The organism is Nocardia panacis, from assembly GCF_003598715.1.
GTDB classification, from domain to species: Bacteria; Actinomycetota; Actinomycetes; order Mycobacteriales; family Mycobacteriaceae; genus Nocardia; species Nocardia panacis.
The window spans coordinates 55,720-286,405 of the sequence record NZ_QZFU01000023.1; the positions used below are offsets into that span (position 1 = coordinate 55,720).

General features: G+C 67.9%; 196 protein-coding genes, 6 pseudogenes and 2 riboswitches (1 of these 204 cut by a window edge). Of the genes and pseudogenes, 108 read left to right on the plus strand and 94 right to left on the minus strand.

The genetic code is table 11. The annotated features are described in order from the left end of the window. Window positions 1–77 precede the first annotated feature (77 nt). On the plus strand, window positions 78–962 hold the full coding sequence (locus D5S18_RS19170) for a helix-turn-helix domain-containing protein (RefSeq protein WP_120042437.1): 885 nt from the start codon (window positions 78–80) through the stop codon (window positions 960–962). On the opposite strand, the pseudogene D5S18_RS19175 reads toward D5S18_RS19170, so the two are convergent. After that, window positions 906–1,651, minus strand: a pseudogene (locus tag D5S18_RS19175) (helix-turn-helix transcriptional regulator). The gene D5S18_RS19170 and the pseudogene D5S18_RS19175 overlap by 57 nt on opposite strands. Window positions 1,652–1,741: 90 nt before the next feature. On the opposite strand from D5S18_RS19175, the gene D5S18_RS19180 reads away from it, so the two are divergent. Next, complete coding sequence (locus D5S18_RS19180) at window positions 1,742–2,152, plus strand: VOC family protein (protein ID WP_120042438.1); 411 nt, start codon at window positions 1,742–1,744, stop codon at window positions 2,150–2,152. 38 nt (window positions 2,153–2,190) lie between these two features. On the opposite strand, the gene D5S18_RS19185 is transcribed toward D5S18_RS19180, so the two are convergent. Beyond that, window positions 2,191–3,285, minus strand: coding sequence for an NAD(P)/FAD-dependent oxidoreductase (locus D5S18_RS19185; protein ID WP_120042439.1), 1,095 nt, complete (start codon window positions 3,283–3,285; stop codon window positions 2,191–2,193). 103 nt (window positions 3,286–3,388) lie between these two features. On the opposite strand from D5S18_RS19185, the gene D5S18_RS19190 reads away from it, so the two are divergent. After that, window positions 3,389–3,973 carry a TetR/AcrR family transcriptional regulator gene (locus D5S18_RS19190; protein WP_203236815.1) on the plus strand — a complete coding sequence of 195 codons (585 nt, stop codon included), beginning with the start codon at window positions 3,389–3,391 and terminating at the stop codon, window positions 3,971–3,973. A 473-nt stretch (window positions 3,974–4,446) separates the two neighbouring features. On the opposite strand, the gene D5S18_RS19195 is transcribed toward D5S18_RS19190, so the two are convergent. The 3 genes from D5S18_RS19195 to D5S18_RS19205 form a co-directional block, all read right to left on the minus strand. Beyond that, the gene (locus D5S18_RS19195) at window positions 4,447–5,373 is read right to left on the minus strand and encodes a LysR family transcriptional regulator (RefSeq protein WP_120042440.1); all 927 of its coding nucleotides are present in this window, start codon (window positions 5,371–5,373) and stop codon (window positions 4,447–4,449) included. A gap of 114 nt (window positions 5,374–5,487) precedes the next feature. After that, window positions 5,488–5,700, minus strand: a complete 213-nt coding sequence (locus D5S18_RS19200; protein WP_120042441.1) for a bacteriocin immunity protein — start codon at window positions 5,698–5,700, stop codon at window positions 5,488–5,490. Window positions 5,701–5,725: 25 nt separating this feature from the next. Continuing rightward, window positions 5,726–7,273 (minus strand): MFS transporter, encoded by a 1,548-nt coding sequence (locus D5S18_RS19205; protein WP_120042442.1) that lies wholly within the window; start codon window positions 7,271–7,273, stop codon window positions 5,726–5,728. A 78-nt stretch (window positions 7,274–7,351) separates the two neighbouring features. Here D5S18_RS19205 and D5S18_RS19210 point away from each other — a divergent pair, with 78 nt between their 5' ends. Further along, window positions 7,352–8,110, plus strand: coding sequence for a TetR/AcrR family transcriptional regulator (locus D5S18_RS19210; protein ID WP_120042443.1), 759 nt, complete (start codon window positions 7,352–7,354; stop codon window positions 8,108–8,110). Between the two features lie 120 nt (window positions 8,111–8,230). Here D5S18_RS19210 and D5S18_RS19215 read toward each other — a convergent pair whose 3' ends face one another. Beyond that, window positions 8,231–9,433 (minus strand): FAD-dependent oxidoreductase, encoded by a 1,203-nt coding sequence (locus D5S18_RS19215; RefSeq protein WP_120042444.1) that lies wholly within the window; start codon window positions 9,431–9,433, stop codon window positions 8,231–8,233. Between the two features lie 139 nt (window positions 9,434–9,572). Here D5S18_RS19215 and D5S18_RS19220 point away from each other — a divergent pair, with 139 nt between their 5' ends. Beyond that, the gene (locus tag D5S18_RS19220) at window positions 9,573–10,178 is read left to right on the plus strand and encodes a TetR/AcrR family transcriptional regulator (RefSeq protein ID WP_120042445.1); all 606 of its coding nucleotides are present in this window, start codon (window positions 9,573–9,575) and stop codon (window positions 10,176–10,178) included. A 10-nt stretch (window positions 10,179–10,188) separates the two neighbouring features. Here D5S18_RS19220 and D5S18_RS19225 read toward each other — a convergent pair whose 3' ends face one another. Then, entirely contained in the window at window positions 10,189–10,812 is a 624-nt protein-coding gene (locus D5S18_RS19225) for a TetR/AcrR family transcriptional regulator C-terminal domain-containing protein (protein WP_120042446.1), read from the minus strand. A gap of 74 nt (window positions 10,813–10,886) precedes the next feature. On the opposite strand from D5S18_RS19225, the gene D5S18_RS19230 reads away from it, so the two are divergent. Further along, window positions 10,887–12,425 carry an FAD-dependent monooxygenase gene (locus D5S18_RS19230; RefSeq protein WP_120042447.1) on the plus strand — a complete coding sequence of 513 codons (1,539 nt, stop codon included), beginning with the start codon at window positions 10,887–10,889 and terminating at the stop codon, window positions 12,423–12,425. A 52-nt stretch (window positions 12,426–12,477) separates the two neighbouring features. Here the strand turns inward: D5S18_RS19230 and D5S18_RS19235 are convergent, their stop codons facing one another. The 3 genes from D5S18_RS19235 to D5S18_RS19245 all read right to left on the minus strand — a co-directional run bounded on the left by D5S18_RS19235 (window position 12,478) and on the right by D5S18_RS19245 (window position 14,834). Next, window positions 12,478–13,014 carry an NUDIX domain-containing protein gene (locus tag D5S18_RS19235; RefSeq protein WP_120042448.1) on the minus strand — a complete coding sequence of 179 codons (537 nt, stop codon included), beginning with the start codon at window positions 13,012–13,014 and terminating at the stop codon, window positions 12,478–12,480. A gap of 244 nt (window positions 13,015–13,258) precedes the next feature. Further along, window positions 13,259–14,125, minus strand: coding sequence for an LLM class flavin-dependent oxidoreductase (locus D5S18_RS19240; RefSeq protein ID WP_120042449.1), 867 nt, complete (start codon window positions 14,123–14,125; stop codon window positions 13,259–13,261). A gap of 46 nt (window positions 14,126–14,171) precedes the next feature. Further along, window positions 14,172–14,834, minus strand: a complete 663-nt coding sequence (locus D5S18_RS19245) for a cysteine hydrolase family protein (RefSeq protein WP_120042450.1) — start codon at window positions 14,832–14,834, stop codon at window positions 14,172–14,174. 201 nt (window positions 14,835–15,035) lie between these two features. Between D5S18_RS19245 and D5S18_RS19250 the strand changes: the two genes are divergently transcribed. The 3 genes from D5S18_RS19250 (at window position 15,036) to D5S18_RS19260 (ending at window position 17,470) form a co-directional block, all read left to right on the plus strand. Continuing rightward, on the plus strand, window positions 15,036–15,275 hold the full coding sequence (locus tag D5S18_RS19250) for a hypothetical protein (RefSeq protein WP_120042451.1): 240 nt from the start codon (window positions 15,036–15,038) through the stop codon (window positions 15,273–15,275). 153 nt (window positions 15,276–15,428) lie between these two features. Next, a complete protein-coding gene (locus D5S18_RS19255; RefSeq protein WP_120042452.1) occupies window positions 15,429–16,217 on the plus strand; it encodes a carbon-nitrogen hydrolase family protein in 789 nt (262 codons plus the stop codon). Window positions 16,218–16,393: 176 nt separating this feature from the next. After that, a complete protein-coding gene (locus D5S18_RS19260; RefSeq protein WP_147404019.1) occupies window positions 16,394–17,470 on the plus strand; it encodes a hypothetical protein in 1,077 nt (358 codons plus the stop codon). A 174-nt stretch (window positions 17,471–17,644) separates the two neighbouring features. Here the strand turns inward: D5S18_RS19260 and D5S18_RS19265 are convergent, their stop codons facing one another. Further along, the gene (locus tag D5S18_RS19265; protein WP_120042454.1) at window positions 17,645–19,057 is read right to left on the minus strand and encodes an outer membrane protein assembly factor BamB family protein; all 1,413 of its coding nucleotides are present in this window, start codon (window positions 19,055–19,057) and stop codon (window positions 17,645–17,647) included. 262 nt (window positions 19,058–19,319) lie between these two features. Next, complete coding sequence (locus tag D5S18_RS19270) at window positions 19,320–20,183, minus strand: sigma-70 family RNA polymerase sigma factor (protein WP_120042455.1); 864 nt, start codon at window positions 20,181–20,183, stop codon at window positions 19,320–19,322. 90 nt (window positions 20,184–20,273) lie between these two features. Between D5S18_RS19270 and D5S18_RS19275 the strand changes: the two genes are divergently transcribed. Continuing rightward, entirely contained in the window at window positions 20,274–20,963 is a 690-nt protein-coding gene (locus tag D5S18_RS19275) for a nitroreductase (protein WP_120042456.1), read from the plus strand. A gap of 17 nt (window positions 20,964–20,980) precedes the next feature. Here the strand turns inward: D5S18_RS19275 and D5S18_RS19280 are convergent, their stop codons facing one another. After that, on the minus strand, window positions 20,981–21,886 hold the full coding sequence (locus tag D5S18_RS19280; RefSeq protein WP_120042457.1) for a LysR family transcriptional regulator: 906 nt from the start codon (window positions 21,884–21,886) through the stop codon (window positions 20,981–20,983). Window positions 21,887–22,224: 338 nt separating this feature from the next. Beyond that, window positions 22,225–22,800, minus strand: a complete 576-nt coding sequence (locus D5S18_RS19290) for a dihydrofolate reductase family protein (protein WP_120042458.1) — start codon at window positions 22,798–22,800, stop codon at window positions 22,225–22,227. A 71-nt stretch (window positions 22,801–22,871) separates the two neighbouring features. Here D5S18_RS19290 and D5S18_RS19295 point away from each other — a divergent pair, with 71 nt between their 5' ends. Next, window positions 22,872–23,447 carry a TetR/AcrR family transcriptional regulator gene (locus tag D5S18_RS19295; protein WP_120042459.1) on the plus strand — a complete coding sequence of 192 codons (576 nt, stop codon included), beginning with the start codon at window positions 22,872–22,874 and terminating at the stop codon, window positions 23,445–23,447. Between the two features lie 84 nt (window positions 23,448–23,531). Here the strand turns inward: D5S18_RS19295 and D5S18_RS19300 are convergent, their stop codons facing one another. Together D5S18_RS19300 and D5S18_RS34925 are read right to left on the minus strand one after the other, a co-directional pair. Beyond that, window positions 23,532–24,257, minus strand: coding sequence for a tetratricopeptide repeat protein (locus D5S18_RS19300; protein WP_120042460.1), 726 nt, complete (start codon window positions 24,255–24,257; stop codon window positions 23,532–23,534). A 100-nt stretch (window positions 24,258–24,357) separates the two neighbouring features. Then, a complete protein-coding gene (locus D5S18_RS34925) occupies window positions 24,358–24,504 on the minus strand; it encodes a hypothetical protein (protein ID WP_158607904.1) in 147 nt (48 codons plus the stop codon). Between the two features lie 559 nt (window positions 24,505–25,063). Here D5S18_RS34925 and D5S18_RS19310 point away from each other — a divergent pair. Further along, on the plus strand, window positions 25,064–25,540 hold the full coding sequence (locus D5S18_RS19310) for a hypothetical protein (protein WP_147404021.1): 477 nt from the start codon (window positions 25,064–25,066) through the stop codon (window positions 25,538–25,540). 4 nt (window positions 25,541–25,544) lie between these two features. Then, window positions 25,545–26,132, plus strand: a complete 588-nt coding sequence (locus D5S18_RS19315) for a hypothetical protein (RefSeq protein ID WP_120042463.1) — start codon at window positions 25,545–25,547, stop codon at window positions 26,130–26,132. 96 nt (window positions 26,133–26,228) lie between these two features. Here the strand turns inward: D5S18_RS19315 and D5S18_RS19320 are convergent, their stop codons facing one another. Genes D5S18_RS19320 through D5S18_RS19335 form a run of 4 tightly spaced genes read right to left on the minus strand, consistent with a single transcriptional unit; the run spans window position 26,229 to window position 29,972 of the window. After that, the gene (locus D5S18_RS19320) at window positions 26,229–27,209 is read right to left on the minus strand and encodes a carbohydrate kinase family protein (RefSeq protein ID WP_203236817.1); all 981 of its coding nucleotides are present in this window, start codon (window positions 27,207–27,209) and stop codon (window positions 26,229–26,231) included. Next, window positions 27,202–27,975, minus strand: coding sequence for an ATP-binding cassette domain-containing protein (locus D5S18_RS19325; RefSeq protein WP_120042464.1), 774 nt, complete (start codon window positions 27,973–27,975; stop codon window positions 27,202–27,204). The genes D5S18_RS19320 and D5S18_RS19325 overlap by 8 nt, the downstream gene beginning before the upstream one ends. Further along, complete coding sequence (locus D5S18_RS19330) at window positions 27,972–28,931, minus strand: ABC transporter permease (RefSeq protein ID WP_120042465.1); 960 nt, start codon at window positions 28,929–28,931, stop codon at window positions 27,972–27,974. The genes D5S18_RS19325 and D5S18_RS19330 overlap by 4 nt, the downstream gene beginning before the upstream one ends. A 3-nt stretch (window positions 28,932–28,934) precedes the next feature. Then, on the minus strand, window positions 28,935–29,972 hold the full coding sequence (locus D5S18_RS19335) for a sugar ABC transporter substrate-binding protein (protein WP_120042466.1): 1,038 nt from the start codon (window positions 29,970–29,972) through the stop codon (window positions 28,935–28,937). Between the two features lie 99 nt (window positions 29,973–30,071). Between D5S18_RS19335 and D5S18_RS19340 the strand changes: the two genes are divergently transcribed. Then, the gene (locus D5S18_RS19340; protein ID WP_203236818.1) at window positions 30,072–31,094 is read left to right on the plus strand and encodes a LacI family DNA-binding transcriptional regulator; all 1,023 of its coding nucleotides are present in this window, start codon (window positions 30,072–30,074) and stop codon (window positions 31,092–31,094) included. Window positions 31,095–31,109: 15 nt separating this feature from the next. Here D5S18_RS19340 and D5S18_RS19345 read toward each other — a convergent pair whose 3' ends face one another. The 3 genes from D5S18_RS19345 to D5S18_RS19355 form a co-directional block, all read right to left on the minus strand. Continuing rightward, the gene (locus D5S18_RS19345; protein WP_203236819.1) at window positions 31,110–31,571 is read right to left on the minus strand and encodes a GNAT family N-acetyltransferase; all 462 of its coding nucleotides are present in this window, start codon (window positions 31,569–31,571) and stop codon (window positions 31,110–31,112) included. Window positions 31,572–31,732: 161 nt separating this feature from the next. Further along, the gene (locus tag D5S18_RS19350; RefSeq protein ID WP_239003873.1) at window positions 31,733–32,686 is read right to left on the minus strand and encodes an AEC family transporter; all 954 of its coding nucleotides are present in this window, start codon (window positions 32,684–32,686) and stop codon (window positions 31,733–31,735) included. Window positions 32,687–32,735: 49 nt separating this feature from the next. Beyond that, window positions 32,736–33,107 (minus strand): asparagine synthase-related protein, encoded by a 372-nt coding sequence (locus tag D5S18_RS19355; protein ID WP_282434867.1) that lies wholly within the window; start codon window positions 33,105–33,107, stop codon window positions 32,736–32,738. A gap of 150 nt (window positions 33,108–33,257) precedes the next feature. On the opposite strand from D5S18_RS19355, the gene D5S18_RS19360 reads away from it, so the two are divergent. From D5S18_RS19360 to D5S18_RS19385, 6 genes are all read left to right on the plus strand, one after another. Next, window positions 33,258–34,610 (plus strand): helix-turn-helix domain-containing protein, encoded by a 1,353-nt coding sequence (locus D5S18_RS19360; protein ID WP_500797138.1) that lies wholly within the window; start codon window positions 33,258–33,260, stop codon window positions 34,608–34,610. A gap of 20 nt (window positions 34,611–34,630) precedes the next feature. Further along, a complete protein-coding gene (locus tag D5S18_RS19365) occupies window positions 34,631–35,287 on the plus strand; it encodes a RibD family protein (protein WP_239003874.1) in 657 nt (218 codons plus the stop codon). A gap of 404 nt (window positions 35,288–35,691) precedes the next feature. Further along, window positions 35,692–36,030, plus strand: a complete 339-nt coding sequence (locus D5S18_RS19370; RefSeq protein ID WP_120042470.1) for a hypothetical protein — start codon at window positions 35,692–35,694, stop codon at window positions 36,028–36,030. Further along, a complete protein-coding gene (locus D5S18_RS19375) occupies window positions 36,027–36,215 on the plus strand; it encodes a hypothetical protein (protein WP_120042471.1) in 189 nt (62 codons plus the stop codon). The genes D5S18_RS19370 and D5S18_RS19375 overlap by 4 nt, the downstream gene beginning before the upstream one ends. Before the next feature lie 121 nt (window positions 36,216–36,336). Continuing rightward, a complete protein-coding gene (locus tag D5S18_RS19380) occupies window positions 36,337–36,924 on the plus strand; it encodes an HD domain-containing protein (RefSeq protein ID WP_120042472.1) in 588 nt (195 codons plus the stop codon). A 315-nt stretch (window positions 36,925–37,239) separates the two neighbouring features. Beyond that, a complete protein-coding gene (locus tag D5S18_RS19385; RefSeq protein ID WP_282434868.1) occupies window positions 37,240–38,391 on the plus strand; it encodes a UDP-N-acetylglucosamine--N-acetylmuramyl-(pentapeptide) pyrophosphoryl-undecaprenol N-acetylglucosamine transferase in 1,152 nt (383 codons plus the stop codon). Between the two features lie 216 nt (window positions 38,392–38,607). Here D5S18_RS19385 and D5S18_RS19390 read toward each other — a convergent pair whose 3' ends face one another. From D5S18_RS19390 to D5S18_RS19425, 7 genes are all read right to left on the minus strand, one after another. Further along, entirely contained in the window at window positions 38,608–39,042 is a 435-nt protein-coding gene (locus D5S18_RS19390; RefSeq protein ID WP_239003875.1) for an NUDIX domain-containing protein, read from the minus strand. A 284-nt stretch (window positions 39,043–39,326) separates the two neighbouring features. Beyond that, the gene (locus tag D5S18_RS19395) at window positions 39,327–39,902 is read right to left on the minus strand and encodes a DinB family protein (RefSeq protein WP_239003876.1); all 576 of its coding nucleotides are present in this window, start codon (window positions 39,900–39,902) and stop codon (window positions 39,327–39,329) included. 358 nt (window positions 39,903–40,260) lie between these two features. Next, window positions 40,261–42,090: a hypothetical protein gene (locus tag D5S18_RS19405; protein WP_120042475.1), complete on the minus strand. Its 1,830-nt coding sequence runs from the start codon at window positions 42,088–42,090 to the stop codon at window positions 40,261–40,263. Next, on the minus strand, window positions 42,087–42,998 hold the full coding sequence (locus D5S18_RS19410; RefSeq protein ID WP_120042476.1) for a hypothetical protein: 912 nt from the start codon (window positions 42,996–42,998) through the stop codon (window positions 42,087–42,089). The genes D5S18_RS19405 and D5S18_RS19410 overlap by 4 nt, the downstream gene beginning before the upstream one ends. A gap of 127 nt (window positions 42,999–43,125) precedes the next feature. Next, entirely contained in the window at window positions 43,126–43,425 is a 300-nt protein-coding gene (locus D5S18_RS19415; RefSeq protein WP_120042477.1) for a hypothetical protein, read from the minus strand. 95 nt (window positions 43,426–43,520) lie between these two features. After that, window positions 43,521–44,054: a hypothetical protein gene (locus D5S18_RS19420; RefSeq protein ID WP_147404023.1), complete on the minus strand. Its 534-nt coding sequence runs from the start codon at window positions 44,052–44,054 to the stop codon at window positions 43,521–43,523. A 324-nt stretch (window positions 44,055–44,378) separates the two neighbouring features. After that, window positions 44,379–44,966 carry a PadR family transcriptional regulator gene (locus D5S18_RS19425; RefSeq protein WP_120042479.1) on the minus strand — a complete coding sequence of 196 codons (588 nt, stop codon included), beginning with the start codon at window positions 44,964–44,966 and terminating at the stop codon, window positions 44,379–44,381. A 269-nt stretch (window positions 44,967–45,235) separates the two neighbouring features. On the opposite strand from D5S18_RS19425, the gene D5S18_RS19430 reads away from it, so the two are divergent. Next, entirely contained in the window at window positions 45,236–46,024 is a 789-nt protein-coding gene (locus D5S18_RS19430; RefSeq protein ID WP_120042480.1) for a GNAT family N-acetyltransferase, read from the plus strand. Window positions 46,025–46,143: 119 nt separating this feature from the next. On the opposite strand, the gene D5S18_RS19435 is transcribed toward D5S18_RS19430, so the two are convergent. Further along, window positions 46,144–46,599, minus strand: coding sequence for a MarR family winged helix-turn-helix transcriptional regulator (locus D5S18_RS19435; protein WP_120042481.1), 456 nt, complete (start codon window positions 46,597–46,599; stop codon window positions 46,144–46,146). 88 nt (window positions 46,600–46,687) lie between these two features. On the opposite strand from D5S18_RS19435, the gene D5S18_RS19440 reads away from it, so the two are divergent. The 5 genes and pseudogenes from D5S18_RS19440 to D5S18_RS19460 all read left to right on the plus strand — a co-directional run bounded on the left by D5S18_RS19440 (window position 46,688) and on the right by D5S18_RS19460 (window position 49,973). Further along, a complete protein-coding gene (locus tag D5S18_RS19440; protein WP_120042482.1) occupies window positions 46,688–47,635 on the plus strand; it encodes a quinone oxidoreductase family protein in 948 nt (315 codons plus the stop codon). Beyond that, window positions 47,636–47,800 (plus strand): annotated as a pseudogene (locus D5S18_RS35790) (ACR3 family arsenite efflux transporter); the annotation flags it as partial. Further along, window positions 47,797–48,216 (plus strand): arsenate-mycothiol transferase ArsC, encoded by a 420-nt coding sequence (locus D5S18_RS19450; RefSeq protein WP_120042483.1) that lies wholly within the window; start codon window positions 47,797–47,799, stop codon window positions 48,214–48,216. The pseudogene D5S18_RS35790 and the gene D5S18_RS19450, both read left to right, overlap by 4 nt. Before the next feature lie 241 nt (window positions 48,217–48,457). Then, complete coding sequence (locus D5S18_RS19455; protein ID WP_120042484.1) at window positions 48,458–49,378, plus strand: class I SAM-dependent methyltransferase; 921 nt, start codon at window positions 48,458–48,460, stop codon at window positions 49,376–49,378. A gap of 76 nt (window positions 49,379–49,454) precedes the next feature. Next, window positions 49,455–49,973 carry a PM0498 family protein gene (locus D5S18_RS19460; RefSeq protein ID WP_120042485.1) on the plus strand — a complete coding sequence of 173 codons (519 nt, stop codon included), beginning with the start codon at window positions 49,455–49,457 and terminating at the stop codon, window positions 49,971–49,973. A 24-nt stretch (window positions 49,974–49,997) separates the two neighbouring features. Here D5S18_RS19460 and D5S18_RS19465 read toward each other — a convergent pair whose 3' ends face one another. After that, window positions 49,998–50,474, minus strand: a complete 477-nt coding sequence (locus tag D5S18_RS19465; protein WP_203236820.1) for a nitroreductase family deazaflavin-dependent oxidoreductase — start codon at window positions 50,472–50,474, stop codon at window positions 49,998–50,000. A 130-nt stretch (window positions 50,475–50,604) separates the two neighbouring features. Further along, window positions 50,605–50,937 carry an alpha/beta fold hydrolase gene (locus tag D5S18_RS19470; RefSeq protein ID WP_120042486.1) on the minus strand — a complete coding sequence of 111 codons (333 nt, stop codon included), beginning with the start codon at window positions 50,935–50,937 and terminating at the stop codon, window positions 50,605–50,607. Between the two features lie 32 nt (window positions 50,938–50,969). On the opposite strand from D5S18_RS19470, the gene D5S18_RS19475 reads away from it, so the two are divergent. Then, complete coding sequence (locus tag D5S18_RS19475; protein ID WP_203236821.1) at window positions 50,970–51,110, plus strand: hypothetical protein; 141 nt, start codon at window positions 50,970–50,972, stop codon at window positions 51,108–51,110. A gap of 102 nt (window positions 51,111–51,212) precedes the next feature. Next, the gene (locus tag D5S18_RS19480; protein ID WP_239003877.1) at window positions 51,213–51,707 is read left to right on the plus strand and encodes a hypothetical protein; all 495 of its coding nucleotides are present in this window, start codon (window positions 51,213–51,215) and stop codon (window positions 51,705–51,707) included. A gap of 35 nt (window positions 51,708–51,742) precedes the next feature. On the opposite strand, the gene D5S18_RS19485 is transcribed toward D5S18_RS19480, so the two are convergent. Further along, a complete protein-coding gene (locus D5S18_RS19485) occupies window positions 51,743–52,207 on the minus strand; it encodes a nitroreductase family deazaflavin-dependent oxidoreductase (RefSeq protein ID WP_120042487.1) in 465 nt (154 codons plus the stop codon). Further along, the gene (locus D5S18_RS19490; RefSeq protein ID WP_120042866.1) at window positions 52,204–52,812 is read right to left on the minus strand and encodes a TetR/AcrR family transcriptional regulator; all 609 of its coding nucleotides are present in this window, start codon (window positions 52,810–52,812) and stop codon (window positions 52,204–52,206) included. The genes D5S18_RS19485 and D5S18_RS19490 overlap by 4 nt, the downstream gene beginning before the upstream one ends. Window positions 52,813–52,940: 128 nt before the next feature. Here D5S18_RS19490 and D5S18_RS19495 point away from each other — a divergent pair, with 128 nt between their 5' ends. Next, window positions 52,941–53,510, plus strand: a complete 570-nt coding sequence (locus tag D5S18_RS19495) for a 3'-5' exonuclease (protein ID WP_120042488.1) — start codon at window positions 52,941–52,943, stop codon at window positions 53,508–53,510. Here D5S18_RS19495 and D5S18_RS19500 read toward each other — a convergent pair. Together D5S18_RS19500 and D5S18_RS19505 are read right to left on the minus strand one after the other, a co-directional pair. Then, on the minus strand, window positions 53,500–53,907 hold the full coding sequence (locus tag D5S18_RS19500) for a VOC family protein (protein WP_120042489.1): 408 nt from the start codon (window positions 53,905–53,907) through the stop codon (window positions 53,500–53,502). The two genes, D5S18_RS19495 and D5S18_RS19500, sit on opposite strands and share 11 nt — an antisense overlap. A 95-nt stretch (window positions 53,908–54,002) precedes the next feature. Then, entirely contained in the window at window positions 54,003–56,297 is a 2,295-nt protein-coding gene (locus D5S18_RS19505; RefSeq protein ID WP_120042490.1) for a molybdopterin-dependent oxidoreductase, read from the minus strand. A gap of 176 nt (window positions 56,298–56,473) precedes the next feature. Between D5S18_RS19505 and D5S18_RS19510 the strand changes: the two genes are divergently transcribed. Then, a complete protein-coding gene (locus D5S18_RS19510; RefSeq protein ID WP_120042491.1) occupies window positions 56,474–58,693 on the plus strand; it encodes an MMPL family transporter in 2,220 nt (739 codons plus the stop codon). 44 nt (window positions 58,694–58,737) lie between these two features. Here the strand turns inward: D5S18_RS19510 and D5S18_RS19515 are convergent, their stop codons facing one another. Further along, a complete protein-coding gene (locus D5S18_RS19515; protein WP_239003878.1) occupies window positions 58,738–60,120 on the minus strand; it encodes a bifunctional lysylphosphatidylglycerol flippase/synthetase MprF in 1,383 nt (460 codons plus the stop codon). Between the two features lie 463 nt (window positions 60,121–60,583). Here D5S18_RS19515 and D5S18_RS19520 point away from each other — a divergent pair, with 463 nt between their 5' ends. Further along, the gene (locus tag D5S18_RS19520) at window positions 60,584–61,900 is read left to right on the plus strand and encodes a family 1 glycosylhydrolase (protein WP_120042492.1); all 1,317 of its coding nucleotides are present in this window, start codon (window positions 60,584–60,586) and stop codon (window positions 61,898–61,900) included. 126 nt (window positions 61,901–62,026) lie between these two features. Here the strand turns inward: D5S18_RS19520 and D5S18_RS35795 are convergent, their stop codons facing one another. After that, window positions 62,027–62,704 (minus strand): hypothetical protein, encoded by a 678-nt coding sequence (locus D5S18_RS35795; protein ID WP_147404028.1) that lies wholly within the window; start codon window positions 62,702–62,704, stop codon window positions 62,027–62,029. A gap of 379 nt (window positions 62,705–63,083) precedes the next feature. Next, entirely contained in the window at window positions 63,084–63,788 is a 705-nt protein-coding gene (locus D5S18_RS19530) for a TetR/AcrR family transcriptional regulator (protein WP_120042494.1), read from the minus strand. Window positions 63,789–63,920: 132 nt separating this feature from the next. On the opposite strand from D5S18_RS19530, the gene D5S18_RS19535 reads away from it, so the two are divergent. The 4 genes from D5S18_RS19535 (at window position 63,921) to D5S18_RS19550 (ending at window position 69,025) form a co-directional block, all read left to right on the plus strand. After that, complete coding sequence (locus D5S18_RS19535; RefSeq protein WP_120042495.1) at window positions 63,921–64,850, plus strand: NAD-dependent epimerase/dehydratase family protein; 930 nt, start codon at window positions 63,921–63,923, stop codon at window positions 64,848–64,850. A gap of 77 nt (window positions 64,851–64,927) precedes the next feature. Further along, on the plus strand, window positions 64,928–66,649 hold the full coding sequence (locus tag D5S18_RS19540) for a GMC family oxidoreductase (protein ID WP_120042496.1): 1,722 nt from the start codon (window positions 64,928–64,930) through the stop codon (window positions 66,647–66,649). Window positions 66,650–66,853: 204 nt separating this feature from the next. After that, entirely contained in the window at window positions 66,854–68,035 is a 1,182-nt protein-coding gene (locus D5S18_RS19545) for an MFS transporter (RefSeq protein WP_120042497.1), read from the plus strand. A gap of 117 nt (window positions 68,036–68,152) precedes the next feature. Beyond that, on the plus strand, window positions 68,153–69,025 hold the full coding sequence (locus tag D5S18_RS19550; protein ID WP_120042498.1) for a polysaccharide deacetylase family protein: 873 nt from the start codon (window positions 68,153–68,155) through the stop codon (window positions 69,023–69,025). A gap of 42 nt (window positions 69,026–69,067) precedes the next feature. Here D5S18_RS19550 and D5S18_RS19555 read toward each other — a convergent pair whose 3' ends face one another. From D5S18_RS19555 to D5S18_RS19585, 8 genes are read right to left on the minus strand one after another with little or no spacing between them, the layout of a single operon-like run. Continuing rightward, window positions 69,068–71,203, minus strand: coding sequence for a hypothetical protein (locus D5S18_RS19555; RefSeq protein WP_120042499.1), 2,136 nt, complete (start codon window positions 71,201–71,203; stop codon window positions 69,068–69,070). Continuing rightward, a complete protein-coding gene (locus D5S18_RS19560; RefSeq protein ID WP_158607905.1) occupies window positions 71,196–71,996 on the minus strand; it encodes a glycoside hydrolase family 16 protein in 801 nt (266 codons plus the stop codon). Before D5S18_RS19560 ends, D5S18_RS19555 begins: the two co-directional genes overlap by 8 nt. Continuing rightward, window positions 71,993–72,577 carry a hypothetical protein gene (locus D5S18_RS34930; protein WP_158607906.1) on the minus strand — a complete coding sequence of 195 codons (585 nt, stop codon included), beginning with the start codon at window positions 72,575–72,577 and terminating at the stop codon, window positions 71,993–71,995. Before D5S18_RS34930 ends, D5S18_RS19560 begins: the two co-directional genes overlap by 4 nt. Before the next feature lie 47 nt (window positions 72,578–72,624). Next, complete coding sequence (locus tag D5S18_RS19565) at window positions 72,625–73,866, minus strand: hypothetical protein (protein WP_120042501.1); 1,242 nt, start codon at window positions 73,864–73,866, stop codon at window positions 72,625–72,627. Beyond that, the gene (locus tag D5S18_RS19570; protein ID WP_120042502.1) at window positions 73,863–75,140 is read right to left on the minus strand and encodes a lipopolysaccharide biosynthesis protein; all 1,278 of its coding nucleotides are present in this window, start codon (window positions 75,138–75,140) and stop codon (window positions 73,863–73,865) included. Before D5S18_RS19570 ends, D5S18_RS19565 begins: the two co-directional genes overlap by 4 nt. Before the next feature lie 4 nt (window positions 75,141–75,144). After that, window positions 75,145–76,398, minus strand: coding sequence for a glycosyltransferase family 2 protein (locus tag D5S18_RS19575; protein ID WP_120042503.1), 1,254 nt, complete (start codon window positions 76,396–76,398; stop codon window positions 75,145–75,147). Beyond that, the gene (locus D5S18_RS19580; protein ID WP_120042504.1) at window positions 76,389–77,336 is read right to left on the minus strand and encodes a glycosyltransferase family 2 protein; all 948 of its coding nucleotides are present in this window, start codon (window positions 77,334–77,336) and stop codon (window positions 76,389–76,391) included. The genes D5S18_RS19575 and D5S18_RS19580 overlap by 10 nt, the downstream gene beginning before the upstream one ends. Beyond that, window positions 77,333–78,109: a glycosyltransferase family 2 protein gene (locus tag D5S18_RS19585; protein ID WP_120042505.1), complete on the minus strand. Its 777-nt coding sequence runs from the start codon at window positions 78,107–78,109 to the stop codon at window positions 77,333–77,335. Before D5S18_RS19585 ends, D5S18_RS19580 begins: the two co-directional genes overlap by 4 nt. A gap of 573 nt (window positions 78,110–78,682) precedes the next feature. Here D5S18_RS19585 and D5S18_RS19595 point away from each other — a divergent pair. Further along, a complete protein-coding gene (locus D5S18_RS19595; protein ID WP_120042507.1) occupies window positions 78,683–79,246 on the plus strand; it encodes a hypothetical protein in 564 nt (187 codons plus the stop codon). A gap of 70 nt (window positions 79,247–79,316) precedes the next feature. Here D5S18_RS19595 and D5S18_RS19600 read toward each other — a convergent pair whose 3' ends face one another. Then, window positions 79,317–80,855 carry an LCP family protein gene (locus tag D5S18_RS19600; protein WP_239003879.1) on the minus strand — a complete coding sequence of 513 codons (1,539 nt, stop codon included), beginning with the start codon at window positions 80,853–80,855 and terminating at the stop codon, window positions 79,317–79,319. Window positions 80,856–81,079: 224 nt separating this feature from the next. Between D5S18_RS19600 and D5S18_RS19605 the strand changes: the two are divergent. After that, window positions 81,080–82,483 (plus strand): annotated as a pseudogene (locus D5S18_RS19605) (GMC family oxidoreductase); the annotation flags it as partial. Between the two features lie 287 nt (window positions 82,484–82,770). Then, complete coding sequence (locus tag D5S18_RS19615) at window positions 82,771–83,991, plus strand: PucR family transcriptional regulator (protein WP_239003880.1); 1,221 nt, start codon at window positions 82,771–82,773, stop codon at window positions 83,989–83,991. A gap of 39 nt (window positions 83,992–84,030) precedes the next feature. On the opposite strand, the gene D5S18_RS19620 is transcribed toward D5S18_RS19615, so the two are convergent. Next, window positions 84,031–85,071: an LLM class flavin-dependent oxidoreductase gene (locus D5S18_RS19620; RefSeq protein ID WP_345789776.1), complete on the minus strand. Its 1,041-nt coding sequence runs from the start codon at window positions 85,069–85,071 to the stop codon at window positions 84,031–84,033. Window positions 85,072–85,225: 154 nt separating this feature from the next. On the opposite strand from D5S18_RS19620, the gene D5S18_RS19625 reads away from it, so the two are divergent. Beyond that, window positions 85,226–86,776, plus strand: a complete 1,551-nt coding sequence (locus D5S18_RS19625) for an acyl-CoA carboxylase subunit beta (RefSeq protein WP_120042512.1) — start codon at window positions 85,226–85,228, stop codon at window positions 86,774–86,776. A gap of 8 nt (window positions 86,777–86,784) precedes the next feature. Here the strand turns inward: D5S18_RS19625 and D5S18_RS19630 are convergent, their stop codons facing one another. Then, the gene (locus D5S18_RS19630) at window positions 86,785–87,783 is read right to left on the minus strand and encodes an Lrp/AsnC family transcriptional regulator (protein ID WP_120042513.1); all 999 of its coding nucleotides are present in this window, start codon (window positions 87,781–87,783) and stop codon (window positions 86,785–86,787) included. 85 nt (window positions 87,784–87,868) lie between these two features. On the opposite strand from D5S18_RS19630, the gene D5S18_RS19635 reads away from it, so the two are divergent. From D5S18_RS19635 to D5S18_RS35805, 3 genes and pseudogenes are all read left to right on the plus strand, one after another. After that, window positions 87,869–88,732: a VOC family protein gene (locus tag D5S18_RS19635; protein ID WP_120042514.1), complete on the plus strand. Its 864-nt coding sequence runs from the start codon at window positions 87,869–87,871 to the stop codon at window positions 88,730–88,732. Then, window positions 88,729–89,580, plus strand: a pseudogene (locus tag D5S18_RS36400) (carboxylesterase family protein); the annotation flags it as partial. The gene D5S18_RS19635 and the pseudogene D5S18_RS36400, both read left to right, overlap by 4 nt. A 91-nt stretch (window positions 89,581–89,671) precedes the next feature. Next, on the plus strand, window positions 89,672–89,935 hold the full coding sequence (locus D5S18_RS35805) for a hypothetical protein (protein WP_239003882.1): 264 nt from the start codon (window positions 89,672–89,674) through the stop codon (window positions 89,933–89,935). Between the two features lie 17 nt (window positions 89,936–89,952). Here the strand turns inward: D5S18_RS35805 and D5S18_RS35810 are convergent, their stop codons facing one another. From D5S18_RS35810 to D5S18_RS19655, 4 genes are all read right to left on the minus strand, one after another. Further along, window positions 89,953–90,537, minus strand: coding sequence for an Rv1733c family protein (locus tag D5S18_RS35810; protein ID WP_239003883.1), 585 nt, complete (start codon window positions 90,535–90,537; stop codon window positions 89,953–89,955). Next, entirely contained in the window at window positions 90,534–91,181 is a 648-nt protein-coding gene (locus D5S18_RS19645) for a TetR/AcrR family transcriptional regulator (protein WP_120042516.1), read from the minus strand. The genes D5S18_RS35810 and D5S18_RS19645 overlap by 4 nt, the downstream gene beginning before the upstream one ends. Window positions 91,182–91,345: 164 nt before the next feature. Then, the gene (locus D5S18_RS19650) at window positions 91,346–92,317 is read right to left on the minus strand and encodes a Sco1979 family transcriptional regulator (protein WP_500797139.1); all 972 of its coding nucleotides are present in this window, start codon (window positions 92,315–92,317) and stop codon (window positions 91,346–91,348) included. Window positions 92,318–92,369: 52 nt separating this feature from the next. Next, window positions 92,370–93,737, minus strand: coding sequence for a lipase family protein (locus D5S18_RS19655; RefSeq protein WP_120042517.1), 1,368 nt, complete (start codon window positions 93,735–93,737; stop codon window positions 92,370–92,372). A gap of 1,071 nt (window positions 93,738–94,808) precedes the next feature. Here D5S18_RS19655 and D5S18_RS19660 point away from each other — a divergent pair. Then, window positions 94,809–95,117 carry a hypothetical protein gene (locus D5S18_RS19660; protein ID WP_120042518.1) on the plus strand — a complete coding sequence of 103 codons (309 nt, stop codon included), beginning with the start codon at window positions 94,809–94,811 and terminating at the stop codon, window positions 95,115–95,117. Between the two features lie 97 nt (window positions 95,118–95,214). On the opposite strand, the gene D5S18_RS19665 is transcribed toward D5S18_RS19660, so the two are convergent. Then, the gene (locus D5S18_RS19665) at window positions 95,215–96,102 is read right to left on the minus strand and encodes a Sco1979 family transcriptional regulator (protein ID WP_120042519.1); all 888 of its coding nucleotides are present in this window, start codon (window positions 96,100–96,102) and stop codon (window positions 95,215–95,217) included. An 88-nt stretch (window positions 96,103–96,190) separates the two neighbouring features. After that, a complete protein-coding gene (locus D5S18_RS19670) occupies window positions 96,191–96,415 on the minus strand; it encodes a DUF397 domain-containing protein (protein ID WP_120042520.1) in 225 nt (74 codons plus the stop codon). Between the two features lie 487 nt (window positions 96,416–96,902). On the opposite strand from D5S18_RS19670, the gene D5S18_RS19675 reads away from it, so the two are divergent. The 15 genes from D5S18_RS19675 to ligD all read left to right on the plus strand — a co-directional run bounded on the left by D5S18_RS19675 (window position 96,903) and on the right by ligD (window position 113,079). Next, window positions 96,903–97,700 (plus strand): SAM-dependent methyltransferase, encoded by a 798-nt coding sequence (locus tag D5S18_RS19675; protein ID WP_120042521.1) that lies wholly within the window; start codon window positions 96,903–96,905, stop codon window positions 97,698–97,700. A gap of 204 nt (window positions 97,701–97,904) precedes the next feature. Continuing rightward, entirely contained in the window at window positions 97,905–98,138 is a 234-nt protein-coding gene (locus tag D5S18_RS19680) for a hypothetical protein (protein ID WP_120042522.1), read from the plus strand. A gap of 142 nt (window positions 98,139–98,280) precedes the next feature. Beyond that, the gene (locus tag D5S18_RS19685; RefSeq protein WP_120042523.1) at window positions 98,281–99,393 is read left to right on the plus strand and encodes a PucR family transcriptional regulator; all 1,113 of its coding nucleotides are present in this window, start codon (window positions 98,281–98,283) and stop codon (window positions 99,391–99,393) included. A 79-nt stretch (window positions 99,394–99,472) separates the two neighbouring features. Next, complete coding sequence (locus D5S18_RS19690) at window positions 99,473–99,907, plus strand: CBS domain-containing protein (protein WP_120042524.1); 435 nt, start codon at window positions 99,473–99,475, stop codon at window positions 99,905–99,907. Between the two features lie 209 nt (window positions 99,908–100,116). Then, entirely contained in the window at window positions 100,117–101,328 is a 1,212-nt protein-coding gene (locus D5S18_RS19695) for an aminotransferase class V-fold PLP-dependent enzyme (RefSeq protein ID WP_120042525.1), read from the plus strand. After that, window positions 101,325–102,584 carry a heavy-metal-associated domain-containing protein gene (locus D5S18_RS19700; protein WP_120042526.1) on the plus strand — a complete coding sequence of 420 codons (1,260 nt, stop codon included), beginning with the start codon at window positions 101,325–101,327 and terminating at the stop codon, window positions 102,582–102,584. The genes D5S18_RS19695 and D5S18_RS19700 overlap by 4 nt, the downstream gene beginning before the upstream one ends. Continuing rightward, on the plus strand, window positions 102,581–104,149 hold the full coding sequence (locus tag D5S18_RS19705; protein WP_120042527.1) for an alanine racemase: 1,569 nt from the start codon (window positions 102,581–102,583) through the stop codon (window positions 104,147–104,149). The genes D5S18_RS19700 and D5S18_RS19705 overlap by 4 nt, the downstream gene beginning before the upstream one ends. Continuing rightward, a complete protein-coding gene (locus D5S18_RS19710; RefSeq protein ID WP_120042528.1) occupies window positions 104,149–105,462 on the plus strand; it encodes a pyridoxal-phosphate dependent enzyme in 1,314 nt (437 codons plus the stop codon). The genes D5S18_RS19705 and D5S18_RS19710 overlap by 1 nt, the downstream gene beginning before the upstream one ends. Before the next feature lie 75 nt (window positions 105,463–105,537). Then, window positions 105,538–106,173, plus strand: a complete 636-nt coding sequence (locus tag D5S18_RS19715; protein ID WP_120042869.1) for a TetR/AcrR family transcriptional regulator — start codon at window positions 105,538–105,540, stop codon at window positions 106,171–106,173. An 88-nt stretch (window positions 106,174–106,261) separates the two neighbouring features. Next, window positions 106,262–106,432, plus strand: a riboswitch (M-box (ykoK) riboswitch). A gap of 130 nt (window positions 106,433–106,562) precedes the next feature. Continuing rightward, complete coding sequence (locus D5S18_RS19720; RefSeq protein ID WP_120042529.1) at window positions 106,563–107,276, plus strand: MgtC/SapB family protein; 714 nt, start codon at window positions 106,563–106,565, stop codon at window positions 107,274–107,276. Continuing rightward, complete coding sequence (locus D5S18_RS19725) at window positions 107,273–109,009, plus strand: ABC transporter permease (protein ID WP_120042530.1); 1,737 nt, start codon at window positions 107,273–107,275, stop codon at window positions 109,007–109,009. The genes D5S18_RS19720 and D5S18_RS19725 overlap by 4 nt, the downstream gene beginning before the upstream one ends. A 34-nt stretch (window positions 109,010–109,043) precedes the next feature. Then, window positions 109,044–110,387: an ABC transporter ATP-binding protein gene (locus D5S18_RS19730; protein WP_120042531.1), complete on the plus strand. Its 1,344-nt coding sequence runs from the start codon at window positions 109,044–109,046 to the stop codon at window positions 110,385–110,387. 125 nt (window positions 110,388–110,512) lie between these two features. Continuing rightward, entirely contained in the window at window positions 110,513–110,881 is a 369-nt protein-coding gene (locus D5S18_RS19735) for a cold-shock protein (RefSeq protein ID WP_120042870.1), read from the plus strand. 117 nt (window positions 110,882–110,998) lie between these two features. Next, complete coding sequence (locus D5S18_RS19740; protein ID WP_120042532.1) at window positions 110,999–112,081, plus strand: ATP-dependent DNA ligase; 1,083 nt, start codon at window positions 110,999–111,001, stop codon at window positions 112,079–112,081. Further along, window positions 112,078–113,079 (plus strand): non-homologous end-joining DNA ligase, encoded by a 1,002-nt coding sequence (ligD, locus tag D5S18_RS19745; RefSeq protein ID WP_120042533.1) that lies wholly within the window; start codon window positions 112,078–112,080, stop codon window positions 113,077–113,079. The genes D5S18_RS19740 and ligD overlap by 4 nt, the downstream gene beginning before the upstream one ends. Window positions 113,080–113,116: 37 nt before the next feature. On the opposite strand, the gene D5S18_RS19750 is transcribed toward ligD, so the two are convergent. Next, window positions 113,117–113,809 (minus strand): DUF4190 domain-containing protein, encoded by a 693-nt coding sequence (locus D5S18_RS19750; protein WP_120042534.1) that lies wholly within the window; start codon window positions 113,807–113,809, stop codon window positions 113,117–113,119. A 205-nt stretch (window positions 113,810–114,014) separates the two neighbouring features. Here D5S18_RS19750 and D5S18_RS19755 point away from each other — a divergent pair, with 205 nt between their 5' ends. Continuing rightward, window positions 114,015–114,362, plus strand: coding sequence for a hypothetical protein (locus tag D5S18_RS19755; protein WP_120042535.1), 348 nt, complete (start codon window positions 114,015–114,017; stop codon window positions 114,360–114,362). Between the two features lie 59 nt (window positions 114,363–114,421). Here D5S18_RS19755 and D5S18_RS19760 read toward each other — a convergent pair whose 3' ends face one another. Next, entirely contained in the window at window positions 114,422–115,072 is a 651-nt protein-coding gene (locus D5S18_RS19760; RefSeq protein ID WP_120042536.1) for a TetR/AcrR family transcriptional regulator, read from the minus strand. Continuing rightward, window positions 115,056–116,201: an acyl-CoA dehydrogenase family protein gene (locus tag D5S18_RS19765; protein WP_120042537.1), complete on the minus strand. Its 1,146-nt coding sequence runs from the start codon at window positions 116,199–116,201 to the stop codon at window positions 115,056–115,058. The genes D5S18_RS19760 and D5S18_RS19765 overlap by 17 nt, the downstream gene beginning before the upstream one ends. 219 nt (window positions 116,202–116,420) lie before the next feature. Between D5S18_RS19765 and D5S18_RS19770 the strand changes: the two genes are divergently transcribed. The 3 genes from D5S18_RS19770 to D5S18_RS19780 all read left to right on the plus strand — a co-directional run bounded on the left by D5S18_RS19770 (window position 116,421) and on the right by D5S18_RS19780 (window position 119,277). Beyond that, on the plus strand, window positions 116,421–117,359 hold the full coding sequence (locus D5S18_RS19770; RefSeq protein ID WP_120042538.1) for an alpha/beta fold hydrolase: 939 nt from the start codon (window positions 116,421–116,423) through the stop codon (window positions 117,357–117,359). A gap of 74 nt (window positions 117,360–117,433) precedes the next feature. Next, window positions 117,434–118,864 carry an SDR family NAD(P)-dependent oxidoreductase gene (locus tag D5S18_RS19775; RefSeq protein WP_120042539.1) on the plus strand — a complete coding sequence of 477 codons (1,431 nt, stop codon included), beginning with the start codon at window positions 117,434–117,436 and terminating at the stop codon, window positions 118,862–118,864. A 17-nt stretch (window positions 118,865–118,881) separates the two neighbouring features. Next, window positions 118,882–119,277, plus strand: a complete 396-nt coding sequence (locus D5S18_RS19780; RefSeq protein WP_120042540.1) for a DUF2784 domain-containing protein — start codon at window positions 118,882–118,884, stop codon at window positions 119,275–119,277. On the opposite strand, the gene D5S18_RS19785 is transcribed toward D5S18_RS19780, so the two are convergent. After that, entirely contained in the window at window positions 119,258–120,013 is a 756-nt protein-coding gene (locus tag D5S18_RS19785; RefSeq protein ID WP_120042541.1) for a thioesterase II family protein, read from the minus strand. The genes D5S18_RS19780 and D5S18_RS19785 overlap by 20 nt on opposite strands. Before the next feature lie 41 nt (window positions 120,014–120,054). On the opposite strand from D5S18_RS19785, the gene D5S18_RS19790 reads away from it, so the two are divergent. Further along, the gene (locus tag D5S18_RS19790; protein WP_120042542.1) at window positions 120,055–121,398 is read left to right on the plus strand and encodes a CoA transferase; all 1,344 of its coding nucleotides are present in this window, start codon (window positions 120,055–120,057) and stop codon (window positions 121,396–121,398) included. A gap of 47 nt (window positions 121,399–121,445) precedes the next feature. Here the strand turns inward: D5S18_RS19790 and D5S18_RS19795 are convergent, their stop codons facing one another. Beyond that, window positions 121,446–122,024, minus strand: a complete 579-nt coding sequence (locus tag D5S18_RS19795; protein ID WP_120042543.1) for a TetR/AcrR family transcriptional regulator — start codon at window positions 122,022–122,024, stop codon at window positions 121,446–121,448. A gap of 101 nt (window positions 122,025–122,125) precedes the next feature. Here D5S18_RS19795 and D5S18_RS19800 point away from each other — a divergent pair, with 101 nt between their 5' ends. Genes D5S18_RS19800 through D5S18_RS19810 form a run of 3 tightly spaced genes read left to right on the plus strand, consistent with a single transcriptional unit; the run spans window position 122,126 to window position 125,298 of the window. Beyond that, on the plus strand, window positions 122,126–123,343 hold the full coding sequence (locus D5S18_RS19800) for an FAD-dependent monooxygenase (protein WP_120042544.1): 1,218 nt from the start codon (window positions 122,126–122,128) through the stop codon (window positions 123,341–123,343). A gap of 30 nt (window positions 123,344–123,373) precedes the next feature. Further along, window positions 123,374–124,411, plus strand: coding sequence for a nucleoside hydrolase (locus D5S18_RS19805; protein WP_282434860.1), 1,038 nt, complete (start codon window positions 123,374–123,376; stop codon window positions 124,409–124,411). A gap of 8 nt (window positions 124,412–124,419) precedes the next feature. Then, window positions 124,420–125,298: an amidohydrolase family protein gene (locus tag D5S18_RS19810; protein ID WP_282434861.1), complete on the plus strand. Its 879-nt coding sequence runs from the start codon at window positions 124,420–124,422 to the stop codon at window positions 125,296–125,298. Between the two features lies 1 nt (window position 125,299). Here the strand turns inward: D5S18_RS19810 and meaB are convergent, their stop codons facing one another. Genes meaB through D5S18_RS19825 form a run of 3 tightly spaced genes read right to left on the minus strand, consistent with a single transcriptional unit; the run spans window position 125,300 to window position 130,541 of the window. Continuing rightward, window positions 125,300–126,427, minus strand: a complete 1,128-nt coding sequence (gene meaB / locus D5S18_RS19815) for a methylmalonyl Co-A mutase-associated GTPase MeaB (RefSeq protein WP_120042545.1) — start codon at window positions 126,425–126,427, stop codon at window positions 125,300–125,302. After that, the gene (gene scpA / locus D5S18_RS19820; protein WP_120042546.1) at window positions 126,424–128,694 is read right to left on the minus strand and encodes a methylmalonyl-CoA mutase; all 2,271 of its coding nucleotides are present in this window, start codon (window positions 128,692–128,694) and stop codon (window positions 126,424–126,426) included. Before scpA ends, meaB begins: the two co-directional genes overlap by 4 nt. After that, window positions 128,694–130,541: a methylmalonyl-CoA mutase family protein gene (locus D5S18_RS19825; RefSeq protein WP_120042873.1), complete on the minus strand. Its 1,848-nt coding sequence runs from the start codon at window positions 130,539–130,541 to the stop codon at window positions 128,694–128,696. Before D5S18_RS19825 ends, scpA begins: the two co-directional genes overlap by 1 nt. Before the next feature lie 291 nt (window positions 130,542–130,832). On the opposite strand from D5S18_RS19825, the gene D5S18_RS19830 reads away from it, so the two are divergent. After that, on the plus strand, window positions 130,833–131,510 hold the full coding sequence (locus D5S18_RS19830; RefSeq protein WP_120042547.1) for a TVP38/TMEM64 family protein: 678 nt from the start codon (window positions 130,833–130,835) through the stop codon (window positions 131,508–131,510). Window positions 131,511–131,525: 15 nt separating this feature from the next. Here D5S18_RS19830 and D5S18_RS19835 read toward each other — a convergent pair whose 3' ends face one another. Next, window positions 131,526–132,428, minus strand: a complete 903-nt coding sequence (locus tag D5S18_RS19835; RefSeq protein WP_120042874.1) for a S1C family serine protease — start codon at window positions 132,426–132,428, stop codon at window positions 131,526–131,528. Window positions 132,429–133,135: 707 nt separating this feature from the next. Here D5S18_RS19835 and D5S18_RS19840 point away from each other — a divergent pair. Continuing rightward, on the plus strand, window positions 133,136–133,876 hold the full coding sequence (locus tag D5S18_RS19840) for a magnesium transporter CorA family protein (protein WP_120042548.1): 741 nt from the start codon (window positions 133,136–133,138) through the stop codon (window positions 133,874–133,876). Window positions 133,877–133,988: 112 nt separating this feature from the next. Then, on the plus strand, window positions 133,989–134,522 hold the full coding sequence (locus D5S18_RS19845; protein ID WP_158607907.1) for a DUF3558 family protein: 534 nt from the start codon (window positions 133,989–133,991) through the stop codon (window positions 134,520–134,522). A 1-nt stretch (window position 134,523) separates the two neighbouring features. On the opposite strand, the gene D5S18_RS19850 is transcribed toward D5S18_RS19845, so the two are convergent. Together D5S18_RS19850 and D5S18_RS19855 are read right to left on the minus strand one after the other, a co-directional pair. Beyond that, complete coding sequence (locus D5S18_RS19850; RefSeq protein WP_120042550.1) at window positions 134,524–134,991, minus strand: PaaI family thioesterase; 468 nt, start codon at window positions 134,989–134,991, stop codon at window positions 134,524–134,526. Between the two features lie 217 nt (window positions 134,992–135,208). Further along, complete coding sequence (locus D5S18_RS19855; RefSeq protein WP_120042551.1) at window positions 135,209–135,913, minus strand: hypothetical protein; 705 nt, start codon at window positions 135,911–135,913, stop codon at window positions 135,209–135,211. A 100-nt stretch (window positions 135,914–136,013) separates the two neighbouring features. On the opposite strand from D5S18_RS19855, the gene D5S18_RS19860 reads away from it, so the two are divergent. The 7 genes from D5S18_RS19860 (at window position 136,014) to D5S18_RS19890 (ending at window position 143,174) form a co-directional block, all read left to right on the plus strand. Beyond that, a complete protein-coding gene (locus D5S18_RS19860) occupies window positions 136,014–137,093 on the plus strand; it encodes a FecCD family ABC transporter permease (RefSeq protein ID WP_239003885.1) in 1,080 nt (359 codons plus the stop codon). After that, on the plus strand, window positions 137,090–138,151 hold the full coding sequence (locus D5S18_RS19865; protein ID WP_239003886.1) for a FecCD family ABC transporter permease: 1,062 nt from the start codon (window positions 137,090–137,092) through the stop codon (window positions 138,149–138,151). Before D5S18_RS19860 ends, D5S18_RS19865 begins: the two co-directional genes overlap by 4 nt. Further along, the gene (locus D5S18_RS19870) at window positions 138,148–138,987 is read left to right on the plus strand and encodes an ABC transporter ATP-binding protein (protein ID WP_120042552.1); all 840 of its coding nucleotides are present in this window, start codon (window positions 138,148–138,150) and stop codon (window positions 138,985–138,987) included. The genes D5S18_RS19865 and D5S18_RS19870 overlap by 4 nt, the downstream gene beginning before the upstream one ends. Window positions 138,988–139,023: 36 nt before the next feature. Beyond that, entirely contained in the window at window positions 139,024–139,422 is a 399-nt protein-coding gene (locus D5S18_RS19875) for a BlaI/MecI/CopY family transcriptional regulator (RefSeq protein WP_120042553.1), read from the plus strand. Window positions 139,423–139,493: 71 nt separating this feature from the next. Beyond that, window positions 139,494–140,432: a M56 family metallopeptidase gene (locus D5S18_RS19880; RefSeq protein ID WP_120042554.1), complete on the plus strand. Its 939-nt coding sequence runs from the start codon at window positions 139,494–139,496 to the stop codon at window positions 140,430–140,432. Between the two features lie 193 nt (window positions 140,433–140,625). Beyond that, window positions 140,626–142,326 (plus strand): DEAD/DEAH box helicase, encoded by a 1,701-nt coding sequence (locus tag D5S18_RS19885; RefSeq protein ID WP_120042555.1) that lies wholly within the window; start codon window positions 140,626–140,628, stop codon window positions 142,324–142,326. 2 nt (window positions 142,327–142,328) lie between these two features. Beyond that, the gene (locus D5S18_RS19890; protein WP_120042556.1) at window positions 142,329–143,174 is read left to right on the plus strand and encodes a DMT family transporter; all 846 of its coding nucleotides are present in this window, start codon (window positions 142,329–142,331) and stop codon (window positions 143,172–143,174) included. Window positions 143,175–143,234: 60 nt separating this feature from the next. Here the strand turns inward: D5S18_RS19890 and D5S18_RS19895 are convergent, their stop codons facing one another. Next, complete coding sequence (locus tag D5S18_RS19895) at window positions 143,235–144,173, minus strand: phosphotransferase (protein ID WP_120042557.1); 939 nt, start codon at window positions 144,171–144,173, stop codon at window positions 143,235–143,237. Between the two features lie 128 nt (window positions 144,174–144,301). On the opposite strand from D5S18_RS19895, the gene D5S18_RS19900 reads away from it, so the two are divergent. The 5 genes from D5S18_RS19900 to D5S18_RS19920 all read left to right on the plus strand — a co-directional run bounded on the left by D5S18_RS19900 (window position 144,302) and on the right by D5S18_RS19920 (window position 149,566). Continuing rightward, window positions 144,302–145,738 carry a GuaB1 family IMP dehydrogenase-related protein gene (locus tag D5S18_RS19900; RefSeq protein WP_120042558.1) on the plus strand — a complete coding sequence of 479 codons (1,437 nt, stop codon included), beginning with the start codon at window positions 144,302–144,304 and terminating at the stop codon, window positions 145,736–145,738. A 248-nt stretch (window positions 145,739–145,986) separates the two neighbouring features. Continuing rightward, a complete protein-coding gene (locus D5S18_RS19905) occupies window positions 145,987–147,387 on the plus strand; it encodes a hemolysin family protein (protein WP_120042559.1) in 1,401 nt (466 codons plus the stop codon). Next, a complete protein-coding gene (locus D5S18_RS19910; protein ID WP_120042560.1) occupies window positions 147,380–148,444 on the plus strand; it encodes a hemolysin family protein in 1,065 nt (354 codons plus the stop codon). Before D5S18_RS19905 ends, D5S18_RS19910 begins: the two co-directional genes overlap by 8 nt. Next, a complete protein-coding gene (locus tag D5S18_RS19915) occupies window positions 148,441–149,319 on the plus strand; it encodes a 3-methyladenine DNA glycosylase (RefSeq protein ID WP_239003887.1) in 879 nt (292 codons plus the stop codon). Before D5S18_RS19910 ends, D5S18_RS19915 begins: the two co-directional genes overlap by 4 nt. Window positions 149,320–149,332: 13 nt before the next feature. Next, window positions 149,333–149,566 (plus strand): DUF305 domain-containing protein, encoded by a 234-nt coding sequence (locus tag D5S18_RS19920; RefSeq protein ID WP_439651150.1) that lies wholly within the window; start codon window positions 149,333–149,335, stop codon window positions 149,564–149,566. Between the two features lie 87 nt (window positions 149,567–149,653). On the opposite strand, the gene D5S18_RS19925 is transcribed toward D5S18_RS19920, so the two are convergent. Further along, a complete protein-coding gene (locus D5S18_RS19925) occupies window positions 149,654–150,226 on the minus strand; it encodes a hypothetical protein (protein WP_120042561.1) in 573 nt (190 codons plus the stop codon). Window positions 150,227–150,607: 381 nt separating this feature from the next. Between D5S18_RS19925 and D5S18_RS19935 the strand changes: the two genes are divergently transcribed. The 4 genes and pseudogenes from D5S18_RS19935 to D5S18_RS19950 all read left to right on the plus strand — a co-directional run bounded on the left by D5S18_RS19935 (window position 150,608) and on the right by D5S18_RS19950 (window position 155,355). Beyond that, window positions 150,608–152,800 carry a malate synthase G gene (locus tag D5S18_RS19935; protein ID WP_120042563.1) on the plus strand — a complete coding sequence of 731 codons (2,193 nt, stop codon included), beginning with the start codon at window positions 150,608–150,610 and terminating at the stop codon, window positions 152,798–152,800. Window positions 152,801–153,145: 345 nt separating this feature from the next. Continuing rightward, a pseudogene (locus D5S18_RS19940) lies at window positions 153,146–153,343 on the plus strand (HNH endonuclease); the annotation flags it as partial. 23 nt (window positions 153,344–153,366) lie between these two features. Further along, window positions 153,367–153,633: a WhiB family transcriptional regulator gene (locus D5S18_RS19945; RefSeq protein ID WP_120042564.1), complete on the plus strand. Its 267-nt coding sequence runs from the start codon at window positions 153,367–153,369 to the stop codon at window positions 153,631–153,633. A gap of 60 nt (window positions 153,634–153,693) precedes the next feature. Beyond that, on the plus strand, window positions 153,694–155,355 hold the full coding sequence (locus D5S18_RS19950) for a vWA domain-containing protein (RefSeq protein ID WP_203236822.1): 1,662 nt from the start codon (window positions 153,694–153,696) through the stop codon (window positions 155,353–155,355). 1 nt (window position 155,356) lies between these two features. Here the strand turns inward: D5S18_RS19950 and D5S18_RS19955 are convergent, their stop codons facing one another. The 3 genes from D5S18_RS19955 to D5S18_RS19965 all read right to left on the minus strand — a co-directional run bounded on the left by D5S18_RS19955 (window position 155,357) and on the right by D5S18_RS19965 (window position 161,071). Then, entirely contained in the window at window positions 155,357–156,331 is a 975-nt protein-coding gene (locus D5S18_RS19955) for a YncE family protein (RefSeq protein ID WP_120042566.1), read from the minus strand. A gap of 191 nt (window positions 156,332–156,522) precedes the next feature. After that, window positions 156,523–159,273, minus strand: a complete 2,751-nt coding sequence (gcvP, locus tag D5S18_RS19960) for an aminomethyl-transferring glycine dehydrogenase (RefSeq protein WP_239003914.1) — start codon at window positions 159,271–159,273, stop codon at window positions 156,523–156,525. 204 nt (window positions 159,274–159,477) lie between these two features. Further along, a riboswitch (glycine riboswitch) is annotated at window positions 159,478–159,580 on the minus strand. Between the two features lie 153 nt (window positions 159,581–159,733). After that, window positions 159,734–161,071 (minus strand): M14 family zinc carboxypeptidase, encoded by a 1,338-nt coding sequence (locus D5S18_RS19965; RefSeq protein ID WP_120042568.1) that lies wholly within the window; start codon window positions 161,069–161,071, stop codon window positions 159,734–159,736. Between the two features lie 52 nt (window positions 161,072–161,123). On the opposite strand from D5S18_RS19965, the gene D5S18_RS19970 reads away from it, so the two are divergent. Further along, on the plus strand, window positions 161,124–161,735 hold the full coding sequence (locus D5S18_RS19970) for a TetR/AcrR family transcriptional regulator (RefSeq protein ID WP_120042569.1): 612 nt from the start codon (window positions 161,124–161,126) through the stop codon (window positions 161,733–161,735). Here the strand turns inward: D5S18_RS19970 and D5S18_RS19975 are convergent. The 6 genes from D5S18_RS19975 to D5S18_RS20000 form a co-directional block, all read right to left on the minus strand. After that, window positions 161,732–162,292 (minus strand): MerR family transcriptional regulator, encoded by a 561-nt coding sequence (locus D5S18_RS19975; RefSeq protein WP_120042570.1) that lies wholly within the window; start codon window positions 162,290–162,292, stop codon window positions 161,732–161,734. The two genes, D5S18_RS19970 and D5S18_RS19975, sit on opposite strands and share 4 nt — an antisense overlap. A 285-nt stretch (window positions 162,293–162,577) precedes the next feature. Beyond that, window positions 162,578–163,051, minus strand: coding sequence for a bifunctional nuclease family protein (locus D5S18_RS19980; RefSeq protein ID WP_120042571.1), 474 nt, complete (start codon window positions 163,049–163,051; stop codon window positions 162,578–162,580). Window positions 163,052–163,255: 204 nt separating this feature from the next. After that, on the minus strand, window positions 163,256–164,032 hold the full coding sequence (gene ftsR, locus D5S18_RS19985; RefSeq protein WP_120042879.1) for a transcriptional regulator FtsR: 777 nt from the start codon (window positions 164,030–164,032) through the stop codon (window positions 163,256–163,258). Between the two features lie 87 nt (window positions 164,033–164,119). Continuing rightward, window positions 164,120–164,596 (minus strand): glycogen accumulation regulator GarA, encoded by a 477-nt coding sequence (gene garA, locus D5S18_RS19990; RefSeq protein ID WP_120042572.1) that lies wholly within the window; start codon window positions 164,594–164,596, stop codon window positions 164,120–164,122. A gap of 165 nt (window positions 164,597–164,761) precedes the next feature. Beyond that, window positions 164,762–165,160 (minus strand): glycine cleavage system protein GcvH, encoded by a 399-nt coding sequence (gcvH, locus tag D5S18_RS19995; RefSeq protein WP_120042573.1) that lies wholly within the window; start codon window positions 165,158–165,160, stop codon window positions 164,762–164,764. 43 nt (window positions 165,161–165,203) lie between these two features. Next, window positions 165,204–165,797, minus strand: coding sequence for a CDP-alcohol phosphatidyltransferase family protein (locus D5S18_RS20000; RefSeq protein ID WP_120042880.1), 594 nt, complete (start codon window positions 165,795–165,797; stop codon window positions 165,204–165,206). 249 nt (window positions 165,798–166,046) lie between these two features. On the opposite strand from D5S18_RS20000, the gene D5S18_RS20005 reads away from it, so the two are divergent. The 3 genes from D5S18_RS20005 (at window position 166,047) to D5S18_RS20015 (ending at window position 169,398) form a co-directional block, all read left to right on the plus strand. Then, entirely contained in the window at window positions 166,047–167,723 is a 1,677-nt protein-coding gene (locus tag D5S18_RS20005) for a GMC oxidoreductase (RefSeq protein ID WP_120042574.1), read from the plus strand. Window positions 167,724–167,811: 88 nt separating this feature from the next. Continuing rightward, a complete protein-coding gene (locus D5S18_RS20010) occupies window positions 167,812–168,714 on the plus strand; it encodes a nuclease-related domain-containing protein (RefSeq protein ID WP_120042575.1) in 903 nt (300 codons plus the stop codon). A gap of 39 nt (window positions 168,715–168,753) precedes the next feature. Then, window positions 168,754–169,398, plus strand: a complete 645-nt coding sequence (locus D5S18_RS20015) for a phosphatase PAP2 family protein (RefSeq protein WP_120042576.1) — start codon at window positions 168,754–168,756, stop codon at window positions 169,396–169,398. On the opposite strand, the pseudogene D5S18_RS20020 reads toward D5S18_RS20015, so the two are convergent. Next, a pseudogene (locus D5S18_RS20020) lies at window positions 169,367–171,306 on the minus strand (acyl-CoA dehydrogenase family protein). The gene D5S18_RS20015 and the pseudogene D5S18_RS20020 sit on opposite strands and share 32 nt — an antisense overlap. A 98-nt stretch (window positions 171,307–171,404) precedes the next feature. Here D5S18_RS20020 and D5S18_RS20025 point away from each other — a divergent pair. From D5S18_RS20025 to D5S18_RS20045, 5 genes are all read left to right on the plus strand, one after another. Further along, complete coding sequence (locus tag D5S18_RS20025) at window positions 171,405–172,055, plus strand: TetR/AcrR family transcriptional regulator (protein ID WP_120042577.1); 651 nt, start codon at window positions 171,405–171,407, stop codon at window positions 172,053–172,055. Next, entirely contained in the window at window positions 172,056–172,991 is a 936-nt protein-coding gene (locus D5S18_RS20030) for an ABC transporter ATP-binding protein (protein ID WP_120042578.1), read from the plus strand. Then, window positions 172,988–174,616, plus strand: coding sequence for an ABC transporter permease (locus tag D5S18_RS20035; protein ID WP_120042579.1), 1,629 nt, complete (start codon window positions 172,988–172,990; stop codon window positions 174,614–174,616). Before D5S18_RS20030 ends, D5S18_RS20035 begins: the two co-directional genes overlap by 4 nt. An 829-nt stretch (window positions 174,617–175,445) precedes the next feature. After that, window positions 175,446–199,751 carry a non-ribosomal peptide synthetase gene (locus D5S18_RS20040; protein WP_120042580.1) on the plus strand — a complete coding sequence of 8,102 codons (24,306 nt, stop codon included), beginning with the start codon at window positions 175,446–175,448 and terminating at the stop codon, window positions 199,749–199,751. Continuing rightward, on the plus strand, window positions 199,748–200,521 hold the full coding sequence (locus tag D5S18_RS20045) for an FkbM family methyltransferase (RefSeq protein WP_120042581.1): 774 nt from the start codon (window positions 199,748–199,750) through the stop codon (window positions 200,519–200,521). The genes D5S18_RS20040 and D5S18_RS20045 overlap by 4 nt, the downstream gene beginning before the upstream one ends. Window positions 200,522–200,582: 61 nt before the next feature. Here the strand turns inward: D5S18_RS20045 and D5S18_RS20050 are convergent, their stop codons facing one another. Further along, window positions 200,583–201,428 carry a TIGR03619 family F420-dependent LLM class oxidoreductase gene (locus D5S18_RS20050; RefSeq protein ID WP_120042582.1) on the minus strand — a complete coding sequence of 282 codons (846 nt, stop codon included), beginning with the start codon at window positions 201,426–201,428 and terminating at the stop codon, window positions 200,583–200,585. A 266-nt stretch (window positions 201,429–201,694) separates the two neighbouring features. Between D5S18_RS20050 and D5S18_RS20055 the strand changes: the two genes are divergently transcribed. Further along, window positions 201,695–202,366 (plus strand): biliverdin-producing heme oxygenase, encoded by a 672-nt coding sequence (locus tag D5S18_RS20055; RefSeq protein ID WP_120042583.1) that lies wholly within the window; start codon window positions 201,695–201,697, stop codon window positions 202,364–202,366. Between the two features lies 1 nt (window position 202,367). On the opposite strand, the gene D5S18_RS20060 is transcribed toward D5S18_RS20055, so the two are convergent. Continuing rightward, the gene (locus D5S18_RS20060) at window positions 202,368–203,780 is read right to left on the minus strand and encodes a sugar transferase (RefSeq protein WP_120042584.1); all 1,413 of its coding nucleotides are present in this window, start codon (window positions 203,778–203,780) and stop codon (window positions 202,368–202,370) included. Window positions 203,781–204,226: 446 nt separating this feature from the next. On the opposite strand from D5S18_RS20060, the gene D5S18_RS20065 reads away from it, so the two are divergent. The 6 genes from D5S18_RS20065 (at window position 204,227) to D5S18_RS20090 (ending at window position 209,891) form a co-directional block, all read left to right on the plus strand. Next, complete coding sequence (locus tag D5S18_RS20065) at window positions 204,227–205,519, plus strand: class I SAM-dependent methyltransferase (RefSeq protein ID WP_120042585.1); 1,293 nt, start codon at window positions 204,227–204,229, stop codon at window positions 205,517–205,519. Beyond that, window positions 205,516–206,292, plus strand: a complete 777-nt coding sequence (locus D5S18_RS20070; RefSeq protein WP_120042586.1) for a glycosyltransferase family protein — start codon at window positions 205,516–205,518, stop codon at window positions 206,290–206,292. Before D5S18_RS20065 ends, D5S18_RS20070 begins: the two co-directional genes overlap by 4 nt. After that, a complete protein-coding gene (locus tag D5S18_RS20075) occupies window positions 206,289–206,936 on the plus strand; it encodes a PIG-L deacetylase family protein (protein ID WP_120042587.1) in 648 nt (215 codons plus the stop codon). The genes D5S18_RS20070 and D5S18_RS20075 overlap by 4 nt, the downstream gene beginning before the upstream one ends. 14 nt (window positions 206,937–206,950) lie before the next feature. Further along, a complete protein-coding gene (locus D5S18_RS20080) occupies window positions 206,951–207,982 on the plus strand; it encodes an NAD-dependent epimerase/dehydratase family protein (RefSeq protein ID WP_120042588.1) in 1,032 nt (343 codons plus the stop codon). Between the two features lie 6 nt (window positions 207,983–207,988). Beyond that, window positions 207,989–209,110: a class I SAM-dependent methyltransferase gene (locus D5S18_RS20085; protein ID WP_120042589.1), complete on the plus strand. Its 1,122-nt coding sequence runs from the start codon at window positions 207,989–207,991 to the stop codon at window positions 209,108–209,110. Window positions 209,111–209,252: 142 nt separating this feature from the next. After that, window positions 209,253–209,891: an MspA family porin gene (locus D5S18_RS20090; protein WP_120042590.1), complete on the plus strand. Its 639-nt coding sequence runs from the start codon at window positions 209,253–209,255 to the stop codon at window positions 209,889–209,891. Window positions 209,892–209,945: 54 nt separating this feature from the next. Here the strand turns inward: D5S18_RS20090 and D5S18_RS20095 are convergent, their stop codons facing one another. Next, window positions 209,946–211,301 (minus strand): polysaccharide pyruvyl transferase family protein, encoded by a 1,356-nt coding sequence (locus D5S18_RS20095; RefSeq protein ID WP_239003888.1) that lies wholly within the window; start codon window positions 211,299–211,301, stop codon window positions 209,946–209,948. Between the two features lie 235 nt (window positions 211,302–211,536). Here D5S18_RS20095 and D5S18_RS20100 point away from each other — a divergent pair, with 235 nt between their 5' ends. Then, entirely contained in the window at window positions 211,537–212,880 is a 1,344-nt protein-coding gene (locus D5S18_RS20100) for a glutamate-1-semialdehyde 2,1-aminomutase (protein WP_120042591.1), read from the plus strand. Between the two features lie 7 nt (window positions 212,881–212,887). Here the strand turns inward: D5S18_RS20100 and D5S18_RS34935 are convergent, their stop codons facing one another. After that, window positions 212,888–213,064 carry a hypothetical protein gene (locus tag D5S18_RS34935; protein ID WP_158607908.1) on the minus strand — a complete coding sequence of 59 codons (177 nt, stop codon included), beginning with the start codon at window positions 213,062–213,064 and terminating at the stop codon, window positions 212,888–212,890. A gap of 327 nt (window positions 213,065–213,391) precedes the next feature. Continuing rightward, window positions 213,392–213,793 carry a hypothetical protein gene (locus D5S18_RS20105; RefSeq protein ID WP_120042592.1) on the minus strand — a complete coding sequence of 134 codons (402 nt, stop codon included), beginning with the start codon at window positions 213,791–213,793 and terminating at the stop codon, window positions 213,392–213,394. A 480-nt stretch (window positions 213,794–214,273) separates the two neighbouring features. On the opposite strand from D5S18_RS20105, the gene D5S18_RS20110 reads away from it, so the two are divergent. Together D5S18_RS20110 and D5S18_RS20115 are read left to right on the plus strand one after the other, a co-directional pair. After that, window positions 214,274–215,839: a bifunctional metallophosphatase/5'-nucleotidase gene (locus tag D5S18_RS20110; protein WP_239003889.1), complete on the plus strand. Its 1,566-nt coding sequence runs from the start codon at window positions 214,274–214,276 to the stop codon at window positions 215,837–215,839. A 236-nt stretch (window positions 215,840–216,075) separates the two neighbouring features. Then, window positions 216,076–218,073, plus strand: a complete 1,998-nt coding sequence (locus tag D5S18_RS20115) for an SDR family oxidoreductase (RefSeq protein ID WP_120042594.1) — start codon at window positions 216,076–216,078, stop codon at window positions 218,071–218,073. Window positions 218,074–218,242: 169 nt separating this feature from the next. Here the strand turns inward: D5S18_RS20115 and D5S18_RS20120 are convergent, their stop codons facing one another. From D5S18_RS20120 to D5S18_RS20145, 6 genes are all read right to left on the minus strand, one after another. After that, window positions 218,243–218,455, minus strand: coding sequence for a hypothetical protein (locus D5S18_RS20120; protein ID WP_120042595.1), 213 nt, complete (start codon window positions 218,453–218,455; stop codon window positions 218,243–218,245). Window positions 218,456–218,648: 193 nt separating this feature from the next. Then, window positions 218,649–219,302 carry a cutinase family protein gene (locus tag D5S18_RS20125; RefSeq protein ID WP_120042882.1) on the minus strand — a complete coding sequence of 218 codons (654 nt, stop codon included), beginning with the start codon at window positions 219,300–219,302 and terminating at the stop codon, window positions 218,649–218,651. Between the two features lie 153 nt (window positions 219,303–219,455). Beyond that, complete coding sequence (locus tag D5S18_RS20130; protein ID WP_120042883.1) at window positions 219,456–220,454, minus strand: zinc-binding alcohol dehydrogenase family protein; 999 nt, start codon at window positions 220,452–220,454, stop codon at window positions 219,456–219,458. Between the two features lie 90 nt (window positions 220,455–220,544). Next, window positions 220,545–222,035, minus strand: coding sequence for an alpha/beta hydrolase (locus D5S18_RS20135; protein ID WP_158607909.1), 1,491 nt, complete (start codon window positions 222,033–222,035; stop codon window positions 220,545–220,547). Between the two features lie 271 nt (window positions 222,036–222,306). Continuing rightward, the gene (locus tag D5S18_RS20140; RefSeq protein ID WP_120042597.1) at window positions 222,307–222,834 is read right to left on the minus strand and encodes a CAP family protein; all 528 of its coding nucleotides are present in this window, start codon (window positions 222,832–222,834) and stop codon (window positions 222,307–222,309) included. Window positions 222,835–222,920: 86 nt separating this feature from the next. Beyond that, on the minus strand, window positions 222,921–223,970 hold the full coding sequence (locus D5S18_RS20145; RefSeq protein ID WP_120042598.1) for an aminotransferase class V-fold PLP-dependent enzyme: 1,050 nt from the start codon (window positions 223,968–223,970) through the stop codon (window positions 222,921–222,923). Window positions 223,971–224,129: 159 nt separating this feature from the next. On the opposite strand from D5S18_RS20145, the gene D5S18_RS20150 reads away from it, so the two are divergent. The 3 genes from D5S18_RS20150 to D5S18_RS20160 all read left to right on the plus strand — a co-directional run bounded on the left by D5S18_RS20150 (window position 224,130) and on the right by D5S18_RS20160 (window position 226,589). Beyond that, window positions 224,130–224,966: an IclR family transcriptional regulator gene (locus tag D5S18_RS20150; RefSeq protein ID WP_120042599.1), complete on the plus strand. Its 837-nt coding sequence runs from the start codon at window positions 224,130–224,132 to the stop codon at window positions 224,964–224,966. A 26-nt stretch (window positions 224,967–224,992) separates the two neighbouring features. Then, entirely contained in the window at window positions 224,993–225,496 is a 504-nt protein-coding gene (locus tag D5S18_RS20155; protein WP_158607910.1) for a DUF6461 domain-containing protein, read from the plus strand. A 202-nt stretch (window positions 225,497–225,698) separates the two neighbouring features. Continuing rightward, window positions 225,699–226,589: an expansin EXLX1 family cellulose-binding protein gene (locus tag D5S18_RS20160; protein WP_120042601.1), complete on the plus strand. Its 891-nt coding sequence runs from the start codon at window positions 225,699–225,701 to the stop codon at window positions 226,587–226,589. A 1-nt stretch (window position 226,590) separates the two neighbouring features. On the opposite strand, the gene D5S18_RS20165 is transcribed toward D5S18_RS20160, so the two are convergent. The 3 genes from D5S18_RS20165 to D5S18_RS20175 form a co-directional block, all read right to left on the minus strand. Continuing rightward, the gene (locus D5S18_RS20165) at window positions 226,591–228,270 is read right to left on the minus strand and encodes an FAD-binding dehydrogenase (RefSeq protein ID WP_162500983.1); all 1,680 of its coding nucleotides are present in this window, start codon (window positions 228,268–228,270) and stop codon (window positions 226,591–226,593) included. Further along, window positions 228,261–228,902 (minus strand): TetR/AcrR family transcriptional regulator, encoded by a 642-nt coding sequence (locus D5S18_RS20170; protein ID WP_120042602.1) that lies wholly within the window; start codon window positions 228,900–228,902, stop codon window positions 228,261–228,263. Before D5S18_RS20170 ends, D5S18_RS20165 begins: the two co-directional genes overlap by 10 nt. A 214-nt stretch (window positions 228,903–229,116) precedes the next feature. Beyond that, window positions 229,117–230,088 (minus strand): TAXI family TRAP transporter solute-binding subunit, encoded by a 972-nt coding sequence (locus tag D5S18_RS20175; protein ID WP_120042885.1) that lies wholly within the window; start codon window positions 230,086–230,088, stop codon window positions 229,117–229,119. Window positions 230,089–230,361: 273 nt separating this feature from the next. Here D5S18_RS20175 and D5S18_RS20180 point away from each other — a divergent pair, with 273 nt between their 5' ends. Further along, window positions 230,362–230,686, plus strand: the beginning of a protein-coding gene (locus D5S18_RS20180) for a DUF2332 domain-containing protein (protein WP_120042603.1). Its footprint extends 641 nt past the window's final position; 325 of the gene's 966 nt are visible here — the first part of the coding sequence; its start codon is at window positions 230,362–230,364; its stop codon lies beyond the right edge, outside the window.

Below are 230,686 nucleotides of genomic sequence, written 5' to 3' on the forward strand. Positions count from 1 at the left end.
CGGGCGCCGACCACTCCCGCTTTGTCCTACCCCTCGCAGGGTGTGGCTCCGATCCGACCCGCCCGGATACTGGAGAAATGGACGGCCCCGGCCCACTGGGCACCTTTCTGCAAGCTCGGCGCGCGCGGCTGCGACCTGAGGACGTCGGCCTGCGCGAAACCGGACCCCGCAGGCGGGTGCGCGGTCTACGACGCGAAGAACTGGCCCAGTTGGCGGGGGTCAGCGTCTCGTACTACACCCGGTTGGAACAAGGAACCTCGCGCGGCGCCTCGGCCGAGGTGCTCGACGCGATCGCCCGTGCGCTACTGCTCGACGACCACGAGCGCGAACACCTGGACCGGCTCGTCGGCGCCGCCCGCCACCCGTCCCCGGCCCGCCATCCACGTCCCGAGAAACTCGCCGACGAGACGCGCGACCTGCTCCGCGCCGTCGACGGAGTCCCCGCGATGGTGCTCGGCCGACGCACGGATGTCCTGGCATGGAACGCCCTCGGGCACGCCCTGCTGGCCGGGCATCTGGACTTCCTCGGCCCGGATGATCCCGCGCAGCGGCCGAATATGAACCGCATGCTGTTTCTGGACCCGCACTGCCGCGAGCTGTACACCGACTGGAAGCGCAAGGCCCGCGCGGTGGTCGGCAACCTGCGTATCGCCGTCAGCAAGCACCCGGAAGACCCGCTGCTCGCGGAACTGATCGGCGAACTGACCATGACGAGCCCGGAATTCGTCGCCCTCTGGGCCGATCACCGCGTGACACCCTGCGACGCCGCGACCTACCGGCTGCACCATCCCGTCATCGGCCTGGTGACAGTGACACAGCAGACCCTGTCGATCGCCCGCGCCCCGGAGCAAGTACTGGTCGTGTGCACAACCCCCGCCGGGTCCCCCGACGAGGAAGCCCTCGCGTTACTTCGACTGATGCCGACGCGCGGGCGGTCCGGCAGTCGGCAACTGTCGGGATGACATTCCGTATCGGGCGGTGATCACGGTAGCGCGGTGGTGTAGAGCGGTGCGCAACCACTGGGGGCAAGGGCTTCCGCGGTCTCGGCGAGTTGCCACAACGCCCATTCGGCGTGTCTCGGGTCTTGGCACGTCACCTCCAGCCGCGGCCGGCCGTCCGCGCCGGTTTCCTCGGCGCGGACGGCGAGTGCGGTGCGCACCAGGTCCTCCCGCTGCGCCGGGTGCACCCGCACCAGCACGGTGACCTGGTCCCCGCCATGGCGGAACTGTGTGCCGCGTTCCTGCCAGACGCGGTCCAGATCGATCCGGTCCGGTCGCCGCGCGGGTTCGGGGAGCTCCTCGGCGGCCGAGATTCGGGAAAGCCGGTAGGTGCGGTCCGCGCCGGATCTCGTGGCAGGCAGGTAACCCTGGTCGCGGACGGTGACCAGGCCGATCGGGTCGACCGTGCGCCACTTCGGGGTCTGGTCGACGGCCGCGTAGTGGATGCGCGGCTTGTGTCCGGCGAGCACCGCGCGCCGGACCTCGGCCATGACGGTGTCGGGATAGACCGGGACACCGGCTGCGGACAGCGCCTCGATATCGCGCAGCACCGTGCGGGTGGAGACCTCCAGTTCGCGGGCCGGCGCGGGTGCGGACAGCCGACCGTGCCTGCGCAAAAGCAGCACCAGTGAGACCAGCCGATCGGCGCGCATTCGAAAACACCATCGAAATACGTGACACAGGATGTCGTGATTCGTTGGGAGGCTCTATGGAGTAGTTCACTCACACGAAGGAGCGTTTGGATGGGGTCTCAACTCAACCCGTGCCTCAGGTTCGACGGGAACGCGCGGCAGGCGATGGAGTTCTATCAGGAGGTCTTCGGCGGTGAACTGGAGCTGGGCACGATCGCGGACTTCGGCGCGCCGGACTCGCCCGACGCCGACAAGGTCATGCACTCCCGGCTCGACACCCCGGACGGATACACGCTGATGGCTTGGGACGGGCGGGAGGGCGTGCCGTACCACCCCGGCAATAGTGTCGCCGTCTTCCTCGACGGCGACGGCAGCGAAATTCGCGACCACTTCGAGAAGTTGTCCGCGGGCGGCACCGTGACGATGCCTCTGGAGAAGCAGTCGTGGGGCGATGCGGCCGGTTCGCTCGTGGACAGGTTCGGGATCACCTGGATGGTCAACATCACCCGGCCGCAAGGTTGATCGACTCCCGGCAAACGCCCCGCCGTGCTGTCGACCTCTCAGATCGTCGGGCCGAATTGGTCGATGAAGCGGGCGGTGAACAGGTCCGATCCCTTGTATTCGGCCACCGTCGCCGCAGGGGCGATGAATGGACCGTCGGGCGAGGGGAGTTGTCCCACACCACCATTGGGGCCGAGGGGTAGCAGGATCATCGGGAAGGGCAGTGGCTGGTAGGTTGCCGAGGGCTGTTCGCCGTTCAGTTGGGCGGTGATGTTTCGGGCCACGATCTGTGCGTGTTGCATGGCGTAGCCCGCCATTTTGGCCTCGGGGACGTCGGTGAGGTCGCCGACGGCGTAAATGTGGTCGTGCCCTTGAACATTGAGGTATTCGGTTACCGGGACTCGCCCCTGCGGGGTGAGGGAGGTGAGTTTTCCGTCGGCCAGGTATGCGCTGTTGGTTTGGACGCCGTAGGCACGGAACCAGATGTCGGCGGTGATCGCGGTGCCGTCGGTGGTGGTGACGGTGTGGGTCTGCGCGAGTCCCGGCTCGGTGTCCGGTGTCTTTGCCAGGCGGGTGCCGAGCCGGAGGTCGACGCCCATGGCGTCGAGTTGGCCGCGCAGATCCTCGACCATCTCCGGTGCGAAGCCGGGTAGCAGTTCGTCGGTCGGGTCGACGATGGTCACCTGCTTTTCGGGCCAGATCTCCTTGATCTCCCCTGCCAATTCCAGTCCGACCGGGCCTGCTCCGAGAATCAGCACCCTGCCGGCCTGACGTAGTTCCTTGTGGGTTCGGCGCAGGTCGTCCATTGCCGCGTCGATCGAGTCGGAGCGCGGTTTGGCCGGGTAGGCGTAGCTGGAGCCGGTGGCAAGTACGAGGTAGTCGGCCGCGACGTACTCGCCCGAGGTCAGGGTGACGCCGCCCCGGTCCACCGAGACAGCACCGTCGTGGATGACCGTGCCCCGCGTGAGCAGCGTGTCGAAGGGGAAGAACATATTCCTCGCCCAATCCGGCTGAGTGAGTGCCCGCAGTGAACCGGCCGCGTTGACGAATGCGTCCCTCGGGTCGATGAGGACGATCTCGGCCACCGACTCCAGCTCTTTGGCGACCGCCGCGCCCCCGTAGCCTCCGCCGACGATGACGACTCTGCGACTCATGACTTGCTCCAATCCAAAAACGTAACGGCACGTTTTGGAAGCACTGTAGCAACGGATCGACCGTGTGTAAAACGTAACGACACGTTTCCTATAGGGTGGTCCGGTGAGCGCCGAAGCCAAGAAACGCACAGCCCGTTCCCGCGAGGCGATCCTGCAGGCCGCCCTGGACCTCAACGCGGAACGCGGCTACGCCGCCGTCGGCATGGACGCGATCGCGACCCGAGCCCGCGTCGGCAAACCCACCCTCTACCGGTGGTGGCCCTCCAAAGGGGCGCTCTACCTCGACGTCCTCCAAGACCGGGTCGTCGAGCCCTACATCGTGTGGCCGGACACCGGCGACTTCGTCGCCGACCTGCACACCTGGATTCGCGGCTTCGCCGAAATGTTCTCCAACCCGGACCTGCGCCAACTGCTCATCGGCGTCGTTGGCACCGCCCAGCACGATCCGGACCTGGCCCGCCTGATCCGCGAACGCATCCACGCGCCGCAGCGAGCGAAGAACCTTGAACGCATCACCGCCGCCCAACAGGCGGGTCAACTCCCCCGGTTGGATCCGGGGATACTCGAAGAACTCCTCGTCGCCCCCCAGTGGTACCGACTGCTCGTCTCCGGAGAGCCGTTCACCGTCGAATACGCCGACACGCTGGTCGCGATAGTCCTCGGCCTGAACGCCGCGAACGGCTCCTGAGATCGGCTGCACGACAACGTAGTCGACATCCGAGCCACCGGTCTCGTCTTCGAATCGGCGAGTTCGCCGCGAGCCGTATCGGCAGCGGAGGTGTGGTGGCCCGCTGCCGACACAGCCTCTTGGCGCCCGCGTGGACATGTCACGAGACGCACTGGCATGTCGTTGGGTTGCAGACACTGCCGTATAGCGAGCACGCGAATTGGCACTGGCCTACGTCGCATGCGGCGTGGGCGCGGAGTTCGGGGATGAGGGTGGTCAGTAGTCGCCGAGCTCCATTGCGGATTCTGGTCATGGTGTGTTCACCACCTTCCGGTGTGAGTGTGGGTCGAATGTCCTGCGGGGCCGGATGTTTGGTGACGACTCGACCGAGCAGGCGTTCGAGGGGGTAGTGGCCGTGTTGGCGGGAGTCGCCGCTGTGGCGGCGGTTGTCGCCGAGGAGGACGACCCGAATGCGAGCCGCCAGAGCGCTCGGATCACTCGGGGCGCGCCCAGTCCGGGACCCAAACATCCACGCTCGGTCGAGGTCTCGCGCGAAGATAGTCGAGGAAGTGGGCAAGGACTGGGTGCGGGTTGTCGGCGCGCCAGACGACGCGCATCGGATAGACCGGGATGGGGTCGACGACGGGAATGCGGCGCAGGTCGTAGCTTTCCGGCCAGAGGTAGCTGGTGCCCGCGCCGACGAGGGTGGCCAGTTGGTTCGAGGCGGCGAGTTCGGCGAGCAGCGCCTCGGTGCCGAACATGGGGCCGAGGGTTTCGATGGTGAGTCCGAAGGCGTCGGCCAGGTCGCGGTAGTAGCCGAGGGGTTCCGGGTCGGTCATGCCGCGCATCCAGATGGGGTGTGCGGCGAGTTCGGCGAGCGCGACGGCCTTGGCATTGGCCAGTGGGTGGCGCGGCCCGACCAGGATCTCATGCCGGTCATCGATGACGCGCGCGGAACACAGGCCGGGCGGAAGCTTCAGTTCGCGCAGGGATCTGAAGCTCGCGTCGATGGTTCCGGCTCGGATCTCCGCGACCGCCATGGCGGCGTCGGCGTGGTCCAGGGTGACCACATCCAGGTCGATATCCGGATTCTGTCGATAGAACTCGTGCAACAGATTCGAGGGCGCGATCCGGCGCGCGACCACATCGATGCGCAACGCCCGGCGACCCGGTAGCACCGCTGCGGTGACACGCTCGGCGGCGCGCAGCAGTTCGCGGGCGTGCGGCAGCATCGCCTGCCCGTCGACGGTGAGCCTCGACCCCTTCGCGGTCCGCGTGAACAACTGGACGCCGAACTCCCGCTCCAGACTCGCCACCCGCCGCGAAACACCCTGCTGGGTAATCCCCAATTCGTCGGCGGCGGCCTGGAACTGGCCGGTCTCGGCCACGGAGACGAAGGTGCGCACAGCATCTAGATCCACCCGCCAGAAGCTACTACCACAACCCGACGTTGTGCCGCCCCGGTGAACCCGTTGTGCCCTGGCGCCGCCCGGCGGTGTCGCGGAACTCGGCGAGAGCTGTCCGTTCGTGTTGCCCTACAGCACAATTGGCCGATAGCTCAGGGCCGCGTCGACTATCTGTTCGGCCGAAGCATCGCGCAACTCGATCGGCGGATGGAAGATCAGGTCCGCGATGGCCGGATGGGGTGTGCGGGTGTCCAGCAGTTGCAGATAGGTGTCGGTGTCTTCGTCGGCGGCCATGACCCGGCGAACGAGTTCGATGAGTTCCGCGCGGGTGATGTCGAGCATCGCGCGCCGATGGACTGCGGAAGACTCAGACGCCGACCTGTTCGGGGTCGGGAATCGCGGGATCGGACTCGCGGTCGCGCATGATGAACACGGCCAGTGCGGCCGCGGCCAGCGCACCGACAGCCGCGTAGAGGAAGGCGCCGGACATGGCGTCAGTGAAGGCGCTGCGGGCGATCCCGGCGAGTTCGGTATCGCCGATGCGTGCCGCGATGCGGAGCGCGTCCGCCACCGAGCGGCGCGCCTGATCGGGCGCCGACGCGGGGAGGGCGCCGGTGAATCCGCTCGACACGATGCTGCCGAGCGCGGCGACACCGAGGGCCGCCCCCGCCTGCTGGATGGTGTCGTTCAGTGCCGATCCGACGCCCGCCTGTTCGGGGGGCACCGTCCCCATCAGTGCCGCGATGGCGGCGGGCATGGCGAGACCGCCGCCCGCGCCGAGCAGGAACAGGGCCGCGCCGAGCAGCACGAGTCCGGTGTCGGACGACACGGCCGCCAGCAGTCCGAATCCGGCCGCCATCGCCAGCAGCCCGATGACCGCCGACGCGCGATTGCCGATCCGGTTCCCGAGGGTCGCGCCGAAGGTGCTCGCCGCGAGCGAGGCGACGGCCATCGGGACGAATGCCAAGCCCGCCTCGGTGGGCGAGTAGCCGAGGACGAATTGCAGGTACTGGGTCAGCACCAGCAGCAACCCGCCGTTGCCGATCTGCACCAGCGTGAGTGCGAGGCTGCCGCCGGTGAAGTTCCTGGCGCGGAACAACTTCAGCGGGACCATGGGAGACGGCGCCCGCATTTCCCAAACGACGAATCCGATCAGGGCTGCGGCGGCGACCGCGAAGGCGCCGAGGGTCATCGCATCGCCGAGGCCCTGCCCCGGCAATTCGATGATCGCCCACACCAATGCGGTCATCCCGACCACGGACAGCACGGTCCCGAGCGGATCCGGCCGCTGCCACGGCCCTTTGGATTCGGGCATCAGCGCGATGGCCGCGATGATGGCCAGGATCACGATCGGCACATTGATCAGGAAGGCCGCGCCCCACCAGAACCAGCCGATCAGGGCACCTCCCAGGACCGGGCCGCCGACCAGGCCGACCATGGCCACCGCACTCCACACGGCCATCGCCTTGCGTCGCTCGTTGTCGTCGAACACGGTGATCAGAATCGACAGGGTGCTCGGCATGACCAGCGCGCCACCGACGCCCATCACGACTCGCGCGGTGATCACTTCGGCGGGATTCGCGGCGAATGTCGCTGCCAGGGATGCCGCCCCGAACAGCGCCAACCCGATGATCATCACCTTCCGGCGACCGAATCGGTCGGACAGGCTGCCGGAGGTGAGCAGCAGGCCCGCGAAGACGAGGATGTAGGAATCCACGATCCACTGCGCGTCCTGAGCGCTCGCTCCGAGGTCTTTCGCGAGTGACGGGATCGCCACTGTCAGCACCATGTTGTCGATGACCAGGACCAGGGTGCTCAGGCACAGCACGATCAGGATCAGCCACCGGCGCGGATGACCTCGCGTCCCACTTGCTTCCGATTTCGCCGCGACACTATGCGTACGCTGTTCTCTCATGCGAACAACGTACGCATCAAATTTGAATGTACGCAACTGCGCACATCGTGCGCTAAGGTGGCGGTCGAAGGAGGCCGGATGCCAGTCGACGAACAGCCGCCCATCCCCTCGGTGTGGGTCCGACCGCGCAGACAGCGGGAACAACCGGCGCTGAGCCGGGAACGCATCGTGTCCGAAGCCGTCCAGTTGCTCGACACCCTGGGCATCGACGCCCTGAGCATGCGCAGCCTGGGAACCAGACTCGGCGCCGGAGCCACCTCGCTGTACCGACACGTGGCCAACAAGGACGAACTGATCGAACTCGTCGTCGACGAGGTCTGCGGCGAGATGCGAGCAGCCGACGCGAGCGGTCCGGTCGACTGGCGCATCGCGGTCGGGGAGCGCGCCCACAGCCTGCGGTCGATGGTCCTGCGGCACCCCTGGGTCGCACTGGTGCTCGGTCAGGTCGGGCTGCCCTACCTCGGGCCGAATATGACGCGAATGTCAGAAGGCATGCTCACCCTCTTCGAAGCGGCGGGCTTCCCCCTCCCCGAGGCGGACCAGGCGATGAAGACCGTCATCGCCTACGTCATCGGCATGGCGACCAGCGAAGCCGCCTACCTGTCACTGCTCACCCGCAGCGGTCGAACCGAACAGGACCTCGCCGAAAGTCTGCGCCCCGTCGCCGAATCGGCCGCCATCGACCATCCGCGTCTGCACGAGAGCCAGGCCGCGCAGCACGGGAAAGACCCGCGAAAGATCCGCGAAGACAACTTCGAATACGGCCTCGAGCGCGTCCTCGACGGTCTACAGGCCCGTCTCGACGGCAGTGCCGTCGGCTCGGATCAGCGACCGTGAGCGAATCCGGCGTCAGGCGACCGGTGTCATAAGCCCGCCTGCGCGGCACGGGTCGCCGCCGACCGCGCGGCCGAAGTCGATTCTCGCTGGGGCGTGCACGTGGCTTGCGGCGCGTATGCCCTATTGAGCGTCTTCGGTTCGCCTGCGTCGGTATTCCGTCGCCCTGGCCTGATAGTTCTTGTGCTCCTGTGCGTGGTCCGGCGGCAGGTGCGGCGCATCCGGGGATGTGGGGGCGAAGAACCGCGCGAGGGCGGTGTTCGCACCGACGGCAAGTTCGCCGGACCGCGGGAACATCGCTGCCTCGTAGCGGGCGACCGCGTCGTCGAGAGTGTTCTCGTGCTCGAGTGCATGGGCGAGTTCGGCGCCGTCGAGCATGGCCAGGTTTGTGCCGTGGCCGCCGAAAGGCGCCATCAGGTGGGCCGCGTCGCCGATCAGGGTGACGCCGGGAATATGGTCCCAGGTCAGGGGGGCGGGCAGGGCCCAGAAGCTACGCGGTATGTAGTCGCTGTCGTTGTCGGTGATCAGCGGGCGCATGAGCGCGGACCACTCGCTGAATTCTCGCAGCAGGTAGGCGCGGACGGCTTCGCGGTCGGTGAGGTCCACGCCGGCGGTGACGGGCCAGTCGAGTGCGGCACGGAAGGCTACGTAGCCTCGGACCACGCCGTTGCTGTTGCGCTGAACGATCACCGCGCGACCGTCGCCGTCGACGGAGAACATGTGGCCGTCACCGACGATCGCGGCGATCTCGGGGTGACGCGTGTCCATGTCGTCGAAGCGGGCATCGAGAAAACAGACGCCCAGGTACTGCGGCGTCGCGTCGGTGAGCAGCGGCCGAACCCGCGACCACGCGCCGTCGGCGCCGATGACGAGGTCGACGTCCGCGCCTGCGCCGTTGGCGAACTCCAGTCGGTGTACGCCGCCTCCGCGCGGGGTGATGTGGATGAGTTTGTGGTCCCAGCGGACCGTGCCGGGCCGCAGGTGCTCGTAGAGCATGGCCCGCAACTGGCCGCGGTCGATCTCGGGAGCCGCCTCGTCGCCCTCGGCGGGAATGAACTCGGCCAGGACGGTTCCGTTCTGGTCCCGGCGGCTTTTGGCCTGGCCATCGACCCTGGCCAACGCGCGGAACGCGTCCATCAGCCCCGCGTCTTCCAATGCGATCTGGCCGGCGTCCGCGTGCAGGTCGAGTGTCCCTCCAGGGTCGCGAGAGTCCACGGTGAGGTCCGCGTCGTACACGACCGGCTCGATGCCATGCCCCTGCAGCATGCGAGCGCACATCAAGCCGGCGGGACCGCCGCCGACGATGGCGATACGAGGTGTGCTCATGAGGTGAATTCCTTTCACGCGTGCTGTGCCGCTGCGCTTCTCGGCGAACGGCCTCGCCTGCCAGCCTAGGTGAAACCGTTCGAAAAGTGTATCTGTTCTACTTTTATACCCGCTCTACTATTATGCTAGGTTCGGGAACGTGACCGAAATCGGGCGCCGCGAGCGCAAGAAGGCCGCCAACCGCCAGGCACTGGCCGACGCGGCGCTGCGGTTGTTCCTGGAGCGCGGCTACGACGCGGTCGGCGTGCGGGAGATCGCCGAGGCCGCCGACGTCTCGGTGGCCACGCTGTTCAAGCACTTCCCCGGCGGCAAGGAAGCACTGGTCTTCGATCGGGACGCCGCACGCGAGGCAGCGCTCGTCGCCGCCGTCCGAAAGCGCCCCACTGGCCACTCAATCCCCCAGGCGCTACGCGAACTACTGCGCGAGGAACCCTCCCGACAGGCCCGCGAGCACCCGCGTTTCCCCGATTTCCGCCGCCTGATCGACACCACCCCGCCATTGCGCGAATACGCCCGCCGCATGTGGCTGCGCCACGAGAACACCCTGGCCACCACGATCGCCGCTGAAAGCGGACTACCCGAGGGCGACCCCGCCTGCCAGGCACTGGCCCACTTCGCCCTCGAGGCTGTCACCCTCGTCTACGGACGAGACGACGCCGAGTCCGCACTCGACCGGATCTTCGCCCTCCTCGACACCGGATGGACCACCACGACAACCGAACCCACGAACCACGGCGGCACCTGACCACACACGATTACGTCGCGGTGATGCCGGAAAGCATGAGTCGGACGCCGAGTGCGAAGCGTTCGTCGGCCGGGGTGGCCAGGATTGCCGGTAGCGCTTGCGCGGTGAGTGGGAATCGGGCGGGGTCGGCTGTCATCGCGGCGTCGTCGGCGGGTTCGCGACTCAGTCCGGTGAGCGTTTGTTCCTCGAGGCAGAAGCCGATGATGAAGTGGCGCAGCAGCGCCGTGCGCAGGGCGGCGTCGGCGAGCGAGAGACCGGCGTCGCGCCAGGCGTCCAGAACCGATTCGATGACATCGAAGGTGGCCGGGTCGGCGGCGAAGGTGCCCGCGAAGACGCGGGCGCCGTCGCGATGGCCGAGCATGGTTCGCCGCAGCGCGTGCGCCCAGCGGGTGAGGCATTCCCGCCACGGTGCGCGCCGGTCCGCTGCCGTCATCAGTGCCGCGGCGTCCTGGCTCATCGCGATGGCCATCGCGCGGAAGAGGTCGTCCTTGGATTTGACATGCCAGTACAGCGTCGGCGCGCGCACACCCAATTCGGTGGCGAGCGCGCGCATGGTGACACCGTCGATGCCCGTCACATCGAGCACGCGCAGTCCGGCACGGGCGATCGTCTCTCGATTCAACTTCGCGGCCACCTCGAAACTCTAACAAAGTACGAGTATTCTCTAACATTGTTAGAGAGCAGTCGACGATCCGGAGGAGGGCCGAGATGTCGAACGCGGACCGCGCGGCAGCGCCCGTCATCATCGCCGGAGCCGGACCGACCGGTTTGACACTGGCGACCGAACTGCGACGCGGCGGCATCGACGTGCTACTGCTGGATCGCCGCGCCGATCGCGGCGTCGAGGGGTCACGCGCGGCGGGAATGCAGCCGCGCACCGTCGAGATGCTGGATCAGCGCGGTATCGCCGAGCGTTTCCTGGCCTTCGGCCCGCCCTTGAACCTCGGCAACTTCGCCGGTATCGGCCTCGACTATGCGCGGCTGCCGAGCCGATTCCCGCACGCCTACAACATCATGCAAGCCGACACCGAGCAGATCCTGGAAAGTATCGCCACCGAACTCGGCGCGGCGGTGCGCTGGTCGGCGGAGGTGACCGGACTGCACCAGGACTCCGACGGAGTGCAGGTCACCGTCGCGGGGCCTGCGGGAGTCGAAACCCTGTGCGGCAGTTATCTGGTGGGCTGCGACGGCGGCCGCAGCATCGTGCGCAAGCTGACCGGAATCGGATTTCCCGGCACCGACCCGGCGATGGCATGCCTGATCGGTGACGTCGAACTCGACGAGCCACCCCGGCGGCCGATCTTTCTCGAGCGGCGCGAGGCCGGGCTGCTCACCGTGATCCAGTTCCGGCCCGGCTGGTACCGGGTCGTCACCAGTGAGCGTGAACGGTCGGCGGCCCCCGGCGATCCGGTGACCCTCGAAGAACTGCGTGCCTCCACCACGCGAGTCGCGGGCACGGACTACGGGATGCACAGCCCCCGTTGGCTTTCCCACTTCACCGATGCCATCCGGCAGGCCGACCGCTACCGCTCCGGTCGGGTGTTTCTGGCCGGCGACGCCGCGCACATCCACCTGCCCGCTGGTGGGCAGGGCATGAATATGGGGATGCAGGACGCGTTCAACCTCGGCTGGAAACTCGCCGCGGTGCTGCGCGGCGAGGCCGCCGACGACCTGCTCGACACCTACCACAACGAACGCCACGCCGCCGACGCCGACACCCTGAAACTGATTCGGGCGCAATCGATCCTGTGCCGGCCCGACCCGGATCCGCGCGACCTGCTCGAGCTCATGGCCCGCCTCGTCGGTTTCGACGACGTCAACCGCTACCTCGCCGCCACCGTGTCCGGGCTGGATATCCGGTATCCGATGACGGGTGAGCATCCACTGCTGGGACGCCGGGTCCCCGATGCCAACATCGACACCGCCACCGGAAAAAAGCGGGTATTCGATCTGCTCAACCCCGCAAGGCCGGTGCTGCTGGACTTTTCGAATACGACTGGCCTGACCGCCGCCGCGGCCGGGTGGGCCGACCGGACCCGCATCGTGCATGCCGAGTGCTCACCGACCCCCTGGACATTGCCCGCCGGTGCGGACATCCCCGCACCGGCGGCGCTGCTGATCCGGCCGGACAGGTATGTGGCTTGGGTCTGCGACGGCGAACCGGATCTCGATGCCCTGCACCACGCCCTCACCACCTGGTGCGGACATCACAGCGTCGGCGACCCCTCCTCGGTCCGTGCAAGATAGGTACATCTCGGGTCGAACGTTGCGGATTTCCGCAGGCAGATACGCGAGCTGACTACGTGTCGAGACCGAGAGCGCGATAGATCGCGACAACGGTAGCCGCGCCGACGATTTCACCGCGATCGATCATGGCTGCCGCCTCCTGCAACGATATCCAACGCACGTCCTCTGCTTCGTTGATGTCGGGCGCGGTATCGGTTGGATCTGCCCCGCGCGCCAGATAGATCTCTTGCGGTTGGTCCAGAGAGCCAATCGACGGCTGATACGTGACCAGGTGCTGCATCGAACGGGGGCGCCAGCCGGTCTCTTCTTCCACCTCGCGCGCAGCGGCAGCGGCGACGTCTTCGGCGTGATCGACATAGCCGCCCGGAAGTTCCCACACCCACTGGTCGATGATGAACCGGTGCCGATACATCAGCAGGGCTTGGTGCCTTTCGTTGAGCACCAGTGTCATCGCGCAACGTGGCATCCGGGCGACGTACTGGGTGAACTTCACGCCGTCCGGTAACTCGACATCCACGGTCGACAGGCGGATGTGGCGATTCTCGTCCACAAGCTTCTCGGCGTGAATCTTCCACTGGGTACGCTTCACGGCTCGACCCTACGCCCTGCGGGTACGTTGCCAGGGACAGCTCGAGGTGGATCGTGCTCGGCCTAGCTGTGGTGGCGAGAGGCAGAGTTCTCGCGTATCACATGCGGGTCCTCGCACTTGACGGCTGTGCGGTGTGATCGCCGAAACTCGTTGCGGCGCTGAGGTTCCAGTCGAGGGGTACGGACACCGGCCCCGCAGCGGTGCGGTTCACGAGCCTTCCGGCAGGTGTGGCAGCCGTGCGGCATCACAGCGTCGGCGGCCCCTGCTCGATCCGTGCCAGCACCGGTCCCAGACGGTAGAAATCGTCGCCGGACATCAGGAAACGTTCGTCCCACCAGGTCGCGCCCGCGGCCGCGAATGGTGCGAGCAGTTCCCCGGCCTGGTCGGGATCCGCCGGTGTGACACCGCCCAAGACGACTTCGAAGGGTCGCGACCGATCGGGGCGATGGTCCTCGGTGTACGCGATCATGTCGCGGACGTCCGCGACCGGAGGGATCTCCCCGTGACCCGCGCCGAGGAACAGCGGCGCCACACCGTCCCAGCGGGCGGCGCGGCGGAACGGGCGTCGTCGGGGCCACCAGCCGCCGATCCAGATCGGCGGACGCGGCCGCTGCACGGTGGCGGGCAGCAGTTCGACGTCGTGGACCCGATAGTGGGCGCCGACATGTGAGACCGATTCCCCGGACCAGAAGCGCCCCAACAGTTCCAAACCCTCGTCCAGCCGCTCGGCGAGCAACACCGGGTCGGTGGAATCGCCGAAACTGGCGTATTCGTCGGCGATCGGCCCGCCGAGGCCGGCGCCGAAGATCACTCGACCGCCGGTGAGGGCGTCGAGCGTGGCCACCTGTCGGGCCAGTTCCTCGGGGCGGCGCCGAGGCACCGGGGTAACCAGCGGTCCGAGCCGCAGCCGTGTGGTTGCCAGCGCTGCGGCGGTCAGCAGAATCCACGGATCGCCGAACGGCTGCCCTTTGCGGGCTCGTTTGTCGTGCACCAGGTGATCCCAGACGAAAAGCGCGTCCCAACCCGCCTTTTCGGCTGCCGCGGCCACGCGGGCGACGACGGCGGGATCGGCGAAATCTCCGAAGTTGGGGATATTACAGGAGTATCGCATCGACCGATGATGCGCTGAAATATCAAATGGCACAATAGCATCGGGTCTAGCGCGAAATCATGGCGAGCACGTCCGAGGTCGGGCGCACATCGCCGAAGGACCGGTAGATGGTGTGCAGCGTGGCGTTGTGGTCGTGGTCGCGGGCGGCGGCATTGGCGTCGGCCACCATGATGACGCGAAAGCCGCGGGTGGCGGCATCGCGGGCGGAGGATTCGCAGCAGACGTTGGTGACGGTGCCGGTGATCAGGACGGTGTCGATATTTCGCCGGTCGAGCAGGTTCGGCAGGTCGCAGCGGCCGGGGAAGAAGGCGCTGAACGCGGATTTCTCCGCGAACAGGTCCTCATCGCCGAGGGCGAGCTCGGGCCACAGCCTGGTCGACGGCGGACCGAAACCCGCTGAGCCGCTGTAGTTCTCGGCGGTGCGCTGCCCGAAGAACTCGATGGACCGGGCGGTCGGCTCCCCCGGTGCGGGCAGCACCCACGCGATCGACCCGCCTGCCGCGCGCAGTCCCGCCGCGAGGCTGTTGATGTGGGGCACTATCGCGCGGCAGTACCGATTCTCGGCGACATGGAAGGGCACCATGTCGATCACGGCCAGTGCCGTGCGGCGCGGATCCAGCGTCGGGTAGGCGAAGCGGCGGCCCCGACGGGATTCGTGGCGGGCGTATTCGCGCGCGTCGATCCGCCAGTCGTGCGTTGCCTCGGTCATCCGGACGCCTCCTCTGCTCGGGACGAACACCATATCGAGCCATCCGGAGCGACACCGCGATTCGCGACAATGCCGTTTCGAAAGGGGGACGCGTCCGCGATAGCTCTTCCCTCCTGCGGGAATGCCTCGGTTGCCGGTCGCACCATCGGTCGCGTAGGGATGCCTGGTCCCACTCGATAGTTCGTGATGGAAGGATCTCTTGTGAAATACGCTCTCGCCGGTTGTTTGACGGCGGCAATCATCACCGGCGGTATGGCGACCGGTATCGCCGCGGCCGCGCCCGGCCTTCCGCTGGAGCAGCCCGCGCCGAACACCGTCAAGCCCTCGGTCGTGCCCGGACAGGCGGTCACCATGTCGCCCATGACCGGGTCGGCCGAGTGCTGGAGCGGTATCGCGCCCCGGACCGATCCGGACTGCGCGAGCGGACGCTACGCGTTGTGAGTCGGGTGTGCCGATGACGCGGCCCCGTCCGATCCGGGCGGGGCCGTTCGCGATTTCCGGTGGGCGACAGCGGAATTCGCGCCGCGTGCGGCCGGGTTCGGTAGCTCGGCGCGCGGCCGGCTAGAATACCGGTACGTCGGAAGGGGTCAGATCATGCTCACCAGAATCGGCTTGGTCCAGGTGAACAGCACCGCCGATCCGGCGCGCAATCTCGAACTGGTCGAGGAGTACACAGCGCGCGCCGCGCGGGCGGGCGCGCGGCTGGTGATCTTCCCCGAGGCCATGATGCGCCGCTTCGGCGGCAATCTGACGGCCGTCGCCGAACCCGTGCACGGTCCATGGGCCGAGGCGGTGCGCGCGAGCGCCGCGCGGCACGGCGTCACGGTGGTGGCCGGGATGTTCACTCCCGTCGCGGACGGTCGCGTCCGCAACACCCTGCTCATCACCGGCGGCGGAGTCGATACCCACTACGACAAGATCCATCTCTACGACGCTTTCGGTTTCACCGAATCCAGCACCGTCGCCCCCGGCGAACAACCGGTGCTCGCCGAGATCGACGGCACCGCGGTGGGTTTCGCCACCTGCTACGATCTGCGTTTTCCCGGCCTGTTCCAGCGTCTCGCTGCCGACGGCGCGGATCTGGTCGTGGTGGCGGCGTCCTGGGGCGACGGCCCCGGCAAGGTCGACCAGTGGCGGCTGCTGACCCGCGCCCGCGCCCTCGACGCCACCGTTTTCGTCGCCGCCTGCGGCCAGTCTCAACCCACCGATCCGGGCAATACCACCGCGCCGCTGGGCGTTGGTCATTCCGCGGTTGTCGCCCCCGAGGGCAGTGTCGTCGCGGAACTGGGTCCGGCGCCCGACCTGCTGGTGACGGATATCGATCCCGGCGAGGTGGATCGCTGGCGCAAGACGCTGCCCGTCCTGGCCAATCGTCGACTCTGACGGTCGACACGGCCTCCGCCGCAGTGGGTTTCGCTGGTAGTCGCCGAAGTTCGTAGTTCCTGGTCGGGCGCGGCTGCGGAAATCCGGGGAGAACCGATATTGCCCGCGGGTGAGCGGGCCGGTCACGCACTTCTCAAATGTGGGAACTCCTCGGCAATATCACGAGGATGTACCTCGTGCATCAGAATGACCACACCGAGGCCTACATGGCCAAGGATCGCAAGAGCATGACGGAGTTCGCGTGCGAATTCCTGGACAGATGGCTGGCCGAAATGGGGAGTGCGCTGGAGCGGTGGCGCCGTTCCTACCTACCGGCCGACTTTCCTTTCGATTTCACCCTCGACTCCCTGGACGCGCTGGAACCGATCGTGCTCGCGCGATATCCGGACCGGGCCGCCCTCGACGCCGAGGACGATGCGGAGTTCACGACCGGCACGGTGCGATATATCGGCGAGGTGCTGTTGCGTGTCGCACCGTCGCGCTGGGGCTACTGGGATCTCGGAGAGAGCGCCGTCGGCCTCTTCAATCGCATTGTGGTCATCCGGTCCAACACCCCGGTGCGGTTCCAGCAAGTGATGGTCCCTGAACACCTCCTGAAGGATCTGCTCCACAATCGAGAACACGGATTCCTGCGCAAACCCGCGTTCCTGATGGTGGAAGCCGCCGAGAAAGCCGCGCTCGCGGAACTGCCCGCCACGGGTGTCACGGTCCCCGACTGGTGTGCGTTCTTCACCGCCGATGAGTACCTCAGGTTCGCAGGCGAGGTGGACGCCGCCTTGCGCTGCTTCGGCGCCGACGGCCAAGATATCGACTTCGGCTGTGTCAGCTTGGCCGCGGGAGATCCGGATCCCGAAATGCTTGATTTCGATATCGACGGGCTGGCCGTCCAGTGCCGAGCAAGCGATATGGAGGACTGGCCGAGCCTCTGCTTCACCATGATCGAAGGTTTCTTCACCGCGCAGCCGCAACGGGACTGGCTCACCGGAGTCGCTTTCACAGAGGTCGAGGATCTGCTCGAGCCGTGGCTCGCCGATAAACCCGAATTGTTGTTCGTCGCCGAACCCGACGATCCCGATCAGCCCTTCTCGATCCGGCTCGAAGGGGGCAGCTATCTCCACTTCCTCGCCGCCGTTCCGGACCTCGAGGGAATTCCGGAGGTCACGACATTCGTTCCCAATTCCGCGGTGCGGGCATGGGATATACCTGTTGAAAAGCTTGTGCGGTGGGGCATTCAACACATCCGAGCCGAGTAGTCGACGCACGGGACGACCACCCGGCCCTAGACGTGAACCGAAGACACCGACGACGAACCGAGACGGCGATCAACCTCGCCCGCAAATGTTCGGACCGACCGACCAGGCTACCCGGCGCTTGCGGTCGCCGACCGGATCTGCCGATGAAGGCTGCCGCCGAACGTTCGAGTCACATTATGCCGCAGCGTATCCGGTGAAATCATGGGCGGTCACGGTGACCATGCGACCGCCCATCGCCCGCACCTGCGAGCGGACTCGGGGATCACCACTGGGCGGCAACAGCATCGACCACACCGGAGTTCCGTCGATGCCATCGATCGCCTGCACGGTGACACCGTCGGTCAGGATGAGATGGGTCGCGTCGGTGATGCCGTCATAGCGGGTGAATTTCGTGGCGTGTTCGAACGGTGACGGCCGCTGCCAGATTCGCTGCCCGTCGGTGAGATCGAGCCCGGAAAGCGTTGTGCCATCGAGTGATCGGATGATCACGGTATCTCGGACCACTCCCTCGATCGCGGTGCTGCGCCCGGCTGTGTCGTCGATGCCGATCTCGGGATTGGTCCACAGGACCCGGCCTGTCGTGCGCTCGTAGGCACTCTCGCCGGTCATGATCGGCAGTGGCGACGCGGTGGCGACCGGGTACCACTCGAGCAGGAAGCCGGCATTGGCGACCTCGGTGATGCGGTGGCCGTCTCGGCCGAGCAGCGCGACCTTTCCCGCGGTGCCGCTGCGATCGATCACCTGCGAGGCGATCATGCCGCCGTCGAAGACATAGCCGACCGGTCCGGTGAAAAGCGGCTCGCCGGTGCGCAAATCGCAGATACGAATGTTGTCGTAGCGCCCGTATCGGAAGTAGTTCGGTGCGCTGAGGACGGGGACGACCGGCTCTCCGGGAACCACTGTCGGAAACGTCTTTCGCCAGCTCGCGGCGATATCCGAGACGGTTCCTCGCGTGAAGACAGCGGTCTGCGAATCCGCGGTTCGCCCCGCCACCGTGACGACGCCGTCGCGAGCATCGACCTGCTCCACCTCGAAATCGGTGCTGTGGTCGGTGAGCACCGTGCCCGTCGCGCTGTCGACAATCAGGACCCGATGGGTGTCCCAACAGCTCAGCAGGCCCTGAAACACCTGTTCGGCGCAGCCGGCGAGCGCGCCGACATCGATTGTCCAGTGCGGCTTTCCGGTATCGGGGTCGAGACCGTGCAGTCGCACCGCGCCGACCGGCTGCCAGACCCCGTCACCCGAGCTGTCCGGCACCGCGGTGGCCGCCACGATCGTGGTCCCGGCATCCATCGGCGTGCCGTTTCCGTGGTAGGCGTTCAGACTGTGCGGAGCGGACAGTAGAACAGCGCCGGGCTCAATGGACAGATCGGCGGCGCGCACCGTCCAGCGAGGAGTGGGTGCGGAGCCCAGAGTTGGCTCGATACGAAACTTGCCGCCCACCACCGGCGCTGCCTGCGGGGACCGCCGTGGTGATCGGTCCGCCCAAACGATCGCGGCGACACCCACCAAAACGGCCACGACCAGCATCGCGATCCAACCTCGACGCCTGTTCGGACCGGTGAACCACTGTGCAGCCGTGTTCATGCGGAGAGGTCTCCTTCATACATCTATCCGGACCAGGCACTGGCCGAGCTGTGCGAATCTGCAACGTATCAGCCATCGTCGCAGGGTGGCGATCGCGAGGACGACCCCATCGCTGGTGATTCCCATCGTTCGAAGATCAAGGTCTCGGCAAGGTGGGATTCGCCGACCTGGAGATGCCGCGTCCGAGGAAGCGAACGATCTCCAGATGGTGACGCCGCAGTCGATAGGGATCGGTCTGGGGCACAACGTTATTGACGTGACCTCAGGGAAGTACCGCGAGTTCGAGTCGCGCGAGCCGCTCCGGATCGGCGATGAGGCGATACTCGGTGATCCGATCGTCGGCGAACTCGAAGGTCAGGATCGACTTGACGCGACCGTGCGGCGCCACGGCCATCCCGACCGCGCCGTCGACCAGCAGCAGCGTCGCGAACCGGGAATTGCGGCCGAACGCGGACACCTCCCCCGCCACCGTTCGCGCGCCCCGCGCCTCGGTGGGGCGGTCGGGTCCGATCGCGTGCCGGTCGGCGTGACGCACCACATCGGGCGAGAGCACCTCGAGCAGTGCGGCGAGATCGCCCGCGCGGGCCGCCGCGAGGAACGCGGTCGCGACCCGCCGCTGCCGCGCCACTTCCTCGGCCGGGATCACGTTGTCTCCCTGCACTTTTCGCCGCGCGCGGCTGGCGAGCTTCTTGGTGGTGTCGGTGGTGCGCCCCACCATCGGCGCGATCCGCTCGAACGGCACCGCGAACATGTCGTGCAGGACGAACGCGACCCGCTCGTCGGGGCCGAGCCGGTCCAGGACGACGAGCATGGCGCGCCCCACCTGCTCGACCAGCACCGCCTCCTCCTCGGGAGTGCCCTCGGGCGCGGGTCGGTCCCCGGGGTGGTCGTGGCCGATCAGATCCTCGCGGCGGGACTGCCTGGCCCGCAGCATGTCCAGACAGATGCGCGAGACGACGGTGGTGAGCCAGGCGGGCAGATTGTCGATACCGTCGGCGGCGGCCAGCCGCAGCCAGGTCTCCTGGACGGCGTCCTCGGCTTCGAAGGCGGAGCCGAGCATCCGGTAGGCGATGAGCCGGACTTGGTCGCGATGCTGCGCGAAGCGCTGCTCGAGCACGCTGTTCATGGGGGGCGGTCACCTTTCCTCGGGGTCATCCGTCGAAACAGTGAAGGCCGTACACGATCGACACCGAGAACCGAGGGAGCAGCCTACTCGATGGATGTCTACACCGCTGTCGCGGGCCGACGCGCCGTGCGCGCGTTCGACCCGCGACCGATTCCGCACGACACGCTCGAACGGGTGATGACCGCGGCGACCCGCGCGCCTTCCGGCGCGAACCTGCAACCGTGGCGCGTCTACGTGGTGACCGGGGCCGCGTTGACGCAGTTGAAGCACCGCACCGGCGCGCGGGTCGCGAGCGGCGATTCCGGTGACGAACCCGAGTATCGGATGTACCCGCCGCGACTGCCCGAACCATACGGGCAGCGTCGCGCGGCGGCGGCCGAACAGCGTTACGGCGCTTTGGGTATCGCGCGCACCGATGACGCGGGCCGCGCCGCGCAGGTGGCCAGGAACTGGGACTGCTTCGGCGCGCCCGCCGCGCTGTTCTGCTACATCGATGCGGTGATGGGACCGCCGCAGTGGGCGGATACGGGGATGTTCCTGCAAACGGTCATGCTGTTGCTGCGCGCCGAGGGTTTGGACAGTTGCCTGCAGATGGCGTGGTCGATCTACCATCGCAGCGTCGCGGAAACCGTTGGGCCGCCGGAGGGTTCGACCCTGTTCTGCGGGATGTCGATCGGATACGCCGATCCCGATGCGCGCGAGCCGCGCATCGATCGGGCGCCGGTGGGCGAGACCATCTCCTTCATCACCGAACAGATGTCGGCAGCGGTCGGCGGCTGACACCCCGGCGGCGGTGCTCAAACCTCCTGCACTCCAACCCGATTCAACGTGGAGATGATCTCGCGCAACCAGCGCTGCGCGGGGTCGGCATCCAGGCGGGCGTGCCAGAACATGCGGATCTCGAAGGTGGGCAGGGTGACCGGGATCGGGACGCGGCGCAGGCCCAGGGTCGGGCCGTAGTGCGCGGCGAATCGGCTCGGCGCCAGGCCGAGGTACCCGTTGGAGGCGATGAGCAGGGCGGCGACGGCGAAGGTGGGGACGACGGCGGCGACCCGGCGCCGCAGCCCCGCCTCGGTGAGCGCGTCGTCGAATGGTCCGCGCGCGACACCCCGCCGTGAGGCCGAGACGTGCGGGTATTCGCAGAGTTGCGCGAGGGTCGGGCGGTCGGGCAACGGACTCTCGACGCGGGCGAGGCCGATCATGTGCTCGCGGTAGAGGTCGGCGCGGTGGATACCGGGGACGGACTCCTCGCGCACGCCGATATCCAGGTCGACCGAGCCGTCGCGCAGCGCCTCCACGCTTTCGCTGCCCTCGGCGACGAAACGCAGGATCACGCCGGGCGCGACCGCGGCGGTGGCCTCGACCACGGCCGCGGCGAGGGTCGCCGCGACGCCGTCGTTGATGCGGATGGTGAAGGTGCGCGACAGGTCGGCGGGCGCCAGGTCGCGGTCGGCGCTGATCAGCGCGGCGGCCTCGTCCAGCAGTGAGCGCACCCGCGGCGCGACGCGCAGCGCGAACGGTGTCGGGGCCAGTGTGCGACCGGCCCGCACCAGGATCGGGTCGCCGGTGGCGCGGCGCAGGCGACCCAGCGCGCGACTGGTCGCGGGGATGGAAAGGTGCAACCGTTCGGCGGCGGCGGTGACACTGCCTTCCCGCAGCAGGGCGTCCAGCACCCGCAGCAGGTTCAGGTCGAGTTCGGCCATGTTTGCACCATACGCAAAGACTTGTTGCCCAAGTTGCGTGGCACGCATGGTCATCGGATTCTACCGCCTGGACCAGGTCATTCAATGTCGTTGTCCGCGAACCGACCCCGCTGCGCGCCCGTCGCGAATCGTCGGTTCGTTTCCGCTCACACGGCGACCGGACCCGCCGTGTCCGGCGGTTCGCCGACCCATGGCTCGCCAGGGGCACCCGATGATGGCGGAGACCGCGCGGCTCACCAATCTCACGCTCGTCGATCTGCCGACGGGGCACTGGCCGATGTGGAGCAGGCCGGACGAGCTGGCCGCCGCGATCTCGGATTCGGTTGTGCCGCAGCACTTCAGGCGCGGTCGAACACGGTGATCTGTGCGCCGTTGCTGAACTCCCTGCGTTCGGTGACGCCGAACCGCGTTGGCGAGAAGTCGCCCGCGAACACGCGCACGCCGTCCCCAGCCAGCACCGGGTAGCTCTTGATGATCAGCCGGTCGACCTCGCCGAGGAGCTGTCCGGCCAGGTTGCCGCCGCCACAGAGCCAGATATCCAGACCCTCTTGGTTTTTCAGCTCGCGGACCAGTTCGACCGGGTCGGCGTCGACGATGCGCACCCTCGGGTTGTCGATGGGTGCGAGGGTGCGGGAGAAAACGTATTGCCGCAGGTGGTCGTAGGGGCTGTCGGTGCCGGCGGCGAGGCCGGGTTCGTAGCTGCCACGCCCCATGAGGACGGTGTCGAACTCCTTGTTCGGGGTGTCGAGCGGCATCCCGAACAGGCCGCGGACGTGGGTGGGCACGGTCTCCGGGTAGCGCTCGACGGCCCATGCCGTCATGTCCTCGCACATCGGGTAGAAGTCGTATTCGCCTTGGGGACCGGCGATGTAGCCGTCGAGGGAGACCGCCACGTAGTAGGTGAGCTTTCGCATCCTTACCGCCTCATCTGTAGTACTATGTGCGAACCGGTTGAAACGTACTACTACGAATGGAGTGGTGTCAAGTGGCACGCACGAATCCGGCACGGCGACAAACCCTGCTGGACGCATCGATCGAGGTCCTGGCCCGCGAAGGAGCTCGCGGCCTCACCTTCCGCGCGGTCGATCAGGAGGCGGGCGTACCCGCCGGGACGGCCTCCAACTACTTCCCCAACCGGGACGCACTGCTCGTCCAGATCGGAAATCGCTACTACGAGCGACTGATCCCCAGCGACGAGACCATGGCGAAATCACGCGGACCATTGACCCGCGCGACCATGACTGAGCTCATGACCGAACTGGTCGAGCGGATCTCCCGATTCCGCACCGGCTACCTGGCACTGCTCGAACTGCGACTCGAGGCCACCCGCAGGCCCGAACTCCAGACCCTGCTCACCGAGCGGGTGCACGCGGACCTGGACTTCAATATCGCCAACTATCGAGATTCCGGACTCCCCGGCGGCGAGGACACCGTCGTGCTGCTCTATCTCGCGCTGAACTGGTTGATCCTCGACAAACTCACTCTCCCCGGCATTTTCGACGACCAGCGGTCGGCCGAACTGGTGCGAACACTTGTGGAGCGCGCGATACCGGCCGACTGAAACACGCCAGCGCGGCGGGCCTCGCCGCGGCTGTGCGCGCGGTCGCCGACTCCGCCCGCGAGCGACCTTGAACAATCGCCTCGGCTATCCCTGCTGTTTCAGCCGGTCCAGGAACAGCGTCCGGTTGTAGGTCGCCAATTCCACGTGGAGCGCAAAGGATTCCGGCTGCTCGTAGTCGAGACGTCGATACAGTTCGAGGGATTCCTCGGTGGCACGCAACGCGTCGGTGAGTTCTCCGACCTCCGAGATATAGCTACCGAGTTGATGCAGGGCTGCGGCCAGAAAGGAGTTGTAGCGTGGTCGGCGTGGGGCAAGGTGGCGCAGGATGCGGACGAGTTCCTCGCCGAAGGGTAGTGCCTGCCCTGGTTCACCGGCCTTGTCGAGGGAACGGGCCAATTCGTCCAGAGCGGTCAGCAGAACGGGGCCGAACCGACGCGGAGCGTGGGGCATTCGCCCTCGGCACAGGGCCAGTGCCTGCCGTGCGTCGGCCACCGCCTCCCGCTCCCGGCCCGAGCACCGCAGCACGTTCGCGCGCAGGTTCAGCGCCGCCGCGTATTGAACTTCGGTGGTCGTGCGCCGAACGGTCGTCGGGCGGCGGCAGATTCGCAGCGCCTCCTCGACGTCGATCAGAGCGTCGTCGTACCACCCTGCCGCGGCCAGGCCCAACGCCCGAAACCGTAGCGCGCAGGCGAGGTCCGGACCGAGGCCCGGCAGAACCGAAGTCGCCGGTCGCAGTATCGCGACCAGCGTGGTCATGATCTCGGGGTCCCGCACCCACTGCCGCAACGCACCGGCGACACGATGTGCCATATGGACCACCTCAACGACTAGCCACGATATCCGTTCCGAGCGTACGGCAGCCGATCGAATCGGACCACCCGGTCTGCATCCGCTGCTGTGAATACCTGTTCTACGCTCCTGCCCACCAGCGGCCACCGGGAAGCGGGCCGGTGGGTGCGGGCAGCGAGATCGTCACCGGCGCAGCGGCTTCCGCTTCCGCGATCTCCCCGGCGACGAGCATCGCGACGGCGGCCGCCGCAATCGCGAACCGGCGCAACGTTTTCGATCGGATGACGACCCCTTTCGCGGTGCTTCCGGATGGAAACAGTACCGGACGCGGGGGTCGGGAAATCGGCGAGCTTGTCGCCCACTTCAAGATATAGCGGCCCCCCGGTCTTGCCGCAAGGCCCGGTAGTTGGTGCACAATTTCCAGCCGAAGCCGTTCACCTGCGGATATCCGGAGTCCGCGACCGGGTGGGCGACCCCTTCGACAGTGTCCGACGAGTGATCGACTCGCCGGCGAGATACATAACGACTGACGCCGCCCAAGGCTGCGCCGGCAGGGGTTGCCGCAAGGTCGCGGCCGGCGAGCGGGCCGTTTTCGGGAAGCGCATCCGGCAAGCAAACGGTTCGGGGGCTAGGTGCTGAGTCGTCTACCCGGGTGGATAGATGACACATGAATTATGTTGCGGCGGAACCGCTTGCGGTCCGGGTGCGTCCAATGAATCGACCGCCTTTCTTTGCCGTCGGGGGGTGTCTCGTGCTCGGGGTGGCACGGAATCCGATGCCTGGGTGGGCGAGTCGATTCGCGTTTCGACGCAAGGGAGGGATGCCCCATGAAGGTGCGCACTTATCGATCGGCTTCACCGACGAGCCGAGTCGGTCGAATGGTGTTCTTCGCAGTGGTACTGATGATCGCTGTGTTCGCGAGCGTGCCGGTCTCCGGTAGCGCACAGGCTTCGTATCAGCCATGCACCAACTACAGAGTCACGACCCAATGGGGCAGAGTCGAAGTCGACACCAGGCCGGCAGGAGCGGACTCCATCGGCAATATCGCGTGGGCCATGTTCCTCAACGACATCTCCCATACCCCAGGAAGGTACGACTACCAGGTATTGGTCAACGGCAAGTCCATCCTGACGGATACGGTCCACAAGGACGACAACCTGCACATGACGATCCCTCGGTATCAAAGGGGGCATTACGTTTACGAGTCGGGAGACGAAATCCAGGTAATCGCATCTCACGCCCCCGGCGACGTCCTGTATGTAACCCCCATCAACCGCTGCACTGTCCCCTACACGGCAGGATAGTTACATGGATAAGGAGATATCGAGGCGAGGCGCCGACCTGCTGGCGAGCGACATCGAGTCGGCTCTCGGCTTCGAGGTGCGGATCGACGAAACGATCCCGGAGCGTCTCCGTCGGCAAGCCGATCCACCCGGATGGTGGATCGAATTCACCATCCCCGCTTTGAACATCCTGGTTGGCTGTGCCCCCGGTGAGCACACCGCCGGCGGTGTGGCGTGCGAACTCGCCCGGCGTATCCACGATGACGTGCTGGCCCGCAGTGGAAAGATCTGGCCTGCCGATCCCGAGGGTGGAGACCAACCGTTGCTCCCCGCTCTCGACGGATGGCACGGGCTGGGCGGACTTATCCCGTACGGGCAGGTCAGGGTGGCGAAGGATCCGGATCGGAGCCTCGACGGTGTGGTCCGATGGTGGCTGCCCCACAGCTACGACGGACTCATCGCCAGCCACTGCGGCGACGTTTGGTTCTCCCGCTGGCAATATAAGGGCGACGAACAGCGCATCGCGCCGGGCATGCCTGTGACATGGCTCATCGGCGAGGGCGGGCACGGGAAGTACAGCAAGGCAAGCGAAGTCCGGCCGGCTCAGCTGTAGCCGCAGACGGCTCAGCATGAGGCGCTCGATGAAGCTCCACGGCCCGGATGTGGCGATCCGCACCGACCGGTGCGGACGAATCGCGTTCGGCGACCGTTACTGCCGTGGAGGTCCCTGGTGCGCGGGCGCGGCGAGGATCTCGGTGCGGGTCGGCGGGTTCGCGCCGCGTCGGGCGCAGGTGAGTGCGGCGACGAGGATGGCGTCGTCGAGCAGGTCGGCGATCTCGTCGGAGGTCGAGGCACGCAGGGCGTCTCGGCGGGACGCGCCGAGCAGGTCGCGGCGGTGCAGGTGGGCGAGCAGACCGGAGGTGAAGGCATCGCCCGCGCCGACGGTGTCCACGACGGTGACGGTGCGGCCGGGGCGCTGGATCGGGCCGTGCTCGGGCGACCCGAGGGCGACGGCGCCGGCCGCGCCGAGGGTGACGATCGTCAATGCCGGTCCGCGAGAGTTCCAGTCGCGCAGCACATCCTGGATCGGGCGACCAGGGTACAGCCAGTGCAGGTCCTCGGCACTGGCCTTGATGATGTCGGTGACCGGGAGCATGGTCTCGATCCTGGAATGGACATCGGCGCGGTCCTCCAGCAGGGGCCGACAATTGGGGTCGTAGGAGATGGTGGCGTGGGGACGGGCGCGAACGACCAAGCGCTGCAACACGTCCGCACCGGGCGGCAGGATCAGCGCGAGCGAGCCGGTGTGCAGGGCGCGGACATCGCCGTCCAGGGCGTCGGCCAATTCCGCATCGGTCCACTGCCAGTCGCAGGCGCCGTCCAGGCGGAAGTCGTAGTCGGCGCTGCCGTCGGGAGCGAGATCTACCAGCGCCAGCGAACTCGGTTCGCTCGCCCCGACGGCGTACCGCAGGTCGACTCCGTTGCCGGACAGGTGTCGACGCAGTCGCCGCCCGAGCAGGTCGGCGCCGAGCCGGGCCAGCATCCGGGTGGGCACTCCCGAACGGGCCAGTCCCACCGCGACATTGGCGGGACTCCCGCCGGGCGCGGCCTGGAATTCGTCGGCCCGCCCGGTGGGCACCATATCGATCAGCGCCTCCCCCGCCACCGCCACGATCCCGTCGCTACGCATCACCGTCGACCTCCACGCCCGCCATGGCTCCCGTCATCAGCGCCACCGCGTCGGACATGCTGAACTCGTGCGGCCGGATCACCGCGACCCGCCTGCCCAGTCGCTGGATGTGCACGCGGTCGGCGATTTCGAAGACATGCGGCATATTGTGGCTGATCACGATGACGGCCAGTCCGCGACGGCGTACCTCGCGGATGAGGTCGAGCACCATCGTCGATTCCTTCACCCCGAGCGCGGCGGTGGGTTCGTCCATGATGACGACGTGTCGGGCGAAGGCGGCGCCGCGGGCCACGGCCACGCCCTGCCGCTGCCCGCCGGAGAGGGTTTCCACGGTCTGTCGCATCGAGCGGACTCCGATCTCGAGGGTGTCCATATGCGTGCGGGATTCGGCGAGCATGCGCGGCCGGTCCAGCATGCGGAACACGGTGCCGAGCAGGCCGCGGCGACGCAATTCCCTTCCCAGGAAAAGGTTTTCGGCGATATCGAGGGCTGGGGCGACGGCCAGGTCCTGGTAGACGGTCTCGATGCCCGCGCGCCGGGCCTCGAGGGGACCGCGGAAGCGGACCGGTTTCCCGCCGAGCAGGATCTCGCCCGCGTCGGGGGTGAGCGCACCCGACAGCGCTTTGATGAGGGTGGATTTCCCGGCCCCGTTGTCGCCGATGACGGCCAGGATCTCGCCGGGGCTCAGGTCGAGATCGACGCCGTCGAGCGCGGTGACGTGCCCGAACCGTTTGACCAGTCCCCTGGCCGCGAGCACCGCTGTCACCGTTGCCTCCCGCGGTTGAGTCGGTCCACGGCGACGGCCGCGATGACCAGGATCCCGGTGATCAGCGTCTGATAGATCGATGGCACGCCGATCAGTTGCAGTCCGTTGCGGATGATGCCGACGATCAGCGCGCCGAGCAGGGTCCCGATGACGCTGCCGCGCCCGCCGAACAGGCTGGTGCCGCCGAGGACGACCGCGGTGATGGAGTCCAGGTTGTCGCTCTGGCCCGCGTTGGGGTCGCCGACGCCGGTGCGGGCGACCAGCAGCAGTGCGGCGATGCCGTAGAGGAGTCCGGCGGTGGTGTAGACGCCGAGCAGTACGCGGCGGGTGTCGATTCCGGCGAGGCGCGCCGCCTCGGGATTGTTGCCGACCGCGTAGACGTGGCGGCCCGCCATGGTCAGGCGCAGCACGTACCAGGCGGCGGCGAACAGGGCCAGCATCACCACCGATCCGTAGGTGATGTCGGTGCCGCCGAGCGGGAAGGTCTTGTCCAGCAGTGTCATTGCCCGCGGCAGCCCGGAGACGGTCTGTTCCTGCGAGTAGATGTGGGTCAGGGCGAACGCGACACCGTAGACGCCGAGGGTGACGATGAACGGCGGCAGCCGCAGCACACTCACCAGCAGTCCGTTGACCGCGCCGAATCCGGCGGTGAGGCCCAGCGCGAGCACGATGGCCACCGGCACGGGCAGTCCGGCGTCGACCGCGAGTTTGGTGACCGCGATATTGCCCAGTGCCATCACCGCCCCGTTGGACAGGTCGATGCCCGCGGTGAGGATGATCAGCGTCTGCCCGATGGCCAGGGTGCCGACCACCATCACCTGTTGGACGATGAGGGAGAAGTTCGCGCCGGTGAGGAAGCGGTCGGAGCGGGCGGCGAAGAAGACGACCGCGACGGTGATCGCGATCAGCGGTCCGATATTGGGCAGCGCGAGCAGTCGCGCGAGCGGTGTGCGCATCTGTCAGCCCCAGCAGTTGTCCAGGCCGTAGGCGACATCCTCGGCGGGCACGCCCGGTTGCGGTTTGGCGGTGATGAGGGTGACCCCGGTGTCGGTGTAACCTTCGGCCTTCTTCCCGGTCTTCGCGAATTCCGCCACCGCTCGCACGCCTTTGCTCGCCATCAGCAGCGGATACTGCTGGGAGGTGGCCGCGATGCGCCCGTCCTGCACCGCCCGCACCCCGGTGCAGCCGCCGTCGACGGACACCAGGATGGCCTGATCCTGCTTGCCCGCAGTGTGGAGAGCCGTATACGCCCCGAGCGCGGACTGCTCGTTGATCGTGTACACCACCGAGATCGCGGGATCCTTCTGCAAGCAGGTCTCCATCGCGGATTGCGCTTTGGCCTGATCGCCCTCGGCCGGTTGCGCGCACACCACATTCGGGGCGCTCGCGTCCTGCTTCATCTCCTTCGTGGCCTGCGCCGCGCCGAATCCGGTGAGAAATCCGTTGTGCCGCAACACCCCCACCGTGACGCCGGGATTGAGGTCGATCATCGCGATCCGCGCCGGACGATCCCCGAGGGCGGCCTTCGCGTATTTGCCGATGAGCTCGCCCGCCGCGAAATTGTCGGTGGCGAACAGGGCGTCGACCGCGCTCGCGGGATCGGTGGGGCTGTCCAGGGCGATCACCTCCACACCTTTGGCGCGCGCCTTCTGCACCGCCGGGACGATGGCCTTGGTATCGCCGGCGGTGATCAGGATGCCCTTCGCGCCCGCGTTGACCATGTTCTCCAGGGCGGTGACCTGACTCGCGTTGTCCCCGTCGAACTTTCCGGCGGCGGTCAGCAGTCTCACCCCGGCGGCGTCGGCCTCCTTCTGCGCGCCCTGCTTCATCTTCACGAAGAACGGGTTGGTGTCGGTCTTGGTGATCAGGCCGACGATCGGCTCGCCGCCGCCCGTTCCCGCTCCCGAGCCGCAGGCGCTCGCGGCGAAAGCCAGTGCGGTGGCGGCGAATCCGGCGGTGACAGTGCGGGCGAGGGTGCGGCGGTGATGGGGATGCATCGGCGTACTCCCTGCGGAAGACAACGTTGTCAGCACCCTAGAGTGTGATCTGGCTCATGTCCAGGGATTCGAATAGCCGATGGCACTTACCGTTTCGGGATGGGCAGCGAACCCGGACCGGGGCGGGCCACCATGCGCGAGGTCGCCGCGCGGGCCGGGGTCAGCATCAAGACCGTGTCGCGGGTGGTGCGCGGCGAGACCGGGGTCTCCCCCGAATTGGCCTGCCGCGTCACCGAGGCGGTCACCGCCCTGGACTACCGGCACAATCTCGCCGCCAGCACCCTGCGCGAACAGGGACACAAGACGGCCGCGATCGGCCTGGTGCTGATGGACGTCGCCAATCCCTATGCCGCAGCGCTGCATCGGGCCGTCGAGGACACCGCCCACGCCCGCGGCACCCTGGTGTTCGCGGTCAGCGGCGACGAGGATCCCGCCCGCCAGCGTCAAGTCCTCGACGCACTGCTCGCCCGCCGCGTCGACGGACTGATCGTGGTGCCCGTCGGCGACGAGTACGCGCTGCTGCGCCGCGAACATCGCCGCGGCACCCCCGTCGTCCTGGTCGACAGGGCCGGCGGCGGCGACCTCGACAGCGTCACCGTCGACAACCGCGCGGGCGCCCGCACCGCCACCGCGCATCTGGCCGGCTTCGGCCACCGTCGCATCGCCTTCCTCGGCGACCTGCGCGGCATCCGCACCGCCGCCGAACGCCACCTCGGCTACCTCGACGGACTCCCCGCCGCCCCCGACCCGACCCTGATCCGCCACGATCTGCGCACCGTCGCCGCCGCCGAACACGCCGCGGGTCAACTCCTCGACGCACCCGCCCCGCCCACCGCCGTCTTCAGCGGCCAGAACCTGATCACCATCGGGGCGCTGCGCGCGATCCAGCGCCGCGGCCTGGAAAACCGCGTCGCCATAGTGGGATTCGACGACCTGCCGCTCGGGGAGCTACTGCGCCCCGGTTTGACGGCCGTCGCCCAGGACCCCGCCGCCATCGGTCGAGCGGCGGCGCGGTTGCTGTTCGCGCGACTCTCCGGAGAGGACACGGACGCACGCCACCTGGTGGTGCCCACCCGACTGCTGGTGCGCGGGTCCGGGGAATTGCCGCCGCCGAGTCGATGATTCGGCACTCGCACCTCAGAGATCGCGATCGAACCACACTTGATCGCGCAGGGGGATTCCGTCGACATCGAGGTTGAGCGGGTAGCCGGTGTCCGGGCCGAAAGCGTCCCGGACGATGCGGGTCATCCGGAAGCCGCAACGCTGGTAGAAGCGGAGGTTGCCGATATCGGCGGTGGCAGTGGCGACTTCGACGCGGCGCGCGCCCGCCGCACGGGCCTCGGTGACGGCGCGGTCGATCAGGTCGCGGCCCAGACCACGGCCGCGATGAGATTCGGCGATGGCGAGATTGACTATCTCCCAGGTGTTTTCGCCGTGTGGTGCGGCGAGCAGTTGACCGACGATCTCGTCACCGTCGCGCGCGACCCAAACGCGGCCGGTGTCGAGATAGCCCGCGAGCAACCGCTCGGAATCCTCGGCCAGCCGCAGCAGCCAGGCGATCTCGCTCCGGTCGCCGGTGTACTCCTCGATCCGCACCATTGCCCCTCCTTCATGGGTCGGCAGATAGCCTAGTCCGGCGATATTGTCGGGCGACGGTGCTTCGGGTCTCGGTGCGGAAAGTTCCATCTTGGGCGAGTTCGGATTCGATCCGGATCGTCGGGTCGTTCGCGGTCGTGTCTTGGTCTCACCCATGCGTGTCGTCATCGTGCGATGACCGCCCATATCGGCAGCAACAGCAGCGCGGTGAGGGATGTCTTCACCACGACCGAGGCCGCGAGGTCGACTTCGGTGTCGTATTGCTGGGCGAAGATGAACAGGTTCTGTGGTGCGGGCATGGCGGCGATCATCACCACTTGGCTCAGCCGTATTCCGGTCAGCCCGAAGACGTATCGGCCGACCGCCAGGGCGAGCAGGGGGAAGAGCACGCATTTGAAGCCGATCAGCCAGTACTCGTCGCTGGTCGTGCCCCGTATCCGCAGCCCGGTGCCGCCGAGATGCAACCCCAGCGCGAACAGCGCCGCCGGTGATGCCGCGGCACCGGCCATCGACAGCGTGTCCAGTGCCCAGCCGGGCACCGGTAGGTGGGTGAGGTTGGCGGTGATGCCCGCGTAGCAGGCGAGTACCAGCGGGGTGGTCAGGGCCGCCCATATGCCGCGTCGCACCTTGACCGCCGTGGGGACGCCGGAAACGTCGTGGCCGCCCGCGGATTCCATGATCGTGATCACCACAACGGTCAGCACGCAGACCTGGAGCAGGATCACCGGGAAGATCGGTGAGGCGTCGCCGAACAGCAGGATGAACACGGGGATCGCGAAGTACGCGGTGTTCACCTGGCAGGCGCTCATGATCCGCAGCGCTGTTCCCTTGGTGCTCGTCCCGGTCACCGCGCGCGCCACGACCGCGACGACCACCATCCCGGCGACGGCAGCGGTCGCGTACGCGCCGATCGCGGTGGGGTCGAAGACCCGGCGCGGATCGCTCGTGTAGAGGCTGCCCAGCAGATAGGCGGGGATCGCGAACCGGAAACTGAACTCCGAGAACGCTTTCGATACCGTCGAGTCGATGATCTTGCGGCGGGCGAAGACGACGCCCGCCCCGAAGATCAGCGCGACCGGCGCCAGTTTCTCGATCGTGGTGACGATCCCTCCGGTCACCCGCTGCCCTCCAATCCCGTCGTCTCTGTCTCGTCTCCTCGGTCCTGTCTCACAGTCGCAGACCCCGTACCGCGAGCCATCGCTCCAGGATCAGGATCGACCACAGCAGTTCCGCGGTCTGATTCGTCGGCCGGCTGGTCTGTCGCTCGAACAGCGATTTCACGTGCACCGCGTTGAAGAGGTTCCCGCAGTGTGCGGCTGGGAGCACGAGGTCACCGACCATGTCGTGCAGCGGTTGGCCCTGGGCCATCATCGCCGTGATCGGCAGAGTGAAGGGCTGCTTGTCGCGGTCGATGATGCTGTCGGGAAGCATGCCGCGCGCGACCGCCGCCACGGGGGCCTTCCACTCTCGAGGTCGTGCCGGCTCGGCAGCAGGACTCGGATCACACGAATCGCCTCGCATTCGTCGGCTGGCAGGGATCGCGCCCGCCGCCGGGGAGCCGGGTACCGGCTCGACCCGGCGGCGGGGCTATCTCAAACATTCCGCAACCGCGCAGGAGAGACCAGGTACGCATGGGGTACCGAGAAGGTACTCTCGGATCACTCGACGCGTGAGTGGGGACGCAATCGAATGAAATCGCTGGGACGATGGACTGGACGCGAAGGAGCCGCGTTCCGGACTGCGCTGGGCATGAGGCGTGAGGCCTTCGCGGCTCACACAGGAGTTTCAGTGGAGGCGGTGAAAAAGTGGGAACGGCGCAAGGAAACCATCGAGCTGACCGTTGCCTATGCCGCGCGCATGGACCGCAAGCTACGTGAAGCCGAAGCTGCTGTGACAGAACGCTTCTGGTCATTGCTTGAAGGCCCTGCGGCGGTAACGGTCGAGGCGGGGCATCGGCTCGGTGCACTGCTGGAAACCTGCGCCGACACCGATCAGATATTGGTTGCTGCGCACACCGCTGCGGGAGAGGTGGTTTTGGTGTCCATTCCTCGGCGCGCATTCGTCGCCGGTGTCGGAGGTGGCACCGTCGGTTTGGCTGCCAGTGCCGCACTGTCAGCCAGTCCGCTCGCCGCTGCGTTCGCTCGAAGCGACATCGACCACATTGGATTCTTCCGCGACAAACGGATGAACATCATCGAGTCCGACAACATCTACGGATCCGCTACTACTCTGCCGGAGGTCCTCACCGCGATCGATCGCATGCAAGCCCTGCGGCGAGCGAAAGTCGTCGATTCCCAAAGCATTTTGCGATTGCTCGCGATGTACGCCGAAACCGCAGCCTGGCAGTACCAGGACCAGCGGATGTTCGACCATGCCGAGCACTGGGCCGAGAAAGCACTGACCTGGTCACATCAGCTCAGGGACGACTACTACATCGGGTTGTCGCTGGTGCGGATGAGCCAGTTGGCATCCGACCGCGGCGACGGTGTGAGCAGCGCTGAACTGGCCGAGGCTGCCGGACTCGCTGCACCCCGCGATTCATTGTTCACTGCCGCAGCGGTTGCCTACAGAGCACATGCGCTCGCACTCGAAGGAGACTCGACTGCGAGCGCTCGCGCCTACGACACGGCCCGAACGTTGGTCGGCACCGCCGACGCTGATCCGACGTGGGGGTTCTTCCTCGACAACTCATACATCGACGCCTACCAGGCGCACAGCCTCACGGCCCTCGGTGAATACGGTGCCGCCATCACACGGTTCGACGAAGCGACCGAGCGCATGCAGTCCGGATACCCGCGTGACCGCGGTGTTTACCTGGCACGTTCGGCCGTCGCCCACATGGAGGCCGGACATATCGAGCCCGCAGCGGCGCTGGGCACCCAGGCCCTTCAGATCGGCATCGCCACCGGATCGGAACGGATCATGGAAAGAGTCCTTGCGTTGGCAGGCATGATGGATCCCACCAGCACTCAGACCAGCGTCGGTGAGTTCGTCAACGAGTTCAAGCAATGGAAGGCAGCAATTTGCCCCGACCGTACGTAGTCCTGTCCGTCGCGGCGAGCGTGGACGGCTACATCGACGACACCGTCCCCGAACGGCTCTACCTGTCCAACGAAGACGACTTCGACCGCGTAGAAGTCGTACGAACCGAATGCGACGCCATCCTGATCGGCGCGGAAACGCTCCGCCGCGACAACCCCCGCTTGATCATCAAAAGCGAGGAACGACTAGCAGCCCGCGCCGCCGCAGGCAAACCAGCACACCTCCAGAAGATCGTCGTCACCGGCTCCGGCAACCTCGACCGTGATGCCAAATTCTGGCATCACGGTGTGCGGGAGTGTAGGCCGATCGCCTACACCACCGACACCGGCGCGGCGAAACTGCGCGACCGCCTCGGCGACCTCGCTACCGTCGTATCGCTGGGTGCAAGAGTCGAATTCGGTGCCCTGCTCGACGATCTCGGCAACCGCGGCATCGATCGTTTAATGATCGAGGGGGGCACCAGCATCCACACTGCGATACTCGCCGCCGGTTTGGCCGACGAACTTCATCTCGCCATCGCCCCGCTGCTCGTCGGCCAAACCGAAGCACCTCGATTCGTTAATCCTGCCCACTTCCCCGGCGGCTCCCGGCGGCGAATGCACCTGATCGACGTGACCCAACTTGGGGACGTTGCCGTGTTGCGGTACCTTCCGAAAAGCGATTCTGATTCCCACTGACGCTCATCCTGAAGCCGCCTTGGATCGTCAATCTGCTTTCGACTCGCGGGCTTGCTATCTTCCGTCGAATGCCCGGTGATCACACTGCGTAGTCCGGCCCGATCTCCGTAGTTGTGACCCGCGCCGAGGCGGGCCGCTGAGGTCGCCGATGCGCATCCCAGGGGTTCGAGTGATAGATACCCAATTTCGTTGTCCTGCACTACGTGGTCCCAGATGCTGTTGCTCCGGTGCGGCAAGCGAATGTGTGGAGTCCGGGCAATTGCGTTCGTGGTGGGTTGCCGCAGAAACTGTGGGTGATGTGCTGGATGGGTTTGCGGTAGCGGACCTGTCGGGGATGCGTGTTCGGCGGCCAGGGGTGCCGGTAGCAGTGCTCCAGTTTTCCGCACTGGTGGAATGCGCGGGCGATGTCGGACCAGTCGCGGGCGCGGTTCTCCGGCAGCGGGATCGACGCCTACCGACCGGACGATATTCTTCTGCGCCGCCAGGCCACCTACCTGCTCGGGTTCGACCAACACCCGGACTCGGAAACCTGGATTACCGGCCAGGCTCTGCGCCGCCTGCACAGCTCACCACACGACGCCGCCCCGGCCCGCCTGGCGGTGCGGTCCGCCGTGATCACTCTGGCCGGCCACGGCGACCCGGACCCGTTGCGCCACTACGTCGCCCAGCTCGCCGACGATCACTATCAACAGGTCACGAACCTGCTGTACTGGGCACACTGGGTCGGGAAATCGGGAATGTGACCTACCCCGACGACACCGCGATGGTCGGCATCGACCCGCAAAGCTGGACCGGCCGAACCCTTCTGCTACACCTGACCCGGCGGATAGAGCCCGGATCAAATCACCTCGACCTCCACCTTCGAACACTCGCCGACCTGATTTCGAGCCACCCACACCTGATCGACGAACCGGGACTGCGCACTTGAACCATGGCCGCGGTCGATCTGGTCGACGGCGATCCCGCATTGAGCACCCCCGCCCGCCGGACCCTCGATAGCCTGGGCTACGCACTACGTCTCCGACGATGACGCGACTAAGGAACCCAATATGGACGCCAACCAGCAGCTCGACAACGACACTGCCCACGAGATCGCGGCGTTCGCCTTCGAGTTGGGCGTCCTCAAACGCGAAACCCGCAAGGGATGGCTCGATGCGTGCGTGCCCAGCCCGGAATCCGTCGCCGAACACACCTGCCGCACAGCGCAACTCGCAGCGCTGATCGCCGCCTATGAAGGCGGCGACCCCGCTCGCGCCGCCCACCTGGCACTGTGGCACGACAGCCAGGAAACACGGCTGCGTGATCTCAACCAGGTCGCGAAGCCCTTCCTCGGCGACCCCGACCATGAAGCCGTCACCGACACCCAGACCTCCGGCCTTCCCCAGATATTGCAGGTGCTCGTTCGCGACACCGTCGCCGAGTTCGAGGCACAGGCCACCGTGGAGGCTGTCTGCGCTCGCGATGCCGATCGCCTCGAGTGCCTGATTCAGGCCCTCGAATACCAAGCCGCCGGCAATAGCCTCATGGGCGAGTGGATCACGGGGTCCAAGGACCGGCTCAAGACCACCACCGCCCACCGCATCGCCGAAGCAGCGATGACGACCCCGGTTCTGAAGTGGCGCACAACGATGGGCTAACTATCCCGGAACGCGCAGTTCAGGGCAGCAGATTTCGTCGGACAAAGCGCGCCGACCCGCCACAACCCGGCCCATGAGATCGGGGCCGGGTTCCAATTCGATCGGCCGCGAGGGCGGCGGAATCGGCGTGGTCGTGGCGGGTCGGTCTCGGCTCCTACCAACACTCCCGTGAAACCGGGAACACGCTGGTGCTGGATTGTGTGCCAGACTCGCAAGCTCGCACACCATCCCGCCGTCCGATCAGGGAGCGTCGCCGTGGCCGATCTCGACCGCACTTCTGTCCTGACCCGAGTAGCCGAGCGCGGGCGGGTCAGGGTGATCGTCGCAGGAGGCGGCACCGGCGGACACACCTATCCCGCTGCCGCCGTGATTCGCGCTCTGCGGACGCTGGTCAGCGACGCAGGTGCGGCCGCGGATGTGCTGTGGGTCGGCACACCCGATTCGCTCGAACAGCGTGTCGCTGTGGAGAACCGGGTGGACTTCGCCCCGCTCCGGGCGGGCCGGTTGCGTCGGGACCACAATCCGCTGCGGATGCTGACCGACGTCGAGAACATCAAAGATGCTCTGCGGCTTCCGGGTTCGGTCATCGCGGCCATCCTGCTGGTCGCGAAGTTCCGGCCGGACGTGGTGATCGCCACCGGTGGATATGTCGCCGTGCCGGTCGGTGTCGCCGCGGCGCTCCTGCGCCGACCGTTGCTGATCCATGAACAGACCTCCGGCATCGGCAAAGCGAATGAACTCCTGGCCCCCGTCGCTACCCGTATAGCTGTCAGTTCCGCTGCTTCGCTGGAGCTGTTACGGGGAAAGGCCCGTGATCGCGCTGTCGTCACCGGCAATCCGATCCGCGCCGCGCTGATGGCGGGCGATCCGCAGGCTGCGGTGCGGGCATTGGAATGGGGCGGGTACACCCCGGAGTTGCCCACGGTCTACGTGACCGGAGGCGCGCAGGGAGCGTGTCAGATCAACGATTTGATCATCGCGATACTGCCCGAACTACTCCAGGTCGCCAACGTCGTTCACCAATGCGGGCGGACATCGTTCACCGACATCAACCGCCACGCCGAAACACTGCCCGGTACGTTGCGTGCCCGATACCAGCTCCACGAGTTCATCGATGTAGACCTGCTCGCAGACATCTTCGCGCTGGCGGATATTGTCGTATCACGTTCCGGCGCTGGGACTCTCGCCGAGCTGACCGCCCTCGGCAAGCCATCCGTCCTGATCCCCTACCCACATTCGGTCGGTGGCGAGCAGGCTCGCGGCGCCGAGCACCTCGCCGATCACCACGCCGCCCGCGCACTCATCGGTAACGACGCTACAACGGATCGACTTCGAGCCGAACTGTTCCACCTGTTGTTCAAACCCGCTACACGAACGGCGATGTCTATGAACGCAGCGGCAATGGGCCATCCGAACGCTGCCGCCGAACTCGCTGTAACTGCCCTTGATCTGGCGATGGGCTTCTGACCGAGCGACTCTGGAAAGAGACCTCGGTTCGTTCCCTGACCGTCGACGCGGCCACCCGCCCTGCCACCGCCACGGCGATGCTCGATATCATGCAAACACCTGTAGCGCAAGGGAACTCAACCGGCTGCGATTGGCCGAGCACGAGCGGGCCATGCCGAGGAGGTGGACGCTATTCCTCGCCTTCATCGAGTTCGTCCTCTTCCGACTTCTCTTCCTCTAGGCAATAGGCCGCCCCTGCTCGCAGATAACGGTGCCGCCGCCCTCGACGGCATTCAATGCCGCGGCGAGGCGGTCGGCGAGCAGCGGCTTCACTCTCGCACGCGCCTGGTCGAGCGAAAGGAACCTGGCCGACAGAATCTCATTGTCGGCCAACACCATTGACGCAAGATCGGCGTCGGTGATCAGGCCGCCGTCGAAGAGGAATATGACGCCTTCCGGACGTGAATCCTGGGCGCGCACATAGTCGACCACGAGCAGGCGACCGAGCGGGCGTTCCCATCCGAGCTCTTCGGCCACCTCCCGCCGCGCGGTCGCCCACGGGGCCTCATCCTCCTCGACCGCACCGCCCGGCAGCTCCCAGTTCGGCTTGTAGGAAGGCTCGACCAACAGCACGCGACCAGCGCTGTCGCGCCACAACACCCCTGCGGCCATTCGCTTCCGGTTCAACCCCGCAACGTACTGATCAACTGGCAGTACTCCCCCAGAGGCCGGTATGTCGGAACCGGCACCCGTCACTTGCGGCATGGCAGCGGACTCTACGATCTCTCGCCATCTTTGTCGATGCTCCGCCGCGACAATTCAATCGGGTACCGACTCAACGGAGAAGCGGGCTGCGGTGTTGGAGTTGGCCGTCGCCCATATCGTTGCGAGAGTATCGACCTGACGGTTCGGCGTCAGAAGACCCGGTGGCGCGAAAAGTCGTGCTACGCGAGGCCTTATGGCAGTCGGTTCATGATTGCCTGCGGGTGGTTGGAAGCTCGCTGGAGGCGGAGTTGGCCGATTTCCGCGGCATTCTTCATCAGTTCGGCGTTCACCCAGGCGACCATGTGGGCGACGGTGTGCTGGGGGTCGTTCTGCCACGGGAACGGGGCGGGGGAATCCAGGTCGGCGTCAGTGAACCGGCCGAGCGCCTCCAGCCAGTCCGCACGTAGACCACGCAGCCACTCGACGGCAGGCTTACCCGCACCCGGCCACGTGATGTCACTGCGCTCGCGGGGCGTCCTGCTGTGCGCGTGGTCGATGGCCACGCTCCACCACCAGCCGATGTGCCAGCTCAGCCAGCCAATAGTTGGTACAGGAACGGGGTCGGGCTCACTGTCCGCCCAGTCCGGCACCCACGTCCCGTCGTCGGCCCGATGCACCGTCCAGCAGTTTGCGGCGGGCTTCCACAGGAAGTCGTCGGATTCGAGCCTGTCCAGGTGGTACTCGAACAGGGACCAGGTCAGGTCGAACTGCCAGCGAAGTAGGTCGAGTGCATATCGCGGGGAGACTTCGTTCTGAAAGGCAGACACCGGCAGACTCTTGCACAACATCGATGTCGGCGGGAATCGATTATTTGAGAGCACAGCGACTCACACGATGTCCGCCTCGGGCAGTTGTCGACTGTTCACCCGTCGTCCCGGCATGGCAACAGGCGGCGTGCCGCTCGACGTGACCGACGACGCGAGTGTGGCCGCGGCGTCCGTACCCCGCGACAGGGCGCGGCCATCGCGATTCGCCTCGCGACCCTGCCCGACGACGGACCGACCGGTGGATTCTTCGACGACGCCGGAACGGTGCCCTGGTGACAGGCACGCCGGAACCCACGGTTCCTCGCGGTCGGGCGCGCGCGACGCTCGAACTCCGCACCGGACCCGCGATATTTGGACCCTATTCCTCGTCTTCGTCGAATTCGTCCTCGTCGTCTTCGTCCCACTCCTCTTCCCTGATATCGGACTCCTCCAACGGACGAACCATCGGAATGCTCACCGTCGACTGCTCATAGGTCGCCCGCCACGAGTTGCGGAAGAAGTCGAATTTCAAATGCCGCAGGCCCGCGTATTCGGCGAACAGGATCGGCGGGACGAGAAAGTGGGCCGCCGCGACGGTATTCGAGGCGACGACCAGATCCTCCGGCCCGACGGTGAGGTACACGGGGCCTTGGCAGGCCGCGAAGTTCACCGGCGCGGGCGCTCGCTTGCCGAGGACGTGGATGCGGTTGCCCTCGACGACGAACATTTCCGGATCGAGCAGCACATCTTCGCCGAGCATCAGGATCGGCGCGGGCATGATGTCGGCCTTCGCGGCATCCTGCGCGTGCCGGTAATGCTCGATGACCTCTTCATTGCGCTCGACATCGAGGGTCTCGACGATGTAACCGTCGTTGCAGATCGGGCAGGCACAGTCGGGAAGGTCGAAGCCGTCGAATTCCTCCGGTTCGGGGAACAGCAGCGACTTGTCGAAGGCGACGATCGGCGCGCTGCCCGACTTGTCGGCGAGGAAGGCCGGGATCCAATCCGAATTCTCGGCGTGGATCACCTCCGCCGCGCACTCGGCGCGGAAGGTGGATTCGCCGATCCCGCAGTTGAAGTAGTCGAGCAGGGTGATCGCCGCGCATTCGGGCAGCGACAGATCATCGGCGAACCAGAAGTCGTAGCCGTTGGTCACGAAATCTCGGCCGCGAAACTGCTTGTGCAAGAAGGGTTCCGGCGTGGTTCCCGGAGCGGGTCCACGCCAGTGCGCGGCGGCGACCTCGTTGTAGTAGGCATCGGCGTGGCGGGCCAGTTCGGGCGCGAAGACGCTCTCCCCGGTCAGATAGCAGGCTTTGCCGAACAGTGCCGCGATCCGCGGATCGTGCTCGACAGCCGGATCGGTGAAGATCAATTCGGTCCGCAGGAAGACCTTGCGGCCGTCGCGGTAGGGCGCGCCTTCGTGCTCGTAGCGCTGATCGAAGATCACGCAGGTGCAGGCTTCGATCTCGTCCAGCGCGGCGCCGCCGATCAGATCGAGCGCGGGTTCGCCGGAGCCGCCGGTGAGGTAGAGCAGCACCGTGTAGCGGGAGATATGCGAGTGCGCCGCATCGTAGTAGGGCGTATCGCGGTGGCGGTGGAAATTGGCGTCGCCCGGTTCGAAACGGTTGCAGCGGAAGACGGGATTCACGTGCGAGAAGCCCGCGAGCGGCAGCGCCTCGGACACCGCGGCGGTGAGAGCGTCGGCCAGCCGCGCCGAATGGAAGATGAACCGGTCACCGCCGCGGGTGGCGGCATTGAGCGGCGGGACGTAGAGGCCGAGCGAGTCGAGTCCTTCCAGGCTCGCACGGGTGGCTTCGGGCAGTTCCAGTGCGAATGTGTAAGCGCCGTCGGCGAATTCGTGGCGGCCGGTGAGCGTCAGTTCGGCATCGGCGAACAGGTAGTCGAGGGGGAGGATGTTCTCGAAGGTGCGCAAGGACAGTTCGCACGGATCGACGAAGACGGCGGCCAATCGCGGCGCGGCGCCGGGCCTTGCGAACAGCTCGCGCACCCCGACGTCGATGTGTTCGGCCTCGACGAAGCGGACCGCTTTGAACCGGGCCGTCGGATGCCAGCAGATCGCCAATCCGTCCACTACCGCAACGGGTTCGGCGGTGGTGGCGTTCACCTCGTCGCGGTAGCGGGCGACCGCATCGGCGGGAGCGCGCTCGGCCGACAGTTCGAAGAACCGATCACGCAGTGCGATACTCATACGCTCCTCCAATAGCTGCGCAGGGCAGGCGGAAGCTGCGGGGCGGACGCGAGCATTCGCGCGCCGTCCTCGCCCACATCGGCGCGATACAGCCACAGTCGCGTGAGCGAGCCGATGAACGGCGCTTCCAGCAGCGCGCGCACACCTTCCACGCCGATGTTGTTGTAGCGCAGGTCGAGTTCGGTCAGCCGAGTCAGGCCGTGCAGCGCACGCACACCCACTGCGGTGATCAGGTTACGCTGCAGATGAATTCGGCGAACACCGGCGAAGGACCCGGCTCCCGCGAGCGCGGCGATACCCACATCGCCCACCCGACTGTAGCGCAGGTCGAGCATTTCGAGTCGCGCGACAGTGGGATCGCCCGCCGCGGCGAGGGCTTTCGCACCGGGACCACCGAGGCGCAGATAGGCCAGATCGAGTTCCACCAATCGGCCGAGATCGATTGTCGCGAGGGCGTCGACCTCGATGCGCGTTTGCGGCCCGTTCGCGCCGATGTTGTAGTCGGGGAACGGGAAACTGTCCTGGCGGGGGTCTGGTTCGATGCGCAGCGCGGTGACGAACCGCTGCCGCAGCGCCTGTGCTATCAGCGTGGGTTCGTCATCGGACCACACGATCCCGACTTTCGTCGCGAACCCGTGCCGACGGGCCAGGCACGTCGAGTTCGACGGTAGTTCGGCGTCCCAACCCTGCTGGTGTTCGCTTGTCAGGGCGGCGATCTCCCGATCGAGGTCCGAGCGATCACCGGGACCGATGCGGGCGCGCTCCTGTTCGAGTCGAATCAGTCTGCCTCGCGCGTCGCCGCACCCGTCGAGCCATTCGCCGTAGGCGCGCCACGTGGCGGGATCGTCGGGATTGTCCCGCAGCCGCTGTTCGAGGCCCGCGCTGTCCACCGCACCGGTCGCATTCATTGCGAGGATGCTAACAGTCGCGGCGTCTTGATGAACTGTTCAGTGCCACAATGGTTTCAGGGGCACGAACACTACCGACCGCCTATCTCCGGCAAAGCAGTTCACCGCGCGGCCGCGGCCTTCCCGGCTAGATCCGGTCGAGATCGGGCAGGGTGCCGAGCTCGTCGGAGACGAGCTCGCCCAAAGTGCCGAAGAATGCGGCGATTCCGGGAAGATTCGGCCCCTTGGCTCTGGAAGCGTGGAAGTCGGCCGCCGTACGCCATCCGACGATGTCGAGCCATTCGTCATCGGGGAGTTGAATGAGCTGTGCGCCGAGAAACCCGGTCCTGTCGGCCTCGAAATCGGCCACCATGGCGGGTCGGGCCGCCAGCATGGCACGGGTGTTTTCCGGGGCGACCCGGAATCGGGTCAGCTCTATCGTGGACATGGCGTTCAACTCCAATCGATATTTCACACGCCCCTTGCCGCAGTCGTATACGGCGATTTCGGCAAGGGGAGAGCGTGATTCAAGGTATCCGACCGCTACGGGCGAGTCGTGGTGGTCGGCGCGGGAGCGCTCGTCGTACCGCAGAAGGTCTTCGTGCCACAGGTGTCGGTGCCACCAGCCGTCGACGGCGGAGCACTGGTGGTGCCGCAGAACGTTTTCGTCCCGCAGGTGTCGGTGCCACCGGCCTGCGGCGCCGGAGTCGTTGTGACGACACCGCATTGGACGGTGCTGTCGCACCCGTCGGTGCCGTTGAACACCGGAGGAGCCTGGGTGGCGCCGCCCGCGTCGCCGGGCTGCTGAGCGACGGTCTGCCCGGTCCCGCCGCCACCCGAATTCCCTTCGGCACCACCGGAATTGCCGCCTCCACCGGAGTTGCCCGGTGTCGCGGTGGTGGTGACCGGTGGTGTCGTCTTCGAGACGACGGTCGAAGTGGCTGTCGCGGTAACGGAGTGCGTCGTCCCGGAATTCTTGTCGGCCGAACAGGCGGTCATGATCAACGCGGGCGCGACAATGCCGAGCGCGAGCCCCACCCCGGCACGCAGGCGCCGTCCTTTACCCAACATCCGCATAGTCCCTCTTCCTGCCCACGCTCCGCTGCCCGAAACGGGCGGTCGCGCACCGACAACCGGATACCCCGGTTCCGACCGGTAGCCGCCGACGACCCTGGTCGTTGCGCGGCAAAATCTGTCGCCACGCGCGTGCCGCGCCACAGCGACCACGCCGCGCCCGAAACGGGACACTACGCACCCCATCCGATCGAACCTTCCCAACCTCGAGAAGATGCCGCGAAGGATTCGTCACGGTACGCACGGACAACGCCAAGGCGATCGCGCGCGGATGCGACGCAAGGAAAGCCGACGCGGGCGGCTACCCCCACCGATTCCCGACGAAGATCAGTCGGACACTTCCTCGTGGCCGGGCCAACTCAGCGTGCCTTCGGCGATCTCGGCGCGGATCGATTCCAGCCACGCGATCTCCGAACGATCCTGCGCCAGGGCATATTCGGCCTCGATGACATACAGCCGCGGCACCCCTTCCGCGTGCACCTCGGCCAGCAGACGACCGTCCTCCTCGGAGCGTTCGCGCAACCGCTCGATGCGTTCGCTCAGCGCGTCGAGCGCGCCGTCGGGACCGAGTGCGCCGAGGTAGGCGATCGCACCGAGGAATCCGGTGAATCCCCGTGCCGGGTGGCGGATTTCGTGGTCGAGTCGACGGACGAGTTCGGCGCTTCCGGCGGGGGTGAGCGCGTAGACGGTGCGTTCGGGTCGATTCCCGCTGCGCTGCTGCCCCTCCTCCACCGCCCACCCCTGCTCGACCACGGCCGACACCACATTATAGAGGGTGCCGCGATTGACAGCTGACGCGTAATGCTCACTGCGCGAACGTAATTCGGTGAGCAACTGATAGGGATGCGCGGGTTGCTCCATGAGCCGACCGAGCACCGAGACGACGAGGGGGTTGTCCAAAAGCTTCGCTGGCATGGTCTAAATATAACAGTCTAAATAGACCATAGGCAACCGACAGGTCGACCTTCCAGTGGATCGAGGAGACGGCCGACCCGAGCCGCCGAGGATCGACCGCCATCCGATATCCCCCACCGGAAGTCGGTATCGCGATCGTCGGCCCCGGGATCGCTGAAGCATCTCTCGCCGAGGAATACAGCGTCGGCCGCTGGACCATCGACGACATCATCAGCGACCCCTCACCACCCACATGGGCCTACCGAGTCGGAATCGAATATCGTTCGCGCATGTTCCCCACCTGGCGAATCGCCGTTGCCAAAGCGACATTTCAGCGCTGGCCCCGGCATGCCACCCTTGGGCTGGCGACATGGATCGCAGTCATCGGGTTTCCCGCAGCGGTCATCGGCGGCGGCATCACGACCAGATTCCCCTCTGCCGCAACCGAACTCATCGTTGGCGTCCGGCTGCTGCTTGTGGTCGCCACCATCCTCGTCGCGGGATCGCTCTGGGTGTGGCGCGTCAGCGAACTCACCAACAAGGAAACCAGTGCGCGCTACGACTTGCCGCGGGACATCGAAACCTCGCGGCTCACCCTGCGCCGACCGGCGCCGAGGGACGCGGTCTCGCTCGAAGCCACAATCGACGATGCGATGCTGGACAGCAACGGCTGGACAGCACGAAAAGGTCGGGCACTGATCAAGGCGATCGGCGGCGGCCACCCGACTCCAGGGCTTCTCGTGATCGAATCGCGGTCGGACGCAACCGTGATCGGTGGCGCAACCGTGTACTCCACCGGCGACGAAACATCCTCGCGTTCCATCGGTTGGTGGATCGGCGCCGGTCACCGGGGCGCCGGTTACGCCGGCGAAGCGGTCGCCGCACTGGTCGACGCCATCCACGACGCCGGATACGCCAGCGTCGAGATCGGCACGAAAGAGTCGAATCTCGCGGTGCAGCGCATCTGCGACAAGATCGGCGCGACAGTAGTGGACCGGCGACCGCAGCCGCTACCGAACGGATCGACCGTCCTCGTAATCTGGTACGAGCATCGACGTGTGGTCACAGAACCAACGTGAATCAGAGGCTCGCGCAACAGGACACGGATCTATCCGGAAGCGCCGGCCATGAAGTCTCCATTGACGGTCGGAGGTCCAACAGGCCGGCGGACAAAGGTTTCCCCCACCAGTGTGGGATGTCAGTTGGGGTGGGCGGTGGGTGTTTGCTCGACAAGGGTGGCGGTGGCGCGATCCAGGAATTCGCAGAACTGTCTGTGCTCGTCGGGGGTGAAGCGGTCGGTGAGTGCGCGTTCGAGCACGATGACTTCTCGGTAGGCGCGGTCGAGGAGGTCCCGTCCCGCGGGGGTTGCGGTCGCGATCATGACCTTGGCGTGCACCGCGGCGGGTCGGCGATCGATGAGTCCTTTGTTCTGCATCCCGGTCAGAACGGTCGCCATGCTCTGCTGGGTGACCCCGAGGGCGCGGGCCAGTTGCGCACCGGACATGCCGTCCGCACGCGAGAGGGTCAGCAGCACCGTGTACTGGGTCATGGTCAGTCCGTAGCCGCGCAGCGCCGCCTCGTGGTGGGCCATGAGCGCGTGTTCGGCGCGCCGGATGCGAGTGCACACGTATTCCTCGACGGGCACGTCGGCCATGTCACAACTCCCTCAGTTGACTCAAATACCTGATACTGCTTGGCTCTTGCATATCAGGATACTGAGTCAACACAGAAAGTTGAATGTGATGAAGGCTGTTGTGCTGGACACCGACGATCAGTTCCACCTGTCCGAGGTGCCCGAACCCGTACCGGGGCCGGGTGAGGTCGCGATCCGGGTCGCCTACGCGGGGGTGCAGTACGGGGATGTGCTGGTGCGCGCGGCGCATTTCCCGTTGCCACGCCCGTTCGTGCCGGGGTTCGAGGCGGCAGGCGCGATCGTCGCGGTCGGCGACGGCGTGGACGCGACGCGGCTCGGTGAGCCGGTGGTCGCGCTGGTCGGTGGGGGCGCCTACGCCGAGGTTGTGACCGCGCCCGCCATGCTGGCGATCAACGCCGCCGCGATCGGGCCGCGAGAGGCCGCCGGGTTCGGGTGGGTGACCCCGACCGCCTACGACCTCATCAACACCGTCGCCAGGGTGCGGCGCGCGGACAGTGTGCTGATCCACGCGGCCGCCGGTGGTGTCGGAACACTGGCCGGGCAGTTCGCGGCGGCGGCGGGTGCGCAGCGAATCGTCGGGGTGGTCGGCAATCCCGGTCAGGTCGAGTACGCGCGCCGGTTCGGCTACCACGAGGTGCTGGTGCGCGACGAGTTTCCCGACGCGCTGGGCGAGGAGCGGTTCGACGTGATCCTGGATCCGATCGGCGGCGCCACCAGGGTCGCGAACCTGCAACGGCTGGCGCCCCACGGTCGGATCGTGGTCTACGGCAACATCGCCACCTTCGAGCCGGTCACCGTGTCGACCAACGACCTGCTGATGCGAGGCCAGTCGCTGCTCACCTACAACAGTGACCTGACCAGCAAGTCCGATCCGAAACGATTGGCCGACAGCGCGACTCGCGCCATGGCCCTGGTCGCCGACGGGTCGGTGGGTATCGATATCACCGCCGAATACACCCTGACCGAGGTCGAGACCGCGATCGCCGACCTGGCCGGTGGCGTGACCCACGGCAAGGCGATCGTCCGCGTCGGGTGAGGCGCCACCTCCGGGCAAGCCCTCGCCGGAGTGGTCGGACCGCTGATCGAGGTCCCGGTCCTCGTCGGCCTCGTCTACGTCTCGCCGGCACTGCGCGGACGATTCCGGGCCACGAGCATCGCGCCCGCCGAAACCGCCCGCACCGAAGGAGTATCGCGGTCGTGAGCACCCGCACCGCCGTTCTGTTCGTCTGTGTCGGCAACCGCGGCAAATCCCAGATAGCCGCCGGACTTATGCGCCGAGCCGCGAACGAAAGCATCGAGGTGCACTCCGCAGGCACGAAACCTTCCTCGGGAACCCTCAACGAGGAGTCGGTGCGATCGCTGCTGGAAGTGGGCGTCGACATCCGCGACGAGTCACCCAAACCCATCGATCCGCAGTTGCTGCGCCCGGTCGATCTGGTCGTCACTCTCGGCCGTGAAGCGCACGTCGAACCGGTCGATGGCGTGCGAATCATCAACTGGGACACCGACGAACCCTCCGAGCGCGGCATCGACGGCATCGAACGGATGCGCCTGGTCCGCGACGACATCGCCGACCGCGTCCGACAACTGGTCGCCGAACTCATCCCACCCGCCTGACCTCCCCCTGCGACCAACGGGAACGACGGCCTCGTCACGGCACGCCATCCACATACTCACGAGCGACATGCCCTGAGACTCCACCGCGTTGGCGCCGGATTCCGCCGGGCGCAGTCCGGAACCCCGTCGGACCAGCTTCGTCGCGAAATGTCACAGGCATGTGGTGCGATGTGGTCGACGGTGCTGCGAGCCGCGAAAAGGGTGACGCCGCTGGACAAAACGACCTGAGGAAAGGTACGGCGTGAGTTCTTCGAGGAGCGACGCAGATGCACGGGATCTGGCGGCAGGCGTTGGGGCGACCGCCACCATGGCCGCCACCGCCAGGGCGATCGCGACGCGCGAGGATCGGGCGCTCATCGACGATCCGTTCGCCGAACCGCTCGTCCGGGCGGTCGGTGTCGACCTGCTCACGCGGTTGGCGAGCGGCGCGCAAGCCCCGGACGATCTGGTCGGACAGATGTGGATCGACGGGGCCAAGGCGCGGACCAAGTTCTATGACGAGTTCTTCCGCGCCGCGACCGACGCGGGTAGCAGGCAGGTCGTGATCCTGGCCTCGGGACTGGACTCGCGCGCCTACCGACTGCCGTGGCCCGCCGGGACCGTGGTGTACGAGGTCGACCAGCCGCGGGTCCTCGAATTCAAAACGCGCGCACTGGCCGAACTGGGCGCCGCACCCACCGCCGACCGGCGGACGGCTGCCGTCGATCTGCGCGAGGAGTGGTCCGCGGCCCTGCGGGCCGCCGGATTCGACCCGACCCGGCCGACCGCGTGGAGCGCCGAAGGTCTGCTGGGCTACCTGCCGCCCGCCGCGCAGGACCGCCTGTTGGACACCGTCACCGAACTCAGCGCGCCGGGCAGCCGGTTGGCCACCGAGAGCAGGCCCAACCCGCGACCGGGCGAGGAAGAGACGACCCGGCGACGCCTGGACCGCATCTCCGAGCAGTGGCGCGGGCAGAATTTCGATACCGATATGGCGCGGCTGCGTTACCTCGGTGCGCGCAACGAGGCCGCTCCCTATCTGCTCGGCCTCGGTTGGACGCTGCGCGGGATCAGCGTCCGAGACCTGTTCGCCGCCAACGGCCTTCCGCCGCTGACCGACGACGACCTGCGCATGGGGGACCTGCTCCACATCAGTGGGATTCTCGAGAAGTCCGCGAGGTAGCGCCCTTTCACCGCGGCGGGATCGGACCCTGAGAAACCGCTCGGCACAACATCGTCACCCGTGACACTCTGTAGCGGTGTTGACGCTGAAACTGAGCGACGCCGCGGTGAAAACCCTTGGCGTGGTAGCTGGATTCGCCTTCCTGGAACCCCCCGACGGACTCGCCGACGGGCTGCGCGCCCACCTCGAGAAGGGACTGACCCACCGCGGCAATGTGCTCACCTGGGCCGGTTCCACGGCGACGGTCGACCGCTCCGGCTCCCGACTCTTCGATCTCACCGGCTGGGAATGCGCCGCCAGCGTCGTCCACTTGGCGGAGCACCTCCCGATCGACACCGGGGACGGCATCACCGAACCCGACCAGCGCATCCTGCTCCTGCACGGCATCGCCCTGGCCCGCGCCCTCACCGAACACGTCTACCGGCTGGCGCCCCGCGTCGGCGTCCGCTTCATCATCGACGCCAACGACACCGACGCCACCTTCCGCTTCCACCGCATCCGCCCCGGCGAGGAATGGAATCTGCCCGACCTCGACACCTACATCAACTCCAAGCCGGTGGTCATCGACATCGAGCCGTTCGACCGCACCTGGTGAAAAACCCCTGCTCCCGAATTGGATTCACATGCGGGTCAGCTCGAAGATCCGGAACTCCCTGAACCCGGACAGCGCGTGCTCCATCTCGTAGCCCGGCCAGAACTCCACCGCCAGATCCCACAGCCGCTTGCGATCCACCCCGCGCACCTGCTCGACCCGCACCGTGAACCGCTCACCGCGCCAGCGCACCGTCGCCGTGTCCGCCGCCCGCAGATTCGCCGACCACACCGGATGCCGCGCGTCACCCCAATTCGACCCGATCACCACCAGCGACTCCCCGTTCGGCACGCACAGCAGCGAGGTCGTGCGCGGCAATCCGGTCTTGCGCCCGACCACCGTGATCTCGAGCGAGGGCAGCCCCGCCAGATCCAGCACACCGCGCCGTCCCCGACTCGCCCACCGCACCACCTGTTCGAGCGGCCGCACCGCCCACCCCAGCCCCATCACCCAGGGCTGACGCCCCAATAGTCGAGCCAACGCGGGCAACGGATTCGACACCATACCCAAATCCTGGCAGACCCCGCCCACCCACCCCCATCCCCACCGCCCCCGATGAGAGCACCATCACTCCCCCGCCCTGAAATCTCCACCCCCACTGCGGAATTCACATCGCTCTGTCCGCCCTCCCCGGCTATTGCCGGCAGCGTTCGTCCACCCGGTCAAGGCTGTGAATCTCTGGACCGAATCGAGCCGAGCACCCGGCGGCATGGAATGCGAGCAGGTCGCCGTTGAGCCGATCGCGGTGGGACAGATGCAGCATGCGGGAGGCGTTGTCGTAGACCACGAGTGTGCTGTCGGGGATCAGGTCGGCCGAGCGTTGCCCGCAGGTCCGCAGCGGCGCGAAGGCATCGTGGGTGCCGTGGACCACCAGTGTCGACAGGGTGATGCGACTCGCCTCGGGGCGGAAGTCGACGGCCAGATTGCTGCGGGTGCATTCCACCGCGGCGTGCAGCGAGACCCGCATCCACTCCCGGATGGTGGCGTCCTTCTCCGATCGTGGAACGCGGGCTCGGTGTTCCCGGCCCCATCCGCGAGTACTACCGCACCGGCCTGCGCGATACCGCCGACTCCACTCGATGGCGCACCGATATCGCCTGGCCGGCATTCCTCACCAATGCCACGGATTTCGGGGCTTGATTCTCGAACTATGTTGTGCCGTAACAACTCTCGAGTTTGCGTTACCGAATCGATACCGCCGCGACCGCTAACGCCGCTCGCGCCGCGACCGACTATCGGTACATGAGTCTCAAACGAGTTCTTGCCAATCGGTTTTCGGTTCGGACCTGGATCATCGCGGCGGCGACGGTCGGTGCGGTCGTCGGGATAACCGGGCCTGCGTCGGCCGGCGCCGGAGACACCTCCACCACATTCACCCCGACGCTGACGCGGATTCCCGGCCAGAACTGCGCCGCGATCATCAATGCCTCGCTCATGCCGCAGCCGAGGCCGGGCGAATTCGCCGTCAAAGTGGCGATCACCCGCACCGGCGAATCCTGCAGCGCCTTCCGCATCTTCGTGCAATGGAAGAACGTGGATACCGGCGCCACCGGCGGACAGTCGGATCGGGTCGACGAGAACGGCGTCCTCGAACAGCCCGATGGCGTGATCACCGGCATGGGTATGGGACCGGGACGCGGTCGGGTCGAGGCGACGATCGATACGACCGACGAGAGTTACCCCCAGCGCCGCGATCAGGAGCACCTGCCGGGCAGGGTGATGACCATTCTGAACTGACGGTCGATCACGGTTGGACATGCGCGTCGGCGACCCTACCGGTTTCCCAACCGCAGCGACACCATGGGCAGGGTGTCGACCGGGTGGCCGACGGCATGTTCGATCGCGGCGCGCAACTTCCGCCATGCCCTCGGATGGCGTTGGGCGTAGCGGGCCAGCGCCGCATCCGATTCCGACTTCGACATCGGCGTCGCGATGGCCGGAATCGAACGCCGCAACCCGATGGATACCCGCACACGGGGTTCGGCCTCGATATTGCGGTACCACTGGGCACGGGGACCGAATCCGGAGACCACCACGTACCGATCGGTCTCCGGATGGTCGACGACTTCCAGCACGACGTATCGGCGCGCGCCGCTGCTGCGGCCGATGTGCTCGAGCATCAGGAGTCTGACACCGAACACGATGCCGAGGCCCGCCCGATACAGGCCGATCGGCGCCCGCACGAACCAGCGGGTCCGCAGGGCTTTGCTGCTGAGTCTGGCGCCGATGGTGCTCATCGATGATCTCCTTCGTATTCCTCGCGCTCGGGTCCCTGCGCGGACTCGAGTAAACCCGTAATGCGTTGCAGCGGTGCGCCGATCGGCAGCGCCGCGGCGCGGTCGTCCACGATTCGATGCAGGAACAGGCCGTCGAGCGCGGCCATCAGAACCGCCGCGCTCGCTTCGGCATCCGTTGAACCTTGTGCCCGCAGCCAGTGCGTCACCCCCTCGCGATGCGTGCGCAGCAGCGCGCCCAACTCGGTGCGCAACCGCTCATGGCGGCTCGCGGCCAACATCACCTCGACGATCACGAGGCTGACCTCGTCATCGGGTCGATAGGAATCCACCGCCGCGGCCAAGACCTCGAGACCGGCGCGCCCGGACTCCCCCGTCACCGCGTCCGCCAAGCGCTGCGTCTCACCGCGCATCACCCGCAGTCCGGCATCGATCAGCAGGTCGTTGACCGTGGAGAAGTGGTAGTGCACGACCCCCGATCGCACTCCGGCCCGCTCGGCCACCAGCCTCGTGCTCACCGCACCCCACCCCCGCTCGGCGATCAGCGCGGCCGCCGCATCCATGAGTCGCGACCGCGTCTGGTCGCCCTGCTCCGCCGCGGTCACCATGAAGAACTCCGCATCCCGACACATTGGTCAATCGCCTTGGGCATACGTCCAAATTAAACCCCGAGCGGGAGCTGCGCAAGCCACAAAATGGGATGCGGGTCGCAGGCCGAAACCAGTAACCTCGCCGCATGGTTGATGGGGCGCGCCTGGTGAATGTCGTTGACGTCGAGGCCACCTGCTGGGAGGGGATACCACCCGAGGGTCAGCGGAGCGAGATCATCGAGATCGGCTTGACCGTGGTCGACATCGTCGCCCGCACCCGCGTCAGCAAGCACCGTATTCTGGTGCGGCCGGAGCACTCGACCGTCAGCCCGTTCTGCACGGAACTGACCGGCCACACACGGGCCGAGGTGGAAACCGGGATCAGCTTCGCGGCGGCATGCCGAACATTGACCACCGAGTACGCGGCGAAGAAGCGCGGCTGGGCGAGCTGGGGCGACTACGACCGCAAACAGTTCCTGCGCCAGTGCGAGGCCACCGCGACCGACTATCCCTTCGGCGCGCGCCACATCAACGCGAAGGCGGTATTCGCGACCGCCCTGGACCTGCGACGGCCGGTGGGTATGGCCGGAGCCCTGGGGATCAGCGGACTTCCGCTGGAGGGCAGGCACCACCGGGGTGACGACGATGCCTGGAATATCGCCGCGCTGGTTCTCCGGCTAGCCGATATGGGCGCTTGGCCAGGGGTCAATCCTTAGGGTAGACAGCGATTTCGATGAGATTGCCGTCGAGATCACGGCAATAGTGTGAGGTCATATCGCCCAGGGCGCCCGACTTGGTGACGGGACCATTGACGATCTCCACACCGCACGCGGTCAGATGCGCGGCGACCTCTTCCGGGGACGCCTCGGTGATGAAACACAGGTCCTCCGAACCCGCCGCCTCCACCGCGCCGGTGGTCCACGCCGGATCCAGCTCGAGCGCGCCGATCGGACGCAGATTGATCTTCTGCGCACCGAATTTGAGCGCGGTCCGCGCCGACGGACCGAAGGTCTGCACGGTCATCCCGAGCACCCGCGCATACCAGGCCGCGGTGGCCGCGACATCGCGGCAATTGAGGACCACATGATCGAAACGTTCGACACTCAACGCCATTGCCGCATCCTCCTGGCCCAAGGTATTTCGTTCGGCAGACTAACAGCTGCGCCATCGCGGCGAACCGCCGAACCCGCCGAACGAAACCAGCAGACCTACACCGACGAATCCGCGATCGCGGGCGGACCGTCGACACCCAGCGCGGGCAACTCCCCAGCGAAAAGCTCCACCTCGACCAGCGACAACTGACCGGTGGACCCCTGCGCCAACCGGGAAGTGCCCCGATCCGCCGCCACCGCATTCGGATTCCCGTGCCGACAGAAACTCCGATCCGCCGGATCCGGGTCGTACCAGGCTCCCGTGGACAACTGCACCACACCCGCCCGCACCGCGTCCGAGATCACCACGCCCGCAAGGCAACTGCCACGATCATTGAACACCCGCACGATATCGCCCGCGCCGAGACCCCGCGCCGCCGCATCATCGGGATGCAGGCGGATCGGCTCGCGACCCCGCACCTTCACCGAACGACTGTGCGCACCCACATCGAGCTGACTGTGCAACTTGGTCCGCGGCTGATTGGCCACCAACTGCAACGGGAACCGCGCCGCCCGCGCACCACCCAACCACTCCAGCGGCTCCCGCCACACCGGATGACCCGGACAATCGTCGTATCCGAAGCCCGCGATGGTCTCGGAGAAGATCTCGATCCGACCACTCGGCGTGGTCAGCGGATGCGCCACCGGATCGGCCCGGAACTGTGCGAACGCCACATTCTCCGGCTCGCGCAGCGGCAACTCGATCGACTCGCCCGCCCAGAACTCGTCGAACTCCGGCACCGGATACCCCCGCTCGGCCATGCCTGCGCGCCACTCGGTGTACAGGTGCCGCAACCACTCCCGGGCGGTGCGCCCCTCGGTGAATTCCTTACCGACACCGAGCCTTTCGGCCACCTCACCGAGAATCCAGTAGTCGTCGCGCGCCTGCCCGTGCGGACCCGTCAACGCGGGCATCGGAAAGAACATCCGATCGCCCTGGCCCGCACCGAAATCGTCGCGCTCGATCGACATCGTCGAGGGCAGCACGATATCCGCGTGCCGCGCCGAAGCCGTCCAGAACGGATCGTGCACCACCACCGTATCCGGCCGACCGAACGCCGCCCCCAACCGCGTCAGATCCTGATGATGATGGAACGGATTGCCACCGGCCCAGTACACCAACCGAATCCGCGGATACCGCCGATGCTGACCGTTGTACTCGTAGTCGGTGCCCGGCCCGAGCAACATATCCGAGATCCGCGCCACCGGAATGTACTCATCGACCGGATTGCGCCCCTGCGGGAAACGCGGCGTGGAAACGGCCCGCACCGGCTCTCCCACATGCGAACTCGACCCGTACCCGTGCCCGAAACCCCCGCCGGGCAAGCCGATCTGACCCAGCATCGCCGCCAACACGATCCCCATCCACAGCGGCTGCTCCCCGTACTGCTGCCGCTGCAGCGACCAACTCACCGTGATGAACGTGCGCGTACCCGCCATCTCCCGCGCCAACGACCGGATCGTCTCCGCCGCCACCCCCGTGATCGCCGCCGCCCACTCCGGATCCTTCGCCACACCGTCGACCGCGCCCCGCAGATACTCCGCGAAACGCTCGAACCCCACCGCATGCGTCGACAGGAAATCCCGGTCCGCCAAACCCTCCGCGTCCAACACCCACGCCAACCCCAACATCAGCGCCGCATCGCTGCCCGGCCGCGGCGCCAACCACCGCGCATCCGCCTCGGCGGGCATATCGTCCCGCAGCGGCGACACCGTCACGAAACGGCAGCCGTTCGCCGCGGCCGCCCCGATCCAGCCGCGCGTATTGTGCCGCGACACCCCACCCGGCGCCACCGCCGAATTCTTCGGCGAGATCCCACCGAAGGACACCAGCAGCCGCGTGTGCTCGGCCAGCACCGACTTCGTCGTCCCCGCGTCCAGCACCGTGCCCATATCGGCCAGCACATGCGGCAGCAGCACCGTGGACGCGCCGAGGCTGTAACTGTTCACACTCGACACATAACCGCCGAGCACATTCAGGAACCGGTGCAACTGACTCTGCGCGTGATGGAACCGCCCCGCACTGGCCCACCCGTACGACGACCCGTACACCGCATCGGCGCCGAACTCCCCATACACCCGACGCAATTCCCCGGCAAGCAGATCCAGCGCCCGCTCCCACGACACCGGCACGAACTCCTCCGTGCCCCGCGCCGCCGGACCCGGCCCGTGCTCGAGCCACCCGCGCCGCACGTACGGCTGATCGATCCGCGTCGGATGGTGCTGCGCGGAGGCCACATTCTCGATCAAAGGGTTGGGTTCGGGATCACCCGACCACGGGCGCACCCGCGTCAACCGGGTGCCGTCACTCACGGCGTCGAAGGCCCCCCAATGCGTGAGATGCGTTGTCATGCAATCCAACCTACGCCACACCACCGACGATTTGTGACCTACCACTTGTGGCTGCCGACCGCGTCAAACCCGCCTGTACCTTGGGTAACGACCGCGCAACCCGGCGCGAAACCCCTGGAGAGGATGCCGCCCTTGACGATTCGCGCGACCGCCGCCACCCTTCGGGCAGCCCACTGATGTTCGCGCGCTGGGGGGAACTCGTCCACCGACTCCGCTACACCGTCCTGGGTCTCACCGTCGCCGCCCTGCTCGCCCTCGGCGGCTACGGCATCGGCGTCGAAGACCACCTCAGCTCCAGCGGACTGTTCGACCCCACCGCCGAATCCTCCCGTGCCGCCGAGATCGCCGACCGCGCCTTCGGCCGCAACCACGACGGCGACGTCCTGCTGATCGTCACCGCACCACCCGGTAAAACCGTCGACGATCCCGACCTCACCGCCCGCGTGGTCGAGCACCTCAACCGCCTTCCCCGCGAACATCCGAACGAGATCGCCGCCGTCAACGCCTCCTACTGGCCCGGAGCAGGCGCCCTCACCGGCACCCAGGCCGCCACCGAGGACCGGACCACAGCCTTCGCCGCGCTGGCCCTGCTCGGCGACAACGACACCGACGTCCTGGCCAACTACCGCAAGGTCAAGGACGAGTTCACCATTCCCGGCGTCGACGTCCGCGTCGCCGGACTCCAAGCCGTCGCGGGCACCATCAACGACACCATGGCCGACGACATCACCCGAATGGAGAAGCTCGCCTTCCCGGCCGTCGCCGTCCTCTTGTTCTTCATCTTCGGCGGACTCATCGCCGCCGCCCTGCCCCTGCTCGTCGGCGCGCTCACCGTCGCGGGCGCCAATGGCATCGTCATGGCCCTCACCCACCTCACCCAGGTCAATTCCTTCGTCTCCGGCGTCATCTCCATGGTCGGACTCGGCCTGGCCATCGACTACGGCCTGTTCATCGTCAGCCGCTTCCGCGAGGAACTCGCCGAAGGCCACGACACCCCCGCCGCCGTGCGCCGCACCGTCACGACCGCCGGGCGCACCGTCGTCTACTCCGCCACCATGGTCATCGCCAGCCTCGCGGGCCTGCTGATATTCCCCCAGGGCTTCCTCAAATCCATCGCCTACGGCGCGATCGCCACCGTGGCCCTGGCCGCGCTCACCGCCATCACCGTCCTGCCCGCCACCCTCGCCCTGCTCGGCCCGCGCGTCGACAAGTTCGGCCTGCAACGCTTCCGCCGCACCCGCACCGCCGAACAGGTGGAGAACAGTTTCTGGGGCCGCACCGCCCGCTGGGTCATGCGCCGACCGCTGCGGGTGGCCATCCCCCTCAGCATCGGCCTGTTCCTGCTGATCATCCCCATGAAGAACCTCGTCTTCGGCGGACTCAGCGAGAAATACCTCCCCGCCGACAACCCGGTCCGCATCGCCCAGCACGACTTCGACGAACAGTTCAAACTCCGCAAAGCCGACCCGCTCATGCTGATCGTGCTGTCGGACAACACCGCCGACGTCGGACGGGTCCGCACCCTCGCCAACGAGGCCCCCGGCCTCGCCGAGGAGTTCGAAGTCCCCAAACCCGCCAGGGGGCAACCCGGCGTCTACCGCATGCAGACCCCGCTCATCGACTCCGCCCAGGGCGGCAAAACCATCGAATACCTGCGCGCCATGGACATTCCCGAGGGCACCACCCTGCTCGTCGGCGGCAAACCCGCACTGGAGAAGGACAGCATCGACGCCCTGCTCTACCGCATCCCCTTCATGATCCTGCTGGTCGTCGTCCTGACCGGCACCCTCATGTTCCTCACCTTCGGCTCGATCGTGCTGCCCATCAAGGCCATCCTCATGAGCGCGCTCGGCCTCGGCTCCACCCTCGGCATCCTGACCTGGATCTTCGTCGACGGACACGGCGCGAACCTGCTGCACTTCACCCCGCAGCCCATCATGGCCCCCGTCCTCGTACTGATCATCGCCATCATCTACGGACTGTCCACCGACTACGAGGTCTTCCTGCTCTCCCGCATGGTCGAGGCCCGCGCGCGGGGGGCGAGCACCGTCGCCGCCATCGGGTCCGGCACCGCGCACACCGGGCGCATCATCACCGCCGCCGCCCTCATCCTGCTCGTGGTCACCGGCGCGTTCGCCTTCTCCGACCTGGTCATGATGCAGTACATCGCCTACGGCATGATCGCCGCGCTCGTCATCGATGCCACCCTGCTGCGCATGCTCCTCGTCCCGGCAGTCATGCGCCTGCTCGGCGACGACTGCTGGTGGGCGCCGGCCCCGCTGCGCCGTCTCCAGGAACGCATCGGCATGCGCGAACCCGACCTAGGCGCCGAGCAACCCGTCGAGGCAGCGCCCGTACAGGTCTCGCCGAACGGATTCACCCGGCGCCGCGAGTGAGGCCCGAACGCGCAACGACCCCGCGGGTGCGGGGTCGTTGGCGTTCAGTACTGACGACGATGCGGGACGAACTCCAGCGACAGCATGGCCGCGCCCGCGATCAGCACCTCGCGCCAGCGGATCAGGGCGTAGCGCTGGTCCGACAGGGCGTGGAACTTGCGCAGATACCGGTACAGCGACTCCAGCCGGATCAGGGGATCGCCCAGATGCACGAGCAGATACATCAACTGCTGGGTCCGCGACCGCTGCTTGTCGGCGAACAACTCGGGAAACGCCGCGAACGCCAAGGAGATTCGGCGAATGCCTTGGGCGCGGGCGTAAGCCACCAGGTCGACCACCATGCGCTCGTCCAGCCCGTTCGGGGCGTCCTTGCGTCGCCACGGCACGTCCAGGCTCAACTCGCGCCCGCCGCCGGAGACGCCGTAGCGCTGGAAACCCACCACCCGGTCCTCGGCATCGCGCGCCAACACCACCAGCATGTGCGGATTCCGACCGTCCAGCAGGTGGTCCAGGATCATCGAGAAGCCGCGACTCTGCCGACCGGCATGCCATTCGTCGACGACGCCGAGCAGATCCGCGCGCAGCGCGGGCGGCAGCGCGCCCTCCGCGATCACCTCGGTGCGCACGCCGAAGTTCTTGGTGCGACTCACCGCCTGACGCAGATTCCGGTACTTGCGTCCGACCATGTCGAACCGGTCCACCTCGATGACCACGTCGCGCCCGATCGGCACCGGACGCAGGCCGCGATGCTCGGCCGCGCGCTCGCGCCACAGCCCGCTCACCTCGGGACCGGCCCCGAGCACCGCGATCCGCCAGCCGTGATTCATCGCGAATTCGGAGAATTCGCCGACCAGTTCGCCGAACGCGGCCCGATCCCCGATCGGATCGCCCGCCACCACCGCGATCCCGAAGCGGGTGCGATAGGCGATGGCCGCCGTGGACTGGGCGTTGAAGTAGTAGGTCTTCGACGAGTGCAGCGCGAACGGCGCGAGTGGATCGTCGATCGTCCTGTCGACCAGAGCCGCCACCCGATACATCTGCTGCGGCTGCGGTCTGCTCGACTGCGGCAGCATCAGGATGAATCCGGTCGAGGCCAGCAGCCCGAACCCGACGGCGGGATGTTCGGCCCGATACGCCACATTCGCGCACGCCAGCGCGAAGACCGCGATCGTCAAGTGCGGCAGTGTGATCGGCCGGTGCAGATGCAGACCCCGCGCCACGAACACACCCGAGAGCGAAGCCGCGACGAACCACGCGTGGTTCACACCCTCGTGGGTGGCCTGCACCGCCTCGTAGATCAGTACCAGACTCACGCCGAGCAGTGCCGTCATCAGGACCGGCCGCACCATAGGCGCCGTGGTGAACGACGCCTCCCGGTACGCGGTCAACGTGGAGTTGCGCGCCATGATCCCCCCTTCCTCATTCACGTCGCCCACCTAACTCGCCGTGACGATCCCACGACCAGCCGGTCATCGAGAACCTCCCGCCATCCACCGAAACAATCACACCGTGCGGCATCCGCCCACTCTCCTGACGACCATCCGCCCGAAACCCATCCGATCCCGACCCCGCCGAGGGTTCCCCTCTCCTCGATGCGGCCGACCACCGGTTAACTCTCACTCTCACCGTGAACGTGCGCGAAGGCAACGATATTTCATAGGAGGATTTACATAGTCAGATGCGCATATCTTGGTACGGGGATGTTTTTATAGGATCGATAGGGGGGTGGACGCCTAGGGCTTTTGGTGGTTGCCGGGGGGATACGGGTCTCTATATAAGACGGGGGTAGGTACTCCCCTGGGCTGCCGAAGCCCTCGGTCGCATGGGCCGCTCCCCTACCCCTAATGTTGCTGTCGATCAATCGGACTCGGGCCGGCCTAGGCTGGGGCGATGCGATCACGAAGTCGTCGGATGCTGGCCGCGTTCACCGCGGCGGGGACGGCGCTGGTTCTCGGCGCCTCGCCCGCGGCGGCCCGCTCCCCCGCGCCCGATCGAGTCGCGCCGCTGGGGGCGGAATTCCTCTGGGGTGTGGCCGCGTCCGGGTTCCAGTCGGAGGGCAGCGCGCCCGACAGCAACTGGACCCGCTACATCGCCGCGGGGAAAACCGATGACCCGCTGCGCGATTCGGTCGACTTCTTCCATCGCTACCGGTCGGATATCGAGCTGGCGCGGGAGCTTGGCGTCAAGGTCTATCGGATCGGGATCGAGTGGGCGCGAGTGCAGCCGCGACCGGGCGAGTGGGACGAGGACGGACTTCGCTTCTACGACACGGTGATCGCCGCGATCACCGACGCGGGCATGCGGCCCATGCTGACGCTCGACCACTGGGTGTATCCCGGCTGGGAAGCGGAGCGGGGCGGCTGGGCGAATCCCGACATCGTGACCGACTGGTTGGCCAACGCGCGCACGGTCGTCGACCGCTTCGCCGGGGCGAATCCGCTCTGGGTCACTTTCAACGAACCGGCCTTCTATCTGGTCAACGAGATGCGCAACGGCGGTCTGCCCGTGGCCGCCGCGCCCGCGATGGTCGACCGAATCGCGCAGGCGCACAACGCCATCTATGACTACATTCACACCAAGCAGAACGCGGCCATGGTCACCAGCAATGTCGCCTACATCCCCGGCGGTGCGGACGACCTGATCTCCGGCTCGGTCCTCGACCGCATCGCGAACAAACTCGACTACATCGGTATTGACTACTACTACGGCCTCTCCCCCGACGCCCTCGGCTTCGATCCCGCCGATTCCTGGCGCAATCCGCTGCAGCCGGAGGGCATTTACTATGCGCTGGACCACTATTCGCGCAAGTTTCCGGGAAGGCCGCTCTACATTGTGGAAAACGGAATGCCCACCGAGAACGGCCGCCCCCGCCCCGACGGTTACCGCCGGGGCGACAATCTGCGCGACAACGTCTATTGGTTGCAGCGCGCCAAAGCCGACGGAATGAATCTCCTCGGCTACAACTATTGGAGTCTCACCGACAATTACGAATGGGGCTCCTACACACCGCGTTTCGGCCTGTATACCGTGGATGTGCTGACGGATCCGACGCTGACCCGCAAGCCCACCGACGCGGTGCCCGCCTACGCCGCCATCACCCGCGCGGGCGGCGTTCCCGCCGACTATCGACCTACCAGGGAGCCGAAGAACTGCTCACTGGTGGCTCCGGTGGACAGTTGCACCGATCCGGTCCGACTGCCCGGCTAGCCGAACGGACGGTGCGGATTCGGGATCGTCGCGCAGGGATGGGGCCGAGCCGACACCTGACCCGGCCCCACGACGATCACCTCCCTCAGTGATCGGCACCGACCGGTCGAAATACCTTGGGCCTGCTCAGTTCGTCTTGGGTGGCTGAGCGACCCCCGGCGCCGCGGCGCCGCCGATGGTCGTTGTCGTGAAGGTCGGCTTCGGGTCCGGGTAGCAGGAGATCGGGACGTCCAACGGACCCAGGACGGTATCCACGTTCGAGGTGAGCGTCATTCCCGCGTCGGCGTAGCTGGTCCCGGCGTAGGTGCTGGTGATGGATCCCGAGGCGCCTGCGGTCACATTGATCGTTTCCGCGGGCAAGGTGAAGCTCGCGCCACCCGCGATCGGTCCCGCCACGTTCAGTGCGATCTTTCCTCCTGAGGTGTCGATGGTCGCCGCCACGCTGCCACCCGAGGCGGTGGCCGAGACGAAGGTGGCGCCCGCCGGGTACGGCGTGATCACTTGCAGATCGTGAATGTTGTTGACGTTGAAGCCGTTCGAACTGGCCGGCACCGCGGTCGCGAGCGGGGTCAGTTTGATCGTCACCGCCGAACCGCCTGCCGCGGAGGTCGGTGCGTCACCGGCCACCTGCGCGGTCAGCGTCGAAGTCTGGTCTACACCGAAAACGGTTCCCTGGCACTGCCAGGTGATGGTGGTCGTCCCCTGGGGGACGGCACCGGCGGGCGAGGCCAGACACCAGGTCGCCGCGAGGGCGACCGGAGCTGCGGCGAGAACGCGAATGCCGACAGACGGAATGGATTTCATGATCTTCTTCTCCATAACTCTATAGCGGGTGGCCGAGTTTCTCGGGAAAACCGGCCCTCGCTATCAACTGGAGCCAGAACTGTAACCCGTTCCTACTCTTTTGTGGGACATTTCTCCTCTTTAGTGACTTTGGGACATTTCACAATAAGTTGATCATGAATTCCTTGAATAGGCTTATGTAGCAGCCATTTTCATGGACATACGGTCAAGCCCTGGCGCAGCGAGCAGGCACGGCACACTTGAGACATCGCCGGGATCTACCCCGTTTGAACGGTTTCACATAAGAACGTGTTGTAGTTCGCAAATCTGTAAAACCTCGCGGTCAGCGAATTCATAGATATCGCCGAATCCCGGTCGTCGGACCACCCCGGAACCGGGATCAGACGCCGCCGCGGTAGCCGAGCAGATCGAGGATGGCGTCGAGATGCAGTTCGTAGACTTCGGCGCGGTCGGCGAAGGTGTCCGCGCCGTACATGTCGAAGACATCGAAGTTGACCGCGCCGAAAAGACTGGACCAGGCGGTAATTCCCCGTGCGATGAGCCAATCGGGCAGATCCAGGCCGAATTCCGCGCGGATCCCGGCGAAATTGCCCGCGAGAGATTCGGGAACGGTGACCGGGCGCGTCGGTTCGGCAAGCACGCCCTGCCTGTAGGCCGCATCGATAAGGCCCATCAGAGTGACCACCACCCGAATGCCAGGGGCGACGGTCTGTTCGGCAGGCGCTTGATAGCCGGGGACGGGAGTGCCGAAAAGCAGTCCGTAGCGGGCCGGTTCGGACAGCGCCCATTCGCGCACAGCGCGACCCAGGACCCGGATGCGCTCGATCGGGTCGGCGGGGGCCGCGTCCAGGGCGGCGTCGACGGCGTCGCCGAGGTCGGTGTAGCCGTCGACGACCAACAGGGTGAGCAGCTCGTCGCGGCTGCTGACGTAGCGGTAGACCGCCGAGGAGACCACGCCGAGGTCACGCGCCACGGCGCGCAGCGACAGGGCGGCGGCCCCATGACTGGCCAGGTGGTCGCGGCCGATGCGCACGATATCGGTCATGGTTTGCGCCCTGGCTCGGGCGCGCGGGGTCGTTGGCATGTCCCAAGGGTGCCGATCAGCGAGAGCGATGTCAACAATCGTGAGCACTGCTCTTGACTTGGCGCGGGCAATGCCGCATGCTCGAAAACAACTGAGAGCGTCGCTCTCTAAAATGACCCGGAAGGACAGCTCATGCCGGAACTGCACGTCGTCATCGGAGCCGGACCCGTCGGCGCCACCATCGCCGAACAACTCGCCGCCGCAGGTGCGCGGGTTCGCGTCCTGACCCGCTCGGGCAGCGGACCCGAACATGCCCGCATCGAGCGGCGCGCGGTGGACGTGTCGCAGCGGACCCGACTCTCGGGCCAGTTCGATGGCGCGCGGGCCGTCTACCACTGCATGCACACCTCCCGCTATGTCGCGGCGGACTGGTGGGCCGAACTGCCCCCGACCGAACAGGTCGTCATGAACGAGGCGGAGCGAGCGGGCGCCGTGGTCGTCTTCCCCGAGAGCCTCTACTCCTACGGCCCGGTCCGCGAACCGATGCGCGAATCCATGGACCGGGCCGCGAACTTCGGCAAGCCCGCGGTGCGGGTCGCGCTGCTGAAGGCCAGGGCGGAGCACCGCGCGCACACGGTCAGCGTCGCCGCATCGGACTTCATCGGACCGCATGTGCACACCGCGCTGGCGGGGGACATCATCCTGCGACCGCTGCTGGCCGGAAAGCGGATCAGGACCATGGGGGATCTCGACGCGCCACACGCCTTCACCTACATGCCGGATCTGGCGGCGGCCATGATCAAGGCGGCGAGCGATACGGCGCTGTGGGACAGCTTCCTGCACGCCCCGACCGCGGCGCCCATCTCCCAGCGCGAACTCATTCGCCGCTACGCCGACGCGGCGGGCGCCGGCGCGCCGAAGGTCTTCGCCGCACCGGGGTGGCTGCTGCGCGCCGGCGGGTGGTTCAACACCGATATGCGCGAGATGGCGGAAATGGTCTATCAATTCGAGCGGCCGTTCACCCTCGACTCCACGGCGAGCGAGGCACGGCTCGGATTCGGACCGACCCCCTTCGACACCGTCATCGAAACGACCGTCGCCTGGCGGCGCGAACAAGTGTGATCCCCAGTTCCAGATACTTCGCTACTCGGGAGTAGTGTTACCCCGGTCACCGTCGACACCGGATGAGGAGTTGCCAGATGGACCAGCGAACAACGGATTTCGACGTGCTGATCGTGGGCTCCGGATTCGGCGGCAGCGTCACCGCGCTGCGGCTGGTGGAGAAGGGTTACCGGGTCGGGATCCTCGAGGCCGGGCAGCGCTTCGCCGACAACGAACTCCCCAAGACCAGCTGGGATCTGCGCAAGTTCCTTTGGGCGCCCAAACTGGGCTGCTTCGGCATCCAACGCATCCACCTGCTGCGCGATGTGCTGATCCTCGGCGGCGCGGGCGTGGGCGGCGGCTCGCTCAACTACGCCAATACCCTCTACGTTCCACCGGAGCCGTTCTTCCAGGACCCGCAGTGGCGCTCGATGACGGACTGGCGCGCCGAACTCACCCCGTACTACGAGCGGGCGCAGCGGATGCTCGGCGTGGTCCGCAATCCCCACATGACACCCGCCGACGAGGTGTTCAAGGCGGTCGCCGAGGATATGGGCGTCGGCGACACCTTCGTGCAGACCCCGGTCGGCGTCTTCTTCGGCGAACCGGGCAAGACGGTGCCCGACCCCTACTTCGGCGGTGTCGGCCCCGAGCGCACCGGCTGCGTGGAATGCGGCGACTGCATGGTCGGCTGCAAGTACGGCGCGAAGAACACCCTCGTCAAGAACTACCTCTACCTGGCCGAACAGGCCGGGGCGCGCATCATTGCGATGAGCACCGTCACCGCCGTGCGTCCACTGCCCGACGGCACCTGGGATATCGCCGCCGAACGCACCGGCGCGTGGGTGCGCAAGCGGCCCACCACCTACACCGCCCGACACGTGGTGCTCGCGGCGGGCACCCGAGGCACCCAGCAGTTGCTGTTCGCCATGCGGGACAAGGGCGTACTGCCGAAGCTGTCGGACCGGCTGGGCGTGCTCACCCGCACCAATTCCGAATCCATTGTCGGCGCCGCCACCAAGAAGGTCGCGCCAGGGACGGACTTCACCAAGGGTGTGGCGATCACCTCCTCCATCCACCCGACGCCCGACACCCATATCGAACCCGTCCGCTACGGCAAGGGCTCCAATTCGATGGGCCTGCTGCAGACCCTCATGGTGGACGGCGGCGGGCGGTTGCCGCGCTGGCTGCGTTTCCTCGGACTCGTGCTGCGGCATCCGGCCCAACTGCTGAGCTTCCTCAGCACCAAGAACTGGAGCGAGCGCACCATCATCTGCCTGGTGATGCAGCACCTCGACAATTCCATCACCACCTACACCAAGCGCGGACTCTTCGGTCGCAAGCTCAGTTCCAAACAGGGCCACGGCGAACCCAATCCGACGTGGATCCCGGCGGGAAACGAGGTCACCCGGCGGGTCGCGGACAAGATCGGCGGGATTCCCGGCGGCAGTTGGGGCGAGATCTTCAATATCCCGCTCACCGCGCATTTCCTCGGCGGCGCCGCGATCGGCGCGGATGCCGAGCAGGGCGTGATCGACGGCTATCACCGGGTCTTCGGGTATCCGACACTGAGCGTGGTGGACGGTGCGGCGGTATCGGCGAATCTGGGGGTCAATCCGTCGCTGACCATTGCCGCGCAGGCCGAGCGGGCGGCCGCCTACTGGCCCAACAACGGTGAGCAGGACACGCGGCCCGAGCAGAGTGCGGGATATCGGCGGATCGCGCCCGTCGCGCCCAAGAATCCGGCGGTTCCGGTGAGTTCGCCTGCGGCGCTGGTTCTTCCGATCGTCGAGATTCGCGACGAGCAGACGCCGGTCTGACAATGTGTTGACCCCGGTTGTTAGGGTGGGGTCGTGAATCTTCCGGAGTCGGAAAGAAGGTAGCCGCTCGGCCGTATCGGCCGGGCGGCGTTGTGAAGACAGGTGCTCGCGGCGGCAGGTGTTGGCCGCGCGGGTGTTTCGCAGCGCCGACAGGTTTTCGCGAACCGATTCGGGCGTTGCGCCCTGTCTTCCGGGAGATTCTTCATGCCCACAGTGGTATTCGTTTTGGCTGTCGCGGTATTCGCGCAGGGGACATCCGAGTTCATGGTGTCCGGACTATTGGATCCGATCGCGGCGGATCTGCAGGTTTCGGTCGGGCGGGCCGGGTTGCTGACGGCGCTGTTCGCGGTGGGGATGGTGCTGGGGGCGCCGCTCATGGCGATGGTCGCCGGGCGGTGGTCGCTGCGGTATTCGGCCTGCGCCTTTCTGGCGCTGTTCGGCGTGGTGCACGTCATCGGTGGCGTGGCAACGGATTTCGGGGTGCTGCTGGCCACCCGCGTGGTGGCGGCGTTCGCCAACGCCGGATTCTTGGCGGTGGGGTTGGCGGCCGTACCCCGTTTGGTGCGAGCCGATCTGGTGGGGCGGGCCGTTTCCGTCGTGGTCGCCGGAGTTACCGTGGCCTGTATCGCGGGAGTGCCCGCGGGCACCGTACTCGGGCAGGTGTTTGGTTGGCGGGCCGCGTTTTTCGCGATCGCGGTGCTGAGTGCCGCCGTGTTGGTGCCGGTGTGGATGTTGATTCCGGCGCGCGGGGTCGATTCCCGTGCCACCGCGCAGGTTTCGCTGCTGCGGGAGTGGGCTGTGGTCCGAACCCGCACCGTCGGTGTCGGACTCGTGGTCGGTGCGCTGTGCAATGCGGCCACCTTCGCCGGCTTCACCTACCTGGGCGCCGTCGCCTCCGAGGCCGCCGGTACCCGTTGGGTGCCGATCGTCTTGGCGCTGTTCGGGATCGGCTCCTTCCTCGGGGTCGTGCTCGCCGGGCGGTTCACCCAATTCGATGACCGCATCGTCTTCGTGGGGACGGCCGGGCTGATCGGTATCTGGTCGATCGCGGCCCTGAGTGCGCACCTGCCGGTCGGCGTCGCGATCATGGCGGCGGTGAGTGGCGCGGTCGCCTTCGCGGTCGGATCCACCTTGATCGGCAAGGTGATTCGAGCCGCCTCTCCCGCCGCGCCGCGGATCGCCGGGGCGCTGGGACCCACCGCGTTAAATGTCGGGGCGATCCTCGGGCCTACGCTCGCGGGCATCGTGGTCGATCACACGGGGCAGGTCGGCGCCGCGTTCTGGGCGAGTGCCGGACTCGTCGCCCTGTCGGGATCGGTGTTGCTGATCGGGTGGCGGGGTCGGGTGCGGCCCGACGCGCGAAAGATGCTCGTGGACAGCGAATAGACGGCTCGGCGCGGTGTCGTGCGGGGCACAAGCCGAGCGCTCGACACCGTGTATGCGCTACCTCACACGAAACCCCCTTTGACCTTCACATCGGTGTCAAGGTTTGAGGATGTCCGCATGAGCAAGGACCTCACACTCTACGACTACAGCCCCATCACCGCGCGCGAGCCGATCCACTGGCCCGATGGCAAGCGCGTTGCCTTCTACGTCGGACTCAATATCGAACACTTCTACGTCGACCTTCCGGGAACGGCCACCTATGCGGGGACGACGGAGCTGACTCCGGACTCGCTCAACTACGGTTGGCGCGACTACGGACCCAGGGTGGGTATCTGGCGACAGATCGAACTGCTCGACAAGCACCGCATCCGGGCCAGCGTGCTGCTGAATTCCGATGTGGGCGACCGGTATCCGCAGATCATCGCCGCGGGCCGGGAGCGGGACTGGGCCTGGTTGGCGCACGGCAGCAGCAACAGTCACCTGCATACCGACCTCACGATCGAGCAGGAACGCGTCGCGCTGCGCGATATCGTCACGACCATCGAGCGGACCACCGGCGCGCGCCCGCGCGGCTGGATGGGTCCGGCGCTCACCGAAACCTTCAACACCCCGGAGCTTTTGGCCGAACTCGGTGTGGAGTACGTCCTCGACTGGACCAATGACGATCAGCCCTACGCGCTGAATGTGCCGGGCATGCTGAGCGTGCCGTACTCGGTGGAGCTCAACGATATCGGGATCTTCCTAAGCAAGGGACTCACCGGCCCCGACTTCGTGCGGATCGTGAAAGACCAAGTGGACCAGCTCTACGCGGATTCCGCCGACAGCGGTCGCGTAATGGCCCTGGCCCTGCACCCCTTCGTCACCGGTCAGGCCTTCCGGCACCGCTACCTCGACGAGGCATTGGAGTACGTCGTCAATCATCCCGGCGTGTGGACGACGACCAGCGACGAGATCGCCGCACACTTCCGGCGGACGACCAGCGGCTCCTGATCCGGCCCGACGCCGGCCGAGTCGGAACCGGATCGGCCGGCGTCAGGGAGTGTGGGGGCCGGTGTAGTGGTAGAGGGTGTAGTCGGAAGTGGACGTGGCGGTCCAGGTGGGGCTGCTCCGAAGTTCGGATTCGAGGGCGGGGAGGGTGGTCGGCGGGAGGTAGCCGTAATAGTGGATGGCGGTGGCGGATTGGGGGGTGAAGATGATGTAGGTATCGCCAGGGGTAGTCGCGGCGAGGTGGGAGACAGCGGCGGCGAGGGCGGCCGGATCGGAGATCGTGAGAAGGTCGGGGCGGGCGATCAGTGGGGTATCGAAATCTTTTGTGACAGTGGCCGGTTGGGCATAGTCGGCAGTAGTGCGAGTCGGGAACCCCGCGCCATAGATGGGGACTATGGCTGCGGGAGTAGCTATTCGGGACATCATGCTGTTCGCGGCCGCGATCTGAGAACGATGTTCGATGACGATCGACCATAGGCCGAAGTAGGACTGAAGAGACGCCAGTACCGCCAGGAATGTGCCTGTTGTCGCTATGACTGTTCGCGCTCGGCGCGTATTCCGTCCGTGCCGTGGCGATCGGGCCACGAATTTGACCAGGTATGGCGCGGTGAGGATCGAGATTCCGGGCACGGCGTAGAGGAAGACTCTGAATATGGCTTCGCCACCGTAACTTTGGCCACCCAGTAGCAGGATCGAGGTGAACGCCAGCACCATGGCGATCCAGGTGGGCTTGTGGGCACGCCAGAGCGCGATGGCGCAGACTATGGCGAGCAGGACGGCGGCGGCGGTCAGGGAGCGGCAGGTGGTCGAGGTGAATTGTTTCGCGGCCGTGCCGATCAGGGTGACATTGCCGGTGGCGTTCTTGGCCGGGTCGAACCCGGAGAACAGTCCGTAGGGGGCCACGACCGGCAGGCGGGGCACGAGGTAGCCGACCAGGATGGCGAAATAGGGAATGGGTAACCACCATGGCTTCGTGCGTCGGGTGAGGGTGAGCAGCACGACCACCCCGAAAACCCAATAGGGCGTGAGCTGGTGGGTGACCACGAGAGCGGCGAATAGGGGGATGGAGAGGTAGGCCATCGGCCGGGAGTGGCGGGCCGCGATGACGGCGGCCAGGACGCCCAGCGCCAGCACCAGACCCGTGGCCTGCGGCGAGAAGTAGTCCTGGCCCACCCAATTCAGCAGTTCGGCGATCATGGCGGCTGCCAAGGCGATTCGGGCGCCCCAACCGATGATCCTGGCGATCGAGAGGACGCCCAGTGCCAGGAGAATATGCACGAACGGAGCGAAGAGGTGGGCGATGGTGAGCGGGCTCAGACCGGTGAGATCGCCGAACCAGGCGGTCGCGCCGAAGAAGCCGGGCCAGAGGCCGTAGATGTCGACCGAGGCGGGCGGGACCGTCTCGTAGCGCTGGATGAAGTCGACAACACCGATGTGTTTGTAGGTCCACTCGTAGATCGGCGCTTCGGTGATGAGGGTGACGGTCAGACGCTGGATCACGATGACCGCCAGGATCGCGAGAAGCGCGGTGCGCAGCCGGTATTGCCGCAGCGCGGCCAGGAAGGCCCAGACGACGGCCACGCAGCACAGCGCGAGCACGATTCCGAGCGGGGTCGCCAGAAGTCCGTACTCCCCCACCCCACTCGGACGCAGCAGGGCCACTCCCCCGGCCCAGACCGATAGGGCGATGATCGTCGCCGACAGTGGTCGATTGCGCGGGATCGCCTTGACGGCCTCGCGAATCCCGGCGTGCCGCTGTATCTTCCGGACACCGATATGCTCGCGGATCTGGACCGGTTCCAGTGCCACAGCCCCCGGTCCGCCCCGACCGGGGAGGATGGATCTCCCGATCCGAAAACCCGTTCGGTGGGGAGAACCGTGCACGCCGGAATAGACCACCAGCGCGACCAGGGCCAACTCCAAACCGACACTCGGCCAACGATGGAACCACAGCAGGATCGAGGTGGCGCCGATGGCCGTGGCCAGGCCGACGGTGGGGATGATGATCGGCGCTATGGCGCGCGGCACCGAAACCCAGTGCCGGAGCGCCAGTCCCGGTCCGGTGAGGAGGAAGGCCGCGAGCAGCAGCGCTTTCGGTGCGGCCGAGAGCGGGGCGAGGGCGAGCAGACCGCACGCGGCCGACAGCAGCGTCGGCAGGGTGCGGCCAGTGGGATCAGCCACCGGTGACGTGCACGCTCGCGACCGTCATGACGGCTGGGAAGGCGGTATCGGGACCGACCGGGCCGGGCATCGTGCCGCCGAGGGCCAGATTCAGGACGAGGTACATGGGTTTGTCGTAGACCCACTGTTGGCCGGGTTGCAGGTCGTCGGGTGTGAGGGTGCGCAGCACGGTGCCGTCGACGCCGAAGGTGATGGAGTTCTTGGTGCGCTGGATCCAGTAGTCGTGGAAGTCGGTGGCCACGACCGGGGCGGAGCCGGTGACCTCGTAGGGGCCTACCGGAGCGGGACCGTGTGCGCCGTAGAGCATGGCGGAACCGTCGTCGATGACCTCGGCGACATCGATCTCGCCCGCGGCGGGCCAACCGACCTGGCCGATATCTGTGCCGAGGGTCCAGAAGGCGCCGTGCAGGCCTGCGCCCGCCGGGAATCGGAGGCTGGCGTCGGCGCGGCCCTCGGTGAAGGCGAATTTGCCCTGTGTGGTGAGGCGGGCCGAGGTAATGGCGCCCGGCGTTGGTTGCTGGGCCACGATGAGCAGGTGGCCCGAGCCGTCGAGGCGGGAGTTGTCGCGGGAGTCGGTATAGACCTGGGCCTCACCATTGCCCCATCCGCCGCCGCCGAGGTCGTAACCCCACTTGCTCGGGTCGGGGGCGCTGCCCGCCGGGCCTGCGAAGGTGTCGTCGAATCGGGTCGGGGGTTCGGCGGCGGCGACGTCGCCCGCAGTAGTGGCGGCCGTCGTCAGAATGCCCGCCGCGATCACAAAGCCCCAGCGGCGCAGGGATTTCCGCACGTTCATACAGCACCTCCGATTGTCGAGTGCGGCCCACGCGGGCCTGCGATGGTCAGGACGAATCCGAGGATTCCGGCATAGCAGGCCACGCGTTCGATTCCGCCGTGGCCGAGTCCGAGGGTCCACCCGCTGACCGACAGCAGGAACGCGGTCAGTCCGAGGAGGCTGAGCAGGCCGGCGAGGGCGCGGCGGGTGACACCGAGGCGCAAGTCGTCGGTGACTGTGCCGAGGGTGGCGAAATTGGCGCAGGCGCAGAAGGTGGCGATGCCCAGGGTGTGCGCCTGCCAGTGCCGATCGACGTGCGCGAGGGCGGCCAGCATCATCCCGACGCCGGCCGCCGCGTAGCACGCGGGCCAACTGATCGCCCGCGTCCTCGACCATTGGCGGGCCGCGCCGAAGACGAACGCAGCGCCGAGCAGCGCGAAGGAAATGTTCATCAAATATGCTGTTGCCGTGCAGGATTCGTCGCCGTGCTCGCCGCAGAACGGCACCCCGAGCTCGCCGAGCGCGTCGGCGGCGTAGCCGTAGTGACCGTGCCAGCTTCCGGCCACCAGGAATTCGACGACGAAGACCTGAAGTGCCGCCACCGCCACGAGGTTCGCGACGGCGGAACGTGGAGGGGCCTGGGTGCCGATCACGAGGCCCGTCCCAGCGGTATTCGGTGTCCCTCGGGCGGCCAGGTGGTCAGCGCGGCGAGCGCGGCCTGCACCGCGGCGGGTTCGAAGACGTTCGCGTGGTAGGTGGCCGTGATATCGAAAACGGTGCGCCGCCGCATGACGGTGCAGGCGATGAGCTCCGGATGCGCGGGCTCGACGAAGGCCACGTAGGTGCCGAGTGCGCCCGAGCGCCACGGTAATTCGCTCAAGCCCGCTCCGCAGTGCAGATAGCTGGCTCCGAGCCGGGCGCGCGGCGTCTCCACCACCGAGGTGGGCAGGCGCACCTCGCGCACACCGGACCGGCGGTCGCGCAGCACCTGCGCGGCCATGGTGGCGAGGGGTTTGCCGGTGGCCCCGGCCCCGACCATGGCGCGATGCAGCGCCGCCGGGTCGTCGGGATCGGTGGGGCGCAGCTCGACGCCCGCCACGAAATTGCCACGCACCCGGCTGTTTTCGGGCAGGTATCGGCGGCAGTCGTAGACGACGGTCATCGCGTCGTCGGTGCGGATGCCCGCCGCGCCGAGTTCGGCGTGCAGCCGGGCGAAGAGGACGGCGGCCAGCGAGACGCCGGGCATGGTCTTTTCGCGGTAGCGTGCGAGTCGCACGGCTGCCTCGGGGTCGATGGTGGCGTGCGCGAGGGCGGGTTGTGGTCGCCAATCCCGCAGTGGCCGCGGACTTTCCGCGCGGGCCGCGGCCGGGGCGCCGCGCAGCAGTCGCACACCCTCGGCGAGTCGCGACGGTTCGGCAAGAAAGTGGCCGAGCGCAGAACGCAGCAGCGGATTGCGGGTCTCCTTGCCGCCGAACCACTTTCGCACCTCGGGATGTTCGGTCCCGGCGGCCAGCGCGACATTGGTCATCTCGATCAGTCCGCCGTCGCCGAGTCCGTGACACATATCGACGAACAGGTAGTCGCCCGCCAGGGTGAGGGCGATCGGCGGTTTGGGCGCGCGATCGGCGGCGAGTTCGGTCAGGCGCGCGTCCACCTCATCGGGAGCGCACGGCGGGGCCACCGAGACGCGCGGTGCGCCCGCCTCCCGGTCGAAAGACCAGTGGCGCGCACCGGGTTCGGGGACGAGGCCGATGCGGCGGTGCGGGGCCATGAGATCGCGCAGGGTCCGTGCCAAAGCGGCGGGTTCGCGAAAGCTCAACGGCCCCAACACGGTGATCATTCTGCTGTGGGCCTGCAGCAGGTCGCCGGTGCGTATCCGGTGGGTGGTCACGGCGAAACTCCTTCATCGACTGGGTCGTTCAATATCCGCGCGAGCGCGCGCAGCAGGGGGACCGCGACCAGGGCGGCGCTGAGGGCCTCGGCCGCCGCGCAGGCCCAACCGACGGCGGTGATACCCCCGGAGCCGGTCCAGGCCAGTGCGCCGAGGAGAATGGTCACGGTGCAGACGATGCGTGCGACGATGGCCAACCGCAGCCGCCGTCGCACGCGCGAGATTCCGTCGTAGAGCACCCCGACGGCGGCGAGCGGGATGAAAAGCGCCGCCAGCCGCAGCAGATCCGTGCCCTGCGCCCGGTATTGCGGCCCGACCACTTCGAGCAGCAGCGGCGCGGCCAGGAGCAGCGCCGAGCCCGCGACGGCGGCCGCGCCCACGAGTCGGACGAAGCGAATCGTCAAGGTGCGCAACTGTTCGGTATGGCTCGCCGCCTCGGCGACATAGGGTCCGCCGAGCATGGTGATGGTGACCAGGATCGCGGTCACCAGCGACCAACTCACCGTGAAGTAGGCGTTGGCGGCGCTGCCCAAACGGCCGAGAACCACGAGCGGCACGATCAGCGGTGCGAGCGCGTTGATCACGACAATGCCGTAGGAGCCCAGGAAATAGGCCGCCAGTTCGCGCAGCGGCGGCAGCGCGATCGAACGCAGGTAGCGCGGATCGGATCCGATCCGCCGCCGCACCGCCCCGGCCAGCCAGCACACGCTCACGGCGGCGGGCGCCACCCAGCACAGATACAGCACCGGGCCGCGCGCGCCGAACGAGAACGCGATCAGCAGCACGAGTTTCGCGACGGCGTGCCAGGTGTTCTTGGCCGCCGCCCACCGGCCGACGCCGAGCCCGTTGAGCAACTGGTCGAACAGCGCGAACAGTGCGAGAAATCCGGTGCCGACCACGAATTCGACGGCGGTGGCCGCGCTCGGGAACATGGCGCGCGGGCCGAGCCACACCAGGCCGAGCGCCAGCAGCGTCGCGAGGGCGACCACGGCGGCGCAGCCGCGCCGCACCAGTGCCCCCGCGTGCGTGCCCGCACCGGGCAGGAACCGCTCGTACATCGATCCGAGGCTCAGATTCGACAGCGTCGACAGCAGCACCGAACTGGTGATCAGCGCCGCGCCGACGCCGAGTTCCCGCGCCGGATACAGCCGGGCGGCGACGGCCCAGAAGCCCAGGCCGAGCACGGCGGTGGCGATATTCGCGCCGAGCAGGGCCAGCGAGTTGACCCGCAGGTTGGCCGCGGCGGCGGCCGGGCGCGTCGCGAGGGCGGTCACGGCGTCACCCCAGTGGCCTGCGGTGGCGGCCCTCGCGGGCCGCGCTCCGGTAGGCGAACGGTCCGCGCGCGATGGCGCGCAGTTCGGTGGACCGAATGTTGTTCGGCAGCAGGGCTTTCAGATCGTCGTCGGGGTCGCAGGACCGTGCCATGGCGCGGGCGAGTCCGAACAGGCGCCGGGGGCCGCGCAGTCCGGCGCCGAGCGCCAACCCGAGAGTGCGCGGGTGCAGGGCGAGGGTGGTGAGCCACGCGCCGAGGCCGAGTCCGTAGCCGTGGGCCTGGGTGAGCAGCGCGGCGTTGTCGGCGCGGTGGCGGTGCCAGACGATGGCCGCGGGCTGGTAGGCCAGATGACCGTTGTCGAGCAGGACGCGGAAGAACATGTCGAGGTCCTCGCCGCCCTGTGTGGGCGAGCCCGCGCCGAGTCGCTCGTCGAATCCGCCGAGCTTCAACACGATCGAGCGCTGGATGGCGAAATTGGCTCCGGTGCCGAAGCGGCCGACCTGGAAGGGGAACAGCGGTTGATCGGCGGGACGCCGGTCGAGTCCGAAGACGCGCGGGGCCAGTGCGCGCGCCCAGCCGACGCGACGATCGAAGTACGCCTGCGCGGGCGTGCTGATCTCCCCGCTGGGGACGATGCCGCACACGCAGCGCACCTTCGTGCCGCGCTCGAAGCCGGCCACCAGCGCGGTGATCCAGTGCCGGTCGACCAGCACATCGTCATCGGTGAAGGCGACGATCTCGGTCTCGGCGGCCAGGATCGCGGCATTGCGGGCGCGGGACAGACCGGGTCGCCGTTCGACCACCAGCCGCACCCGCGGGTCGGCGCGCTCGGCCAGATGCGCGCGGGTCGCCTCGGTCGCCGCGGCATTGTCGACCACGATGACCCGCAGGTCGGGATAGTCGATGGCCAGTACGGAATCCAGTGCGACGCGCAGCATTTCGGGCCGGTCCCGCGTGCAGATGGCCACGGTGACGGGCGGGTGGGGACGAAGCGGCGCGCGATGCGGGGCCGCGGCCACCAAACCGGCGGCGGCGGCCTCGATGCTGTCGCGGTGCACGGCGCCGTCGGTGATGTCGACGGTGACGAAGCCGAGCGGCACCCTCGCCTGTCGCACCAGCAGTCTGGCCCGGCGGTAGCCTTGCGGCGCGCGCAGGAGGTAGTGGTCGGCGGGTGGGGCGGCGAGGTCGAACTCGCCGATCCACAGCGCCGAATCGAAGTGCGGCGGTGCGGATGTCGGCATGGCGGCGGTCAATTCCATGGGGCGATCCTTTGGCGTGGGTGCGCGCGCAACCGCCCGCGCAGATATCCGAGGGTGGTCACGGCGAGCCCGAGCAGCACGGCGGCCGCGCGGAGCAGACCGCCGGAGGCGGGGGTGCGCAGTCCGCGCAGGACGGCGCGCGGTAGGACGCGGCGGGTGTAGTCGCGTTCGCTGGACAGGGCGGCGTCGGCGCCGACCCGTCCGGCGACGACGGCCTTGGACAGACCCTCGTGATAGCAGCGACGCACGAAGTAGCGCAGTCGGATTCGGTCGGGGGTCACGCGGTGACGCACCCGCATCGCCGGGTCGTAGAGCAGGGTCGCCCCTGGCTGCACATCGCGAACGCGAATGCACAGCTCGGTTTCCTCGCAGCCGAGCGGGACGGTCCCGATCCGACCGATCTCGTGGCTGAAACCGCCGGTGCGCGCCAGGATGTCGCGGCGAAGCGACATATTCGCGCCGATGAAGTTGCGCACGCCGGTCACGCTGGTCGGCTGGCCGACGTAGCTGCATCCCACGACCCAGTCGAATTCGGCGGGCAGCCAGGTCGGCCGCTCCTGCGGCCAGCGCGGTTCGGCGCGGCCGCCGACGCCCGCCACCGCACCGTCGGCGTAGTGGCCGACCATGGCGGCCAGCCACTCGGATTCGGCGCCTGCGTCGTCGTCGAGGAAGGCGACGATCTCGCCACGCGCGGCCAGGATGCCGGTATTGCGCGCTCCCGAAAGACCTTTCGCTTGGGCGTTGGGCAGCACCCGCACCAGCGGTTCGGCGCAGTAGCTGGTCCGCGCCCTGGCCAGTAGTTCCGGATTGTTGTCGATGATGAGCAACACCTCGTGCGCCCGCGGGGTCTGCGCGAGCACCGAGGCCACGGCCGCGCGCATATCGTCCCAGCGCAGTTCGGTGTAGGCGCAGATCACCACCGACACCGACGGCGTCACGGGCGCACCGGCCGCGGCCGCAGGCCCGCGCGGCCGGTCGGGTGCGCGGTGCCGCGGCTACGGCCGCGTTCCTGCTGAATGGTGCTGAGCACGCGCAGTCCGTCGCGGAAGGTGTTGAGGTTGGTCACCCCGTGGATGCGCTCGCTCTCGAAGCTGGCGACCTCGGCGATGGTGAGTCCGGCCTTGGCGACCCGCACGTTCATCAGGGTCTCGATCTCGAAGCCGTCGCCCCACTGGGGGCGGGTCGCACCGATCGGGGGCAGGTCCATGGCGTGCAGGCAGTGTCGCCAGAAGGCGTTGTAGCCGTAGCACAGGTCGGTGAAGCGCGCGCCGAAGCTGAGGTTGGCGTAGCGGTTGAGCATATCGTTGCCCCGGCGCCGCAGCGGGGTGATGTCCGCGCTGCCGCCGCCGTCGCGGAAGCGGCTGCCCTTGGCGTAGTCGGCGCCGCGCAGCAGTGCGTCCGCGAAGTCCGGGATCTCGGCCGGGTCGGTCGAACCGTCGGCGTCCAAGGTGACGATGATCTCACCCGTGGCGACCGCGAATCCGCATGCCAGGGCGTTGCCTTTGCCGCGCCGGGTCTGGCCGACGATGGTGGCCGCGGGCCATAGTTCGCGCGCCACGGCGACGGTGCGGTCGGCGGAGTTTCCGTCAACCACGATGATTTCGCGCAGGCCCCGCGGCATGCGCTCGGCCAGATGCGGGAGATTGCGCTCCTCATTCATGGCGGGGATGACGACGGAGATTCCAGGGGCGGTCCGAGTTCGAGAAGACATCGCAAATTTCCATTCGGGAATTCTCTGGCAGATATTCGGCAACGCGATGGCAATCGCGCGCGGATCGGCCGAAGGAACGGGCGGGATTGTGCGTCACTGCACCTGGTAGATCACCTCTTCACTGAGGCAGATGCGGCCGGATCGAGCACTCGGACGCCTAGCGCTTCCTTGTTCTCGAAGCACTACCCCGACATCGGAATCACCGTAACCGTTCGTTACAGGACATTTCTCAACTAAATCGCTAATTCATAGCTATTGCGTAGGTCACAACAATTCAGGAGAAATTTCTTAGACTAACGAGTTTGTCATTTAAAATGCCAGCGCTTCACAATTCTCGAATATCGCGCTGGGCCGGACAGCGGGCGGTGCGAGCAACGGATGCGTCATTGCAGTCGATGCGTGAACGCACGCCGATGTCACTACCGGCCCCGAATTCCGTTCGGTAGCCGGCAGTTTCGGAACGCGGCACGCCGAATCGGATGCGGTGGTATCGGATTCGACTCGACGGCGAAGTCCGGATGAACATCGCGCAGAGTCCGAACAATCCACCCCGCACGCCGATAAACTCGGACCATGAGGTGGGCGGCTCTCGGAATCGGTGTGGCGGCAACGTTTTTCCTCGGCGTCGGGCAGGCGATGGCACTGCCCTACGGGCCGGGACCGCAGAGTCCCTACCGGGTGGAACCACAACCATCGAACTGTCAGTACCGCACGGCCGCCAACGGGGAAACCCTCCCCGATCCGGCATGCACACCGGGTGCGCTCAATCCCCGCGTCACCCTGGACACCCTGGACACCCTGGACACCCTGGACACCACCATCTGTAAATCGGGGTACACCAAGTCGATTCGACCGCCCGTGCGCATCACCGACGCCGAGAAGCGCGCGAACGCCAAATCCTACGGCTACACCGGGTCACTGAGCGACACGGAGTACGACCACCTGGTTCCGCTGGAACTCGGCGGCGATCCCAATGATCCGCGCAATCTCTGGGTCGAGTCCGGCCACTCCCCCAATCCGAAGGACTCGGTCGAGAACAAGCTGCACGAAATGGTGTGCGCGGGCACGGTGGCACTGGACAAGGCGCAGGAGGCCATCGCCGCCGACTGGACCACGGCGCTGGACGCGGTGCGCTGAGGTCGAGCGCGACCGGATCCGCGCGGGCAGTGTGTGCGACATAGCGCGACATGCCGATTCGCGCGCCGCGCTACTTCACGCAGGGAATCCCGTTGGTGCCGTCCATGGTCGACAGATCCGTCGGCTGCGGAGCCTTGGCCCCGACGGCGGTGGCCGAGACCGGGGCGACGCTGGTGGTCGGCGTCTCGGTGTCATTGGCGCTGTCGGCCGCGGCGGCCGCCAGCGGCCCGATGGTCGAGGAATCGGTGCCGACCGTCAGGCGGACCGCATTCGCCTCCACCGCCGTCGATTTGGTGGCCGTGAGACCGAGCTGCTCGGCCAGCGCAGTCGCGGCGGCCTCGGCGCCGCGACCGTAGGTGACGGTGGTGGTGGTCAGCACGGCGCCCGTTCCCAAATCGCCCTTGGTGAACCCCTGCGTCGCGAACTGCTGCTGCAACCGCTTGGCCAGACCCGACTGACCGGTGCTGTTGACGATATCGAGGGTGATGCCCGCCGCGGCCGCGATGGTCGTCGGGGTGGGCGGCGGCGCGGCGGTGGCCGCACCCGCCTCCGGTGTCTTCGGCGGGGTGAGGATGTTCTTCACGATGGTGCGGACCTCGGGGAGATCGACGATGTTGATGTCCTCGCCCTCGGAGTTCTGGCCGAAATCCTTGACGGGCAGCGTGAACAGCGTCATACCGCCGCTGGACAGCGATGAGGCGCGCTTGATGAACGAGGCAAGATCCAGTTGGTCGTCGATGGCGATGTTCTGCTTGGCCACATCGAGCAGACCTTTGAGCCTGCCCGGATCGGTGACCGTCCCGCTGTCTTGAAGTCTGCGCACCAGCGAGACGATGAAGGCCTGCTGGCGGCGGGTGCGGTCCAGATCGGTGAAGTTCAGCGATTCGTCCGGGTCGCGCCGCTGCCGCACGAAGGCCATGGCCTGCGAGGCATCGATCTGCTGGGGACCCTTCTTGAAATCCGCGCCGGAGAAGTCGTCGGAGGTGTTCTGGTTCAGGCACACCGTGATCGGCTGCACCACCTGGGCGATCTGGAAGAACGACACCAGCGTCACCTCGACGAAGTGATCGATCGGCACGCCGCCCAAAAAGTTGCGCACCGTGGAGATCTCGGCCTTGCGGCCCGCCTCCCGCGACCGCTGCTCGAGTTCGGCCTCATCCTTGACGCCGTCGATCTCGAGCTTGTTCTTCTTGATCGAGTACGCGTAGCCGTAGGCCTGCTTGATCTTTCCCTTGCACGGCGCGTACTGGCAGGAGTCGTCGGACAACTGCACCCAGTCGTCGCGGGGGATCGAGATCGCGGTGGCCTTGGAACCATCGCCCGGAATGTGGATGAGGATCAGGACATTCGAGTTGTACCCGCCGACGCTGTCGTCGCCCGCGTGCAGCGCGTCGTACATATTCTTGTCCAGCGGCTTGCCGTGCTGGTCGAGTCGGCTGTCCAGACCCATGATCAGGATGTTCTGATCCTTGCCGGAGGACTTCGGTCCGTCGGCGAGGGCATTGGAGGTGGTGACGCCCGCCGCGACCACCTGGTAGCCCTCCCAGGCCGCGCCGGTGCCGACGAGGACCGTCATCGAGACGAATCCCGACAGCACCCGTCCGCCCACGCGCCACCATGGCGCTTTCTGCGGGTCGGGTCGCTTACGCGGCGGGCGCGCATGGCGACGACGGGTCGGGGCCTGTGGCCAATCGCCTGCACGCGTCATAACGCCGTCGAATATAAGGTCACTGCCGCACTGCCAGCAACCGAACTGGTCCCGGCGCTTTCTTTGGGCCGGATGCATGGGATGTCCACCGAAACCGAACCGGCTGCGCGGGTTTGCTCGTATGTTGGCCCTACCGGGACTTCACCGAACCGCAACCGCACCTGGACAACCGCGAGATCTATTGGCCGCGCGGCAAGATGTTCGGCGGCTCCTCCTCGATGAACGCCATGATATGGGTGCGCGGCTTCCGCGCCGACTACGACGAGTGGGCGCTGCTGGCGGGCGCGGAATGGGGGTTCGCGGCCGCGGTCGACCAGTTCCGGCGCATCGAGCAGGTGCGCGACGCCCAATTCCCGGACGAGGGCGCGACCGGACCGCAGCACGTGACACGACAGCGCAGCCCGCGCGCGCTCACCGCCGCGTATCTCGAAGGCGCTCGGGCCGCAGGCTATCCGATCGAACCGGCGAATCGTCCGCGGCCCGAGGGCTTCTCCGAGACGATGGTGACCCAGCGCGAGGGCCGCCGCTGGAGCGCCGCCGACGCCTACCTGCGCCCGGCCATGCGCCGACCCAACCTCACCGTCCACAGCGAGGCGCTCGCCACCAAGGTCCTCTTCGACGGCACCCGCGCCACCGGTGTGCGCTACCGGCGCGGCGGCGCCGAGCACACCGTCACCGCCCGCAGGGAGGTGGTGCTGTGCGGCGGTGCGATCAATAGTCCGCAGCTACTGCAACTTTCGGGTATCGGCGACCGCGACGAACTGACCCGCCACGGCATCCCCACCGTGGTGCACGCGCCCGAGGTGGGCGGCAACCTCCAGGACCACCTCGTCGCCGGACTCGGCTACGGGGTGCGCGCCGATTCGCTCTACGCCGCCGAGAAACCGCGGCAACTGCTGGACTACCTGATCCGCCACCGCGGCATGCTCACCTCGAATATCGGCGAGGCCTACGGATTCGTCCGCAGCAGACCGGAGTTGGACCTGCCCGACCTGGAACTCGTCTTCGCGCCCGCGCCCTTCTTCTACGAGGGCCTGCGGCCCCCTACCGAGCACGGTGTGATTCTCGCTACGGTCCTGCTGCGCCCGCGCAGTCGGGGCCGCATCTCGCTGCGCTCGGCCGACCCTGCCGACAAGCCCGTCATCGACCCGCGCTACCTGTCCGACAGTGCGGGCGCGGACCGGGCCGCCCTCATGGCGGGCCTGCGCGCCTGCGCCGACCTCGCCGATACCGCGCCGATGCGCGCGGTGCTCGGCGAGCTCATCTACCCGCCGCGGGCGCCGCGCGAGCCGGAGGCCGTCTTCGAGAAGACGCTCAACGGGTTCTCCCACACCCTCTACCACCCGGTCGGCACCTGCCGCATGGGCACCGACGAGAACAGCGTCGTCACACCGCGTTTGACGGTGCGCGGGGTGCAGGGTCTGCGAGTGGCCGACGCCTCGGTCATGCCGCTGATCATTCGCGGACACACCAACGCGCCCGCCCTGTTCATCGGCGAGCAGGCCGCGAAATTCCTGCGCGAGTCCTAGCCCCGCGCGGTCGGCTGCTGCCGGCGCTCACCTTCGAGGTGCGCGACGGTCGGGTGGCGGCCTACGAGGTCTTCGCCGATCCGAAACGCTTGGGCGCGTTGGATATCGCGGTGCTGTAGCCGCACGCCGGTTCCCGCCCGGCACAGCGGACAACCCTGTGGCGCGGCACAAATCGCGGGCGCGCGGTCGCTCTCGCGAGCACAGAACACGCCGAACCGTTCCCGAGCGGGCGACGGGCCGTTAGTGTGAATGCGCCGCACAGCAAGTCGGGGGTGGAAGGAGTTGCCGTGGCAGTCGATGGCACGCCGCGTCCGGGCCTCACACTATCCGGGAAGCCGATGTCGGCCCCGCTCAAGGACATTCGGAGCCTCTCGCGGCAAATGGTAGGACACTTCGCGGCCAATGTCGCGCCGTGCGGCACGCTCCCCGGCGATGCGCTCAACGGTGACGCCACCGCCGTCACCAGGGTATGTCTGGAGATCGCGGTGAGCGTGCTCGACGGGCGCGATCTACCGGGAAAGATGAAGCGGGTCGAATGCGCCGCCGCGGAATGGGCCAGGGAGGGCGTGCCGATCAACGCCATCCATCACGCCATTCACGAGGGCTTCAAGATCGGGCTGGATCTGGTGATGGCCGATGCCGACACCGTCGACGCCCACACCGATCTCGCCATGGGGGCCAAAACCCTGCTCGAGATCCTGGACATGATCACTTCGGCGGTCTCGACGGCCTATGTGCGCGAATTGCGCGCCGCCGTCGGCGAACACCACACCGCCGTGCACACCCTCACCTCGGCGCTGCTCGGCGGACACTCCACCTCCACCATGGCCCGCGAATGCGGGATCACCGTCGCCGACTCGTATGCCGTACTGGCCGTGGCCATTCCGCGCCACCGCGACGAGGCCAATCCGCGCCTCGACGGCAAGGTGGTGGCCCGACGCAAACTGCGCCGGGTCCAGGCCGAACTCGCGGGCCGCTGCGGCGATCGGGCGCTGTCGCTGCTCAGCGTCGACGGCGGCACGGTGCTCATTCCGGCCGCCGACGCCGAGCCCGCGATTCTGGAGGAACTCATCGCCGGGCTGACGCACGCCGCGCAGGTCGGGGTGACCGCGACCGTCGTGCACGCCGCGCCCGCCCAGATTCCGGGCGCGGCGGATCAGGCGCACGAATTGCTGGATATGGTTCAGCGATTGGAATGCGTCGCCGGGCTGTACCGGTTCGATGAGCTGGCGCTCGAGTATCAACTCACCCGCCCCGGTCCCGGCCGCGAATATCTCGGCTCGCTGCTCGACCCCTTGGACGAGCATCCGGAGTTACTGGAAACCTTGCAGCGCCATATCGGCAACAATCTCAACCGGCAGCGCACCGCGCGGGTGCTGCACGTGCACACCAACACCGTGGACTACCGGCTCAAGCGCATCGCTCAGCTCACCGGCTTCGATCCGGCGCAGGCGTCGGGATTGTGGTATCTGCGTTCCGGGCTGGTCGCGCGCACCTATCGCACGTGAACCGGCGGAGATACTGCTATGCCGCACGACCGAACTCGCTCACGCCGCCCGCACCGGGGCGGCGAGGCCCACCAACTCGGCCAACCTGCGATGCGACTCGAGGCGGGCCGCGCGATCGTAAGTGCTTGTGTGGACCAGGATCTCATCCGCCCCGGTATCGGCGACCAGCCGCGCCAAGTCCGCGGCGACTTCGGTCTCGGCGCCGTGGATATGGTCGCGCAGCGCCTCGTCGAACAGTCGCCGCTCCCGCTCCGACATGGACAGCTCGGCGATCTCCGCCGGCGGGATCAACGCCGGGAACTCGCCGCGCGTGCGGGAATAGGCCGCCGACCACGCCTCGGGCAGCAGCAATTGGTGCGCCTGCGCCGCGGTATCGGCGATGACCACCGCGCCGGACACCATGACATACGGCCGCCCACCCCACTCGGTGGCACGAAAATCCTTGCGGTACTGCTCGATCGCCGCCGCCATCCGATCCCGGCCCGCCACGGCCGCGATCACCAGGGGCAAGCCGAAACGCGCCGCCCGTTCCGCACCGGATCCGGTGGCCAGCAGATAGGCGGGCACCGCCAACCCCTCCCCCGGCCAGGCGTGCACGCCCGCGCGGCCGCGCGCGAGGTATTCCAGGACGGCGGTGAGCTGATCGTCGAAGTCCGCAGCATCGTCACGGCCGTGGCCGAGTGCGCGCCGCACCCCGTCGGTGAACCCGACCGATCGACCCAAGCCCATATCGATCCGCCCCGGATACAGCGATTCGAGCACCCCGAACTGTTCGGCCACCACCAGCGGCTGATGGTTGGGCAGCATCACGCCCCCGGTCCCGACCCGGATGGTGCGGGTGGCGGCGGCCACGGCGGCGGCGAGCACGGTCGGCGCCGACCCCGCCACACCGGGCACACTGTGATGCTCCGACACCCAGAACCGGTGATAGCCCCACCGCTCGGCCAGTCGGGCGAACTCCACCGTCTCGCGCAGCGCCTCCGGATGCGGCTGTCCGCGCCGCGTCCGCGAGCGATCCAGGATGGACAACCGTACCGAACCCAATGCCGAATCCATACCCGCTACAACGCTTCCCGCCACCCTTGATTCCACCGAAGGCCAAGAGCGACAGCGGATTTGCTGTGAGCTATCCCATCTATTCCGACGGGTGCCTGTGCGGTGTGTCTCATCCGGCGATAGCATCGGAGCTTCGCGCCATCTCCGGCGCATGTTCGAAGGGCTAGAACCACACGTTATGAGCGGTACGCGAGAAAAGCTGGACCATCTGCGGGACCTCCTGGAGCTCGCCGAAGAACCCGCCGGCGAGACCGGCATCGCGAAACGCAAGGCCAAGGGCATTCCCAGCGCTCGGGAGCGGGTGCGCATGCTGCTGGACAAGGGCAGCTTCGTGGAGATGGGCGCCCTGGTGCGCCAGCCCGGCTCCGGTGGCGACGGCATGTACGGCGACGGTGTGGTCACCGGACGCGGCACCGTCGAGGGCAGGCCCGTGGTGGTCATCGCGCACGACCAGACCGTGCACGGCGGCTCGGTCGGCGAGATGTTCGGCCGCAAGGTCGCCGCCGCCATGCAGTTCGCCCAGCAGAACGCCTGCCCGGTGGTGGCCATCAACGACTCCGGCGGCGCCCGCATCCAGGACGCGGTGACCTCGCTGGCCTGGTACGCGCTCATGTGCCGCCGCCAGGAGGATCTGTCGGGCTTCGTCCCGCAGGTCGCCATCATGTTCGGCAAATGCGCGGCCGGTTCGGTGTACGGGCCGGTGAATATGGATGTGCTGGTCGCCACCAAGAAGAGCTACATGTTCGTCACCGGACCGGAGGTCATCCGCGGGGTGACCGGCGAGGTGGTCTCCGCCGACGATCTCGGCGGCGCGGCCGTGCAGACCGCCAACGGCACCGTGCACTACGTGGCCGAGGACGAGCAGGGCGCCTTCGACTGGGTCCGCGAATACCTGAGCTACCTGCCGTCGAGCTGCCTCGAGCAGCCGCCGGTGGTCAATCCCGGTCTGGAACCCGAGCCGACCGCGCACGATCTGGAGCTCAACACGCTCATCCCGGATTCGGACAAGGTCGGCTACGACATGCGCGAGGTCCTGCTGCGCATCTTCGACGACGGCGCCTTCCACGAACTGTCCCCCGAGACGGCGGGCAATCTGCTCACCGGCTTCGCCAGGGTCGACGGCCGCAGCGTCGGCGTGGTGGCCAATCAGCCACAGGTGCTCGGCGGCGCGCTGGACTCGCTGGCCTCGGACAAGGCCACCCATTTCATCCGGCTCTGCGACGCGTTCGGACTGCCGGTCATCTTCGTCGTCGACACCCCCGGTGTGCTGCCGGGCGTGGCCGAGGAGCGGGCGGGTGTGATCAAACGCGGTGGCCGCTTCTTCCGTGCCGTGATCGAGGCGACGGTGCCGATCATCACGATCGTCACCCGCAAGGCGTACGGCGGCGGCTACGCGGTGATGGGCTGCAAGCAGCTCGGCGCGGATATCAGCCTGGCCTGGCCGACGGCGCGGATCGCCGTGATGGGTGCGGAGAGCATGGTCGGTGTGATCGGCCGCCGACAGTTGGACAACACCGCGCCCGAGCAGCGCGAAACGGTGCGCCAACAGATGATCGACTTCTACAACGCCACCATGGCCACCCCGTGGATCGCCGCCGAACGCGGCTATATCGACGCCGTCATCGAACCCGCCCAGACTCGTCTCGAGATTCGTCGGGCATTGCGGCTGCTGCGGGACAAGCAGACCCACAAGGCCAATCCGCGCAAGCACAGCCTCATGCCGGTGTAGTCGCCCTTTCACGGCAGGGCGGGCGCGTCGCGTTTGGTGTAGGAGACGACCGGCGCGGATTCCACAGCCCGGACGCCGTCGAGTCCGCCGAGGCGGGTGGCGAGGTAGTCGTAGAGCGCGACGGTGTCGCGGAATACCGTGACGGCGAAAAGGTTGTGCGGGCCGGTGATCGCAGCGAGGAACGCGGTCTGCGGGTCGGCGGCGAGGCTTTGCGCGACCGTCGTCAGTCGGCCGGGTGCGACGGTGAGCCAGAGTACGCACGAGACCGGGTGGCCGAGCGCCGTCGGATCGACCTCGACGTCGAAGCGGAGTTTTCCGGCGCGACGCAATTCGTCGACGCGGCGGCGAACCGCGGATTCGGACCATCCGGTCCGCCGCGCCAAATCCGGGTACGCGGCCCGACCGTCGGCGGCGAGGGCGGGCAGCAGCTTGCGATCCAGGTCGCTGCTGGGCATCGGCCCGGCCGATGGACCGGTCGGCCCGATCTCGGAGACCATCGACGCAGCCGGAATCGACTCGGCCGGAGCGGGATTCGAGCGCAGGGCCGCGATCTGGGCGGGTGTGAGCGCGGAGGTTCGCGCGTGCCAGCGGCGGTCCGTGAGCGGTCGCAGCAGCCGATGCGCCGACAGGTCCAGCACCTGTGGGTTGCGGGCGAGCGCGGCCAACGGGACAGGTCCCTCGTCCGGGATCCGGAACAGACATCCGATCTCGGTGCCACCGGAGAATACCGTCACCCACGCGGTGTCGGTCCGGGTGCTCAACGAGCGGGCCAGTCCCGGCGTCGCGGTGGGGCGCACCCGGATTCGCACAATCCATGCCGCGGTTCGGTCACCGTCGGCGACACCGGTCACGCGGACCATTCCGGTGGCGCGCAACCTGCCGTACCGGCGGGCTACGGTGCGGTCGGAGACGCCGAGAACCTCGGCGATACGCGCGAACGCCGCCCGACCGTCGATCTGCAACGCGTGCAGCAGGCGCAGGTCGAGGTCGTCGATGGCTGAATCCATCGCAACAGCCTAGGCGGGTGTCGGATTCCGGCGTCGCGTCGTCGATGGGCGGACTCGGGAACCCCGGCCCAGCAGGCTCGCAGCCATGAGCGCAGAGATCACCTCCTTCCATCACATCGGCCTGCTGAGCCGCGACCTCGACGGCATGGCGGCCAAGTACGAATCACTCGGCTTCACCCTGAGCCCGCGCTCACGCCACATGCTGGCCGCGCGGCCCGGTGCGCGGCCGACCCCGAGTTGCACCGCCAATCAGTGCGTGCTGTTCGGCGGCTCCTATCTCGAATTGCTCGGCATCGTCGACGAATCCGCGCCGGATCAGTGGCAGGTCAAACCGCTGCGCGACGGCTTGCAGATCATCAACTTCGACACCGACGCGCCCGAGGCCCTGCGCGAACGTCTCGCCGCCGCCGGGGTCGCCGTATCCGGTGTGCTCGGTCTGGAACGCGAGGTCGACACCGAGGACGGTGCCGCGACCATGCGCGCCAAGGCGATGCACGTCGACCCGCGCACCACGCCCGAAGGGCTGCTCGGCTTCGCCCAGCACCTCACCCGCGAACTGGTCCATCAGCCGCGCTACCTCGACCATGCCAACGGCGCCCTGGGCCTCACTGGCGTGACGGCGGTGATCGACGACGCCGACTTCGACTCCGTCGTCGACCGGTACGGCCGGATCCTCGACACCGCACCGCTCGCCAACGGACCGCGCACGGTGGTGGCGCGCAAGGACATTCGGATGGAGTTCGTTCGTCGATCCGACGCCACCCTTGCGCTGCCCGCCGAACCGGTTCCCGCGACGACCTATCTGGCGGCGACCACCATCCGGGTCGCCGAGGTCGAACACGCTCGCGCGATCGTGGAAAAGAGTGGGACGCCGACACGTTCGACCGACGGCGGGTTCCTGGTCTCCGCCCGCGATGCCTACGGCACCGCGCTGCGGTTCGTCGCGTGATCGTCGAAACCGCGGCAGGCCGGGTTCGCGGACGAGTCGAGGGACCTGTCTCGGTATTCCGGGGCATCCCCTACGCGGCCGCACCGCGATGGCTGGCGCCGACCGCGGCCGCACCCTGGACCGGCGTCTTCGACGGGACCGAGTTCGGACCGATCGCACCGCAGCCCGCGAGCAGGCTGACGGTCATGGGTTCCTTCGACCTGCCGCAGGCGGAAGACTGCCTGTCACTGAACATCTGGGCGCCACCCGGCGCCGGGCACCCGGTCCTGGTATTCCTGCACGGTGGTGGATTCACCACCGGATCCGGTCGACTCGACTGGTACGACGGCGGCGAACTCGCCGCTCTCGGCGACATTGTCGTGGTCACGGTGAACTATCGCCTCGGCGCGCTCGGCTACCTGGCATCGCCGGGGATCAGCGACGGCAATATGGGCCTGCTCGACCAAATCGCGGCCCTCGCCTGGGTCCGCGAGAATATCGCCGCATTCGGAGGCGACCCGACCGAGATCACCGCCGCGGGACAATCCGGCGGCGCGTATTCCCTGCTCGCCATGCTGTCCACCGACCGCGATCGTGGACTCTTCGCCAGGGCCATCCTGCAAAGTCCGCCGCTGGGCATGGCGGTGCGGCAGCCGTCGGACGCGGCCGAGAAGGGCCGAATCCTGTGGGAAGAGTCGCGGATCGATCCCGATGATCTCGAGCGGATCCGCACCGCGCCGGTCGCGAACCTGCTCGCGGCACAGCAATCCGTCGCGAGCCGCTTCCCCGGTATCGAGCCGCCGTTCCACCTGGTCGCCGCCGAGGGACTGGTCGCGGCGGATCTGCTGAACCCGGTCGCCGCGCATGGGATTCCCATCATGATGGGCACGACCGCGCACGAAGCCGCCGCTTTCATCCCCGACGACGCCGCAGGCATCGAAACCGTACTTCGACCAGCCGATGACCCGCCTGGCACGCTCGCTCTACCCGGCACCGTGGCGATACAGCTTCGACTGGTATCCCTCCGGTTCGCCGTGGCGCGCCTGCCACTGCCTCGAACTGCCCTTCGTACTGGGCACGGACACCGCTTGGGCCGCCGCGCCCATGCTCGGGGGCGGGCGACCACCGGCACTGGTCGCCGAGGTGCGCGGGCACTGGATCGATTTCATCCGGCACGGCGACCCCGGCTGGGCTGCGGGCACCACCCACCACTTCACCCGCTGACAGTCGGTCGGGCGGTCTCAGCCTCGGTTGCCCCAGAGCAGGTCGGCGGTGACCCATTCCGTCTCCCACTGCCGCAGTCGCCTGCGGTCCAGGGCGTAGCGCAGGCCGAGATAGCCTGCGACGCAGACGGTGAGGACGCCGAGGACCGCGCCCGAGGTGAGCAGGACGGCTTTGCTCGCGGCGCGCGACTCGGCGGGCGGGGCGACCGGGTTTCCGGATTCGTTGAGCCAAATGGTCAGGGTCGCACCGGGTTTGACGATCTTGGTGGACGAGTAGTCGGCGGTGCGCTCGGTGCCGTCGGGGGCGCGCCATGCCACCCTGGTCGGGGTGATGGGTGAGTAGAGCGGGGCCTTGCCCGCCTCGATGACCAGGGCGCTGACCTGGTGCAGTTTGGCGGTCTCGGCTTGGACCGCTCGGTTCTCGGCCGCGTAGACGCTGCCGCCGACGAGGAATACGAGCAGCGTCGCCCCGATCAGGAAGGCGAGCGTCAGCACGATCCCACAGGTCGACTGCACGCGATCTTCCCTGCGGCGCATCGGATTTCGATCGAATCCCGCCCTGCGGCAGGTGCGGCGCAGGACGCTCGCCGAGTGATCGGTCATGATCGTGCCTCCTCGCATTGGGATTCGGCCGCCAACTGCGCCAAGGTGTCGAAATAGCCCGCGATGTGGGCGGGCAGCGTGGTCGGATCATCGCCCGCGGCCCAGGTCTGCAATGCGGCGACGAGCAGGGCCGAACCGACCGCGACGACGGTCGCCGGGCGGTGGTCCAGCACCGGGTCGACCGCCAGGCGGGCGGCCAGGATGCGGCGGGATTCGGCCTCGGCCTCGAGGCGGATGCGGTGGTAGGCGGCGAAGAGCGCCGGTTCCTCGGACAGCCGCTGGAACAGTTCCCAGCGGCGGACCAGTTTCGGATCGCCGGGACCGGCGAACGCCGTGCCCAACCAGTGGTGCACGGCGGTGCGGTACGCGGTCAGCGGGGATTCGTAGGGCGGACGTTCGCGCAGGAATTCGTTGAACAGGTGCACGTCCTGGTCGATATCGCCGAGGACGGCGGCCTCGATGGAGGCGAAGTGCCTGCTGAAGGTGCGGCGGGTGACTCCGGCGCGCAGGGCGATCTCCTCCACGCCGACGGCGTCGAGCCCGCGTTCGGCGAGCAGCTCGAAGGCCGCGCGCGACAGGGCTTCTCGACTGCGCAGCGTGCGCAGCCTGCGTCCGTCCAGGTCGACTTCGTCGTCGGTACCCATATCCGCAGCTTACCACCTATTGTCTCAGTGAGACATTATCTAGTCGAGACTCGGATCACTCTTATCACAGGGAATAGTCGGGCGGCGGCGAAAACCGCCGCACTGTCACCGGGAAGTCGTCAAGTGGTCTCGGGAAGGCCGCTCGGTTCCGAAACGAACGTGCGTCACTCCGATTCGGACGGGCGGTCCAGAATCGGCTGGTGTCGTTCGGTGAGCGCACGCAACAGCCCCGCGGTGTACTCCGGCTGCGCGGCATGCACCGAGAGCTTGTTGACCACGGTGCGATACGCGTCCAGATCGGCGCGCTTGTCCAGATACAGCGCGCCGGTGAGCTGCTGCAGATACACGATGTCGGGCAGGTCGGGCTCGGCGAAGCGCAACATGGAGAACGCGCCGTCGGCCATCGTCGGCCCGGCGACGTGATCGGCGAGCACCTGCACGGTGACATTGGATTGCTCGATCGCCTCGAGCAGATATTCCAACTGCGCGCGCCACACCATGGTGCCGCCGACCTGTCTGCGCAGGGCGGCCTCGTCGACGATGGCCCACAGTTGCGGCGGCTTGGGCCTGCGCAGAATGTGCTGGCGGCGCACCCGCAACCGCACCCGCCGATCGATCGCGCGCGGCGACTCGTCCGGATGGGCCAGCGTGAGCAGCGCGCGGGCGTAGTCGGCGGTCTGGAGCAGCTCGGGCACCGCGCGCGGCTCGTAGCAGCGAATGAGCTGCGCGCCTTGCTCCAACCCCAGATACATGTCGAACCACTTGGGCAGCCAATCGTTCTCGCGATGCCACCACCCGGAGGCATTGCCCGCCTTGGCCAGCGCCGCGAATTCCGCGCGCTCGGCCGGATCGGTGACCCCGTAGAGCGTCAGCAGATCGTCGAGATCGCGCGAGCGCAAACCGACCCGCCCGAGTTCGAGTCGGCTGATCTTGGAATGCGAACCACGGATGGCGTCGCCCGCGTCCTCCCTGGAGATCCCGCAGCCTTCCCGCAACCGCCGCAGCCGGGCTCCGACCACCATGCGCAGCACCGTGGGACCACCGTCCAACGGTGGATCGTCTACCTCGAAGCCGGGGATATCCTCGCGATGTCGTACCTCGAAGGGCCGCATAACCCGAGTCTGCCATGTGGACATGCATTGTTTCTATGGCCGAATGGCCCTTCGCCCCAAGCTTTTCGGCGTCCGGTCAGCATTCGTTCGGTGCGGGCTCGCCGCGCAGCCGCGCGTCGAGCCACCCGATCGCCCCCGGATAGCCGAGCGCCGCCGCGAGCACATGCTCACCGAAGACGCTCCGATAGACCGAGGGGACCCCGAGCGCGCACTGCTGCGCGTACAGCTCGCGGGCGCCCGCGGCGGGTATCCAGAACTCCTGCTCACCGTTGTAGATATAGAGCGGCACAGCCGATTTCAGGCCCGCCATCCTGGTCACCGCGTAGATGTCGGCGGCCAGCGGCGAATGCAGCGGGTCCGGGATATCCGCGCCGATATCTATGGGCAGCATGAGCACGCCGGGCAGCGCGAACACCCCGGCGCAGGTGTCCTTGAGCGGCGAACTGGTCACCCACTGCGCCAGATTGTTCATATGCGCCAATATTTCCGGGCGCTCCCGGCCGATCCCGAAGACCGCCCCCATGAACACCCCCGAGGCCAGGTTGGCGTTCATGCTGCGGGCCAGCAGCTCGAAGTCGGCGGGCACCCCGCCCAGCGCCGCGCCGACGATCGACCCGGCCAACTCCGGGGCGTACCCCTCGATCAGCTTCACCGCGCCGTGGGTGGCGATGGCGCCGCCCGAATAGCCCGTCATCGCGAAACCGCTCGCACCGAACTCGTCCGACCGCAGCTCGCGCACCGCGCGAATCGCGTCGAGCACGATATGTCCGGCCACGATCGGCTCGGCGTAAGCCATCCACGGACCCTCGTGATCCGGGATGAGCACCGCGTAGCCGCGCAGGGCGGCCAGTTGGGTGGTGGGCGGAACGAAATCGGTGAAATTGCTGGAGACGAGGGAAAACCCGTGCGCCAGCGTGTAGCTCGGATCGCAGGCGCGGCCGAGCGCGTCGATCGGCAGATTGTTCACCACCACCGGACGGCCGCCGGGACCCGACCACGGGGTGGCGGGGACGACCAGTGTCGCGGTGCCGAAGGATGGCGCGCCGTGCGCGTCGGTGCTGCGGAACTTCAGCAGCGTCGCCGCCGCGATGGGCACGAGGACCAGCGGCGCGGCGGACGCGGTGATATCGCGGACGGCGAGGATCTCCCCCGGCGCGTGCGCGGCCAGGTCGTCGGGCCATTCGTCGAAGATCGGATCGCCCACATCCATCGGCAGGGTCGCCGCGCGCAGTGCGGCCAATTCTGGTGGCAGTCCGGCCGATCCCGCCGGGGGTCGCGGTCCGAGGGGCGGGATGGGTGGCGGCGGGATGAGCTGATCTATCAGATCCGGGAGGCCGGGCAGGGTGAACTGCGGCGGCGCGATCGGCGGCGGTTCGGGTTCGGCCGCGGCGGGTGCGGCGACGAGCAGGGTCAGGGCAGCCGTGATGGCGAGAAGGCATCTCATGGCGATCTGCTCTCTTGGTGGCGGTGTCGGGTTCGCCTGGCCCCCGGAGCGATGCGGCCTTCTTCCCTCGAAATGCCCCCGCTCGCACCGGGGCCAGAAGATCAGGCTATGTGTTGGCGGGAAATGTCAGGCCGGACGCGGCCACATCGCAATCATTCGGTTGTCGACCCGTAAGCCTGCGCCGAACCGCCGGGTGCGGATATCGCGAACCTTGGCGACCCGCTGTCGATTCGACGCGACGCGATCGACGGTGGACGGATCGTTCCCTTTTCGACGAATGCGAATATTCGATGTGAGGCTTTCACATCGAATCGGACATTCGGCAACCCGGACGTCAATCCCGAGCCGGGAAAGGAACACGTTCTCCGGGTCGCTCTTCCCGGTATGGGACGAAAACCCCTGCGGAGGACGCTCTTCCAGATCACGACTCGGCCGCGACGATCGCGCCTCCGCTCGCCGGTGCGCGACACGCCGATCGGTAACACGATTTTCGATGATCGAGGTCGTCCGCCCACAGCATCCACTCGGCGAAGGTTGCCGCAGCGTTCGCGGATCCGTACCGGCGACCCAAACCAGCGCTGCCACACTGGAACTCAACCCTCAACACCCCGGTTGTCCGGGATGTCGCCCGAAAGATGCTCTGCCCGTAGTATCGTTAGCCACAGGTTCGCCATACAGGCTGAGTTTGTTCGAGTTAGCTTGGCGTACTTACCCTTTCGCGACACACCCGAAGGTAACGATCATGTCACCGAAAAACCCGGCGGCGCAGCGGGAAAGATGCCGACTGGTCCTTGCGAATCCGCCCCCCGCGGGCCGATCGACGCATCGTCCCAGCTCGTCGGGCAATTAATAAACCGTCCAGTCGGAATCGCGATCCCATTTTTTCGGTGAACGCGAATTATCCGCTGCGCGAAGACAATCGCCCGTGCAGATGTACTTGCAAATGAAAGGTGCTCCGACCTAAACTCAACGCGCAGAGCTATACAGGGGACAACCAGGGGAAGCCGCGCTGGCGAACCAATGGCCTTTGTCGCCATGGGTTTGCTACCGCCAGACATCAGGGGCGTTCGCATGGAACAACCACTTCCCGGCGGCCGGGTCGGATTCGCCGAGGCCGCACTGGCCGACTATCCAGTGAACGGTAGAAATATGAGCACACCGTCTACTACTCGAGGCGATCACCGGACCGCCGTCCACGATCGGGACTCCGCAGTCGCCTTCGTCATCGATGCCGTCGAATCCACGGGTGCGGCCACCCGGCACGACTTCGACATCGACCGGATTGTCAGCACGGCACACGCCTTCGTGGACGACTGGGATATCCAAATCCTCCAGCCCGCCACCTTCTGGCGTATCGCCGCAGGCTGCATTCGTCAATAGCGATTCGCCGATGGCGGCTGCGGATTCGCCGAATCCGCAGCCGAGGACGAGTCGGGCCGCGCAGCGGATCTGCTGCGCGGCCCGACTCGTCTTGGCTTCAGAGCCGGTCGGCGTACTCGGCCAGGATCTCCAGTGAGCGATCCGGTCGCTCGGACTGCACGCTGAGCCGGTCCATGACCGACAGGTACAGCGCCAGATCCTGCCGCCGATCCAAATACAGTGCGCTGGTGAGATGTTCGAGATAGACGATATCGGGCAGTTCGGACTCCGCGAAACGCAGAATCGTGAACGAGCTGCCCGCCGCGGCGTGCTCCCCGGCGGAATAGGGCAGGACTTGAATCGTCACGTGCGGTAATTCCGCCAGCTTCATCAGGTGCTGCAATTGCTCGCGATGGACGCGGGGACCGCCGACATGACGGTGCAGCGCGGCCTCATCGATCACGGCCCAGACCACGGGCGGATCGATGCGATACAGAATCTCTTGCCGTTTGGCACGCACCTCGACGCGACGATCATTGTCGGCATCCTCGTAACCGAGGGACAGCACCGACCGTGCGTACTCGGGGGTTTGCAGCAGACCGGGAATCAGATGCGCCTCATAGGTGCGAATCTTGGTGGCCGCCTGCTCCAAACCGATGTAGGTGCCGAACCAGGATGGCAGCAGATCACTGTATCTGTGCCACCATCCCGGCTCGTTGGCCTGGCGGGCGAGCTCGAGGAACATCTCGCGTTCCGCGGGATCGACCACGCCGTAGAGGGTCAGCAGGTCGCGAATATCGCGTTCCTTGAAACCGGTGCGGCCCAGCTCCAGACGGCTGATCTTGGCATGCGAGCCACGGATGGCGTCACCAGCGGCCTCGCGGGTGATACCGCTCTCTTCCCGTAGCTTTCGCAACTGTGCGCCCAGCGCGATCCGCAGCACGGTAGGGCCGCGTTCCGCGATGGCCGATTGCACCCGGCCGTCGTCATCCGGTTCAGCGATCATTGAGTTCGTCTCCGATACTCGGGGTTGCCCACAGTGTGTCACAACCACCTGTCGCGAAACACACCGCACCGATCGCCTATGTTACCGCTCAGCTAGCCAGATAGTCGAACTCCCCGGCCTTCGCGCCGCGTAGAAACGCGTCGATCTCCGGACGGGTGTAGTAGAGCACGGCCCCTTCGGGGTCGCGCGAATTCCGTACGGCGACATGGCCGTTGGTCGTCTCCGCGACCTCGACGCAGTTGCCGCCCATTGATCCGCTGAACGAACTCTTCCGCCAACCACTTGCGATCACGGGTGCCGTTGTGTCCGACATATCCCACTCCTAGATGTGCGCCAGTGAGAGATCTTTACCGAGTCGGTTTTGCAGATGCACTCTCAGATGTTCTTGCATTTGCACCGACATCTGGACCATAGCACGAAGCACCCCCTGTGGCACAGGGGTTTTCGGACCCGACGGTCGGGTCCGGCGGCACCGGCGGAGGGGCTGTCCGGACCGCCGCGCCGCCGCCGACGGCGCCGCCGTGCGGGCCGCGACCGGCCGCGGGCACGGCGCGATCCGTGCGGGCGCGAGTGCGCCGCGATGCACGGACTGCGACATCGCGCGCGCTATCGCCGCAGGCAATCGCCGCGGGTGCGCGGTGCGCGTTGCACGGGCACGCTCCCCGCTCGCACCCGACCGAGTGACCCGAATCTTGTAGTGTCACACGGCAGATCGGATCTATCCGTCATATGCGACACCCGCCGGAATTCGGTCGAACGCGGCGGATCGCAGCACTGCCATCGTCTAGGAGCCCTTACATATGTCCGACGAATTCGCCCCACTGATCCGGACCGATATCCCCCACTCCGCGCGCATCTGGAACTACTGGATGGGCGGCAAGGATCACTACGAGATCGACCGCGTCGCAGGCGATGCGGGCATCGCGGTCGATCCCGACATCACCACCATGGCCGTGCAGTCGCGGCAGTTCCTCATCAGGGCGGTGCGCTATCTCGCGGGCGAGGTCGGCATCGACCAGTTCCTCGATATCGGCACCGGCCTACCGACGATGCAGAACACCCACGAGGTGGCCCAGTCCATCATCCCCGCGGCCCGAATCGTCTACGTGGACAACGATCCTCTGGTGCTCACCCACGCGCGTGCGCTGCTGACCCGCACCACGGACGAGGGCGTCACCACCTATATCGATACCGATTTCCATCATCCGGAGCGAATCGTCGCCGATGCGCGCAATGTTCTGAATATGACCCGACCGGTCGGTGTCATGTTCATGGGCGTTCTGGGACACGCCGAGACCTTCGACGAATTGCGGCGCATCGTGCACACCGTGCTGGACGCGACACCTTCGGGCAGTCACCTCGTTTTCTGGGATGGCACCACCGACGACCCGGCGTATGTCACGCTCTGCGAGAACTACACGAAAACCGGCGGCGCGCCGTACACCCCGCGCCCGCGTGCCGAATTGCTTGCGGTATTCGACGGACTCGACCTTGTCGAGCCGGGATTCGTCCAGATCAATCAATGGCGAATCGATGCGGCGCGGGTCGGTGTCGCGGGTCCGCTCGCGGCATGGGGCGGGGTGGCTCGCAAACCGTAGGGTCTTTTTCGCAAAAGCGCTGCGCCACACCGACAGTCGGTCACCGGCCGGTTACGGCGACAATTCGGCGCCTGCTGGTCGTTCGTGCAAATGTACTTGCATTTGCAAGCGACAGACGCATAGGATTGGATCCGTAATCGGGGCGGTGCGCAGGGAGTTCGAGCCGAAGCGCACGCCGAATCGGGCATCAGCGAGGGCGGTCGGATGAGCCAAGCATTTCGCACTCCCAGCGGTTCGGCCGTCATCGACGGTGCGGGCGGGGAATCCATACGGCTGCACGCGGTTCCCGATTTGCCGATTACCGACTGCGCCAGCGAACCGCCGGTTCTCACCTATCGTCAAGCGCGCGATATTCTGCGCGCCCACGAGGTGCACGGTCCGCAATGCAGGCAGTGGCTCGCCGCCGCCGCCTACCTATCAGCCGGTTTGGACGACTAGCGAATAGTCCGGCCCCAATCGGCTTGCGGACCGGCATCGGATCCCGGCGAACGCTGCCCCGCCGAATCGCGCTTTCGTATAGTGAGGCGCACGATTCGGGCGCAGCAGTATCACGCCCGCCGTGCCACTGGAGCGAATGCGTATGACCTACACCGCGCTCGACCTGTCCGCCGAATTCCCGAATTCCGCGCCGCTCGACGATTCGGCGCGCCGCGTCCGCGCGCTCGCCGCCGAATTGTTCGACCGTGCGCGCCTACCGGGTGCGGCGGAACTGACGCAACTGCGCGCGGCCGCGATCGATGCGGCCCGCGCCGGGACGGCACTGTCGGTCCTGGTCCGCGCCTGCCACGAGGGTGTGCGGCGCGCCTTCGATCGGCGCGCGGCGGGTCTGCCCGACGCGGTGTCCCCGGCCACCGTCCTGGCGCTGGACCTGTTGGCCGCGCTCAGCGCCGCCATCGCCGATGCCTACCTCGACGCGCACTGCCTCGCCGCACGCGAACAGCAAACCGCCGCACAGACTTTGGCCTCCGCACTGCTCGGCGGCCGGGGCGGCGCGGCACTGGCAAGGCAGACGGGCGTCCGCGTCGCGTCCGCGTATCAGGTTGTCGCACTGGCCATCGCGGAACATCCGCGCGAGAACGGCCGCTTCTGCGATGTCGGCTCGGCCGAGCACGCACGGCTGCGACTGCTGCACGACGGGTTGGCCCGCCTCTTCGACGGACGCGCGCTCAACCTGCTCGGCGCCCGCGGCGGCACCCTGCTCATCCCCGCGGACGCCGCCGCGCTCACCCCCGAGACGTTGACGGAGTTGGCGGGCGAGGCGGGCGTTGCGCTCACCGCCGCCCTGGTCACGGCCGAGGCCGCGCGCGTCCCCGAGGCCGCCGACCAAGCCCACGAGCTGTTGGAGTTGGTGCGCGCGAGCTGCCGCCCACCGGGTCTGTATCAGATGAGCGATCTCGCGGTCGAATATCAGCTCACCCGAGGCGGTCCGGCCACCCGTCGCCTGGCAGCCATCCTCGAACCGCTCGACGCGCACCCGGAGTTGTTCGACACCGCGCGCGCCTACCTGGGCAACGATATGAACCGGCAGCTCACCGCGCGCCAGCTCTACATCCATCCCAATACCGTCGACTACCGGCTGCGTCGCATCGCCCAGCTCTCCGGGATCGACCTGGCCACCGCCTCCGGGATCTCCCAGGCCGCGATCGCACTGCTCGCCCGCGATCTCGACCTGCGCTCCCGTTCCGCCCCGTAACGGATTCGTGCTGGTCACGAACCGGTGACATTTGCGATCCTGGATAGGCCGGGGGCCTGTCCCGAATAGGTGATGAGAAATGCAGATAGCCGAGATTCTGCGCAGCAAGGGCAGCGATGTGGTCACCGTCGCGCCGCACACCTCGGTCCGCGCGCTGCTCGCCACGCTGGCCGACCACAATATCGGCGCGGTCGTCGTCTCGCCCGACGGATACCGCATCGCGGGCATCGTCTCCGAACGCGATGTGGTGCGCAGCCTGCACACCTGCGGCGCGGACCTGCTCGACCTGCCGGTCGAATCCATCATGACCGCGGTGGTGCACACCTGCGCGCCGGAGGATCCGGTGGAGGGCCTGCGCCGCACCATGACCGAGCATCGCATCCGCCATCTACCGGTGCTCGCGCAGGGCCGACTCGTCGGCATCGTCAGCATCGGGGACGTGGTCAAGAGCGCCATCTCCGAATTGGTCGGCGAACGCCAACATCTCGTGCGATACCTGCAGGGACAGTACTGACGCCGGTTCGATTCGCGCTCCCAAAGGCATTGCGGGCGTGAAACCTTCGAACGCCATGCGAATTGTGCGTATCGTGGGTGAGGTCCAGGCGCATCCTGGCGCGTCCTGTCGAGGGGAGCGTTGTCTTGCGGTCTTCTGCGGTCTTGCGGTCATCCGCGGCGCTGCTCTCCGCTGCGGTCCATGGGCCTTCGCCCCATTCGATCTCGGCGATGCGCGCGCTGTTCCCGGCGCTGGCGGAGGGGTCGGAGGTGTACCTCGACAGCGCCGCCACCACGCAGAAACCGCTGCCGGTCATCGAGACCATCCGCGCCTATCACGGCTCGCGCACCGCGAATGTCGGGCGCGGCGGGTACCCGTGGGCGGCCGAACTCACCGCGCGGCTCGGCGAGATCCGCGCGCACACCGCCGAATTCCTCGGGGCGGCCCATCCCGACGAGATCGTCTTCACCGGGGGCGCCACCGCCGCGCTCAACGCGGTCGCGCTGTCGTGGGGTCTGGCGAATCTGCGCGACGGCGACGAGATTCTGTACAGCCCAACCGATCACGAGTCGAATGTGCTGCCCTGGCTGCATTTGCGCGGCCTGCTGGCCCGCTTCGGGCGGCACATCGTCCTGGTGCCGTACGCGAGCACGGTCGACGGCCGGGCCGACACCGCCGATATTCGCGCCAAGCTCACCCCGCGCACCCGGCTCGTCACGGTCAGCCACGTGCACCATGTCTTCGGCGCGTGCAGCACTTTGGCGCAGGTGCGCGAGGCCCTCGAGCCGCACGTGCTGCTGTGCTTCGATTGCAGCCAGAGCGGTGGACACATCCCGGTGGACGTCGTGGCGCTGCGGGCCGATTTCGCGATCCTGGCCGGGCACAAGATGTTCGGCGCGCCCGGCACCGGTGTGCTGTACTGCGCCCGTCGCGTGCACGAACAGCTGGACCCATTCCTTCCCGGTGGTAATTCCGGTGTCGCGGTGGATGATTCGGGTCTGATCCGCGCGGGCATGCCGGAACTGCTCGAGGGCGGGACGCCCAACATTCCCGGCATCCTCGCGCTGGGCAGCGCGCTCGAGGTGCTCGACGAATTCGGCGTCGAGGAGATCGCCGCACATAATCGGGATCTCACGCTGCGGCTCATCGATGGTCTGCGCGGGGTGCCCGGCCTGGACTTCCTACCCGGTCCCGCGTACGGGGCAGGCGGTGTGGGCTACGGCATCGTCTCGTTCACCGTCGAAGGTATCGCCGCGGCCGATCTGGGTTTCGTCCTGGGCGAATTCGGCTTCCTGGTGCGCGCGGGCGCGCAGTGCCTGCCGCATCGGGCCGATGAGCCGGGGCCGGACGCGATCCGGGTCAGCACCCATATCTACAACACGGCCGAGGAGATCGACCGGTTCGTCGCCTGTGTCGCGACCATCGCGCGGGAGGCTCGATGAACCGGGACGGCGCGTCCGGCTACGACCGCAGGGGCGCGTCCAGGGTGCTGGCCGCGCTCGCCGAACCCGGCCTGTTCGCCACGCCGAAGACGGGCGGGCCGCGTCGGATCGAATACACCGCCACCGCGCTGCGCACCGAACCCGACAGCCATCTCACCCTGTCCCAGCGGCTGTATCTCGAGCGGTTCATGCGGCCGTGCCGCGCGTATCAGGTCACCAGCGCGACACACCGTCTCACCTGGACCGACGGCGACGGCATCCCGAACACCGGCCACTACCGCGCCGACGGACTCGGCCCGCTGGTGCCCATCGCCGCGCGCGAGACGGTGCTCGCGCTGTGGCACGCGCTGGCCGCCAATACGGGCCTGACCCAGCGAATCGGCGCGCTCGGCGACCGGGAGCACGCGGTGCTGGCGGCCACCACCACCGATCACGAACCGCTCGAGATCTTCCGGGTCGGCATCGAGGCCGCCGGGCGCGCGCTGGCCCAGCACGCGCTGCTGGCCAGGCAGACCCCCTATCGCAGCGCCGCCGAATTCGCCTCGGGCCTGCGCGAATCCGGGATCTTCGCGGCGGTCGCCACCCGCTGGTACTGGGAGTTGCAGGCGTCCACCTATCGGCGCGGCATGATCCCGGTGACGCTGGCGACCCAACCCGACGGCACCGTCCGCTACACCGCCGAGTCGGTGGCCACCCTGCGCGCCATGAAGGACGCCACCATCGCCGAGGCGCACACCGTCATGCGGCGGGCGCTGCGCGTCGAAGGGCTCGGCGTCGCCGCGGCCATCGCCAAATATCACGAGGATCTGGATCTGATCTCGCGCCAGTACGCGCTGCTGCCCTCGAGCACCCGCCCCGCCTGTCTGGCCGCCATGCCGCATCATCTCGGCGGGGCACACTACAGCATCCTGCCCGCCGTGGTCGATCATTTCGTCGCGCTGTTCGTCGAGATCGCCGCCGGATGCGAGATAGTGTCCGCGCCCGTCGATTTCGACGAGCTGTCCGACGATTCCGCCGACCCGGACGACCAGATCTTCTACGTCCCCGACATGACGTGCAAACACTGCGTGCGAACGATCACGAGCGTGTTGGAGTCGATGGGCATCCGGGTGCGGGAGATCGATCTCCTGAGCAAGCGGGTCGTCGCCGAGTTCCGCAGCCCGCGCAATCGGGCGCGCGCCTTCGAGGCCATCCGCGACGGCGGCTACAACCCGGTGGCGGACAAACCGCATCACCCCTCGGAAAGCACCGTATGACGGACTCGCCACCCGCCCTACCCGCCGAGATCCATCCCCTGGTGCGCGCCTTCCTCGACTCCCCCGGCGCCGTCGAAGACACGCTGATCCGTTTCGGTTCACCCGCGCACCTGGTCTTCCCGCAGGTCTTCGCCGAGAATCTGAGCGCGCTGCGCGCCGTACTCGATCGACTGGCACCGTCACATCGAATCTGCTACGCGCACAAGGCGAATCAATCCAGGGCCTTCGTCCGCACCGCCGAGCACGCGGGTATCGCCATCGACGTGGCCTCCCCACACGAACTGGCCAGTGCGGTCGGGGCGGGTTTCGGACCGATGCGCATCGAGGTCACCGGGCCGAAGGGCGAATCGTTCCTGCGCGATCTCATCGACTGCGGGGCCACCGTCAATGTCGACAATCTGTGGGAGTTGCGCCGCCTCACCGAACTGGCAGGCGACCGCGCGAGGGTGTCGGTCCTGCTCAGGGTCTCCGGTTTCCCGGACACACCGGTCAGCAGGTTCGGCGTGCCGGTGGCGCGGATCGACGAGGCGCTGGATCTGCTGTCGGCGCATCGCCGCCGGATCGCCTTCCACGGCTTCGCCTTCCATCTCGACTCCGGCGAATCCGCCGAGCGGCTGCGGGCCTGGCAGACCTGCCTCGAGCTGATCGAACTCGCCTACGCGCGGGGTCTGACACCGACGGTGCTGAATATGGGCGGCGGGCTGCGCCAGGTTTTCACCGCCGACGCCGACCGTTTCCACGAATACGTGCACGCGCTGCGCGAATCGCTGCTCGGCCGCGGCGAGCCGATGAGCTGGGGCGCGAACACATTCGGCTACCACATCGAGGACGGGGCGGTGCGCGGCACACCGGTCTTCCACAAGTACGGCAATACCGTCACGGCCGCCGCCATGCTCGCGGACCTGCTCACCGCGCCGCTGGATCGACACGGCGGCCGCACCGCGGCCCAAGTGGCCGCCGACAACCTGCTCGAGCTGTGGCTGGAGCCGGGCAAATCGCTGGTCGACCACGCCGGGATCACCGCGGCCAGAGTCGAATTCACCAAGGAGCTCGAAGACGGCACGGTGCTGGTCAACCTGGACCTGAGCCGGGATGCGGTGACCCCGGCCGATCAGGAGGTGATGGTCGACCCGCTGGTGCTGCCCAGCGGCGCGCATCGACCGCCGACCTCGGGGCGGCGCGCGCCGCTGCGTGCCGGGGACACCTTCCCGGTGCTGGAGCCGGTGCGCGAATCCCGGCCCGTCGGCGTGTATTTCGCGGGCAGGCTGTGCCTGGAGCGGGATCTGATCACCAACCACAAGGTGTGGTTGGCCGAATGTCCGCGACCGGGCGATCTGGTGGTATTCCCGAATACCGCCGCCTACCACATGGATCTGTCGGCCGCCTCGGCGAGTATGCATCCCCCGCCGCCGAAACTGGCGGTGGCACATCGGGCGGGCAGTTTCCAGGTCTATCGCGACCACGACTACGAACCGCTCATTCCGGTCGGTCTGCCGCCGCCGCGCCGCCTGCCCCGACTCCCGCCGCCCCATCGAATCGCCCCCTCCGAGTATCGAGGCCCGTGATGCGCTACGACCACATCACCGAATTGATCGGCGGCACACCCCTGCTGCGCCTCGATCCGCGCGTGCACGGGCTGGCCGGTGTCGAGCTGTACGCGAAGCTGGAGTCGCACAACCCCTTCGGCTCGGTCAAGGACCGGGTGGCCTGGGGCATGATCCGCGACGAACTGCCCGAGATCCGGGCCGAGGGTCGCACGTTCATCGAGGCGTCCAGCGGCAATACCGCCAAGGCGCTGCGGCTGCTCGGCGCGCCCGCGGGCATCGGTCTGCGCGCGGTGACCAATCGGATCAAAGTGGCCGAGGTGCGCGATCTGCTGCTGCTGCTCGGCACCGAAATCGTGGAGTTGCCGGGGCTTTCCGAATGTCCGGACCCGACCACGCCCAACGACGTGTACTCGGTGATCGAGGCGACGCTCGCGAAAAGTCCCGGCGCGTACCATCATCCGTCGCAGTACACCAACGAGAAGAATGTCGCGGCGCACTACGAGGGCACCGGCCGCGAGATCCACGAGGACCTGCCGCGCGTCGACTATCTCATCGGCGGGCTGGGCACCACCGGGTCCACTCGCGGCGCGGCCGGTTACCTGCGCGAGCAGAATCCCGAATTGCGCACGATCGCGGTGGTTTCCGAGCGTTCGGACTTCATCCCCGGTATTCGCTCCGAACACGAGATGTGGGAGGTGGGCCTGTTCCAGCCCGACTTCTACGACAGGATCGTGAGCATCGAGGCCGGACACGCGATCGAGGCCACCTTGGCGCTGGCCACCGGCTACGGCGTGCTGGCCGGTCCGACCAGCGGCGCGAGCTATGCCGCCGCCTTGGAAACCCTCGGCGCGCTGGATCTCTCATCCCGCGACCCGGAGGATCCGCTCGTCGCGGTATTCATCGTGTGCGACCGGCTCGAACCGTACCTGTCCTATATCAAGAAGCGCAGGCCGGAACTGTTCGGCGGGACCGAGCGGCGCACCGCCCCCACGGCCGACGAACTCGCCGCCGCGCCGCGCCTGGCGCCGCTGGAGTTGGCCGAACTCGATCGCGTCGGCCGCCCGACCATCGTGGACACCCGAGGTTCGATGGCGTACCGCATCGGCCACATTCCGGGCGCCCTCAATATCCGCGACGACCAACTGGACGAGATGTTCGTCCACGGCGTGCCCTTCCCGATCTCGCGACCGGTGGTCTTCGTCTGCCCGGTCGGTGAATTGTCGACCCGCTTCGCCGCGCTGGCCCGGCGCGCCGACTACGAGGCGGCGACCCTGGCGGGCGGGATCGCCGCGTGGCGGGCGGCCGGTCTGCCGCTCGAGCGGGGCGTTTGACTGCTTCCCGCTGAGCGGGCGATCGAACACCCCCGATGAGCGGGCGATCGACTACAGACCCACTACTGTATGCCCGTGCGGACAGGTCAGGATTCCACCGACGATGCGGGGGCGCGGATCTGGGGCGGGACCACCCTCCCCGAGCGCAAGCGCGCCCGTCGCGCCGCGCTGCTCGAGGCCGCCCTGGATCTGATCGGTGAGGCGGGTGCGGCCGGGGTCACCATGCGCGCGGTCTGCCGCCGCGCCAACCTCACCGACCGCTATTTCTACGAGAGCTTCATCAGTCGCGACGAACTGCTGGACGCGCTGTATCGGCAGGTGGCCGAGGAATTCCTGGCCCCGATGACGGCCTTCGCGGCCACCGAGGACCCCACCGCCGATCGCGCGCTGTCCGAGGCGCTGGTGGACAAGGTGCTGGCCGATCCGCGCAAATCCCGGCTGTTCCTGGTCGAACCGTATTCGAGCACCGGCCTCGGACAGACCACCATCGCGGTCATGCCGGTTTTCACCAGGGTGCTGCAGGACCATCTGTTCGCCAGGATCGAGGATCCGGTGCGGCGCAGACTGGCCGCGCTCACCATGGCGGCGGGCAATGCCGGCATGTTCGCGGCCTGGCTCAATGGTTCGTTGCGGGCCAGTCGAGAGCAGATCGTGGACCACCTGGTCGCGGCGCTCGCCGCGTATCGCACGCTATACCGAATCGAATCCTGATCTTCGCCCAACCACCACATTATTTTTCGGTCACCCGATATCTCCGACTTGCCCCCTCGACCGTCCGGGTGTTTACTTGCCGCAGCAGGGTGCTCATCGTTCGCTGAGGCTCCTGCACGGATACAGGCCAGCGACCCCGAACGTCGAGAGACGCCCCGGGTCAGGACAGGTCTCCCCGGCTTAAGGGGTGACCCCGATTGGCTCCCGAATTCCTCGGGTTCACGCCGTGCAGTGCCAAAGGTCTTACGAGGAGAGCGGCCATCTCCACTCGACGCGGGACCCTGTTCGCCAATAATTCACCCGGTGAGAGCTGTGAGCAGGCGACTGCGGACCGATCGGCCCGTAATCTGCTGATCTGACGGTGCGCCGGTCGGTCGAGAGAGAGCGTCATGACAACACTGGAAATGGTGGTCCGCCTACTCGCGGGCGTCGGACTCGGCACCGTGATCGGATTCGAACGGCAGTACCGATCCAGGGGTGCGGGCCTGCGCACCAACGCGCTCGTCGCCGCCGGGGCCACGCTGTTCGTGCTGTTGTCGGCCAATGGATTCGAAGGCAACAGCGCCGACCCGACCAGGGTGGCGGCTCAAATCGTCTCCGGTATCGGTTTTCTCGGCGCGGGTGTGATCATTCGCGACGGTTTGAATGTGCGCGGACTCAATACCGCTGCCACGCTGTGGTGTTCGGCGGCGGTGGGCGCGCTCGCGGGCGCGGGCATGCTCACCACGGCGCTGGCGGGGACGGTCGCGGTGGTCGCGGTGAACATCGCGCTGCGCGCCGCGGGCCGCGCCGTCGACCGACATCCCGAATCGGTCGAGGAGCAGGCCGCGTCGTATGTCTTCGTCGCGGTGACCAACGATGAGAACGAGGCGCATGTGCGTGCCCTGCTGGTGCAGGCGCTGACCCGCACCGATTTCCGGTTGACCTCGGTGTCCAGCGCGAATTCCGGCACACCGGGTCGGGTCGAGGTGCGGGCCGAACTGGTCGGCGACCAGCGCGACGACCGGCAGATGGAGTCGGCGGTGAGCAGGTTGAGCCTGGAACCGTCGGTGACCAGCGTCGGCTGGCATATCTCGGTCGGCGCGGACGAGGCGCAGTCATGACACTGCTGCGCTCATTCCCCTCCCGCGATGTGCTGGACCGCCCGAAGGCGCGCGTGGCCGACGCGCTGGTCTTCGCGGGCGCGGCGGTGCTCATCTTCCTGATCGTGCGGGTCTCGGCCGGGGCGAATGTGCCCTTCGACGTGAACGCCGCCCCCGCGACGGTCTCCACCGATCCGGCCGAACTCCCCTACTACGCGGCGCGCTCGCTGCTGCGCATGTTCGCGGCGCTGGCCGCCTCGATCCTGTTCACCTTCCTCTACGCGACGGCGGCGGCCCGGTTGCGGCGGGCGCGCGCGGTCCTGCTGCCAGCGCTCGACATCCTCCAGTCGGTGCCCATCCTCGGCTTCCTTTCCATCACCGTCACCGGATTCATCGCGCTGTTCCCCGGTTCGCAACTGGGTCTGGAGTGCGCATCGATCTTCGCGATCTTCACCTCGCAGGCGTGGAATATGACCTTCGCCTTCTACCACAGCCTGGTCTCCCAGCCGCGCGAACTGGATGAGGCCGCCCGCAACCTGCGGCTGTCGCGCTGGCAGCGGTTCTGGCGGGTGGACGCGCCCAGCGGCATGATCCCGCTGGTCTGGAACGGAATGATGAGTTTCGGCGGGGGCTGGTTCTTCCTGGTGGCCTCCGAGGCGATCAGCGTGAACAACCATCAGTTCGCGCTGCCCGGTATCGGCTCCTACGTGGCGACCGCGACCGGTGACAAGGATCTGGGCAAGGTCTTCATCGCCATCGGCGTCATGATCGTCATGGTCGTGGGGGTGAACTTCCTGTTCTGGCGTCCGCTCACCGCGTGGGCGGAGCGGTTCAGGGTGGAGGAGTCCGAGGCGGCCGAGGCGCCGCGCAGCGTGGTGCTGAACCTGTTGCGCCGCTCCAACATTCCCGATCTGCTCGGCAAGGTGTTCGGACCGCTGGTCGCGCCGATCGACCGGGCCATGAGCGTCTTCGGGCTGGCCGAGCATCCGCTGCACAGCTCGTCCACCCGGCGCCGGGCGGGCGATATCGTCTTCGCGGTGGTGGTGGCGATCTTCCTCGCCTGGGGCGCGTACCGCGTCGTCACCTACATCAACGACACGGCGGGCTTCGGGGAGGTGGCGCACGCCTTCGGCCTCGGCCTGCTCACCCTGCTGCGGGTGGTGGCGCTGCTGATCGTGGCCACCATCGTCTGGGTCCCGATCGGCGTATGGATCGGCCTGAACCCCAAAGTGTCCCGGCTCGCGCAGCCGGTGGTGCAGGTACTGGCCAGCTTCCCGGCCAACTTCCTGTTCCCGCTGGTCACAGCGGTGCTGGTCTGGAGCGGAGCAAGCCTGAACTGGGCCAGCATCCTGCTCATGGCGCTGGGCGCGCAGTGGTACATCCTGTTCAATGTCATCGCCGGGGCCAGCGCGGTGCCCAACGATCTGCGCGAGGCCGCCGCCAATCTGCAACTACCGCGAAAACTGTGGTGGCGCAGGCTGATTCTGCCCGCCATCTTCCCCAGCTACGTCACCGGCGGGATCACCGCGGCGGGTGGGGCGTGGAACGCCTCCATCGTCGCCGAGGTGGTCGACTACGGCTCGACCACCCTGGTCGCGGCCGGTCTGGGCGCGTACATCAAACAGGCCACCTCGGCGGGCGATGCGCCGCGCATCCTGATCGGTGTGCTGGTGATGAGCGTGTTCGTGGTCGGCATCAACCGATTGTTCTGGCGCAGGCTCTACGCGCTCGCCGAGCGGCGGTACTCGCTGTGAACGGCACGCCCATCCGCACGACAGGAGCTCAGTCATGACCGCGAACACCACGACCACCGGCGAGGTCCTGCTCGACATCGCCGATGTCGGCAAGCATTTCACCGGTGCGGCGGGCGACGACCTGCGGGTGCTCGACGGGATCGACCTGCAATTGCGCAGCGGGGAGATCGTGGCGCTGCTGGGCCGCTCCGGATCGGGCAAGTCCACGCTGCTGCGCATCATCGCCGGACTCATCGCGCCGTCGAGCGGGTCGGTGCGCTACCGGGGCCGCGAACTCAATGGCGCCAATCCCGGTGCGGCGCTGGTCTTCCAGTCCTTCGCGCTGATGCCGTGGCTGAGCGTGCAGGACAATGTGGAACTCGGCTTGGCCGCGCGCAATGTGCCGCCCGCCGAGCGGCACCGGCGGGCGCTGGCGGCCATCGATATGATCGGCCTCGACGGCTTCGAGAGCGCCTACCCCAAGGAACTTTCCGGCGGTATGCGCCAGCGCGTCGGCTTCGCGCGGGCGCTGGTGCTCGAACCGGATCTGCTGCTCATGGACGAGCCGTTCTCCGCGCTCGATGTGCTCACCGCCGAGAATCTGCGCACCGAACTGGTGAACCTGTGGGGCACAGACGATTTCCCCACCAAGTCGATCTGCGTGGTGACGCACAACATCGAGGAGGCGGTGCAGTTGGCCGACCGGGTGCTGGTGCTCGGCTCCAATCCGGGCCGCATCATCGCCGAGGTCGCGGTGCCGCAGACCCGGCCGCGCGATCGGCGCGCCCCCTGGTTCGAAGCGCTGGTCGATCAGATCTACGGCCTGCTCACCGGCCGCGACACCCAACCGGCCGCGCCCGCACCGGATCTGGCCACGCCCACCGCGCGGCCGCTGCCCGAGGCCACCGTCGGCGGTCTGGCCGGTCTGGTGGAACTCGTCTACGCCAATGGCGGCCGGGCCGATCTGCCCGATATCGCCGATGAACTCAATTTCGAGATCGACGACCTGCTGCCACTGGTCGACGCGGCCGCCATGCTCGGTTTCATCACCGTCGAATCCGGTGATCTCATCCTCACCGAGATCGGTGGCGCCTTCGTCACCGCCGATATCCAGGAGTCCAAGCAGATCTTCGCCGAACAGGCCCGCCACCGCGCCCCGCTGGTGCGCACCATCTGCAAGGGGTTGGCGGGCAGTAAGGACGGGTCGCTGCGCGCGGGTTTCTTCCTGGATCTGCTGCGGCGCGGCTTCTCCCCCGAGGACGCGCGCCGTCAACTCGATCTGGCCATCGACTGGGGTCGCTACGCCGAACTCTACGACTACGACACCGATTCCGATCAGATCACCGCCGATCCGGCCGCGAACGTCTTCGAAGGCGTGCGCGGGAAATGGGCATCGTAGTAGCGCCATACCGGCAACGGGACACCTCAAATGGCGCTTTCCTCCGACAGCGGAGATAGCGCGGGCTACAGTGGCCGGGTAGCGACGGCGACGAGGAGCGGGGTTTGGTGTCCATCGGGAAATTGGTGTCGTTCGACAGCTCTCGGGGATTCGGATTCATTCGGCCGGAAGATGGTGGGCCCGATGTGTTCGTCCATGTGAACGACATCGGGTTGGACGAGGACGAGCTGCGCCAGGGGCGGATGTTCGAATTCGATGTCACCGAGGGTGATCGGGGACCCAAGGCGGTCAATCTGAGCATTGTGGCGGGCCAGCCCCCGGTGCCCGCCACACGGCACAAAAAAGACAAGAGTCAGCTATCGGCAGGCGAACACAAGCGGCTGATCACCGAATTGTTGCTGGATGCCAGTCCGGCGCTCACGGCGGGTGAGATCCTCACGATTCGCGACCGACTCACCGCCTTCGCCGAACAGCACGGCTGGCTCGACGGCTAGTTCGCAGCGAATTCACGAACCTGTCGGGGGCCGCGCCTACGATCACTTCGAAACGCACCGATGAATCGATGCCGCACACGGCGTCCATCCCGGTGAGATGTTCCGAAGGAGGATCGCGTGGACCTACCCGTGCCCCCGCCCGTCCGACCGATGCTGGCCAAATCCGCGCCCGCGGTGCCACGCGAACCGGGTCTGAGTTATGAACCGAAATGGGATGGCTTCCGCTGCGTGGTATTTCGCGACGGCGACGAAGTCGAACTCGGTTCCCGCAATGACAGACCGCTCACCCGGTATTTTCCGGAGGTCGCCGAAATGCTGAAGTCGGCACTGCCCGACAAATGCGTGGTCGACGGGGAAATCGTGGTCGTCACCGCGGGCGGACTGGATTTCGACACCCTGCAGAATCGGTTGCATCCCGCAGCGTCGCGGGTCAACAAACTCGCGGTCGAGACACCGGCGAGTTTCGTGGCGTTCGATCTGCTGGCTCTGGGCGATCGGGACCTGACGGGCGAACCGTTCCTGCAGCGACGGCGATTGCTGGAGCAGGTGCTCGACACCACCCCCGCGCGGGTGCATCTCACGCCGACCACGCAGGATCCCGATGTGGCGCAGGACTGGTTCACCCGGTTCGAGGGTGCGGGCTTCGACGGTGTCATGGTCAAGGCCAACGATCTGGCGTACCTGCAGGACAAGCGGGTCATGCTCAAGGTCAAGCACGAGCGCACCGCCGACTGTGTGGTCGCGGGTTTCCGCTGGCACAAGGACGGCGAGGGTGTCGGTTCGCTGCTGCTGGGCCTGTTCGACGACGAGGGCAGGCTGCATCATGTGGGAGTGGCCAGCAGTTTCACCGCGGCCCGCCGCCGCGAACTGGTCGAGGAGCTGAAACCGTTGCGCGACAACGCATCGGCCGATCATCCGTGGCGCGAATGGGCAGATGCCGCCGCCCAGGCCAAGGCCGAGGGCAAGATGCCCGGCGGGGTCAGCCGGTGGACCGGCGGCAAGGATCTCTCGTGGGAGGCGCTGCGCCCCGAACTGGTCGCCGAGGTGCGCTACGAGCATGTGCAGTCCGGTCGGCTGCGCCACGGCGGCAGGCTGGTCCGCTTCCGGCCCGACCGCACCCCGCGGTCGTGCACCTACGCCCAATTGGACGAGGTCGCCCCGGCCGAGCTGAGCACCCTGTTCGCCGAGGCCCACAAATGAGCGCGGCGGTGGACATCGAGGTCGATGGCCGGGTGCTCACCATCAGCAATCCCGACAAGGTCTACTTCACCAAGCGCGGCGAGACCAAACTCGACCTGGTCCACTACTACCGGGCGGTGGCCGAGCCATTCCTGGGCGTGGTGCGCGACCGGCCGCTGCTGCTCGAACGCTATCCCGACGGGGCCTCCGGCAAATCCTGGTTCCAGAAGCGGGTGCCCAAATCCGCGCCCGACTGGCTGCGGACAGTGGAGGTGTCCACCCCCAACGGCACCACCAGCGACGCGCTGGTGGCCCACGACCTGGCCCACATCCTGTGGGCGGTGAATCAGGGCTGCCTCGGATTCCACGTGTGGCCCAATCACATTCCCGATCTGACCATCGCCGACGAACTGCGCATCGACCTGGACCCCTCCCCCGGCATCGGCCTGCCGGAACTCAAACGCGCCGCCGTGCTCACCCGAGAGTTGTTCGCGGAGTTGGGCATCGAATCGCGGATCAAGACCTCGGGTTCGCGCGGGCTGCACATCTACGTGGCGCTGGCACCGAAATGGGACGGCTACCAGGTGCGGGCCGCCGCGGTGGCACTGGCCCGCGAACTCGAGCGGCGCCATCCCGAACAGATCACCGCGCAGTGGTGGAAGGAGCAGCGCGGCTCGCGCGTGTTCATCGACTTCAATCAGAACGCCCCGCACAAGACGGTTTTCGGCGCGTGGTGCGTGCGACCGAAGGTGGGCGCGCAGGTTTCCACGCCGATCGACTGGGACGAGTTGGCGGCGGTCGTCCCGGAGGAGTTGACGATGGCCACCGTGCCCGCCCGGCTGGGGGCGCTGGGCGATCCGTGGGCGGATCGGGTCGCACAGTCCATCGCGCCGCTGCTGGAGATGTCCGAGCGCGATATGGCCGCCGGACTCATGGACGCGCCGTGGCCGCCGCAGTATCCGAAGATGCCCAATGAACCGCCCCGCGTGCAGCCCAGCCGTGCGAAAAAGGCGGAGTGAGCAGCGGATTCACTGGATACCCCTGGCCTTTTCGGGCTCACTCTGTCCAAGGCACCCACATGGCATTGCGCCCCTGCCCCTCGCAGACCAGCGCTTTGCCATCGGTGGTGCGCGCCGACTTCTGGCCCGTGGGATCGCAACTGGTTCCGGTCTGCTGCACACCGCCCGCCACGGTATAGGGACCGGCCCAGCGGTAGCCGCCATTGACACCGGATTTGAACAGGCAGATCAGCGTGCCGCCGTCACCCGCGGTGCCGATCAACCCGACCTGATTCTCCGCGCAGACCTGCCCCTTGGCGGGTGTGCCCGCTTCGGCGACGACCGGGGTGCTGCTCGCGGCGGCGCTGGTGGTCGGCGGCACGATCGCGGGCGTACGCACCGCCTGCGGCGCCGTCGCGGGCGCGGTCTGCGCGCGATCGGTGCGATTGACCAGATCCCGCAGGCCGTTTCCGCCGAGGACCACGAATCCGACCAGCGCCGCCACCTCGAGCAGACCGATCAGCAGCGCGAAGACGGCCAGTCCGCGCCCGCGCGGATGGCTGAACGAGACGAGTCCGAAAACCAGTGCCACCGGGAATAATCCGAGCAGCGCCGCGACCAGCGCGATAATCGCGTACGGATTGACGATCGGCGCGCGCTGCGGCTCCTCCCATTCCTCGGACTCCCAGTCGCGCCCGCGCGGGGCGACCTCCGGCCAGCGCTCGGTAGCCCCGCGTTCGGTCCGTGCCATTGCCAGGTCCCTTTCACATCCACACCACGCAGGAACCCCGGACCCACACATCCGCCCGCTTCCCGACCCACAATAAGGGCGTTCGGCGCGGACATCGACAAAAACCATCCAACCCTGAACAAATGCTCGCCATTTCCGCATCCGAGGACAATGCTGATGTCGAAATGGAATAACTGATCATGTCCCCGCTCCCCGAGGAGGATCCATGTTCGGCAATGCCAATTCGTCGCGTCCCTGGCACGCGCAGGCGGGCGATCTGCTCGGCGACAACTACAACGTGCCGGGAATCGTGCTGTGCGCCTTGGGCGTCGTCGGCCTGGCCTGCACGCTCACCGCCGCGGGCTACGGCTTCGACGGCTGGACCGAGGTGGGGGCGCTGGTCACGGCGGCGCTGTGGATCGGCGGCATCGGGGCGCTACTGGTCGAGCATCGGCGCGCGGAAGTGATCGAACGCCGGATCGGCAGGCTCGGGCACGCGCCGGGGCATATGCGGCCGCTGCGCTACCGGGCCGAGAAATCCCTCGCCTCGCGACGCGCTCGCGAACTCGGGTAGGCCCTATTCACCAATGGCGCTGCGGCGAGTGCGAAATCGCACTCGCCGCCGCCATTCGTTCAGTGATCCATCTTCGGCAGCGATTCGGTGATCACGGTCAGCAGCAGATCCGACAGCAGCGTATGGACCTGTTCGCGGGTGAGCGTGCCCCGCGTGATCCATTCCCGCCCGGCCACTTTCACCATGCCGCCATAGGCGCGCACCACCGCGCGCAATTGCGCACCGTGTGCCGATCCGGACCGACCGACCATGAGCAGCAGCCTTTCGGCCGCCGCGTCATCGGCGGCGTCGAGGATCCGCTGCACCTGTGGATCGTCGCCGACGCCTTCGTGGCTGGTCACCTTGACCCAGGTGCCGCCGTGCTCGGCGATGGTGTCGAGCAGCCAGCGCACCGTCGCCTCGACCCGCTCGCGGTCGGTGCCGGTGGGCACGACCATACGATCGAGTTTGGGCAGGGTCACCATGCGGCGCACCACCGCCAGGTACAGATCGCGCTTATTGCCGAAATAGTGGTTGATCAGGCCGCGCGCCACCCCGGCCCGCTGCGCGAGTTCGGCGGTGGACACCGCCGCGTACGGTCGCTCGCCGAACATCTCGATGGCGCGTTCGAGGATCTGCGCGCGCCGCTGGTCGGGTTCGAGCCGCTTGCGCGGCCGCCCCGCCGGATCGGGCGCGGCGGCATCGGACGCGGTTTCAAAGAGATCGGGCAATGAGATCCTTCATCACCTCGTTGGTTCCGGCCAGGATGCGCAGTACGCGCGCGCCGGTGTACAGCTGGGAAATGGGGTACTCCGTCATATAGCCGTAGCCGCCGAACAGTTGCAGGCAGCGGTCGACCACGATACCGAGTTGATCGGTGAGCCAGTACTTGGCCATCGCGGCGGTGGGAATATCGAGGCCGCCGTTGAGGTGTTTGATGATGCAGTCGTCGAGGAAGGTGCGACCGACTTCAGCCAGCGTCGCGCATTCCGCGAGTTCGAATTTCGTGTTCTGCATGGCGAACAGCGGTTTGCCGAATGCCTCGCGGCCCTTGGTGTACTCGATGGTCAACTCGACGGCGCGTTCCATCATGCTGACCGCCATGATGGCGGTGACCAGCCGCTCCTGGGCCAGCATCGTCATCATCTGATAGAAGCCCTGCCCTTCGGTGGGGCCGAGCAGGTTGGCCGCGGGCACCCGCAGGCCGTCGAAGAACAGTTCGGCCGTGTCCTGGGCCTTGCCGCCGATCTTGTCGAGGATGCGGCCGCGGGTGAAACCCGGTGTGTCCGGGCCGACTTCGGCGTACAACAGGGATACGCCCGCCGCACCCCGGTCCGGATCGGTCTTGGCGGCGATGAGGATGCCGTCGCACAACCAGCCGTTGGTGATGAAGATCTTGGAGCCGGTGATGACGTATTCGTCGCCCTCGCGCACCGCGCGGGTCTTGATGTTCTGCAGATCCGAACCGGTGCCGGGTTCGGTCATGCCGATGGACAGCACCACTTCCCCACTGGCGGCCTGCGGCAGCACCCGCTGCTTGAGCTCCTCGGAGCCGAAGGTATGCAGGTAGGGCGCGATGATGGAACTGTGCACGGGCATGCCGAGCGAACCGTCCCCGGACCGCGCCTGCGCCTCGATGATGGCCGCCTCATGCGCGAAAGTGCCGCCACCACCGCCGTATTCGGTCGGGATGGCCGCACACAGCAGGCCCAGCTCGCCCGCACGGTTGTAGAGGCCGCGATCCGGATGGCCCTGGGCGACGAACTCCGCCTCGTGCGGCATCACCTCCCGCAGGAAGAAATCGCGCGTCAGGTTGCGCAGCATCTCGACCTCGGTATCGCTCCACGCCCGGCGTGCCATCGGTCCGCTCCTCTCGCCCACCGGCCCGTCGCCGGATTGGCCTCAGCGTCGCGCACTATTGGCATATTGTCAACAACTAGTCGCCGCTACCCCGACGGCTACGGAAGAATCTGCGCCGCAACGTGATTCGCGCGAGATAGGCACAGCAGGCGCCGCGCCGTACTATCGGTACCGGCGTATGAGCGGCACCGGGCCGTCCGTCCCACACCGAGGCACCCCATGACCGAACCGCTGGACCCACCCCCCGACGCGGAACTCCCCCGCCCGCACCGGCACTCGACGGTGCGCGGCGCGGGCGGGCGCATCGCCGTCTACGAATGGGGCGACCCCGCGGGCGAACCGCTCGTGCTGGTGCACGGGCTCACCGACACCCACCGGGTGTGGGCCACGGTCGCGGCGCTGCTGTCCGACGGATTCCGGGTCATCTGCTACGACGTGCGCGGCCACGGACGCTCCGGCTCCGCACCCGATCCGGCCGCCTACCGACTCGACCATCTGGCCGCCGACTTCTTCACCGTCATCGATGCCGCCAGCCCGCACCGGCCGGTGCACGCCTGCGGCCACGGCTGGGGCGCGGTGCAGCTGTGGGAGGCGGTCTGCGATCCCCGCGCGAGTACCCGAATCGCCTCCTACACCGCCATTTCCGGGCCGAACCTCGATCACGTCGGGCTGTGGCTGCGCGCGCTGGCGCCGCACGCGCGACGCGCCGCCACCGATCCGGTCGCCTGGTACGGGCTCGCCCGCGCGGCGCTCACCCCCGGCGCGGCGGTGGCGCGCCGATTCTGCACACCGCGGCTGCGGGCTCTGCTGCTGGAGCAGGTCGGCGGCAGCGCGCCCGTCCCGGCGCGTATCGCACCCACCTGGCGCGCCGACGCCGTCGCGGGCGTCCGCATCGCGGCGGTCAATCTGACCCATCACCTGCGCAGCCCGCGCCTGCGCCGCACCGCCGTCCCGGTGCAGATACTGGTCGATACGGCCGACGCGCTGGTGCCCGCCGCGGCCTACGACTGTTCCGGTCGCTGGGTCGACCGGTTGTGGCGGCGCGCGGTCCCCGCCGACCATTGGCTGCCCGTCACCGAACCGCTGCTGGTGGCCGAGGCGCTGGCCAACTTCATCGACGACCTGCGCGCCGATCGGGCCTCGATTCGACCCGCCTGAAAAGGCGCCCGCCGGGGGTTTGCCACAATGGACGGGTTCGAATACCTGTTCAGCGAAGGATGACACCGGTTCCGATGGCCGAGACCACGATCGACCCCGATGAGCTCGCCACCTGCCTGCGGGTGCTCGACCTGGCAGGCGAGTTGGACAAGGATCATCCCGATTCGGTGGCCGTGCAGCGCGCCGTCGGCCATATGTTCAAGCAGCTCAAGCGCCGCAGGCGCATCGAACGACGCGACAAGGTAGCCGACGCGGATCGGGCCGTGGTCGCCGCGACAGCCACGGGTTCGCCCACCCGCATCGATGACGAGACGGCGGGGATCCGGCTCGCCTCGACCGCCGAGGGCGCGAGCGCGGGCACGCTGATCCGGTCGCGCGCCTGCTACATCTGCAAACAGCACTACAACACCGTCGACGCGTTCTACCACCAACTGTGCCCGCAGTGCGCGGCGAGCAGCCACGCCAAACGCGATGCCCGCACCGACCTCACCGGCAGGCGAGCGCTGCTCACCGGCGGTCGCGCCAAGATCGGCATGTACATCGCGCTGCGGCTGCTGCGCGACGGGGCGCACACCACCATCACCACCCGTTTCCCGCACGACGCCATCCGCCGCTTCACCGCCATGGACGACAGCGCAGACTGGCTGCACCGGCTGCGCGTGGTCGGCATCGATCTGCGCGACCCGGCGCAGGTGGTGGCCTTGGCCGATGATGTGGCCGCGCAGGGGCCGCTCGATATCCTGATCAACAATGCCGCCCAGACCGTGCGCCGCTCCCCCGGTGCGTACAGCGCGCTGGTCGACGCGGAATCCGCGCCGCTGCCCGCGGGCACGCTGCCCGAATTGGTCACCTTCGGGAAAACCTCGCAGGCCCACCCCGCCGCGCTCACCGCCTCGCTGACGCCCGCGCTGACCCCACAGGCGGTCGCCGAACTCGCCCTGGTGGCGGGATCGGCCGCGCCGGAACGGATTTCGCGCGGTGTCGCGATCGACGCGGGCGGGCTGGTGCCCGATCTCGCGCACACCAACAGTTGGGTGCAGACCGTCGCGGAGGTCGATCCCACCGAACTGCTCGAGGTGCAACTGTGCAATTCGGTCGCGCCGTTCATCCTGGTCTCGCGACTGCGTCCGGCGCTGGCCGCGGCGGCGGCCCGGCGCAAGTACATCGTGAACGTGTCGGCGATGGAGGGGCAGTTCGCCAGGGCCTACAAGGGTGCGGGCCATCCGCACACCAATATGGCCAAGGCCGCGCTGAATATGCTCACCCGCACCAGTGCGCGCGAGATGTTCGAGGCCGACGGCATCCTGATGACGGCCGTGGATACCGGCTGGATCACCGACGAGCGCCCGCACTACACCAAGATCCGACTGGCCGAGGCCGGATTCCATGCCCCGCTCGATCTGGTCGACGGCGCGGCCAGGGTGTACGACCCGATTGTCCAGGGCGAGAACGGAACCGACATTTTCGGCTGCTTCCTCAAGGATTACCGGGCCGCGCAGTGGTAGGGGTCTAACCTGATGGTGTGCTGTTTCGGCTGATGGCCGACGCCGTCGCGGCGGCGCATTTCGCCTTCGTGGCGTATGTGGTGGTCGGCGGATATCTGGCGTGGCGCTGGCCGCGCACCCTGTGGCTGCACGTGCTCGCGGCGGGGTGGGGTTTCGGCACGGTGCTGTTCGGGCTCGACTGTCCGCTGACGTATCTGGAGAACTGGGCCAGGCATCGCGCGGGCGAGGCCGGGTTGCCGCCGAGCGGGTTCATCGCCCACTACATCACCGGGGTGCTCTATCCGGAGCATCTGCTCGGCGTGGTGCGGGTAGTGGTCGCCGTGCTGGTCGGGATCTCGTGGGTGGGTTGGATCTGGTTGCGGCAGCGCCGGATCAACGCCCACCCGCACCCGACTACCCGAGTTGTCGGGTGACGAAATCCGCGACGGCGCGACCCTTTTCCTCCAGGTAGAAGTGACGGCCGGGGAAGGTTCGCAGGTCGAATTCGGCGGCGGTGTGTTCGCTCCAGTCGCGGGTCTGCGCCTCGGTGACCGTGGGGTCCTCGGTGCTCACCAGGGCCGAGATCGGGCATCTCAGCGGCGAACCCTCCTGGTACACATACGTTTCCACAGCTTGGTAGTCGGCGCGCACGGCGGGCAGCACCAGTTCGGCAAGGCTCGGCTCGTCGCGCAGGATGGATACGGTGGCCGGATCGTTGGCCAGCCGCTCCAGATCGCCGATCAAGGCCGCGTCCGACCCCAGGTGCAGTCGACCGGTGTGGTGCACGGGCGGCGCGATGCGCCCGGACACGAACAGGCGCGTCACCGACTGGCCCGCCCGCTCCAGTCGCCGAGCGGTCTCGAAGGCGACCGTCGCCCCCATGCTGTGACCGAATAGGGCCAGCCGCTCGACGGACCCCTGACTCAGGATCTCGCCCGCCACATGTTCGGCCAATATCGCGATATCGGGAACGGGCTGCTCTCCCAATCGGTCCTGCCTACCGGGATATTGGACGGCCGCCACCGCGATACCCGGCCCGAAGCGCCGCGCCAGATCCCGGTAGGCGTGCACCGAAGCACCTGCGGGCGGGAAGCACACCAACTGGTCCCTCGGGGTCGCGACCTCCCGCAGCACACGCAGCCACGTGCCCGCGCCGATGGTGGTGCTCACGTCTGACTCCCTCCTGTCGGGAAACAACTACTCTCGGTCGGGTGAACGCGCACCAATGGCTGGTCCACGACTACGAAGCGGGAATCGGCCTCGCTCCATCCGGTATTGCCCCGGCACCCGATCCGGGCGCCAACTTAGCTGCGACGCTACCGGTTTGGGCCTTGGCCGCGGGTTCGGTCGCCGCGTTCACCGCGGCGAGCAACCGTATCAGGACCGCGCGCGGACTGCACCCGGTCGCCCACCGCATCGACCCGGCGCGCATCAACGCCTCCTTCGCCAGTGACCACCTGCTGCGCCTCGACAACAGGGCGCAGTCCTCGTTCGCGGAGCTGTCCGGATTCTTTCCCACCTTCGACGGATGGGTGCGCACCCACGCCAACTACCCGCACCACCGGGCTCGGCTGCTGGCCGCGCTCGAACTGCCCGCCGACGCACCGCTGGAATACGCCGAGGCGGCCTTGGCCATGCGCCGCGCGGGCGATATCGAGGACGCGGCCGCCGCGTGCGGCGCGGTCGCGGTGCGGGTGCGCACCGAGCGGGAGTGGGCCGAGAGTCCGGAGGGGCGAATCGCGGCCGCCGGACCGCTGGTCGCCATGCACGCCCGCGCCGACCGTGACACCGGGGCGGGGCTGTCCCTGGATGCCGCACCGCTGCAACCGCTGCGCGGCGTGCGCGTCCTTGATCTGACCAGGGTGCTCGCCGGTCCGGTCACCACCAGGGCGCTGGCACTGCTCGGCGCGGATGTGCTGCGCATCGATCCGCCGCTGCTGCCGGAGCTTCCGGCGCTGTACGCGGATATGTGCCAGGGCAAGCGGTCGCTGCGCCTGGACCTCTACGCGCAGTGGCAGGTTTTCCACGAACTACTCGCCGCCGCCGACGTGCTGATCACCGGGTATCGTCCCGGCGCGCTGACGGGGGTCAGCGCCGCCGCGCATCCCGGTCTGGTGCACGGTCGGGTCAGCGCATGGGGTGAGGTCGGTCCGTGGGGCGGGCGACGCGGTTTCGACAGCATCGTCCAGGCGGCGAGCGGGATTTCGATCATCGAGGGCGCGCCCGCCGTACCGGGTGCGCTGCCCGCGCAGGTTCTCGATCACGCCACCGGATATCTGCTCGCCGCGGGTGTCATCGACGCGCTGGTGGCCCGCGCGCGCGACGGTCACGGCCGCGATGTGCGAGTGTCCTTGGCGCGCACCGCGTCCTGGCTGTTGGCCGCACCGGGGCGCGCGGTCGACCATCCGCCCGCCGCCCGGCCGGATCCGGCCGATACGGTCCGCCACGGTGGTACCGTCACCGCGGCGCCCGCGCTCGCGGAGTATCCGGATTACGCCTGGCCCGCACCGGCCTATGGTTCGAGCGCCCCGGCCTGGTTGGTTCCCACTCGTTGAGCCGGAGCATCCTGCGCCGGGCGAATATACCGGCGCGGAGCCGTCCCTCACTCGTCGGACACGTCATTCAGTGCCGCGACGGCTTCGGCCAATCGATCACCATCGGCCACCTCGGCCCCCGGCAAGATGGCCGACAGCACTCCCAGACCCTGCACCATCACCCAGTACAGCTGGGCGATGGCGTGGGCTTGTTCGGCGTCGAGCCGCGGATGCGCCTGTCGTAAACCTGTCGCGAGACCGGCGTAGACCTCCGGCAGCGCCTCGACGAAAAAGCGTTGCTCCTCGGGCGAGCGCGCCACCCGGACCATATTCTCCAGGCTCGCCATCATGAAGTCGCGGTTGTCGGCGAAGACCTTCGACATGCCGTTCCATAGATGCGCGAACCCCGCCATCGGGGATTCGCCGGTCGATTCGAGGATCAGCGCATCCATCCCGTCGCCGATGGCATTGCCCAGCGACATGGCCAGTGCCTCGGTGAGCAACGCCTCCTTGGAGCCGAAGTGATAGCCGATCGCCGCCAGGCTCACCCCCGCCGCCGCCGCGATATCACGGGCCGTCGCCTTGGCCAGGCCGCGCTCCACGATGACCTTGCGCGCCCCCGCCAATAGATCCTCTCGATTTCCCATCTCTCCAGGTTACAACGTCTCAGACATTTGTACTAGACAAATGTGCCAACCGTGTGGCACATTTGTCTAAGACATTCGATCCATCCCGAGGGGAACACATCATGGGCACCACCGGTCACGACATCCACATCCTGGTCTCCGGCGGCGGAATCGCGGGCAATGCCGTTGCGCTGCAACTACTTCGGGCCGGCATCCGGACGACCGTCCTCGAACGCGCCGCCGCACCGCGCCCCGGCGGCCAAGCGGTCGACCTGCGCGGCGCCAGCCGCGAGGTGGCCGAGCGCATGGGCCTGATGGCGGGTATCCGCAAGACCCAACTGCACGAACTCGGCTTCGCCCACGTCGACGCGCAGGGGCGCGAATTCGGTGTCATGCCCGTCGAGATGTTCGACGGCAAAGGTCCCATCGCCGATATCGAGATCAGCCGCGGCGACCTCAACCAGGTCCTGTTGGACGCGGTGGCCGAGGCCGCGGACGGTTGGCTCGACTACCGCTACGGCGACTGGATCACCGACCTGCGCCAGGACGATTCGGGGGTGGACGTCACCTTCGCCTCCGGCGGCACCGAGCGCTTCGACCTCGTCATCGGCGCGGACGGGCTGCACTCGACCACCCGCGCCCTCGTCTTCGGTCCGGAGGAGCAGTTCCGCACCTACCTCGGCGGATACATCTCCTTCTTCACCCTCCCCACGCCGTCGGACATCAAGCCGGGCTGGATGGCGCTGCGCACCGTGCCCAAGGCCAACTTCGGCATTCGCCCCGACTACGACCCGGACACCTGCAAGGCCATCATCTCGCTGCGCATTCCGGAAGATCCGGCGCTGCGCCGGGATCCCGCGGCACAGAAGCAGCGCATTCGCGACCATCTGACGGGCGCGGGCTGGCACGCCGAGACCGTGGTGGCCGCCATGGACCGCGCGGACGACTTCTACTTCGATATCCTGGCCAGGGTGGATCTCCCGACACTGAGCAAAGGTCGGGTCGTCATGCTCGGCGACGCCGGATACTGCGGATCGCCGATGACCGGAATGGGCACCGCCATGGCGATCGTCGGCGCCTACGTCCTGGCGGGTGAGATCGCCGCCACCCCCGACGACCTCACCGGCGCGCTGGCCAGGCACGAGCAGCAACTCCGGCCATTCCTCGAGAAGGCACAGGAGATTCCGGGCGGCGGTCTGTCGCGGATGCTCCCCGATTCGGCGTTCGGCTTGAAGATGATGCGGCTGACCATCAAGATCATGATGGCCAAACCGCTGCGGCCGCTGGTGGCCAAGATGTTCTTCGGCAAGACCGACGACTACGTACTGCCCACCTACTGAACCGCACGCCCGAACCATTAAAGTCGAGCCGTGCGGCAGAAGATCATGATGGATATCGATACGGGTATCGATGATTCGCTCGAATTGCTCTACCTGCTCTCCTCCCCCGACGCCGAGATCGTCGGTATCGCCTCCACCGCGGGCAATGTGCCCGCCGCGCAGGTCGCGGCGAACAATCTCGCACTGCTCGACCTGTGCCGCGCACCGGAGATCGAGGTAGCGCTCGGCGCGGCCGAACCGCTGGCGATACCGCTGCGCACCACCGAGGACACCCACGGTCCGCACGGCATCGGCTACGCCGAGTTGCCGCCGTCCGCCCGCACCCTCTCAACCCTGTCGGCCGCCGAACTCTGGGTCGAGCGGGTGCGGGCGCATCCCGGCGAGATCGTCGGACTGTGCACCGGCCCGCTCACCAATCTCGCGCTGGCCCTGCGCCTGGAACCCGAACTGCCGCGGCTGCTGCGCCGTTTGGTGATCATGGGCGGCGCCTTCAACCATCCCGGCAACACCACTCCCACCAACGAGTGGAATGTGTATGTCGATCCGGAGGCGACCAAGGAGGTCTACGACGCCTTCTCGGTCGCCGCCAACCGGCCGATCGTGTGCGCGCTCGATATCACCGAGACCATCGAGATGCGTCCCGACCACCTGGTCCGGCTGGCCGAACGCGCGGGAAGCCTTCCGGTGGAACGGGTTTCGGAGTCCGATCCGGCCGGGGCCAGATCGGCGGCGAGCAATCCGATCGTGCGCTACCTCCTGGACGCGGTGCGCTTCTACTTCGACTTCCACCACCACCTGGACCTGGGCTACCTCGCGCACATGCACGACCCGTTCGCGGCGGCGGTCGCACTGGATCACGAGCTGGCGCGGGTCCGTCCGGCGACGGTGGACGTCGAACTGGCGGGCACCCTCACCAGGGGCGCCACCGTGGCCGACTGGTCCGGGATGTGGGGACGCGAACCCAATGCCGACATTGTCGTCGGCACCGATCCGGCGCGGTTCTTCGACCGCCTGATCGACCGGATCGGCGAGTACGCGCGGTCGGTCTATCCGCCCGCGACACACTAGGAGTAACGGTGGACAACGACGTCACCTACCTGGCCGAGTTCCGCGCCCGACTCGGGCTGCCCGGAATCATCGACGTGCACACGCATTTCATGCCCGAACAGGTCATGCGCAAGGTGTGGGCGTACTTCGACACGGCGGGTCCGCTGGTGGGGCGGGAGTGGCCCATCGCCTACCGCGACGACGAGCAGGTCCGACTGAAGACCCTGCGCAGCTTCGGCGTTCGCGCCTTCGGCTCGCTGGTCTACCCGCACCGCCCCGACATGGCGGCATGGCTCAACGAGTGGACCGCCGAATTCGCCGCGCGCACACCGGATTGCCTGCACACCGCCACCTTCTACCCGGAGCACGACGCGGACAGCTATGTCGCGGCGGCGCTGGAGCGCGGCGCCCGACTGTTCAAGGTGCACATTCAGGTCGGCCGATTCCATCCCGCCGACCCGCTGCTGAATCCGGTGTGGGAGATGCTGCAGGAGGCGGGCACGCCGGTGCTCATCCACTGCGGGTCCGGCCCGGTGGCCACCGAATTCACCGGGCCAGAACCGCTGGCCGAACTACTGCGCCGCTTCCCGCGCCTGTCGCTGATCATCGCGCACATGGGCGCGCCCGAGTACACCGGATTCTTCGATCTCGTCGAGCGGTCCCCGAATCTGCGCCTGGACACCACCATGGCGTTCACGGACTTCTTCGAGGAGGCCGACCCCTTCCCACCCGGTGAACGCCATCGCCTGAGCGCGTTCGGCGATCGCATCCTCTTCGGCAGCGACTTTCCGAATATCCCCTACCCATACCAGCACGCCGTGCAGGCCGTCGAACGCCTCGACCTCGGCCCGGACTGGCTGCGAAAGGTGTTCCACCACAACGCTGCCGAGCTTTTCGGGATCGAATAGCTCAACTGTCGAAGGCGTCCAGGATTTCCGCGGCGGCCATGGCGGCGGTGACGGTGCCGTCGCGGACATCCTTCTCCACTTGGGCGCGAACGGCTTTCACCTTCGGATGGTCGCTCAGGCGGCGCAGGAGCTGGTCGTGCACCATGGTCCAGGTCCAGTCCACCTGCTGACGGCGACGTTTCTCGGCGAATTCGCCCGCCTCGGTGAGCACGCGACGGTGTTCGAGCACCGTATCCCAGAACTTGTCCAGGCCAATGCCTTCCAGGCCGCTCATGGTGAGCGCCGGGGGCCGCCACAGCGCCTCGCGCGGATGGATGAGCCGCAGCGCGCCCGCCAATTCCCGCGCCGCGGCCTTGGCCTCGATCTCGTGCTTGCCGTCCGCCTTGTTGACCGCGACCAGATCGGCCAGCTCCAGCACACCCTTCTTGATGCCCTGCAACTGATCTCCGGTGCGGGCCAGGGTGAGGAAGCAGAACACGTCCACCATGGCCGCCACCGTCACCTCGGACTGGCCGACGCCGACGGTCTCCACCAGGATCACGTCATAGCCCGCCGCCTCGAGCAGCACGATGGTCTCGCGGGTCGCCTTGGCCACGCCACCCAGCGTGCCCGCCGTCGGCGAGGGACGAATATAGGCTTCCCGCCGCACCGACAGACGCGCCATGCGGGTCTTGTCGCCGAGGATCGACCCGCCGGTCCTGGTCGAGGACGGATCCACCGCCAGCACCGCGACCTTGTGACCGCGCTCGATCAACTGCATGCCGAGGGCATCGATGAAGGTCGACTTGCCGACGCCGGGCACACCGGTGATCCCCACCCGATTGGAGACGATCCGCGCCGCCGCCGCGGTGAGCCGCAGCAGCAGCCGCTGCGCCAGCTCGCGATGATCCGACCGCGTCGACTCGACCAGCGTGATGGCCCGCGCCAACGCGGCCCGCTCCCCCGCGCGCACCGCGTCGGCGAGCGCGTCCACATCGATCACACGGCCACGCGGCGGTGGATCAGAGTGCGGCGCAGGCGCTGACGCATCGGAGTGCGCGGCACTCTGTGATGAATAAGAGTGCGCGGCACTCTGCGATGAATCAGAGTGCGCGGCACTCGGAGCCGAATCGCCGTGCACCGCACTCATCCGGCGACGATGCCGATCTCGTAACCCAGTTCCGCGCCCAACTTCTTCAGCAGATCGATGGCCGCGTCGGCGATGACCGTGCCCGGCGGGAAGATGGCCGCGGCCCCCGCCCGATACAGCTCGTCGAAATCGCCCGGCGGGATGACACCGCCCACGATGACCATGATCTCGGGCCGCCCGACCTCGGCCAGCGCCCGCCGCAGCGCGGGCACCAGCGTGAGATGACCCGCCGCCAGCGAGGACACCCCGACCACGTGCACGTCGTTGTCCGCCGCCTGCTGGGCCACCTCCTCCGGCGTCTGGAACAGCGGACCCACGTCCACGTCGAAGCCCAGATCGGCGAAGGCGGTGGCGATCACCTTCTGCCCGCGATCGTGGCCGTCCTGGCCCATCTTGGCGACCAGGATGCGCGGACGGCGACCCTCCGCCTCCGCGAACTCCTCCACCAGTTCACTCGCCTTGGTGATATTGGTGACCTTCCCTGCCTCGTCCCGGTAGACCCCGGACAGCGTGCGGATCTCGGCCTGATGGCGACCGTACACCTTTTCCAGCGCGTCGGAGATCTCGCCGACGGTGGCCTTGGCGCGGGCCGCGTCGATGGCGAGGGCCAGCAGGTTATTGGCCATTCCGCCCTCGGATGCGGCGGCGGCCCTGGTCAATTCGGCCAGAGCGCGCTCGACGGCCACCGAATCGCGTTCCGCGCGCAGCTGTGCCAACTTCTCGATCTGCTCGGCGCGCACCCTGGAGTTGTCGACCTTGAGGACCTCGACCTGCTGGTCCTCCTCCACCTGGTACTTGTTGACCCCGATCACCGGCTGCTGACCGGTATCGATGCGGGCCTGGGTGCGGGCGGCCGCCTCCTCGATGCGCAGCTTCGGGATGCCCTCCGAGATCGCCTGCGCCATACCGCCGTGCGCCTCCACCTCGGCGATGTGCGCGCGGGCGCGGTTGGCCAGCTGGTGGGTCAGCCACTCCACGTAGTAGGAGCCGCCCCACGGATCGATCGGGCGGGTGGTGTTGGACTCCTGCTGAATGAGCAGCTGGGTGTTGCGGGCGATGCGGGCGGAGAAATCCGTCGGCAGCGCCAGCGCCTCGTCGAGGGCGTTGGTGTGCAGCGACTGGGTGTGGCCCTGGGTCGCGGCCATCGCCTCGATACAGGTGCGCGCCACATTGTTGTAGGCGTCCTGCGCGGTGAGCGACCAGCCCGAGGTCTGCGAATGGGTGCGCAGCGACAGCGATTTCGCGCTCTTGGGCTCGAATTTCGCTACCAGCTCGCTCCACAGCAGCCGCCCGGCCCGCAGCTTGGCCACCTCCATGAAGAAGTTCATGCCGATGGCCCAGAAGAACGATAGTCGCGGCGCGAACTTGTCGACCTCCATGCCCGCCGCGATACCGGCCCTGAGGTACTCGACGCCGTCGGCCAGGGTGTAGGCGAGTTCCAAATCCGCTGTGGCACCGGCCTCTTGGATGTGGTAGCCGGAGATGGAGATGGAGTTGAACTTGGGCATCCGCGCGCTGGTGTAGGCGAAGATATCGGAGATGATCCGCATCGACGGTCGCGGCGGATAGATGTAGGTATTGCGGACCATGAACTCTTTCAGAATGTCGTTCTGAATGGTTCCGGCCAATTGTTCGGGGGAAACGCCCTGTTCCTCGGCGGCCACCACGTACAGCGCGAGGATGGGCAGCACCGCGCCGTTCATCGTCATCGAGACGCTGACCTGATCGAGCGGGATCTGATCGAACAGTTGGCGCATGTCGAGAATGGAATCGATGGCCACACCGGCCATTCCGACATCGCCCTGCACCCTGGGATGGTCGGAGTCGTAACCGCGATGGGTGGCCAGGTCGAAGGCCACCGAGAGGCCCTTCTGTCCGGAGGCCAGGTTGCGGCGGTAGAAGGCATTCGAGTCGGCCGCCGTGGAGAAGCCCGCGTACTGGCGAATCGTCCACGGCTGGTTCACGTACATGGTCGGATACGGGCCGCGCACGAACGGCGCGATACCCGGCACACTGTCGAGCGGATAGCCCTCGGCCACCGCGACCGCACGATCGGCCGCGGTGAAGATCGGCGGCACGTCGATCCCCTCGGGCGTGGACCACACCAACTGCTCGGGGGTGTAGTTGTTCGCCGCGGCGGCGTCCGCCACGAACGCCGCGACCTGCTCGGCCGCGACCGGCGCGGGCTGCGGCGCGGTCAGCGGCACGTCGGCGAAACTGCCGATGCGATGTTCAATCCCAAGATGTTCTATACCACCCAGTGTCATCAGGCACCCACCTTCTCCAACAGACCCGAAAGCGCCTCGACCGCATCCATCTTCGCGGCGAGATACCCATCCGGGCGCATATCCTCGGCCACCTCGGCCACCGCCTTGGCCGCACCGGCCAGCAGCACCGTGCGCACACCCGCCGCGCGCAAACGCTCGACCGCATGGCCCGCCTGCTCGGCGTAGCGGGCGTCGGCCCCGCACAGCACCGCGATCCGCGCGCCGGATTCGGCGGCGGCCTCGGCGATGGCCGCCACGCTCAGCGGGCCGGGATTGACGGCCTCGATACCGCCGCAAGCCAACAGATTCGCCGACCAGGTGACCCGCACATTGTGTTCGGCCACCGAGCCGAGCGGCACCAGCAGCGCCTTCGGCCGCGCGCCGTGCGCGGCCAGGTAGGCGTCGGAGCGGTCGCGCAGCGCCTCGAAAGCCGCACCGTAGCGGGCATTCGGGCCGGGCCGCCGCGCCGCCGCCGACAGCGGGGCCTCCACCGGATTCGGGAATTCGTTGACGCCGGTGACCGTCGTCGCGCGGTGCGCGATATCGCGATCGCGCCGCGCCGCTGTCGCGCCGATCCGCTCGGCCAGCAACCCGGAGTCGAGCACGGCGCGGTAGCCGCCCGCCGCCTCCAACTCCTGCATGAATTCCCAAGCCTTCTCGGCCAATTCGGCGGTGTAGTCCTCCACATACCAGGAACCGGCCGCCGGATCGAGCACATGCCCCAGATGTGACTCCTCGAGCAGCAGCAACTGGGTATTGCGGGCCATGCGCTCGGCGAACGCCTTGGATACCCCCAATTCGCCGGGCGGCAAAGCGGAATCGAAGGGCAGCACCGTCACCAGATCCGCGCCGCCCACACCAGCGCCGAAGCAGGCCAGCGTGGTGCGCAGCATATTCACCCACGGATCGCGCTGGGTCATCATGGCCGCCGAGGTGACCGCGTGCTGCGGCGCGCCACCGAAGGCGGGCGCCCCGCACACATGCGCCACCCTGGCCCAGATCCGACGCGCCGCGCGGAATTTCGCGATGGTGGCGAATTGGTCGTCGGTGGCGGCCAAGCGGAAACTCAACTGGCCGAACGCGTCCGCGATATCGACGCCCGAATCGGTGAGCACACGCAGATACTCCAGACCCGCGGCGACGGCGGCGCCGAGTTCCTGCGCGTCGGAGGCGCCCGCCTCGTGGAAGACGGTGCCGGACACGGTGATCGCCCGCACCGTCTCGGCGCGGGCCGCCGCGCGGCGCACCAACTCCACCGTCTCGTCCAGCCCGATATCGTCGGCGCCGACGAACCTGCTGGTCAGCGGACCCGCACCCAGATAGACCTGAATATCGGCGCGCCGCTGCGGCGTATCGGCATCCAGCAGCGAGAACACCTGCGTGGCCGCCGCGTTCGCCGCCGAACCGGCCTCGAGCACCAGCGGGGCGAGCTCGAACAGCAGACCCGACAGCGCCGTCGACATCCGTTCGACCGCGACGCCGTGCGCGCCCACCCGCAGCCAGACCGCGCCGATACCGTTCTCCAGACCCGTCAGCAGTTCGCGATTGGCGGCTGTCGCCTCGGGTTCGGTGATCCGCGCGCAGGCGAACCATCCGCGGTGCGCGTCGCGGGTGGCGTCGCGACCGCGAACGAATGGGTACACGCCCGGCAGCGGCAACTCGGGGCGCTCGTCGCGGCGGGTGTACAGCGGGGCGATGGTCACATCGTCATAGGTGCGGGCATCGAGCAGATGCTCCGGCTCCGCGGGCAGGTCGGCGGTGTCGACGCGCCGCGCCTTCGCCAGCACACCGGCCACGCCCTTGCGCCAGGCGGCATAGTCGGGCACGGGATCTGAACCACTCGGCATCGTCGCAGCTTTCTGTTCCATCGTGGCGGCGCTCCATTCCGGATCGCGCGGTGACGCAAGGTACCGCGCTCGGTTCGGCCGATTACCGCCGGTCACCTCAGGAATACCGGATACCGCGGCACCCGCCCATACTTCGCACGATATTCGCATGGCACTGTGTGGCTGCTTCGCATGGCGAACGATCTCGGGTTCGCGCAGTTCAACGCGGAGGAATCGAAACCATCGCGCCGAGTTCGATGGTAGTCCGGCGCGTGGGCGGGCGAAACAGATCCGAGCGGTACGCTGTGCCGAGTGACCAGGCTGATCCGTGACCCGCGCACCGCGGCACTCGTCGTCGGTGTACTCGCGGTCTTCGGTGCGGCGCTACTGGTTCCACTGCCCGGCCCGCGCGAGATCCAGCAGTGGGCGCACGCCATCGGCCCCTCGTTCGTCCTGCTGTTCTTCCTCGCCCACGTTCTGATCACCATCGCACCCTTCCCGCGCACCGTGCTGACCCTCAGCGCCGGCCTACTGTTCGGCCCGTGGATCGGCATCCTGGTCGCCGTCGGCGCGACCACTGTGAGCGCCGTCCTCGCCTTCGGACTCGTGCGCGCCCTCGATCACGAGCGCGTCGCCAAGCGCCTCACCCACCCCGCCGTTCGCGCCGTCAACCGCCATCTGGCCCGCCGCGGTTGGCTCGCGGTCGGCTCGCTGCGCCTCATCGCCGCCGCACCGTTCTCCGTCGTCAACTACTGCGCCGCCCTGTCCGCGATACCCTTCGCGCCCTATCTGCTGGCCACCTTCCTCGGCATCATTCCCGGCACCGTCGGCACCGTTCTGCTCGGCGACGCGCTGACCGGCCACCTCAGCGTCGCCTCGATCGTGGTGACGGTGATCTGCTTCGCCATCGGTGTTATCGGGTTGCTCGTCGATATGCGGTGGCGACTCGACGAGGTCGAAACACCGGTGCCGGTCGCCGCGCGGGACTGACCGGACACCTCGGTATCAGTCACCGGGCAGTTCGATGGGGACGGCGATCACGTCGACCATCGCACCGGTGCGCAGCACGGTGACCGGTAGGGAACGGCCTATCGCGTCGTCGAAGAGTTGACGTTGAATGCCCTGGGCGTCGCGGACCTCGGCGCGGGCCACACTCAGCACCAGATCGCCGCGACGCAGACCCGCCTGCTCGGCCGGGCCGCCGCGCACGATGTCCACGATGCGCACACCCGCGTCCTGACCGGTGCGGGCGGCCACGGGTGCGGGCAGCGGCGCGGGAACGCCCACGAGTCCGAGGTAGGCGCGACGCACCCGGCCCTCGTGCAGCAGCGTGGTGATGATGCGGCGGGTGGTCCGATTGATCGGGATCGCCAGGCCGAGTCCGATACCGGCCACCGCGGTATTGATCCCGACCACCCTGGCCGCCGAATTGGCCAACGCACCACCGGAATTGCCCGGATTCAGCGCGGCATCGGTCTGGATGACGTCCTCGATCACCCGACCCGCCCGCCGCGAGGCCACCGGCACCGCGCGACCCAACGCGCTCACCACACCCGCCGTCACCGACCCCGCCAACCCCAGCGGGCTGCCCACCGCCACCACCAACTGTCCGACCACGAGATGGTCCGCATCCCCCAGGGGCGCCGCGCCCGGCGCGCCGCCGCGCACCCGCAGCACCGCCAGATCCGACAGCGGATCCACCCCGACCACCTCGAAACGCGCCTCGCTCCCGTCGGCGAACACCGCCTCGCCCCGCAGGGCGTCGCCGACGACGTGCGCATTGGTCAGTAGGGCGCCGTCATCGGTGAAGACCACCGCCGAACCACCCCCGCGCCGGGTCCGCACACTCGCCACATGCGGTGTCACCGCCGCCGCCACGGCCACCACCGTCCGGGAATAGGCGTCCATCGCCGCTCCGTCCCGCTGTGCCGCGCCGTCGTCTCGGGCGGTGTCGTTTCGGGCCGTGTCCGCGGCGGTGTCGTTTCGGGCCGTGTCCGCGGCCGTGTCATCTCGGTCGTCTCGCACCATGTCCTCACCCACGACGAACCCCCAAGATTCGATCACCGTGTCAACCAACTCCTCCAGCATGCGCCCGCCGGACACCGCGCGCATCAGCGTTCGCCGACGGCGCGGTCCGAGCGGGCCGCGGGTATCGGATCGTGATGTATCGCGCGGGAATTCGTCATGCGGACCGCCGCGGGTGTGCGGTGTTGCACCTTCGATTGACGAGGCGAGCGGGGTGATCTCTAATGGTCGGTGGCGCGTTTCGCGCCACGGATCACCTATCGGGCAGCAACCACGACGAAGCGGGGTGAGCGGCGGATGCCGGATGACAGTATCGACATCGGTGACCGGATACCCCGTGCGAAACAGGTTGCGCCACCTCGAGGCTGATCCGCGCCCGGCGGCCGGCGCGCCGCCCGCCAGAACTTCCCCCTTCGACCCGAACGGTCGGCACCCCAACAGGTTCCGGCCGCGGTGGTGCGGGTGCGTACCGCCGAGGGCAGCCACCAGTAGACACATTGGAGTACGACCATGACCAATCAACAGCCCGAAACAACAAGGTGCGCACCGCGTTCCACCGCAGGCCAGCTCCTCGGACGGCGTTAGCCGCGATGTCCACTCCCCTGCTGCGGGCCGCCAACGGCCGCTTCGATACCGAGGTGCTGCATCGGCACTGGATCCCGCTGGCCCGCGCCGACGACGACACCGCCGCCGTGCTGCGCGAACGACTCGGCGTGGACTTCCCGGCCGCCGGTGAACGCCCCTGGGAGACCGGCGATTTCCGCTATCTGCCGGTCACCGCCAACTACCGCAGTGCCGAGGCCGTCACCCGCGAGACCATCGTCTTCGCCCTCGGGGCGGACTTCCTGGTCACCCTGCAACCGTCGGAACGCTTCCTCCCCTTCGACGGCGCCGCGATGAAGATGCGGCGCGACCCGGCGTTGACCGGTTCGCCGCACGGCGTCATGTACGCCCTGCTGTGGGCGCTCAACGAGGCGTCCGAACTCGTCGGCCACGGCGTCACCGCCGCGCTGGATGCCGATCGGGCCGAGATCGACGCCGCCACAAGGGATACCGATCTGGGCGAGACCATCTCGCGGCTGAACGCGACGGAGCGCACCATCTCCCGCACCCTGGACACCCAACTGCAACTGTCCCGCGCCGCCCGCCACCTTGGTGCCGAGATCCCCTCCGGCGCAGCCGATCTCGACGCGGCCATCAGGCTGCTCGGCGCGGATGTCGACGGCGTGCGACAGCAGGCGGAGTACGCGCACAACACCGTGCGCTATCTTCAGCAGTCGGTACTGACCTGGCTGTCCTACAGCAGGCGCAGGAGTTGGCGCGGACGCTGAGGCCCATCCGTCACGGTGATGACAGCCCATCATGGGATGGACGAGGACAACGGGCGGGGCGATACCCGGCGGCGGTAGCCTTGGCCGTGGTGATCGAGGGAAGGGAGCGACCGTGACCGCACGGCGGATGCGCCTGCTCGGCGTGGGCGCGGTGGCGGCGGCCGGTCTGGTGGCCGGGTGTTCGTCCGCCGACGGACCGGGGGCGGCCGCGCCCATCGTCGATCCGTTCGCCGACTGCTCGGTGCTCACCCCGGATCAGATCACCGAGGCGCTCGGCGCCAGTTCGCTGACGCCGCAGCATCATCCGCCGGTGTGCGTTTGGCACGTCGCGCGCGGCGAGGCGCAGTCCGATGTCACCTTCACGGCGGTGCGGCAGCAGTCGCTGCAGCAGGCGTGGCAGCGGGCCGAACAGGACGGCTACCGCCTGGAGCATCTGACGATCGTGCAGGACATTTTCGGCACCCGAACCACGGCCACGGGGTTCTACCTGCGCTCGCCGACGGATCCGGGCGATTGCGCGGTGAGCGCGGCCAGCAATGGCACCACCGTCACCTGGCGGGTGCGCAATCATTCGCACAGCGCCGCGCCCGATCCGTGCGCCGCCGCGCTGGCGTTGATCAAGCTGACGGTCGACCTGTCGCCGTAGTTCAGTCGCGCTGCGGCAGATTCTGCAATCGCACCTGACCGCGCGAGATGGTGCGACCCTCGTCGTCGGTGAGGACGACGACCCACAGTTGCTGGAGTCGACCGCGATGCAGCGGGGTGGCCTCGCCGTGCAGGGTGCCCGAGCGCACGGCGCGCAGGAAGTCGGTGTTGTTGTTGACGCCGACGACGGTGCCCACATTGCCATTGGCGTTGTACCAGACCGCGCCGCCGATGCTGGCGAGGGATTCGATGACGGTGCAGTAGACGCCGCCGTTGACGATGCCCGCCATTTGCAGCAGCCGAGGGGTGACCACCAGTTCGCCGCGCACCCGGTCGGGGGTGACCTCGGTGAAGCGCAGTCCGATCTCGTCGGTGAAGGTGCCCGCGCTGAGTCGGTTGGTGCCCTCCGGCGTCAGTTCGGCCAGTGCGTCGGCCAGTGCCCGATTCTCCGAGACTTCTTGCTGTGTCATGGTCGACAGCGTGACACGGATGTCCGGTACGCCGGCGTCCGGGGTCCGGCCACGACGAGAAAGGGCTTCCACCGCAAGGCATTCGGAAAAAGAGCGACGGGCTCCATGCGGTGGGAAAACATGGAGCCCGTCGCGGCAGGGGATCGGGGGTCACCGCAGCCCTCGGGACTCGCTCTCGATCCTGACGCCTCGGCAAGTATAGGTCAGGCTTACCTAACTACGCAAGCCGCAGGCGCCGCGCGGCGAGTCCCCGATGCTCGAGCGCGGCGAGCAGCGCCTCGCCGCGACGGGCCGCGAGCGCCGCATCGGTGCGCGCCAACTCGGGCACGTAAGTCGCCGCGCCCGTGACGGATTCGCCGACCAGTTCCCAGAAGCGGCGGGCGCTCAGTCGGGCGCAGCGCGCCAGCGTCGACTGCACCAGCGTCAGCGAGGAGGCGCAGCGCTGTGCCAACCACAGCGTCATGGCCTCCCCGCAGGGCAGCACGAGAACGCCGCGATCACCCGCTAGGGGGTCACCCGCGACCACGCGAATCGTGGTGTCGGCCAAGCCCGCCCAGTCCAGGCCCCCGTCATTGTCGGTGTGCAGCCACAGGTTCTCGAGTCCGGGATCCCAGGCTCGACCCTCCAGGACGAGCAGCGCGGCAACCCGACCGACAATGCCGTGGATCAGCGCGGTGGCAACGACTTCCGCCGCCATGGCCGGACTGCTCATCTCGGCGGCATGCCGCCGATACATCAGGTCGACGCGCCCCTCCCCGGCGCCCTCGGCGAGCTGCCACCAGCGGCGTTTGCCCTGGTCGGCCATGGCGGCCACGGCGTAGACGCGCGGATGCTCCGGCTGCAACCCCCGCAGCCGGGCGCCCACCCGGCCGAATGTCTGGTGCGCACGCCGGGGTGCGCAGGTTGTCATGAGCTCGGGCATCGAACCTCCTCGTCGGACTGGTGCCGTTGCAAGATAGGTTAGCCTTACCAGACCTAGCAAGACCCGCACTGCCGCACGATGTCAGGAGTTATTCGTCGCCGTGAACCCTCGAGTCGCCCTCGCACGGCGCGTCCCACCCACCCATCGTCGCACCTCGCCCGCGCGCCGCCGCACCGCCGGATTGCTCGCGCTCACCGCACTTCTCGGGGTCCTCGCCGTGGCGGGAATCATGATCGGAACGCGCTCGCTGTCCCCCGCCGCGGTCTTCGACGCGCTCGCCCATGCCGTCGGCTGCGCGGGCGGACCGTTCCGCTGCCCGGCCGAGAACACCGCCGCCGAGATCGTGCGCGGATTGCGCCTGCCGCGCACCGCTTTGGCCGCGGTGACCGGCGCGGCCCTGGGCATCGCGGGCGCACTGATCCAGGGCTACACCCGCAATCCGCTGGCCGACGCCGGATTGCTCGGACTGAACGCGGGTGCGGCCTTCCTCGCGGCACTGAGCATCTACCTGTTCGGCTTCACCGCGCCGGAGCAATACATCTGGTTCGCGTTCGCGGGCGCGCTGCTGGCCGGACTGGTGGTATTCGGCGCGGCGTCGACCGGGAGGGCGAGCCCGTTGGCGCTGGTGCTGGCGGGTTCGGCGGTCGCCGCCTTCCTACAGGCCATGACGAATGCCGTTGTGCTGCTCGATGGCACCACACTGGACACCTACCGGTTCTGGGTGGTCGGCGCGGTCTCGGGCCGCGACGCCTCGGTGTTCTGGCAGGTGCTGCCCTTCCTCGCGGTCGGTATCGCGCTCGCGGCGCTGTCCGGACCGACGCTGAACCTGTTGAGCCTCGGCGACGAGGTGGCGCGCGGACTCGGCGTGCACCTCGGGCGCGGACGGGCGGTGGGGCTGGCCGCGATCGTGCTGCTGTGCGGGGCCGCGACCGCGGCGGTGGGGCCGATCGCCTTCCTCGGTCTGGTCGTCCCGCATATCGCGCGCGTCTGGACCGGTCCGGACTACCGCTGGCTCATCCCGTATTCCGGTGTGCTCGGCGCGCTTTCGCTGCTGCTCGCCGATATCGTCGGCCGGGTGGTGGCCCGGCCGGGCGAGGTGCAGGTCGGCGTGATGCTCGCCGCGCTCGGCGCGCCCTTCTTCCTCGTCATGGTCCGGCGGCGGCGATTGGCGGCGCTGTGAGCACGCCCCTGGTCTCGGCGGTCCGGATCGGATCGGTCTCCTTCCTCGCGCGGCCGAGGGCGATCGCGCTCGCCCTCGGCATGGCCGGGTTGCTGTTCGCGCTGTTCTGCCTCGATATCGCCTTCGGCGACACCCACATTCCGCCGAGCCGGGTCCTGGAGGTGTTGAGCGGCGGCGGAAGTCGGGCGCAGCGCTTCATCATTCTGGAATCGCGCCTGCCGCGGGCGCTGACCGCAGTGGTGGTGGGGGCGGCCCTCGGATTGTCCGGCGCGCTGACCCAGTCGATCCTGCGCAATCCGCTGGCCAGTGCCGACATGCTCGGCATCACCTCGGGAGCGAGCCTGGGCGCGGTCGCGGTCATTGTCGGGACCGGCGGCGCGACAACCGGTTTCGCGGCCACCGTCGGCACGCCGCTGGCCGCCCTCCTCGGTGGACTCGGCACGGCGGCCGCCATCTATGTCTTGGCGATCGGACGCGACGGGGTGTCCGGGTTGCGGCTGGTGCTGATCGGAATCGGCGTCAACGCGCTGCTGCTCTCCGGTATCAGTTGGCTGCTGACGAGAGCCAGTCTGCTCGAGGCGAGCCGGGTGCAGTTGTGGCTCAACGGTTCCCTCAATGCCGCCGACCAATCCCATCTGGCGCCCGCCGCGCTCGCCTTCGCCCTCGCCGCCTGCGTCGCCGTCGCGTCTACCAGAACCCTGGCCGCGCTGCGTCTCGGCGCGGACACCACCAGAGCGCTCGGTGTGCGCATCCAGACGCAACAGGCGGTGCTGCTCACCGCCGCCGTGGTCGCGGCGGCCGTCGCCACCGCCGCGGTCGGTCCGGTCGGCTTCGTGGCATTGGCGGCGCCGCAGATCGCGCGGCGACTGCTGCGCGCCCCCGGCGAACCGCTGGTCGGCGCGGCGCTGGTCGGCGCGCTGCTCGTGGTCGGCGCGGATCTGGTCGCGCGCACGCTGTTCCCGGCCGACCTGCCGGTCGGCGTGGTGACCGCGGCCTGCGGCGGACCGTTCCTGCTCTACCTGCTCATGCGCGTGAATCGGAAGGCAACGCTCTCATGACCGACTATCGGCTCGCCGCCGAGGACCTCACCCTCGGCTACGGCGAGCGCGTCATCATCGACAGGCTCTCGTTGCGGATCGAACCCGGCCTGATCACCACCGTCATCGGCCCCAACGGCTGCGGCAAATCCACGCTGCTGCGCTCGCTGGGCAGGCTGCTGCGCCCGCGCGCGGGTCGCATCGTCCTGGACGGCAAGGCCATTTCGAGCATGAAGACCAGGGAGGTGGCGCGCGCGGTCGGCGTGCTGCCGCAAACACCGACCGCACCCGAAGGGTTGACGGTCGCGGATCTGGTGGCGCGCGGACGTCATCCGCATCAGTCCTGGCTGCGCCAGTGGTCCGCCGACGACGAGGCCGAGGTTTTGGCCGCGCTGGCCCGGACCGGCATCGCCGACCTGGCCGAGCGCACTCTCGACGAACTGTCCGGCGGCCAGCGCCAGCGCGCCTGGATCTCCATGGCCTTGGCCCAGGGCACCGATATCCTGCTGCTCGACGAGCCCACTACCTATCTGGACCTGGCCCATTCCCTCGAGGTGCTCGATCTGGTTGACCGACTGCACGACGAGCACGGCCGCACGGTGGTGATGGTGCTGCACGATCTGAATCTGGCCATCCGCTACAGCGACCGACTGGTGGTGATGCGGGCGGGACGCATTGTGGCGCAGGGGGAACCGGCCGATATCATCGACGCGGCGCTGCTGCGCGAGGTGTTCGGCCTCGAGGCGGCCGTGCTCGAGGATCCGGTCTCCGGCCGCCCGATGATCACGCCCATCGGCGCGCGCCATGTCCGCGTGAGTAACGCCACACAGCTACCGGTCAGTTACGACAAGGTGTAGTACGCAATCGCGTCGTTGAGTCCGTAAACTTGGGGAATGGCAGGACTTGGTGAACTCGAGAAAGCGGTCATGGACCAACTGTGGTCCAGCGACGAACCGCAAACCGTTCGGCAGGTGCACGAGGCACTGGCCGCCCGCCGCGAACTCGCGTACACCACGGTGATGACGGTGCTGCAACGCCTGGCGAAGAAGAATCTGGTGGTCCAGCAACGCGACGACCGCGCCCACCGCTACGCCCCGGTCCACACCCGCGACGAGTTGGTGGCCAGCCTGATGGTCGACGCGCTGCAGCAGGCCGAGGAGGCGGGCAGCCGCGCCGCCGCGCTGGTGCACTTCGTCGAACAGGTCGGCAAGGACGAGGCCGCGGCACTGCGCGAGGCACTCGCTAAGCTCGAAACCGACGAAGACGAGGACGAGGCAGCGCCGCCCCATTGAGCGGCAGCGCAGCCACATCGAGCAGTAGAATCCTCGGACCAGACCCCCACAACGCAGTGAGCTGAGTCGAGATGAACGCAACCGCGCCGGTATTCGCCGGACTCGCCTTGCTTCTCGCGGGTCCCGCCCCGGCACTGTTGGCGCGGGCGAAGTGGACCTACCGGACCCCGCGCGCCGCGCTGGTGCTGTGGCAGGCCATCGCGTTGGCGGCCGTGCTCAGCGCCTTCGGCTCCGGTCTGGCCATCGCCGCCGAACTGCTGGTTCCCGGCCCCGACGGCAGGCCGACCACCTCCCCCACCCGCGAGATAGACGCGCTCGGGCTGCCGCTGTGGCTGGCCTACATCTTCGTCTTCGCACTCACCCTGCTGGTGGGCGCGCGGCTCATCTGGGCGGTGCTGCGGGTCGGCGTGCACACCCGAAGACGACGCGCCAAGCACCGCATGCTCGTGGATCTGCTGGATCAGGGCGGCCCGGCCCGGCGCGCCGCCGATATCCGGGTCCTGGCCGCCCCCGAACCGATCGCCTACTGCCTACCCGGTCTGCGGCGGCGCGTCGTGGTCAGCGCGGGCACCCTCGACAATCTCGACGAGAAGGAGCTCGCGGCCATCCTCAGCCACGAGCGCTCCCATCTGCGCGCCCGCCACGACCTGGTCCTCGAGGCGTTCACCGCCGCGCACGAAGCCTTCCCGCGCCTGGTGCGCAGCAAATCGGCGCTGGATTCGGTCAAACTGCTCATCGAACTGCTCGCCGACGATTCCGCGGTCAAGGCGACGGGTCCGCGCCCGCTGGCCCGCGCGCTGGTCGCCTGTTCCAAGTCCACCGCCCCGCAGGGCGCGCTCGCCGTCGGCGGGCCGAGCACCCTGATCCGCATCCAGCGCCTGTCCGGTCCGCTCGGCGACCGCAAGCTCTCCGCCGCCGCCTACCTGGGCTCCGCCGCCATCCTCGTGGTGCCCACACTGGCCGTGGCCATTCCCTGGCTGGTCGAACTCAGCCGCCTGTTCCGTTCCTGAGGCGGGACCCGGCCGCCCACCGGGTTTACCCAGACGAATCCCCAGCACCGCGATTCGTCGGTGGAGCCTGCCGGGCGGTAGGCTCGATAATCGAATCACCCCTGATCAACCGGTTCGCAGCCGGACTCATCCGCTCGGCCGCACCCACGAGTGCCACAGCTTGCCGCGCCGAGGCACGAAAGGCACCCATTCAGTGACCCGTTCCACATCCGCCAGTTTCGCGGAGCTCGGCCTGCCCGCCGTCCTGGTGCAAGCGCTGCGCCGCGACGGCATCGAGGCGCCGTTCCCCATCCAGGCGGCGACCATCGCCGACGCTCTAGCGGGTCGGGATGTGCTCGGACGCGGGCCCACCGGGTCCGGAAAGACCCTCGCCTTCGGGTTGCCCATGGTGACCAGGCTCGCGGGCTCCCCCGCCAAGCCGACCCGTCCCGTCGGCCTGATCCTCGCGCCCACCAGGGAATTGGCCGCCCAGATCGAGCGCTCGCTGGACGAACCGGCCCGCGCGCTCGGTCTGCGCATCGCCTCGGTCGTCGGCGGCGCGCCCATCAAGCGCCAGGCCGACCGGCTCGCGCGCGGCGTCGACCTGCTCATCGCCACGCCGGGACGCCTCGCCGACCTGGTCGCCCAGGGTTCGGCCGACCTGTCCGAGGTGCGGATCACCGCACTCGACGAGGCCGACCACATGGCCGATATGGGCTTCCTGCCGCAGGTCACCAAGCTGCTCGACCGCACACCGAAACACGGTCAGCGCCTGCTGTTCTCGGCCACTCTCGACGGCGAGGTCGACAAACTCGTCAGGCGCTATCTCACCGATCCGATCACCCACTCCACCGCGCCGCCCGCCGCCTCGGTCACCACCATGACCCACCACCTGCTGTTCGTGGACAAGGGCGACAAGCGGGCCGTGCTCACCGAGATCGCCGCGCGCACGGGCCGCACCATCATCTTCGTCCGCACCAAATACGGTGCGGACCGGCTCGCAAAACAGTTGCGCGCCACCGGGATCGAGGTCGGCGCCCTGCACGGCGGCAAGGCACAGAACAACCGGACCCGCACCCTGTCGGCCTTCGCCGAGGGCGATGTCCCGGTCCTCATCTGCACCGATGTCGCCGCGCGCGGCATCCACGTCGACGACATCTCCCTTGTCGTGCACGCCGATCCCCCGGCCGAATCCAAGTCGTATCTGCACCGCGCGGGCCGCACCGCCCGCGCCGGGGCCGAGGGTACGGTCGTCACCCTCGTCACCGCCGAGGAGCGCGCCGACGTCGAGAAGATGACGCGCAAGGCGGGCATCGACATCGAGGGCGTGAACGTGCGTCCGGGTGATGCCCGATTGGTCGCCATCACCGGTGCGCGCGCGGGCGCGGCGGCGGATCTGCCCGAGCCGGGCGCGAATTCGCGCAGGCGCGGCGGACAGACCGCACGCACCGCGGCGGAGACCTCCGCACCCACCGGCAAGTTCCGCAGACAGGTGGGCGACACCGCGACGCGCGCAGTCGCCAAGACCGGCCGCGGCGCCGGGTCCGAGGGCAGCCGCCGTTCGGCGGGACGGGCCGTGGATTCCGATGCCGATCGGACGACCCGTACGGGTCATCGGACGGCGCAGACCGATTCCCGCACCGGACGGGGTCGACCACAGGACGGCGGCAGGCCGAGGGCAGCGGCGGGTGAGGCCAGGACGGGTGTCGGTCGAGCGGCCCGAAGCGGCAAACCCGGCGCACAGGCGGGCTCGAGCGGACGCGCGGGTGGCGCCGCCGCGGCGCGATCCGGGGCGGAGAAGTCGGCGGCGCGGTCCGGACAGTTCGGAGCGGGCAGGCCGAACAGGGGAGACACGCCCGGCGGTGCTCGGCGACACGCCGGGGCGAGTGGTCGCCGCAACCGAGGAGCAAATTAGTCGTGACGGGGAATCCGGTGGGTGCGATCATCTGCGGGCTCATCGCCGCGCTCATGTTCGCGCTCGCCGCAGTCGCGCAGCAAAGCGCGGCCGCGGCGGTGCCGGAGGACAAGCCGCTGGTCGGTCAACTGGTCCGCAATCCGAGATGGTGGGCGGGCATTGTCGGCGATATCGGCGGATACGGATTCCAGGTGGCGGCGCTGGCGCTGGGCGCGGTGCTGCTGGTGCAGCCGATCCTGGTGAGCGCCTTGGTTTTCGCGCTGCCGCTGGCCGCACGGTTGAATGGCCGCCGCATCACCGGACGCACCTGGGCCATCGCCGTCGCCCTGGCGGGCGCCCTCGCCTGCTTCCTCGTCGTCGGCAATCCGAGTGAAGGCAAAACCTATGCGCCCCTTGGCGATTGGGCGCTGCCGCTCGGCCTGATGATCGTCGTGATCGCGGTGGCGGCCGTCCTCGGCCTGCGCGGCGGCGATCCGAGCCGTCGGGCGCTGCTGCTCGGCGCGGCCAGCGGCTCGCTCTACGGTCTGGCCGCCGCCCTGACCGAATACGTCTCCACCCTCTTCGAACACGGTATCGGGCACGTGGTCGCCAGTTGGCAGACCTGGGCGCTGATCATCGCGGGCCTTGTCGGATTCTTCCTGCAGCAGAAGGGTTTCCAGGCGGGTCCGCTGGCGGCCTCGCTCCCCGCCGTCACCATCGCCGAACCACTGGCCGCCGCCTACATCGGCATTACCGTTCTCGACGAGCGCTTCCGCACCAACACCGTCGGGCTGGTCGTCACCGCGGCGGCCGTACTCGTCATGTGCGCCACCACGATCCGACTGTCCCGTGCTCAAGCCGCCGCCTGATTATCAGGCCGAGGGCGTGTGTCGGAGTCTCATCCTCCGAATGAGACTCCGACACACGCCCTAGAGATGGAAGCGGCGGATGGTGTCGGTCAGCACCGCCAAGCGTTCCGCACCGAAGTCCGGCAGGTCGTTCTCGATGCCGTGCAGGACATCACGGGCCGGGTCGGCGCAGGCCCAGAAGCGGAGTTTGCGTTCCAGGCCGGGATCCAGGTCGGCGCCGCGGGCCTGCTGGACCCGGCGAACGAACGCCGGACCGGCCTCCGGGTAGAGGTAGGCGAGATCGTAAGCCGGATCACCGATCTCGGTATCGCCGAAGTCGATGAGGCCGGTGATTCGGGTGTCGGTCACCAGCAGGTGGTCGAGGCTGATATCGGAGTGCAGCAGGGTCGGACGGTAGGCGAAGTTCGCGTCGTCGGCGAGATACCCCTCCCATGCGGCCAGCAGCGCGCGGGCTTCGGGGGCGGGCAGCAGCGGGATCACTTCCGCACGCACCGCGTCCAGGTCCTCCGCGAAATCACCACGCGGGTCGGCGGTTTCGATACCGAGTTCGCGCGCGCGGTCGACCGGGAACCCGTGCAGGGCATCGATGAGTTCCGCGAGCACGCGCACCGCGTCGGGAGTCCGCGCGATCCCCCGGCGCTCCCATTCCGCGACGGACAGCGAGTCGCCCGGCACGGCCGGATAGACGCAGAATCGGCCGGGACCGAGCGGATTCGGCGCCGTGAACAGGAAGCCGGGAATGGGCAGCGGCAGCCGCAACGCCAGTTCCGGCAGCAGCCGCGCCTCGCGGGCGATGCCGTCCGCGCCGTCCAGGCTCTGCGGCAGCCGCAGCACGTGCCCGACACCGGCGTGCTCCAGCAGCAGTGCGACGCTGTCCATTCCGGCCCCGAGCGGTTGCAGCGACCCGTCGGCCAACTCGGGGCGCGGCGATTCGGCGAGTGCGGCGCGCACCGAGACATCCCAATCGACCGGCAGTTCCACGCTCGCGCTCATATCCATCCCCGAATCCTAGGCGCATGTCCGAATTGTGCGGTTCGCCCGGTCGGTTCGATAGTGATCGGCATCTCATTCAGATCGAGTGCGCGTGATTCGCCCGCGCGACCGCGTCCGCCACTACCATCGGGTGAGTGCAATTTCTCCCCGGTCATCAGCCGCCGTACGACCTGACCTACGACGACGTCTTCCTCGTGCCCAACCGCACCGATGTCGCCTCCCGGTTCGACGTTGACCTGTCGACCGCCGACGGGTCCGGCACCACCATCCCCCTTGTCGTGGCCAATATGACAGCGGTCGCGGGCCGCCGCATGGCCGAAACGGTCGCCAGGCGCGGCGGCATCGTGGTCCTGCCGCAGGATCTGCCGCTGCCCGCCGCCGCCGAGACCATCGCCTTCGTCAAGAGCCGCTCGCTCACCGCCGATACCCCGGTCACCCTGGATCCGGAGCGCTCGGTGTCCGAGGCCGTGGCGCTGATGCACAAGCGCGCGCACGGCGCGGTCGTGGTGGTCGAGAACGGCCGCCCCTTCGGCGTGGTCACCGAGGCGTCGTGCACCGATGTGGATCGGTTCGCCCGGTTGCGCGCCGTCGCGCTGACCGATTTCGTGCAGGCCCCGGCAGCCACGTCACCGCGCGAGATCTTCGAGATGCTCGAGGCCAAGCATGCCGATCTGGCCGTGCTCACCGCGCCCGACGGCACGCTGGCCGGTGTGCTGACCCGCCTCGGCGCACTGCGCACCGGCATCTACACACCCGCGGTCGATGCCAAGGGGCAACTGCGGGTGGCCGCCGCGGTCGGCATCAACGGCGATGTCGCGGCCAAGGCCAAGGCGCTGGTCGACGCGGGCGCGGACCTGCTGGTCATCGATACCGCCCACGGCCACCAGGAGAAGATGCTCGAAACCCTGCGCGCCGTGCGGGATCTGGGTCTCGGCGTGCCGTTGGCGGCCGGAAATGTGGTGTCCGCCCAAGGCACTCGCGACCTGGCGGCGGCGGGCGCGGATATCGTGAAGGTCGGCGTCGGTCCCGGCGCCATGTGCACCACCCGCATGATGACGGGCGTGGGCCGTCCGCAGTTCTCTGCCGTGGCCGAATGCGCCGCCGCCGCAAAGGAACTCGGCGTGCACATCTGGGCCGACGGCGGTGTGCGCCACCCCCGCGACGTGGCCCTGGCGCTGGCGGCGGGCGCATCCAATGTGATGATCGGCTCCTGGTTCGCCGGAACCTACGAATCCCCCGGCGATCTGCGCGTCGACCGCGACGGCAACGCCTACAAGGAGAGTTTCGGCATGGCCTCCAAGCGCGCCGTGGCCGCCCGCACCGCCGCCGACTCCGGCTTCGACCGCGCCCGCAAGGCGCTGTTCGAGGAGGGCATCTCCAGCTCGCGCATGCGGCTGGATCCGGAACGTCCGGGTGTCGAGGATCTCATCGACCACATCACCTCCGGTGTGCGCAGCTCCTGCACCTACGCGGGCGCCCGCACCCTGGCCGAATTCCACGACCGCGCCGTCATCGGCGTGCAGTCCGCGGCCGGATTCGCCGAGGGCAGGCCGCTCCCCAGCGGGTGGTAGTCGACTACAACCGGTGACGAGTTCGACACGCTTCGGTACCTGGGCGGCGCGCTACCGCACGTCGCCCAGGTAGCATGAGAGTTGCCAAATGCTCGTGCATGCGAAAGGAACCAGTTGTCACCCGCGTCCGAGGGCGCCGCACAGGAGGGCTCCTCTACCGAGCCGGGTGAGCAACCCGGCGTCCTCCTTCCCGTAGCCGTCCCCCTTCTTCTTCCCGCAGTGCCGCTCGCCTTCGGGCGGTGTTGAGGATGTCCGTCGTCCTAACCCTGCTCAGTCTGGTCGGATTCATCGCGTTGACGGCGGGTACGGCCCTGTTCGTCGCCGCCGAGTTCTCGCTCACCGCATTGGAGCGCAGCACCGTGGAGGCCGATGCCCGCACGGTGGGCGATGTGCGGTCGCGACTGGTCCGGCAGGCGCATCGCACGCTGTCGTTCCAGTTGTCGGGCGCGCAGCTCGGTATCACCATCACCACGCTGATCACCGGCTATATCGCCGAACCGGTCCTGGCTCGACTGCTGCGTCCACTCGTGGCCGCGCTCGGCCTGGGTGATGGTGCGGTGCAGGGCATTTCGCTGGTATTGGCGCTGGTGCTGGCCACCTCGCTGTCGATGATCTACGGCGAGTTGGTGCCGAAGAATATCGCCATCGCCAGATCGCTGGCCACCGCGCGCGCCACGGCCGGACCGATGATCGCCTTCTCCTCGGTCTTCGGTTGGCTGATCAATTTCCTGAACAACACGGCGAACTGGGTGGTGCGCCGCCTCGGCATCGAACCGGCCGAGGAGTTGCGTTCGGCGCGTTCCCCGCAGGAGTTGGGGTCGCTGGTGCGCACCTCGGCGGTGCGGGGCGCGCTGGATCAGCGGACCGCGCAGCTGATCGACCGGTCGCTGCGGTTCGGCGAGCTCAGCGCGGAGGATTTGATGACACCGCGCGTCAAGATCGAATCCCTGGATTTGGACGACACCATCGCCGATCTGCTCGCCGCCGCCAACCGCACCGGGTACTCCCGCTTCCCTGTGATCGATGGCGACCTGGACAACACCCTGGGCGTGGTGCACGTCAAGCAGGCGTTCAGCCACGCGGCGCAGGTGCGCGGCACCATTCCGCTGCGGCTGCTGGCCCGCGCGGTGCCGGTGGTGCCCGCCAGCCTCGACGGCGACGAGGTGCTCGAGCGAGTGCGCGCGGACGGGATGCAGGTGGCGCTGGTCGTCGACGAGTACGGCGGCACGGCGGGCATCCTCACCATGGAGGATCTGATCGAAGAGATTCTCGGCGATGTCCGCGATGAGCACGACGAGGAGGAGCTGGACGTGCGTCGGGTCTCCGACGGCTGGGACTGCTCGGGTCTGCTGCGCATCGACGAGATCTCCAGGGCCACCGGCTACGAGGCCCCCGAGGGCGAGTACGAAACCCTCGGCGGTTTGGTCCTCAGCCGCCTGGGCCGGATCCCGGTCGCGGGCGACGAGGTGATCCTGCCCAATTCCGTTGCCACCCACCACCATCCGGAGGACCACTCCGAGGGCGGCTGGCTCGCCGTGGTGGAGCGCATGGACGGTCGCCGCATCGACCGGGTGCGGTTGGTCCCGGCCACCGCATCGGTGCTGCAGAGCGCGGCGGCGCTGCTGAGCAAGGAGCCCAGCCATGGGTGATCTCTACGGTGTGCTGCTCGCGCTGATCCTGTTGGCGGGCAACGCCTTCTTCGTCGGCGCGGAGTTCGCCCTCATCTCCGCCCGCCGCGACCGATTGGAAGCCCTTGCGGCGCAGGGCAAACACAAGGCCGAGACGGTGATCCGGGCCGGGGAGAACCTGTCGATGATGCTGGCCGCGGCGCAGCTCGGCATCACCATCTGCTCGATCCTGCTCGGCCGGGTGGGTGAGCCCGCGTTCGCGCATCTGCTGCAACGCCCGTTCGAATTGCTGGGGCTGCCGGAGCAATTGCTGCATCCGGTGGGGTTCGCGCTGGCGCTGATCGTGGTGGTGATCCTGCACATCCTGCTGGGCGAGATGATTCCGAAGAATATCGCGCTCGCCGGGCCGGAACGCAGTGCGCTGCTGCTGGTCCCGATCCACCTGCAATGGTTGCGGCTGGCCCGCCCGCTCATCGCGGTCTACAACTGGGCGGCCAATATGTCGCTGCGCATGCTGCGCGTGGAACCCAAGGACGAATTGCAGGCCACCGTCTCCTCGGTAGAGCTCGCCGAGATGATCGGCGAATCCCGCTCCGAGGGTCTGCTCGACGAGGAGGAGCACCGCAGGCTCACCCAGGCGCTGGGCACCAGCGACCGCACCGTCGCCGATGTCATGGTGCCGCTGGCCACCACACGCTCGATTCCGCTGCGCGGCAATGGGACCACCCTCGGCGATATCGAATCCGCCGTCGCCGAAACGGGTTTCTCCCGCTATCCGGTGCGCGCGGCCGACGGGTCGCTGGTCGGCTACCTGCACGTCAAGGATGTGCTCGACAAGGTGGCCGACGAATCGGCAGGCCCGTCGACGCCCATCCCGCGCACCGATATTCGTCCGCTCCCGACCGTCGGCGTCGGCACCGCCCTGCACGAGGCACTGGCCCGGCTGCGCCGCACCAACAGCCACCTCGGCCGGGTCGTGGACGCCCGCGGCAACACCACCGGCATTGTGGCGCTGGAGGATCTGGTCGAGGAGTTCGTCGGGACCGTGCGCGACGCCACGCACCGGATCGCCGAATGATCGAATCCCGCCCGAATGCGACAGGGGCCGCTGCACTCCCCGCGCGGCGGTGGCGCGACCTGGCCGCCGCACACCGCGCCGAGGTGGACACGCTCATCGGCCCCTACCTCGAACGACGGCGTGCGGGTGCCGCGCACCCGGTCATCGACTTCCTGTTCACCTACTACGGGCACAAGCCGGCCCAGTTGCGCCGGTGGCATCCCGGATTCGGCGTGACGCTGGCCGATGCGGACGAGTACGCGGGCGCGAGCGGCTACCATCGCGTCCCCGAAGGTCACACCGCCGACCCGGCCCATCTGGCGCGCCGCCGCGACACCGTCGAGTTCATCGCGAACCTGCTGCGCGCCACCGCATCCCGCCCCGCCCAACTGTCCTGCTTCGGCCTGCACGAGTGGGCCATGGTCTACCGCGCCGACGAACGCCGCCACCAGGCGCCGCTGCGCTTGGACCCGGCGGCCACCGACGCCGTCGTCGAATCGATGTCGCTGCGCTGCACCCACTACGACGCCTACCGCTTCTTCACCCCGGAGGCGGTGGGCCGCAACAATATCCACCTCACCAGGGACGACCAGCTCCGCCGCGAACAACCCGGCTGCCTACACGCCAATATGGACCTCTACAAGTGGGCCTTCAAACTCACCCCCCACATCCCCTCCACCCTCCTGCTCGACTGCTTCCGACTCGCCTGTGCCGCCCGCGAACTCGATATGCGCGCCAGCCCATACGATCTCACCGCCTACGGCTACACCCCGGTCCCCATCGAAACCCCCACCGGCCGAGCCGAATACGCCCGCACCCAGACGCGCCTCTCCACCCAAGCCACTACCCTGCGCACCCAGCTTCTCCAAACCTGCGAATCCCTCCTCGATTCCTGAGTTCCCCCCGCTCGTGCTGCTGGTGCTCGGTGCGGCGCTACGGCCGGCGTTCCTGCCCGAACGACATTCGGCCCCTGCGGTTCTCGATGCGATCGAGATCGGATTCGCGCAGGACATGACCGCCCATCACGAGCAGGCGCTGCTCATGGTGCGACGCCTCGAACCGGGGGCCGATCCGACGGTGCGACGATTGGCCCGCCAGATCGATGACGCGCAACGCCTAGAGGTGGGCGCGGCGTCGGTGTGAGGTGGGCGGCGCCATGATTCAGGCGCAGGGCCAAGAGGTCGGAATCATGGGTGTCATGCTCGAACAACTAGGCGCGCAGCCACTCCCTTAGGCCTCATCGGTGAACCGGTACCAGAATTCGTGCCAGGGCTGATACGCGGTGCCATGCGGTGCGGGCGGACCGAGTTGCGGGGGCGGGTCACCGGGGAAGAAGGCGTAACCGATACCGGTTCCGTCGCCGGATTTGGTGTAGAAGAGGCATCCGCCGTCGCGGGCCGCCATCCGGACGATGGTGTAGAGCCCGACATGGGTGCTGCGGCCCGGATCGGCGCACTCGCGCGCCTCGCGCTCCATGATGGTGTGCGAGAGCTGCCAGATCGTCTCGCGCGGCATGTCGTACCAGATGAGCACCCCGAGCGCCGCGATGAACAGCGGCACCTTCAGCGCCGCGAAAAATGTGTGGTACCGGACGATTCCGACGAGCCCCAGTAGGGCGGCGAGCGCGGTGAGCAATCCCAGCGCCGCCCACAGCGCCACCAGCACCGGCATCCTGCCGTCGATCCCGACCTGCCAGAACAGTGCCACGCAGACCAGCAGCACCACGAGGGCCAAGAACTGCATACCACCGTGGAACCAGCCCGGCACCCGCTCCCGCCCGCGGCGCACCGCGTAGCTGCCCATAATCCTCAAGATACGGGGCCGCGATCGCCTCGCGCCGAACATCGGACAAACCCGCTCGCCGTCGGCGCGCACCGGCTCCGCGCCGGTCCGCCACCGCCCCCGGTGCCGACGGCGACCCTGTCCGTGCACGACATCCGTGCTCCACCGCGCGCGGCGAAATGGTCCGATCAGTACAGTAAATCGACCGACCGTTACGATCAGGGTGTTCGGCCGACCGCCGACACCCGCGACGCGCCCACCGATCGACCCCTCGGATCCCGCGTGGCGGAGCCGAAATCGCGGACGCGACCGCGCCACCCGATCGAGCCGGTCGCCGCTACCCACGGGTAACATGACTGCGGGTTTCCAAGTCTTTTCCCATTCGCAAAGTGAGGGCAGTAGATGACAGAGCGGATTCAGGTCGGCGGGCTCCGAGTGGCCGAGGTGCTGCACGAATTCGTCGAGAACGCGGCGCTGCCCGGCTCCGGAGTCGACTCCGCCGCGTTCTGGGCGGGCGCCGAACAGGTCATCAATGACCTCGCCCCGCGCAATCGCGCCCTGCTGGCCGAGCGCGACGAGATCCAGGGCAAGCTCGACGCCTGGCACGCCGAGCATCCCGGCGCGGGCTACGACAAGGCCGCCTACAAGAGCTTCCTGTCCGAGATCGGCTACCTGCGTGCCGAACCCGCCGATTTCCGCATCGCCACCGAGAACGTGGACGACGAGATCGCCACCACCGCGGGTCCGCAGTTGGTGGTCCCGGTGAGCAATGCGCGCTTCGCCATCAACGCCGCCAACGCGCGCTGGGGTTCGCTCTACGACGCGCTCTACGGCACCGATGCCATCTCCGAAGCCAATGGCGCGCAGAAAGGCAGCAGCTACAACAAGATCCGCGGCGACAAGGTCATCGAGTGGGGTCGCAACTTCCTCGACGACGCGGCCACCCTCATCACCGGTTCGCATATCGGCTCGCGCGCCTACCGCATCGTCGACGGCGAACTCGAGGTCGTCCTCGAGGACGGCACCGATATCGGTCTGGCCGATCCGTCGCTGCTCGTCGGCTACCTGGGCGATCCGGCCGCGCCGAGTTCGATCCTGTTGAAGCACAACGGTCTGCACATCGAGATCCAGATCGACCCGAATTCGCCGATCGGCAGCACCGACAACGCGGGTGTCAAGGACATCGTACTGGAGTCCGCGGTCACCACGATCATGGATTTCGAGGATTCGGTGGCCGCGGTCGACGCCGAGGACAAGGTGCTCTGCTACCACAACTGGCTCGGCCTGATGAAGGGCGATCTGGCCGAGGAGGTCAGCAAGGGCGGCAAGGGCGGCAAGACCTTCACCCGGACCATGAACCCGGACCGGGTCTACACCGCCCTCGACGGCGGCGAACTGGTGCTGCACGGCCGCTCGCTGCTATTCGTGCGCAATGTCGGTCACCTGATGACCTCCGACGCCATCCTGGACTCCGACGGCAACGAGGTGCCCGAGGGCATCATGGACGGCCTGATCACCTCGCTCATCGCCACCCACGCGCTGCGCGGGGACACCGTGCGCGCCAACAGCCGCACCGGCTCGGTGTACATCGTCAAGCCGAAGATGCACGGTCCGGACGAGGTCGCCTTCACCGATGAGCTGTTCGGCCGGATCGAGCAGGTGCTCGGCCTGCCCGCCAACACGCTCAAGGTCGGCATCATGGACGAGGAGCGCCGCACCACGGTCAACCTGAAGGCCGCCATCCTGGCCGCCAAGGACCGGGTGGTATTCATCAACACCGGTTTCCTGGACCGCACCGGCGACGAGATCCACACCTCGATGGCGGCCGGGCCGATGGTCCGCAAGGCCCAGATGAAGGCCCAGCAGTGGATCTCCTCCTACGAGGACTGGAATGTGGACACCGGCCTGGTCGCGGGCCTGCCCGGCAAGGCGCAGATCGGCAAGGGCATGTGGGCCATGCCGGATCTGATGCGCGACATGCTCGAGCAGAAGATCGGCCACCCGCGCGCGGGCGCGAACACCGCCTGGGTGCCCTCGCCCACCGCGGCGACCCTGCATGCCACCCACTACCACCTGGTGGACGTCTTCGCTCGGCAGCGCGAACTGGCCAAGGGCGGCGCGCGTGCGAGCCTCGACCAGATCCTGGAGATCCCGCTGGCCGCCGCGCCTGACTGGACAGCCGAGGACAAGCAGCAGGAGTTGGACAACAATTCCCAGTCCATCCTCGGCTATGTGGTGCGCTGGATCGATCATGGCGTCGGCTGCTCCAAGGTGCCCGACATCAATGACATCGGGCTCATGGAAGACCGTGCCACCCTGCGCATCTCGAGCCAGCTCATGGCGAACTGGCTGCGCCACGGGGTGGTGACCACCGAGCAGGTGGTGGCCAGTCTGGAGCGGATGGCCCCGGTGGTGGACCGCCAGAACGCGGGCGATCCCGCCTATCGGCCGATGGCCCCGGATTTCGCGGGCAGTATCGCCTTCCAGGCCGCGAAGGAGCTCATCCTGGAGGGGACGACGCAGCCCAACGGCTACACCGAGCCGATCCTGCACCGCCGCCGCCGCGAAGCGAAGGCCCTCGCCGCCAAGAGCTGACGCTGCCTGTTCCGCTGCCCTCGGTGCGAAAGTGCCGGGGGCAGCGGCATTTTCGGGGAGAGTCTACGGGGAAGGTAACAATTCGGGCAGAAAATGACCCGACAACCGGGGGTGGGCCGTGCCACCATGGCGGTCGACATGATCACCGCGCGTGCGGGATCGTCGATTCGAGCACAGTCGATTTCGAGCACAGGGAGAGGGGGGCGGCGTGATTCCAGCGAAAAATCTGTCGGCACAGCGATTGATGAGCGACATGCGGTATATCGACCGCCGCTCCGCCGGATTCTGACCGGCCCGTCTCCGCTCCCCCTTTGCCTTTCTCTTCTCCGAAACATGGTGGTTCCCATGACCTTTCACTGTGGCTTCGCGCCCTCGACGCCGACCGTCGACAACTGGATACGCACGCCCGTGCTGGTGCTCAACGCCAGCTACGAGGCACTCGACGAGGTCGGGGCCGACCGCGCGATCGTGCTGCTGCTCAGCGGCGCCGCCGAATCGGTCGCCGACCGGGAGCCGCACTTCCCGATCCGGTCCACCCACCTCCCTGCCGAGAAAGGAGAGCAGCCATGACCGCCGCACCGATCCCGATCATCCTGGAACTCACCGACCTGCTTCCGCTCTCGGACAGCGGGGCCTGGCATCGCGCCGCCTGCCGGGGCGACCCGAACCACGAGGCGTGGTTCCCCTACCCGTCGCAGGACTTCGACTACGCCAGGCGGATCTGCGCGAACTGCCCGATCCGCGCGGCCTGCTTCGAATTCGCCGCGTCCACCGGGCAGACCGGCGTGTGGGGCGGGCACGAATTCGATCGCGGGCGGATGATCCGCGACTGAGATCCGGGTAGGTCCGACCGCCGGCGGGGCTACCCGCAGGTCAACCTACACTGTTGCACCGTGGGCACACATCGCAGCGATAATAGGTCCAGGGGTGTCAGCAAAGGTCCGGTTATCGCCGCGGTGGTCCTCGTCCTAGCGGCGGCGGCGATCTTCAGTTGGTTCTGGGTGCGCGATCGCGCCGACAACAACGACAGGTCGGCGGCGACGGGCTGTGTGGAGGGCGCCGCAACGCTGTACGTGACGGTCGATCCGGAGCTGGAGTCGACGGTGCGGGCCGCCGCGGACCGGTATACCGCGAGCAAACCGCAGGTGCGCGATCACTGCGCTCAGGTTCAGGTGACGGCGCGCCCTTCGGCCGCCGTCGCCGCCGCTTTCGCCTCGGGCAAGCCCTGGGATCGGGCGCTCGGCCCGCAGCCCGCGCTGTGGATCGCCGATTCGAGCCGATCGATCGAGGCCATGCGGGTGCCGGGACTCATCGAGGGCGCACCCGCCTCCCTGGCCGCCAGTCCGATCGTGCTCGCGGTGCCGGAGGAGTTGCGCGGCGCCTTGGAGCAGGCGAAGCTCACCTGGTCGGATCTGCCTCGGCTGCAACAGGGTTCGCTCACCGAACTCGGGTTGACCGGCTGGTCCGGACTGCGCATGGCGGTGCCGTCCGGCGACGGCACACTGGCCGCCGCGACCGCGGTGGCGGGGACCGTGTCGGGCACCGAACCGCTGTCGGAGGCGGCGGCCGGCTCGGGTCAGGCCATCGCCGCCGTCTCGGCGCTGGCCGCGAATGCCCCGAAGGCCGCCGATACCGGCGCCGCGCTCGCGACCATCGGTGGCGGGTCCGCGCCGGTGCACGCGGTGGCCGCGACGGAGCGTCAGGTCAAGGCCCAGGGCCGACTATCCGAATTCCGACCGGCGGGCGCCGCGCCCGTGGCCGACTATCCGGCCGCCGTCATGTCCGGACCTTGGGTGGATAAGACGCAGAACCTCATCGCGGGTGTCTTCTCCGACTATCTGCAGGCACCCGACCAGTCGAAAGCCTTCGCCGAGGCCGGTTTCGCCCCGTCGGTCGCCGCGGCGGTCCCGACGCGCGCCGCACTGGACAAGGTGCGCAACACCCTCGCCAATCCGGTCCTCGGCGTGCAGGCCACCGTCCTGTTGGACGTCTCGTCCTCCATGGCCACCGCCGACGGATCGACCACCCGCCTGAGCAACGCGCGCGGCGCGCTGCTGTCCACCCTCAATGTCATGCCGCCGGATTTCGGCCTCGGCGTGTGGACCTACGGCAAGAACCTCGACGGCACCGCGCCGTACAAGATCCAGGTGCCCACCGCCCAGCTCACCGGCGAGCAGCGGGGCACGCTCACCACCGCCCTCGGTGCGGTCCGGCCCGCCGACCTGCGCGCCGACCAGGCCTACCCGACCCTGCTGGCCGCCTATCGCAGCGCGATCGCCGATTACGCGCCGGGCCGGACCAATTCGATCCTGCTCATCACCGACGGTCCCGATGACGATTCCGCCGTGAGCAGCGCGAAACTTCTCGCCGATATCGCCGCGGCGACCGATCCGGCGCATCCGATCCGCATCGATATCGTCGTCATCGGCGGCAGCGGTTCCGACGACACGCTGCGCACCCTCGCCCAGCGCACCAAAGGCGCCTACACCCGCCTGGACAGTTCCGATGACATCGCCTTCGGCACCGCCGTGGTCAACGCGCTGACCAAACCGTGAATCAGTCGACCTCGAGATAGATCACCTCGTGCGCGCCGCCTTCCAGCGGCGCCACCTCGATGACCTCGAAGGCGCCCGCGTCGATGACGCTCATGGTGCCGTCGGCGGCATTGTCGACGTAGATGCGGGTCGCCTCGGGATCGGATTCGATTCCGAGCGGTCCGACGCCGACTCCGACCTGCGCGATGACGCGTCGCGTTTCGGTGTCGACAACGCTGACCGCGCCCGCCACGGCTTCGCCGGAATTCCACGGCACGAGATAGTGCGAGACGACGGCCAACCCCGAAGCGGTGAGGTGCAATCGGTGCGGGTTGTGCGGCAGTTCGACCGCATCGATCTCCGTGTCGTTCCAGGTGGAGATGATGTGCAGCAACGGTTTCGCGCGATCATTGACATAGAGCAGGCGCCCGTCCGAGGCAACTTCCAGATCCTCCGAACCATTCGGCGTCGGGATCTTGCCGATCATCTCCCCGGCGCGCAGATCCAGGACCGAGACGAATTCGGCCTCCTTGTTCCCGGTGTACGCCTTCGACCCGTCGGGCAGCACCGAAAGCCAGTGCGGCCCAGGGGTTTCGGTCGGGATATGCCCGTCGACGCGGTAGGAGTCCACATCGATGACCACGACGCATCCACCGTGCGATTCGCAGGTGACATACAGCTTGTCCTCCCGCACGAACAGATCGTGCGGCCCGGCGTACGGCGCGATATCGACCACCGAACGCTGCTGCCAGGTAACCGCATCGATGACCGCTATCTCCGATCCGCGCGGCCCCGGCTCGTCATAGTATCCGGACCGATAGGTGATGGCGACGTAGAGCAGCTTTCGCTTCGGGTCGAAAACCACCATATGCGGTTCGGGCAGCGTATCGACGCGCGCCACCAGGGTAAAGGTCTGCGCATCGAGCGCGAGCACGCTGTGCGCCGACTGATTGGCCGTGACAAGCAATTTGCGCGACTGTGCAGAGAATTGCGCCATGACAACTCCAGGAATAGGGGTGGGATTCCGGCGAGAAAACTCGGGACGCCTTCCGATATCAGCGATCCTATCCCCGATTTCGCGGGTGTGAATTGCGGATTCGACAATCCCGAATTGCGTCGCACACAAACCACCCCTGAAATGCGAAATCGCGGCGCGCCTTGGGGCGCACCGCGATTCGCATCCGGGTATCAGTCCTGATACGCCTCGAGCGGCGGGCAGGAGCAGACCAGGTTGCGGTCGCCGTACGCGCCGTCGATGCGACGCACCGAAGGCCACACCTTGGCGCGGGTGTGGGCCACACCGCGCGGGTAGACGGCGGTTTCGCGCGAGTACGGATGGGTCCACTCGCCGACCAGGCAGGCCGCCGTATGCGGCGCACCGCGCAGCGGATTGTCCTCCACCGGCCAGACACCCGCCCCGACCTGATCGATCTCGGCGCGGATGGCGATCATGGCAGCAATGAACTCATCGATCTCGGCGAGATTCTCGCTCTCGGTGGGTTCGACCATCAGGGTGCCCGCAACCGGGAAACTCATGGTGGGAGCGTGGAATCCGTAGTCGGCCAGGCGCTTGGCCACATCGTCGACGGTGACGCCGGTGCGCTTGGTGATCTCGCGCAGATCCAGGATGCACTCGTGGGCGACCATACCGTTCTCGCCGGTGTAGAGCACCGGGAAGTGCGCGTCGAGGCGGCGGGCGATGTAGTTGGCCGAGGCGATGGCCGACAGGGTGGCCCGGCGCAGACCGTCGGCGCCCATCATCCGGATGTAGGCCCAGGTGATCGGGAGGATCGAGGCCGAACCGTACTTCGCCGCCGACACCGCGTGCGAGCCGGACTCCAGCGGGTCGCCGGGCAGGTAGGGCGCGAGATGGGCGCCCACCGCCACCGGGCCGACGCCGGGACCGCCGCCACCGTGCGGAATGCAGAAGGTCTTGTGCAGATTCAGGTGGCTGACATCGCCGCCGAACTTGCCAGGCCGGGCCACTCCGACAAGGGCGTTCAGATTCGCGCCGTCCACGTACACCTGGCCGCCCGCCTCGTGCACCAGCCCGCACAACTCGGCCACCTCCTGCTCGTACACGCCGTGCGTGGACGGGTAGGTGATCATGATGCAGGCCAACCGGTCGGCGTGGTCGGCGATCTTGGCGCGCAGATCATCGAGATCGACATCGCCGTTCTCCCGGCATTTCACCACCTCGACCCGCAACCCGGCCATCGCCGCCGAGGCCGCGTTGGTGCCGTGCGCGCTGGAGGGGATCAGGCAGGTGTCGCGGTGCGCGTCGCCCCGGTCCAGGTGGTAGCGGCGAATGGCGAGCAGGCCCGCGTACTCGCCCTGGCTGCCCGCGTTGGGCTGCAGGCTCACCGAATCGTATCCGGTGATATCGCAGAGCCAATTCTGCAGGTCGGCAATGACTTTCAGCAGGCCGGGCGCGTCCTCCACCGGCGCGTACGGGTGCACGCGGGCGAATCCGGGCCAGGTGATGGGTTCCATCTCGGCGGTCGCGTTGAGCTTCATGGTGCACGAGCCCAGCGGAATCATGCTGCGGTCCAGCGCGATGTCCTTGTCCGACAGCGCGCGCAGATAGCGCAGCATGGCGGTCTCGGTGTGGTAGCGGGTGAAGGCCGGATGGGTCAGGAATTCCGAAGTGCGGGTCTCGATCGCACCGCGATCCGGCGCCGCCGTCTCGACCGGCTGTGCGGCGCCGAAGGATTCGACGACCGCGGCGACATGGGCCGGGGTGGTGGCCTCGTCGCAGGCCACGGCCACATGATCCGCGTCCACCTGACGCAGGTTGATCCCGCGCGAGCGCGCTTTGGCCACCACGGCCTCGGCCACGCCGGGCGCCTGCACCAGCACGGTATCGAAGAAGCGCTCGTGCACCACCGCCGCGCCCAGGGCGGCCGCGATGGCCGCCGCGTGCCCGTGCACCCGGCGGGCGATGGCGCGCAAGCCGTTCGCGCCGTGGTAACTGGCATACATGGCGGCCACGATGGCCAGCAGCACCTGCGCGGTGCAGATGTTCGAGGTCGCCTTCTCCCGACGGATGTGCTGCTCACGGGTCTGCAGCGCGAGCCGGTAAGCGGTGGCGCCGTCGGCGTCCACCGAGACGCCGACCAGTCGACCCGGCAGTTGCCGCGCGTGCGCCTGCCGCACCGCGAGATAACCGGCGTGCGGTCCGCCGAAGCCCAGCGGCACACCGAAGCGCTGCGTGGTGCCGAAACAGACATCCGCGCCCTGCTCGCCCGGCGGGGTGATCAGCGTCGCCGCCAGCAGGTCCGCACCCACCGCGACCAGCGCGCCGCGCTCGTGCGCGGCAACGATCACCGAGGTCAGGTCGACCACCCGACCCGAAGCGCCCGGCGACTGGGTCAGCACACCGAAGAATTCGCCCTCCGGCAGGCCCGCGCCCGCCAGATCCGCCTCCACCAGCTCGATACCGAGCGGCTCGGCCCTGGTGTACAGCACGGTGCGGGTCTGCGGGAACAGGTCGGTGTCGATAACCAGCCGCGCCGAGGACGACCGACCCGCGCGCCGCAGCAGCGTCATGGCCTCGGCGGCCGCGGTGGCCTCGTCCAGCATGGAGGCATTGGCCACATCCATCCCGGTCAGATCCGAGACCATGGTCTGGAAGTTGAGCAGCGCCTCCAGCCTGCCCTGGCTGATCTCCGGCTGGTACGGCGTGTACGCGGTGTACCAGGCCGGATTCTCCAGCAGGTTGCGGATCAGCACCGGCGGGGTCAGCGTGTCGTAGTAGCCGAGCCCGAGCATCGAGGTGGCGACGGTGTTCGCGCCCGCGAGTTCGGCCAGTTCGGCCAGCACCTCGTGTTCGGTGGCGGCGGGCGGCAGCGGGGCCAGACCGGAGCCGTCCAGGATGCCCGAGGGCAGCGCGGCGGCGGCCAGGTCGTCGAGGGAGTCGACGCCGATCACCGACAGCATGCGCTGCAGTTCGTCCGGGTCGGGTCCGATGTGGCGGTCGGCGAAGGATCGAGTCACGACAGTTGCTCCCCTAGGTTAGGGCGGGTTCGACGGATACCGGCCCTCCCCCTCTGTCGTTGGCGCCTGAGAGATTCGGGAGCGATCCCTTTCCCCATGGGCGGGCGACTCCACATTTGCCTGCGGGCCACCGCTTTCCAGAGGCGTCGAATCCGCACGGTCCCTGGTGCCTGAGAGATTGACGGGGAGGTGCTGCTCCTTCGGCGTCCGAATCTCTGGTGGAAATCCGGAGCTCTCCCGCACGGCGTACGACGCACCGCCAGTCTAAGCCGACACGCCGTGATTCGACCGCTCCGGGGTTGCCGGTGTTGGATCAGTCACTGCGTGCCGGTGTTGGATCAGTCACTGCGTGCCGGTGTCGGATCGGTCACTACGCGGCGCACCCATCGCGCGATCCGAGCGTTCAGATCGGCAGCCCGTCGCGCGAGCGCCGCGCGGCCGTCGCGATCGCGCCCGCCTGAATACCCACCAGCAGTTCGAGCGGTATCGCCTCGCCCGGTGCGTGCTCCTCTTCCTCGGCGCACCACGCCTCGAATATCGCGCCGAACCGAATCCGCTCGGCCCGCGCCGAGACGTGGCCAGTGGCGACCAGTTCGTCGAGCAGCCGCACCAGCATCCCGCCCAGCCGCAGCCGGAACATCCCGAGCCAGCAGTGTCGTTCGGTGAACACCTCGCCGCGGGTCGCGGCCCGATCCCGTTCCGGCGTGGCCTCTTTCACCTCCGCCAGCCCCGGCAGCGCCTCGACCAGCGCCCGCACGGCGCGCTCGAAGGGACTCGAACCATCGAGTCCGTCGGCGATTCGATCCAGCACCAGGGCCGCCTCGGCGGCCAATGCGTAGTAGCGACCGGCGACCTCGTCGCATACCTCGCCGAGTGTCCGCCCGCTCGGCGAGGTGTCGGCGATGCGCGCGTCCAGTCGCAGCGGCAGCTCGCAAACCAATACGGCCGCACCGTATTTCGCGGCATAGTCGCGGCATCCGCCGCCGCCGAGCGCGGCCACCGGCTCCACCCCGGCCGCCGTGAGCGCCTCGGCCATGGTCGTGAAGGTCGGCACCTCGAAAACGCCGCGCGCCCACCGACGCGCGCCGGGCGCATCCGGCTCCCCGTCGTGCACCGGGATGTCCGCCCCGGTCAGCAGGCCGGTGAGCGCGGACCAATACGACGCGTCCCCACCCGAGGTGTAGAAGTATCCGCCGCCGAAGTCGGCATTGTGCAGCGAGGCGATGAGCGCGGGCCGGACCCGGTCGATCAGCGTCATCAGCGCCTCGGTCTCGGGCAGCGGCGTCCCGACCAGCGCGCCGTCCCAGCTCACCGGGAAGGCCCATTCCGGCTGCTCGGTCGCGGGTGGGCGATAGAACTCGGCCGCGACGGCCGTTCTGGTCCGCGGCCCGGCGAACCAGCCCTCATTGAGCCTGGTCCCGTCGGGATCGATGCACGGGACGAAGTGCCAGGTGGCGCCCAAGGTGTCCGCGCCCGCCGCCAGCGCCCGGACCAGATGCTCGATGGTGGCCATGCCGATCGGCTCGTTCGGGTGCGGATTGCCGATGACCACGATCTGGCGCGCTCCCCCACCGACCCGCACCGCGCGCAGCGGCTCACCGGCGCGCGAACGGCCGATCTCGGTGATCGTCACCCGGTCGGGATGGGTCCGCGCCACCTCCGCCAGTGCCGAGTGCAATTGATCGACGGTGGGAAACGCTCGCAGCGGCGCGATACGGTGCGCCCGGTCCAGCTCGGACATGCCGGCCTCTCAGATAATCAGATTATTTGAGTAATCACGTTATCATCGCGACATGCGACGCGCCGACCTTCGGGAGAACAATCGAAAGGCCTTGATCGCGGCGGCCATCTCCGATATCGCCGAATACGGCTACCAGCAGGCCCGACTCGGCGACCTGGCCGAACGCGCCGGCCTGAGCACCGGCGCGGTCTACTCGATCTTCGGCAGCAAACGCGGCCTGCTGGTGGCGGCCACCAAACAGCTCATGCTCGACTTCCACGACCTGCTCGAACCCCTCACCGAACCCGAACTCACGCTCGCGCAGGTGCTGCGCGGCTACGCGGCCGCCATGCTCGGCACGGCCGCGGCGGGTGAGCGCTACGCCTTCGAGATCGAGACCGTCGCCGCCGCACTTCGCGAACCCGACCTGCGGGCCGAACTCGAATCCGAAGTGCCGCACGCCATCGCGACGCTGACCCGACTGCTCACCGATCGCCGCGTCGAGGCGGACGACATGCGGCACACCACCGCGGCAGAGGCCGCGCGGCTCGCCCCCGCCGTTCACGCCCTACTATCCGGCTTCGCCCATCAAGACGTGACGGTGCGCACACAGGCCGACCAGGAATACGCAATCGAAAGCACGCTCGCGCTGACGGCACTCATCGACCGACCGTCGGTGAACTAACCCGTCTTGCGGTTCATCTTGGCCTTGCGACGGAAGGCCAACTCGTCCTCGGGACGCTCGGTGGCGACGGTGGCCCGTTCGGCCGGGAAATTGGCGATGGCGCCGGTCAATTCCCGCATCGCGCCGCTGACCGCGATACCGAAGACGCCCTGCCCGCCCTGCAGTAAATCCACGACCTCCTCGGCGGAGGCGCACTCGTACACCGAGGTGCCATCGGAGAACAGGGTGATGCCCGCCAGATCCTGGACGCCCCTGCTGCGCAGATGGTCGACCGCGATGCGGATGTTCTGTAGCGAAATGCCCGCGTCCAGTAGGCGTTTCACGATTTTGAGGACCAGGATGTCCTTGAACGAGTACAGCCGCTGACTCCCCGAACCCGCCGCGCCCCGAATCGAGGGCACCACCAGCCCGGTGCGGGCCCAATAGTCGAGCTGACGGTAGGTGATGCCCGCCACCTGGCAGGCGCTGGGCACCCGGTAGCCGACTAGATCATCGGGCACCGAGTCGTCCGGGAACAGGCCAGGCTGTACCTCGAAGCCCTGCGTTTGCTCTGCCACTGACCACTCCCTTGCTACGCCGACGACTGGCCTCATCGATGCCCGGCTCCGTACCGACCACGATTGCGCACCGCACTCTTTTCGCTGCGCTCGATCGTGCCTCAACTCGATCGTGCGAACGCGTGCTCGAAACTGTGCTGGATCGGAACGGACGTGGCCCAACTGTCGAGATTACTCCCCTCGATTCTCCAGGGAGCGGCATCGTCGGACCAAACGCGACGCGCGGTAAAAGTCTCGACCCCTACTTTACCCTGCGTGCGACCCGAATCCGCGGGCCGGTAACGCTCAGCTGTCGGTGGCCTTGAAATCGTCCGGCGAGACCGATTCCAGGAACTCCTTGAACTTCTCCACCTCGTCCTCGCGCTCGTCGGGCATGACCAGACCCGCCTCCGCCAGCACCGGCTCCTCGGCGTAGATCGGGCAGCCCACCCGCAGCGCGATGGCCACCGAATCCGACGGCCGGGCCGAGATCCGCACCTCGTTGTCGAAAACCAGGTCCGCGTAGAAGGTGCCCTCCTGTAGGTCCACTATGCGGACCTCCTTGAGGGTGTGCCCGAGCTCGGTGATCAGGATCTTGATCAGATCGTGGGTGAGCGGGCGGATGGGGGTCACCCCCTCCTGCTCCAGCACGATGGCCGTCGCCTCGGCCTGCCCGATCCAGATCGGGAGGTACCGGTCCCCGCCCACCTCGCGGAGCAACAGCACGGGCTGGTTCTGTGGCTGCTCGACACGAATGCCGATAACGCGCATCTCACTCATCGCACTGCCTCCCAATATTCGCCGGCCGCCCGGCATGACCGCTTGCGGGGCTCGCCGTACCACGAGTCTAAGCGAACCGGCAGGTGCGCAGCGATCGGTGTGCACCCCGAGACCGGCGCGTTGCCGGAGGGTGATCGCCCGCCGGAATTCCGGCGGCGCAGCAGGGTTGGCGATCCGATTGGGCCGAAATAGCCGGGAAGCCGATCAGTTGCCCAGAGCGGCGCGAACCGAGGCCTTCACCAGCGCGGCGTGCAGATTCAGCGACAGCGCCGCCAGTTCGCGCACCGTCTCCTCGGCCCTGGCCCGCGCGTCTGCGTCGCGGCTCTTGGCGATGGGGGCGGCGATCTGGGCCACCAAAGCGGCCTCGCGGTCGGCGGCCAGTTTGAAGGCGCGCAAATGCCTTGCCTCCAAGCCGAATTCGGACATGGCACGGGCCGTTCGGGCCAGGGTGACCGCATCGGCGTCGAAGAAGCCCGCCGCGCCGGGCGTGATGAGATTCGCGCGGATCAGATCATTGAGGAACGCGTCATCGATCTCGGCCCTGGCCAGCAAATCCGCACGGGTGAGGCGGATCTCATGATCGAATCGGAGCTCATCCGGCGAGACTTCACCCGGCACGACGCCGAGCCTACGCGGGGAACGACCATTCGTCTCGGTGTTGTGCCGGTTGACCGCCTCGGCGGGCGGCGCCGCTTCGATAGCGGCGCGCCCACGCGCGCGGGCCTCGCGAACCCCGAGCGTGGCCGCGCCGCTATCGATCGCCTCCAACTGCTCCTTGATCACCTTGAGCGGCAGGTACTGATCGCGCTGCGCGGTGAGCACGAACCGGAGCCGCTCGCAATCGGCCACCGAGAACCGGCGGTATCCCGAGGGTGTGCGCTCCGGATGAATCAGCCCCTCCGACTCCAGGAATCGGATCTTGGAGATGGTGATATCCGGGAAGTCCGGTCGCAGCAGGTCCAGCACGGAGCCGATCGACATGCCCCCGCGCGCCCACTGCGCCGCCCCGGTCACAGCACTGAGCCCTTCTTGACCGTCATACTCGTCATCGCCTCAGCGCCGTCGTACTCATAGGCCGCCGGCGCCCGCCGACTCGCCCGCCTTGGGACCGGTCAGGAAGACCAGGCGGAACTTGCCGATCTGGACCTCGTCACCGTTCTGCAACTCCGAGGAGTCCACCGGCTCCCGGTTGACGTAGGTGCCATTGAGGCTGCCCACGTCGACCACCATGAACGAATCGTCGTCCTGCCGGAATTCGGCATGCCTGCGGCTGACGGTGACGTCGTCGAGAAAGATGTCACTGTCGGGGTGGCGTCCGGCCGAGGTGGTCGGCTGGTCCAGCAGGAACCGCGAGCCCGCGTTCGGGCCGCGCTTGACGACCAGGAGGGCGGCACCGACGGGCAGACCCTCGACCCCTTGCACCGGCTGCTCGCCGGCCTGCTCAGCGGAGCGCGACGCGTCGACCTCGTTCAGGAAGTCCGCGCGGAAGACCGACGTCGTCTCGGCCGCGGTCTCCTGGTAACCAGGGTCTTTGTTCTCGCTCACCGTTTCTCTCCTCCTCGAACCTGATTATCCATGCAAGCAGGTGATGCCTTCGCCGACACGAGTACTCGTGTCGCTAGATTCCGGCTCCTGACTGCCGAGATATCTGTTGGCATTGACCGTACCCTGCCGGGGCGTGCCCGTGCAGGTAGAACAGGGAAGGCTGGATCAGCCCCCGATAACTGCCTGATAACCGGTGGCATCCAGCAGCTCACCGAGAGAATTGTCCAGCGCCGCGGCGTCGGAAACCTCGAGTTCGAACAGCCAGCCATCACCGTACGGATCGGCGTTCAGCTGCTCCGGTTCGGCGACCAGAAGATCGTTCACCGCAACGATTTTCGCCTTCAGCGGGGCGAAGATGTCGGACACGCTCTTGGTGGATTCGACCTCGGCGATGCTCTGCCCCTGCTCCGCCTCGTCGTCGATCTTGGGCAGCTGCACGAACACCACGTCACCGAGTTGGGTCTGGGCATAGTCGGTGATGCCAACGCGCACCCTGGTCGGGGAGATACGCAGCACCCACTCGTGCTCCTCGGTGTAGCGCAGGTCCTCGGGGGTCTGTGTCACAGGCCGTCCTTTCGGGTTTGAACGTTGCACGCAACTTTAATCACTACCGGGTGTGGTGCGGCACAGGCGGTATCGCTCGCGCGACGGCCAGTGCCCGCCATGCGTAGAGCGCGCCGGTCCAGACGTAGACCGCGACGCCCCAGATCAATAGCGCGCCACCGAAGGCGCGACTGAATCCGGCTGCGACCCAATCAATCTGCCCCGCCAACAACCACGGCAGCGCGGACATGAGCGCGAAGGTGGCGGCCTTGCCGAGGTAGATCACCTCGGGTGGGGACATTTCCCGGCGCCGGTAAATACCGAGGGTGAGTCCCAGCAGCGCGTCGCGGCCGATGATGAGCACCGCCACCCACCAGGGCAGCAGGCCGCGGATGACGAAGCCCACCAGGGTGGTCACCAGGTAGAGCCGATCCACCAGCGGATCGAGCAGCGCGCCCAGCCGCGAGGACTGGTCGAGCAGTCGCGCCAGTTTGCCGTCCAGGAAGTCGGTGATGCCGCTGGCCACCAGCAGGACCACGACCCAGCCGTCGGCCCGCTCGACCAGCAGCAACCACAGGAACAGCGGCACGCCGAGCAGTCGCAGCACACTCAGCGCGTTGGGCACGGTGAGCACGCGGTCGGCGAAGATGCCGCCCATTGGTTCGCGGCGACCCGCCTGTTCGCCGCCGCGCGCCTTTTCCCGGCCCGCGCCGCCGGTGGCCGGGTCGCGCCCGTTCGGATCGGTGGTCCCGGATTCGGTTTGCACAGCCCCGGTAATACCCCACCGACCCCCGACCTGGCCATCCGGGCGCGCCGGGCGCGTGAATTCCGTCGCAGCACACCCGGTGAAAGAATGAGTGCGAAACTATCTCAATGACCCGATGTGGTCGGCGATCGAAAGGAAGTCATGCCCGCATTCGACTACGACGTTGTGGTGATCGGCTCCGGCTTCGGCGGCAGCGTGAGCGCGCTGCGGCTCACCGAGAAGGGCTATCGGGTTGGCGTGCTCGAGGCAGGGCGACGCTGGCCCGCCGACGCCATCCCGCGCACCAACTGGGATGTGCGCAAATCCCTTTGGGCGCCCCGTCTGGGTCTGACCGGACCGCAGCGGATCAGCCTGCTCGGCAAATGCGCCGTCTTCTCCGGTGCGGGCGTCGGCGGCGGATCGCTGATCTATGGCAATACTCTCTATGAGCCACTGCCCAATTTCTATGCCGACAAACAGTGGGCGCACATCACCGACTGGCGCGCCGAACTGGCCCCCTACTACGACCAGGCCAAACGCATGCTCGGCGTGACACCCAATCCCCGACTGTCCCCCGCCGACGCGGTGATCAAGGAGATCGCCGAGGATCTCGGCGTCGGAAATACCTTCCACCCCACCGAGGTGGGCATCTACTTCAACGAGTCCGATCCCGGCGCGCCGGTCGAGGATCCCTATTTCGGCGGCGCGGGGCCGCGCCGCAACGGCTGTATCCATTGCGCGCGCTGTCTCACCGGCTGCCCGCACAACGCCAAGAACACCACCCCGACCAACTACCTCCACCTCGCCGAACAGGCGGGTGCGCGGGTGCATCCGCTGACCGAGGTCACCGCGGTGCGCCCCCTGCCCGGCGGCGGGTACGCCATCGACACCGAACGTCCCGACCGCTGGATTCACAAGGGCCGCAGGACTTTCACCGCCGAGCAGGTGATATTCGCCGCGGCAGCGCTCGGCACGCAGAAGTTGTTGCACCGCATGCGGGACCGGCGGGTCCTGCCCGAATTGTCGCCCCGGCTGGGCGAACTCACCCGCAGCAACTCCGAGGCCATCCTGGCCGTGACCAGCCGCACCAGGCACGATTTCGCGCAGGGCATCGCGATCACCTCCTCCATCCATCCGGAGGCCGACACCCACATCGAGGTGTGCCACTACGGCACGGGACAGAACGCGCTGTTCCCGCTCGCCGCGCCGGTCGTGGACGGCGGCGCGTACCGATTCCTGCGCTTCCTGCTGGCAATGGTGTTGCACCCCTTGGCATTGCTGCGCAGCCTCGACGCGCGACGGGCCTCGGAGAGGTCGGTCATCCTGCTGGTGATGCAGTCGTTGGACAATTCCCTCACCTCCTTTCGCAAGCGCGGACGGTTGCGCACCCGGCCGGGCAGCGGCGAGCCCAATCCCACCTGGATTCCCTTGGCGCACGACATCGGTCGCCGCTTCGCCGCCAAGGTGAACGGCGATGTGTACGCCATAGTGACCGACGCCTTCGATATCCCGGCCACCGCGCACTACATCGGCGGCTGCGTGATCGGCGCGAGCGCCGAATCCGGGGTGATCGATCCCTACCAGCGCGTCTTCGGATATCCGGGCTTGCATGTGGCCGACGGATCGGCCGTCACCGCCAACCTCGGCGTCAACCCCTCACTGACCATCACCGCACAGGCCGAGCGGGCAATGGCGTTCTGGCCCAACAAGAACGAGACCGATCCGCGACCCGCGCCCGGCAGCCCGTACCGGCGCGTCGCACCCGTCGCGCCCAAGCATCCGACGGTGCCCGCGACCGCGCCCGGCGCGCTGCTACTGCCCATCACACCCGTCGCCTGAACACCGCCACATCAGTGGCGCGGCTATGACACGCCTTGGGCAGTCCCGGAATACGCCACACCCGGCCCGCGCCAACTAGACTGTGCCAATGCTCGTGCGAGTGCAGAACCCCGCAGGGACCAACGCCGAGCGGGCGCTGATCGACTGGTTGCGCACCTGGAAGGATCCGGCCGCCCCGCACGGCGTGGCCACCATCAATGCCGGTCTGTTCCACGAGGATCGGCTGCACCAGTTCGACGCCATCGTGTGGACGCCGTCCAGTTGCGTCATCATCGAGGCCGAGATGCTGCAGACGCGCCAGGACGGAGTCCTGGAGATCCCGCTCAATGGCGGCTGGACCATCTCGGGCGTGCCCGCCGCCCTGGAGGGTCGGGATCGGCGCACCCCGCTGGAGAAATCGCGCGAGCACACCTTCGCGCTCTACAACTGGCTCGCCGCGCGCGGACTCGGCCAGCGGGTGGTGCACGGCGTCGCGCTGATCGTGCCACCGCGGGGCACGAACTTGACCGTGCATCAGGCGTGGAGCGATCCCAGCTTCGATGTCGTCATCGGCGACGAGCCCAGCCGCCTGCGCGGTTTCTTCCAGACCCTGGCCAAGCAGGAGAAGTTCCTGTGGACGGCCAACGATATCGCCGTCGCCTTCCGCGGCCTCGGCATCCTGCCCTATCTGCCCGGCCCGCAGGATCTGCTCAACGAGGGCTTCCTCGGCCCGATCGATATCACGCTGTGGCACGGCGGCCCGAATCAGGCGCAAGCCGAGGCGTTCGCGGAGGAGCAGAAGATAGCCACCTCCTACGCCCAAGAGCACAAGCCGCTGGTGCGCCTCGAAACCCCTTGGTACAGCCCGTGGAAACTCTATCCTCGGGTGCCGGGAGACCTGGATATGGGCCGGGCCTTCATGCGGCTGGCGCTGGCGGCGGGCATGGTCGTCGCGGTTGCCTGGATCATCTGGTTCGTCGTCACGATCGTGCTGACCTACGGTCCGGGCTAGTAGGGTCTGTGCCCCTAGGCATTCGCTATCGTCGGCGCTATGACCGATGCGCGCGGGCGATCCACCGATCTGGTCCGCGGCGGCGTGGTGGTCGCGGGCGGCGCGGTGACGGTGGCACTGCCCCAGACCTTTCCGGCCGATGGCGGCCCCACCGCCGCCGACCGCGCCGTCGCGGCGCCTATCCACTCGGCGCTCGACGCGCATCCCGGCATCTATCACGCTCTCGTGATCCCAAGCAATGGTTATATCGTGCTGCCGCTGCTGGTCGCCGGTGTCGCCTGGTTCCTCTATCGCCGTCGATGGTGGTGCGCCGCGACGCTGGCCGTGGTGCCGGAACTGGTGGTAGCGATCAATACCCTGGTGCTCAAACCGCTTTGGGAACGTCCGCTGCACGACTATCTCGCCTACCCGAGCGGGCACACGGTGCAGTTGGTCGCGGTAGCCACCGCCTTTGTCCTGCTGACGGATTCGCGGCGCGCGCGCCGAATCACGGTGGCACTCGGTGCGATCGCGCTCGTCCTGGTCGCGATCGGCATGATCGGCCTCGGATACCACCTGGCCACCGATATCGCGGGCGGCACGGCGGCGGCCATCGCCATGACCACCGCGCTGGTCTGGTGCGCGGCCCTGCTCAGGGCCGCCGCCGTGCGATTCAGTCCCGCGCGTAGACACTCGCGTCGGTGAGCATGGCGGCGCGCAGCATCTCCTCCGGCACACCCAGTCCCTCGACCAGGGTCGGGGCCTGCGGCCGCAGCCGGTCGACGAGTTCGTTGATACCGCGCCGCACCGCTTTGGCCCGCTCGACCGACATGAACCGGTGCATGATGTACCAGGCCGAATTCTCTTCCAGCAGTGTGTAGACGAAGAGATCGCACACGGTTTCGGCGAGCGCGCGGGCGTCGGGATCGGCGATGGTGTCCAGGCCCTCGATGAAGGCTTCCAGCACCGGCCGGTCGATATGCGCGGCGCCCGCGGCGAGGATGTGGTCCTGGGCGTTGTTGAACGCCTCGAAGGGGCCGGTGTCCTGTGCCCTGGCGCGCAGGCGGTGCGCGGCGGTGCGGACCAGATAGTCCTCGCGGTCGGCGAACAGTTGCAGTTGGACCGAACGGCGGGACAGATCGCCCTCGTCGACGCTCTCTTTGGCCCCGTCGCGCAGGGTCTGAATCAGTTGGCGACACCCGAACGTTTGCGAACCACATCGCCTGCCATGGTGGCGGCGAAGCGCACCCAGCCGAGCGCGTCGAGGTCGCGGACCTCGTCGGCGTAGGCGGTGAGCAGTTCCTTAGCCACCAACTGGGTGAGCACCACATTGTCGCCTTCGAAGGTGGTGAAGACATCGGTGTCGGCCTTCAGGGTGACCAGCCGGTTCTCCGTGAGATAGCCTGCGCCGCCGCAGGCTTCGCGGCATTCCTGGATGGCGCGGGTGGCGTGGCGGGTCTGGGCGACCTTGAGTCCGGCGGCGCGCTTCTCGAGTGCCCGCTGCGCGCCGGGTGCGGTGTCGCGGCCGGTCTGCACCAACTCCATGCGACGCACGAGATCGTTCTGGGCGAAGGCGTAGGCGTAGGACTTGGCCAGCAGCGGTAGGAGTCGGCGCTGATGGTTGCGGTAGTCCAGCAGCACGGTCTCCGAGCCGGTGTCCTGGTCGAGGAACTGTCGGCGCAGCAGTGCGTAGCGGATCGCGATGCTCAGGGCCACCCGGGTGCCCGCGGCCGCCGCGCCGCCCACACTGATTCGGCCGCGCACCAGGGTGCCGAGGGTGGTGAAGAAGCGGCGGCTGGGATTGTCGATGGTCGAGGTGTACGCGCCGTTGGGCGCGACGTCGGCGTAGCGGTTGAGCAGGTTCTCCCGTGGGACGCGGACCTGATCGAAGACGATGCGCCCGTTGTCGACGCCGAGCAGTCCGCCCTTGAGTCCGTCGTCGTAGGTGGTGACGCCGGGCAGATCGGCGCCGTCCGCATCGCGGATGGGCACCAGCAGGCAGTGCACGCCGCGGTTCTCGTCCTGGGTGATCAGCTGCGCGAAAACGGCGGCCACCCGCGCGTGTTCGGCCGCGCCGCCGATGTAGTCCTTGCGCGCCGACGGGGTCGGGGTGTGGATGACGAATTCCTCGGTCGCCGGATCGTAGGTGGCGGTGGTCTCCAGGTTCGCGACATCGCTGCCGTGGCCGGATTCGGTCATCGCGAAGCAGCCGAGCAGGTCGAGCGGGATGAGTCGGCGCACCTGGTCGGCATGCCGCTCGGTGCCGAGGTTTTCCACCGCGCCACCGAAAAGTCCCCACTGCACACCGGATTTCACCCACAGCGACAGGTCGCAGTAGGCCAGCATCTCGAGGGAGACCACCGCGGCGCCGGGTTCGCCGAGGCCGCCGTGCTCGGGACGGAAGCCGAGGCCCGGATAGCCGAGTTCGGCGACGGCGCGCATCTGGTCGAGGACGCGGGCGCGGGCGGCCTTGTAGTCGAGGTAGGGATCGCCGATGAATTGGTTGCCGGTCAGTTGCTTCCTGGCCGTCTCGCGCACCTGCGCCCAGGGTCCGTCCAGCGCCGTCCGCAGGTGATCCGCCGTGGTGAAACTTCCGGTAGCCAGATTAGCCATGGCATCGACGATAACCGGATTCCCGCATCCGACCGGGCGGACACGATTCGGTCACCGGGCTTGCTGCGCTTTGAACGCGTGTTTAATATACTGAACATGTGTTTAGCCAACAGCCCCTATCGCAAGGATCCGCCGATCTGACCACGGCGGCCCGCATCCGCGACACGGCCATAGAAATCTTTGGTGAGCAGGGATTTCAGGTCGGGGTCCGCACCATCGCACGCGCGGCGGGCGTCTCGCCGGGGTTGGTCAACCATCACTTCGGCTCAAAGGAGGGCCTGCGCGCCGCCTGTGACGATCGTGTCACCGCTCTCATTCACAGCGAGAAACTCAAGACCATCACCGCGGCGAGTCCGGCACAGGGCATGTTGGCCGCGATCGCCGAGATCGAGGTCTACGCCCCGCTGGTCGCCTATATGGTGCGCAGCCTGCAGGCAGGCGGCCCGCCGGCCCGCTCGCTGTTCGACCGACTCGTCGACGACACGGAGAGCCATATCCGCGCCGGTCTCGACTCGGGCGCCATCAAGCCGAGTCGGGACGAGAAGGCCCGCGCCCGGTACATCACGATGCTCAATGTCGGCGCCGCGCTGTTGTTCACCCAGCTGAACTACGGCGACGCCGAGAAGATCGACTTCCGCAAGGTCATCCGCGAGATGACCGACCAACTCACGCCACCCGCCCTGGAGTTCTACACCCAGGGCCTGCTCACCGATCCCACGATCATCGAAGCACTCATCAAGGAGGAGTGAATGTCCGGCGTCATCCAAATCCGGGATCTCCGAAAGAATTTCGGTCACTTCACGGCGCTAGACGGCCTGAACCTCGAGGTCGCCCCCGGCGAGATCCACGGCTTCCTCGGCCCCAACGGGGCGGGTAAATCCACCACCATCCGCATCCTGCTCGGCATCCTGCGCTCCAGTGGCGGCTCGGTCGAACTGCTCGAGCGCGACCCGTGGACCGACGCGGTCGACCTGCACCGCGAATTGGCCTACGTGCCGGGCGATGTCACACTGTGGCCGTCGCTGTCGGGCGGGGAGACCATCGATCTGCTCGCCCGGATGCGCGGAGGTATCAATGCCGAGCGACGCGATGCCCTGATCGCGCGTTTCGACCTCGATCCGCGCAAGAAGGCACGCACCTATTCCAAGGGCAACCGCCAAAAGGTCGCGCTCATCTCGGCTTTGGCCTCCGATGTGAAACTGCTGCTGCTCGACGAGCCCACCTCGGGTCTGGATCCGTTGATGGAGCAGGTCTTCCGCGAGTGTGTGCGGGAGGCCCAGCAGCGCGGCACGACCGTGCTGCTGTCGAGCCACATTCTCTCCGAGGTCGAGGTGCTGTGCGACCGGGTGACCATCATCCGCGCCGGACGCACTGTGGAGAGCGGCTCGCTCTCGCAGATGCGCCACCTCTCGCGCACCAATATCACCGCCGAATTGGTCGGCGACCCCGGCGATCTCAGCAAGATCGGGGGCGTCGAGGATATCGAGCGCGACGGCGCGACCCTGCGCTGCCAGGTCGACAGCCAACATCTGGGTCAGCTCATCCGGGTCCTCGGCGACGCGGGTGTGCGCAGCCTCACCAGCGCCCCGCCCACACTGGAAGAACTGTTCCTGCGGCACTATCATCTCGACGGCGACGCGACCGATTCCGGTGCGCCCCATCCCGCACAGCAGGTGCACGCATGACCACCGCGGTGGCCGGGCGGCACACCGCACCCGCTCTCGGCAGCACAAGGGATTTCGCGGGCACCTGGCAGTTGCTGCGACTGTATCTGCGGCGGGATCGGGTCATCTTCCCGCTGTGGGTACTGGCTTTCGCGTTTCTGCCCGCGTTCTATGTGGCCAGCACCAAGAAGGCGTATTCGACACCGATCGATCTGGACAAGTACGCCAAGACGATCGAGGACACGCCCGCCCTTGTCGCCATGTACGGCAACCTGTACAGCCACGACCTGGGGCCGTTGGCGCTGTGGAAGGCCGGGCCGTACTTCGCGTTCATCGGGGTGGCCACCATTCTGACCGTCATCCGGCACACCAGGGTCGAGGAGGAGACGGGGCGGGCCGAACTCGTCGGGGCCACCAGTATCGGCCGCTACGCCGGGCTGACCGCCGTCCTCATCATGACCACGGTCGGCTGCGGCCTAGTGGCACTGTTCGGAACAATGGGTCTGAAGGGCAGCGGCCTACCCGGCTCGGGATCGCTGGCTTTCGCAGGGACACTTGGTCTTTCGGGGCTGCTGTGGTCCGGGGTCGGCGCGGTGGCCGCGCAGGTCAGTGCCGGTGCGCGCACGGCGCGGGGCATCGCGCTCGGCGCGCTGGCGGCGGCCTTCGCGCTGCGCGCCATCGGCGACGCGGGAAACGGTGTGCTGTCGTGGTTCTCGCCGCTGGGCTGGTGTCTGCAGGTGCGCGCGTTCGGCGGCGAGCGGTGGTGGGTCATGCTGCTGCTGGTCGCCACGGCGGTCATCGGGGTGACGGCGGCGTATTGGTTGCTGCAGGACCGCGATACCGGATCCGGTTTGGTCGCCGAGCGTCCCGGCCCGCCACGAGCCGATGCGGCACTGTCGGGTCCGGCCGGGTTGGCGTGGCGGTTGCAGCGCGGCTCGCTGCTCGGTTGGGCCATCGGGTTCCTGCTGTACGGGCTGTTGATGGGCGGTGTGGTCAACAGCGTCGGCGATATGCTCAGCGAGGGCGCCGTGCACGATGTCGTCACCAGGATGGGTGGCACCGATGCGTTGAAGGATGCCTTCATCACGCTGGCGATGGGCATGCTCGCCATCGGTTCGGCCGCCTACTCCCTCTCGGCGACCATGCGGTTGCACGAGGAGGAGAGCAGCGAGCGCGCCGAGGCCACCCTCGCGGGCGCCGTCAGCCGACCGCGATACGCGGCGAGCCACCTCGGTTTCGCGCTGCTCGGCCCGGCCTTGCTGCTGGTCATCGCGGCGGTGGCGATCGGGGTGATGTACGGCTTCGCCGACGGCGATATGGCAGGCAAGCTCGCCAAGACGCTCGGCGCGGCGCTGGTCCAGTTGCCCGCGGTGTGGGTGCTCACCGGGGTCGCGACCGCCATCTACGGCTTGGCGCCGAAGTACACGCAGGTGGCGTGGGGCGTGCTCAGTCTGGTGCTGGTCATCTACTTCCTCGGTGCACTCAATGGGTTACCGCAGTGGGTGGTCGATCTGGTGCCGTTCACGCATGTGCCGAAGGTGCCGGGCAGTGCCTTGCAAGTGGCGCCGCTGCTGTGGTTGCTCGCAGTGGCCGCCGCCTTGCTCGGGATGGGCATCGTCGCGTTCCGGCGACGAGATCTGCGCTGACGGTTACCGCACCGCAATAAACCACGGCCCGCATCCGTCCACCGGATGCGGGCCGTCCTGCGATATGCGGCAATCGCGACAATCCTCGCCGAGGCAAAACTTCAAGCACCGACAAGACCGAGCGAAAAGCGTTGGATTCTAGCAGTCCGCCACCTCGAAAAGGAGGCGACATTCCGAGGCCAACCGGCTGATATAACCGTCGAACTCCTTTTGCGGGACACCAATCCCGATTATGTCCACGACGGCGACTACCCTCCGGGGGCCGCCTGCGACCGCCATCGACCTGACGTCGGTACGAATGGATCGATCTTCCTGTACCCGTGGTCTCACTCGCCCCGAGAATTCGTCCCATCAGTCGCGCATCGGCACGGTTTACTGGTTGTTTATCCGACGAATACCTTCAAGTGATCCCCCTCGGCCGCAGCGGGTTTGAAATGTTACTAGTGCATTCCGACCAAACAGGTATGCTGGCAGTTCGCTGACAGAGTTGTCGATTCGATGCCCGAACTGGCGGTACGGCATCGATGCGCTGGACGGTTGCGTTCTCGGGCTGTAGTCCAGGTTCACTCCGCCGCTGATAGGCAAGGATGTCCATGCTCAGTCAGATCCCTCGCCGCAATTGCCGTCGTTTTTCTCCGCACCCATCGGGCCATGTCTGCTCCGCTATTGCCTGAGCGAAGTCGCGAGTACACCAAGAAAGGCGGCGACTGCGGCCTGCCCCGAATCGACGGCGTCCTATATATCAGCAGTGATTCAATGCCGACGTCACTATTATCGGGTGGGTTGAGTCTGTCGCGAGCCGGAAGCGATCGGAAGAGGTCTACCAGCCATGAACGACGAACACCGGGACTTTCGCAAGGCAACAGCAGACGAACTGATTCCGCTGTCGTTCGCACAATACGGGATGTGGTTGGCCGACAGCGCGCACAGCGGGGCCGCCACCAATATCGCGCAATACGTAGACATCTCCGGTCCGCTGGATACGGACGCGTTCAATAGGGCTGTCCATGCGGCGCGTTTGGAGACCGGGTCGATGATCGTCCGGATCGTCGAACGCGACGGCAGGCCATATCAGTTCGTCGATCCGGGTATCACCTTCAACGAGTTGGTGCTGGATCTGAGCCGCGAGCCCGATCCGCCTGCCGCCGCGTTGGCGTGGATGCGCCGCGACTACACCCGACCGGTCGACATCAGTCAGCACCAATTGGCCGACACCCGACTGATTCGCATCGGCGCCGACCGGTACCTGTGGTACGCACGCGCCCACCACCTGGTGATCGACGGTGTCGGCGCGTTCAATGTCGTCAGCCGCGTCGCCGAGCACTACAACGCCATCCTCGCCGAGCGTCCCCCGTCGAAGCTGGTGGCCGCGACGCTGAGCGAGATCGCCGACGAGGAGCAGAACTACCGCGACAGCAAGCGATTCGCCGACGACCGCGCGTACTGGCTGGACAAGGTGGCGGGACTGCCGACCCCGGTGGGACTGTCCGGGCGGGCCGCGCGACCGGGCGATATCGATCGCGACGCCGCCCACGAACTGCCCGCGGCGCTGTACGAGCTGCTCGACCGCCGGGCCGCCGAGTTGGACGCTTCCACCGCGCAGCTGGTGGTGGCCGCGTTCGCGGCCTTCAGCGCCCGGATGACCGGCGCAACGGATGTCGTGCTGTCGGTTCCGGTGAGCGCGCGGGTGACGATGCGGCTGCGCAAGGCCGCGGCGATGCTGGCGAATATGGTGCCGATTCGGTTCGGCATCGACGATGCCACCACGGTCGCGCAACTGGTCAGGACGTCCAGTGCCGAACTGGTGTCCGCGCTGCGGCATCAGCGGTTCCGGTTCGAGGATCTGCGTCGGGAGTCGGCCGCGATCGATCCCGCCGCCAATTCCTTCGGCCCGGTGGTCAATATCGTCTTCTTCGACACCGATATCCGACTCGGCGCGGCCGTCGGCCGCTATCACGCGCTGACCTCCGGCGTGCTGGACGATCTCCAGGTCAATGTGTACCGGCATGGCCCCGACGCGCCGATCCTGCTCGAACTGCACGGCAACGAGAACCTCTACAGCCAGCTCGAAATCGACGCGCACGCCGAGGGATTCGTCGATTTTCTCGGTCGTTTCGCTGCCGTCGACCCGAATACGACGGTGCTCGACCTGCCACTGCTCACCCCCGAGGCGGAGCGCCTGCTCCCCGAGGCCGGGGTCGCGAGCAACACTGCCGACGGCACCTTGGTCGACGCGCTGTCGCGCCAGTGCGCGGCGACGCCGGACGCGGTCGCCGTCTCCGGCCCGGACGCGACGCTCACCTATCGCGAACTCGACGAACAGGCCACCGCGTTGGCCCGACGCCTGATCGCCGGGGGCGCGGGTCCCGGCGGGCTGGTCGCGATCGCGCTGCCGCGCGGCAGCGCGTTGATCGTCGCGATGGTGGCGGCGCTGAAATCGGGTGCCGGATATGTGCCGCTCGAGGTCACCTATCCGACGGAACGGCTGGAATACATTCTCGGCCAAGCCGATCCGATAGTCGTGCTCGCCGATGCGCAGACGGCCACCCGATTGCCCACCGATCCGGATCGGATCATCGATCCCGAAGTCGTGACCCATACCTCGGCTCCGATCACCGATAGCGACCGCCGCGCACCGCTGCGGCCCGATGACACGGCCTACGTGATCTTCACCTCCGGATCGACCGGCAAACCCAAGGGCGTTGTCATCAGCCATCGCGCGGTGCTGACGTATCTGTCGAACGCGAACGCCGCCTTCGGTATTCGACCCGACGATGTGTGGACCTTCCTGCATTCGGCGGCATTCGACTACTCGATCTGGGAAGTCTTCGGCCCCTTGGTCTCCGGTGGCCGGATCGTGGTGGTGGATGCGATGACCGCCAGGGCGCCACAGGAATTGGCGGAGTTGGTCGCCATGGAGCGCGTCACCGTCTTCAGCCAGACGCCGTCGGCGTTCACTCAGTTCGCCGCCGCCCAGCGTCGGTATCTGCGCGCGGGCGCACCGGCGGGCGCGCCCGCGCTGCGGACGGTGGTGCTCTCCGGTGAAGGGCTGGATCCGGCGGCGCTGGCCCCCTGGTACGCGGACAATCCGACGCTGCCGGTGCTGGTCAACAGTTACGGGATCACCGAGACCACCGTGTTCGTCACGCATATGCCGCTCGTGGCGGCGGATGCCGTGCCCGGCGCGCCGAGCGCCATCGGAGCGCCGCTGCCCGGATTGCGGGTGCGCGTGCTCGACCAGCGGTTGCGCCGCACCCCGGTCGGCGCGTGGGGCGAGATCTACGTCGCGGGCGACCAATTGGCGCGCGGCTACCTGCATCGCCCGGATCTGACGGCGGCGCGGTTCGTCGCCGATCCGTTCGGTCCGCCGGGAAGCCGCCTCTACCGCAGCGGTGACGTGGGCCGCCTCGGGCACGACGGCGGGCTCGAATACCGGGGTCGGGCCGATCAGCAGGTCCAATTGCGGGGTTTCCGTATCGAATTGGACGAGGTGCGCACCGCGCTGCTGGCCCATCCCGCCGTCGCGGCGGCGGCCGTCGTGGTGCACCAGCCCGAGACCGAGGCCGCTCGGCTCGACGGTTACCTGGTGGCGGTCGAGGGTCTGACCTGCGACCCGGCGGCCGTCGCGGCGCGGGCGAGTGCGCTGCTGCCCGACTACATGCTCCCGAGCACGCTCACGGTGCTGCCGGTGCTACCACTGACCGTCAACGGCAAGCTCGATACGCGGGCGCTGCCGGAGCCGGAGCCGGTGGTGGCGGAATACGTCGCGCCGCGCACCGAGACCGAGGAACTGGTCGCGCGGATCTTCGCGGAGTTGCTCGGCCTGGAACGCCTCGGCGCGCAGGACGGCTTCTTCGAGGCCGGCGGCAATTCGCTCATCGCCGCCGCGGCGGTGGCGCGGATCGCGGACGCCGCCGAATGCGAGCTCTCGGTCCGCGACCTGTTCGCCAATCCGACCGTGGCCGCGCTGGCCGAGTGCGTCGGTCGCGCACGGCGCCGGGTTCGACCCGCGCTGGTCCCGGTGGCTCGGCTCGGCGCAGTCGATCTCGCGCCCGCCCAGCAGCGCATGTGGTTGCTGAATCGGGCCGATCCGGACTCCGCCGCCTACAACATCCCGCTGATCGTGCAATTGCGCGGCCGCCTCGATCCGAAGGCGCTGCGGGAGGCACTGGGCGATCTGCTGGTCCGGCACGAAACGCTGCGCACCCGATATCCGGATCGCGATGGGCGCGGAGTACAGGAGATCCTGTCGGCCGAGACCGTCCTCGCCCAGATCCCTTGTGTGGCAGAGCCTGTCGAGTCCGAACCGGAGCGGATCGCCGAGCTCGCCGGGCGCGGGTTCGACCTGCGCGAGCAGGCGCCGATCCGGGTGGCACTGCTGGCGACCCCGATACCGGATCGCCACATTCTGGTCTTCGTACTGCACCACATCTGCTGCGACGGATCGTCATTGGCGCCGTTGGCGGCCGATTTCGCCGCCGCCTACGCCGCGCGAAGCAACGGAACGACGCCGCAGCTGCCCGAATTGCGGGTGCAGTACGCCGATTACGCGGCCTGGCATCGCACACTGCTCGGCGCCGACAGCGATCCGGATTCGCTCGCGGCCGAGCAGATGCGCTACTGGACAGCACAATTGGCGGACGCGCCGGAAGTGGTCGAACTGCCCGGCGACCGACCGCGCCCCGCGCAGGCGACGATGCGCGGCGCGGTCGCCGCCACCACGATCCCGGCGGCCACCTTCGCCGGTATCGAACAACTCGCCAGGGCCGCCGATGTCACACCGTTCATGGTCGCGCACGCGGCGGTGGCGCTGCTGCTGGGCCGACTGTCCGGCGGCACCGATATCGTCATCGGTTCGCCGCTGGCCGGGCGGGGCGACCCCGCGCTGACGCCGCTGGTGGGCATGTTCGTCAATACGGTGGCGCTGCGGACCCCGGTGCGCCCCGAGGACACCTTCATGACCCTGCTGGAGCAGGTCAAGCAGGTCGATCTGGCCGCATTCATCCACGGCGATCTGCCGTTCGACCGGATCGTGGAGCGCCTGCGCCCGCAGCGTTCCACCGCGCACGCACCGCTGTGCCAGGTCTATCTGTCCTTCGACGATATCGGCCGACCCCGACTGGAGTTGCCCGACCTCGCGGTCCAGGTGCTCGATCCCGGTCCGGAACCGGCCAAGGTGGATCTGATCTTCACCGTGGCGGGCAATTCCGGCGGCGATGCCGGGCTCCGGATCAACTACGCGACAGACCTTTTCGACCATGCCACGGTCGTCGAACTGGCCGCGCGCCTGATCCGGGTCCTGGACGCGGTGGTGGCCGATCCCGGCGCCCGCGTCGGTGAAGTGTCGCTCCTGTCGAATATCGAGCAGGCCGCCCTGTTCCCGTATCGGGGGCCTGCCGAGGTCGCGCCGGTACCGCTCGCCGCACTGCTCGCACAGGGGGTGGCGGCGCGCGATGCGGTGATCAGCGGGTCGCGGCGGATCGACTACGGCACCCTGGACGCCGATTCGAACCGCCTGGCGCGCCGGGTGCTGAGCTCGGGTGTCGCACCGGGCGATGTGGTGGCCATGGTGCTGGGGCGCTCGGTGGAGTTCGTGCGCTGCGTCTGGGCCGTCGCCAAGACCGGCGCGGCGCTGGTGCTGGTCGATCCGCGCAATCCGACGCAGCGCGTGCTGGCCATGCTGACCGACTGCGGGCCGAAGGTCGTGCTGACCGCGCGCGGATTCGAAGACCAAGTGCCGGACGGGAATTGGACGCGCATGACGGTCGACGACCCGCAGGTGCGAGAGAGTCTCGCCCGCGGTTCGGACGCGCCGGTGACCGATGCCGAACGGGGCCGCCCCGTGTATTCGAGCGACATCGCCTACGTCATCTACACCTCGGGCACCACCGGAGTTCCCAAGGGGGTGGCCGTCACCCATCGGGGATTGGCGAATTTCGCCGCCGAGCAGCGCGAGCGCTATCACGTCGAACCCAGCGACCGGGTATTGCTCGGCGCCGGACCGGGTTTCGACGCGGTCCTGCTCGAGGTGCTGATGGCGCACCCGAACGGCGCCGCCCTGGTGATCGCGCCGCCGGAGGTCTACGCGGGCGCGGAATTGGCCGAGCTGATCCGGTCGCATCGGGTGACCCACGCCTTCCTCACCCCGACGGTCATGGCCTCGATGTCGCCGGACGGCTTGGCCTGCCTGCGAGTGCTGGTGGCGGGTGGTGAGGCGTTGACCGCCGATCTGGCGCGCGTCTGGGCGCCCGGCCGCGATCTGCACAATGGCTACGGCCCCACCGAGACCACCATCATGGTGGCGATCAGCGCGCCGATACCTGCCGTCGGTCCGATCACCATCGGCGGCCCGATCCGGGGCATCGGCGCGCTGGTGCTCGACGCGGGGCTGCGCCCGGTGCCGATCGGCGTCGCGGGCGAATTATATGTCTGCGGAGTGCAATTGGCGCGCGGCTATATCGGCCGCCCGGCCGCCACCTCGGCCGGTTTCGTCGCCAACCCCGCCGAGCCGGGCGCCAGGATGTACCGCACCGGCGACCTGGTCCGGTGGACGGCCGAGCACACCCTGCAGTATCTGGGCCGGGCCGACCAGCAGATCAAGATTCGCGGCCAACGCACCGAACTGGCGGAGATCGAGGCCGTACTGGCCGAGCATCCGGAGGTGGCGCACGCGGTCGTGGCCGTGCACGGTGCCAACGGCGATGGTCGGCTGGTCGGATATCTGGTGGGCGCCGCCGGGGTGGACGCCGAGGCGGTGCGGGTGAGTGCACGTCATCGGCTGCCCGCCCACATGGTCCCGGATGTCTGCATGGTGCTGCAGCGGCTGCCGCTCACCGCCAGCGGCAAACTCGACCGGTCCCAACTTCCCGAGCCCGTATTCGCCCGGCCCGCAACGGATATCGGTCCGCGCACGCCCGCCGAGGTTCGCGTCGCGGATATCTTCGGCGAGGTGCTGGGCACCGCCGAGATCAGCGCGCTGGACAACTTCTTCGATCTGGGCGGCAATTCGCTGTCCGCCACGAAGGTCGCGGCGCGGATCGCGGGCGAGTTCGGAGTGGAGATCCCGGTGCGGACCATCTTCGAGGCGCCGACCGTCGACGAGTTGGCCCGCCTGCTGGCCGACGTGGCGGTGGGAGCGGGCGGTCGGGAACCGCTGCGCGCGCTGCCGCGGCCGCCGCGCATCCCGCTCTCCCCCGCCCAGACCCGGATGTGGTTCCTCAACCAGTTCGACACCTCGGCGGCGGTGTACAACGTGCCGGTCGTCGTCCGGATCAGCGGGCCGCTGGATGTCGGCGCGCTGCGCGCGGCATTGACAGATGTGGCGGACCGCCACGAATCGCTGCGCACCTACTATCCCGACGACGATTCCGGGCCGTATCAGCAGGTGCTGCCGGTCGAGGCCGGGGTGTCCGTGCCGGAGCCGGTCGCGGTCGATCCGGTCGAGCTCGAAGCCGCGATCAAGTCCGAGGCCGAGCGCGGGTTCGACGTCCGCGCCGCGGTGCCGTATCGAATCACGCTATTGCGCAGTGGCTCCGAGGAATACACGGTGGTGCTGGTGGTGCACCACATCGCCATCGACGGGTCCTCGCTGGCCCCGCTGGCCAAGGATCTCGCGGTGGCCTACGACGCCCGGCGGCGCGGCGAGTCACCCGGCTGGTCGCCGCTGCCGGTGCAGTACGCCGACTATGCCCTGTGGCAGCACGAATTCCTCGGCGCCGAGGACGATCCCAGCAGTGTGACCGCCGACCAGATCCGGTTCTGGCTGGCCGCGCTGGCCGACCTGCCCGAACTGCTGGACCTGCCCACCGACCGGCCGCGTCCGGCGCGGCAATCGCTGCGCGGCGCGATGCTGTCGGCGGCGCTGCCCGCCGAATTGCACCGTGACCTGGTCCGGGTGGCCCGCGACCGTGCCGCGACGGTGTTCATGGTGACCCAAGCCGCTTTCGCGGTGCTGCTGGCCCGGCTCTCGGGAGCCACCGATATCGCGGTCGGCACCCCGATCGCCGGGCGCGGCGAACCGGCGCTGGACCCGATGATCGGCATGTTCGTCAACACCTTGGTGCTGCGGATGCGCATCGATCCCGCCGCCCCGTTCACCGAGATCCTCGATCGTGCCCGAGCGGCGGATCTGGCGGCATTCGACAATGCCGATATCCCCTTCGAACGCCTGGTCGAGGTGGTCAATCCCCCGCGCAGCACCGCGCACGCGCCGCTGACGCAGGTCGGATTCTCCTTCCAGAACATCGAGGTGCCGACCCTGGATCTCGCGGGCCTGCGGGTGCGCGCGGAGTTGATCGAGCCGGGGGTGGCCAAGTACGACCTGCACCTCAATCTGGTGGACAGTCTCGATCCGGACGGGCTGCCCGGCCCGATGGGTATCGAATTCGGCTATGCCACCGACCTTTTCGATGAATCAACGATCCGATCGATGGTGGATCGACTGTTGACGGTGCTGCGCGCGGTGGTTGCCGAACCGGAGCGTCCGGTCGGCGATCTCGACCTGTTGCATCCGCGCGAAACCGCGGCACTCGCGGACTGGAGTCGGGGTCCGGTCGCCGCGGCGACCCCCGCGACGATTCCGGATCTGTTCGCCGCGCAGGTGGTCGCGGGCGCGGACCGACCGGCGGTGATCGACGCCGCCGACGAGGTGACACGCAGCTACGGCGAGTTCGCGGCCGAGGTGAACGTGTTGGCGCGCATCCTGATTCGGCGCGGTGTCGGCCCCGGCAGCGTGGTGGGTGTCGCGATGCGGCGTTCCACCGATCTGCTGGGCGCGCTTTTCGCCATCCACGCGGCCGGTGCCGCCTACCTGCCGCTGGATCCGGACCATCCGGTCGACCGGTCGCGCGCCGTGCTTGACGCGGCCCGACCGCAGGCGGTGCTGACCCGCGCCGCGGATGCGGTCGAACTGCCTGCGGACACGACCATTTGGGAACTGTCCGAACTTGCCGAGTCGGGTATCGCGACCGGCCCGGTGACCGATGCCGAACGGCTTCGGACGCTGCTCCCCGGCGACCTCGCCTACGTCATCTTCACCTCGGGCTCGACCGGCGTGCCCAAGGGCGTCGCGGTGCCGCACGAGGCCGTTGTGAACCAATTGCGTTGGCTGCGTGAACATTATCGGATCGACGAGGCCGACACCCTGCTGCTGCGGACGCCGTTCACCTTCGACCTCTCGGTGTGGGAGTTGTTCGCCGCGTTGACCGCAGGCGCCCGGCTGGTGATCGCGGGCAGCGCCGACCACACCGATCCGGTCGCGGTCGCCGGACTCGCCGCCCGCCACGGCGTGACCGTGCTGGACTTCGTCCCCTCGCTGCTGTCGGTATTCCTCGATATCGCGGCCGAATACGACCTGCGCGCGCTGCGGCAGGTGCTGTGCATCGGTGAGGCGCTGGATCGGGAGACGGTGCGGCGCTTCAGATCCCTGAGTTCGGCCCCGATCGACAACCTGTACGGTCCGACCGAGGCGGCGGTCAGCGCGACCCGGTACGAGATCACCGAGTCGCCCGCCGATCCGGTGCTGCCGATCGGACGACCCGAAACCAATGTGGTCTTGCGCGTGCTGGATTCGCGGCTGCGACCGGTGCCGGTCGGGGTGACCGGTGAACTGTACATCGGCGGAATCCAGCTGGCGCGCGGGTATCACGCCCGTCCGGCGGCGACCGCCGCGACCTTCGTCGCCGATCCGTTCGGCTCGCACGACAGCTCGCACGACAGACTGTATCGGACCGGTGATCTGGTCCGCTGGGACGCCGAGGGTGCGCTGCGCTATGTCGGCCGCACCGACTTCCAGGTCAAGATCCGCGGCCTGCGCGTCGAATTGGGCGATATCGAGGCGGCGCTGCTGACCTACGACGGGGTGCGCGCGGCCGTCGCCAGGGTGCACGCGGCGGCCGGTGGGCCGATCCTCGTCGCGTACGCGGTATCCGAGCGCGAAGTGGATTCGGGCGCGGTGCGCGCGCATCTGTCGCGACTGCTGCCCACGTATATGGTTCCCGCGCAGGTGATCCGGATTCCGGAGCTGCCGCTGACCGCCAACGGCAAGATCGATCATCGGTCCTTGCCCGAGCCGGATCCGGAGACCTTCGGCACGCGCTACCGCGCGCCCGCCGGGCTGATCGAACAGACCATCGCCTCGGTCGTCGGCGAGTTGGTGCACCGCCCGGTTATGGGCGCGGACGACGACTTCTTCGAATCGGGTGGCAATTCGCTGCTGGCGACGCGGGCGCTGGCCAGAATCGGGGAGATCCTGGGTGTCACCGTCCCGGTGCGCGCGATCTTCGAGGCCCCCACGGTCGCCGAACTCGCCCGCTGGATCAGGCACGAACAGGTCGGAGCCCCCGCCCCCGCCCCGGCGCCGCAGCCGCGACCGGAGCGAATTCCGTTGTCCCCGGCCCAGACTCGAATGTGGCTGCTGAATCGAATGGATCCTTCGGCGGGCACATACGTGGTGCCGCTGACGATTCGGCTCACCGGGACCGTGTCCGTGGACGCGCTCGCCGGGGCGCTGGCCGATGTGCTGGAACGCCACGAGAGTCTGCGCACCGTCTATCCGGCCGTCGACGGAACGCCTTTCCAGGTGGTGCGGCCCGTCGCGGAAGTGGTCGCGGCCTGCGACCTGCGCGAGCACACCGTCGCCCCGGACGAGCTCACCGGGCGGCTGGTCGAGTTCTTCACCACCGGATTCGATGTGGCCCAGCAGGTCCCGCTGCGGGTCGCGGTGTGGCGGCTCACGGCGCAGGAACATGTCTTCGCGCTGGCAGTGCACCACATCAACTGCGACGGCTTCTCGGTGGCGCCGCTCACCGCCGATCTGATCGCGGCCTACCGAGCCCGGCGCGAAGGGCAGGCTCCGCAATGGTCGCCGCTGCCGGTGCAGTTCGCCGACTACACGCTGTGGCAACGAGATCTGCTGGGTGCACCGGACGATCGGGAATCTTTGTCCGCCAAGGAGATCGACTACTGGCGGAACACGCTGGCCGGTATTCCGGATGTACTCGCGCTGCCCGCCGACCGACCGCGACCGCTCGAACAGACCCACCGGGGCGCGGTCCTGCACATGAGCGTGCCCCCCAATATCGCGGCCGGAGTGGACCGGCTCGCGCGCGGCAGCGGCGCGACCCCCTTCATGGTGCTGCACACCGCGCTGGCGGTGCTGCTGGCCCGCCTCTCGGGCGCCGACGACATCACCATCGGCGTGCCGCACGCCGGGCGCGGTCATCGGGAGCTGGACCGGCTGGTCGGCATGTTCGTCAACACGTTGGTCCTGCGCACCCGCGTGCGGGCGGATCAACGCTTCACCGAGTTGTTGAAGCTCAACCGCCACACCGATATCGCGGCATTCGACCATGCGTCGCTGCCGTTCGAGCAATTGGTCGAGGTGCTGAATCCGGCGCGGTCCAAGGCATATTCACCGCTGTTCCAGGTGCTGTTCGCCTACCAGAATATGACCAGGCCCGACCTGGACCTGCCCGGACTCGGCATCGAACCGGTGGATATCGGGGTGGAGGCGGCGATCTGCGATCTGCTGCTCACCGTCGCCGAGGAGCGCGGCCCGCAGCACGAACCGGCCCGACTGACGCTGCGATTGACCTATGCCACCGACCTTTTCGATGCCACGACCGCGAATCGTTTCGCCGCGCAACTGATCCGGGTGCTCGCGGCGGTGGTCACCGATCCGGACGCGGTGGTTGGCGAGGTGAACCTCGATACCGCCGACGAGCGTCCCGCGCTGCCTGCCGGTCATTTCGACCCGCTGGCGCCCGCCGGTCGCACCCTCGTCGACGCGTTCGACGAACAGGTCGCGCGCACACCGGACGCGGTCGCGCTGGTAGCGCCCGACGGTCGCACCCTGACCTACCGCGAGTTCGACGCCGAGGTGAATCGGCTGGCCCGCCTGCTCATCGCACGCGGCGCGGGTCCCGAGACCACGGTGGCCGTCTCGGTGCGGCGGTCCGCCGAACTGGTCGTCGCGGTGTACGCGGTGGTGAAATCCGGCGCCGCTTTTGTACCGCTGGATCCGGACCATCCCGCCGCGCGCGTCGCGCATGTGCTGGAGGTGGCGCGACCGGTGCTCGTCGTCACCGCTGCGGGCGATGACGACGCCCTACCGGAGGACGTGCCGGTGGTCCGGGTCGGCGAGCCGTCGAGCGACCTGCCCGACGGCCCGATCACCGATGCCGAGCGGACCGCGCCGCTGCGCCGGGACAACCCGGCCTATGTACTGTTCACCTCCGGCTCCACCGGCGCCCCGAAGGGCGTGGCGCTCACCCACGCGGCGACCGTGCACCAGTTGGCGTGGGCGCAGCGGGAATACCCGCACGACGCGACGGATGTGGTGCTGCACAAGACGCCGATCACCTTCGATATCGCGGTGTGGGAACTGTTCTGGCCATTGCAGGTCGGGGCACGCATCGTGCTCGCCGCCCCCGGCGGACATCGCGATCCCGGCTACCTGGCCCGGCTGATCGCCGAATACTCGATCACCACGGCGCATTTCGTGCCGTCGCTGCTCGATGTCCTCTTGGAGCATCCGGCCCTCGGTGCGCTGCCGTCGGTGCGTCATCTGTTCGCGGCGGGCGAGGCGCTGAGCACGGGCACGGCGCGGCGGGCCGCCGAGGTGTTCCGCGCTGCCGAGGTCGTCAACTGGTACGGCCCGGCCGAAGCGGAGGTTGTCACCGCGCACCGGTGCGCGGTGACCGACACCGGTGTCGCGGTGCCCATCGGCGCACCGGTCGCGGGAATGTCGGTGTGGGTGCTGAATTCACGCCTGCGACCGGCGCCGGTCGGCGTCGCCGGGGACCTGTATGTCGCCGGCGTGCAGTTGGCGCGCGGCTATCGGCGTCGTCCCGATCTGACCTGCGGTGTCTTCGTCGCCGATCCGTTCGGCACGCCAGGACAGCGGCTCTACCGCACCGGGGATGTGGCGCGCCTGCGGCGCGACGGGACCTTGGAATATTTGGGCCGCAGCGACTTCCAGGTCAAGTATCACGGTCAGCGGGTCGAGCCCGGCGATATCGAGGCCGCGCTGCGGGGATTCGATTCGGTCGCACAGGCGGTCGCGGTGGTGACATCGGACCGGATCGTCGCCTATGTCACCCCGGTCGCCGGCGCCCGGATCGACGGCCGCGACCTGCGCGCCGGGCTGAGCCGGATGCTCCCGCAGTATCTGGTGCCCGCGGGCGTGCAGGTGCTGGACGCGCTGCCGCTCAACGCGAACGGGAAACTGGACCGCGCCGCGCTGCCCAGCCCGGAGTTCGACGATCGGGCGGAGTTCGTCGCGCCCCGATCGGAAACCGAAGCGGTGCTGGCGAATATCGTCGCGGGGGTGACCGGCGCGGACCGGGTCGGTGTCGCGACGGATCTGTTCGAGATCGGCGTGACGTCGCTGACCGCGGCGCAGATCGCGGCCCGCGCCGAATCGGCGCTGCGCGTGCAGGTTTCGCTCGGCGACCTGTTCGAGGCGCGCACGGTCGCGGCCCTGGCGGAATTGGTCGCGCGGCGCAATAGCTATATCGCGCCGCCGCTGGTGCGGCGCGCCCGCCAGGCCGAGATCCCGCTGGCCGCGGCGCAGCGGCGCATGTGGATCCTGAATCAGCTCGATCCGGAATCGGGTTCGTACAACATCTGTTTCGCCGCCCGGTTGACCGGTCCGCTGGACCCGACCGCGCTGCGGGCGGCGTTCCAGGACGTGGTGACCCGCCACGAACCGCTGCGCACCAGCTATCCCGCCGTCGACGGTCAGCCGCGCCAACTGGTGCACCCCGCCGCGGATCTGGGGCTCGAGGTCGAGGATGTCACCGAATCGGCCGCGGCCGAACGGATCAGCGCTGCGGCCGCGGCCGGATTCGATATGGCGCGCGACCTCCCGATCCGAGCGCGGCTGTACCGCACCGGCGCCGAGGAGCACGTGCTGGTCATGGTGGTGCACCACATCGCCGCCGACGGCGCGTCGATGACACCACTGGCCCGCGATGTCTTCACCGCCTACCGCGCCCGCCGCGCGGGAGCGCCGCCGCAGTGGGCGCCGCTCGAGGTCGAGTACGCCGATTACGCCGCGTGGCAGCACGAATTGCTCGGCGCGGAGGACGATCCCGATTCCGTGGCGGCCGGTCAGATCGCCTACTGGCGGCGCACACTCGACGACGCGCCGGATCTGCTGGACCTGCCGACCGACAAGCCGCGCCCTGCCGTCGCCGAAACGACCGGCGCCTCGGTCGAATTCGCGATCGACGCCCGGTTGCACGCCGCCGCGGCCGAACTCGCGCGGCGCACGGGCGTCACCATGTTCATGGTGCTGCACGCGGCGCTGGCCGTGCTGCTCGGCCGCACGGCCCATACCGACGACATCTCGATCGGCACCCCTGTCGCGGGGCGCGGACGGCCCGAACTCGACGACCTGGTCGGCATGTTCGTCAACACGGTCGTGCTGCGGACCCGCATCGAGGAGGATGCGTCGTTCCTGGACATGCTCGACGAGGTGCGGGCCACGGATCTGGCGGCGCTCGACCACGCCGATATGCCCTTCGAGCGGCTGGTGGATCTGCTGGATCGGCCGCATACGACCGCGTATTCGCCGCTGTACCAGGTGATGTTCGGATTCCGCGATGCCCGCGCGCCGCGATTGGATCTCGATGACGTGGTCGTCGAGGTGCTCGATCCCGGTGTGGCGCAGGCCAAAACCGATCTGGCGGTATTCCTGGCCGAGCAGGCCGAGGGCGGGCTGACCGGCGAGATCGTCTACGCCACCGATCTTTTCCTGGCACCGACGGCCAGGCGGTTGGCGGCGCGGCTGGTCCGGGTGCTCGAGGCGGTCACGGAGCATCCGCAACGGCCGGTGGCGCAGATCGAACTGCTCGACGCGGTGGAGACCGCGCGGCTGCTCCCGACCGGGCAGGACGCGGATCTGGCGCCCGCCACGCTGCCCGAACTGCTGACGGCGGCGGCCGCCGATCCGGAGGCGAATGCGCTGATCTGCGGCGAGGAGACGCTCACCTACGGTGAATTGGACCGCAGGTCCAACCAATTGGCCCGGTCGCTGATCGCGGCGGGCGCGGCGCCGGAGACCTTTGTCGCACTGGCGATCCCGAGGTCCATCGACTACCACGTGGCGCTGGCGGCGATCACCAAGTCCGGCGCGGCCTTCGTGCCGATCGATCTGCGCAGCCCGAGCGAGCGCATCGCACATCTGCTGCGCGACAGCGGCGCCCGACTCGGTGTCACCACCGCGGCGGCGCGCGCGGATCTCCCGGCCGAGATCACCTGGCTGGCCATCGACGACGACCGGGGCGCCACCGCCTCCTCAGCCACCGTGACCGATGCCGACCGAGCCCGCCCGCTGCGACTCGCCGACGCCGCCTACCTCATCTACACCTCCGGGTCGACCGGAACGCCCAAGGGCGTCGTGGTCACCCACGCGGGTCTGGCCAGCCTCGCCGCCGAGGGCACCTACCAGTACCAGGTGGATCGCGAATCGCGGGTATTGCAGGTGGCCGCACCCGCTTTCGACGCGGTGATCATGGAGATGCTGATGGCCTGCGACGCCGGAGCCACCCTGGTGGTGTCGCCCGCCGACGTCTACGCCGGGCCGGAACTGGCCGAAGTCATTCGGTCCCAACATGTCTCGCACGCCTTCATTACCCCCGGCGTGCTGGCCACCCTGCCGACGGACGGTATGGACGAACTGCGCACGCTGACCACCGGCGGCGAAGCGGTGCCCGCCGACCTGCGCGCGGCATGGGCGCCCGGTCGCCGATTCCACAATGTGTACGGACCGACCGAGACGACCGTAGCCGTGACCGCGAGCCCCGCCCTGGCGGGCGACGATCCGATCACCATCGGTCGGCCGATGCGCGCGGTTCCCGCCGTCGTCCTCGACGATCGACTGCGGCCGGTGCCGATCGGCGTCACCGGCGAGTTGTATGTGATGGGCGTGCATTTGGCGCGCGGCTACTTGAATCACACCGCCGCGACGGCGGCGGCCTTCGTCGCGGCGCCCTTCGGCGCGCCCGGCGCGCGGATGTACCGCACGGGCGATCTGGTCCGCTGGAATGCCTTGGGCTCCTTGGAAATTCTTGGCCGCGCCGACCTTCAGATCAAGATTCGCGGCCAGCGCGTGGAACTCGGCGAGATCGATGCGGCGCTGCGGGAATGTGCCGGAGTCGCTTCCGCCGTCACCGTCACCAAACGCGGCGAGGCGGGCCGGACGATCCTGGTCGGATACGTGGCGGCCGAACCCGACATCACACTGGATTCGGCTGGTCTGCTCGACCGGATCGCGAAGGTGCTGCCGGAGCATATGGTCCCCGCCGTGCTCATGGTGCTCGACCAGTTGCCGCTGACGGCGAGCGGCAAGGTGAACCGCCGCGCGCTGCCCGAACCCGAAGTGCCGCAGGCGGATTCGTCCGAGCCCGCCGCGAACGAGTTGGAGGCGACGATCGCGGCGAGCTTCGCCGATGTGCTCGGCGTGCCCTCGGTCGGGACGCTCGAATCGTTCTTCGCCCGCGGTGGCGACTCCATCATGTCGATCCAATTGGCCTCGCGGCTGCGGGCCGCCGGAGTGGTGGTGACGGCGCGGGATATCTTCGAGCGCAAGACCGTTCGCGCGCTGGCCGAGGTCGCGCGGCATACCGATCGGGCCGCCCTGCCGGAGCTGCCCGGCGGCGGTGTCGGTCCGATCCCGCCCACCCCCATCGTGTCCTGGTATCGCGAGCGGATGGCGGGCGCGGCTCGGTTCGCGCAGTCGATGCTGGTCGAATTGCCTGCCGACGCTCAACTGGCGGATGTGCGAGCGACCGTCCGCACCATACTCGACCGGCACGACATGCTGCGCGCCCGCCTCGACACGAACCTCGAAGTCCCACAGGCAGGCACGCCGGATGCCGCGTCGGTCGTCGCGGTGCGCACCTTCGGCTCCGACGCGGTACCCGGCACAGCGGCCTTCGCGCGCGTGGTCGAGACCGCGCTGGACGAGGCGGCCGGACGACTCGATCCCGCCGCCGTGCTGGTCCAGATCGTCTGTCTGCTACCCGAACCGGGAGTAGCGGCGACCGGCCGAGCACTGATCGTCATCCACCACGTCGCGGTCGACGGCGTGTCCTGGCGCGTGCTGATTCCGGACTTCATCAGCGCCTGGCAGCAGGTTCGTGCGGGCATCCATCCGGAACTTCCCGCCGTCGGCACATCGATGCGACGCTGGGCACACGCGCTGGAAGCAGCGGCCCCGCAACGGATCTCCGAACTCGAGCGGTGGTCGGCGGTCGAGCCGGAGCCGCCGCTGGGACGGGTGGCCTTCGATCCGACGATCGATGCGCAGGCCACGGTGGGGCAGGTACTGCTGACGGTGCCCGCGCCGGTGACGACGGCGCTGCTGGGTCCGGTGATCGATGCCGCGCACGGCACCGTCGACGATGCCCTGCTCGGCGGTCTGGCACTGGCACTGGCCCGATGGCGGCGACGGCGCGGCAGCGCGCACAGCGCAACCCGAATCCTGCTGGAGAGCCACGGGCGCGAGGAACAGCTCGCCCCCGGCGCGGACCTCTCCCGCACGGTCGGCTGGTTCACCAGCGCCTACCCGGTGGCATTGGACCCGGCCGGGGACGACGCCAGGACCGCCGTACTCGCCGTCAAGGATCAACTGCGCGCCGTGCCGGACAAGGGCATCGGCTACGGCCTGCTGCGCTATCTGAACCCGAGGACCGGTCCCCGACTGGCCGAACTGCCCGAACCGCAGGTCAGCTTCAACAACCTCGGCCGCGCGGGCGTGGATCTCGCCGCACTGGCCGGGGTCCCGTGGGCGCCTGCCCCCGAAGAGTTCGACCACCGGGCGGCACTGGATCCCTTGTTGCCCGCGGCGGCCCCGGTGACCATCGACGCGAGCATCGTCGACGCCCCGGACGGGCCGACGGTGCGTGCGCGCATCGGATACGCCACCCGACTGTTCGACAGCGACGATATCCACGAGCTGATCGCCGAATGGCAGGCGGCGCTGGCGGAGATCGCCGCGGCTGCCGAGCGCGACGCCGACTGGGGCCTGTCACCGTCGGACACCCCGCTGGTGCGACTCACCCAATCCGACCTGGATACCTTCACCCGCCGATACGGTCCGCCCGCGGCGGTGTGGCCACCGGCTCCGCTGCAATCGGGTCTGCTGTTCCACGCCGATCTGGCGGCGGACGCACTGGATGTGTACACCGCGCAGGCCACCATGACCCTCACCGGCCCACTCGACGCCGAGCGGCTGCGGCATTCGGCCGCCGCGCTGCTCGACCGGCACCCGAACCTGCGGGCCGCGTTCACCCACACCGCGGCGGGTGTGGTGGCCCAGGTGATTCCCGCACAGGCGCCGCTGCTGTGGCGCGCCGTGGAACTGCCCGACGCCACGGCATTGACCCAACTGCTCGATGCCGAGCGGACGCAGGCGTTCGATCCGGCCACTCCCCCGCTGCTGCGGTTCGTGCTGGCGCGAACCGCACCCGAGGAACACCGATTGGTGCTGACCGCCCACCACCTGCTGCTGGACGGATGGTCGCTGCCGCTGCTGCTGCGCGACCTGGTGCTGCTGTACGCGGCGCGCGGACGGGCCGAACTGCTGCCCGCGCAACCTTCTTACGGAAGCTATCTGGAATGGCTTGCCGCACAGGACGACAGCACCACACCGTGGCAGGCGCAGTTGGCGGGCGACCTCGAACCCACGCTGATCGCCGCCGATGCCGCGGCCGACGCGGTAGTCGAGGTGCCGACCGACCGCACGGTGGAAATGGATGCCGAGATCACCGACGCGCTCACGGAACTGGCTCGGACACACGGGGTCACGATGTCGACCATCGTGCAGTTCGCCTGGGCGCTGGTGCTGGGCAACCAACTCGGCCGTGACCGGGTGGTGTTCGGCGAGACCGTCTCCGGACGACCGGCGGGCCTGCCGGGCATCGAGACCATGGTGGGCCTGTTCATCAATACGCTGCCGGTGGTGGTTCCGCTGGAACCGGACGCCACCGTCGCCGCGTCGCTGGTGCGGATGCGGGCCGAGCAGACCCGACTGCTCGATCACCATCACATCCCGCTCTCGCGGATCCTGGCCGACGCCGGACGCGGGCAACTCTTCGACACGCTGGTGGCCTACGAGTCGTATCCGGTCGACTCCAGCGGTCTGGGCACGGCCGAGATCGACGGTGTCCGGGTGACCGAGGTGACGGGCGTGGATGCCGCGCACTATCCGATCACCATCCAGGCGCATCGCACCGATCGACTGTGGGTGCGGCTGCGCTATCAACCCGCCCGCGTCGACGCCGCGGCCGCGGCGGGTCTGGCCGAGCGGATGGAACTGGTGCTGCGGCAATTCGCGGCCGATCCGGACCGGCGGGTCGGGGCGATCGAACTGATGTCCGCCGAACAGCGCGCGGCCCTGGTTCCGGCGCGCGGCGCGGCGGCCGAGTCCGCCGTACCCCTGGCCGAATTGCTGCGTCGCGGCGCCGCCCTCGATCCGGATGCCGTCGCCGTGGTGTGCGGCGCCAGGCGGGTCGCCTTCGCGGAATTGGACACGATGGCCCATCGCTTGGCGCACCGGCTGGTGGTGGCCGGCGTGCGATCCGGTGACACCGTCGGGCTGGTGCTGCCCCGATCGGTCGAATTGATCGTCGCGATGCGGGCGGTCGCCGAGATCGGGGCGGGGATGGCCCTGCTCGATCCGCGCAATCCGGCCGACCGGCTCGCGGTCATGCTCGCCGATTGCGCGGCCCGCGTGGCGCTCACCGTCTCCGAGGTGGAAGAAGGTGTGCCCGAAGGAGATTGGGAGCGGCTCGTCCTGGACGACATCGAGTTCGCGCGCACGGTCGCCGCGCAGCCCGCGACGCCGATGCGGCCGGACCGGCCGATCCGGGCCGCCGACCTCGCGTACGTCATCTACACCTCCGGATCGACCGGGACTCCCAAGGGTGTCGCCCTCACCCAGGCCGGACTGGCGAATTTCGCCGCCGAGCAGCGGGATCGCTACCGGGTGACGCCGCGTTCGCGCGTATTGCAGGTCGCGGCACCGGGATTCGACGCCATCATGCTCGAACTGCTGCTGGCCCATCCGCACGGCGCGGCGCTGGTGGTGGCGCCGCCCGATACCTACGCGGGTCCCGAACTGGCCGAGCTCATCCGGCGCGAAGAGGTGACCCATGCCTTCCTCACCCCGTCGGTGCTGGCGACCATGCGACCCACCGGCTTGGACGGGTTCCGGGTCCTGATCGCGGGCGGTGAGGCGGTCACGGCCGAACTCGCGGCCCGGTGGGCGCCGGGACGGGAGCTGTACAACGGCTACGGTCCCACCGAGACGACGATCATGGTCGCGATCAGCGATCCGCTGCCCGCGCAGGGTCCGGTCACCCTCGGCGGTCCGATTCGCGGCATCGACGCCGTGGTGCTCGATGCCGCGCTTCGGCCGGTGCCGGTCGGGGTGATCGGCGAACTGTATGTCAGCGGCGTCGGCCTGGCGCGCGGCTATCTCGGACGGCGCGCCGCGACCGCGGCGAGTTTCGTTGCCGCCCCGCACCATCCGGGCGCCCGGATGTATCGGACCGGCGACCGGGTGCGGTGGACAGCCGAGGGGACGCTCGAATATCTGGGCCGCGCCGATCATCAGGTCAAAGTGCGCGGGCAACGACTGGAACTCGCCGAGATCGACGCGGTGCTGACCGCCCAGCCCGCGGTGGCCCATGCCGTCACGACACTGCGCGAGGACGAGCACGGCACACCCAGACTGGTCGGATATCTGGTCGGCGCACCGGATCTGGATATCGAGCAGGTGCGCGCCGCCGCGCGCACGCGGTTGCCCGCGCACATGGTGCCCGATACCTGTGTGGTGCTGGATCGGTTGCCGCTGACCGTCACCGGCAAACTCGACCGCGCCGCGCTGCCCGCACCGCGATTCGCTGCTCCCGCGGACTATCTCGCCCCGAGCACTGCCGCGCAGCGGCTGGTCGCCGAACTCTGCGCCGACACCCTCGGCATCGAACGCGCGGGAATGCGCGACGATTTCTTCGAACTCGGCGGTGACTCGCTCAGCGCGACCCGGTTGGCCGCGCGACTCGGCTCCGCCCTCGGCGTGCGGGCCTCGGTGCGCGATATCTTCACCGCCCCCGTGCTCGGAGATCTGGCGGCGCGGCTGTCCACGCGGGACACCGCCGAACGTCCGGCACTGCGGCCCCGCGCCGGATCCGAGCCCGTACCGCTCTCACCGGCGCAGCAGCGCATGTGGTTCCTCAACCAGCTCGACCTCTCGGTCGGCGCGTACAACGTTCCGCTGGTCATGCGGCTCAACGGCGCCATCGATATCGAAGCCCTGCGCCGCGCCTGCACGGCCGTCATCGACCGGCATGCCTCGCTGCGCACGAAATTCCCCGCGATCGAAGGCATTCCGTATCAGGTGGTGCTGCCCGCCGACACCGTGGTGCCTGCCCTGTCGCCCGTTCCGGTGCACGAATCACTGGTGCCCAAGGCCGTGGAGGCAGTGGTGTCGCGCCGATTCCAGGTCACCGAGGCGCCGCCGGTGCGCGCGGAACTGTTCGAACTCGGGCCGGACGACCACGTGCTGGTCATCGCGGTGCACCACATCTGCGCGGACGGGCAGTCGATGATCCCGCTGGCCCGCGATGTCGCGGCCGCCTACCTCGCGCACCTGCGGCAGGCCGCACCGCAGTGGCCGCCGCTGCCGGTGCAGTATCCCGATTACGCGCTGTGGCAGCGGGAACTGCTCGGCGACGAGGCCGATACCGGATCGCTGCTGGCCCGGCAACTACGCTTCTGGACTGAGCAACTGGCCGGACTGCCGGGGCTGCTGGAACTGCCCACCGATCACCCGCGGCCGCAGGTCGCTTCGATGCGGGGTCGGTCGTTCGATTTCGAGATCCCGGCCGCCCTGCAGGAACGCCTTATCGCACTGGGACATTCGGCCGGAGCCACACCGTTCATGGTCGCGCATGCCGCGCTGTCGGTGCTGTTGGCGCGGCTGGCGCGCACCGAGGACGTCGCCATCGGCACACCGGTCTCCGGACGCGGTGAGCGCGAACTCGACGACCTGATCGGCATGTTCACCAATACCGTCGTCCTGCGCGCACCGGTGCGACCCGCGCAGTCGTTCACCGAATTGCTGGCCGCCGTCCGGGATATCGACCTCGCGGCGCTGGCCAACGCGGATGTGCCGTTCGAGCGGATCGTCGAGGCGGTCGATCCGATTCGCTCGACCGGGCATCTGCCGCTCTATCAGGTCACCATCGACTACCAGAACCTGGACCGGGCGACGCTCGTGCTGCCGGGGCTGACGGTCACGCCGATCGAGGACGTCTTCGTACCCGCCCACGCCGATCTGAACGTCAAACTCGTCGAGCGGTTCGACGCGGACGGTTCGGCACTCGGCTACCTCGGTCGATTGATCTACGCCACCGACATTTTCACCGAGGACACCATGCGGCGCTTCGCCGACTGGTACGTGCGGATCCTGCGGACCGTGACGGCCGAACCCGATATCGCGGTGGGCGATATCGACTTCCAGGAACCCGAGCAGGTGGCCGAGGTGCTCGCCGCCGCGGGCAGACCGGGGCTCGCCGTCCCCGAGGCGACCCTCGCCGAGTTGTTCGCGGCCAGTGCCGCCGCCGACCCGACGGCGATCGCGGTGTCCGACGCGACGACGCGGCTCACCTACGCGCAGTTGTCCGAGCGGGCGACACAGCTCGCCCGAGAACTCGCCGACCGCGGGGCAGGCCCGGAATCGCTGGTGGCCGTGGCGCTTCCACGCACCACCGACCTGGTCACCGGACTGCTCGCGGTGCTCATGAGCGGCGCGGGCTACCTGCCGCTGGATGTGGCCTACCCGGCCGATCGGCTGCACTACATCGTGGCCGACGCGGCGCCCCGCGTGGTGCTCACCACCTCCGAACTCGCGGGCGCGCTACCGGAATTCGACTTGCCGACCGTACTGCTCGACGACGAGTTCGCACCCGAACCCGCGGGCACGCCGAGTCCGGCCCGACCCGACAACCTGGCCTACGTCATCTACACCTCGGGCTCCACCGGACGCCCGAAAGGCGTTGCCGTCACCCATCGCAATGTGGTCACCCTGCTCACCCACACCGCGCAGAAGTTCGATATCGGCCCCGAGGACGTGTGGACGATGTTCCACTCCTACGCCTTCGACTTCGCGGTGTGGGAGATCTGGGGCGCACTGCTGTCCGGCGGCCGCGTCGTGGTGGTCGACTACCCGACCAGCCGCGATCCGGCGGCATTCGTGGAACTCGTGCACCGCGAGAAAGTCACGGTTCTGAGCCAAACACCCTCGGCCTTCTACGGATTCGCCGACGCCGAGCTGCGACGGCCCGACCGCTCGACACTGCGCTATGTGGTCTTCGGCGGTGAATCGCTGGACGCCACGCGGCTGGCGAACTGGTTCGGCACGCACAGCTCCCGAGAACCACTGCTGGTCAACATGTACGGCATCACCGAGACCACGGTGCACGTGAGCTACTGCGAGCTCGCGGAATACGACACCGGTGGCATCGGCACGGCGCTACCGGGATTGGGCGTGCGCGTCCTCGACGACCGCCTGCGGCCCGTGCCCGTCGGCGTGGCCGGGGAAATGTATGTCAGCGGTGCGCAGTTGACGCGCGGCTACCTGCGCGACCCGGCACGCACCACCAATCGGTTCATCGCCGACCCGTTCGGCGCGCCCGGCGACCGGCTCTACCGCACCGGCGATGTCGGGCGGTGGCGCGCCCGCGCCGACGGACTGGAACTGGACTACCTGGGCCGGGCCGACGCTCAGATCCAATTGCGCGGTTTCCGAATCGAACTCGGTGAGATCGAGGCCGCACTGCTGCGACATCCCGATGTCGCGCAGGCGGCCGCGGCGGTCCACCGCCACGAACGCGATATCGACCAGCTGATCGGCTATGTCGTCCCCGCCGACGGACAGACCCTCGACCTGGACGAAGTCGCCGCGGCGGCCGCGCGGGTGCTCACCGGATACATGGTCCCCGCAGCGATCGTGGCGCTGCCGTCGCTTCCGGTCACCGTGAACGGCAAACTGGATCGAAAAGCGTTGCCCGCGCCCGACTTCGAGCGCGGCGGCCGGGAGCCCGCCGCCGCGCGCAACCACACCGAGGCGACAATCGCCGAGGTCTACGCCGAGGTGCTGCGGGTGCACCGGGTCGGCGCGACGGACGGCTTCTTCGACCTGGGCGGCAACTCGCTGCTGGCGACCATGGTGGTGACCGAACTGCGCGCCAGGGGTGTCCGGATCGAACTGCCCTGGATGTTCGACGACGCCACCCCGCGCGCACTGGCCGCCAGAGCCGACGACAGCGACGGCGGCTCCGGGATGCAGGTGCTGCTGCCGCTGCGGCCCGCAGGCGAGCGCCCCGCGCTGTTCGCCATCCACCCGGCGGGCGGATTGGCCTGGTTCTACGGCGGACTGCTCGGACACCTCGACGGTGACCGACCGGTCTACGGCCTGCAAGACCCGCATGTCGTCGCCGGCGAGCCGATCGCGACCACACTCGGCGAATTGGCCGACCGCTATGTGCGCGAGATTCGCGCCGTCCAACCCGAAGGCCCCTACCACCTCGTGGGCTGGTCGCTCGGCGGCGAGATCGCGCATGCCGTCGCGACCAGATTGCAGCGCGACGGCGCCGAGGTCGGTCTGCTCGCCATGCTCGACAGCGCGGCGGGCGAGCACCTCGCGGCGCCCGAATCCGATGCGGCGCCCGGCGATCGGCTGGCGGATCTGCTGGGCGGCTGGCGCGAACTGTTCGACCTCGACGCGGCGGTGACCGCCGACACCGCCGAAGCGGCATGGGCGGTGATCCGTGAGCAGGTCATCGGCACCGGACTGTTCACCGACGACCAAGTGCTGCGGGTGATGAACAGCTTCGAGACCGCGACGGAACTCGCGCACTCCTACCTACCGGAGGTTTTCGACGGCGATCTGGTCTTCATCACCGCGGGCAAGGACCACGCCGACCCCGACACCCTGACCGCGACCTGGCGGGACTATCTCACCGGCGCCATCCACAACACCGTGGTCGATGCCCGGCATCTGGAGTTGACCCATCCCTTCGCCCTGGCCGAGATCGGCCCGACACTCGAAAGGTTCATGCGATGACATCCTGCCAGCATCTGCGGCTCGCCGACGGCCGGAGTGTGGCCTGCACCAGTCCCGCCGAAACCCGCATGCTCTGGTCGGAGATGTCGGCCGCCGGGTTCTATCGCCTGGCCGCCGCCCAATTGCGGCCCGGCGACCTGGTCGTCGACGTCGGAGCCAATGTCGGGCTGTCCGCGATGATGTTCGCCGACACCTGTCCGGGTGTGCGGGTGATCGCGGCCGAACCCGCGCCCGCGATCTTCGAATGTCTGCGTCAGAACCTGGCGGCCTTCGTCCCGCGCGGCACCGCCGCTCAGGTCGCGCTCGGCGCGGAATCCGGCGTGCTGCCGTTCACGGTGTACCCGCGCGCCTCCGCCAATTCCAGCCTGTACGCCGACCCGGACGCCGACACCGCCGCCACCCGGATCTTCCTGCGCAACAGCGGCTTACCCGACGACGCCATCGACGCGCTCACCGCCGGACTGCATGTGGGCGAGCAGATCGAGGTCGAGGTCACCACGGTGTCCAAACTGCTGGCGGGCCATGACGCGCGCTCGGCCATCGGGGTGCTGAAGATCGATGTGGAGCGCGCCGAATTCGATGTGCTGCGCGGTATTTCCGACTCCGACTGGGCGCGGGTGCGGACCGTGGTCGCCGAGGTGCACGATCACGACGGGCGCCTGGCGGAGTTCTGTTCGGAACTGTCCGTGCACGGACTGAGCCCGCGATCACGGCAGGATCCCGCACTGCGGGGCACCGAACTGCACGAGGTGTTCGCCGTCCGCGGGTGATTGCCCGCCGCTCGGCGGGGATTGTCGATCTGTTCGCGTACATCGGCGCGCACTGACACACCTACTGCGACAAACCCAGTTTTCCGGCCAACCGGGCAATGTAGGCGCGCACATCATCTGGAGACCGGTCCGGCAGACCGAAAACTGCTTCGGTGACGCCGGAGTCGGCCCATTGGGCGAGTTGGGCGGCGTCGTGGCGGCCTGCGAGGGCGATGATGTCGGGCAATCCTTGACGGCCCCGGGTGCGCCAGATGTGGTGCAGGAGTCCGATTTTCGGGGAGATATCGGATTCGGCGGGGGTGGTGATCCAGCCGTCGGCGTTGCGGGCGAGCCAGGTGAAGGATTTCTCGGTGCCCGCGCAGCCGAGTAGGACCGGGATGTTCTTCTGGGGTTTGGGCCAGGACCAACTGGGGGCGAAGGATACGAATTCGCCTTCGTAGCTTGCTTCTTCGTTGGTCCAGAGGGTGCGCACGGCCTCGAGGTGTTCGCGCAGGACGGTGCGTTTGCGGCCGGCGGGGACGCCGTGGTGGGCGAGTTCGTCGGTGTTCCAACCGAATCCGACGCCGAGGCGGACGCGGCCGCCGGAGAGGTGGTCGAGGGTGGCGATGGTTTTGGCGAGGGCGATGGGATGATGTTCGGCGGGGAGCGCCACGGCGGTGGACAGGGTGATGCGGGTGGTGACGGCGGCGGCGGTGGCCAGGGCGACCCAGGGGTCGAGGGTGCGCAGGTAGCGGTCGTCGGGGAGAGTTTCGTCGCCGGTGCGCGGGTGCGCGGCGGTGCGGGCGACGGGGATGTGGGTGTGCTCGGGGACGTAGAAGGTGGCGAATCCGGCGTCTTCGGCGGCGCGCGCGGCGTCGGCGGGGGTGATGCCCCGGTCGCTGGTGAACAGGACGATCCCGTAGCGCATCACACACTCCCGTCGGCAGAATTAGAACAAGTTCTACCACGTGACGCGGGCGACAACCAGGTCCGATTCCCACGCCATCGGGCGAGCGGTGGCCCGGTTCACAGGCTCGACACCCCTATCTACCTGCGGAAATCAAAGGGCGGAGCCGCCTTTACACCTTTTGATGGATGCTGAGCTCCTCGGTGTATCCGTATCGTCGGTAGGAGTAGTTAGGGTAGCCATAGTAGCGGCGAACCCTGTGGCGCTCAGGTGAGGTGGTAGCACATATGTCGGAGACGATCGCGGAACCGATTCCCTTCTCCGCCCGTTTGCGCACTGCGACCGCACAGCAGCATTCCGATGCCGAGAACTCCAGTTTCGTCGGTGATCTGCTGAGCGGGCGACTCGGCTTCGATGCCTATGTAGGTCTCACCGGACAGCTCTGGTTCGTCTACCGGGCGCTCGAGGAGCGCGCTGCGCATCTGGCCGAGGATGCCGTCGCCGCCCCCTTCATCCGGCCCGAGCTGGCGCGCACGGCGGAACTCGAGCGCGATCTGACCCACCTCGCCGGACCCGACTGGCGCACCGGACTCGAGCCGCTGCCCGCGACGGCGGCCTACGCGGCGCGCATCGCCGAATGCGCGCGCGAGTGGCCCGCGGGCTATCTCGCGCACCACTACACCCGCTACCTGGGCGACCTGTCCGGCGGTCAGATCATTCGCGATTCCGCCGAGAAGCAATGGGCGCTGCCCAAACGCGGTGACGGCGTGCGCTTCTACGTCTTCGATCAGATCGGCAATCCGGCCGCGTTCAAGCGCGAATATCGCACGCACCTGGACAATCTCGCACTCGAGGAGTCCGAGGCCGAGCGGGTGCTCGAGGAGGCGCAGCGCGCCTTCACCCACAATGCGGCCCTGTTCGGTGAGCTCTCGGCCGAATATCCAGTCCGCGCCGCGTAATTCAGTAGCCGCGGCGTGCGAACGCCCCGATGGTCTTGGCGATGAGCAGCAGATCCAGCACCATGGACCAGTTCTCGACGTAGGTGAGTTCCAGGCGCGCGATGTCCTCGGTCGATAGATCCGAACGTCCGCTCAGTTGCCACAGTCCGGTGAGACCGGGTTTCACCAGCGGCGTCCGCCGATCCTCTGATGCGCCGAAGATCGGCGGGCGCGGACCGACCACGCTCATCTCGCCGCGCAGCACATTCAGGAATTGCGGCAGTTCGTCGAGTCCTCGACCGCGCAGGATCCGACCGATCGGGGTGAGGCCGCCCGCATCGACGACACGGAATCTGAGCATGCGGAATGGTTTGCCACCCACTCCGATTCGCTCCTCACCCGCGAAGACCGGCCCGGGGCCGGACAGCTTGACCAGTATCGCGACGCCCACCAGGGTCGGCACCATCGCGAGCAGCGCGGCGGCGGCGAAACAAAGATCGAAGGCGGTCTTGGCGGCCGACTTCGCGCGGTCGTAGCGCGGTTCGGCCAGATGCAGCATGGGCATGCCCGCCACCACCCGGTTGGTCAGGCGAGTGCCCGCCACATCGATCAGACCGGGCGCGACGATCAATTCGACGCCGAGCGGATCCAGATCCCAGGCCATGCGCCGCAATTCGTCGGGGCCGAGATGGTCGGTGACGGTGACCGCGACGGTGTCGGCTCGGCTGGCGCGCACCGCCTGCAATACCGAGCGGTCGTCACCGATCACCGCGATGGGGCGGCCGCCCGCGGCGAAGTCGGGTCGCGCGGCACCGGGTCCGTTCGGAATGCACACGCCGACAACGTGATATCCGGCGGCCGGATCGTGGGAGAAGGCCGCGGCCATGGCGTCGGCGGCGGCGAGCGGACCCACGACCAGCACCGAACTGCGGTATTGGCCCCGTGCCCGGCGCGCGCGGGCGTGCCGTCGCCAGAGGTGTCGGCTCAGCATCAGCCCGAACAGGCCGAGTGGGAAGGCGATGGCCAGGTATCCGCGGGCGAATTCGATCCGCAGCAGCAGCGCGAGGATCGCGATGAGACCGAATAGTCGCAGGGTGGTCGCGACGAGGCGGCGATATTCCTCGGTGCCCGCCCCGATGACCTGGGGTGCGCGTGTCCCGGCTGCCGCCAGGAAGGCGGTCCAGGTCAGCGCGAGCAGCACCGAGACCACGGTGTATCCGACCTCGTAGGGGGTGCGCCAATTCAGCGGCGCGCCGCCGGGACCGCCGAAGCGGATCACCTCGGCCAGGCCGACCGACGCCGCGATGACCGCGAAATCCGTTGCGGCGACCCGTCGTACGTACTCGGACTGCCACTGTTCGCGGGCCGAGCGCGGCAGGTCGCGGCGGGAGCGCGCATTGCGCGGCAAGCCGTGATCGGCGAAGTCGAAACCCATGGCGCGCCTCCCCCTATGGATGGAAATTGCCCTGCTGCCGATCGTCGTCGATCGGGACAGCGGCCCAGCGTTCGGCCGCCTCGGGCGCTCGGAGTTTCGGCGGTCAGAACGAGATTGTTACAGACCACAATGTGATCCACATCCGGAATTGCCACGTGCACAATGTATTCCGGCGGGTAGCCGGCAGGGGGCCGGTCGGTATGTGCCGAGCCGTCGGCGCAGCGTGCCGCGCGCCCGGCCGACTCGGGCCGCGAGAACACCGTTTGCCCGCGCGAAGCCGCGCACCCCGACCACCCGGAAACGAACCGAAAGGTTCTCACCCCCAATCGATTTCATCCGATGCGCAAGCGTCCGTGGTTGTAACGTCTCACTGGATCGAGCCGAACCAGCCAACGGGGGCGGGTCATCCAGGACGATCGGCTACTCGGGCAGAAGGTGGGGCTTTCGTGCGTTGTCGTCTCTGTGGTTGCGACCGTTTGGTCAGCGTGCTCGATCTCGGCGCGACACCCCCGTGCGAGAAGTTCCTCGGCCCGGACGAACTCGATTCGCCAGAGCCCACCTATCCCCTACACCTGCGCCTGTGCGAGGAATGCCTGCTCCTGCAGATTCCGGCGCTCATCACACCGGAGGAAACGTTCACCGAGTACGCGTACTTCTCCTCCTATTCCGACAGCTGGGTGCGCCACGCGAAAACCTTTGTGGCGCAGGCAATCGAACGTTTGAGCCTCGACTCGGACTCCTTCGTCGTCGAGGTGGCCAGCAATGACGGCTACCTGCTCCGGCACGCGGTGGCGGCGGGAATTCCCTGCCTCGGCATCGAACCCTCGGTCAATGTCGGCGCGGCGGCCCGCGCGGCGGGCGTCCCCACCGAGACGGCATTCCTCACCGAGGAGTCCGCGCGGCGAATCCGCGCCGAGCACGGACCCGCGAATCTCGTGGTGGCCAACAACGTCTATGCCCACGTGCCGGATCTGCTCGACTTCACGGCCGGGCTGCGCGCCCTGCTCGCCGAGGACGGTTGGGTGTCCATCGAGGTGCATCACGCACTGAACCTGCTGCGACTCGGCCAGTTCGACACCATCTATCACGAGCATTTCCAGTACTACACCCTGGCCTCGGCCGAACAGGCCCTGGCCACCGCCGATCTGCGCGTGGTCGATGTGGAATCGCTGACGACACACGGTGGTTCGATTCGCCTCTGGGCGCGCCCCAGCGCGGTCGCCGAACCCGGCGAGCGCGTGGACCGACTGCGCGAGATAGAGGACGAGGCCGGATTGCACAGCGCCTCCGGCTATCTCGATCTGCGGCCGCGCGCCGAACAGGTGCGCCGCGAACTGTTGCGCTTCCTGCTCGACTGCCGCGACGCTGGCCGCCGCGTCGTCGGCTACGGCGCGCCGGGCAAGGGCAATACCCTGCTCAACTACTGCGGCATCCGCCCCGACCTGCTCGAGTACACCGTGGACCGCAATCCCTACAAGCACGGGAAGTTCACACCGGGCACCAGGATCGCGATCCATCCGGTAGAACGCATCGACGAGGATCGGCCCGATGTGGTGCTGGTGCTCCCGTGGAATCTGGAAGCCGAGATCACCGCCCAGTTGGGGCATATCCGCGAATGGGGCGGCGAACTCGTCTATCCCCTGCCCACCCTGCACCACGCCGAATGGGCGGACCTGGATCGCGCCGAATCGGTGGCGCGAGCATCGATCGATATCACCACGGGGAGGCGGACGCGATGAAAGTTGTCCTGTTCTGCGGCGGCTACGGCATGCGCATGCGCGACGGATCCGACGACATGATTCCCAAACCCATGCAACTGGTGGGTCCGCGCCCGCTGCTGTGGCATGTCATGCGCTATTACGCGCATTTCGGGCATCGGGATTTCATCCTGTGCCTGGGCTACGGGGCCGAGCACATCAAGAACTTCTTCCTCACCTACGAGGAGTCGGTCTCCAATGACTTCGTCATCCGGGAGGGCCGAGTCGAGTTGCTGCGCACCGATATCAGCGACTGGTCGATCACCTTCGTCGACACCGGTGTGGAATCCCCCATCGGCGAGCGCCTGCGCCGGGTGCGCGAATACCTCGACGGCGAGCAGTTCTTCCTCGCCAACTACGCCGACGTGCTCACCGATGCCCCGCTGGAGGAGATGATCACCCGTTTCATCGCCTCGGGCATGGCGGCCTCGATGATGGTGGTGCCACCCCAGTCCTCGTTCCACTGCGTGGATCTCGGCCCCACCGGGGAGGTCAAGGAGATCATGCCGGTCTCGCGCATGCCGCTGTGGGAGAACGGCGGCTACTTCGTGCTCACGCAGGAGATCTTCGATCTGCTGCCGCCCGGCGGGGATCTGGTCGCCGACGCGTGCGGCGCGCTGGCCGGACAGGGCAGATTGTTCGGCTATCGGCACCAAGGGTTCTGGAAGCCCGCCGACACCTTCAAGGAGCGGGCCGAACTCGACCGCGACTACCGGACCGGCCGCAGGCCGTGGATGGTTTGGGAGCACGCGTGATTCGGCTTGCCACGGGGCCGGTGGCCGAGGTCGCGCTGATCGGCGCGCACTGCGACGATATCGCCATCGGCATGGGCGCGACGCTGCTCACGCTGGCGCGCAGGCAGCCGCGGCTGCGGGTGCGCGCGCTGGTGCTGTGCGGGGCGGGCACCGAACGGGAGAACGAGGAGTGGGCCGCGCTGGAGGCATTCTGTCCCGGCGCGCATCTGGAACTCACGGTGCTCGACCTGCCCGACGGCCGCACTCCGGCGCAGTGGGACCGGGTCAAGCGCGCGCTCAATACCTTTCGCCGCCAGACGAATCCGGATCTGGTCTACGCGCCGCAACCCCGCGACGCGCACCAGGACCACCGGCTGCTCGCCGAGTTGACGCCCACCGAATTCCGTGACCACCTGATCCTCGGCTACGAGATCCTCAAGTGGGAGACCGATACTCCGACTCCCACTCTGTACCAGCCGATCACCGAGGAAGTCGCCGAGGAGAAGGCGCGGCTGCTGCTCAAACACTATCCGTCCCAGGTGGATCGGGACTGGTTCGACGCGCAGACCTTCCTCGGACTGACCCGGGTGCGCGGCGTGCAGTGCCGCGCGCCGCACGCCGAGGCGTTCGTGGTCGCCAAAGTCAGTGTCGAATTCGGGGGATGAGGAGGTTATCGAACATGCGAGTTCTGGTCACCGGGCACCAAGGGTATCTGGGCACCGTGATGGTTCCGGTGTTGCGCGGCAACGGACACGAGGTCGTCGGGCTCGACAGCGGGTTCTTCGCCGACTGCGTACTGGGCGAATTGCCCGGCGATCCGGAGGGTTTGGCGGTGGACCTGCGCGATGTGACCGAGCAGCAATTGCGGGGGTTCGACGCGGTGGTGCACCTGGCGGCGCTGTCGAATGATCCGCTCGGCGCGCTCGCGCCCGAGATCACCTACGACATCAATCATCACGCGTCGGTGCGGTTGGCGCGGTTGGCGAAACAAGCGGGCGTGCGCCGGTTCCTGTATGCCTCGACCTGTTCGGTGTACGGGGCGGCGGGCGAGGATTTGGTCACCGAGGACGCGCCGCTGCGCCCCGTCACCCCGTACGCCGAGAGCAAGGTGCGGGTGGAGGACGATGTGGCGGCGCTCGCCGATTCGGGCTTCTCCCCTGTATTCCTGCGCAATGCCACGGCTTTCGGCTTCTCGCCGCGACTGCGCGCCGATATCGTGCTCAATAACCTGGTGGGCTACGCCGTGCTCACCGGGGAGGTGAAGGTGCTCTCCGACGGCACACCGTGGCGGCCGCTGGTGCATGCGCGCGATATCGCGTGGGCCTTCGCCACCTGTCTGTCGGCGCCCGTCGAAGCCATTCACAGCCGGGCCTTCAATATCGGCACCGAGCACAACAACCTCACCGTCGCGCAGATCGCGCAGGCGGTGGTCGAGGCGGTGCCCGGCTCGCGGCTGGCCATCACCGGCGAGACCGGCGCCGATCCGCGCTCGTATCGGGTCGATTTCAGTGCGGTCCGGCGCGATCTGGGCTACCGGGCGCGCTGGTCGGTGCAGGCGGGCGCGGAGGAGTTGGCCACCGAGTACGCCCAGCGGGGACTCACCAGCGCGGACTTCTTCCGTCGGTTCACCCGGCTGGCCCATCTGAAGCGGTTGCAGGAGTCCGGAATTCTCGACGCGACCATGCGGCGCGCGGTGCCGACCCATGCGTAGGCGTCGATGACGAACGGGTGCCGCCTGTGCGGATCGACCTGGTTGCGCACCGTGCTCGATCTCGGGAAAGTGCCTGCGGCCGACTGGTTTCCGGCTGCGGACACACCGATCGCGCCCGATGAGGCGGCACACGAGCTGCGTATGGTCCGGTGCGGTGCGTGTGGGCTGGCCCAACTCGCCGACGACGACACCGTGACGCAGGAGCCGCGCGGTGTGGAACCGCAAGCCCTGCGCGAGCAAGCCGCCGCGGCGGTGCGGCAGGTCTCCGGCTTGCTGACCGGTGGCACGGTGCGCGAATTCGGGAGTCCGCACGGCGGCACCTGGCTACCGCTGCTCACCGGGCGCGGCTACGTCGAGACGCGGGGCGCAGCGGATCTGGTGCTGGATTCCTTCGGGATCATGCACCGCCCGGACCAGGGCGCCGCGATACTCGAGCGTGCCGCGGCCACCGCGCCCGACGGAGTGCTGCTGCTGCAATTCCACTCACTGGCCGCCATCGTCGCGTTGAATCAGTGGAATGCGCTGCGGCACGGGCATTTCGCCTACTATTCGCTGGCGGCGCTGCGGGAGCTGCTCGCCGACGCGGGGATGTCGGCGGCGACGGCGTGGACCTTCCCGCTCTACGGTGGCACGACGCTGGTGGCGGCCCGACACGGCACGCATCCGCCGGACGCGGCGATCTCGGCGATACTGGCCGTCGAGGAGCCGATGACGAGTGCCCCTGCGGTAGCGCGGCTTCAGTTCGGTGCGGATCGGCATATCCGCGCGCTGCGCGAGCGGCTGACGCTGGCGGCCGAGCGTGGGCAGCGGGTGTACGCCTACGGTGCGGCATCCAGGGCGGTGGCCGTCTTCAGCCGCGCCGGATTGCATCGTGGGCTGATCGCGGCCGTCGCCGACGCCTCCCCCGCCAAACAGGGTCGACGCATGCCGGGCACCGATATCCCCATCGTCGCGCCCGCCGAACTCCTCGCCGCGGCACCCGATCTGGTGCTTCTCACCCTCCCCGATCTGCTGGCAGAGGTCAGGGAGCGCTATCCGGAACTGGACGGGCGGTGGTTGCTCGACGAGCCCGCCGTGCTCGACGGATCCGATGGCACGCCACCGGATCCGGTCCGCGTCGAGGAGTAGGCGGCTGCCCCGCGCGGGCAGCCGACTCGGCTCGTCACGACCATTGTGTTTCACCGGGTACGCGTTTCGACGCATCGCAGTTGAGGGCGATCGTCGAAAGTCCTCGCGCGCCCGGCACGCTGAGAACAGGGGCTCCATCTGTATGAGAAATAGCAAACGCGTCCGTCGCAGGTATGCGCGCGCCGTCGCGGCGGTCGCCATCGTGGTAGCCGGACTCGCCGTCGGCGCGGGCGCCGCGACGGCCGGGATCGACAGCACCAATGCCGTGGTCGATCACGGCGACCGCACCGTGGAGGCCATCCAGCGCGACACCCGCATCGATTTCGTCCCGCCGCTCGACGGAAATCCACTGACCAGGGAGTGGTTTCACGACGGCGAGGCGGGATTCCGTATCGGCGGACCCGATGCCGAATCGTGGAGCGGGCACGTCACCATCGGCTACCAGGTCGGCTATCCGGCCACGTTGAACGGCAGGATCAAATTCAACTGGAACACACCGGGTTTGGGTGTCGACCTCGGCGGCAGCGATGGGGTCAAGGCACGCATCGACAGTCTGATCCCGCAGTTCGGGGTCGAACTCGACGCCGGGTTCGGACCGGGTATCCAGTCCGTCGAATGCGCGGGCGGCGACGTCTCGGGCAGCGACGGGTTCATTCGGATGTCCGGGTTCCACGGTAGCGTCACCGGAGTGCTCGGGCAGACCACGATTCGGCCGTGGGTCCGGGTGGTGGGTTCCAGCGGGGATACCGTCGTGACCTACGGGCGGACCTGGACCATCTAGTTCGTCGGGTCCGTGCGGGATCGTTCGCACGGACCTCTCATTTCGCGTGCTCGATCACCTTCGCGGCACCACGATCTCGGCACTCGACCGCGGATCCCCGAAGGACCAGATCACCGAGCTCCCGTCGACCGGGGCGTGACATCCGGGTCGATCGCCCGCCACCAGATCGAACACTCGATCCAACGCCGTACGACCGGCCTCGATCTGCGCCAACGCTCTCTCGTGCAAGGGATCTCGCAGCAGTGGCGCATCCGACCAGGACGTGCGCACGGCCGTCGCGAGGTCCGAGTCGAGTGTTGGGGAGTCCAAGCGCAGGACGCACATGTCGGCATCGAACATCGTGGCCAGTCCACGGAATCGCGCTGCCGCGCACGGTGATTCGGCCAGCGCGACCGCCGGGATGCCCTGCGCCAGAGCGCAGACGGCGAGGTTGTAGGAGGCGGTGATCACGACCCGACATCCCGCGATCCGGCGCGCCACTTCCGTCGCCGTCGCGGTGGGAGACACCGCTGGTCGAGCACGATCCGAACCGGCCATCAGGTACAGGGTGGCTCGGCGATCGTTCTCGGAACCGATCAGGGGCAGTATGCCCGCGTTCAGATGACTCGCGAGTTTGCGGACAGCGGTGCCCAGAGCGGCCATGGCCGCCTTGCCGATCGAGTCGTTCAAGCGGACGCACAGACCGATATCATCGCCGATTCGCGCGTCGCGCAGGCGATAGGCGTACTCGATGGCATCCTCGCCCGTCACCATGATGCGGGCCGGAGGTACACCGAGGTCGGTCAGCAGTCGCGGACCGCGTTCGGATTCGCGGACCGCGATCAGATCCACCGCGGGCAGCACCTTTCGCGCACGGGCGGCCAGTTCGGCGTCCTCGATCGGGCCGATGCCCTGACCCACCATGGCGGTGGGAATGCCCTGTGCGGCAGCGTATTCCAGCAGATCGAGGGTGCGGTGCGCCTGATCGCGCTCGGCATCGCACAGGTAGCCGCCACCTGCGGCCAACACCAGATCGACCCCGCGCGCCGCGGCGAATACCTGCGGCGGGGCCGAAGCGCGCGGGACTTTCCACGGCCGCATCCTGTCGCGGGAATCCGCGATGGCCGCCTGCCAGCGCAGCGCCATCGGGTCGACCAGTTTCGCCGCGGCAGTGCGCCTTACCCTGGAGCGCAGATCCCGGCTCGGCCAGCTCCAATCCGGGCCGCTGATCGGCTCCACCCGCGGCGACAACCCGCGCAGCACCGCAGGCCGATGCGTCAGCACCCCGATTCGCGCCAGCGGCCACCGCTCCCGCAGCCGCTCCACCGTGATCGTCAACGCGGCGATGTCGCCGCGATCCCGCAACCGATATGTCCCGTTCTCCACCAGTATTCGCGGCCCACCAGCGCGGCGCGCACCAACAATTCCCACAATCAGACCTCCCGCCTGCCCCCGCGGGTGACTCGTGTCCGGCACGAATTCCTTTTCGCGAATCTACCCCACCGCACCGCACCGCTCCAGCGCGCACCAACCACGTACCAACCTTCTAGTTCGTTGCGCCCGAACACAATTCGGAGTCGATTTCATCCGACCTTCCGCATGCGCGGCACCTAGACTGGTGTGCGCGCAAGCGCGTTCGGCGCGGTCGAAACCCTCAGGAGCCCTCATGCACGCAACCCAGCCGCGCCGGGATTTCACCCGCAGCAATGAACTTCAGGCACGGCTACACGAACTGGTGCCCGGTGGGGCACACACCTACGCGCGGGGGTCGGATCAGTATCCGGAGTTCATGGCGCCGATCCTGGTGCGCGGCGCGGGCTGCCGGGTGTGGGACGCGGACGGCAACAGCTATATCGAATACGGGATGGGGCTGCGGTCGGTCACGCTCGGGCACGGGTATCGGCCCGTGGTGGCGGCGGTGACGCGCGCCATCGCGGACGGGGTCGGCTTCAGCAGGCCCACCGAACTGGAAGTGCGTGCCGCCGAGGACTTTCTGGCCCTGGTGCCCGGCGCGGACATGGTGAAATTCGCCAAGAACGGGTCTGACGCCACCACCGCCGCCGTCCGCCTCGCCCGCGCCGCCACCGGGCGCACCCTCGTCGCGGTCTGCGATCAACCCTTCTTCTCGGTGGACGACTGGTTCATCGGCACCACCGCCATGGACAGCGGCATACCACCCGAGATCGCCGCGGGCACCGTGCGTTTCGACTACAACGATCTGCCCTCGCTGGCCGAGGCGCTGGCGGGCGGGCAGGTCGCGGCGGTGGTCATGGAGGCGGCGACGGCGCTGCACGAACCGGAACCCGGCTTCCTGCAAGGTGTTCGACAGCTGTGCGACCGACACGGGACGCTACTGGTATTCGACGAGATGATCACCGGGTTCCGCTGGTCGGCGGGCGGCGCGCAGCAGGTCTACGGTGTGCGGCCCGATCTGTCCTGCTGGGGCAAGGCCATGGGCAACGGGTTTCCCCTCTCCGCACTGGCGGGCAGGCGCGAACTCATGGAACTCGGCGGTCTGCGCACCGACCGCGACCGCGTCTTCCTGCTGTCCACCACCCACGGCCCGGAATCCGGATCCCTGGCCGCCTTCCGCGCCGTCGCCCACGAGTACACCATCGGCGATCCCATCGCCCGCATGGAGCACGCGGGCCGCCGCCTCGCCGACGGTTTCAACGCCATTGCCGCCGACCTCGGCATCGCCGACCACCTCCAGGTCGTCGGCCGCCCCTCCTGCCTCATCTTCCTCACCCGCGACCCCGACGGCCTGCCCTCCCAACCCTTCCGCACCCTGTTCCTGCAGGAACTCCTGCACGGCGGCGTCCTCGGCCAATCCTTCGTCACCTCCGCCGCCCACACCGCTGCGGACATAGACCAAACCCTCACCGCCGCAACATCGGCCGCCCACCTCTACCGCCGCGCCCTCACCCAAGGCTCCGTCGATGGCCTGCTCACCGGTCGCCCCGTAGCCCCCGCCCTCCGCCGCCACGCCTCCCCCCGCCGACTGCCCTGAGGCCGGTTCAGTCCCAGGCGCTGTCGAAGGTGTCCGAGGCGGCCGAGCGATGATAGGTCTGCTCATCGATCTCGCGCTGCCGCGCTTGCTCCTGCTGCCGCCGCTGTGCCTCCCGCTCGGCCGCGTTCGCGGCGAAAAAGGTGGAGATCGCATCGAATCGCGGGTCCTCGTAGACCTCCCGCATCGACTCCTGGAACTTCGGCTCCTTGTCCGCGACGGCGGCCCGGTACGCCGCGAGAATGTCGGCCTCGCCGGGAACCGAGTCCGAGACCAGCCGATTCTCGGCGTGGCGTCATCCCGGCCGGTGCGCCGACACCCGCGCCGAATTGGTCCAGTCGCCAGGACGTTTGAACGCCTCCGACCACCGAGATCGGCGGGTACGGTCCGGATCCAGCACAACTCCCGAAATCGCTGCACCGGAGACGTATTCGGCTTGCCGAGCCGGGCACTGTTTGCCGAACACACCACCCGAACCGCAGCCTGACCTCGACAGCCTACGGACCCGGGATGCTTAAATCCCCCCCAACTCCCCATACGGTACGAGATAGTCGGGATCGACCATGCTCCGCCAACCCCGCTCGGTCGGCTCCAGCGCCCGCCCGCTCGCGGCAGGATCCTCGGGCCACGGCTCCCGCAGGTGAATCTGGATGTCATCCTGCAAAATCCGCACCAACTCCATCGCGAACCCCGCAGCGGTATCGCTCCCCGGTTCCGTCGGATCGAGGGCGGCGGTCGTCCCAACCTCCGACACCGCAATACTGACCCACCCCTTCGGCGCGGGCCGCCGCGACACTGCACCGAACTCCTGCCAGTCCCCGGTGTACTCGGTACTGACCTCCACCGAGAACCCGAGCGACCGCTCGATATCGGCCGCCACGAGCCGCGCCCCCTCAACCGCATCGTCTATCTCCACGCCCTCATCCTGCCTTTTCGATCATGGAACCGAGCACTGATTGAGAGGCGTGATATACACGGTGCCGTCGGGGCAGAATGCAGAGCATCGACGTGGAGCAAAGCGCTTACAAATTTGGACGAGATAATCGCACCCGGGTTCCATATTGTGACGCGACTCACAGTATGGACTGAGAGTCGTTGCCCCGCAACAGTTCACTTCGGGCAGTCGACGCACTCGGCTTCAAGCACTCACTCCCGCCCCGATTCCCTGGCGTGTCGGCGGCGAGTCCTGGTTACGGGGCTGAACCGGGGTTGAACGCGGCGGGAATGGGAAGTCCGGGACGGGACAGGGGTGGGGTGGGTGTGGGAAGGTCGGGGCATGGATGCGCGTCGGGGTTTCGCGGTGGGGTTGACTGTCGTGGCAAGTGCGGTTTTGGTGGGCGGTTGCGGTGGGGGTGGGGGGAAGACACCTACGACCGGGGGGGCGGGGGGGGGGATCGTGTCTACGGAGGATTTGCCCAAGGCGGGGGCGAATGAGGTGCACTTGTTCGCGTTCAATGATTTGCACGGGAATTTGCAGCCGCCGGGTGGCGCCACGGGGAAGATCAATGGGGTCGATGCGGGTGGAGCGGCGTTCCTGGCGACGCATTTGGCACGGTTGAAGGCGGCCTATCCGGCCAGTGCGGTGGTTTCGGCGGGGGACAATATCAGTGCGAGTCCGATGATCTCCGGATTGTTTCACGACGAGCCGACGATCGACTTTCTGAATTCGGTTGGCATGGCCGCCTCGTCGGTGGGCAACCACGAATTCGACCATGGCGTACGGGAGTTGACGCGGATCCAGCAGGGTGGCTGCGCGCCCGACGGGTGCGAACCGGGTGCGCCGTTCACGGGGGCGAAGTTCCCCTATCTCGCCGCGAATGTCACCGACGCGCAGGGCAATCAGCCGCCCGCACTGAAGCCGTGGACCATGCTCGAACTGGGCGGGCACAAGGTGGGTGTGGTCGGCACTGTCACTCCCGATACCGCGAATATCGTTTTCCCGGAGGGTATTCGGGGCTTCACCTTCGGCGAGGAGGTGGCCGCGATCAACAAGTACGTGCCGGATATCAAGAAGGCGGGCGCGGAGACGATTGTCGCGCTGATGCACGACGGCAGCGCCCAGCAGGTGAAGGGCAATGTCGCGGACTACAACGGGTGCGAGAATATCGGCCCCGATGTCACCCGGTTCGCCAATGGTATCGATCCGGCGGTGTCGGTGCTGGTCACGGGCCACACCCATCAGCCGTACAACTGCACGATCAACGGCAAGGTGGTCACCCAGGCGGCTTGTTACGGCCGTCTGATCACCGATATCACACTGAAGTTCGACAATGGTGTACGGGCGAGCGCCATCAACCGGGTGGTGACTCGCGACGCGCCCGCCGACAAGCCGACCGCGGCCCTGGTCGACTTCTATGCCGAGCAGGCCAAGCCGCGGGCCGGGCGGGTGGTGGGCTCCACCTCCGACACGATCCCCCAGCGGCCGGGTCCGTCCGGTGAGTCGCCGCTGGGCAGCGTGATCGCCGACGCGATGCTGTCCGACACCAAGGCGGGTCCGGCTTCGGCTGTCGCGGCGCTGATGAATCCGGGCGGTATGCGCACCGACCTCAAGGCGGGTCAGATCACCTACGGCGATCTCTATACGGTGCAGCCGTTCGGAAATCAGGTCGTCACGGTCACGCTGACCGGTCAGCAGATCCTGCGCCTGCTGGAACAGCAGTGGGACAATCCCAGCAAAACGACGGTGCTGTCCCCCGCCGGGATCACCTACAGCTACTCCGCTGCGGCCCCCAACGGCGCGAAGGTCATCGCGGGCAGTGTCCGTATCGCGGGCCAACCGTTGAATCCCGTTGCCGCATACCGGATCAGCGCCAACAACTATTTGGTGAGCGGCGGCGACGGCTTCTCGGTGTTCGCCGAGTCGAAGGATCCGACGGTCGGCGCGATCGATCTCGACGTGTTCGAGCGATTCCTGCGCGATCACCCGATCCAGCCGCCCGCTCCCCGGATCGAGAAGAAGTGATCGGCAAGTAGCTGAAATTCCCTGTTACACACACTAATCGCGTTCTTGACGCGGTGACCAGAAGCACACCGGCAACTCGCGCGAGCGGGTTGCCGGTGCGCGTTCACGCACATTACTGTTGAGTACGTCCAAGGGGCTCCGGTGCGGTCCAGCACCGCACCAGATGTCCGCATCCGCTGTCGCATGACGGGTATCGCTGTGCCACAACGCGATTCGACATACAGCAGGAGAGTGCGATGGTCACCCACATCGTGACGGGCGGAACCGGCTTTCTGGGTCGCCGGGTCGTGCAGGAATTACTGGACACCGATCCGGACGCGACGGTGCACATCCTGGTGCGGGCCGGATCGATCGCCAAGTTCGCCGCCATCGATTGGCGCGGCGGCGAGCGCGTGCACGCGCTGATCGGCGATCTCACCGCAGAAGGACTCGGCCTCACCGAGCAACCGCCGCGAGCCGAGCACATCATCCACCTCGGCGCGGTCTATGACATGACCGCCGATGAGAACACCGCGCACGCCGCGAATGTCGCGGGCACCCGCGCCGTGCTCGCACTGGCCGCCGAACTGGGCGCGGTGCTGCATCACGTCTCCTCGGTCGCCGTGGCGGGCGATCATCGCGGGAAGTTCTTCGAGGAGGATTTCGACCTCGGCCAGCAACTCACCTCGCCGTATCACCGCACCAAGTTCGCCGCCGAGAAGCTGGTGCGCGAGTCGCGCGGGGTGCGCTGGCGGGTGTATCGGCCCGCGATCGTGGTCGGTGACAGCCGCACCGGTGAGATGGACAAGGTCGACGGCCCCTACTACTTCTTTCCCGCCATCGCCCGACTGGCCGGGCTCCCTGCCGAATTGCCGCTGCCGCTACCGGATTTGGGCGCGACGAATATCGTGCCGGTCGACTATGTGGCCGAGGCGATGGTCCAGCTGGTGCGCAAGCCGGGACTCAATGGCCGCACCTTCCACCTGGTGCATCCAGAACCGCAGCCGTTCACGCAGATCTACAACGCGCTGGCCCGCGTGGCGGGCGCACCGACCGGCATCGGCCCGCTGCCGGGGACGGGAGCCGCCCTCAGCGGGTTGAGCAAACTGCCCGGAATTCCCGCCGCGCGCGATTTCCTCCTGGGGCAGATGGGGATTCCGCCCGAGGTCGCCCCGCATGTGTCCTTCGCCTCGGAGTTCATCTCCGAATCCACCCGCGCCCAGTTGCGCGGACTGAGGCCGCCGCGCTTCGATACCTATGCCGAGAAGCTGTGGGAGTACTGGCGCGAGCACCTGAGGGCCCGCCGCGAAGCCGCCCATACCTTGGCGGGGCGCATCGTGCTGATCACCGGGGCGTCCTCCGGAATCGGTCTGGCCACGGCCCATGCCGTCGCCCGCCGGGGCGCGACGGTGCTCATGGTGGCCCGCGGTCGCGACGACCTGAGCGCCGCCGCGGCCGACGTGTGCGCGAACAGCGGTGTGGCGCGGGCGTATCCGTGCGATATCACCGATCCCGACGCCGTGCGGGCGCTGGTGGGCACGGTGCTCGACGAGCACGATCACGTCGACTACGTGGTCAATAACGCGGGCCGCTCGATCCGACGGTCGGTGGCCAATTCCACCGACCGCATGCACGATTTCGAGCGCACCATGGCGGTCAACTATTTCGGTGCGGTCCGACTGATCCTGGCGCTGTTGCCCTCGATGCGGGCGCGGCGTTTCGGCCACTTCGTCAATATCTCCTCGATCGCGGTGCAGGCCAAGGTGCCGCGCTTCGCGGCCTATGTGGCCAGCAAGTCCGCGCTGGACAATTTCAGCGAGATCGCGGCCGTCGAGAATCGGGACGCGGGCATCACCTTCACCTCGGTGCGGATGCCGCTGGTCCGCACTCCCATGATCGCGCCCACCGATCTGTATCGGGCACTGCCGGTTCCCGATCCGGATCAGGCGGCCGCCATAGTGGTGCGCGCGCTCACCGAGCGACCGGATCGTATCGATACTCCGGTGGGCACCTTCGCCCAGGCGGTGGAACTGCTGCTGCCCTCGGTGAAGCGGACGATCATGCACCAGGGGTTCCGCATGTTCGGGGAATCCAGTGCGGCGCAGGGCACTTCGCCCGAGGACGCCGCACCGGAGTCCGCGGAGCGGATCACCCGGAGCCCGCTGAATATGCTCGCACCGGTGGTGATCCCACTCATGGCCCTGCCGACACCCGCCGCTCGGGTGGCCCGGATGGTGCCCGGGCTGCGGTGGTAGTCGGGTCCAGGGCCTGTGTCGAAGTCTCATTCGGAGGCATCCGTGGCTCAGCTCGTCGCCTGGCAAGGCGGAGGAGTTCCCGATACCGGTGTTGTATCGGGGACGACGACAACGCGGCCAGGCGGCGAGCTGAGCCGCGGAGGCGCCGGATGAGACTTCGACATAGGCCCTAGCGGCGCACCGCAGGGCCGAGTTCGGGAAAGCGGTGGTGCAGGCGTTCTATACAGGTGCGGACGTGGTGCAGTTCGGCACGTAGCCGGTGGGAATGCTCAATGCGCGAACCTCGTTCGGCGTTGTGGATATCCCTGGACAGCGTCCGCGCGTGGGTGACGAGCAGATCGAGGAAGATCCTGGCCTGAGCCTGATCGGAATCGATGGACACCTGCTGTTCCTAGCATGTCGCGCGCAGCGTTTTCGGCGCGTTCGGAGATCCGTTATCGGATAGTCGATTTGCGCTGCACATGCCAATGGATAGCTGGAAACTCATTGTGCCGCATCGAGTTTTCGGCATACGCCTGGCAACGGTGGGTGAGCACGGCGAGCTCACCCACCACCCCGGATTTCCCGGTCCGGCCTCAGATCCGGCTCGCCGCGAAACCGGCGGCCGCCCAGATGAATTCCCCGTAGTCGGTGTGCGAGGTCGGATACAGGCCACCGCCGCATACGGGATCACCACCCGCGCAGTAGTCCGCGGTGCGTTGCCGATAGAGCTGCGGCAGATCCTGCGCGATCGCGCGCATCGGGTCGCCGAACAGCAGCACCGCCGCGATCCTCGGCGCCAATGCCGCGGGCAGCGCAGCGATCGCGGGCAACTGGGCGATGACTCCGGTGCCGAGTACACCGTGCGTCACCACGGCGCCCTGCGAGTAGCCGGCCAGCACGAACCGCTGGCGCGGGCACATCGCCGCCTGTCCGACCAGGTGCGCGACCATATCCCTTGTCCCGTCCTGCACCGAGGACGAGTCGAGCAGATCGGCGGGATATCGCACCGGGTATGCGGTCGTATCGGTCGGAAGTTCCTGCCGCAGCGCCGCATACAGCGGGTCGCCGACCTCCGCGCCCAACCATCCCGGTTCGGTGGTTCCGCGCGCCACGACCAGTTCGACCGCAGCGCAGCTATCCGCGGCCGCGCGGCCGCAGATCCCCGTCGCCGCCCCGACCGCGGCGACGAATATCAGTACCGTGAATGCCCTTGCCGCTCGCCATTTCCCGATGCTTCGATCGCGCATTGTGACCACCCGCTCACACCGTTGTGAGAATTCCGTGACTATTGTCAATGACAAACAGTCGCGCCGATATTCGCGAGGGTAGGAATGGTGCGGGCGAACGTCGAGCAACTGCGCGCAAGTGATACTCGTTCAGTGCCGAATCGTGTCCCGACACTAGGGAATGAGCACCGCCGCGCCCGTGAATCGTCCGTGCGCCAGGTCGGCCAGTGCGCGATCGGCGGCGGCGAGATCGTAGGGATGCGTGGTCACTTCGAGTCGGTAGCGGGACGCGAGCGCCAGGAATTCGCGCGCGTCGGCGCGGGTATTGGCGGTGACGGAACGGATTTCACGCTCCTGGAACAGATGTCGGGCGTAGTCGAGTTCCGGGATGGCGCTGAGGTGGATGCCCGCGATGGCGAGCACGCCGCCACGATCCAGGGCCGCCAACGCGGGCGGCACCAGGGTGCCGACCGGCGCGAAGAGGATCGCCGAATCCAACGGCGCCGGAGGCGGATCCGCCGCGCCCTGCACCGAGGCGGCGCCGAGGGCGGTGGCCAGTTCGCGGGCAGCGGGATCGCGGGTCATGACGTGCACCTCGGCTCCCTCGGCGAGCGCGAGTTGCGCGGCGAGGTGGGCGCTGCCGCCGAATCCGTAGATACCGAGTCGCCCACCGGGGGGTAGGGCGGCCCGGCGCAGGGCGCGGTAGCCGATGATGCCCGCGCACAGCAGCGGCGCGGCATCGGCGGCGGAGTATCCGGTAGGCAGCGGCAGCGCGTAATCGGCGGGGACGGTGCTGAATTCGGCATAGCCGCCGTCGGCGTCCCACCCGGTGTATCGGGAACGGGGACAGAGGTTCTCGCTACCGCGCAGACAGAACCGGCAGACACCGCAGGTCTCGCGCAACCACGCGATGCCGACCCTGTCCCCCGCCGCGAACCCGCTCGCCTTCGCCCCGAGCGCCACCACCTCGCCGACCACCTCGTGTCCCGGCACCACCCCGGCCCGGTGCACCGGCAGATCCCCTTCCGCCACATGCAGATCCGTCCGGCACACCCCGCAGGCCAGCACCCGAACCAGCAACTCCCCCGGCCCCGGTTCCGGAATCGGGCACGGCGCCCATTCCAGCGGACCCGAGTCGATCGGTCCCGGCAGCCGCACCCGCCACGCGTTCATCTCACCCATCCGACCCCTTTGTCGCACCGACCCGCGTCGCGGTCAATCTACGCCGCGAGGCGGACGCACCGTGGGAGGCGGAACCCGATATCAGTCCGGCAGCACCGTTCCCGCCGCCGGGACCGTGCCGTCGATCAGGTAGTCGACAATCGCCCGGCTGGTCTGCCCCGGTATCAGGAACGAGGTGTGCCCGTCTCCTTCTCGGGTCAGCAGTACGGCGTTCGGCATCTGGGTCGCCATCAACTGCGCCCACCCGTAGGCGGTGGACGGGTCGTTGGTCGCGCCGATGATCAGCGGGGTGATGGTCGGTCGAACGGTAGCGGTGTGGGGTGGATTGCTGAAAGCCGCGGGCCAACCTTCACATTGGGCGAGGTAGCCGAAGGTCTCGTTGCCGCCCAGGGTGTTCGGTGCGAGTGCGGCGGTCAGCAACTGCTGCGCTTTGAATCCGGGATATCCGGCGAAGTCGGCGCGGAATTCCGTACACGCCGCAGCCAATCCTGCCGCGCGGGTCTCGGTCATGGTTCGCGGTGACAGCTCGCTCGCATCGCCCTTTCTGGCCCGGTCCAGCGCGGTGGCGAGGTCGGCCCAACCGGGGGCCAACTTCCCGATCGGCGCTTTGAACAGCAGACTTCCTTGAATATTGTGCAGCAGTTCTGCAGGGCGCACCTCGGGCGCGCACGCCTTGGACGCCGCGCATTCCGGCGCGGGCAGCGGGGCTCGCCGGGCACTGGCGGCCAAGTCGCGTACGACGGCGGCCGCGTCATCGCCGCCGAGCGCGCAATCGGCGGTGGCGCGGCACCATTCGGCGAAGCGGCGGATACTGTTCTCGAAGGCCGCCGTCTCGTAGACGTGCATGGCGCTCGGCGGCAGCGAATGCACCAGCGCCCCATCGAGAACCAGCGCCCGGCTGTTGGCGGGGAAGAGTCGGGCGTATTCGAAGCCGATCTCGGTGCCGTAGGACAGTCCGATATAGTTCAGCGGACCCGCGTCGAGCCGCTGCCGCACCACCTCGAGGTCGCGGGCAACGGCGACGGAATCGAGATGATCCAGCAGCGGCCCCGTCAGTTTTTGACAACTCGCGCCGAAGGCTTTGTTGGCCGCGACGAGCGCGTCATAGCCCGCTTGGTCCGCGACGAACGCGTCCGGTCGGCGATTGGCCAGTTCCGGATCGCAGCGCACGGCGGGTTTGCTGGTGCCGACACCGCGCGGATCGAACCCGATGAGGTCGAACCGTGCCCGCACTTCGGCGGGAAACACTCCGGAGAACATACTCTCGGCCGCGACCATCGTCGAGCCCGCGCCACCCGGCCCGCCGGGCTCGAAGACGACCGCGCCGATCCGCCGGGCCGAATCGCTCGCGGGCAACCGATTGATGCCGACCGTGATCTTGTCGCCGTCGGGTTTGTCCCAGTCCAGCGGGACCTCGATATCCGCGCACTGCACCGCGGCGCCCCACTGCTTCTCGGCGCAGGCGTGCCACGCGATCGGTGGCGACGCACCGTCTTTCTTCGCCTCGGTCCCACACCCGACCCCGAAGGCGGCCACCGCCGCAGCCACCAGCACCACCCGCAACACTCGCATCAGTCGAGGGTAGAGATCATCGTGGTCCGACCACATCGGGGACTACCCTGATCTGTCGCCCTACCTGCGACGTAGCTACGCGGCGTCCGGATCGGGTTCGGAGCCCCACCCTCCGAACATCTTTCGCTGCACCGGCGGAGGGTAACGTTCGTCGTCGGCCAAGGTTCGACGGGCACCGAGGTGCGGATAATAGTTGTTCGCGGCCAACAAGCACTCGAGGTGATGTTCGCGACGGACGACGAGAGCCCGCCGCGAACGATTCGGCCCGAACCTAGGACTGCGGACGACCCACATTCTCAGCGAACTGGCCTTGAATGTTGCCGGGCGGCGCGTATCGCACCACCACAATGCGCGTGGGCATCGACATGATCTTGCCCGCGGGACAATCGGCGATCCCGGCCCCCACCCTGGTGGTCGACTTCCACACCACCTGGGTGAAATGCCCTGTCTCGCGGGAGAAATCCGGGTGGTCGAAGTCGTACTTCACCACCTCCCCCATCCAGGCCGACACCGCCTGCTTGATACCCGTATTCGGATCCGAACCAACGAACAGGTTCTCCCCTTGACTCTTTCCGTTCAGACCGCGGTGATCGAATTCGCACAGTTGCGCGAAAGCCGCTGCGTCGGCGGCTAATTCGGCATCCCAAGCCAGCGGCTCCGCGCCGTAGCGCGCCCGCGCTCGATTGTGTTCTGCCACCACCTCATCGGCGAGCACGTCGGCCCGCGCCGCAGCGGTGTTCGTCAGCAGACCCGCGACGACCGCCGCGGCCGCGAGGATCGCGATTCGGGATAGTTGCATCGGACTTCCTTCCCAGTAGAGAACTGCCGGAAGAGATCCGGCCCGCGCGGACGCGGGCCGGACGGGCTGGCCCGTACAGTTTCCGCCTACCGCGACCCGAGAGCGGCAAGGGCGCGCTCGACATCCACGCCGTCGTTGTAGAGATGGAATGCGAAGCGCAAACCCCCGTTGCGTGCCGATGCCACGATATCGGCCTCCCGCAGGCGATCTGCCAGCGCACCGGCGCCGGGCACCGACACGATCGCCGAATTCGCCCACACCGGTTCGTATCCCAGCGCGGTCAGTCCGGCGCGCAGGCTGTCCGCCAGGGCGATATTGTGCGCGCCGATCTTCTCGATGCCGAGTTCCTCGATGAGCGAAAGACCCCCGAGGGCGGCGTAGACGCCGAGGGAGTCGGGGGTGGAGTCGAAGCGGCGCGTCGTATCCGCAAGGGCGACAGGGTGATACATCTCCGCCCAGCGATCGGCGGCCGCGTACCAGCCCGGTCCGAGCGGACGCAGGGTCGCGGCGGCCTGCGGACCCGCGGCGAAGAAGTTCGCCGAACGCGCGCCGATCAACCACTTGAAGGTGGCGCATACCCAGTAGTCGGCGTCGGCGAAGCTCAGCGGGAACCAACCGGCGGCCTGTGAGGCGTCCACCAGCAGCCGCGCGCCATTGGCCGTGGCGGCCGCGCGCAGGCGGGGCAGGTCGATCACCCGCCCGTCGGCGGACTGGACCACGCTCACCGCGACCAGCGCCGTCTGCGGTCGCACCGCATAGATCAGTTCCTCGAGGGACACGAAGCGCGACACGATATCGGACCTGTGCACGAAAGGCGCGGATACCGAGGAGAATTCGCCCTCCACGAGCAAGACCTCCGCACCGGGCGGCAGTGCGGCGGCTACCGGTGCGATGAGGGCCGCGACGCTGGAGCCGATGGCGATGTGCTCGCCGGAGGCGCCGTCGAGCAGGCGGGCGCAGGCGGCACGGAAGCGGTCGACGATCGTCGCGTCCTCCATGGGCGTGGTGCGGCCCGCCGCCCAGCGCTCGGTGATATCGCGCACCGCCGCCAACGATCGCGCGGCGGGCAGCCCGTGGGAGGCGGTATTGAGCCAGGTGGTCTCGAGCGCGAATTCTTGGGGGGCAAGCGAGGTCATGTGGTTCACCCTGCGCGCCCCGACCGCAACCCGTCCACAGCCAGTCCGCGAAAACTGGCACCACCGCCATGACAGTAACTTGTTCTAGTTTTTCGGCCCCGACCGTTCTGGTTCCCGCGCGAAGCTTCTAAGCTGGATCAATTGGATGAGGAGGCGCGGATGACGGTCGAGGCGGTCCAGGACGCGGAATGGGCGGGGGCGGGCCGCATCCCGCGCCCACCCCAACCGCCGGTCTCCATGGTCGAACGAATGACGCTGATACTGGACGCCTTCGACGCCGCCACCCCCACCCTCACCCTGCTCGGTCTGTCCGAACGCACCGGTCTGCCACGCTCCACCGTGCACCGCATCCTCGACCAGATGATCCGGCTGCGCTGGCTCGCGCACGCCCCCGGCGGCTACCGACTGGGCCTGCGCGCGCTGGAACTCGGCGGACTCGCCGCGGGCCACAACCAGATTCGCGACGCGGTCAGTCCGCTGCTGCACGATCTGAGTCAGCGCACCGGCATGGTCGGACACCTGGGCGTCCTGGATGGCCGCGAGGTGCTCTACCTCGACAAGGCGGGCGGTCGAGCGGCAGCCGCCGTGCCGACGCGGCTCGGCGCCAGGATGCCCGCGCACTGCACCGCCCTCGGCAAGGCGCTGCTGGCCGCGCTGGAGCCGAGCATTGTGGAAACCTCTTTCCGCGAACGCCTTCCGCAGCTGACCGCCCGCACCATCGGCGAAACCGCCGAACTCCAGCGCGAACTGGCCCGCATCCGGGGCAGGCAGGGCATAGCCGTCGACACGGAGGAGGCGGTGCCCGGCATCTCCTGCGTCGCGGTGCCCATCCGGGGCCGCGGCGCGGCGGTGGCGGCACTGTCGATCAGCGCCAGGGTCGGTGCGGACCGACCCGCGCTCGACACCGCCCGACTGGCCCGCATCCTGGTCGAGGCCGCCTACGAGGCGGGCCAAGCGCTGGCCGTGCGGCGACAGTGCGAGAATTTGCGCGAGTGATCCGGGTGCGAGGCGAAGGAACCGATGTGCTGACCGTGGCGGGACTCTTGGTCGAGGGCGGCTTGAATGTCGACGATCTGCGGCTGCTGCCGGGTTCGCCGAATGTGTCCAACCGCGCCGCGACGGGGGCCGAGGTCTTCAGCCGCGGCGCGGGTTTCGAGACCGATTACGCACTGGCCGTACTCGAGAACTGGACGGTGGTCACCAACTCCTCGCTGCGCGGCATGGTGGACGAGCAGGTCAGTCGCGATCTGTCGAGAGGGCGCAGGGTTTTCGCGTTCGTCTCCTACGGGGCCAACGCCACCCACGGCTTCGCCTGGTTCGTCAATGGCGCGCTGGTGCGGGCCATCTTCTACGAGGATTTCACCCTGCTCGGCACCGAGGGCGATCCGCTGACCGAGGAGACGCTGCTGGATCAGCCCGGCGACGGTCGATTCGTCTTCGGGATGATGTCGCTGCTCACCGGCGTGCACCTCGGCGATCTGGTCGACGCGCCGTATCGGGTGCTGGTGACCAATCACGCCGGCTAGCAGATCCGTTCGCACCGGAGCATTTCCGGTGGGGTATGCCGGTCGCCCTCGATGTGCCCGACGTTAGCGGCGGAATTGCCGAAGCGGAAGTGTTTCACTGCGAAGAATTTTCGTTCGCCGGGTATCGCGCGGAAGGTGCTGGTTTCCTGATCCGGTCAGGATGGAAAGTCCGCGCAAGGTGGTGAGTCGAAGTCGGGGAGCCATGCACCGGTTACCGATACAGCAGCGGCACTCGCGGACCGGATGGGTATGGTCGGCGGCCGCCCTCGTCGTCGTGGTCGCGGCGGCGACCTGGTTCACCCATACCGGCGCGCCGCGCTGCGCGGCCGCCCCGCCCGACGAAGGGCCGATTCCCACGCCCGCCACCGCGTTTCCGGCGGGCCAACACGCGGCCGCGGCACCCACGCGACAGCCTCAGCAGCAGGTGGCGGGCGAGGCGCGCTACTACCACTTCGACTCCGAGGTCGCCTGCTCGTATCCGAATCTCGAGCCGGACGGCCGCTATGTCGGCCTGTCCGGCGCCGAGTACGGGCGCGCCGACGCCTGCGGCGGATATCTCGATATCCACGGTCCGCGCGGCGAGGTGCGCGCGCTCATCGTGGACCGTTGCCCTGGATGCGCTGCGGGAGAACTGGATCTGAGCGCCGCCGCCTTCGAACGCATCGCCGCGCCCGCCGATGGCGTCGTCGCGGTCACCTACACCATGGTGCGCGACCCGCAACCGCCCGCCGAGCTCACCTATGCGGTGCAGCCGGATTCCTCGCCGCAGTGGTTGGCCATCCTGCTGTTCGGAGCGGGAAATCCGGTGCGGCAGGTCGCGATTCGCCCACCGGGCGGCGACTGGCGGGATTTGCGGCACGGCCGCGACAATTACTGGACAGGTTCGGGCGCGGGAACAGGCCCCTTCGCGGTGCGGGTCACCGATGTACACGGCCAGTCGGCCGAATTCGGCGGCGTCACTTTGGATTCCGAACAGCGTTCCGCGGGGGTGCGCCTGTACGACAGCGCGCCGCCGGATTCCGAGCAAGCCGCGCTCACCTCCCCCACCGCCTCCGCCGTCGCGCACACGGCGATTCCGGTGTGCGGATACTGAATCAGCCCAGCGAGCGCGCCAATGCCCGCCCTGCCGCGCGCCCGGAGAAAATGCAACCGCCGAGGAAGGTGCCTTCCAGCGCGTTGTAGCCGTGCACACCGCCGCCGCCGAAGCCCGCGACCTCGCCCGCGGCGTAGAGACCGGGCATCGGGGTGCCGTCCCCGCGCATGACCTGCGAATCCAGATCGGTCTGCAAACCGCCGAGGGTCTTGCGGGTCAGAATGTTCAGCCGCACCGCGATGAGCGGGCCGTGCGCGGGATCGAGGATGCGGTGCGGCTTGGCCACCCGCACCGTTCGGTCGGCAAAATACTTGCGGGCGTTGGTGATCGCCATCACCTGGGCGTCCTTGGCGAAACCATTGGCGATCTGGCTGTCCCTGGCCGCGATCTGTCGTTCGAGATCGTCGTGGTCGAGTTTGGGTCCGCGCGCGATCTCGTTCATCCCCGCGACCAATTCGCGCAGCGTGTCGGCGACCACGAAATCCGCGCCGTGACGTTTGAACGCCTCCACCGGTGCGGGCGCACCCTTCGCGAAGCGGCTGCGCACCGCCAGCTTCAGATCCCTGTCGGTGATATCGGGATTCTGCTCCGAACCCGAGAGCGCGAACTCCTTCTCGATGATCGACTGGGTGAGCACGAACCAGGAATAGTCGTAGCCGGTCGAGAGGATCTCGCGCATGGTGGCATTGGTGTCGAAACCCGGAAAACAGGGCGCGGACAAGCGCTTTCCCTTGGCATCGAACCACATCGAGGATGGGCCGGGAATGATCCGGATCGCATGGTCGGGCCAGATCGGATCCCAGTTGATGATGCCCTCGGTGTAGTTCCACAGGCGGTCGCGATTGACGACCGCACCGCCCGCCGCCTCGCTGATGGCCAGCATGCGCCCGTCCACATGCGCGGGCACGCCGGAGATGAGGGTCTGCGGGCAGGGACCTAGTCGGTCGGTGGGCCAATCGCGCCGAACCAGCTCGTGGTTGTGGCCGATGCCGCCGGAACTGACGATCACCGCGGCGGCCCGGAATTCGAACTCCCGCACCGTCTCTCGCGAGGAAGCCGCCCCGCGCGGGAGGTCGGTCTCGGCCAGCACCGCACCGCGCGCGCCGACCACCGCGCCGTCCTCGACGATCAACTCATCGACGCGGTGCCGGAATTCGAAGCGCACCAAATCCTTTCGCTCCGCCTCCAGGACCGGGTCGGCGAAGACCCGCACCACCTGCGGGCCGGTGCCCCAGGTGAGATGGAAGCGCGGCACCGAATTGCCGTGTCCGTCGGCGAACGAGCCGCCGCGCTCGGCCCAGCCGACCACCGGGGTGACCCGCAGACCCAAAGCGTGCAGATAATCCCGCTTCTCGTAGGTGGCGAAGCGGACATAGGCCTCGGCCCAGCGGCGCGACCAGCGATCCTCGTCCTCGCGATCGAAGCCCGCCGAACCGAACCAGTCCCGCACCGCCAGTTCGTAGGAATCCTTGATCCCCAGATGGCGCTGCTCGGGACTGTCGACGAAGAACAGCCCGCCCAGCGACCAGAATGCTTGGCCACCCAGGTTATTGCGATTCTCCTGGTCCAGGATGCGCACCGTGCGGCCCGCCCTGGACAGTTCGTAGGCGGCGACCAGGCCCGCCAGGCCCGCGCCGACGATCAGGACATCCGAGGTTTCCGATGCAGCGGTCATGGCCATCCTTCGATCTCGGTGCTGTAGGCCAGCACGATGTGGTGGAAGAGGTCTACGCGCCGCTGTTTGACGGCACGACTGCGCGGTTCGAGCAGCACCTGTGTGGCGGTGCCGTCGTGCACCGCGACCAGCGCCTGCCCCAGTGCGTCCGGATCGGGGACGGTGCGACCATTGCGGTCGAGCACCGCGACGAAGGGCGGCATCAGCGCCGCCACGATCGCGGCCTCGCGGGCGGCGACCACCTTGCGCAGCGGCGCGGTGCGCAGCGCGTGCGCGGTGAACTCGGCGGTGATCCGGAACCACGCCTCGTCCACGGGCACCACTTTGACGAGCCGTTCGATGGCGGCACGCAGGGTGCCGTGCCACTCCCCCATCTCCTCGACGGCCGTGCGCACATCCGCCAGCAACCGCGCCGACCTGCTCTCCCACATGGCCAGGAACAGTTCGTCCAGCGAGCCGAAATTCGAGTAGAACGCCCCGCGCGTGAAGCCGGCCCGCTCGCACACCTGCTCGACGGTGGCGCGGCCGAACCCCTCTTCGGCGAACACCTCGTAGGCCGCGCCCAGCAGCCGATCGCGCGTTTGCGCTCGGCGGCGCGTCACCCGTCTGACCGGGTTGTTGGACGCAGTCGGCGACATCAGTGCCCTCCTCCGAAAACCGGCGATTGGATACATTGATGTATCGGATACAGAAATGTATCAGACGGGGTTCGCGAGGGAACGCTCCGCGAGGTCACAACATGTGACGTGACGATTTCCGGGGGTGTAGTCCGCTCGGCAAGCGCTCGCGCGGCAGCCCGGCGCTAGGGTCTGTGACCCCGAGGCAGGGCCAGGGTGCCGAGATGTGCTCCGCTCAGCGAATCACCCGCGCGGCGCCCCGATGCAGGGCGACCGGATCGGTATCGGGCGCGATACCGCGCAGGATGCCTTTGGCGGCCGAATTCGCCTGTTCCAGTTGCGGTTTCCGGTCGAAGAGGGTTCTGGTGACGACACAGGCGAGGTCCGGATCCATATCCTCGCGCACCAGCAGCACATTCGGCACCACCACCGCGCGGGTGTCCGAGGCCGTGGCATACACGCTCGCCGGAATCGCACCGCCCTCATAGGAGGTGCTCATGGCGCGCAGTCCGGGCAGCACATCGGTGACGTCGATGAGCCGGACCTTGTCGTGGGCCGAGGCGAGCAGTTCGGTGACGCCGGGGGTCGGCAGGCCACCGATGAAGAACATGGCATCCAGAGTGCCCTCGCGCATGCCATCGACCGTGCGGCCGAGATCCCAGTGCTGGGCTTGGATATCGGCATCCGGATTGAGGCCCGCGGCGCGCAGCATGCGCTGCGCGATCATCTCCGTCCCGGATTGCGCCCCACCGGTGGACACCCGGCGCCCCCGCATATCGGCCAGCGAGTCGATCTTGGCGTCGGCCCGAACGATGACGTGCGCGTAGCTCAGGTACAGGCGCGAAAGTGCGCGCACCGGTTGGCTGTTGCCCTCGAAGACACCCTTGCCGAGCGCGGCGTCGGCGGCCGTGTCGGACTGCGAGAACGCCAACTGCGCCGTCCCCGAGACCAACTGCTGAATGTTCTGCGGCGAACCGACGGTCTCGGCGGCGGTTGCCCGCACCTTGCCCTCGGTGCCCTGTGCCAACTGCTCGGCCAGCGCGCCGCCCAGCGCGTGGTACACACCGGTCGCGTTGCCGGTGGCGATCGCCAACCGCACCGGCTCGCGCACCGCGCAGCCGCCCGTGTCCGACTCGTTCGCACCGCACCCGGTGACCAGTCCGGCCAGCACCGTCGCCGCGGCCAAACCCCGTGCCACTCTCGTCATCCCGCACTCCACACCGATGCTCTCGCGCGGCACCGGAACCGCCCGTCACCCCATGTTCGGTTGACGCATCCACACCTTAGCGGTGGAGTTGCCGACCCGTACGCCAACTCCCACAGCCGCAGCGCCGCGCGCTCCGTTGCGGGCATCGCACCGCTCGCACTAAACCCCTTGCGCGCGTGATATTTCCGACAGTTCGTTCGATGCGGCGACTGATACGGTCTGGCGAAGCGCCCGCACCGGTGGGCGGTGCGGGTCCGAGCGAAGGGGTCTGCGGTGGACACAGCGGAGAGTTACCGGCGGTTCGCGACCATCGAGGCGCATGGCTACTCCCCCTGCTACGAGACATGGTGTCGCGGCATCGCCGACGACGCGGCCCTGCTCGCCCGCATCGAGGCGCTGCCGCCACCCAAGCGGCAGCCGAATCTCGTACTCGGCGCGGCCCGTTACGTCGGCGCGACCGTCTCGCCGTTCCCGGAGTTCCGCGACTGGTTCACCACCAACTGGGCCACCATCCGCGAGGTCGTCATGACCCATCGCACCCAAACGAACGAGGCCGGACGCTCGGCCGTGCTGCTCCCCGCCATGGAACCCGTCGCGC

Excerpts from the sequence above, each read along its gene's own strand:
- D5S18_RS19170 (WP_120042437.1), top strand. The coding sequence starts at position 78 with ATGGACGGCCCCGGCCCACTGGGCACCTTTCTGCAAGCTCGGCGCGCG.
- D5S18_RS19180 (WP_120042438.1), top strand. The coding sequence starts at position 1,742 with ATGGGGTCTCAACTCAACCCGTGCCTCAGGTTCGACGGGAACGCGCGG.
- D5S18_RS19185 (WP_120042439.1), bottom strand. The coding sequence starts at position 3,285 with ATGAGTCGCAGAGTCGTCATCGTCGGCGGAGGCTACGGGGGCGCGGCG.
- D5S18_RS19200 (WP_120042441.1), bottom strand. The coding sequence starts at position 5,700 with ATGCTCGACATCACCCGCGCGGAACTCATCGAACTCGTTCGCCGGGTC.
- D5S18_RS19205 (WP_120042442.1), bottom strand. The coding sequence starts at position 7,273 with ATGAGAGAACAGCGTACGCATAGTGTCGCGGCGAAATCGGAAGCAAGT.
- D5S18_RS19210 (WP_120042443.1), top strand. The coding sequence starts at position 7,352 with ATGCCAGTCGACGAACAGCCGCCCATCCCCTCGGTGTGGGTCCGACCG.
- D5S18_RS19215 (WP_120042444.1), bottom strand. The coding sequence starts at position 9,433 with ATGAGCACACCTCGTATCGCCATCGTCGGCGGCGGTCCCGCCGGCTTG.
- D5S18_RS19230 (WP_120042447.1), top strand. The coding sequence starts at position 10,887 with ATGTCGAACGCGGACCGCGCGGCAGCGCCCGTCATCATCGCCGGAGCC.
- D5S18_RS19240 (WP_120042449.1), bottom strand. The coding sequence starts at position 14,125 with ATGCGATACTCCTGTAATATCCCCAACTTCGGAGATTTCGCCGATCCC.
- D5S18_RS19245 (WP_120042450.1), bottom strand. The coding sequence starts at position 14,834 with ATGACCGAGGCAACGCACGACTGGCGGATCGACGCGCGCGAATACGCC.
- D5S18_RS19255 (WP_120042452.1), top strand. The coding sequence starts at position 15,429 with ATGCTCACCAGAATCGGCTTGGTCCAGGTGAACAGCACCGCCGATCCG.
- D5S18_RS19265 (WP_120042454.1), bottom strand. The coding sequence starts at position 19,057 with ATGAACACGGCTGCACAGTGGTTCACCGGTCCGAACAGGCGTCGAGGT.
- D5S18_RS19270 (WP_120042455.1), bottom strand. The coding sequence starts at position 20,183 with ATGAACAGCGTGCTCGAGCAGCGCTTCGCGCAGCATCGCGACCAAGTC.
- D5S18_RS19275 (WP_120042456.1), top strand. The coding sequence starts at position 20,274 with ATGGATGTCTACACCGCTGTCGCGGGCCGACGCGCCGTGCGCGCGTTC.
- D5S18_RS19280 (WP_120042457.1), bottom strand. The coding sequence starts at position 21,886 with ATGGCCGAACTCGACCTGAACCTGCTGCGGGTGCTGGACGCCCTGCTG.
- D5S18_RS19290 (WP_120042458.1), bottom strand. The coding sequence starts at position 22,800 with ATGCGAAAGCTCACCTACTACGTGGCGGTCTCCCTCGACGGCTACATC.
- D5S18_RS19300 (WP_120042460.1), bottom strand. The coding sequence starts at position 24,257 with ATGGCACATCGTGTCGCCGGTGCGTTGCGGCAGTGGGTGCGGGACCCC.
- D5S18_RS19310 (WP_147404021.1), top strand. The coding sequence starts at position 25,064 with ATGAAGGTGCGCACTTATCGATCGGCTTCACCGACGAGCCGAGTCGGT.
- D5S18_RS19315 (WP_120042463.1), top strand. The coding sequence starts at position 25,545 with ATGGATAAGGAGATATCGAGGCGAGGCGCCGACCTGCTGGCGAGCGAC.
- D5S18_RS19320 (WP_203236817.1), bottom strand. The coding sequence starts at position 27,209 with ATGCGTAGCGACGGGATCGTGGCGGTGGCGGGGGAGGCGCTGATCGAT.
- D5S18_RS19330 (WP_120042465.1), bottom strand. The coding sequence starts at position 28,931 with ATGCGCACACCGCTCGCGCGACTGCTCGCGCTGCCCAATATCGGACCG.
- D5S18_RS19335 (WP_120042466.1), bottom strand. The coding sequence starts at position 29,972 with ATGCATCCCCATCACCGCCGCACCCTCGCCCGCACTGTCACCGCCGGA.
- D5S18_RS19340 (WP_203236818.1), top strand. The coding sequence starts at position 30,072 with ATGGGCAGCGAACCCGGACCGGGGCGGGCCACCATGCGCGAGGTCGCC.
- D5S18_RS19345 (WP_203236819.1), bottom strand. The coding sequence starts at position 31,571 with ATGGTGCGGATCGAGGAGTACACCGGCGACCGGAGCGAGATCGCCTGG.
- D5S18_RS19360 (WP_500797138.1), top strand. The coding sequence starts at position 33,258 with ATGAAATCGCTGGGACGATGGACTGGACGCGAAGGAGCCGCGTTCCGG.
- D5S18_RS19370 (WP_120042470.1), top strand. The coding sequence starts at position 35,692 with ATGTCGGACCAGTCGCGGGCGCGGTTCTCCGGCAGCGGGATCGACGCC.
- D5S18_RS19380 (WP_120042472.1), top strand. The coding sequence starts at position 36,337 with ATGGACGCCAACCAGCAGCTCGACAACGACACTGCCCACGAGATCGCG.
- D5S18_RS19390 (WP_239003875.1), bottom strand. The coding sequence starts at position 39,042 with ATGGCCGCAGGGGTGTTGTGGCGCGACAGCGCTGGTCGCGTGCTGTTG.
- D5S18_RS19405 (WP_120042475.1), bottom strand. The coding sequence starts at position 42,090 with ATGAGTATCGCACTGCGTGATCGGTTCTTCGAACTGTCGGCCGAGCGC.
- D5S18_RS19410 (WP_120042476.1), bottom strand. The coding sequence starts at position 42,998 with ATGAATGCGACCGGTGCGGTGGACAGCGCGGGCCTCGAACAGCGGCTG.
- D5S18_RS19415 (WP_120042477.1), bottom strand. The coding sequence starts at position 43,425 with ATGTCCACGATAGAGCTGACCCGATTCCGGGTCGCCCCGGAAAACACC.
- D5S18_RS19420 (WP_147404023.1), bottom strand. The coding sequence starts at position 44,054 with ATGCGGATGTTGGGTAAAGGACGGCGCCTGCGTGCCGGGGTGGGGCTC.
- D5S18_RS19425 (WP_120042479.1), bottom strand. The coding sequence starts at position 44,966 with ATGCCAGCGAAGCTTTTGGACAACCCCCTCGTCGTCTCGGTGCTCGGT.
- D5S18_RS19430 (WP_120042480.1), top strand. The coding sequence starts at position 45,236 with ATGTTCCCCACCTGGCGAATCGCCGTTGCCAAAGCGACATTTCAGCGC.
- D5S18_RS19435 (WP_120042481.1), bottom strand. The coding sequence starts at position 46,599 with ATGGCCGACGTGCCCGTCGAGGAATACGTGTGCACTCGCATCCGGCGC.
- D5S18_RS19440 (WP_120042482.1), top strand. The coding sequence starts at position 46,688 with ATGAAGGCTGTTGTGCTGGACACCGACGATCAGTTCCACCTGTCCGAG.
- D5S18_RS19465 (WP_203236820.1), bottom strand. The coding sequence starts at position 50,474 with ATGGTGTCGAATCCGTTGCCCGCGTTGGCTCGACTATTGGGGCGTCAG.
- D5S18_RS19470 (WP_120042486.1), bottom strand. The coding sequence starts at position 50,937 with ATGCGGGTCTCGCTGCACGCCGCGGTGGAATGCACCCGCAGCAATCTG.
- D5S18_RS19480 (WP_239003877.1), top strand. The coding sequence starts at position 51,213 with ATGAGTCTCAAACGAGTTCTTGCCAATCGGTTTTCGGTTCGGACCTGG.
- D5S18_RS19485 (WP_120042487.1), bottom strand. The coding sequence starts at position 52,207 with ATGAGCACCATCGGCGCCAGACTCAGCAGCAAAGCCCTGCGGACCCGC.
- D5S18_RS19490 (WP_120042866.1), bottom strand. The coding sequence starts at position 52,812 with ATGGTGACCGCGGCGGAGCAGGGCGACCAGACGCGGTCGCGACTCATG.
- D5S18_RS19495 (WP_120042488.1), top strand. The coding sequence starts at position 52,941 with ATGGTTGATGGGGCGCGCCTGGTGAATGTCGTTGACGTCGAGGCCACC.
- D5S18_RS19500 (WP_120042489.1), bottom strand. The coding sequence starts at position 53,907 with ATGGCGTTGAGTGTCGAACGTTTCGATCATGTGGTCCTCAATTGCCGC.
- D5S18_RS19505 (WP_120042490.1), bottom strand. The coding sequence starts at position 56,297 with ATGACAACGCATCTCACGCATTGGGGGGCCTTCGACGCCGTGAGTGAC.
- D5S18_RS19510 (WP_120042491.1), top strand. The coding sequence starts at position 56,474 with ATGTTCGCGCGCTGGGGGGAACTCGTCCACCGACTCCGCTACACCGTC.
- D5S18_RS19520 (WP_120042492.1), top strand. The coding sequence starts at position 60,584 with ATGCGATCACGAAGTCGTCGGATGCTGGCCGCGTTCACCGCGGCGGGG.
- D5S18_RS35795 (WP_147404028.1), bottom strand. The coding sequence starts at position 62,704 with ATGAAATCCATTCCGTCTGTCGGCATTCGCGTTCTCGCCGCAGCTCCG.
- D5S18_RS19530 (WP_120042494.1), bottom strand. The coding sequence starts at position 63,788 with ATGCCAACGACCCCGCGCGCCCGAGCCAGGGCGCAAACCATGACCGAT.
- D5S18_RS19535 (WP_120042495.1), top strand. The coding sequence starts at position 63,921 with ATGCCGGAACTGCACGTCGTCATCGGAGCCGGACCCGTCGGCGCCACC.
- D5S18_RS19540 (WP_120042496.1), top strand. The coding sequence starts at position 64,928 with ATGGACCAGCGAACAACGGATTTCGACGTGCTGATCGTGGGCTCCGGA.
- D5S18_RS19545 (WP_120042497.1), top strand. The coding sequence starts at position 66,854 with ATGCCCACAGTGGTATTCGTTTTGGCTGTCGCGGTATTCGCGCAGGGG.
- D5S18_RS19550 (WP_120042498.1), top strand. The coding sequence starts at position 68,153 with ATGAGCAAGGACCTCACACTCTACGACTACAGCCCCATCACCGCGCGC.
- D5S18_RS19560 (WP_158607905.1), bottom strand. The coding sequence starts at position 71,996 with ATGAACGTGCGGAAATCCCTGCGCCGCTGGGGCTTTGTGATCGCGGCG.
- D5S18_RS19575 (WP_120042503.1), bottom strand. The coding sequence starts at position 76,398 with ATGGAATTGACCGCCGCCATGCCGACATCCGCACCGCCGCACTTCGAT.
- D5S18_RS19585 (WP_120042505.1), bottom strand. The coding sequence starts at position 78,109 with ATGTCTTCTCGAACTCGGACCGCCCCTGGAATCTCCGTCGTCATCCCC.
- D5S18_RS19595 (WP_120042507.1), top strand. The coding sequence starts at position 78,683 with ATGAGGTGGGCGGCTCTCGGAATCGGTGTGGCGGCAACGTTTTTCCTC.
- D5S18_RS19625 (WP_120042512.1), top strand. The coding sequence starts at position 85,226 with ATGAGCGGTACGCGAGAAAAGCTGGACCATCTGCGGGACCTCCTGGAG.
- D5S18_RS19630 (WP_120042513.1), bottom strand. The coding sequence starts at position 87,783 with ATGGATTCAGCCATCGACGACCTCGACCTGCGCCTGCTGCACGCGTTG.
- D5S18_RS19635 (WP_120042514.1), top strand. The coding sequence starts at position 87,869 with ATGAGCGCAGAGATCACCTCCTTCCATCACATCGGCCTGCTGAGCCGC.
- D5S18_RS35805 (WP_239003882.1), top strand. The coding sequence starts at position 89,672 with ATGACCCGCCTGGCACGCTCGCTCTACCCGGCACCGTGGCGATACAGC.
- D5S18_RS35810 (WP_239003883.1), bottom strand. The coding sequence starts at position 90,537 with ATGACCGATCACTCGGCGAGCGTCCTGCGCCGCACCTGCCGCAGGGCG.
- D5S18_RS19645 (WP_120042516.1), bottom strand. The coding sequence starts at position 91,181 with ATGGGTACCGACGACGAAGTCGACCTGGACGGACGCAGGCTGCGCACG.
- D5S18_RS19650 (WP_500797139.1), bottom strand. The coding sequence starts at position 92,317 with ATGTCCACATGGCAGACTCGGGTTATGCGGCCCTTCGAGGTACGACAT.
- D5S18_RS19655 (WP_120042517.1), bottom strand. The coding sequence starts at position 93,737 with ATGAGATGCCTTCTCGCCATCACGGCTGCCCTGACCCTGCTCGTCGCC.
- D5S18_RS19660 (WP_120042518.1), top strand. The coding sequence starts at position 94,809 with ATGGAACAACCACTTCCCGGCGGCCGGGTCGGATTCGCCGAGGCCGCA.
- D5S18_RS19665 (WP_120042519.1), bottom strand. The coding sequence starts at position 96,102 with ATGATCGCTGAACCGGATGACGACGGCCGGGTGCAATCGGCCATCGCG.
- D5S18_RS19670 (WP_120042520.1), bottom strand. The coding sequence starts at position 96,415 with ATGTCGGACACAACGGCACCCGTGATCGCAAGTGGTTGGCGGAAGAGT.
- D5S18_RS19675 (WP_120042521.1), top strand. The coding sequence starts at position 96,903 with ATGTCCGACGAATTCGCCCCACTGATCCGGACCGATATCCCCCACTCC.
- D5S18_RS19680 (WP_120042522.1), top strand. The coding sequence starts at position 97,905 with ATGAGCCAAGCATTTCGCACTCCCAGCGGTTCGGCCGTCATCGACGGT.
- D5S18_RS19685 (WP_120042523.1), top strand. The coding sequence starts at position 98,281 with ATGACCTACACCGCGCTCGACCTGTCCGCCGAATTCCCGAATTCCGCG.
- D5S18_RS19690 (WP_120042524.1), top strand. The coding sequence starts at position 99,473 with ATGCAGATAGCCGAGATTCTGCGCAGCAAGGGCAGCGATGTGGTCACC.
- D5S18_RS19695 (WP_120042525.1), top strand. The coding sequence starts at position 100,117 with ATGCGCGCGCTGTTCCCGGCGCTGGCGGAGGGGTCGGAGGTGTACCTC.
- D5S18_RS19700 (WP_120042526.1), top strand. The coding sequence starts at position 101,325 with ATGAACCGGGACGGCGCGTCCGGCTACGACCGCAGGGGCGCGTCCAGG.
- D5S18_RS19705 (WP_120042527.1), top strand. The coding sequence starts at position 102,581 with ATGACGGACTCGCCACCCGCCCTACCCGCCGAGATCCATCCCCTGGTG.
- D5S18_RS19710 (WP_120042528.1), top strand. The coding sequence starts at position 104,149 with ATGCGCTACGACCACATCACCGAATTGATCGGCGGCACACCCCTGCTG.
- D5S18_RS19720 (WP_120042529.1), top strand. The coding sequence starts at position 106,563 with ATGACAACACTGGAAATGGTGGTCCGCCTACTCGCGGGCGTCGGACTC.
- D5S18_RS19725 (WP_120042530.1), top strand. The coding sequence starts at position 107,273 with ATGACACTGCTGCGCTCATTCCCCTCCCGCGATGTGCTGGACCGCCCG.
- D5S18_RS19730 (WP_120042531.1), top strand. The coding sequence starts at position 109,044 with ATGACCGCGAACACCACGACCACCGGCGAGGTCCTGCTCGACATCGCC.
- ligD (WP_120042533.1), top strand. The coding sequence starts at position 112,078 with ATGAGCGCGGCGGTGGACATCGAGGTCGATGGCCGGGTGCTCACCATC.
- D5S18_RS19750 (WP_120042534.1), bottom strand. The coding sequence starts at position 113,809 with ATGGCACGGACCGAACGCGGGGCTACCGAGCGCTGGCCGGAGGTCGCC.
- D5S18_RS19755 (WP_120042535.1), top strand. The coding sequence starts at position 114,015 with ATGTTCGGCAATGCCAATTCGTCGCGTCCCTGGCACGCGCAGGCGGGC.
- D5S18_RS19765 (WP_120042537.1), bottom strand. The coding sequence starts at position 116,201 with ATGGCACGCCGGGCGTGGAGCGATACCGAGGTCGAGATGCTGCGCAAC.
- D5S18_RS19770 (WP_120042538.1), top strand. The coding sequence starts at position 116,421 with ATGACCGAACCGCTGGACCCACCCCCCGACGCGGAACTCCCCCGCCCG.
- D5S18_RS19775 (WP_120042539.1), top strand. The coding sequence starts at position 117,434 with ATGGCCGAGACCACGATCGACCCCGATGAGCTCGCCACCTGCCTGCGG.
- D5S18_RS19795 (WP_120042543.1), bottom strand. The coding sequence starts at position 122,024 with ATGGGAAATCGAGAGGATCTATTGGCGGGGGCGCGCAAGGTCATCGTG.
- D5S18_RS19800 (WP_120042544.1), top strand. The coding sequence starts at position 122,126 with ATGGGCACCACCGGTCACGACATCCACATCCTGGTCTCCGGCGGCGGA.
- meaB (WP_120042545.1), bottom strand. The coding sequence starts at position 126,427 with ATGAGTGCGGTGCACGGCGATTCGGCTCCGAGTGCCGCGCACTCTGAT.
- scpA (WP_120042546.1), bottom strand. The coding sequence starts at position 128,694 with ATGACACTGGGTGGTATAGAACATCTTGGGATTGAACATCGCATCGGC.
- D5S18_RS19825 (WP_120042873.1), bottom strand. The coding sequence starts at position 130,541 with ATGCCGAGTGGTTCAGATCCCGTGCCCGACTATGCCGCCTGGCGCAAG.
- D5S18_RS19835 (WP_120042874.1), bottom strand. The coding sequence starts at position 132,428 with ATGGACGCCTATTCCCGGACGGTGGTGGCCGTGGCGGCGGCGGTGACA.
- D5S18_RS19840 (WP_120042548.1), top strand. The coding sequence starts at position 133,136 with ATGTCCACTCCCCTGCTGCGGGCCGCCAACGGCCGCTTCGATACCGAG.
- D5S18_RS19850 (WP_120042550.1), bottom strand. The coding sequence starts at position 134,991 with ATGACACAGCAAGAAGTCTCGGAGAATCGGGCACTGGCCGACGCACTG.
- D5S18_RS19855 (WP_120042551.1), bottom strand. The coding sequence starts at position 135,913 with ATGCCCGAGCTCATGACAACCTGCGCACCCCGGCGTGCGCACCAGACA.
- D5S18_RS19870 (WP_120042552.1), top strand. The coding sequence starts at position 138,148 with ATGACCGACTATCGGCTCGCCGCCGAGGACCTCACCCTCGGCTACGGC.
- D5S18_RS19875 (WP_120042553.1), top strand. The coding sequence starts at position 139,024 with ATGGCAGGACTTGGTGAACTCGAGAAAGCGGTCATGGACCAACTGTGG.
- D5S18_RS19880 (WP_120042554.1), top strand. The coding sequence starts at position 139,494 with ATGAACGCAACCGCGCCGGTATTCGCCGGACTCGCCTTGCTTCTCGCG.
- D5S18_RS19895 (WP_120042557.1), bottom strand. The coding sequence starts at position 144,173 with ATGGATATGAGCGCGAGCGTGGAACTGCCGGTCGATTGGGATGTCTCG.
- D5S18_RS19905 (WP_120042559.1), top strand. The coding sequence starts at position 145,987 with ATGTCCGTCGTCCTAACCCTGCTCAGTCTGGTCGGATTCATCGCGTTG.
- D5S18_RS19910 (WP_120042560.1), top strand. The coding sequence starts at position 147,380 with ATGGGTGATCTCTACGGTGTGCTGCTCGCGCTGATCCTGTTGGCGGGC.
- D5S18_RS19915 (WP_239003887.1), top strand. The coding sequence starts at position 148,441 with ATGATCGAATCCCGCCCGAATGCGACAGGGGCCGCTGCACTCCCCGCG.
- D5S18_RS19925 (WP_120042561.1), bottom strand. The coding sequence starts at position 150,226 with ATGGGCAGCTACGCGGTGCGCCGCGGGCGGGAGCGGGTGCCGGGCTGG.
- D5S18_RS19935 (WP_120042563.1), top strand. The coding sequence starts at position 150,608 with ATGACAGAGCGGATTCAGGTCGGCGGGCTCCGAGTGGCCGAGGTGCTG.
- D5S18_RS19945 (WP_120042564.1), top strand. The coding sequence starts at position 153,367 with ATGACCGCCGCACCGATCCCGATCATCCTGGAACTCACCGACCTGCTT.
- D5S18_RS19955 (WP_120042566.1), bottom strand. The coding sequence starts at position 156,331 with ATGGCGCAATTCTCTGCACAGTCGCGCAAATTGCTTGTCACGGCCAAT.
- gcvP (WP_239003914.1), bottom strand. The coding sequence starts at position 159,273 with ATGCTGTCGGTGATCGGCGTCGACTCCCTCGACGACCTGGCCGCCGCC.
- D5S18_RS19965 (WP_120042568.1), bottom strand. The coding sequence starts at position 161,071 with ATGTCCGAGCTGGACCGGGCGCACCGTATCGCGCCGCTGCGAGCGTTT.
- D5S18_RS19970 (WP_120042569.1), top strand. The coding sequence starts at position 161,124 with ATGCGACGCGCCGACCTTCGGGAGAACAATCGAAAGGCCTTGATCGCG.
- D5S18_RS19980 (WP_120042571.1), bottom strand. The coding sequence starts at position 163,051 with ATGAGTGAGATGCGCGTTATCGGCATTCGTGTCGAGCAGCCACAGAAC.
- ftsR (WP_120042879.1), bottom strand. The coding sequence starts at position 164,032 with ATGTCGATCGGCTCCGTGCTGGACCTGCTGCGACCGGACTTCCCGGAT.
- D5S18_RS20000 (WP_120042880.1), bottom strand. The coding sequence starts at position 165,797 with ATGGGCGGCATCTTCGCCGACCGCGTGCTCACCGTGCCCAACGCGCTG.
- D5S18_RS20005 (WP_120042574.1), top strand. The coding sequence starts at position 166,047 with ATGCCCGCATTCGACTACGACGTTGTGGTGATCGGCTCCGGCTTCGGC.
- D5S18_RS20010 (WP_120042575.1), top strand. The coding sequence starts at position 167,812 with ATGCTCGTGCGAGTGCAGAACCCCGCAGGGACCAACGCCGAGCGGGCG.
- D5S18_RS20015 (WP_120042576.1), top strand. The coding sequence starts at position 168,754 with ATGACCGATGCGCGCGGGCGATCCACCGATCTGGTCCGCGGCGGCGTG.
- D5S18_RS20030 (WP_120042578.1), top strand. The coding sequence starts at position 172,056 with ATGTCCGGCGTCATCCAAATCCGGGATCTCCGAAAGAATTTCGGTCAC.
- D5S18_RS20035 (WP_120042579.1), top strand. The coding sequence starts at position 172,988 with ATGACCACCGCGGTGGCCGGGCGGCACACCGCACCCGCTCTCGGCAGC.
- D5S18_RS20040 (WP_120042580.1), top strand. The coding sequence starts at position 175,446 with ATGAACGACGAACACCGGGACTTTCGCAAGGCAACAGCAGACGAACTG.
- D5S18_RS20045 (WP_120042581.1), top strand. The coding sequence starts at position 199,748 with ATGACATCCTGCCAGCATCTGCGGCTCGCCGACGGCCGGAGTGTGGCC.
- D5S18_RS20050 (WP_120042582.1), bottom strand. The coding sequence starts at position 201,428 with ATGCGCTACGGGATCGTCCTGTTCACCAGCGACCGGGGCATCACCCCC.
- D5S18_RS20055 (WP_120042583.1), top strand. The coding sequence starts at position 201,695 with ATGTCGGAGACGATCGCGGAACCGATTCCCTTCTCCGCCCGTTTGCGC.
- D5S18_RS20060 (WP_120042584.1), bottom strand. The coding sequence starts at position 203,780 with ATGGGTTTCGACTTCGCCGATCACGGCTTGCCGCGCAATGCGCGCTCC.
- D5S18_RS20070 (WP_120042586.1), top strand. The coding sequence starts at position 205,516 with ATGAAAGTTGTCCTGTTCTGCGGCGGCTACGGCATGCGCATGCGCGAC.
- D5S18_RS20080 (WP_120042588.1), top strand. The coding sequence starts at position 206,951 with ATGCGAGTTCTGGTCACCGGGCACCAAGGGTATCTGGGCACCGTGATG.
- D5S18_RS20085 (WP_120042589.1), top strand. The coding sequence starts at position 207,989 with ATGACGAACGGGTGCCGCCTGTGCGGATCGACCTGGTTGCGCACCGTG.
- D5S18_RS20090 (WP_120042590.1), top strand. The coding sequence starts at position 209,253 with ATGAGAAATAGCAAACGCGTCCGTCGCAGGTATGCGCGCGCCGTCGCG.
- D5S18_RS20100 (WP_120042591.1), top strand. The coding sequence starts at position 211,537 with ATGCACGCAACCCAGCCGCGCCGGGATTTCACCCGCAGCAATGAACTT.
- D5S18_RS34935 (WP_158607908.1), bottom strand. The coding sequence starts at position 213,064 with ATGCGGGAGGTCTACGAGGACCCGCGATTCGATGCGATCTCCACCTTT.
- D5S18_RS20115 (WP_120042594.1), top strand. The coding sequence starts at position 216,076 with ATGGTCACCCACATCGTGACGGGCGGAACCGGCTTTCTGGGTCGCCGG.
- D5S18_RS20125 (WP_120042882.1), bottom strand. The coding sequence starts at position 219,302 with ATGCGCGATCGAAGCATCGGGAAATGGCGAGCGGCAAGGGCATTCACG.
- D5S18_RS20130 (WP_120042883.1), bottom strand. The coding sequence starts at position 220,454 with ATGAACGCGTGGCGGGTGCGGCTGCCGGGACCGATCGACTCGGGTCCG.
- D5S18_RS20135 (WP_158607909.1), bottom strand. The coding sequence starts at position 222,035 with ATGCGAGTGTTGCGGGTGGTGCTGGTGGCTGCGGCGGTGGCCGCCTTC.
- D5S18_RS20140 (WP_120042597.1), bottom strand. The coding sequence starts at position 222,834 with ATGCAACTATCCCGAATCGCGATCCTCGCGGCCGCGGCGGTCGTCGCG.
- D5S18_RS20145 (WP_120042598.1), bottom strand. The coding sequence starts at position 223,970 with ATGACCTCGCTTGCCCCCCAAGAATTCGCGCTCGAGACCACCTGGCTC.
- D5S18_RS20150 (WP_120042599.1), top strand. The coding sequence starts at position 224,130 with ATGACGGTCGAGGCGGTCCAGGACGCGGAATGGGCGGGGGCGGGCCGC.
- D5S18_RS20160 (WP_120042601.1), top strand. The coding sequence starts at position 225,699 with ATGCACCGGTTACCGATACAGCAGCGGCACTCGCGGACCGGATGGGTA.
- D5S18_RS20165 (WP_162500983.1), bottom strand. The coding sequence starts at position 228,270 with ATGGCCATGACCGCTGCATCGGAAACCTCGGATGTCCTGATCGTCGGC.
- D5S18_RS20170 (WP_120042602.1), bottom strand. The coding sequence starts at position 228,902 with ATGTCGCCGACTGCGTCCAACAACCCGGTCAGACGGGTGACGCGCCGC.
- D5S18_RS20175 (WP_120042885.1), bottom strand. The coding sequence starts at position 230,088 with ATGACGAGAGTGGCACGGGGTTTGGCCGCGGCGACGGTGCTGGCCGGA.